General features: G+C 39.0%; 190 protein-coding genes, 7 tRNA genes and 4 pseudogenes (1 of these 201 only partly in view). 76 read left to right on the forward strand and 125 right to left on the reverse strand.

The features are described from left to right. Nucleotides 1-300, reverse strand: partial view of a 23S rRNA (uridine(2552)-2'-O)-methyltransferase RlmE gene (gene rlmE / locus ACN19N_RS11190; RefSeq protein WP_269228463.1) — the start only. 351 nt of this gene lie to the left of the window's left edge; only the first 300 of its 651 coding nucleotides appear in the window; the start codon lies at nucleotides 298-300; the stop codon falls past the left edge of the window. 228 nt (nucleotides 301-528) lie between these two features. Between rlmE and yhbY the strand changes: the two genes are divergently transcribed. Then, on the forward strand, nucleotides 529-855 hold the full coding sequence (gene yhbY, locus ACN19N_RS11195) for a ribosome assembly RNA-binding protein YhbY (protein WP_004660805.1): 327 nt from the start codon (nucleotides 529-531) through the stop codon (nucleotides 853-855). A gap of 5 nt (nucleotides 856-860) precedes the next feature. Further along, complete coding sequence (locus tag ACN19N_RS11200; RefSeq protein WP_420001340.1) at nucleotides 861-1,397, forward strand: DOMON-like domain-containing protein; 537 nt, start codon at nucleotides 861-863, stop codon at nucleotides 1,395-1,397. A 53-nt stretch (nucleotides 1,398-1,450) separates the two neighbouring features. Here ACN19N_RS11200 and ACN19N_RS11205 read toward each other — a convergent pair whose 3' ends face one another. After that, entirely contained in the window at nucleotides 1,451-2,050 is a 600-nt protein-coding gene (locus ACN19N_RS11205) for a hypothetical protein (RefSeq protein ID WP_269238322.1), read from the reverse strand. A gap of 360 nt (nucleotides 2,051-2,410) precedes the next feature. Here ACN19N_RS11205 and carA point away from each other — a divergent pair, with 360 nt between their 5' ends. The 3 genes from carA to greA all read left to right on the forward strand — a co-directional run bounded on the left by carA (nucleotide 2,411) and on the right by greA (nucleotide 7,366). Further along, a complete protein-coding gene (gene carA, locus ACN19N_RS11210) occupies nucleotides 2,411-3,550 on the forward strand; it encodes a glutamine-hydrolyzing carbamoyl-phosphate synthase small subunit (RefSeq protein ID WP_269238323.1) in 1,140 nt (379 codons plus the stop codon). A 14-nt stretch (nucleotides 3,551-3,564) separates the two neighbouring features. After that, on the forward strand, nucleotides 3,565-6,798 hold the full coding sequence (gene carB / locus ACN19N_RS11215; RefSeq protein WP_269228466.1) for a carbamoyl-phosphate synthase large subunit: 3,234 nt from the start codon (nucleotides 3,565-3,567) through the stop codon (nucleotides 6,796-6,798). 91 nt (nucleotides 6,799-6,889) lie between these two features. Beyond that, nucleotides 6,890-7,366, forward strand: a complete 477-nt coding sequence (gene greA, locus ACN19N_RS11220; protein WP_018676937.1) for a transcription elongation factor GreA — start codon at nucleotides 6,890-6,892, stop codon at nucleotides 7,364-7,366. 104 nt (nucleotides 7,367-7,470) lie between these two features. Here the strand turns inward: greA and ACN19N_RS11225 are convergent. Both ACN19N_RS11225 and ACN19N_RS11230 read right to left on the reverse strand, forming a co-directional pair. Next, nucleotides 7,471-8,272, reverse strand: a protein-coding gene (locus ACN19N_RS11225; RefSeq protein WP_269228195.1) for an IS5 family transposase whose coding sequence is annotated in 2 segments (ribosomal slippage) — nucleotides 7,471-8,007 and nucleotides 8,009-8,272 — 801 coding nt in all. Because the reading frame shifts where the segments join, the coding sequence is not laid out codon by codon here. A 75-nt stretch (nucleotides 8,273-8,347) separates the two neighbouring features. Continuing rightward, the gene (locus ACN19N_RS11230; RefSeq protein ID WP_269228467.1) at nucleotides 8,348-8,830 is read right to left on the reverse strand and encodes a hypothetical protein; all 483 of its coding nucleotides are present in this window, start codon (nucleotides 8,828-8,830) and stop codon (nucleotides 8,348-8,350) included. Between the two features lie 477 nt (nucleotides 8,831-9,307). On the opposite strand from ACN19N_RS11230, the gene ACN19N_RS11235 reads away from it, so the two are divergent. After that, complete coding sequence (locus ACN19N_RS11235; RefSeq protein ID WP_420001341.1) at nucleotides 9,308-9,934, forward strand: CatB-related O-acetyltransferase; 627 nt, start codon at nucleotides 9,308-9,310, stop codon at nucleotides 9,932-9,934. Between the two features lie 4 nt (nucleotides 9,935-9,938). On the opposite strand, the gene ACN19N_RS11240 is transcribed toward ACN19N_RS11235, so the two are convergent. Both ACN19N_RS11240 and ACN19N_RS11245 read right to left on the reverse strand, forming a co-directional pair. Beyond that, complete coding sequence (locus ACN19N_RS11240; RefSeq protein ID WP_420001342.1) at nucleotides 9,939-10,346, reverse strand: barstar family protein; 408 nt, start codon at nucleotides 10,344-10,346, stop codon at nucleotides 9,939-9,941. A 173-nt stretch (nucleotides 10,347-10,519) separates the two neighbouring features. Then, the gene (locus ACN19N_RS11245; protein ID WP_420001343.1) at nucleotides 10,520-10,729 is read right to left on the reverse strand and encodes a hypothetical protein; all 210 of its coding nucleotides are present in this window, start codon (nucleotides 10,727-10,729) and stop codon (nucleotides 10,520-10,522) included. A 237-nt stretch (nucleotides 10,730-10,966) separates the two neighbouring features. Here ACN19N_RS11245 and ACN19N_RS11250 point away from each other — a divergent pair, with 237 nt between their 5' ends. Further along, a complete protein-coding gene (locus ACN19N_RS11250) occupies nucleotides 10,967-11,404 on the forward strand; it encodes a universal stress protein (RefSeq protein ID WP_269228470.1) in 438 nt (145 codons plus the stop codon). A gap of 72 nt (nucleotides 11,405-11,476) precedes the next feature. Here the strand turns inward: ACN19N_RS11250 and ACN19N_RS11255 are convergent, their stop codons facing one another. Together ACN19N_RS11255 and ACN19N_RS11260 are read right to left on the reverse strand one after the other, a co-directional pair. After that, nucleotides 11,477-11,989, reverse strand: a complete 513-nt coding sequence (locus ACN19N_RS11255; RefSeq protein ID WP_269228471.1) for a hypothetical protein — start codon at nucleotides 11,987-11,989, stop codon at nucleotides 11,477-11,479. A gap of 104 nt (nucleotides 11,990-12,093) precedes the next feature. Beyond that, the gene (locus tag ACN19N_RS11260) at nucleotides 12,094-12,411 is read right to left on the reverse strand and encodes an MGMT family protein (protein ID WP_241307349.1); all 318 of its coding nucleotides are present in this window, start codon (nucleotides 12,409-12,411) and stop codon (nucleotides 12,094-12,096) included. Nucleotides 12,412-12,504: 93 nt separating this feature from the next. Between ACN19N_RS11260 and ACN19N_RS11265 the strand changes: the two genes are divergently transcribed. Continuing rightward, nucleotides 12,505-13,236 carry a metalloprotease gene (locus ACN19N_RS11265; protein WP_420001344.1) on the forward strand — a complete coding sequence of 244 codons (732 nt, stop codon included), beginning with the start codon at nucleotides 12,505-12,507 and terminating at the stop codon, nucleotides 13,234-13,236. On the opposite strand, the gene ACN19N_RS11270 is transcribed toward ACN19N_RS11265, so the two are convergent. The 6 genes and pseudogenes from ACN19N_RS11270 to ACN19N_RS11295 form a co-directional block, all read right to left on the reverse strand. Further along, nucleotides 13,233-14,957 carry a CapA family protein gene (locus ACN19N_RS11270; RefSeq protein ID WP_420001345.1) on the reverse strand — a complete coding sequence of 575 codons (1,725 nt, stop codon included), beginning with the start codon at nucleotides 14,955-14,957 and terminating at the stop codon, nucleotides 13,233-13,235. The genes ACN19N_RS11265 and ACN19N_RS11270 overlap by 4 nt on opposite strands. Nucleotides 14,958-14,974: 17 nt before the next feature. Further along, on the reverse strand, nucleotides 14,975-16,639 hold the full coding sequence (locus ACN19N_RS11275; protein ID WP_420001346.1) for a poly alpha-glucosyltransferase: 1,665 nt from the start codon (nucleotides 16,637-16,639) through the stop codon (nucleotides 14,975-14,977). 112 nt (nucleotides 16,640-16,751) lie between these two features. After that, entirely contained in the window at nucleotides 16,752-34,436 is a 17,685-nt protein-coding gene (locus tag ACN19N_RS11280) for a BapA/Bap/LapF family large adhesin (protein ID WP_420001347.1), read from the reverse strand. 401 nt (nucleotides 34,437-34,837) lie between these two features. Continuing rightward, nucleotides 34,838-36,337: pseudogene (locus ACN19N_RS11285) on the reverse strand (cation:proton antiporter). A 260-nt stretch (nucleotides 36,338-36,597) separates the two neighbouring features. Then, entirely contained in the window at nucleotides 36,598-37,491 is an 894-nt protein-coding gene (locus ACN19N_RS11290) for a neutral zinc metallopeptidase (protein WP_269238329.1), read from the reverse strand. Nucleotides 37,492-37,533: 42 nt separating this feature from the next. Next, nucleotides 37,534-38,457, reverse strand: a complete 924-nt coding sequence (locus ACN19N_RS11295; protein ID WP_420001348.1) for a DUF808 domain-containing protein — start codon at nucleotides 38,455-38,457, stop codon at nucleotides 37,534-37,536. Nucleotides 38,458-38,622: 165 nt separating this feature from the next. Here ACN19N_RS11295 and trpS point away from each other — a divergent pair, with 165 nt between their 5' ends. The 3 genes from trpS to ACN19N_RS11310 all read left to right on the forward strand — a co-directional run bounded on the left by trpS (nucleotide 38,623) and on the right by ACN19N_RS11310 (nucleotide 42,435). Then, nucleotides 38,623-39,636: a tryptophan--tRNA ligase gene (gene trpS, locus ACN19N_RS11300; protein WP_004664430.1), complete on the forward strand. Its 1,014-nt coding sequence runs from the start codon at nucleotides 38,623-38,625 to the stop codon at nucleotides 39,634-39,636. Nucleotides 39,637-40,050: 414 nt separating this feature from the next. After that, nucleotides 40,051-40,695 (forward strand): YqiJ family protein, encoded by a 645-nt coding sequence (locus ACN19N_RS11305; RefSeq protein ID WP_269228475.1) that lies wholly within the window; start codon nucleotides 40,051-40,053, stop codon nucleotides 40,693-40,695. A gap of 30 nt (nucleotides 40,696-40,725) precedes the next feature. Continuing rightward, nucleotides 40,726-42,435 carry a flotillin family protein gene (locus ACN19N_RS11310; protein ID WP_420001349.1) on the forward strand — a complete coding sequence of 570 codons (1,710 nt, stop codon included), beginning with the start codon at nucleotides 40,726-40,728 and terminating at the stop codon, nucleotides 42,433-42,435. Between the two features lie 221 nt (nucleotides 42,436-42,656). On the opposite strand, the gene ACN19N_RS11315 is transcribed toward ACN19N_RS11310, so the two are convergent. From ACN19N_RS11315 to sdhC, 12 genes are all read right to left on the reverse strand, one after another. Then, a complete protein-coding gene (locus ACN19N_RS11315; protein WP_420001350.1) occupies nucleotides 42,657-42,830 on the reverse strand; it encodes a hypothetical protein in 174 nt (57 codons plus the stop codon). A gap of 20 nt (nucleotides 42,831-42,850) precedes the next feature. Continuing rightward, complete coding sequence (locus ACN19N_RS11320; protein WP_420001351.1) at nucleotides 42,851-43,327, reverse strand: DUF6985 domain-containing protein; 477 nt, start codon at nucleotides 43,325-43,327, stop codon at nucleotides 42,851-42,853. Between the two features lie 128 nt (nucleotides 43,328-43,455). Then, nucleotides 43,456-43,992: a DUF2262 domain-containing protein gene (locus ACN19N_RS11325; RefSeq protein ID WP_420001352.1), complete on the reverse strand. Its 537-nt coding sequence runs from the start codon at nucleotides 43,990-43,992 to the stop codon at nucleotides 43,456-43,458. An 86-nt stretch (nucleotides 43,993-44,078) separates the two neighbouring features. After that, on the reverse strand, nucleotides 44,079-44,969 hold the full coding sequence (gene sucD / locus ACN19N_RS11330) for a succinate--CoA ligase subunit alpha (RefSeq protein WP_420001353.1): 891 nt from the start codon (nucleotides 44,967-44,969) through the stop codon (nucleotides 44,079-44,081). 12 nt (nucleotides 44,970-44,981) lie between these two features. Continuing rightward, complete coding sequence (sucC, locus tag ACN19N_RS11335; protein ID WP_269228479.1) at nucleotides 44,982-46,148, reverse strand: ADP-forming succinate--CoA ligase subunit beta; 1,167 nt, start codon at nucleotides 46,146-46,148, stop codon at nucleotides 44,982-44,984. 143 nt (nucleotides 46,149-46,291) lie between these two features. After that, complete coding sequence (gene lpdA, locus ACN19N_RS11340) at nucleotides 46,292-47,725, reverse strand: dihydrolipoyl dehydrogenase (RefSeq protein ID WP_420001354.1); 1,434 nt, start codon at nucleotides 47,723-47,725, stop codon at nucleotides 46,292-46,294. 107 nt (nucleotides 47,726-47,832) lie between these two features. Next, entirely contained in the window at nucleotides 47,833-49,026 is a 1,194-nt protein-coding gene (gene odhB / locus ACN19N_RS11345; RefSeq protein ID WP_420001355.1) for a 2-oxoglutarate dehydrogenase complex dihydrolipoyllysine-residue succinyltransferase, read from the reverse strand. Continuing rightward, nucleotides 49,026-51,866, reverse strand: coding sequence for a 2-oxoglutarate dehydrogenase E1 component (locus ACN19N_RS11350; RefSeq protein ID WP_420002386.1), 2,841 nt, complete (start codon nucleotides 51,864-51,866; stop codon nucleotides 49,026-49,028). The genes odhB and ACN19N_RS11350 overlap by 1 nt, the downstream gene beginning before the upstream one ends. Before the next feature lie 742 nt (nucleotides 51,867-52,608). Continuing rightward, nucleotides 52,609-53,319, reverse strand: a complete 711-nt coding sequence (locus tag ACN19N_RS11355) for a succinate dehydrogenase iron-sulfur subunit (RefSeq protein ID WP_004664446.1) — start codon at nucleotides 53,317-53,319, stop codon at nucleotides 52,609-52,611. Between the two features lie 14 nt (nucleotides 53,320-53,333). Continuing rightward, nucleotides 53,334-55,226 carry a succinate dehydrogenase flavoprotein subunit gene (gene sdhA, locus ACN19N_RS11360; protein ID WP_269228483.1) on the reverse strand — a complete coding sequence of 631 codons (1,893 nt, stop codon included), beginning with the start codon at nucleotides 55,224-55,226 and terminating at the stop codon, nucleotides 53,334-53,336. 12 nt (nucleotides 55,227-55,238) lie between these two features. Then, complete coding sequence (gene sdhD / locus ACN19N_RS11365; protein WP_004908359.1) at nucleotides 55,239-55,604, reverse strand: succinate dehydrogenase, hydrophobic membrane anchor protein; 366 nt, start codon at nucleotides 55,602-55,604, stop codon at nucleotides 55,239-55,241. Continuing rightward, a complete protein-coding gene (gene sdhC / locus ACN19N_RS11370; RefSeq protein ID WP_018676974.1) occupies nucleotides 55,604-56,005 on the reverse strand; it encodes a succinate dehydrogenase, cytochrome b556 subunit in 402 nt (133 codons plus the stop codon). Before sdhC ends, sdhD begins: the two co-directional genes overlap by 1 nt. Nucleotides 56,006-56,904: 899 nt before the next feature. Between sdhC and gltA the strand changes: the two genes are divergently transcribed. Beyond that, nucleotides 56,905-58,179, forward strand: a complete 1,275-nt coding sequence (gltA, locus tag ACN19N_RS11375) for a citrate synthase (protein WP_269228484.1) — start codon at nucleotides 56,905-56,907, stop codon at nucleotides 58,177-58,179. A 77-nt stretch (nucleotides 58,180-58,256) separates the two neighbouring features. On the opposite strand, the gene ACN19N_RS11380 is transcribed toward gltA, so the two are convergent. Beyond that, nucleotides 58,257-58,922 (reverse strand): YARHG domain-containing protein, encoded by a 666-nt coding sequence (locus ACN19N_RS11380; protein ID WP_420001356.1) that lies wholly within the window; start codon nucleotides 58,920-58,922, stop codon nucleotides 58,257-58,259. Between the two features lie 69 nt (nucleotides 58,923-58,991). Between ACN19N_RS11380 and ACN19N_RS11385 the strand changes: the two genes are divergently transcribed. Then, the gene (locus ACN19N_RS11385; RefSeq protein ID WP_269228486.1) at nucleotides 58,992-59,648 is read left to right on the forward strand and encodes a DUF2306 domain-containing protein; all 657 of its coding nucleotides are present in this window, start codon (nucleotides 58,992-58,994) and stop codon (nucleotides 59,646-59,648) included. Here the strand turns inward: ACN19N_RS11385 and ACN19N_RS11390 are convergent. After that, complete coding sequence (locus ACN19N_RS11390; RefSeq protein ID WP_293735186.1) at nucleotides 59,645-60,136, reverse strand: DUF1289 domain-containing protein; 492 nt, start codon at nucleotides 60,134-60,136, stop codon at nucleotides 59,645-59,647. The two genes, ACN19N_RS11385 and ACN19N_RS11390, sit on opposite strands and share 4 nt — an antisense overlap. A gap of 109 nt (nucleotides 60,137-60,245) precedes the next feature. Here ACN19N_RS11390 and ACN19N_RS11395 point away from each other — a divergent pair, with 109 nt between their 5' ends. From ACN19N_RS11395 to tmpT, 3 genes are all read left to right on the forward strand, one after another. Further along, nucleotides 60,246-61,178: a rhodanese-related sulfurtransferase gene (locus tag ACN19N_RS11395; protein WP_269238339.1), complete on the forward strand. Its 933-nt coding sequence runs from the start codon at nucleotides 60,246-60,248 to the stop codon at nucleotides 61,176-61,178. Nucleotides 61,179-61,322: 144 nt separating this feature from the next. Then, a complete protein-coding gene (locus tag ACN19N_RS11400) occupies nucleotides 61,323-61,934 on the forward strand; it encodes a DedA family protein (protein ID WP_420001357.1) in 612 nt (203 codons plus the stop codon). 47 nt (nucleotides 61,935-61,981) lie between these two features. Then, nucleotides 61,982-62,626, forward strand: coding sequence for a thiopurine S-methyltransferase (tmpT, locus tag ACN19N_RS11405; RefSeq protein WP_269238341.1), 645 nt, complete (start codon nucleotides 61,982-61,984; stop codon nucleotides 62,624-62,626). Between the two features lie 169 nt (nucleotides 62,627-62,795). Here tmpT and ACN19N_RS11410 read toward each other — a convergent pair whose 3' ends face one another. Together ACN19N_RS11410 and ACN19N_RS11415 are read right to left on the reverse strand one after the other, a co-directional pair. Then, the gene (locus ACN19N_RS11410; RefSeq protein WP_005161776.1) at nucleotides 62,796-63,320 is read right to left on the reverse strand and encodes a YecA family protein; all 525 of its coding nucleotides are present in this window, start codon (nucleotides 63,318-63,320) and stop codon (nucleotides 62,796-62,798) included. A gap of 77 nt (nucleotides 63,321-63,397) precedes the next feature. Then, the gene (locus tag ACN19N_RS11415; RefSeq protein WP_004664469.1) at nucleotides 63,398-63,598 is read right to left on the reverse strand and encodes a PA3496 family putative envelope integrity protein; all 201 of its coding nucleotides are present in this window, start codon (nucleotides 63,596-63,598) and stop codon (nucleotides 63,398-63,400) included. A gap of 350 nt (nucleotides 63,599-63,948) precedes the next feature. Here ACN19N_RS11415 and rpoD point away from each other — a divergent pair, with 350 nt between their 5' ends. From rpoD to ACN19N_RS11445, 6 genes are all read left to right on the forward strand, one after another. Further along, nucleotides 63,949-65,832, forward strand: coding sequence for an RNA polymerase sigma factor RpoD (gene rpoD / locus ACN19N_RS11420; protein ID WP_004664471.1), 1,884 nt, complete (start codon nucleotides 63,949-63,951; stop codon nucleotides 65,830-65,832). Nucleotides 65,833-65,962: 130 nt separating this feature from the next. Then, nucleotides 65,963-66,250, forward strand: a complete 288-nt coding sequence (locus ACN19N_RS11425) for a YbeD family protein (protein WP_004664473.1) — start codon at nucleotides 65,963-65,965, stop codon at nucleotides 66,248-66,250. A 147-nt stretch (nucleotides 66,251-66,397) separates the two neighbouring features. Continuing rightward, nucleotides 66,398-67,051: a lipoyl(octanoyl) transferase LipB gene (gene lipB, locus ACN19N_RS11430; RefSeq protein WP_241339938.1), complete on the forward strand. Its 654-nt coding sequence runs from the start codon at nucleotides 66,398-66,400 to the stop codon at nucleotides 67,049-67,051. Nucleotides 67,052-67,132: 81 nt separating this feature from the next. Beyond that, complete coding sequence (locus tag ACN19N_RS11435; protein WP_004664480.1) at nucleotides 67,133-67,666, forward strand: hypothetical protein; 534 nt, start codon at nucleotides 67,133-67,135, stop codon at nucleotides 67,664-67,666. Between the two features lies 1 nt (nucleotide 67,667). Continuing rightward, a complete protein-coding gene (locus ACN19N_RS11440; protein ID WP_269228494.1) occupies nucleotides 67,668-68,852 on the forward strand; it encodes an iron-containing alcohol dehydrogenase in 1,185 nt (394 codons plus the stop codon). 252 nt (nucleotides 68,853-69,104) lie between these two features. After that, nucleotides 69,105-70,508 (forward strand): APC family permease, encoded by a 1,404-nt coding sequence (locus tag ACN19N_RS11445; protein WP_420001358.1) that lies wholly within the window; start codon nucleotides 69,105-69,107, stop codon nucleotides 70,506-70,508. Between the two features lie 53 nt (nucleotides 70,509-70,561). Here ACN19N_RS11445 and ACN19N_RS11450 read toward each other — a convergent pair whose 3' ends face one another. Continuing rightward, nucleotides 70,562-71,116, reverse strand: coding sequence for a flavodoxin family protein (locus ACN19N_RS11450; protein WP_004664484.1), 555 nt, complete (start codon nucleotides 71,114-71,116; stop codon nucleotides 70,562-70,564). A 117-nt stretch (nucleotides 71,117-71,233) separates the two neighbouring features. Here ACN19N_RS11450 and ACN19N_RS11455 point away from each other — a divergent pair, with 117 nt between their 5' ends. Continuing rightward, nucleotides 71,234-71,608: a winged helix-turn-helix transcriptional regulator gene (locus tag ACN19N_RS11455; protein ID WP_420001359.1), complete on the forward strand. Its 375-nt coding sequence runs from the start codon at nucleotides 71,234-71,236 to the stop codon at nucleotides 71,606-71,608. 24 nt (nucleotides 71,609-71,632) lie between these two features. Next, nucleotides 71,633-72,013: pseudogene (locus ACN19N_RS11460) on the forward strand (VOC family protein). A gap of 9 nt (nucleotides 72,014-72,022) precedes the next feature. Here ACN19N_RS11460 and ACN19N_RS11465 read toward each other — a convergent pair. From ACN19N_RS11465 to lolA, 5 genes are all read right to left on the reverse strand, one after another. Next, nucleotides 72,023-72,493: a tRNA (cytidine(34)-2'-O)-methyltransferase gene (locus ACN19N_RS11465; RefSeq protein ID WP_004664488.1), complete on the reverse strand. Its 471-nt coding sequence runs from the start codon at nucleotides 72,491-72,493 to the stop codon at nucleotides 72,023-72,025. Nucleotides 72,494-72,572: 79 nt separating this feature from the next. Then, nucleotides 72,573-73,946: a siroheme synthase CysG gene (cysG, locus tag ACN19N_RS11470; protein ID WP_241307165.1), complete on the reverse strand. Its 1,374-nt coding sequence runs from the start codon at nucleotides 73,944-73,946 to the stop codon at nucleotides 72,573-72,575. Between the two features lie 67 nt (nucleotides 73,947-74,013). Further along, nucleotides 74,014-75,285: a serine--tRNA ligase gene (gene serS / locus ACN19N_RS11475; protein WP_420001360.1), complete on the reverse strand. Its 1,272-nt coding sequence runs from the start codon at nucleotides 75,283-75,285 to the stop codon at nucleotides 74,014-74,016. A 117-nt stretch (nucleotides 75,286-75,402) separates the two neighbouring features. Further along, on the reverse strand, nucleotides 75,403-76,167 hold the full coding sequence (locus ACN19N_RS11480; RefSeq protein ID WP_269228497.1) for an RsiV family protein: 765 nt from the start codon (nucleotides 76,165-76,167) through the stop codon (nucleotides 75,403-75,405). A 120-nt stretch (nucleotides 76,168-76,287) separates the two neighbouring features. Beyond that, nucleotides 76,288-76,986 (reverse strand): outer membrane lipoprotein chaperone LolA, encoded by a 699-nt coding sequence (lolA, locus tag ACN19N_RS11485; protein ID WP_004664497.1) that lies wholly within the window; start codon nucleotides 76,984-76,986, stop codon nucleotides 76,288-76,290. Between the two features lie 297 nt (nucleotides 76,987-77,283). On the opposite strand from lolA, the gene ACN19N_RS11490 reads away from it, so the two are divergent. Beyond that, nucleotides 77,284-78,147, forward strand: coding sequence for a pirin family protein (locus ACN19N_RS11490; protein WP_269228498.1), 864 nt, complete (start codon nucleotides 77,284-77,286; stop codon nucleotides 78,145-78,147). Between the two features lie 73 nt (nucleotides 78,148-78,220). Here the strand turns inward: ACN19N_RS11490 and rpmA are convergent, their stop codons facing one another. Next, nucleotides 78,221-78,475 (reverse strand): 50S ribosomal protein L27, encoded by a 255-nt coding sequence (gene rpmA, locus ACN19N_RS11495; protein WP_004640422.1) that lies wholly within the window; start codon nucleotides 78,473-78,475, stop codon nucleotides 78,221-78,223. A 17-nt stretch (nucleotides 78,476-78,492) separates the two neighbouring features. Further along, the gene (gene rplU, locus ACN19N_RS11500) at nucleotides 78,493-78,804 is read right to left on the reverse strand and encodes a 50S ribosomal protein L21 (RefSeq protein ID WP_004664501.1); all 312 of its coding nucleotides are present in this window, start codon (nucleotides 78,802-78,804) and stop codon (nucleotides 78,493-78,495) included. Between the two features lie 448 nt (nucleotides 78,805-79,252). Between rplU and sdsA the strand changes: the two genes are divergently transcribed. The 8 genes from sdsA (at nucleotide 79,253) to ACN19N_RS11540 (ending at nucleotide 89,901) form a co-directional block, all read left to right on the forward strand. Further along, nucleotides 79,253-80,230, forward strand: a complete 978-nt coding sequence (gene sdsA, locus ACN19N_RS11505) for an All-trans-nonaprenyl-diphosphate synthase (protein WP_269228499.1) — start codon at nucleotides 79,253-79,255, stop codon at nucleotides 80,228-80,230. 14 nt (nucleotides 80,231-80,244) lie between these two features. Then, nucleotides 80,245-82,296 carry a site-specific recombinase gene (locus ACN19N_RS11510; RefSeq protein ID WP_269228500.1) on the forward strand — a complete coding sequence of 684 codons (2,052 nt, stop codon included), beginning with the start codon at nucleotides 80,245-80,247 and terminating at the stop codon, nucleotides 82,294-82,296. Between the two features lie 152 nt (nucleotides 82,297-82,448). Then, complete coding sequence (locus tag ACN19N_RS11515; protein ID WP_269228501.1) at nucleotides 82,449-83,099, forward strand: phosphatase PAP2 family protein; 651 nt, start codon at nucleotides 82,449-82,451, stop codon at nucleotides 83,097-83,099. Further along, the gene (locus tag ACN19N_RS11520; RefSeq protein WP_269228502.1) at nucleotides 83,086-84,342 is read left to right on the forward strand and encodes an efflux RND transporter periplasmic adaptor subunit; all 1,257 of its coding nucleotides are present in this window, start codon (nucleotides 83,086-83,088) and stop codon (nucleotides 84,340-84,342) included. Before ACN19N_RS11515 ends, ACN19N_RS11520 begins: the two co-directional genes overlap by 14 nt. A 12-nt stretch (nucleotides 84,343-84,354) precedes the next feature. Next, nucleotides 84,355-87,528 carry a multidrug efflux RND transporter permease subunit AdeJ gene (gene adeJ, locus ACN19N_RS11525; protein WP_420001361.1) on the forward strand — a complete coding sequence of 1,058 codons (3,174 nt, stop codon included), beginning with the start codon at nucleotides 84,355-84,357 and terminating at the stop codon, nucleotides 87,526-87,528. Between the two features lie 5 nt (nucleotides 87,529-87,533). Further along, nucleotides 87,534-88,994 carry a multidrug efflux RND transporter AdeIJK outer membrane channel subunit AdeK gene (adeK, locus tag ACN19N_RS11530; protein ID WP_269239707.1) on the forward strand — a complete coding sequence of 487 codons (1,461 nt, stop codon included), beginning with the start codon at nucleotides 87,534-87,536 and terminating at the stop codon, nucleotides 88,992-88,994. Nucleotides 88,995-89,104: 110 nt separating this feature from the next. Next, nucleotides 89,105-89,455, forward strand: coding sequence for a YbjQ family protein (locus tag ACN19N_RS11535; protein WP_004664510.1), 351 nt, complete (start codon nucleotides 89,105-89,107; stop codon nucleotides 89,453-89,455). An 8-nt stretch (nucleotides 89,456-89,463) separates the two neighbouring features. Continuing rightward, complete coding sequence (locus tag ACN19N_RS11540) at nucleotides 89,464-89,901, forward strand: YbjQ family protein (RefSeq protein ID WP_269228505.1); 438 nt, start codon at nucleotides 89,464-89,466, stop codon at nucleotides 89,899-89,901. Here ACN19N_RS11540 and ACN19N_RS11545 read toward each other — a convergent pair. The 5 genes and pseudogenes from ACN19N_RS11545 to ACN19N_RS11565 form a co-directional block, all read right to left on the reverse strand. After that, complete coding sequence (locus ACN19N_RS11545) at nucleotides 89,890-90,957, reverse strand: DUF4116 domain-containing protein (protein WP_269228506.1); 1,068 nt, start codon at nucleotides 90,955-90,957, stop codon at nucleotides 89,890-89,892. The two genes, ACN19N_RS11540 and ACN19N_RS11545, sit on opposite strands and share 12 nt — an antisense overlap. 20 nt (nucleotides 90,958-90,977) lie before the next feature. Then, nucleotides 90,978-91,685, reverse strand: a complete 708-nt coding sequence (locus ACN19N_RS11550; protein WP_420001362.1) for an ATP-binding protein — start codon at nucleotides 91,683-91,685, stop codon at nucleotides 90,978-90,980. Continuing rightward, complete coding sequence (locus tag ACN19N_RS11555; protein WP_269228508.1) at nucleotides 91,682-92,488, reverse strand: SDR family NAD(P)-dependent oxidoreductase; 807 nt, start codon at nucleotides 92,486-92,488, stop codon at nucleotides 91,682-91,684. The genes ACN19N_RS11550 and ACN19N_RS11555 overlap by 4 nt, the downstream gene beginning before the upstream one ends. Before the next feature lie 18 nt (nucleotides 92,489-92,506). Further along, complete coding sequence (locus tag ACN19N_RS11560) at nucleotides 92,507-93,169, reverse strand: hypothetical protein (RefSeq protein WP_420001363.1); 663 nt, start codon at nucleotides 93,167-93,169, stop codon at nucleotides 92,507-92,509. Nucleotides 93,170-93,286: 117 nt separating this feature from the next. Beyond that, a pseudogene (locus tag ACN19N_RS11565) lies at nucleotides 93,287-93,967 on the reverse strand (hypothetical protein). 203 nt (nucleotides 93,968-94,170) lie between these two features. On the opposite strand from ACN19N_RS11565, the gene ACN19N_RS11570 reads away from it, so the two are divergent. After that, nucleotides 94,171-97,071 carry a valine--tRNA ligase gene (locus ACN19N_RS11570; RefSeq protein WP_420001364.1) on the forward strand — a complete coding sequence of 967 codons (2,901 nt, stop codon included), beginning with the start codon at nucleotides 94,171-94,173 and terminating at the stop codon, nucleotides 97,069-97,071. Between the two features lie 45 nt (nucleotides 97,072-97,116). Beyond that, nucleotides 97,117-98,010 carry a hypothetical protein gene (locus ACN19N_RS11575; protein WP_420001365.1) on the forward strand — a complete coding sequence of 298 codons (894 nt, stop codon included), beginning with the start codon at nucleotides 97,117-97,119 and terminating at the stop codon, nucleotides 98,008-98,010. Nucleotides 98,011-98,128: 118 nt separating this feature from the next. On the opposite strand, the gene ACN19N_RS11580 is transcribed toward ACN19N_RS11575, so the two are convergent. The 3 genes from ACN19N_RS11580 to ACN19N_RS11590 form a co-directional block, all read right to left on the reverse strand. Continuing rightward, nucleotides 98,129-98,620 carry a hypothetical protein gene (locus ACN19N_RS11580; RefSeq protein ID WP_269228511.1) on the reverse strand — a complete coding sequence of 164 codons (492 nt, stop codon included), beginning with the start codon at nucleotides 98,618-98,620 and terminating at the stop codon, nucleotides 98,129-98,131. 82 nt (nucleotides 98,621-98,702) lie between these two features. Then, nucleotides 98,703-99,131 (reverse strand): endonuclease domain-containing protein, encoded by a 429-nt coding sequence (locus tag ACN19N_RS11585; protein ID WP_420001366.1) that lies wholly within the window; start codon nucleotides 99,129-99,131, stop codon nucleotides 98,703-98,705. Between the two features lie 147 nt (nucleotides 99,132-99,278). Continuing rightward, entirely contained in the window at nucleotides 99,279-100,298 is a 1,020-nt protein-coding gene (locus ACN19N_RS11590; protein ID WP_420001367.1) for a molecular chaperone DnaJ, read from the reverse strand. Between the two features lie 362 nt (nucleotides 100,299-100,660). On the opposite strand from ACN19N_RS11590, the gene ACN19N_RS11595 reads away from it, so the two are divergent. The 3 genes from ACN19N_RS11595 (at nucleotide 100,661) to ACN19N_RS11605 (ending at nucleotide 103,544) form a co-directional block, all read left to right on the forward strand. Beyond that, nucleotides 100,661-101,848 (forward strand): ammonium transporter, encoded by a 1,188-nt coding sequence (locus ACN19N_RS11595; RefSeq protein ID WP_269228514.1) that lies wholly within the window; start codon nucleotides 100,661-100,663, stop codon nucleotides 101,846-101,848. A 113-nt stretch (nucleotides 101,849-101,961) separates the two neighbouring features. Continuing rightward, nucleotides 101,962-102,678 (forward strand): phosphatase PAP2 family protein, encoded by a 717-nt coding sequence (locus ACN19N_RS11600; RefSeq protein ID WP_420001368.1) that lies wholly within the window; start codon nucleotides 101,962-101,964, stop codon nucleotides 102,676-102,678. Nucleotides 102,679-102,740: 62 nt separating this feature from the next. After that, nucleotides 102,741-103,544 carry a serine/threonine protein kinase gene (locus ACN19N_RS11605; RefSeq protein ID WP_420001369.1) on the forward strand — a complete coding sequence of 268 codons (804 nt, stop codon included), beginning with the start codon at nucleotides 102,741-102,743 and terminating at the stop codon, nucleotides 103,542-103,544. A 45-nt stretch (nucleotides 103,545-103,589) separates the two neighbouring features. Here the strand turns inward: ACN19N_RS11605 and ACN19N_RS11610 are convergent, their stop codons facing one another. The 5 genes from ACN19N_RS11610 to ACN19N_RS11630 all read right to left on the reverse strand — a co-directional run bounded on the left by ACN19N_RS11610 (nucleotide 103,590) and on the right by ACN19N_RS11630 (nucleotide 110,284). Further along, nucleotides 103,590-104,915 carry an ATP-binding protein gene (locus ACN19N_RS11610; RefSeq protein WP_420001370.1) on the reverse strand — a complete coding sequence of 442 codons (1,326 nt, stop codon included), beginning with the start codon at nucleotides 104,913-104,915 and terminating at the stop codon, nucleotides 103,590-103,592. Nucleotides 104,916-104,921: 6 nt separating this feature from the next. After that, nucleotides 104,922-105,599, reverse strand: coding sequence for a response regulator transcription factor (locus tag ACN19N_RS11615; protein ID WP_087543277.1), 678 nt, complete (start codon nucleotides 105,597-105,599; stop codon nucleotides 104,922-104,924). Nucleotides 105,600-105,613: 14 nt separating this feature from the next. Further along, entirely contained in the window at nucleotides 105,614-107,254 is a 1,641-nt protein-coding gene (locus ACN19N_RS11620; protein ID WP_420001371.1) for a phosphoethanolamine transferase, read from the reverse strand. Nucleotides 107,255-107,557: 303 nt separating this feature from the next. Continuing rightward, complete coding sequence (locus tag ACN19N_RS11625) at nucleotides 107,558-108,700, reverse strand: porin (RefSeq protein ID WP_269228519.1); 1,143 nt, start codon at nucleotides 108,698-108,700, stop codon at nucleotides 107,558-107,560. Nucleotides 108,701-109,036: 336 nt separating this feature from the next. Then, nucleotides 109,037-110,284 (reverse strand): MFS transporter, encoded by a 1,248-nt coding sequence (locus ACN19N_RS11630; RefSeq protein WP_420001372.1) that lies wholly within the window; start codon nucleotides 110,282-110,284, stop codon nucleotides 109,037-109,039. 144 nt (nucleotides 110,285-110,428) lie between these two features. On the opposite strand from ACN19N_RS11630, the gene ACN19N_RS11635 reads away from it, so the two are divergent. From ACN19N_RS11635 to ACN19N_RS11650, 4 genes are all read left to right on the forward strand, one after another. After that, entirely contained in the window at nucleotides 110,429-111,055 is a 627-nt protein-coding gene (locus tag ACN19N_RS11635; RefSeq protein ID WP_269228521.1) for a lysophospholipid acyltransferase family protein, read from the forward strand. Between the two features lie 62 nt (nucleotides 111,056-111,117). After that, on the forward strand, nucleotides 111,118-112,035 hold the full coding sequence (locus ACN19N_RS11640) for a patatin-like phospholipase family protein (protein ID WP_269239708.1): 918 nt from the start codon (nucleotides 111,118-111,120) through the stop codon (nucleotides 112,033-112,035). 154 nt (nucleotides 112,036-112,189) lie between these two features. Then, nucleotides 112,190-112,651, forward strand: a complete 462-nt coding sequence (locus ACN19N_RS11645) for an NfeD family protein (RefSeq protein WP_269228522.1) — start codon at nucleotides 112,190-112,192, stop codon at nucleotides 112,649-112,651. Nucleotides 112,652-112,669: 18 nt separating this feature from the next. Beyond that, entirely contained in the window at nucleotides 112,670-113,521 is an 852-nt protein-coding gene (locus tag ACN19N_RS11650) for an SPFH domain-containing protein (protein ID WP_269228523.1), read from the forward strand. 394 nt (nucleotides 113,522-113,915) lie between these two features. On the opposite strand, the gene ACN19N_RS11655 is transcribed toward ACN19N_RS11650, so the two are convergent. The 3 genes from ACN19N_RS11655 to prpF all read right to left on the reverse strand — a co-directional run bounded on the left by ACN19N_RS11655 (nucleotide 113,916) and on the right by prpF (nucleotide 116,591). Next, entirely contained in the window at nucleotides 113,916-114,281 is a 366-nt protein-coding gene (locus ACN19N_RS11655; protein ID WP_269228524.1) for an MmcQ/YjbR family DNA-binding protein, read from the reverse strand. 47 nt (nucleotides 114,282-114,328) lie between these two features. Further along, nucleotides 114,329-115,240 carry a polyprenyl synthetase family protein gene (locus ACN19N_RS11660; RefSeq protein ID WP_420001373.1) on the reverse strand — a complete coding sequence of 304 codons (912 nt, stop codon included), beginning with the start codon at nucleotides 115,238-115,240 and terminating at the stop codon, nucleotides 114,329-114,331. Nucleotides 115,241-115,403: 163 nt separating this feature from the next. After that, on the reverse strand, nucleotides 115,404-116,591 hold the full coding sequence (gene prpF / locus ACN19N_RS11665; protein ID WP_269238367.1) for a 2-methylaconitate cis-trans isomerase PrpF: 1,188 nt from the start codon (nucleotides 116,589-116,591) through the stop codon (nucleotides 115,404-115,406). 368 nt (nucleotides 116,592-116,959) lie between these two features. Between prpF and ACN19N_RS11670 the strand changes: the two genes are divergently transcribed. The 3 genes from ACN19N_RS11670 to ACN19N_RS11680 all read left to right on the forward strand — a co-directional run bounded on the left by ACN19N_RS11670 (nucleotide 116,960) and on the right by ACN19N_RS11680 (nucleotide 119,863). Continuing rightward, the gene (locus ACN19N_RS11670) at nucleotides 116,960-118,318 is read left to right on the forward strand and encodes an amino acid permease (protein ID WP_269228530.1); all 1,359 of its coding nucleotides are present in this window, start codon (nucleotides 116,960-116,962) and stop codon (nucleotides 118,316-118,318) included. A 70-nt stretch (nucleotides 118,319-118,388) separates the two neighbouring features. Next, nucleotides 118,389-118,464: transfer RNA gene (locus ACN19N_RS11675), tRNA-Arg, on the forward strand. Between the two features lie 175 nt (nucleotides 118,465-118,639). Next, nucleotides 118,640-119,863: a tyrosine-type recombinase/integrase gene (locus ACN19N_RS11680; RefSeq protein WP_420001374.1), complete on the forward strand. Its 1,224-nt coding sequence runs from the start codon at nucleotides 118,640-118,642 to the stop codon at nucleotides 119,861-119,863. A gap of 89 nt (nucleotides 119,864-119,952) precedes the next feature. Here the strand turns inward: ACN19N_RS11680 and ACN19N_RS11685 are convergent, their stop codons facing one another. The 16 genes from ACN19N_RS11685 to ACN19N_RS11760 all read right to left on the reverse strand — a co-directional run bounded on the left by ACN19N_RS11685 (nucleotide 119,953) and on the right by ACN19N_RS11760 (nucleotide 139,738). Continuing rightward, nucleotides 119,953-120,630: an IS1595 family transposase gene (locus tag ACN19N_RS11685; RefSeq protein WP_269239394.1), complete on the reverse strand. Its 678-nt coding sequence runs from the start codon at nucleotides 120,628-120,630 to the stop codon at nucleotides 119,953-119,955. A gap of 89 nt (nucleotides 120,631-120,719) precedes the next feature. Further along, the gene (locus ACN19N_RS11690; RefSeq protein WP_420001375.1) at nucleotides 120,720-122,021 is read right to left on the reverse strand and encodes an McrC family protein; all 1,302 of its coding nucleotides are present in this window, start codon (nucleotides 122,019-122,021) and stop codon (nucleotides 120,720-120,722) included. An 11-nt stretch (nucleotides 122,022-122,032) separates the two neighbouring features. Then, nucleotides 122,033-124,426, reverse strand: a complete 2,394-nt coding sequence (locus tag ACN19N_RS11695; protein WP_420001376.1) for an AAA family ATPase — start codon at nucleotides 124,424-124,426, stop codon at nucleotides 122,033-122,035. Between the two features lie 30 nt (nucleotides 124,427-124,456). Next, complete coding sequence (locus ACN19N_RS11700) at nucleotides 124,457-127,717, reverse strand: type I restriction endonuclease subunit R (RefSeq protein ID WP_420001377.1); 3,261 nt, start codon at nucleotides 127,715-127,717, stop codon at nucleotides 124,457-124,459. Between the two features lie 39 nt (nucleotides 127,718-127,756). After that, the gene (locus ACN19N_RS11705; RefSeq protein WP_420001378.1) at nucleotides 127,757-128,671 is read right to left on the reverse strand and encodes an Abi family protein; all 915 of its coding nucleotides are present in this window, start codon (nucleotides 128,669-128,671) and stop codon (nucleotides 127,757-127,759) included. Continuing rightward, on the reverse strand, nucleotides 128,668-128,889 hold the full coding sequence (locus tag ACN19N_RS11710; protein ID WP_420001379.1) for a hypothetical protein: 222 nt from the start codon (nucleotides 128,887-128,889) through the stop codon (nucleotides 128,668-128,670). Before ACN19N_RS11710 ends, ACN19N_RS11705 begins: the two co-directional genes overlap by 4 nt. Next, the gene (locus ACN19N_RS11715) at nucleotides 128,886-130,241 is read right to left on the reverse strand and encodes a restriction endonuclease subunit S (protein WP_420001380.1); all 1,356 of its coding nucleotides are present in this window, start codon (nucleotides 130,239-130,241) and stop codon (nucleotides 128,886-128,888) included. The genes ACN19N_RS11710 and ACN19N_RS11715 overlap by 4 nt, the downstream gene beginning before the upstream one ends. Next, complete coding sequence (locus tag ACN19N_RS11720) at nucleotides 130,241-132,514, reverse strand: type I restriction-modification system subunit M (RefSeq protein WP_420001381.1); 2,274 nt, start codon at nucleotides 132,512-132,514, stop codon at nucleotides 130,241-130,243. The genes ACN19N_RS11715 and ACN19N_RS11720 overlap by 1 nt, the downstream gene beginning before the upstream one ends. A gap of 268 nt (nucleotides 132,515-132,782) precedes the next feature. Further along, nucleotides 132,783-133,706 (reverse strand): hypothetical protein, encoded by a 924-nt coding sequence (locus ACN19N_RS11725; RefSeq protein WP_420001382.1) that lies wholly within the window; start codon nucleotides 133,704-133,706, stop codon nucleotides 132,783-132,785. A 10-nt stretch (nucleotides 133,707-133,716) separates the two neighbouring features. Then, the gene (locus ACN19N_RS11730) at nucleotides 133,717-134,295 is read right to left on the reverse strand and encodes a DUF3944 domain-containing protein (RefSeq protein ID WP_420001383.1); all 579 of its coding nucleotides are present in this window, start codon (nucleotides 134,293-134,295) and stop codon (nucleotides 133,717-133,719) included. Nucleotides 134,296-134,332: 37 nt separating this feature from the next. Continuing rightward, nucleotides 134,333-135,423, reverse strand: a protein-coding gene (locus ACN19N_RS11735) for an IS4-like element ISAba1 family transposase (RefSeq protein ID WP_100222571.1) whose coding sequence is annotated in 2 segments (ribosomal slippage) — nucleotides 134,333-134,883 and nucleotides 134,883-135,423 — 1,092 coding nt in all. Because the reading frame shifts where the segments join, the coding sequence is not laid out codon by codon here. Nucleotides 135,424-135,671: 248 nt separating this feature from the next. Next, a complete protein-coding gene (locus tag ACN19N_RS11740) occupies nucleotides 135,672-135,902 on the reverse strand; it encodes a helix-turn-helix transcriptional regulator (RefSeq protein WP_153569865.1) in 231 nt (76 codons plus the stop codon). Nucleotides 135,903-135,990: 88 nt separating this feature from the next. Beyond that, entirely contained in the window at nucleotides 135,991-136,887 is an 897-nt protein-coding gene (locus tag ACN19N_RS11745) for a hydrolase or metal-binding protein (RefSeq protein WP_340790770.1), read from the reverse strand. 113 nt (nucleotides 136,888-137,000) lie between these two features. Beyond that, the gene (locus ACN19N_RS11750) at nucleotides 137,001-138,143 is read right to left on the reverse strand and encodes a YqaJ viral recombinase family protein (protein WP_153569863.1); all 1,143 of its coding nucleotides are present in this window, start codon (nucleotides 138,141-138,143) and stop codon (nucleotides 137,001-137,003) included. 165 nt (nucleotides 138,144-138,308) lie between these two features. Further along, on the reverse strand, nucleotides 138,309-139,358 hold the full coding sequence (locus ACN19N_RS11755; RefSeq protein WP_420001384.1) for a DUF932 domain-containing protein: 1,050 nt from the start codon (nucleotides 139,356-139,358) through the stop codon (nucleotides 138,309-138,311). A gap of 62 nt (nucleotides 139,359-139,420) precedes the next feature. Next, nucleotides 139,421-139,738: a hypothetical protein gene (locus ACN19N_RS11760; protein ID WP_420001385.1), complete on the reverse strand. Its 318-nt coding sequence runs from the start codon at nucleotides 139,736-139,738 to the stop codon at nucleotides 139,421-139,423. A gap of 800 nt (nucleotides 139,739-140,538) precedes the next feature. Between ACN19N_RS11760 and ACN19N_RS11765 the strand changes: the two genes are divergently transcribed. Together ACN19N_RS11765 and ACN19N_RS11770 are read left to right on the forward strand one after the other, a co-directional pair. Continuing rightward, nucleotides 140,539-141,660 (forward strand): hypothetical protein, encoded by a 1,122-nt coding sequence (locus tag ACN19N_RS11765; protein ID WP_153569861.1) that lies wholly within the window; start codon nucleotides 140,539-140,541, stop codon nucleotides 141,658-141,660. A gap of 113 nt (nucleotides 141,661-141,773) precedes the next feature. Further along, nucleotides 141,774-142,277, forward strand: coding sequence for a hypothetical protein (locus tag ACN19N_RS11770; RefSeq protein WP_420001386.1), 504 nt, complete (start codon nucleotides 141,774-141,776; stop codon nucleotides 142,275-142,277). A gap of 114 nt (nucleotides 142,278-142,391) precedes the next feature. Here ACN19N_RS11770 and ACN19N_RS11775 read toward each other — a convergent pair whose 3' ends face one another. The 8 genes from ACN19N_RS11775 to ACN19N_RS11810 all read right to left on the reverse strand — a co-directional run bounded on the left by ACN19N_RS11775 (nucleotide 142,392) and on the right by ACN19N_RS11810 (nucleotide 152,624). Beyond that, nucleotides 142,392-143,258 (reverse strand): hypothetical protein, encoded by an 867-nt coding sequence (locus tag ACN19N_RS11775; RefSeq protein WP_153569859.1) that lies wholly within the window; start codon nucleotides 143,256-143,258, stop codon nucleotides 142,392-142,394. Nucleotides 143,259-143,327: 69 nt separating this feature from the next. After that, nucleotides 143,328-144,263: a YagK/YfjJ domain-containing protein gene (locus ACN19N_RS11780; protein WP_153569858.1), complete on the reverse strand. Its 936-nt coding sequence runs from the start codon at nucleotides 144,261-144,263 to the stop codon at nucleotides 143,328-143,330. A gap of 154 nt (nucleotides 144,264-144,417) precedes the next feature. Then, nucleotides 144,418-146,778, reverse strand: a complete 2,361-nt coding sequence (locus ACN19N_RS11785; protein ID WP_420001387.1) for a hypothetical protein — start codon at nucleotides 146,776-146,778, stop codon at nucleotides 144,418-144,420. Nucleotides 146,779-147,369: 591 nt separating this feature from the next. After that, nucleotides 147,370-148,173, reverse strand: coding sequence for a metal-dependent hydrolase (locus ACN19N_RS11790; protein ID WP_420001388.1), 804 nt, complete (start codon nucleotides 148,171-148,173; stop codon nucleotides 147,370-147,372). Between the two features lie 297 nt (nucleotides 148,174-148,470). Then, nucleotides 148,471-149,272 (reverse strand): IS5 family transposase gene (locus tag ACN19N_RS11795; RefSeq protein WP_269228195.1). Its coding sequence is split into 2 segments (ribosomal slippage): nucleotides 148,471-149,007 and nucleotides 149,009-149,272, totalling 801 coding nucleotides; the frame shifts between segments, so codons are not numbered across the junction. 66 nt (nucleotides 149,273-149,338) lie between these two features. After that, nucleotides 149,339-150,751 (reverse strand): glutamine synthetase family protein, encoded by a 1,413-nt coding sequence (locus tag ACN19N_RS11800; RefSeq protein ID WP_420001389.1) that lies wholly within the window; start codon nucleotides 150,749-150,751, stop codon nucleotides 149,339-149,341. A 132-nt stretch (nucleotides 150,752-150,883) separates the two neighbouring features. Beyond that, entirely contained in the window at nucleotides 150,884-151,447 is a 564-nt protein-coding gene (locus ACN19N_RS11805; RefSeq protein ID WP_420001390.1) for a phosphatase PAP2 family protein, read from the reverse strand. Between the two features lie 112 nt (nucleotides 151,448-151,559). After that, nucleotides 151,560-152,624, reverse strand: a complete 1,065-nt coding sequence (locus ACN19N_RS11810) for an AraC family transcriptional regulator (protein WP_269238371.1) — start codon at nucleotides 152,622-152,624, stop codon at nucleotides 151,560-151,562. 128 nt (nucleotides 152,625-152,752) lie between these two features. Between ACN19N_RS11810 and ACN19N_RS11815 the strand changes: the two genes are divergently transcribed. Continuing rightward, on the forward strand, nucleotides 152,753-154,213 hold the full coding sequence (locus ACN19N_RS11815) for a coniferyl aldehyde dehydrogenase (protein ID WP_420001391.1): 1,461 nt from the start codon (nucleotides 152,753-152,755) through the stop codon (nucleotides 154,211-154,213). A gap of 52 nt (nucleotides 154,214-154,265) precedes the next feature. Here ACN19N_RS11815 and ACN19N_RS11820 read toward each other — a convergent pair whose 3' ends face one another. Genes ACN19N_RS11820 through kdpA form a run of 5 tightly spaced genes read right to left on the reverse strand, consistent with a single transcriptional unit; the run spans nucleotide 154,266 to nucleotide 162,014 of the window. Next, complete coding sequence (locus tag ACN19N_RS11820; protein WP_046739401.1) at nucleotides 154,266-154,970, reverse strand: response regulator; 705 nt, start codon at nucleotides 154,968-154,970, stop codon at nucleotides 154,266-154,268. Nucleotides 154,971-154,981: 11 nt separating this feature from the next. Then, nucleotides 154,982-157,630, reverse strand: a complete 2,649-nt coding sequence (locus ACN19N_RS11825; protein ID WP_420001392.1) for an ATP-binding protein — start codon at nucleotides 157,628-157,630, stop codon at nucleotides 154,982-154,984. A 12-nt stretch (nucleotides 157,631-157,642) separates the two neighbouring features. Further along, entirely contained in the window at nucleotides 157,643-158,278 is a 636-nt protein-coding gene (gene kdpC, locus ACN19N_RS11830; RefSeq protein ID WP_269238375.1) for a potassium-transporting ATPase subunit KdpC, read from the reverse strand. 9 nt (nucleotides 158,279-158,287) lie between these two features. Further along, nucleotides 158,288-160,300 (reverse strand): potassium-transporting ATPase subunit KdpB, encoded by a 2,013-nt coding sequence (gene kdpB / locus ACN19N_RS11835; RefSeq protein WP_269238376.1) that lies wholly within the window; start codon nucleotides 160,298-160,300, stop codon nucleotides 158,288-158,290. Between the two features lie 16 nt (nucleotides 160,301-160,316). Continuing rightward, nucleotides 160,317-162,014, reverse strand: coding sequence for a potassium-transporting ATPase subunit KdpA (gene kdpA / locus ACN19N_RS11840; protein WP_420002387.1), 1,698 nt, complete (start codon nucleotides 162,012-162,014; stop codon nucleotides 160,317-160,319). Between the two features lie 490 nt (nucleotides 162,015-162,504). On the opposite strand from kdpA, the gene ACN19N_RS11845 reads away from it, so the two are divergent. Continuing rightward, entirely contained in the window at nucleotides 162,505-163,746 is a 1,242-nt protein-coding gene (locus ACN19N_RS11845) for an OmpP1/FadL family transporter (protein WP_420001393.1), read from the forward strand. A 286-nt stretch (nucleotides 163,747-164,032) separates the two neighbouring features. After that, nucleotides 164,033-165,262 carry an OmpP1/FadL family transporter gene (locus tag ACN19N_RS11850; protein WP_420001394.1) on the forward strand — a complete coding sequence of 410 codons (1,230 nt, stop codon included), beginning with the start codon at nucleotides 164,033-164,035 and terminating at the stop codon, nucleotides 165,260-165,262. Between the two features lie 85 nt (nucleotides 165,263-165,347). On the opposite strand, the gene thrH is transcribed toward ACN19N_RS11850, so the two are convergent. Then, nucleotides 165,348-165,965: a bifunctional phosphoserine phosphatase/homoserine phosphotransferase ThrH gene (gene thrH / locus ACN19N_RS11855; protein WP_269228551.1), complete on the reverse strand. Its 618-nt coding sequence runs from the start codon at nucleotides 165,963-165,965 to the stop codon at nucleotides 165,348-165,350. Between the two features lie 172 nt (nucleotides 165,966-166,137). Here thrH and ACN19N_RS11860 point away from each other — a divergent pair, with 172 nt between their 5' ends. Both ACN19N_RS11860 and ACN19N_RS11865 read left to right on the forward strand, forming a co-directional pair. Continuing rightward, complete coding sequence (locus ACN19N_RS11860) at nucleotides 166,138-166,872, forward strand: phosphoadenylyl-sulfate reductase (RefSeq protein ID WP_420001395.1); 735 nt, start codon at nucleotides 166,138-166,140, stop codon at nucleotides 166,870-166,872. Between the two features lie 450 nt (nucleotides 166,873-167,322). Continuing rightward, nucleotides 167,323-168,708, forward strand: coding sequence for a WS/DGAT/MGAT family O-acyltransferase (locus tag ACN19N_RS11865; protein WP_269238380.1), 1,386 nt, complete (start codon nucleotides 167,323-167,325; stop codon nucleotides 168,706-168,708). Between the two features lie 38 nt (nucleotides 168,709-168,746). Here ACN19N_RS11865 and ACN19N_RS11870 read toward each other — a convergent pair whose 3' ends face one another. The 6 genes from ACN19N_RS11870 to ACN19N_RS11895 form a co-directional block, all read right to left on the reverse strand. Further along, nucleotides 168,747-168,920, reverse strand: coding sequence for a PA1571 family protein (locus ACN19N_RS11870; protein ID WP_004664584.1), 174 nt, complete (start codon nucleotides 168,918-168,920; stop codon nucleotides 168,747-168,749). 134 nt (nucleotides 168,921-169,054) lie between these two features. Then, nucleotides 169,055-170,509 carry a ribonuclease G gene (rng, locus tag ACN19N_RS11875; RefSeq protein ID WP_269228554.1) on the reverse strand — a complete coding sequence of 485 codons (1,455 nt, stop codon included), beginning with the start codon at nucleotides 170,507-170,509 and terminating at the stop codon, nucleotides 169,055-169,057. Between the two features lie 48 nt (nucleotides 170,510-170,557). Then, complete coding sequence (locus ACN19N_RS11880; RefSeq protein WP_420001396.1) at nucleotides 170,558-171,118, reverse strand: Maf-like protein; 561 nt, start codon at nucleotides 171,116-171,118, stop codon at nucleotides 170,558-170,560. Then, nucleotides 171,106-171,597 (reverse strand): rod shape-determining protein MreD, encoded by a 492-nt coding sequence (gene mreD / locus ACN19N_RS11885; protein ID WP_269228556.1) that lies wholly within the window; start codon nucleotides 171,595-171,597, stop codon nucleotides 171,106-171,108. Before mreD ends, ACN19N_RS11880 begins: the two co-directional genes overlap by 13 nt. Beyond that, nucleotides 171,584-172,441 carry a rod shape-determining protein MreC gene (gene mreC / locus ACN19N_RS11890; RefSeq protein ID WP_269228557.1) on the reverse strand — a complete coding sequence of 286 codons (858 nt, stop codon included), beginning with the start codon at nucleotides 172,439-172,441 and terminating at the stop codon, nucleotides 171,584-171,586. Before mreC ends, mreD begins: the two co-directional genes overlap by 14 nt. Before the next feature lie 17 nt (nucleotides 172,442-172,458). Further along, on the reverse strand, nucleotides 172,459-173,499 hold the full coding sequence (locus ACN19N_RS11895; protein WP_004664594.1) for a rod shape-determining protein: 1,041 nt from the start codon (nucleotides 173,497-173,499) through the stop codon (nucleotides 172,459-172,461). 133 nt (nucleotides 173,500-173,632) lie between these two features. Between ACN19N_RS11895 and gatC the strand changes: the two genes are divergently transcribed. From gatC to gatB, 3 genes are read left to right on the forward strand one after another with little or no spacing between them, the layout of a single operon-like run. Beyond that, on the forward strand, nucleotides 173,633-173,950 hold the full coding sequence (gene gatC, locus ACN19N_RS11900) for an Asp-tRNA(Asn)/Glu-tRNA(Gln) amidotransferase subunit GatC (RefSeq protein ID WP_004664595.1): 318 nt from the start codon (nucleotides 173,633-173,635) through the stop codon (nucleotides 173,948-173,950). A 53-nt stretch (nucleotides 173,951-174,003) separates the two neighbouring features. Next, nucleotides 174,004-175,482: an Asp-tRNA(Asn)/Glu-tRNA(Gln) amidotransferase subunit GatA gene (gatA, locus tag ACN19N_RS11905; RefSeq protein ID WP_420001397.1), complete on the forward strand. Its 1,479-nt coding sequence runs from the start codon at nucleotides 174,004-174,006 to the stop codon at nucleotides 175,480-175,482. Continuing rightward, complete coding sequence (gene gatB, locus ACN19N_RS11910; RefSeq protein WP_420001398.1) at nucleotides 175,482-176,951, forward strand: Asp-tRNA(Asn)/Glu-tRNA(Gln) amidotransferase subunit GatB; 1,470 nt, start codon at nucleotides 175,482-175,484, stop codon at nucleotides 176,949-176,951. The genes gatA and gatB overlap by 1 nt, the downstream gene beginning before the upstream one ends. Nucleotides 176,952-176,993: 42 nt before the next feature. Here the strand turns inward: gatB and ACN19N_RS11915 are convergent, their stop codons facing one another. Next, entirely contained in the window at nucleotides 176,994-177,614 is a 621-nt protein-coding gene (locus tag ACN19N_RS11915; RefSeq protein ID WP_420002388.1) for a TetR/AcrR family transcriptional regulator, read from the reverse strand. Between the two features lie 113 nt (nucleotides 177,615-177,727). Between ACN19N_RS11915 and ACN19N_RS11920 the strand changes: the two genes are divergently transcribed. Beyond that, nucleotides 177,728-178,594, forward strand: coding sequence for a metal-dependent hydrolase (locus tag ACN19N_RS11920; protein ID WP_420001399.1), 867 nt, complete (start codon nucleotides 177,728-177,730; stop codon nucleotides 178,592-178,594). Between the two features lie 122 nt (nucleotides 178,595-178,716). Here ACN19N_RS11920 and ACN19N_RS11925 read toward each other — a convergent pair whose 3' ends face one another. From ACN19N_RS11925 to ACN19N_RS11940, 4 genes are all read right to left on the reverse strand, one after another. Beyond that, nucleotides 178,717-179,862: a putative phage abortive infection protein gene (locus ACN19N_RS11925; RefSeq protein ID WP_420001400.1), complete on the reverse strand. Its 1,146-nt coding sequence runs from the start codon at nucleotides 179,860-179,862 to the stop codon at nucleotides 178,717-178,719. A gap of 440 nt (nucleotides 179,863-180,302) precedes the next feature. Next, the gene (locus ACN19N_RS11930) at nucleotides 180,303-180,818 is read right to left on the reverse strand and encodes a hypothetical protein (RefSeq protein WP_420001401.1); all 516 of its coding nucleotides are present in this window, start codon (nucleotides 180,816-180,818) and stop codon (nucleotides 180,303-180,305) included. A gap of 122 nt (nucleotides 180,819-180,940) precedes the next feature. Next, complete coding sequence (locus ACN19N_RS11935) at nucleotides 180,941-181,711, reverse strand: hypothetical protein (RefSeq protein ID WP_420001402.1); 771 nt, start codon at nucleotides 181,709-181,711, stop codon at nucleotides 180,941-180,943. A gap of 36 nt (nucleotides 181,712-181,747) precedes the next feature. After that, nucleotides 181,748-182,821, reverse strand: a complete 1,074-nt coding sequence (locus ACN19N_RS11940; RefSeq protein ID WP_420001403.1) for a DUF1176 domain-containing protein — start codon at nucleotides 182,819-182,821, stop codon at nucleotides 181,748-181,750. Nucleotides 182,822-182,946: 125 nt separating this feature from the next. On the opposite strand from ACN19N_RS11940, the gene ACN19N_RS11945 reads away from it, so the two are divergent. Further along, nucleotides 182,947-183,696: a DUF4850 domain-containing protein gene (locus ACN19N_RS11945; RefSeq protein WP_269228563.1), complete on the forward strand. Its 750-nt coding sequence runs from the start codon at nucleotides 182,947-182,949 to the stop codon at nucleotides 183,694-183,696. Between the two features lie 57 nt (nucleotides 183,697-183,753). Here ACN19N_RS11945 and sbmA read toward each other — a convergent pair whose 3' ends face one another. The 5 genes from sbmA to ACN19N_RS11970 all read right to left on the reverse strand — a co-directional run bounded on the left by sbmA (nucleotide 183,754) and on the right by ACN19N_RS11970 (nucleotide 190,648). Then, the gene (gene sbmA, locus ACN19N_RS11950; RefSeq protein ID WP_269228564.1) at nucleotides 183,754-184,953 is read right to left on the reverse strand and encodes a peptide antibiotic transporter SbmA; all 1,200 of its coding nucleotides are present in this window, start codon (nucleotides 184,951-184,953) and stop codon (nucleotides 183,754-183,756) included. Between the two features lie 229 nt (nucleotides 184,954-185,182). Then, nucleotides 185,183-186,160 (reverse strand): patatin-like phospholipase family protein, encoded by a 978-nt coding sequence (locus ACN19N_RS11955; RefSeq protein ID WP_269228565.1) that lies wholly within the window; start codon nucleotides 186,158-186,160, stop codon nucleotides 185,183-185,185. A 163-nt stretch (nucleotides 186,161-186,323) separates the two neighbouring features. Next, nucleotides 186,324-187,799, reverse strand: coding sequence for an alanine/glycine:cation symporter family protein (locus ACN19N_RS11960; protein WP_269228566.1), 1,476 nt, complete (start codon nucleotides 187,797-187,799; stop codon nucleotides 186,324-186,326). Between the two features lie 94 nt (nucleotides 187,800-187,893). Further along, on the reverse strand, nucleotides 187,894-189,129 hold the full coding sequence (gene gltS, locus ACN19N_RS11965; protein WP_269228567.1) for a sodium/glutamate symporter: 1,236 nt from the start codon (nucleotides 189,127-189,129) through the stop codon (nucleotides 187,894-187,896). Between the two features lie 181 nt (nucleotides 189,130-189,310). Continuing rightward, the gene (locus ACN19N_RS11970; protein WP_420001404.1) at nucleotides 189,311-190,648 is read right to left on the reverse strand and encodes a DcaP family trimeric outer membrane transporter; all 1,338 of its coding nucleotides are present in this window, start codon (nucleotides 190,646-190,648) and stop codon (nucleotides 189,311-189,313) included. Between the two features lie 436 nt (nucleotides 190,649-191,084). Between ACN19N_RS11970 and ACN19N_RS11975 the strand changes: the two genes are divergently transcribed. Then, nucleotides 191,085-191,777 carry a nitroreductase gene (locus ACN19N_RS11975; RefSeq protein WP_420002389.1) on the forward strand — a complete coding sequence of 231 codons (693 nt, stop codon included), beginning with the start codon at nucleotides 191,085-191,087 and terminating at the stop codon, nucleotides 191,775-191,777. A 21-nt stretch (nucleotides 191,778-191,798) separates the two neighbouring features. Here the strand turns inward: ACN19N_RS11975 and ACN19N_RS11980 are convergent, their stop codons facing one another. After that, on the reverse strand, nucleotides 191,799-193,016 hold the full coding sequence (locus tag ACN19N_RS11980; protein ID WP_420001405.1) for a multidrug effflux MFS transporter: 1,218 nt from the start codon (nucleotides 193,014-193,016) through the stop codon (nucleotides 191,799-191,801). 141 nt (nucleotides 193,017-193,157) lie between these two features. Between ACN19N_RS11980 and yccS the strand changes: the two genes are divergently transcribed. The 4 genes from yccS (at nucleotide 193,158) to ACN19N_RS12000 (ending at nucleotide 199,609) form a co-directional block, all read left to right on the forward strand. After that, entirely contained in the window at nucleotides 193,158-195,332 is a 2,175-nt protein-coding gene (gene yccS, locus ACN19N_RS11985; protein WP_420001406.1) for a YccS family putative transporter, read from the forward strand. Nucleotides 195,333-195,411: 79 nt separating this feature from the next. Beyond that, nucleotides 195,412-195,996 (forward strand): YcxB family protein, encoded by a 585-nt coding sequence (locus ACN19N_RS11990; protein ID WP_269238394.1) that lies wholly within the window; start codon nucleotides 195,412-195,414, stop codon nucleotides 195,994-195,996. A gap of 158 nt (nucleotides 195,997-196,154) precedes the next feature. Continuing rightward, the gene (locus ACN19N_RS11995) at nucleotides 196,155-198,692 is read left to right on the forward strand and encodes a PepSY domain-containing protein (protein WP_420001407.1); all 2,538 of its coding nucleotides are present in this window, start codon (nucleotides 196,155-196,157) and stop codon (nucleotides 198,690-198,692) included. Between the two features lie 131 nt (nucleotides 198,693-198,823). Then, nucleotides 198,824-199,609, forward strand: a complete 786-nt coding sequence (locus tag ACN19N_RS12000; RefSeq protein WP_293743781.1) for a YdcF family protein — start codon at nucleotides 198,824-198,826, stop codon at nucleotides 199,607-199,609. A gap of 31 nt (nucleotides 199,610-199,640) precedes the next feature. Here the strand turns inward: ACN19N_RS12000 and ACN19N_RS12005 are convergent, their stop codons facing one another. From ACN19N_RS12005 to ACN19N_RS12045, 9 genes are all read right to left on the reverse strand, one after another. Further along, on the reverse strand, nucleotides 199,641-200,111 hold the full coding sequence (locus ACN19N_RS12005; protein ID WP_004664639.1) for a DUF2750 domain-containing protein: 471 nt from the start codon (nucleotides 200,109-200,111) through the stop codon (nucleotides 199,641-199,643). Nucleotides 200,112-200,198: 87 nt separating this feature from the next. Then, a tRNA-Val gene (locus ACN19N_RS12010) sits at nucleotides 200,199-200,274 on the reverse strand. Between the two features lie 101 nt (nucleotides 200,275-200,375). Continuing rightward, nucleotides 200,376-200,452, reverse strand: a tRNA-Asp gene (locus ACN19N_RS12015). A 38-nt stretch (nucleotides 200,453-200,490) separates the two neighbouring features. Continuing rightward, a tRNA-Val gene (locus ACN19N_RS12020) sits at nucleotides 200,491-200,566 on the reverse strand. Nucleotides 200,567-200,669: 103 nt separating this feature from the next. After that, nucleotides 200,670-200,746: transfer RNA gene (locus ACN19N_RS12025), tRNA-Asp, on the reverse strand. A gap of 44 nt (nucleotides 200,747-200,790) precedes the next feature. Continuing rightward, nucleotides 200,791-200,867, reverse strand: a tRNA-Asp gene (locus ACN19N_RS12030). 23 nt (nucleotides 200,868-200,890) lie between these two features. Next, nucleotides 200,891-200,966, reverse strand: a tRNA-Val gene (locus tag ACN19N_RS12035). A gap of 163 nt (nucleotides 200,967-201,129) precedes the next feature. Further along, a complete protein-coding gene (gene elsL, locus ACN19N_RS12040) occupies nucleotides 201,130-201,639 on the reverse strand; it encodes a cell wall-recycling L,D-carboxypeptidase ElsL (protein WP_269238398.1) in 510 nt (169 codons plus the stop codon). 306 nt (nucleotides 201,640-201,945) lie between these two features. Beyond that, nucleotides 201,946-202,311 carry a YbaN family protein gene (locus tag ACN19N_RS12045; protein WP_269238399.1) on the reverse strand — a complete coding sequence of 122 codons (366 nt, stop codon included), beginning with the start codon at nucleotides 202,309-202,311 and terminating at the stop codon, nucleotides 201,946-201,948. Between the two features lie 100 nt (nucleotides 202,312-202,411). Between ACN19N_RS12045 and ACN19N_RS12050 the strand changes: the two genes are divergently transcribed. The 3 genes from ACN19N_RS12050 (at nucleotide 202,412) to dapE (ending at nucleotide 204,795) form a co-directional block, all read left to right on the forward strand. Continuing rightward, entirely contained in the window at nucleotides 202,412-203,293 is an 882-nt protein-coding gene (locus ACN19N_RS12050; RefSeq protein ID WP_269238400.1) for a DUF1853 family protein, read from the forward strand. A gap of 100 nt (nucleotides 203,294-203,393) precedes the next feature. Further along, on the forward strand, nucleotides 203,394-203,537 hold the full coding sequence (locus tag ACN19N_RS12055) for an entericidin A/B family lipoprotein (RefSeq protein ID WP_269228578.1): 144 nt from the start codon (nucleotides 203,394-203,396) through the stop codon (nucleotides 203,535-203,537). A 124-nt stretch (nucleotides 203,538-203,661) separates the two neighbouring features. Continuing rightward, a complete protein-coding gene (dapE, locus tag ACN19N_RS12060) occupies nucleotides 203,662-204,795 on the forward strand; it encodes a succinyl-diaminopimelate desuccinylase (protein WP_087548326.1) in 1,134 nt (377 codons plus the stop codon). A 50-nt stretch (nucleotides 204,796-204,845) separates the two neighbouring features. Here the strand turns inward: dapE and ACN19N_RS12065 are convergent, their stop codons facing one another. The 6 genes from ACN19N_RS12065 to pilG all read right to left on the reverse strand — a co-directional run bounded on the left by ACN19N_RS12065 (nucleotide 204,846) and on the right by pilG (nucleotide 213,973). Next, nucleotides 204,846-205,301 carry a hypothetical protein gene (locus ACN19N_RS12065; protein ID WP_269228579.1) on the reverse strand — a complete coding sequence of 152 codons (456 nt, stop codon included), beginning with the start codon at nucleotides 205,299-205,301 and terminating at the stop codon, nucleotides 204,846-204,848. 11 nt (nucleotides 205,302-205,312) lie between these two features. Next, on the reverse strand, nucleotides 205,313-210,340 hold the full coding sequence (locus ACN19N_RS12070) for an Hpt domain-containing protein (RefSeq protein ID WP_420001408.1): 5,028 nt from the start codon (nucleotides 210,338-210,340) through the stop codon (nucleotides 205,313-205,315). Nucleotides 210,341-210,496: 156 nt separating this feature from the next. Continuing rightward, nucleotides 210,497-212,584: a methyl-accepting chemotaxis protein gene (locus ACN19N_RS12075; protein ID WP_420001409.1), complete on the reverse strand. Its 2,088-nt coding sequence runs from the start codon at nucleotides 212,582-212,584 to the stop codon at nucleotides 210,497-210,499. Between the two features lie 47 nt (nucleotides 212,585-212,631). Beyond that, nucleotides 212,632-213,168 carry a chemotaxis protein CheW gene (locus ACN19N_RS12080; protein ID WP_269228582.1) on the reverse strand — a complete coding sequence of 179 codons (537 nt, stop codon included), beginning with the start codon at nucleotides 213,166-213,168 and terminating at the stop codon, nucleotides 212,632-212,634. A gap of 39 nt (nucleotides 213,169-213,207) precedes the next feature. Then, nucleotides 213,208-213,570, reverse strand: coding sequence for a response regulator (locus ACN19N_RS12085; protein ID WP_004664659.1), 363 nt, complete (start codon nucleotides 213,568-213,570; stop codon nucleotides 213,208-213,210). A gap of 19 nt (nucleotides 213,571-213,589) precedes the next feature. After that, entirely contained in the window at nucleotides 213,590-213,973 is a 384-nt protein-coding gene (pilG, locus tag ACN19N_RS12090; RefSeq protein ID WP_004652356.1) for a twitching motility response regulator PilG, read from the reverse strand. 280 nt (nucleotides 213,974-214,253) lie between these two features. Between pilG and ACN19N_RS12095 the strand changes: the two genes are divergently transcribed. Further along, entirely contained in the window at nucleotides 214,254-214,910 is a 657-nt protein-coding gene (locus ACN19N_RS12095; protein ID WP_269228583.1) for a hypothetical protein, read from the forward strand. A gap of 190 nt (nucleotides 214,911-215,100) precedes the next feature. Continuing rightward, entirely contained in the window at nucleotides 215,101-216,816 is a 1,716-nt protein-coding gene (locus ACN19N_RS12100; RefSeq protein ID WP_269238403.1) for a proline--tRNA ligase, read from the forward strand. A 57-nt stretch (nucleotides 216,817-216,873) separates the two neighbouring features. Here ACN19N_RS12100 and ACN19N_RS12105 read toward each other — a convergent pair whose 3' ends face one another. The 5 genes from ACN19N_RS12105 to ACN19N_RS12125 form a co-directional block, all read right to left on the reverse strand. After that, the gene (locus ACN19N_RS12105) at nucleotides 216,874-217,209 is read right to left on the reverse strand and encodes a YegP family protein (RefSeq protein ID WP_269228585.1); all 336 of its coding nucleotides are present in this window, start codon (nucleotides 217,207-217,209) and stop codon (nucleotides 216,874-216,876) included. 147 nt (nucleotides 217,210-217,356) lie between these two features. After that, nucleotides 217,357-217,701 carry a zinc ribbon domain-containing protein YjdM gene (locus tag ACN19N_RS12110; RefSeq protein WP_420001410.1) on the reverse strand — a complete coding sequence of 115 codons (345 nt, stop codon included), beginning with the start codon at nucleotides 217,699-217,701 and terminating at the stop codon, nucleotides 217,357-217,359. Between the two features lie 66 nt (nucleotides 217,702-217,767). Continuing rightward, on the reverse strand, nucleotides 217,768-218,109 hold the full coding sequence (locus ACN19N_RS12115) for a DUF488 domain-containing protein (RefSeq protein ID WP_420001411.1): 342 nt from the start codon (nucleotides 218,107-218,109) through the stop codon (nucleotides 217,768-217,770). Between the two features lie 29 nt (nucleotides 218,110-218,138). Next, nucleotides 218,139-218,474, reverse strand: coding sequence for a hypothetical protein (locus tag ACN19N_RS12120; RefSeq protein WP_420001412.1), 336 nt, complete (start codon nucleotides 218,472-218,474; stop codon nucleotides 218,139-218,141). A 62-nt stretch (nucleotides 218,475-218,536) separates the two neighbouring features. Continuing rightward, the gene (locus ACN19N_RS12125; RefSeq protein WP_420001413.1) at nucleotides 218,537-218,983 is read right to left on the reverse strand and encodes an SRPBCC family protein; all 447 of its coding nucleotides are present in this window, start codon (nucleotides 218,981-218,983) and stop codon (nucleotides 218,537-218,539) included. A gap of 185 nt (nucleotides 218,984-219,168) precedes the next feature. On the opposite strand from ACN19N_RS12125, the gene ACN19N_RS12130 reads away from it, so the two are divergent. From ACN19N_RS12130 to ACN19N_RS12150, 5 genes are all read left to right on the forward strand, one after another. Further along, nucleotides 219,169-219,891, forward strand: a complete 723-nt coding sequence (locus ACN19N_RS12130; protein ID WP_420001414.1) for a YgfZ/GcvT domain-containing protein — start codon at nucleotides 219,169-219,171, stop codon at nucleotides 219,889-219,891. Nucleotides 219,892-220,052: 161 nt separating this feature from the next. After that, complete coding sequence (locus tag ACN19N_RS12135) at nucleotides 220,053-220,745, forward strand: DsbC family protein (RefSeq protein WP_420001415.1); 693 nt, start codon at nucleotides 220,053-220,055, stop codon at nucleotides 220,743-220,745. Nucleotides 220,746-220,757: 12 nt separating this feature from the next. Continuing rightward, nucleotides 220,758-221,078, forward strand: a complete 321-nt coding sequence (locus tag ACN19N_RS12140; protein WP_269238406.1) for a low molecular weight protein tyrosine phosphatase family protein — start codon at nucleotides 220,758-220,760, stop codon at nucleotides 221,076-221,078. 74 nt (nucleotides 221,079-221,152) lie between these two features. Next, complete coding sequence (locus ACN19N_RS12145; protein WP_420001416.1) at nucleotides 221,153-221,884, forward strand: DsbC family protein; 732 nt, start codon at nucleotides 221,153-221,155, stop codon at nucleotides 221,882-221,884. A 217-nt stretch (nucleotides 221,885-222,101) separates the two neighbouring features. Continuing rightward, entirely contained in the window at nucleotides 222,102-222,905 is an 804-nt protein-coding gene (locus tag ACN19N_RS12150; RefSeq protein ID WP_269238408.1) for a tetratricopeptide repeat protein, read from the forward strand. A gap of 46 nt (nucleotides 222,906-222,951) precedes the next feature. Here the strand turns inward: ACN19N_RS12150 and ACN19N_RS12155 are convergent. Further along, nucleotides 222,952-223,641, reverse strand: a pseudogene (locus ACN19N_RS12155) (TonB-dependent receptor domain-containing protein); the annotation flags it as partial. A gap of 219 nt (nucleotides 223,642-223,860) precedes the next feature. Between ACN19N_RS12155 and mutM the strand changes: the two are divergent. Further along, the gene (gene mutM / locus ACN19N_RS12160) at nucleotides 223,861-224,682 is read left to right on the forward strand and encodes a bifunctional DNA-formamidopyrimidine glycosylase/DNA-(apurinic or apyrimidinic site) lyase (protein ID WP_420001417.1); all 822 of its coding nucleotides are present in this window, start codon (nucleotides 223,861-223,863) and stop codon (nucleotides 224,680-224,682) included. Between the two features lie 33 nt (nucleotides 224,683-224,715). After that, nucleotides 224,716-225,006, forward strand: a complete 291-nt coding sequence (locus tag ACN19N_RS12165) for a peptidylprolyl isomerase (protein ID WP_004664683.1) — start codon at nucleotides 224,716-224,718, stop codon at nucleotides 225,004-225,006. Between the two features lie 41 nt (nucleotides 225,007-225,047). On the opposite strand, the gene ACN19N_RS12170 is transcribed toward ACN19N_RS12165, so the two are convergent. The 3 genes from ACN19N_RS12170 to typA all read right to left on the reverse strand — a co-directional run bounded on the left by ACN19N_RS12170 (nucleotide 225,048) and on the right by typA (nucleotide 228,045). After that, entirely contained in the window at nucleotides 225,048-225,386 is a 339-nt protein-coding gene (locus ACN19N_RS12170; RefSeq protein ID WP_269238410.1) for a gamma-glutamylcyclotransferase family protein, read from the reverse strand. Between the two features lie 148 nt (nucleotides 225,387-225,534). After that, on the reverse strand, nucleotides 225,535-225,963 hold the full coding sequence (mscL, locus tag ACN19N_RS12175; protein WP_269228596.1) for a large conductance mechanosensitive channel protein MscL: 429 nt from the start codon (nucleotides 225,961-225,963) through the stop codon (nucleotides 225,535-225,537). 246 nt (nucleotides 225,964-226,209) lie between these two features. Further along, nucleotides 226,210-228,045 (reverse strand): translational GTPase TypA, encoded by a 1,836-nt coding sequence (gene typA / locus ACN19N_RS12180; RefSeq protein ID WP_241334970.1) that lies wholly within the window; start codon nucleotides 228,043-228,045, stop codon nucleotides 226,210-226,212. A 176-nt stretch (nucleotides 228,046-228,221) separates the two neighbouring features. Here typA and ACN19N_RS12185 point away from each other — a divergent pair, with 176 nt between their 5' ends. Both ACN19N_RS12185 and ACN19N_RS12190 read left to right on the forward strand, forming a co-directional pair. Next, nucleotides 228,222-229,580, forward strand: coding sequence for a uracil-xanthine permease family protein (locus ACN19N_RS12185; RefSeq protein WP_420001418.1), 1,359 nt, complete (start codon nucleotides 228,222-228,224; stop codon nucleotides 229,578-229,580). 62 nt (nucleotides 229,581-229,642) lie between these two features. Next, a complete protein-coding gene (locus tag ACN19N_RS12190) occupies nucleotides 229,643-230,668 on the forward strand; it encodes a methyltransferase (RefSeq protein WP_420001419.1) in 1,026 nt (341 codons plus the stop codon). Nucleotides 230,669-230,686 lie beyond the last annotated feature (18 nt).

Below are 230,686 nucleotides of genomic sequence, written 5' to 3' on the forward strand. Positions count from 1 at the left end.
CAAAAATGTCACATCTGGAAGAGCGTCCATTGCGAGAATATCTGAAGCAATTACTAAACCATTTGATCCAACCAGTTTACCTGCAATTTGCGACCAACTTCCGGGTGCTGCACCGAGATCAACAATTGTCATGCCCGGTTTGATCATTTTATATTTTTCTTGGATTTCAAGTAACTTGTACGCTGCCCGTGCGCGATAACCCTCTTTTTGTGCTTTCTTTACAAAAGGATCATCCAAGTGCTCTCTCATCCACACACGGCTGCTTTTCGACAATTTTTGATTGGTAATGCGCGTCGCCATAACTCACTAAATTTCAAAAAACTTCTGATTGATCATTGTACGTGAAAATTACTCCCATTACAGTACGGTTGTAGTTCATTCACACGAACTTTTACAGATTTTTTCCGATTGCCATGATTGGCTATTTGCCTAATTTTCACATATTTGTTTCAAGTGCCTGTCTGCTAAATCTATCTTAGAAACGGGATGCAAGTTATACTAGGTCGTTTTCCCAATCAGGTATTTTTAATGGCGGCTTTATCTATCCATGAACGTAAGCGTTTACGTCAAATTGGCCACGCACTTAATCCAGTTGTAATGATTGGTGGCCAAGGTCTTACAGAAAACGTCATTGAAGAAACTCATCGCGCACTAAATGATCATGAACTCATTAAAGTGAAAATTGCAGGTGAAGATCGTGATGCACGTGCAGCAGTAATTGATGCGCTTGTTGAAGCAACAGGTGCTGAATCTGTACAAAAAATTGGTAAAATTGTTTTGCTTTATAAAAAAGCAGCAAAACAAAACCAGCATCTTTCTAATTTAGTTCGTTTTGCTCACTTAAGTAACAAGTAATCAAAATGGCAAGTTATGAACTTTCCGCTTTCGATCGCTTTAATGCTATTACTGTCGTTGGAGCAATTGAGCAACAAACACCAGCGACGTTAAATGTTGGTTTTTGGGTTCGTGATCCCAATCAGTTTCTGATTTACCCAGATCAAGTCAAGGCTCATCCTCGCCAAGACTTTTTATGGGAACAGACTTGTTTTGAGATTTTTATTGGTGTGAAAGATGAAGATTTTTATCGTGAAATCAATCTCTCTCCCTCTCAAGCTTGGCAAGCCTATCAATTTGAAGAATATCGCTTCCCTGAGAATATGCCGCCCGTTGCTGCATATGACATTGAATTGAACCATTTGCAACGCACACATTATGGTTTAAATGTCAGTCTAGATTTATCTCAATTTATGCAACAGAATAAATTGAAATGGTCTGACTTATATTTAGGTTTAAGTGCGGTTTTTAATACCACGCAAGGTAATCACTATTTTGCAATGCAACATAGTAGCCCACAAGCTGACTTTCATAATAAACGCGATTGGTTACATCAATTTTAATCATAAAAAAGCGAGAAATAAATTTCTCGCTTTTTTAGCTCTTCTATCTGCAATTAACTTGCGCGCACTTTATTCCAAGCTTCAACCGCTTGTTCTTTGGTACGCTTAAAGCTACCAACCAAAGTATCTTTATGCTTCACTGAAATTTGACTAATGTCATCTTTCAACTCTTTGCTGACCTTCGTTAAATCTTCAATTAAAGCATTTAACTCAGTTTTTAATGCATTGGTTAATTCAACTAAATTACCTTGTGATGAATTCAGTTGAGTTTTAATAACATCAATACGCTGCAAAATGTCTTGCTTAATTTGTGCAAGCTGATTTTGGATATTTTGGTTAAGTTCTTTCGCTTCCGCCTCAATTTTTTCTTGGGTTTCAGCCAATACTTCTTTCACTTGCTCTTGAGTCTCAGCAATCACTTCTTTCGCTTGTTCCTGAGTCTCAGCAATCACTTCTTTCGCCTTCGCTGTTTTTTCAGCTACAACTTCTTTCGCTTTTGCAGTTTTCTCAGCAACCACCTCTTTCACTTCTGCCGTCTTTTCCGCAACAGCTTCTTTGACTTCAGCGGTTTTCTCTGCAACAACTTCTTTTGCTTTCGCTGTTTTTTCAACCACAACTTCTTCAGTTGCTGGTGTAGTTTGATTATCAGCCATTGTGTTTCCCCTCTATATTGTTTGTTGATTTTTTGGCTAAATATAAGATAAAACGCTTTACTTGTAGACTATGAAAAAATTGTTAGACAATTTGCATAATATCTCATGATATAGATAGAAGAATGATTGATTTGGCAATAGACATAACAACAGTCAAACTTATAAAAGAAAAACTACAATTACTCGCTTTAACCAATAAAACAGATAGACTTTTGAACTACTCATGCGTATAATGCGCTGTTAAGTTACAAGCGAGCAGACTGGAAGGAGGGGCATGTTTTTAAAGACAGCCTACCTTTTTTTATGTCTTCTCGCTTTTTTACAGCCCTATTTTTGTGGTTTTAGTTCAGGAGCTTTGGTTTGAGCACCCCCGCCATTTTAGCCCTCGCAGATGGAACGATCTTTAAAGGAACGTCTATCGGTGCATCGGGAAGTACGACTGGTGAAGTCGTTTTTAATACAGCCATGACTGGCTACCAAGAAATTTTGACTGACCCAAGTTATGCGCAACAAATTGTGACGCTGACTTATCCCCATATTGGAAATACAGGCTGTAATAGCGAAGACGTTGAATCTGGTCGCATCCATAAAGTATGGGCGAACGGTTTAATTATTCGTGATCTTCCTTTATTACATAGTAATTTCCGTGCAGAACAATCACTCAGTGAATACTTGGAACAACATAATGTTGTTGCAATCGCTGATATTGATACGCGTAAATTGACACGTATTTTACGTGACAAAGGCGCGCAAAATGGTTGCATCCTTGCTGGTGAAAATATCACTGAAGAAGAAGCAATTGCAAAAGCACGTGCATTCGGTGGTTTAAATGGTTTAGACCTTGCAAAAGAATGCTGTGATCCTGAAGGCTTTGAATGGACTGAAGGTTCTTGGACTTTAGGTCAAGGTTTTAGCCAACCAGAATTTAAATTTCATGTTGTTGCATACGATTATGGTGTCAAAACCAACATCTTACGTATGCTTGCAGACCGTGGTTGTAAACTCACTGTTGTGCCTGCACAGACCCCTGCTGAGAAAGTTCTCGCTTTAAACCCAGATGGCGTGTTCTTGTCAAATGGTCCTGGTGATCCAGCAGCATGTGGCTATGCGATTGAAGCAGTAAAAACGATTGTTGAAACTACGACTTTACCTGTATTTGGTATTTGTTTAGGTCACCAAATTTTAGCACTTGCTTCTGGCGCGAAGACCATGAAAATGAATCATGGTCATCACGGTGCAAACCATCCTGTACAAAATCTTGAGAATGGTACAGTGATGATTACTTCTCAAAACCACGGCTTTGCTGTCGATGAGAGTACTTTACCTTCAAATTTAAAAGTAACGCATCGTTCGTTGTTTGATGGTACAAACCAAGGTATTCATCGCACTGACAAACCAGCATTCAGCTTCCAAGGTCACCCTGAAGCAAGCCCTGGTCCACATGACTGTGCTCCATTGTTCGATCATTTCATCGAACTTATTGAAGCATCTAAGAAGTAATTAAGGAGCGAATAATGCCTAAACGTACGGATATTAAAAGCATCTTAATTATTGGTGCAGGTCCAATTGTGATCGGTCAAGCATGTGAGTTTGACTACTCAGGTGCACAAGCATGTAAAGCACTTCGTGAAGAAGGTTATCGTGTTATTTTGGTGAACTCTAACCCAGCAACCATTATGACTGACCCTTCAATGGCGGATGCAACGTATATCGAGCCAATCACTTGGCAGACTGTTGCTCAAATCATTGAAAAAGAACGCCCAGATGCAGTCCTCCCAACCATGGGCGGTCAAACTGCATTGAACTGTGCGCTTGCATTAGATGCCAACGGTGTTTTAGAGAAATACAATGTTGAGTTGATTGGTGCATCAAAAGAAGCGATTGAAAAAGCAGAAGATCGTAAACTGTTTGACATCGCCATGCGTAAAATCGGTTTGGAATGTCCTCGTGCCGATGTTGCTGAAACCATGGAACATGCACTGGAAATTCAGTCACGTTTCGGCTTCCCAGTGATCATTCGTCCATCATTTACGATGGGTGGTTCTGGTGGTGGTATCGCATATAATAAAGAAGAATTTATTGAAATCTGTGAACGTGGTTTCGATCTTTCTCCAACCAAACAATTATTGATCGATGAATCTTTAATTGGTTGGAAAGAATACGAAATGGAAGTTGTTCGTGATAAAAACGACAACTGCATTATCGTTTGTGCGATCGAAAACTTTGACCCAATGGGCGTACACACTGGTGACTCAATCACAGTTGCTCCTGCTCAAACATTGACAGATAAAGAATATCAAATCATGCGTAATGCATCGGTTGCTGTTCTTCGTGAAATCGGTGTTGAAACAGGCGGTTCGAACGTTCAATTCGGTATTAACCCGAAAGACGGTCGTATGGTTGTGATCGAGATGAACCCTCGTGTTTCTCGTTCATCTGCGCTTGCATCTAAAGCAACAGGTTTCCCGATTGCGAAAATCGCGGCAAAACTTGCGGTTGGTTATACCCTTGATGAATTGAAAAATGACATCACAGGCGGTATCACACCTGCAAGCTTCGAACCAGCTATTGACTATGTTGTAACCAAGATTCCTCGCTTCAACTTCGAAAAATTCCCACAAGCTGAGCCTGTATTGACGACTCAGATGAAATCTGTGGGCGAAGTGATGGCAATTGGTCGTAACTTCCAAGAATCAGTACAAAAAGCACTTCGTGGTCTTGAAGTGGGTGTCAGTGGCTTTGATGAAAAAGTTGAAGTTGGTGCTGCTAATGCCAAAGAGATCATCTTAAAAGAGCTTAAAGTTCCTGGTCCTGAGCGTATTTGGTATGTCGCTGATGCATTCCGTCATGGTTTCTCATTAGATGACGTATTTGAAGCAACTAAGATCGACCGTTGGTTCTTGATCCAAATCGAAGACATCGTCAAAACTGAAGCTCAAGTAAAAACTTTAGGTTTTGGTGATTTAAACGCTGATAATATTCGCTCATTCAAACGCAAAGGTTTATCTGACCTTCGTATCGCTGACTTGATGGGTATTTCACAAAAGCAATTCCGTAAACAACGTTGGAACTTGGGTGTCTACCCAGTTTACAAGCGTGTTGATACTTGTGCTGCCGAATTCGAATCTGGCACAGCGTACATGTACTCAACTTACGATGAAGAATGTGAAGCGAATCCATCGAACCGTGACAAAATCATGGTGATTGGTGGTGGTCCAAACCGTATTGGTCAAGGTATCGAGTTTGATTACTGCTGTGTACATGCTGCGCTTGCAATGCGTGATGACGGTTATGAAACTATCATGGTGAACTGTAACCCTGAAACGGTTTCAACTGACTATGACACTTCAGATCGCTTGTACTTCGAACCTGTAACACTTGAAGATGTACTTGAAATCGTACGTACAGAGAAGCCTAAAGGCGTAATCGTACAGTACGGTGGTCAAACACCATTGAAATTGGCACGTGCTTTAGAAGAAGCAGGTACACCAATTATCGGTACATCTCCTGATGCAATTGACCGTGCAGAAGACCGTGAACGTTTCCAACAAATGATTCAACGTTTGCAACTTCGTCAACCGAACAACAGCATTGTAAAATCTGCTGAAGAAGGTATTTCAGAAGCAGCGAAAGTCGGTTATCCATTGGTTGTTCGCCCATCTTATGTATTGGGTGGTCGTGCAATGGAAATCGTCTATAACGAAGATGAACTTAAACGTTACCTTCGTGAAGCAGTTCAAGCATCGAATGAAGCCCCTGTCCTACTTGACCGTTTCCTAGATGATGCAACTGAAGTTGACGTAGACTGCGTATCTGATGGTAAAGACGTTGTGATTGGCGGTATCATGCAGCACATCGAACAAGCAGGGATTCACTCAGGTGACTCAGCATGTTCAATTCCTCCTTACTCACTTTCACAAGAAGTTCAGGATGAAATGCGTCGCCAAACTGTTGCAATGGCAAAAGAACTTGGCGTAATCGGCTTGATGAACGTTCAGTTTGCAGTAAAAGGCAACGACATTTATGTACTCGAAGTGAACCCACGTGCATCACGTACTGTTCCTTTCGTATCTAAGTGTATCGGTGAGTCTTTAGCAAAAGTTGCTGCACGTTGTATGGCTGGTCAATCTTTAGAATCTCAAGGATTCACCAAAGAAATCATCCCGACCCACTTTGCAGTAAAAGAAGCTGTATTCCCATTTGCTAAATTCCAAGGCGTTGATCCAATGCTTGGGCCTGAGATGAAGTCTACAGGTGAAGTCATGGGTGTAGGTCAAACATTCGGTGAAGCATTCTACAAAGCAGTACTTGGTTCAAACGAACGTTTACCTGGCTTACCAACTGAAGGTGAAGTGAAGCATGCTTTCTTATCTGTACGTGAATCAGACAAGAAATACATTGCCAACATTGCTAAACAGTTAATTGCTTATGGTTTCAAACTTGTTGCAACTAATGGCACACATCGTGTTCTGAAAGAAGCAGGCATTGAATGTGAAGCTGTCAACAAAGTCACTGAAGGTCGCCCACATATTGTAGACCGCTTGAAAAATGGTGAAATTCATCTTATTGTCAACACAACTGAAGGTAAACAGGCTCAATATGACTCTGCGATGATCCGTCGTGCTGCCCTTCAAGGCAAAGTGTATTACACTACGACGATTAATGGCGCAGAAGCTGTTTGCCAAGCATTTGCTGTGAAATTGCCAATGGATGTATACCGCTTGCAAGATTTACAAACTGTAGGTTAATTCTTTACCGATAAGTCCCGCCACCTTATCGGTGGCGGGCTTTTTCTTTTTTTTAATCCTGTATTTTCCCAACCAATTTAGAGGGACTGAAATGCAACGTTATCCTATGACTCCTGAAGGCAAGGTTGCCTTAGAGAAAGAATTACAACAGCTCAAAACAGTGGATCGCCCACGTATTATCCAAGCGATTGCGGAAGCTCGTGAGCACGGTGACTTGAAGGAAAATGCTGAATATCATGCTGCTCGTGAACAACAAGGTTTCTGCGAAGGTCGTATTCAGGATATCGAAGGTAAATTGGGCGCGGCTCAAGAGATTGATGTCAAAACCCTTGAACAAAATGGTCGTGTTGTGTTTGGTGTTACGGTAACGATTGAAAACCTAGACACTGAAGAGCGTAAGACCTATAAAATTGTAGGTGATGATGAGGCAGATTTTAAAATCAATAAAATCTCAGTGAACTCACCGATTGCCCGTGGTCTTTTAGGTAAAAGCGAAGGCGACGAAGCAAAAATTCAAACACCGCAAGGTGAAGTTGAATACGAAATCGTCAGTGTGGAATATCTTTAATATTCTAAACTGAATTAGCCCCTCTATTTGAGGGGTTTTTCTTCTCGGTTATTTTTCTTTTGTTAGCTTTTAAAAGCTTAGTATTCATTTTCACTCCTAAGAACCTATCCAGAATATTTTCTATGCAAAAGTAGCCTTAAAAAGGCTAAATTAATGAACTGCAGGCTCGTATTTAGGTGCTTTTCACAGTTTTTCCAAAGCCTTCTACATTTTTCTAACCAAGCAAATGATCTTTCCACAACCCAGCGTTGTGGTATGACTGCAAATTTATGTAATTCACTTCGTTTAGCAACTTCAACTCGCGCTCTGATTAAATCATTAACAGCCAAAGAAAAGGGTTCGCCTGTATAACCACCATCAACAAGTACAACCTCTACATTTTGTAAGGTGTCTCTATGTAAAGTTATGGCATCTAATGCACCTTGACGATCTGTTTTATCTGCTGTCGTAATAAATATTCCATGAGGCAGACCTTGAGTATCAACAATGATATGTCTTTTAATCCCTGAAACTCTTTTACCAGCGTCATAGCCTTTATTACGTGCGGTATCTGTGTTTTTTACACTTTGTGAATCAATGATGATAAAGCTCGTTTGTTCTTTCCGTCCATTGTTGATACGGGCCTCGCCAACCACATTTTTTTAAAGCCTGCTCAAGTATGCTAGGTTCAGTTTCTGATGGTTTTCTATTCCAAATCGAGAAGTAATAATGCACAGTGCTTTTAGGTGGAAAGTCTCGAGGAAGCATACTCCATTGACATCCACTTTTTAGAATATAGAGCAAGGCGCAAAACACTTCATAGACATCAACGACTCTTGGACGTGTTTGTTTTCTTCCGCTCAATAGTAACGGTTCAATTTCTTTAAAGGCTTCTCGACTAATGTCGCTGGGATATGGTTTTCTCATGGGGGAGAATTTAACAAATTATTTTTCCAATTGCCAAAAAAGAATGAAATTAATATTGGATAGGTTCTAAGAGTTTTAATCATAATCTATATTGCGAGATTTTAGAAATGAACGACTCTTTTCAATCTGTGGAATAAAAGAATCTTTCATTCCAACTCTTTCATCATCCATAAAGATGCAAAGGAAATATACCCAGTCGGTATCATCCATTCCTATTGCTTTATCAATGACTCGATCAAAAGAATCTTTTAGTTTATAAATATCTATCTCAGCTAAATATCCATACAAAATTCTAGAGCCAGGCCAATTTATATCCATAAAACCCTCTAATAACTGATCTAAGTTTTCTTCTATGATTTCTCGTGGAAGATATGGAATCATCATCGTTAAATTTTCCCATTCAGAACCACCATACGGTTGAATTAATGCAGAAAAATGTAACTCTTTACTTTTCAATTTTCCTTTAATTTCAAATACTAAATTAATTAAATCATGTATATATAAAGGTTTTTCACCAATAATTTTTAAAATTGAACTTTCATTTATTGGTTCAATCATTAACATTTATCCTTTTGTTATAAATCAGATATTATGTATTTATAAATGAATTCAGTTCAATATTTTTTATTCTTTTCCTTTAAACTCATAATTTTATTGCCAATAACATCGATTAAATTAAATATGCAAAATTTACTCAATTATATCTAAAATAAATTTTTAACCGATTGAATGGTTCTTTTTTTTCAAGAGCATCCTATTTCTAAATACAATAAAAATGAAATAAAGAAATGCAAGATCGACTGATCATTAGCATTATGTATGCGATCATTGGAATAATCCTATGGATTGCTGTTGTAATCGTATGAGCTTTCCATATCATTCTTATGACCAATCCAGTACGCTATATGCTATTCTAGACTTTGTATTTACAATCAAATTCAATGATTTTGTTTTAGAAATTTTTCTTTAACTAGCGTTCTCTCCTGATATAAAAGCTATAATAGCGCGGATTTCTTTTAGTATTTTGCCTTAGTTATGGATTCATTGATCAACTCCCCTGTTCAACATTGGTGTGAATTCGAATTTATTTCCAAAACAGTAAAAAATCCAAATATCCATATCAAAGGTAATTATTCTTATTATTCTGCTTATTGGGATCAGGGCTTTGAACGTTGTGTGGTACGTTATCTACATGACAAACCTGCTACATCTAAAAAACCAATTGATCAACTGTATATTGGCAATTTTGTCTGCTTTGGTGCTGAATGCGTGATTATGATGGGTGGCAATCAATTACACCGTCTTGATTGGATTTCGACCTTCCCTTTTGATACCCGTAGTTTCTTGCCTGCTGGTGATACTGTAATTGCTGATGGTTGCTGGATTGGTAGCCGCGCCATGATTATGCAGGGAGTAAAATTGGGTGAAGGTGCTATCGTGGCAACAGGTGCTGTGGTTACCCAAGATGTACCGCCTTATGCAATTGTTGCTGGTGTTCCAGCCAAAGTTATTAAATACCGCTTTGCCTCAGCTGATATAGAAAAATTGCTTTCACTTAAACTCTACGACCTAGACGAAAAGCAGATTTTAAAAATGCGTGAACAGTTGCAGGCTGATGATATTAATCAACTTTCTCAGTTTCTAAAAATTGATAAGAAATAGCTACTTAGTATAATTCTAATACTGCAGATTCTGAAATAAAGTTAACCATCTCCTGAATTTCACAATACTGCCCTACAAAATTATGTTTTGAATATTCAAAATTTTTCCATACAATTTTTAAAGGAGGCTGAACAGGTCTACTCATACTTCCATCTAAACAATCTCTTAATGCAGAAAAGTTAGCTCCCATATAACCTAGCACACCACACACTTCTTCACCAATATAGCAATACAAATCCAATTCAGATTTTATATAGTAGCCATCCAAAGTAATTTCTTTGACTTTTTCAGACTCATGATTTTCTAACCTAGCAAGAAAGAGAGCAATATGTAGCCAACATGTTTTCTCAAATAAATTCAAACTGAACCAATACTTTTCGCCACATTCATGATTTAAATATTTATAAATCAATTCTTTTCTTTTAAAAAAAGAGTCTAAATCAGAATATTCTTTATCACTATAAATTTTTTCTAATTCTTCCTTATTATCATAAATGACAAGATCATTTTCTTTATAAGCAAAATCAAAAGTAAAATATAGGCCATCCTTAATACTCTGACTCTTCCCCTCTTGATTTCAAGTTATTAAAATTCCGAAGTAATCATGTTTTTACTATGAATTAATAATTTTAAATCCATCATTTCTTGCAGAATAATTTCTGACAAACAATTTTTAAAAATAATCTTCTCACTATCATAATAAAAATCATCAACAATTAAAGTATAAATTACATGCTCTATTTCATTTTCAAAATCATGTTTAAAAAAAATTACTTTCATTTCTTGTTTGATCATTTAGCATCCAGAATTTTGTAAAAATTAACTATTCTTATATCTATATCAGATATATAAAATAAATTAGCAACTACCTTATGTAGGTTACTATTTAAATGTTTTTTTGAAAAATATTCCTATAAATTTACTAGGTTTTATTTCATGAAAAATACAGGTAATATAAAAACATAGATCCTAATTTTCACAAAAAACATAAGTTTATTTAATTTAAAATTGTAATAATAAGGAGTAATAACCATGTCTTATCAAAAAATCTTGGTTGCAATTGATGACTCTGAAATCTCCGATAATGTCATTCAACAAGCAGCTCAACTTGCAAAAGCCCTAAATAGTGAAATCACTGTGGTTGAAGTGATGACCTTAGACCCATATTTGGCAGATGCATACCTTAGACTCGGTCAAAGTAATGAATTGATTGAACGTGTTCGTAGCTATGTACAAGAAAATTTAACGAAAGCGGAAAAAAAATTTGAAGCTTTAGGACTGACAGTCGCAACTCAAGTGTTGGAAGGCTTCTCTGTAAATGGGGAAATTATCAGTGCTGCAAATAACTTAGGTGCTGATTTAATTATTATGGGATCACATGGTCGAACTGGTTTCAAAAAATTTATCTTAGGTAGCGTAGCTCAAAAAGTATTAGGTGAAAGCCATATCCCTGTTTTGGTTGTACGTTAAATCTTCTAATTTTTAGTTTAATACAACATCGTAACCCGCCTGAAACCTTAAGTTTCAAGCGGGTTATTTTGATTATTGAGTTTTTAATTCAATAGGTTTTGCTTTTTGTAAAACTTCTTTTGGTAACTCAGTCGTAGAAACGATTGTCAATGACTGTGTATTTGCTTGAATAGTTTCTTTCTTAAGATCATTCAGTACAACATTGGTATCTTTAGTACTTAAGCTATACATTGCACCTGTTGCAGGATCGATAATTAATAAACCTAATACCCCACCAAATAATAGATTCCCAACATACCAACCATTTACGTGCGCAGAAATATTAACAGTTTTGGTTTCATAACCTTCTTTTTCAAACACTACAGTGTATTTTTCAGGAACAAAGAAGCCTGAACTTCTTTTTAAACTTACAGTCGCAGGTGCTTGTCCTACATGAACTTTTTTACCAGCTTTATTTAAAATCGTAATATTACTTAATTCGGGTGTGCTCTCAAATGTCATTGTTTGAGTTCTTCCTGACATGATAGTTGCGCATCCAGATAAACTGAGAACAGCAATCCCACACATAACAGCTAATTTTTTCATTTAAGTACCAATTATACATATGTATTCTTTATGTACAATTATTGTAAAATAAAATAAAAACAACAGCAATGATATTTATACAAACCAGTCTGTTTATTTTTATATTAAGGCATCCAACCAAAGATTTTCAAATTAACCTTAGCATTGATTAAGTAAACTCCTTCTTGCTCCAACAAGCTTTGCTGTATGTTATTGCCATTTTCATCTATACGAATGACACTAATCTTTCCCTGTGAATTAATCACTCGATACCAAGGGATTTCACTGCTCTTATCTAAATGCTTCAAAACATAACCGACTAAACGTGCATGCTTAGGCAAACCTGCTAATTTTGCAATTTGACCATAGGTCGCTACTTTTCCATATGGAATCAAAGCGATAACCTCTAATATTTGTCGATGTAGTTCATTAGTATCTTGCATAAAAATAACCTATAAAAATCTGATACTATGATTAAAGCGACACTAAAAAGCTTAAACAAGAAATAAAATAACTTATGTATTTAGAGAATAAAAATGCAGCTAAAAACAGTTTTCTTCATCATATTTTATCTAAGCATCAATCTCTCTTGCTCAACTAAACAATCATCTCATGTTCAAATTACGCCTTATCGATACCCAATAGACTCAAAAGATCATCTACCAATCGTATACGTTAGTTTTATTTTTACCATCAATCGACCACAAGCTAAATTATTAGATACTCAACTACAAATGTATAAAGAACTAGAAATTTTAAATCATTACTTTGTAGATGAAAAAAATCAAAAAATATTTAAATTTAAAATTAATCACTACCTCTCATACCAAGACTTTACAAAGAAGAAATGCGATCTCACAAATCAATTAAATCAAGCTTCATCGCTAATCACTGAGAATCTCCCAAATGCTATAGACATTTGTTTCCCCCACAGAAAAAGTAAAGAGGTTCTATTTATTATTTATGATTCCTATACTGAGAAACTTAAATATAGTGATATCACCAGTTGGGGATTTAGAAATCAAGGTCGTCCATTTATATTGATTGATTGGGAACGTTTAAATTATCAAACTCAAGCAGCATCTATACATGAGATGGGCCATGCTTTTGGTTTGGGGCATGTTTGCGCGCCAGATGCAACAAAAACAACACCTACCAATATTATGACCAGTTACGATTGTAAACTCGGAAGTGGAGGTTTACGTAATTTAGGTTTCACCGCAGAACAACTCAGCATCATTTTAGATAATTATTATAAATATCCTTAGAAGTTCATCTCGATATAGTGCCCTAGATGGTCTTTCCCTTCGAAAAAGTCCTTTTGAGTCAGCCGTGTGGTCAAATTTTCTTTTGCCTGTTTAAACTGAATATCAGTCACTGCACAAGGCTGCCAAAAAGTTTCTAGGTTATTTGTATATATAGGATAAAGCTTTATTAGATTTTCGATTAGATTAATCTTGACAATGAGGCCATAGGCTAAAGCCTGATATTTTTCAAATTCCCCGTTACTATTAAATACCCCGTTTCCAATCCCCCAAATAACAGGTTTATGATTAATTTTTTGAATTGGTTGAATCGTATGCGCACCATGTCCAATCACCAAATCAACGCCTATTTTAGTCAAAATATCTGCCAATTTTTCTTGTTCAACTTGTGTTGTTTGGAAGTCTTGCCCCCAATGACAAATGACAATAATTTTATGCGTTGGATGGAACTGCCTATATTGCATGATCTGCTCAAACAAAATCGCATTTAAACAAGCCACACCTGCACGATCACCAAGTGCATAAAAATCATAATCTTGATAAGCACTCTCTCTATGCCAATACCCATTAAAAATAACAACATTTTGCTGTTGAGTTTGTATCTGAAAATATTGATGAGCTTGCTGCTGATTATTCCCTGCCCCAATCCAATTTATCTCACTTTGATCTAACACCGCTAAGCTATGAGTTAAGCTTTCAGTGCCATAATCTTTTAAATGATTGTTCCCAAGACACAGTGCATTGATATGAACACGCTTAAATTCAGTCAGTGTTTGCTGTGAGTCTGCACCCAAGATAAAATCTTTTTTTCCGTGTAAAGGCGAATATTCATCTAGGTTAAAGACAGCTTCAAAATTGGCAATATTAAGGTCATCTTCAGCAAAAAATTGTTTTATCCTTTCAAAAGAATGCTGATAACCATAACGTTGTAAAGCATCATCAATACCCTTTGCTTTTCTTCGTTTTGTATAGTATTCCCCAAAATAAGTATCGCCAATAATATTAATACAATGACTTTTCAAAGAGATTTGCTTTGCAGGCAGTAAACCTGAATTAAAATAATGATAATAAGGTGTTAAATGATCAATACGATGGATATCATCCAATAATTGAAAGATGCCAATATTCTGATTTTTATTACAATAAGTAAAATAATATTTTTTATGTTGGCTAGTTATACATAAAACAGCATCTAACTGATGACAGGTAAATAAAGAGCTAATTGGTCTAATTTTTTGACTACCAATACTCAGTTTTTTAATGAATACTTGTCGAATAAAATCAATCGGCATACTAAAAATAGCTCGGGCTACGACATATAAATTTTGAATCGTATTCGTAATATAAGTGTCAGAAGATATGTCTATCCCAAATGTCTTAGCTTTTGAAATAATTGTTTTCTGTGCTTGCCCTTCATCACCAAAGATATATTTAGCAATCATCAAACTGAGTTCGTAGCTCTGGGTAAAAACTAAATATTGTAGTAAAAATCCTAATTCATATGAATCTTCAACTTGAGTCAAATCAAGCGGATATAATTGAAACTGTTGTGAGATTGGAATTTTATTAGTCAATTTGAGTTCATTTTTTTGGATTTTTTCAAATATCAAAAGTAATAATACCCAGTGTGTACAATTCCCTTCAATTTGAGTGTGCCAAATAGCATGCTTAAAATTTTCTTGTCCGATTAGACTGATTATTTTTATTTCTTGAGGTACATCCATAATTTAGCCTCAATTATTCAATCTTGATAATGCTGAACATAAGCAACATAGCCTGAAAGATTATGCTCTTGATCATCAATGCGAATCCGAAAACGATCATGCCGAACATAAAAGGCATTTAAGATTTTATCTGGGCATGCCATGTACATTGCCACTTCAGGATAGAAAAAACCAGTACGCTGAAACTCAGTGCGAAACTCTATTAATTTTTTTAAATCTTCAAATTGCGATTTTGCAAATAACTCATGTAATTCTAAATTTCGCACCCGACATACCATTTGATAAGCAGCCATCATCATTTCTAATAAAGTTGCATATGCTGTTTTACGATTACGAATAAAAATCATATGTCTTAAATAATTATTGATCCCAAATTGAAAATATTTTTCTTCTGGACAAATTTTAGTGAGTTCATTGGTACAGTAACTTAACCAATGATCGTGATAACGCTCATATTTCTTTTCAATAAATTGTTCAAACATCAATTGAACAGTTTCTAATAGTCGCGGATCACTATCAAGCTGATACAACCGTAAAAGTGCGAGCGCAGCTTCACCATCATAATAAATGATGCGAAATTTTTCTTTGATTTCATAACTTGGAAAACTCAGCACATGAGTTGTTTTCCCTTGTTTATCGATCATAGATAATATGCCATTCGCCAAAGCCTTTGCATATTTTAAATAAGACTGATCCCCGAACATACTTTGATATTTGGTCAGCATTAAAATTGCTGCTGCATTTGCACCTAATTTAATTTCATCAAGTTGATTCAAATCAGCGCCATCTAACATGTAAGCGAGATCATCATCTTTTTCGACATAAAAATTTGTCAATGCATAATCAATTGCAGACTGAATTTTACTCATCACGTTTGGTTGTAAATCTAATGCCAAGGTCTCAATCAAAGCATAAGTCGTCGTACAATGTCGAATTGTGTTGTAGCTACGAATTTCTCGGTCATAAGCTGGAAAAAAACCGTAAATAAAGCGTCCATTCATTTGGATTTGTTGAGACAAAAACTCAGCATTTCCTTTAATCATTTTAGTTAAATGTTGTCGCTTAGATTCGGTTAAATAACGAACTCCATTTTCAGTAAAACACGTTTGTAATGGTAATAGTTGTCCATCTTCGTAAAACACAGCATGAGTATCAAATGTCCATATATCCTGAATTTCATTGATTTTTAGCGCAACATTGTTATCTTGATATTTTTTTATAATCGCAATATTGAGATTATTTTGATCAAAAAAATTGGGCGTGTCATAACTTAACCCTCGGATAATCGCTTTGCCATATAACTCTTGTTCTAAAAAACTAATCTTAAAATTCTCATCAAAACTGATGCCCTTACGATAATGATTATTATGAAATTGATTCTTTAATGTTTGCTCAATCCCATACCATGTTTCTTGTTGAATATTACATGCAATATCAAACTTTAATAATTCAGCTAATTTATTATTACTTGTGAACTGCCGATCGAGAAATTCAAAAAGTTCTTTTTCAAGAATCGGAAAGGTTGAAAACGATGAGTTCCAGACCTGACAGCGTTCTGTCTTTTCTCCATATGAATAGAAAAGTACCGTTTTATCTAAGTTTATATATTGTTGAACTTGTTTGATGTATCCAGTCAATTCGTATTTGAGCTTTTCAAGCTCTAAAGCTGTCACAATCGTCATAGTATGTATTGTTAGAATTTTTAATTATTTCAATCAAGATACCACATATTTTTATGCTTTTAACAAAATCAAAAAAGAGAACCCTAGGGTTCTCTTTTTTAGGAATTAGTGTTTAAAGAACATGGAGTTGATTATTCGCAATCAAATCATTCAATGTTGTATCGACATCAATGGTAAGCAATGTCACGCTACTGTGAGCAGCACCGCCTGCACCATCTCTATCAATGCTAATTGTTGTTGTAGTGCCATCTGAACTTACACTCACAAAACCTGCTAACGAAGCAGCACTTCCGTTTCCTGTATATCCAACTAGAAGGTTAGAAATATCGATAATATCGGCATTTGGATCTGTTGCAGTATTACCCTCATGAAAACCATTCCAAGTGTCATGACCATTACCACCTGCATTGTCAGCATTATTCAACACATTAAAGATTAATGTATCTGCACCACCCGTAGCACTTTCCAATACATCATTACCAGATGTACTCGTAACGATATCATTTGATGAGCTAAGATTGAAGTGTTGTCCTAAAGAGATGGTCAATGTTGATTGAACTTCAGTTCCATCAAAAGACACCAGTTTATAATCGATTACATCTGTTGCAGATGAAACCACAATGTCACGTTGATAATAATATGAACCATCACTGTACATGTACAATGTGCCTTCGCCCGTATCAATACTTTGACCAGCAGCTAACTCATATAACCCAGAAACAGGATTTAATACATATAACTGAGTACCGACTGTAACATCAGCAATACCGCCAAGTGTATCTCCTTCTAAGATGTTTCCATGTATCCAATCGACTGTAGGACTTGTATTGGTAAATTGATCAACATAAGTAATATTCACATCAGCATTTGTACCAATCAACATCACAGCACCACCAATTAATGGGGTTTGGATTCTTGTTTGTACACGATAGTTACCTGCGATCAAATTCAAACTTGATAGGTCTATCGATGCAATTTCACCTAATGCTAGAACAACACCAGTATGAACATCGGTGGTTACATTTACCCATGTTGCTGGACCTGTTTGTCTTTGTAGTGCTAAGGTTACATTGGCATTACCTAGGCCTAAGGCATTGACACTTAAGATTCCAGATGGGTCCATGCTATTGGTTAAGGTAAAGGCCCCACTTGTATAAGTTTGCGTTGTTGCAATAACACCTAGTGTGTTACCACTCGCATTAAAGAAGTTATTGTTGACCACATTTTGTACATCCACTAATGAAGCTGCTGTATCAGGATTTGCTTGTGGAGCAGGAATAACCGCATCTAACGATGGATCAATTGGGTCCCATGTGAAGCTCACATCATTAGAACCGATTTGAATATGTAATGATGCAGTGCTATCAGCTAACCCATTGGTAGGATCAGACAAGGTATAAGTGAAACTATCAACCTTACCAATGTTTGCAGGATTCACAACTGGTTGATAACTATAGCTACCATCAGAATTAATGGTCAATGTACCATAGTTGCCGACAATCACCGTTGGAACACCCACAGTCACATTCAAGCTATTACTATTGCCAACCTCAGAAGAAGCGATATGAGTCACTGTTGTGGTTGATGTAATGAAATCATGATCATAGTTCATACCATATAGCGCAGAATTATCATCTGACATCACATTACCTGTTATCGCTGCACCAGTAATAACTGGAGCTTGGGTAATATCACCATGATTTAAAGTAATGTCTGCAGTCACGCTACCTAGAGCAGTCAGTAAAGTATTACTTTCCATAAACAAGGTGTATGTGCCAGCAGCTAAGTTTTTAGCTTCGAACTGAACTGTTGAGCCAAAGATACCTAATAAATCAAGCAAACCGTTGTTAGAACTATCTGCAACTACAGTGCTAGAACCATCTGGGTTAGTTCGAGTCAGAACTACGTGAAGACCATCAAGTAGTGTTCCAATAGAACCAAAGTTCACAGAAATTACAGCGTCGGTCAGATTACCTGGATCAACCGTAAAGTTTGCCGAACCACTTGAGCTACCAATCACTAATCCACCAACACCCAATAACCAACTATAACTAATTGCATTATTGAGATTTTCAACTGTTACTGGATACTGATAATCAATCGAAGCCACATCAACATTACTGAATGCATCTAAAGGTAATGGATCATTAATGACTGCAGGTTGAGATGGGTCTGCTGCATTCCAAGTCATATCAATCGTATTACTATCAAGATGTACATAGAATGTTGCATCCGAAGTATCACCAGTTATTGGATCAAATAGTGTGTAGGTAAATTGATCAACTTGACCAAGACCAGCCATATTTGCAGTTGGTGTATAAGTATAGTCACCATTTGGATAGATCACTAAACTACCGTAAGTTCCAGTAATCGTTGTTCCTGCTGGATCGATTGCGATGCTATTTACTTCACTGATGACCGTATTTGTAGTGGCAATATCAATATCACCATTCGTATTTGGATCTGAAATTAGATTGCCATGTACGGCTACAGCTTCATAACTATCAATAATATGTGGATTATAAACATCCATCGTACCAGTCAGAGTACCACCGAGGCCAACTCCGATAAGTCCGTCATAAGCCATAAATGCTCGATATGAACCTTCAGTTAAACCACCTATTTGTGCTGCTGGTGTTGAACCTAGTAATGTCAGATCAATGAACGAAGCATTTGTTCCACCAGTTATGGATTCCCACTGACCAGTAATATCATTGTATTTTTGAACAACGACTGTGTAATCACCTAATGCAGAAGCACCAAGTAAAGTACTGAAGGTGAAAGTTGCAACCCCTTCTAAATTATCTGCGACCGAGAATTCAATGGCATCTGTTCCAAGTAATTGGAAGTCAAGCCCAGCCAATGAAACGAGCGCGAGATAAGAAGAAGAACCTAAAGCAGCATCATTTTCCACTAACAATGGTTGAGGATCTAATTTAGCTTCTATTAAGTTATCAGCAGCTCTAATTGAACCAAGATCAATGTAAAGCGTCGCTTGAGCCAGATCTCCTGTTGCAGAATCAAGTAAGGTGTAATTGAACTGTTCTGTTTGTCCAATACCTGCACCATTAGGAAGTGGTGTATAGATATAACTACCATCTTGGTAGAAGGTAATTGAACCATAATCACCCGAGATAGTCGTTCCTGCCGCGCCAATTGAAACACCATCTACACTAGTTACATAAGTCGTTGGTGTTACGATATCGACATCACCACTAGAGTTTACGTCAGTAATTACATTACCTTGTGCATCACCAAGTTCATATCCACCCATTTGGGTCAAGTCATAAACATCCATTGTGCCAGATAAAGTACCGAGTACACTTGCACCGAGTAACCCATCAAAAGTCATAAAAGCACGATATTGTCCTTCATCTAAACCTTCTAGGATGGCACCAGGTGTTGCACCTATACCTAATAAACTTAAACTAATCAGAGAAGCATCACTGTCTCCATGCAATGACTCCCATTGACCAGTTGTCGTATTATATTTTTGAACAACTAGAAGGTAATCAGATAACAAGCTCGCATCAATTAAGGAACTATAGGTAAATGTTGCTGTTCCTTCTTGATTTGCACCGACCGTGAAACCTACTGAATTTGCTCCAAGTTGAAGATCTAACCCAACCAATGAAGTAAGGATGAAATAGCTTGCACTTCCTAATGCTTGATCATTAACCACCAATAAAGGTTGTGGGCTGATCACAGCATTATCAAAATTATCAAATGCTGCTAATGGATTTGCATCGACCGCTAAAGTACCTGTATCTAACCCAACATTTCCTGCTGGATCAGTTGCGGTTACAGTGACCGTATAACCTCCATCAGCTAAGGATGGCAATGTATTGTCAGCTAATGTCCAAGTTCCATCACCATTGTTAGTCGCTGTGTAATTTATACCATTCACAGTGACAACAATTGTTGCTGTTGGATCATCAGTCGTACCTGTTAATTGAGGCGTAGCATCATTAGTCGTTAAATCATCAAAGGTTACGGTTGGTGCTGTCACATCAATCGTTAATGTGCCCGTATCTGTTCCGATGTTACCTGCAGTATCAGTAGCAGTTACAGTCACTGGATAAGCTGCAATCGCCAACAACGGTAAGCTGTTGTCTGCTAAGGTCCAAGTCCCATCACCGTTATTGGTGGCGGTGTAGTCGGTACCGTTCACGTTCACCACCACGGTCGCGGTTGGGTCATCTATGGTACCGCTAAGCGCTGGGGTTTGGTCATTGCTGCTGAGATCGGTCAAGGTCACCACAGGCGCTGTAGTGTCCACGGTATAGCTTTGGCTGTCGTTGACGCTGCTGCTGTTGCCCGCAACATCGGTGAAGCTGACATTGGCATCGACCGTCAAGTCGTTGTCATTGGCCAAGTCACTGCCGCTGACATCCACACTCCAAGTCCCTGCAACGGTGTCTACGGTTGCGGTGTAGTCATTGCCATTCACCGTCACGGTAACTACCGTACTGCTTGCATCCGCTGGGATTCCAGTGAGCACCCCGGTGAGGGTCACGGTCGCAGCGCCTGCCTCTGTGCTGTTCAGTACGTTATCCGCAGTGATCGCATCAATGCTAAACACTGTCGTAGTGGTGCTTGGTGGCGTTAAGTCTATGCTTAAGCTGCCGGTATCTGTACCCACATTGCCCGCTGTGTCTGTTGCCGTCACGGTGATTGGGTAGTTCGCTTCTGGCAAGCTTGGTAAGCTGTTGTCTGCTAAGGTCCAAGTCCCATCACCGTTATTGGTGGCGGTGTAGTCGGTACCGTTCACGTTCACCACCACGGTCGCGGTTGGGTCATCTATAGTACCGCTAAGCGCTGGGGTTTGGTCATTGCTGCTGAGATCGGTCAAGGTCACCACAGGCGCTGTAGTGTCCACAGTGTAGCTTTGGCTGTCGTTGACGCTGCTGCTGTTGCCCGCAACATCGGTGAAGCTGACATTGGCATCGACCGTCAAGTCGTTGTCATTGGCCAAGTCACTGCCGCTGACATCCACACTCCAAGTCCCTGCAACGGTGTCTACGGTTGCAGTGTAGTCATTGCCATTCACCGTTACGGTAACTACCGTACTGCTTGCATCCGCTGGGATTCCAGTGAGCACCCCGGTGAGGGTCACGGTCGCAGCGCCTGCCTCTGTGCTGTTAATCACATTGTCTGTAGTGATCGCATCAATGCTAAACACTGTCGTAGTGGTGCTTGGTGGCGTTAAGTCTATGCTTAAGCTGCCGGTATCTGTACCCACATTGCCCGCTGTGTCTGTTGCCGTCACGGTGATTGGGTAGTTCGCTTCTGGCAAGCTTGGTAAGCTGTTGTCTGCTAAGGTCCAAGTCCCATCACCGTTATTGGTGGCGGTGTAGTCGGTACCGTTCACGTTCACCACCACGGTCGCGGTTGGGTCATCTATGGTACCGCTAAGCGCTGGGGTTTGGTCATTGCTGCTGAGATCGGTCAAGGTCACCACAGGCGCTGTAGTGTCCACGGTATAGCTTTGGCTGTCGTTGACGCTGCTGCTGTTGCCCGCAACATCGGTGAAGCTGACATTGGCATCGACCGTCAAGTCGTTGTCATTGGCCAAGTCACTGCCGCTGACATCCACACTCCAAGTCCCTGCAACGGTGTCTACGGTTGCGGTGTAGTCATTGCCATTCACCGTCACGGTAACTACCGTACTGCTTGCATCCGCTGGGATTCCAGTGAGCACCCCGGTGAGGGTCACGGTCGCAGCGCCTGCCTCTGTGCTGTTAATCACATTGTCTGTAGTGATCGCATCAATGCTAAACACTGTCGTAGTGGTGCTTGGTGGCGTTAAGTCTATGCTTAAGCTGCCGGTATCTGTACCCACATTGCCCGCTGTGTCTGTTGCCGTCACGGTGATTGGGTAGTTCGCTTCTGGCAAGCTTGGTAAGCTGTTGTCTGCTAAGGTCCAAGTCCCATCACCGTTATTGGTGGCGGTGTAGTCGGTACCGTTCACGTTCACCACCACGGTCGCGGTTGGGTCATCTATGGTACCGCTAAGCGCTGGGGTTTGGTCATTGCTGCTGAGATCGGTCAAGGTCACCACAGGCGCTGTAGTGTCCACGGTATAGCTTTGGCTGTCGTTGACGCTGCTGCTGCTGTTGCCCGCAACATCGGTGAAGCTGACATTGGCATCGACCGTCAAGTCGTTGTCATTGGCCAAGTCACTGCCGCTGACATCCACACTCCAAGTCCCTGCAACGGTGTCTACGGTTGCAGTGTAGTCATTGCCATTCACCGTTACGGTAACTACCGTACTGCTTGCATCCGCTGGGATTCCAGTGAGCACCCCGGTGAGGGTCACGGTCGCAGCGCCTGCCTCTGTGCTGTTAATCACATTGTCTGTAGTGATCGCATCAATGCTAAACACTGTCGTAGTGGTGCTTGGTGGCGTTAAGTCTATGCTTAAGCTGCCGGTATCTGTACCCACATTGCCCGCTGTGTCTGTTGCCGTCACGGTGATTGGGTAGTTCGCTTCTGGCAAGCTTGGTAAGCTGTTGTCTGCTAAGGTCCAAGTCCCATCACCGTTATTGGTGGCGGTGTAGTCGGTACCGTTCACGTTCACCACCACGGTCGCGGTTGGGTCATCTATGGTACCGCTAAGCGCTGGGGTTTGGTCATTGCTGCTGAGATCGGTCAAGGTCACCACAGGCGCTGTAGTGTCCACAGTGTAGCTTTGGCTGTCGTTGACGCTGCTGCTGTTGCCCGCAACATCGGTGAAGCTGACATTGGCATCGACCGTCAAGTCGTTGTCATTGGCCAAGTCACTGCCGCTGACATCCACACTCCAAGTCCCTGCAACGGTGTCTACGGTTGCGGTGTAGTCATTGCCATTCACCGTCACGGTAACTACCGTACTGCTTGCATCCGCTGGGATTCCAGTGAGCACCCCGGTGAGGGTCACGGTCGCAGCGCCTGCCTCTGTGCTGTTAATCACATTGTCTGTAGTGATCGCATCAATGCTAAACACTGTCGTAGTGGTGCTTGGTGGCGTTAAGTCTATGCTTAAGCTGCCGGTATCTGTACCCACATTGCCCGCTGTGTCTGTTGCCGTCACGGTGATTGGGTAGTTCGCTTCTGGCAAGCTTGGTAAGCTGTTGTCTGCTAAGGTCCAAGTCCCATCACCGTTATTGGTGGCGGTGTAGTCGGTACCGTTCACGTTCACCACCACGGTCGCGGTTGGGTCATCTATGGTACCGCTAAGCGCTGGGGTTTGGTCATTGCTGCTGAGATCGGTCAAGGTCACCACAGGCGCTGTAGTGTCCACAGTGTAGCTTTGGCTGTCGTTGACGCTGCTGCTGTTGCCCGCAACATCGGTGAAGCTGACATTGGCATCGACCGTCAAGTCGTTGTCATTGACCAAGTCACTGCCGCTGACATCCACACTCCAAGTCCCTGCAACGGTGTCTACGGTTGCAGTGTAGTCATTGCCATTCACCGTCACGGTAACTACCGTACTGCTTGCATCCGCTGGGATTCCAGTGAGCACCCCGGTGAGGGTCACGGTCGCAGCGCCTGCCTCTGTGCTGTTCAGTACGTTATCCGCAGTGATCGCATCAATGCTAAACACTGTCGTAGTGGTGCTTGGTGGCGTTAAGTCTATGCTTAAGCTGCCGGTATCTGTACCCACATTGCCCGCTGTGTCTGTTGCCGTCACGGTGATTGGGTAGTTCGCTTCTGGCAAGCTTGGTAAGCTGTTGTCTGCTAAGGTCCAAGTCCCATCACCGTTATTGGTGGCGGTGTAGTCGGTACCGTTCACGTTCACCACCACGGTCGCGGTTGGGTCATCTATGGTACCGCTAAGCGCTGGGGTTTGGTCATTGCTGCTGAGATCGGTCAAGGTCACCACAGGCGCTGTAGTGTCCACAGTGTAGCTTTGGCTGTCGTTGACGCTGCTGCTGTTGCCCGCAACATCGGTGAAGCTGACATTGGCATCGACCGTCAAGTCGTTGTCATTGACCAAGTCACTGCCGCTGACATCCACACTCCAAGTCCCTGCAACGGTGTCTACGGTTGCAGTGTAGTCATTGCCATTCACCGTCACGGTAACTACCGTACTGCTTGCATCCGCTGGGATTCCAGTGAGCACCCCGGTGAGGGTCACGGTCGCAGCGCCTGCCTCTGTGCTGTTAATCACATTGTCTGTAGTGATCGCATCAATGCTAAACACTGTCGTAGTGGTGCTTGGTGGCGTTAAGTCTATGCTTAAGCTGCCGGTATCTGTACCCACATTGCCCGCTGTGTCTGTTGCCGTCACGGTGATTGGGTAGTTCGCTTCTGGCAAGCTTGGTAAGCTGTTGTCTGCTAAGGTCCAAGTCCCATCACCGTTATTGGTGGCGGTGTAGTCGGTACCGTTCACGTTCACCACCACGGTCGCGGTTGGGTCATCTATGGTACCGCTAAGCGCTGGGGTTTGGTCATTGCTGCTGAGATCGGTCAAGGTCACCACAGGCGCTGTAGTGTCCACGGTATAGCTTTGGCTGTCGTTGACGCTGCTGCTGTTGCCCGCAACATCGGTGAAGCTGACATTGGCATCGACCGTCAAGTCGTTGTCATTGGCCAAGTCACTGCCGCTGACATCCACACTCCAAGTCCCTGCAACGGTGTCTACGGTTGCGGTGTAGTCATTGCCATTCACCGTCACGGTAACTACCGTACTGCTTGCATCCGCTGGGATTCCAGTGAGCACCCCGGTGAGGGTCACGGTCGCAGCGCCTGCCTCTGTGCTGTTCAGTACGTTATCCGCAGTGATCGCATCAATGCTAAACACTGTCGTAGTGGTGCTTGGTGGCGTTAAGTCTATGCTTAAGCTGCCGGTATCTGTACCCACATTGCCCGCTGTGTCTGTTGCCGTCACGGTGATTGGGTAGTTCGCTTCTGGCAAGCTTGGTAAGCTGTTGTCTGCTAAGGTCCAAGTCCCATCACCGTTATTGGTGGCGGTGTAGTCGGTACCGTTCACGTTCACCACCACGGTCGCGGTTGGGTCATCTATGGTACCGCTAAGCGCTGGGGTTTGGTCATTGCTGCTGAGATCGGTCAAGGTCACCACAGGCGGAGTTAAATCAATTGTGATCGTACCTGTATCGGTACCGACATTGCCCGCTAAATCAGTCGCAGTCACAGTAACGCTATAGCTGCCTTCTGCCAATGCAGCCAAGCTATTGTCGGCTAAAGTCCAAGTGCCATTGCCATTGTTGGTGGCTGGGTAGTTCACGCCATCTACATTGACCACGATGGTTGCTGTTGGGTCATTCACTGTGCCCGTCAAAGCTGGGGTTGCATCATTGCTCAACACGTCATCGACATTCACCAAGGGTGCAGTGACATCACTCGATACGGTGCCGCTGGCTGGTGCTGAGGTATTGCCCGCTGGGTCTGTCGCAGTTGCGGTAACGGTTTCTCCGTTGGTTAATCCACCCGGATTCGGTACAGTCCACGCCCCAGTCACTGGATCAGTCGCTGCTTGGGCAGTGCTGCCATCTGGGAAAGTTACCGTTACAGTTGAACCCGGTTCTGCTGTACCGTTAATCGGATCTGTTGCATTGATTGGATCAAGGACTGGTGCATTCGGTGCAGTGGTATCAATCGTTAATACCGCGGTATCCGTTCCAACATTGCCGGCTGCATCGGTAGCCGTGACGGTAATGGTGTGCGGTCCATCCGCAAGGTTGGGCAAGCTATTGTCGGCTAAAGTCCAAGTGCCATTGCCATTGTTGGTGGCTGGGTAGTTCACGCCATCTACATTGACCACGATGGTTGCTGTTGGGTCATTCACTGTGCCCGTCAAAGCTGGGGTTGCATCATTGCTCAACACGTCATCGACATTCACCAAGGGTGCAGTGACATCACTCGATACGGTGCCGCTGGCTGGTGCTGAGGTATTGCCCGCTGGGTCTGTCGCAGTTGCGGTAACGGTTTCTCCGTTGGTTAATCCACCCGGATTCGGTACAGTCCACGCCCCAGTCACTGGATCAGTCGCTGCTTGGGCAGAGCTGCCATCTGGGAAAGTTACCGTTACAGTTGAACCCGGTTCTGCTGTACCGTTAATCGGATCTGTTGCATTGATTGGATCAAGGACTGGTGCATTCGGTGCAGTGGTATCAATCGTTAATACCGCGGTATCCGTTCCAACATTGCCGGCTGCATCGGTAGCCGTGACGGTAATGGTGTGCGGTCCATCCGCAAGGTTGGGCAAGCTATTGTCGGCTAAAGTCCAAGTGCCATTGCCATTGTTGGTGGCTGGATAATTCACACCATCTACATTGACCACGATGGTTGCTGTTGGGTCATTCACTGTGCCCGTCAAAGCTGGGGTTGCATCATTGCTCAACACGTCATCGACATTCACCAAGGGTGCAGTGACATCACTCGATACGGTGCCGCTGGCTGGTGCTGAGGTATTGCCCGCTGGGTCTGTCGCAGTTGCGGTAACGGTTTCTCCGTTGGTTAATCCACCCGGATTGGCTACAGTCCATGCCCCAGTCACTGGATCAGTCGCTGCTTGGGCAGTGCTGCCATCTGGGAAAGTTACCGTTACAGTTGAACCCGGTTCTGCTGTACCGTTAATCGGATCTGTTGCATTGATTGGATCAAGGACTGGTGTATTCGGTGCAGTGGTATCAATCGTTAATACCGCGGTATCCGTTCCAACATTGCCGGCTGCATCGGTAGCCGTGACGGTAATGGTGTGCGGTCCATCCGCAAGGTTGGGCAAGCTATTGTCGGCTAAAGTCCAAGTGCCATTGCCATTGTTGGTGGCTGGGTAGTTCACGCCATCTACATTGACCACGATGGTTGCTGTTGGGTCATTCACTGTGCCCGTCAAAGCTGGGGTTGCATCATTGCTCAACACGTCATCGACATTCACCAAGGGTGCAGTGACATCACTCGATACGGTGCCGCTGGCTGGTGCTGAGGTATTGCCCGCTGGGTCTGTCGCAGTTGCGGTAACTGTATCTCCGTTGGTTAATCCACCCGGATTGGCTACAGTCCATGCCCCAGTCACTGGATCAGTCGCTGCTTGGGCAGAGCTGCCATCTGGGAAAGTTACCGTTACAGTTGAACCCGGTTCTGCTGTACCGTTAATCGGATCTGTTGCATTGATTGGATCAAGGACTGGTGCATTCGGTGCAGTGGTATCAATCGTTAATACCGCGGTATCCGTTCCAACATTGCCGGCTGCATCGGTAGCCGTGACGGTAATGGTGTGCGGTCCATCCGCAAGGTTGGGCAAGCTATTGTCGGCTAAAGTCCAAGTGCCATTGCCATTGTTGGTGGCTGGGTAGTTCACGCCATCTACATTGACCACGATGGTTGCTGTTGGGTCATTCACTGTGCCCGTCAAAGCTGGGGTTGCATCATTGCTCAACACGTCATCGACATTCACCAAGGGTGCAGTGACATCACTCGATACGGTGCCGCTGGCTGGTGCTGAGGTATTGCCCGCTGGGTCTGTCGCAGTTGCGGTAACTGTATCTCCGTTGGTTAATCCACCCGGATTGGCTACAGTCCATGCCCCAGTCACTGGATCAGTCGCTGCTTGGGCAGTGCTGCCATCTGGGAAAGTTACCGTTACAGTTGAACCCGGTTCTGCTGTACCGTTAATCGGATCTGTTGCATTGATTGGATCAAGGACTGGTGTATTCGGTGCAGTGGTATCAATCGTTAATACCGCGGTATCCGTTCCAACATTGCCGGCTGCATCGGTAGCCGTGACGGTAATGGTGTGCGGTCCATCCGCAAGGTTGGGCAAGCTATTGTCGGCTAAAGTCCAAGTGCCATTGCCATTGTTGGTGGCTGGGTAGTTCACGCCATCTACATTGACCACGATGGTTGCTGTTGGGTCATTCACTGTGCCCGTCAAAGCTGGGGTTGCATCATTGCTCAACACGTCATCGACATTCACCAAGGGTGCAGTGACATCACTCGATACGGTGCCGCTGGCTGGTGCTGAGGTATTGCCCGCTGGGTCTGTCGCAGTTGCGGTAACGGTTTCTCCGTTGGTTAATCCACCCGGATTCGGTACAGTCCACGCCCCAGTCACTGGATCAGTCGCTGCTTGGGCAGAGCTGCCATCTGGGAAAGTTACCGTTACAGTTGAACCCGGTTCTGCTGTACCGTTAATCGGATCTGTTGCATTGATTGGATCAAGGACTGGTGCATTCGGTGCAGTGGTATCAATCGTTAATACCGCGGTATCCGTTCCAACATTGCCGGCTGCATCGGTAGCCGTGACGGTAATGGTGTGCGGTCCATCCGCAAGGTTGGGCAAGCTATTGTCGGCTAAAGTCCAAGTGCCATTGCCATTGTTGGTGGCTGGGTAGTTCACGCCATCTACATTGACCACGATGGTTGCTGTTGGGTCATTCACTGTGCCCGTCAAAGCTGGGGTTGCATCATTGCTCAACACGTCATCGACATTCACCAAGGGTGCAGTGACATCACTCGATACGGTGCCGCTGGCTGGTGCTGAGGTATTGCCCGCTGGGTCTGTCGCAGTTGCGGTAACTGTATCTCCGTTGGTTAATCCACCCGGATTGGCTACAGTCCATGCCCCAGTCACTGGATCAGTCGCTGCTTGGGCAGTGCTGCCATCTGGGAAAGTTACCGTTACAGTTGAACCCGGTTCTGCTGTACCGTTAATCGGATCTGTTGCATTGATTGGATCAAGGACTGGTGTATTCGGTGCAGTGGTATCAATCGTTAATACCGCGGTATCCGTTCCAACATTGCCGGCTGCATCGGTAGCCGTGACGGTAATGGTGTGCGGTCCATCCGCAAGGTTGGGCAAGCTATTGTCGGCTAAAGTCCAAGTGCCATTGCCATTGTTGGTGGCTGGGTAGTTCACGCCATCTACATTGACCACGATGGTTGCTGTTGGGTCATTCACTGTGCCCGTCAAAGCTGGGGTTGCATCATTGCTCAACACGTCATCGACATTCACCAAGGGTGCAGTGACATCACTCGATACGGTGCCGCTGGCTGGTGCTGAGGTATTGCCCGCTGGGTCTGTCGCAGTTGCGGTAACTGTATCTCCGTTGGTTAATCCACCCGGATTGGCTACAGTCCATGCCCCAGTCACTGGATCAGTCGCTGCTTGGGCAGTGCTGCCATCTGGGAAAGTTACCGTTACAGTTGAACCCGGTTCTGCTGTACCGTTAATCGGATCTGTTGCATTGATTGGATCAAGGACTGGTGTATTCGGTGCAGTGGTATCAATCGTTAATACCGCGGTATCCGTTCCAACATTGCCGGCTGCATCGGTAGCCGTGACGGTAATGGTGTGCGGTCCATCCGCAAGGTTGGGCAAGCTATTGTCGGCTAAAGTCCAAGTGCCATTGCCATTGTTGGTGGCTGGGTAGTTCACGCCATCTACATTGACCACGATGGTTGCTGTTGGGTCATTCACTGTGCCCGTCAAAGCTGGGGTTGCATCATTGCTCAACACGTCATCGACATTCACCAAGGGTGCAGTGACATCACTCGATACGGTGCCGCTGGCTGGTGCTGAGGTATTGCCCGCTGGGTCTGTCGCAGTTGCGGTAACGGTTTCTCCGTTGGTTAATCCACCCGGATTCGGTACAGTCCACGCCCCAGTCACTGGATCAGTCGCTGCTTGGGCAGAGCTGCCATCTGGGAAAGTTACCGTTACAGTTGAACCCGGTTCTGCTGTACCGTTAATCGGATCTGTTGCATTGATTGGATCAAGGACTGGTGCATTCGGTGCAGTGGTATCAATCGTTAATACCGCGGTATCCGTTCCAACATTGCCGGCTGCATCGGTAGCCGTGACGGTAATGGTGTGCGGTCCATCCGCAAGGTTGGGCAAGCTATTGTCGGCTAAAGTCCAAGTGCCATTGCCATTGTTGGTGGCTGGGTAGTTCACGCCATCTACATTGACCACGATGGTTGCTGTTGGGTCATTCACTGTGCCCGTCAAAGCTGGGGTTGCATCATTGCTCAACACGTCATCGACATTCACCAAGGGTGCAGTGACATCACTCGATACGGTGCCGCTGGCTGGTGCTGAGGTATTGCCCGCTGGGTCTGTCGCAGTTGCGGTAACGGTTTCTCCGTTGGTTAATCCACCCGGATTCGGTACAGTCCACGCCCCAGTCACTGGATCAGTCGCTGCTTGGGCAGAGCTGCCATCTGGGAAAGTTACCGTTACAGTTGAACCCGGTTCTGCTGTACCGTTAATCGGATCTGTTGCATTGATTGGATCAAGGACTGGTGTATTCGGTGCAGTGGTATCAATCGTTAATACCGCGGTATCCGTTCCAACATTGCCGGCTGCATCGGTAGCCGTGACGGTAATGGTGTGCGGTCCATCCGCAAGGTTGGGCAAGCTATTGTCGGCTAAAGTCCAAGTGCCATTGCCATTGTTGGTGGCTGGGTAGTTCACGCCATCTACATTGACCACGATGGTTGCTGTTGGGTCATTCACTGTGCCCGTCAAAGCTGGGGTTGCATCATTGCTCAACACGTCATCGACATTCACCAAGGGTGCAGTGACATCACTCGATACGGTGCCGCTGGCTGGTGCTGAGGTATTGCCCGCTGGGTCTGTCGCAGTTGCGGTAACGGTTTCTCCGTTGGTTAATCCACCCGGATTCGGTACAGTCCACGCCCCAGTCACTGGATCAGTCGCTGCTTGGGCAGAGCTGCCATCTGGGAAAGTTACCGTTACAGTTGAACCCGGTTCTGCTGTACCGTTAATCGGATCTGTTGCATTGATTGGATCAAGGACTGGTGCATTCGGTGCAGTGGTATCAATCGTTAATACCGCGGTATCCGTTCCAACATTGCCGGCTGCATCGGTAGCCGTGACGGTAATGGTGTGCGGTCCATCCGCAAGGTTGGGCAAGCTATTGTCGGCTAAAGTCCAAGTGCCATTGCCATTGTTGGTGGCTGGGTAGTTCACGCCATCTACATTGACCACGATGGTTGCTGTTGGGTCATTCACTGTGCCCGTCAAAGCTGGGGTTGCATCATTGCTCAACACGTCATCGACATTCACCAAGGGTGCAGTGACATCACTCGATACGGTGCCGCTGGCTGGTGCTGAGGTATTGCCCGCTGGGTCTGTCGCAGTTGCGGTAACGGTTTCTCCGTTGGTTAATCCACCCGGATTCGGTACAGTCCACGCCCCAGTCACTGGATCAGTCGCTGCTTGGGCAGAGCTGCCATCTGGGAAAGTTACCGTTACAGTTGAACCCGGTTCTGCTGTACCGTTAATCGGATCTGTTGCATTGATTGGATCAAGGACTGGTGTATTCGGTGCAGTGGTATCAATCGTTAATACCGCGGTATCCGTTCCAACATTGCCGGCTGCATCGGTAGCCGTGACGGTAATGGTGTGCGGTCCATCCGCAAGGTTGGGCAAGCTATTGTCGGCTAAAGTCCAAGTGCCATTGCCATTGTTGGTGGCTGGGTAGTTCACGCCATCTACATTGACCACGATGGTTGCTGTTGGGTCATTCACTGTGCCCGTCAAAGCTGGGGTTGCATCATTGCTCAACACGTCATCGACATTCACCAAGGGTGCAGTGACATCACTCGATACGGTGCCGCTGGCTGGTGCTGAGGTATTGCCCGCTGGGTCTGTCGCAGTTGCGGTAACGGTTTCTCCGTTGGTTAATCCACCCGGATTCGGTACAGTCCACGCCCCAGTCACTGGATCAGTCGCTGCTTGGGCAGAGCTGCCATCTGGGAAAGTTACCGTTACAGTTGAACCCGGTTCTGCTGTACCGTTAATCGGATCTGTTGCATTGATTGGATCAAGGACTGGTGCATTCGGTGCAGTGGTATCAATCGTTAATACCGCGGTATCCGTTCCAACATTGCCTGCTGCATCGGTAGCCGTGACGGTAATGGTGTGCGGTCCATCCGCAAGGTTGGGTAAGCTATTGTCTGCTAAAGTCCAAGTGCCATTGCCATTGTTGGTGGCTGGATAATTCACACCATCTACATTGACCACGATGGTTGCTGTTGGGTCATTCACTGTGCCCGTCAAAGCTGGGGTTGCATCATTGCTCAACACGTCATCGACATTCACCAAGGGTGCAGTGACATCACTCGATACGGTGCCGCTGGCTGGTGCTGAGGTATTGCCCGCTGGGTCTGTCGCAGTTGCTGTAACGGTATCTCCGTTATTTAAACCCGGATTTGGCACAGTCCAACTACCGTCTGGTCCCGCAACTACAACTGCTGTACCTCCACCCGGGAAAGTTACCGTTACGGTTGAACCCGGTTCTGCTGTACCGGTGATCGGATCTGTTGCATTGATTGGATTAATATCTGGTGCATTTGGTGCAGTCACATCCACACCATAGCTTTGGCTATCGTTAACTGTGCTGCTATTCCCTGCCGCATCTGTGAATTTCACAGTGGCATCAATAACTTTATCTCCATCTGCCAATAAGCCACTGCCCGGTACATTCACACTCCATGTACCATTCGCAGTGTTTACAGTCGCGTTATAACTGACACCATTCACAACCACCGTCACTACTGTAGTCGCTGCATCGGCGGGGATATTCGTTAACGTTCCCGTAATGGTGACATTACTTGATGATTCAGCAATATTGATCACATTGTCCACAGTGACTGGATTGATATTGAATCCAACATTATCTGTTACTGGGCTAAGCGTATCGACTATTTCTGTCGCTGGTTGTGATGGGTTTCCTGCTGGATCAGTCGCAGTTGCTGTAACGGTATCTCCGTTATTTAAACCCGGATTTGGCACAGTCCAACTACCGTCTGGTCCCGCAATTACAACTGCTGTACCTCCACCCGGGAAGGTCACGGTCACGGTTGAACCCGGTTCTGCTGTACCGGTGATCGGATCTGTTGCATTGATTGGATTAATATCTGGTGCATTTGGTGCAGTCACATCCACACCATAGCTTTGGCTATCGTTAACTGTGCTGCTATTCCCTGCCGCATCTGTGAATTTCACAGTGGCATCAATAACTTTATCTCCATCTGCCAATAAGCCACTGCCCGGTACATTCACACTCCATGTACCATTCGCAGTGTTTACAGTCGCGTTATAACTGACACCATTCACAACCACCGTCACTACTGTAGTCGCTGCATCGGCGGGGATATTCGTTAACGTTCCCGTAATGGTGACATTACTTGATGATTCAGCAATATTGATCACATTGTCCACAGTGACTGGATTGATATTGAATCCAACATTACTTGTATTCGGTGGCATAGTATCTGTAGGATTATTATTATTTCCACCACCGCCTGCAGCCGCAGCAATACCACCGGCTGCAAGAGGGATAGCCCATAACCAAGGGCTCAATCCGGCTTCATGATAAAGTAAGGGTTCAACAGATTGAATTGATTGAAAAACAAAATCTGAAACTGGCGCTTGTGCAACTTCAGGAACTGCTGCTGGTGTTTCTTCTAAATAAACTGCACCTTCATGGTCAGAATCACTATCTGCATCTGCATCACTATCTGCATCTGCATCATTTTCCGCATCTTTAAATCTTGCCCAAATGAGCTGACCATTTTCCCCTTGAAATACAAGGCTATTATCTAAGCTAGCACTCTCGCTGAAGAAATTTTGAATTACGATCATTTCTCCATTTTTTAATAGAACAACAGCATTCGTTCCATCTCTTTTCACTGCCGAAATATCAGTTGTAGGAATCTTAACTAATACAACTGTCGGCTCAGAAGATGATAGTGAAGCTGTTTTTGCCGTCGTATTTACAAGGATTTTATGACTTTCCTTGGAAATAATTTGTATTTCAGCCATGATTAAACTCCTTATTATAAGTTATTAATTTCCAACTAGTTTTTAATTAAGTTGTTACTTTAGATTTAAGTTATTGTTTCTAGCAACATACTTCACAACATTACTTTAAATCAAATATAAAAAATGTTAAATAGCTCACAAAAACCATGTATTAAACAATTACATTGACACAATTAATTACAGCAAAATAAACAATTGATTTTTAAATAAAAAATATTTAAAAAACCTTTTTAATAGTTATTAAAATTACATTTCTTAATAAATATATAAAATAATATTAATTAGTTCCTAAAAAGAACTTTAAGATCGGTTAAAATAATTTTTAGAAATTTTAAAACCATAATATAAAAAAGCCTTTAATATTAACTAAAGGCTTTTTATCAAAAGAATAAAATATAATATTAAAAATTATTGGGATTTTCTAAACGTCTTACTTCATCTCTTTTATTTGGGTGGTGAACTGTTGCCACACCATCATCCGATTTTTGATCTAATAGAATTTCTGGATTGTAAATTGTTATTATTTCTTTACCTAAAGCATCTTCATCAACGATATATTTAAAACCACGTCGGTTCATTTTATTACACATCTGTTAATAAAAACCTTTTAGCCCCTCTGTTTGCTCATTTGGATTATAATAAAAAGTATTCATGACAGCGGGTAAGCCTAAGCCACACACAACGCCAGATAAAAGTACACTAATAAAAGTATATCCAATTAAGATACTGCTATAAGGACTGAGCTGAGGAATGTTCGCAACAGCTAAAATTAAAGCCAATGAAATACCCCCACGGACGCCACCCCATGACAGAATAGTTAAACTACCATTGTAACTTTTGTATCGAAATGAAGGAAATAAAGCAAAAGCTGAGAAATTCGCTGCGAATCGTGAAAAATGAAGAATTAAGAAAGAAACAATTCCACCAATAATTAAATTTACACTTAAATCTAAAATAAATAATTCTAAACCAATCAATGTAAATAGAAATGAATTAATAATGCCTTCAACTGTATGCCAGAAATGATTTACTTCACGAATTTCACGTTGTTCACGGATTTCTTGCCATTTATTCCCAACAATTAAACCGCCAATTACACAAGCAATTGGCGCAGATGCATGCGCAAATAACGCAACTAGATATGAACCACTCGCAAGTAATGCAGTCGTTAAAATTAGCGACTCCATCTCATGCTTACCACGCAATAACCGCAAAATTCCAAAGCCAAATGCGAAACCAATAATCACTGCGACAAAAATTTCATATAATAATGTTTCAACAGTCGCAAGCAATGAGAAGTGCTCACCTTGTAAAACTTTCAGTAAAGTCATGAACAAAGCGATACACATCGCATCGTTAAATAAAGATTCACCTTCTAGTTTTACAATCAAGTGATGAGGTGCACGAATGGAACTTAATACGCCTTTAATTCCAATGGGATCGGTTGCTCCCAAAGCCGCGCCGAGGAGCAATAAAACTGAAATCGGAACAGGATAGCCCACTGCCCATTGGAAAAAATATAAAATTCCCGCATAAAAACCGGCACATAATACTAAAGCAATCGTTGCTAATATACTGATTGGCTTCCAGTAATTACGTAGATCTGAAATTTTAAACTTTAAAGCAGAAGACGTTAGGATAAAGCAAATTACACCATTAATTAAAAAATCATAAAAATCAATTTCGCGTACTGCGGCTTCAATATTATGAATATTAATCGTAATAAACTCATTTCCATTTAATAAGCTGGCTCCCCACTGTAAAATAAAGACAAAAATTGCTGACACAATTGGTACACCAATTGCCTGTGGGAATCCTAAAATTCTTTTATTAAAAATGGTCGTTGCAATGGATAATGCAAAAATTACGGTTAATGCCTGTAATAGAAAATAATTCCCCATACAACCTCTTACTTATTTTCAATAAGATACGTTACTTAAATTTTAAAATTTAATGCCGATAAAATTTATGAATGGATTATTCTAAAACTGAGTGAAAAATTAGTGTCTATACAGCAATTTTTTTATTTCAAAAGAGATAACTTAGATGCAGTAATAAACCCATCATCCTCAAATCAGTATAGACAATATAATTTTACGTTAATTTTTCTTATACATCGTATATCTTACGTATAAAAATCAAGGACAAATATTCATCGTTTTTACTTAAAAGTATCACATTGATTGATATCTCCAGATTTCAGACCTTGCTGAAACCAGTGCGTTCGTTGTTCACTACTACCATGTGTAAAACTATCGGGAACAACCTGACCTGTAGCACTACGTTGTAAATAGTCATCGCCAATTTTCTCGGCAGCATCCATCGCTTCTTCAATATCACCCTGTTCTAAAAATTGAGTGCGCTGTTGATTCTGATGCGCCCAAATACCAGCAAAACAATCCGCCTGTAATTCTAAACGGACAGAAAGCTGATTTCCTTGTGTTTGGCTAGCTTGTGCACGTGCTTGCTGTACTTGACCAGAGATGCCCAATAGATTTTGAATATGATGCCCGACTTCATGCGCAATAACATAAGCCTGTGCAAAATCCCCTGCTTGATCTTGACGAGAAAGTTCTGTCTGATTCTGCTCACCAGAAATACCCATTTGCTGGCGCATATCTTTAAAGAAAGCAGTATCGATATAAACTTTTTGATCCGCAGGACAATAAAACGGCCCCATTGCTGCTTGTGCCCTACCACAAGCTGATTTATCGACACCGCTAAACAAAACTAAGCGTGGTGGCGTGTAAGTCATGCCAAGTTTTTGAAAAATCGGAGTCCAAGTATCTTCTGTATCCGCAAGAATAGTTCCAACAAAATCACTTGCCTCTTTCTGTTCAGCAGTTAAATTTTGTGGCGCAACACCCTCTTGCGAAGATTGGGCACTGGTAACCGCTTGAGTCGCTTGATAGGCTTGTTGTGGATCTACTCCAAAAAACTTCCACGCAACAAATGCAACGATCAAACCTATAATACTGATTCCACCTGCTTTTGCTCCGCCACCACCACGACGATCTTCAACATTGGTACTGACACGACGACCTTTCCAACGCATATTAACCTCACATATGATAATGATGGTGATTGAGCATTTTATTTATGCAGATGCTTTTGACCAAAATTTTTGAATAAGCATAACAACCATTAATACAACAGCACCTGCAATAAAGCCGATTCCTAGATTAATCAAAGTTGGTGTTAAGGCACCGATAATTGAACCAAAACTTGGAATCAACTCTAAATGGTCAACAGTTTTTTCAGTAAAATGATGTAATAAAGGAACTGTATGCGAAATAATTCCACCACCTACCAAAAACATTGCAACCGTTCCAACAATAGATAATGTTTTCATTAGAATAGGAGCAAATGCGAGTAGACCACGACCTATTTTATTTTTTAACAAAGATGCTTGTTGTGTTAAATATAAGCCTAAATCATCAATTTTCACAATCATTGCAACAAAACCATAAACACCTACGGTCATTACGATTGCAATCACACTTAATACAGTCACTTTAGTCATAAATGCTGCTGTTGCAACTGTACCTAACGAAATCACCACAATTTCAGCAGATAAAATAAAATCGGTACGAATCGCACCTTTTACTTTTTCTTTTTCAAACTTGTCTAAATCTATTTCGATCTGTTCCAAGCTTTCATTGGCTTCCTCAGCTGTTTTTGCTTTTTTATGCTGGAGCATGTGTACAACTTTTTCTACTCCTTCATAACATAGAAATAAGCCGCCAATCATTAATAAAGGATTGATTAACCAAGGTGCAACTACGCTAATCAGTAATGCTAATGGAACCAAGATAAGTTTATTAACGAAAGAACCTTTAGCTACGCCCCATACCACAGGCAACTCTCGATCTGCGCGTACGCCACTGACTTGCTGAGCGTTTAGCGCTAAATCATCACCCAACACCCCTGCTGTTTTTTTTGCAGCCATCTTACTCATGACTGCAACATCGTCTAAAATCGTTGCAATATCATCGAGTAATAACAATAAACCACTCGCCATTTTTATTTCCCAGTTTGTATTTATTTCGCTATTGTAGAATTCCTCAATAAATTCACAACATTATTTTAAGAAAAAGTTTAAGCAATCGCTGACGAAAAATTTTTATTTCCCGTACAATAATATCCATCTTTATATATATGAAACTACTGAATCTTGGAACATATCATGAGTAATGCTGATCAACGTCCAATCATCTTGACAGGCGACCGCCCTACTGGACAACTTCATCTTGGACACTTTGTTGGCTCATTACGCTCTCGTGTTGGTTTACAAGACAGTCATCATCAACACCTTTTATTAGCAGATGCTCAAGCACTGACAGATAATGCTGATAATCCAGATAAAGTTCGCAATAACATTCTTCAAGTTGCATTAGATTATTTAGCGGTTGGTATTGATCCAACGAAAACAACCATCTGTGTCCAATCATGCTTGCCTGCTCTCAATGAACTGACCATGCTCTATCTGAACTTTGTGACGGTTGCTCGTTTAGAACGCAATCCAACGATTAAGTCAGAAATTCAAATGCGTGGTTTTGAAAGAGATATTCCTGCTGGCTTTTTATGTTATCCAGTAGCTCAAGCAGCAGACATTACCGCATTTAAAGCGACTGTAGTACCTGTTGGCGAAGATCAAATCCCAATGATTGAACAAACCAATGAAGTTGTACGTCGTGTTAACCGCCAAATTGGTCATGACTTATTACCTGAATGTAAAGCATTATTATCAAATATGGGACGTTTACCTGGTTTTGATGGTAAAGCTAAAATGTCTAAATCACTCGGCAATACGATTGTCCTGAATGCTTCTGATAAAGATATTAAAAAAGCAGTCAATGCGATGTATACCGATCCAAATCACTTAAGAATTGAAGATCCAGGTCAAGTCGAAGGTAATATTGTATTTACTTACCTTGATGCGTTTGATCCAAATAAAGAAGAAATCGAAGAACTAAAAGCGCATTATCGTCGTGGTGGTTTAGGTGATGGTACGGTGAAAAAACGCCTAGAAGGTGTACTCAAAGAATTAATTTTACCGATTCGTGAACGCAGAGCTGAACTCGAAAAAGATCCTGATTATATTATGGACATTTTAAAACATGGCACAGATAAATGCCGTGACATTACTCAGCAAACATTAGATGAAGTGAAAAGTGGATTAGGTTTGTTTAAATTCTAATTTACGTTACTTTTATTGCAAAAAAGCCTAGTATTTAGGCTTTTTTCATGTAAATATCTTATTTAAATTTAGTTTTAGACCTCGGTAACAACCCGATAACTAACAATTTCTGTCACTTATTAACATCCATTAACACTAGTTTACATGAATACTTATGAACTATGTCAGGTTTTTTTGTACTATAGCCAAGTAGATTAGTAAACACTAATCTCATGACATTTCTCCTTTCAACCGAAACTGTCTTTGCAGATTCGTTGTTCAACGCAATGACCACCCCAATCATTGCGTTTTTTTTGTCTTTAATAATATTAATGATTTTGGTTGAAATTAAATCAAGTTACATTTAATCTTATAAATGATTTATTTTTATAAAAATTTTATTAATTATCTCTAAAAGAAATAAGAGTAATACAAATGATATGGGATTTATTAACACATCCATCAAACATTGTTTTTAGTATTTCATTAATGCTTTGCCTATTTATAGGTACTCTAGAATTAATTTTATTATTATTTGGCGGTAGTAGTAGTTTTATTGATCAATTTTTACCAGACAGTCTAGTTGATGTTGATCATGGTGATATTTCTATTGAACATACTGACGGTATTTTTACTCAGCTTTTAGAATGGCTTTATCTAGGAAAAGTTCCTCTTCTCATTTGGTTAATTATCTTTTTAACGGTCTACTCACTCACAGGTTTCATTATTCAGGATATTTTTTTCCACTTAACCGAGCATTATTTATCTGCTTGGATCATTGCTCCTATGTGTTTATTTTTATGTATGCCACTAGTGAGAACAAGTGCAGCATTGATCAGTAAAATTATTCCAAAAGATGAAACCACAGCTATTCATAGTGATGAGCTGATTGGTCGTACAGCACAAATTATTTTAGGACAAGCCAAACAAAACTCCCCTGCTCAAGCTAAGGTAAAAGATCAATTTGGTCAAACCCATTATGTCTTGGTTGAACCTGAGTTAGATATTATTTTTTATCAAGGTCAAGATGTGATTTTGACCCAAAGAACAAAAATTGGATTCCAAGCAATTAACGCTTAATTTGTATATTAATTTAATGAGGGATTTTAAATGTTGAATTCAGCATTGACTGAAATTTTAATCATCACAGGTATTATTTTTGCAGCACTCATTTTTATTGGCGTTGTGATTGCTCGCCTATATACCCGTTCCAGCAAAGAAGTGTCTTTTGTGCGGACAGGTTTTGGAGGTGAAAAAGTTATTCTAAATGGAGGAGCAATTGTCCTTCCTGTTTTACACGAGATTATTCCTGTGAACATGAACACGCTGCGCCTCGAAGTTAAACGTGCAGCAGATCAAGCCTTGATCACTCGTGATCGTATGCGTGTCGATGTCATGGCTGAATTCTATGTTCGAGTCAAACCTACTGGTGAATCAATTGCAACGGCAGCCCAAACATTGGGTCGAAAAACCATGTCACCTCAAGAATTGAAAGACTTGGTTGAAGGAAAATTTGTTGACTCTTTACGTGCTGTTGCTGCTGAGATGGCAATGGAAGAACTGCATGAAAAACGTGTGGACTTTGTACAGAAAGTTCAACAAGTCGTTTCTGAAGATTTATCTAAGAATGGTTTAGAACTGGAAACAGTCTCATTGACAGGTTTAGATCAGACTAGTTTTAAATTCTTTAATCCACAAAACGCCTTTGATGCAGAAGGTTTAACCAAGCTGACTGAAACTATTGAAGATCGTCGTAAAAAGCGTAACGACATTGAACAAGATGCTGATTTAGCAATTCGTGCAAAAAACTTACAAGCTGAGCGCGCACGTTTAGAAATCTCTCGTGAAGAAGAATACGCGAGATTACAACAAGAGCGTGAAATTTCAATTCGTAAAGCAGAACAAACTGCTGAAATCGCATCACAAGAAGCAGGTAAAAAACGTGAAGCTGAAGAAGCCCGTATCGCTGCGGAACGTGAAGTTGAGTTGAAACGTATCGCCTCTGCCCGTGATGTGGAAAATGAAAATATCCAAAAGGCACAATTGATTCAAAAGGCGCAGGTTGAACAAAAGAAAACCATTGAATTGGCTGAGCAAGATCGTGCCATTGCCATTGCGGAAAAATCTCGTGCTGAATCAGAAGCCAAAGCCCAAGCCGACAAAGCCCGTGCTGAAGCGGTTAAAGCAGAAGAAGAAGTTGTAACTGTACGCGAAACTCAACGTGCCGAACGTCAAAAAGCGGTTGAATTGGTTGCTGCTAAACAAACTGCCGAGAAAGAGGCAATTGCCATTACTGTTGCCGCCGATGCAGGTAAAAAAGCCGCTGCGGATGAAGCGGAAGCTGTTCGTATCGCTGCTGAAGCAGATGCTGAAAAAATTCGCTTAAAAGCGAAAGGTGAAGCCGATGCTAAAATCTTGCTTGCTCAAGCGTTGGAAAAACAATATCAGGTTGATGCAGAAGGTGCGCGTGCGGTGAATGAAGCCGCCAATACCCTTTCTGCTGAGCAAGTGGAAATGCAAGTTCGTTTGGCATTGTTAAAGCATTTACCAGAGATTATTCGTGAAAGTGTTAAACCAATGGAAAATATTGATGACATCAAGATTTTACAAGTGAATGGTTTAAGTAACTTTACAGGTGGCGGTGCCGTCGGTAGTGATACAGTTGAAAATGGTCAAACTTCTTTGTCTGATCAAGTGGTGAATAGCGCCCTACGCTACCGTTCACAGGCACCACTGATTGATAGCTTAATGAATGAATTAGGCTTACAAGGTGGTGATATCAATGGTTTGACTCAAGGGTTAAAACCCAAAGCTGAGTAATATAAATTTTTTGCAGAATTGTCTTGTCCCATTGCATTAAAATGGAACAAGACAAATTATTAAACACACTCAATCCCAGCCAATAAAGCAGACATAAAAGCACGTTTATCAATAATTTCATTATCGAATACAAGTTCAATACGATCAAAGAGCGCAATAAAGTCTTCACTAGAATCCAAAATTGTTGCATGGATTAGAGTGATCAGTCGTTGCTGTTCAACCTAAGAGTATGTATTTAACTCAGGAAAAAGTAACGCTTTTACAGCAGTAATAACATCCTCAGCATGGTTAACATCCAAACCATGCAGCTTTAAACAATCTTCATCGCTTACATAGTTTGCATCAAATACCTTGAGCAAACTAAGTAGATTAAATATTTCCTGTTTAGCTTTCATTATTTCACTTAAACTTCTAGTTAAATTGTAAATGCAATATCTTGATGGCTTACTTCTTTGACTTCCCAATTGTTAATTAATACTCCTAGCCCATGTTCTGGTTCCCATGAACATTCAAAAAGTAAACCAATAGCCTCTTCTTGTGGCTCTAATTCCCCAATGTAAATGCCAACAGAAGTTAGTAGCTCTTTAAGTTGGAATGTGTTTTCTACTGAGGGAACGAGATGGGCAAAATCTTCACCAAACTGATCTTTCAAATCCACCCAACAGTCGTGATAATAAGCCAATATGCTTTCAAAGACCTGTTTTTTCAGTTCTTTTTCTTTTTCAAAAAATTGATAAGCTAGATTTAATTGCCATTCTTCAATCACTCCACTTTCAGTAGGAATGGTTAAAGTGACTTCTTTTTCAAAAATTTCACTCACATAAGGAATGATATATCTACCATATTTATCTGGCTCAATTCCTTCCAGTGATATATCCATAATCGTTTCCATTTAACGTTCCAGAAATTAGATGTCTAATTTAAAATACTTCCTTACTAACATTTCAATTTTCTTAAAAAATATAAAAACATCAAATATCAACTTAATATATTGTTATCATTAAAGTTATATAATTAATACTATCCCATAATTTGGGCAAATGTGTCAGTAAATGCAACTCCATCCATTGAACTCACCACTACGCTGTGCCCCCAAAACATGCTCTCATCATCATAAAAAAAGTCAAACGTATTACCAGTTACATTAACCGCCAAAAGCGTCAGTTTTTGTATGAATTCGCTAGGTGTTAGTTTAGGATTGAAAATCTCCTTGAGCGTTCCATCTTCTTGCACCTCATCATATTCATTCCAGCCATCATTATATGTATCTGTCAAATCTTGTGCTGCAACCAACTTAGCTTTAGTATCAAACTCTTCCAGACACTTGACTAATGATGCCGCAACATAAACAGCCTCTTCAAAAGAAATCTCATCGGAGGTAATATTGATTTTAACTGTACTCCCGTAATACGGGATATGCACCTCACCACCATCTTCACCTAATACAATTTCACCAAGTATTTCATGCCTCATAACTAACTTTGCCCCATCCCATTGCTTGTAGCAATCTCTAAAAAGACTTATGCACAATAGATTAAACATTACCTCTGAATTCATAACAAGCATTACGCAACACAGCAATAATCTCCCAACAAAAAACCCCAATGTTTCCATCAGGGCTTTTCAGATTAAAAGCTAACGTATTACGCTAAACCTTTCTCTTTTAAAACTTGCAACATAGTAGAACCAAGCTCAGCTGGGCTACGCGTGTAAGCCATTCCCGCTCTTTCAAATGCAGCGAATTTCTCTTCAGCAGTACCTTGACCACCAGAAATGATCGCACCTGCATGACCCATACGCTTACCTTTAGGCGCAGTTACACCAGCGATGTAACCTACGACAGGCTTAGTCACGTTAGATTTGATAAATTCAGCAGCTTCTTCTTCCGCTGTACCACCGATCTCACCGATCATGATGATTGCATCAGTATCTGGATCGTCTTGGAACAATTGAAGTGCTTCAATCTGGTTCATACCTGGGATTGGGTCACCACCAATACCGATACAAGTAGACTGACCTAAACCAAGCTTAGTTGTTTGAGCAACCGCTTCATAAGTCAATGTACCTGAACGTGAGATGATACCAATACGACCTGGTTGGTGAATGTGACCAGGCATAATACCAATCTTACATTCACCCGGAGTGATCACGCCTGGGCAGTTAGGACCAACTAAACGAGTACCGTTACCGTTAGTTTCTAAGTAGCGTTTCGCTTTAAGCATGTCGATGGTTGGAACACCTTCAGTGATCACAACGATTAAACCAACACCTGAGTCAACCGCTTCAACAATTGAGTCTAAAACAAATGGAGCTGGTACGTAGATCACAGTTGCATCAGCATGTGTTTCACGAACAGCATCTTTCATCGTGTTGAATACAGGCAGTTCAAGATGAGTCGTGCCACCTTTACCTGGAGTCACACCACCAACAACTTTTGTACCGTAATCTAAAGCTTGTGCAGAGTGGAAAGTACCGTTTTTACCAGTAAAACCTTGTACCAATACTTTAGTGTCTTTATTAATTAATACGCTCATGATTGATACTCCTTAAGCTTTCACTGCAGCTACAACTTTTTCTGCGGCATCAGATAAACCATTCGCAGAAATTAATTTCAAACCAGATTCATCAAGTAACTTCGCACCTAACTCAGCATTGTTCCCTTCTAAGCGAACAACAACAGGCACAGTAACGTTTACTTCTTGAACCGCTGCAATAATTGCTTCAGCAATCATGTCACAACGTACAATACCACCAAAGATATTGATTAAAACACCTTGTACAGACGTATCCGCAAGGATGATTTTGAACGCTTCAATTACACGCTCTTTGGTTGCACCGCCACCAACGTCAAGGAAGTTTGCAGGCTGACCACCATAAAGTTTGATGATGTCCATCGTTGCCATTGCAAGGCCAGCACCATTCACCATACAACCAATGTTACCTTCTAGAGCAACATAGTTAAGATCAAATTCAGATGCTTTTAATTCACGCTCATTCTCTTGAGATTTATCACGTAAAGCAGCAACTTCTGGTAAACGGTATAGCGCATTCGAGTCGATCCCTACTTTGGCATCAACACATAAGATTTCGCCATTCTCACGAACAGAAAGTGGGTTAATTTCAAATAAAGCAAAATCATTTTCGACGAAAGCGTCATAAGCAGCCGTCATGATTTTCACAAACTGACCAACTTGTTTATCTTTTAATGCTAATGCAAATGCAACTTCACGTGCTTGGAAGGGTTGTAAACCAACTAACGGATCAACTTCAACTTTAATAATTTTTTCAGGTGTTTCTTCTGCAACCTTCTCGATTTCTACGCCACCTTCAGTAGAAGCCATGAACGTAATACGACGACTAGAACGATCTACCACTGCACCTAAATACAACTCACGTTCAACGGGATAAACATCTTCTGCAACAATAATACTATTTACTGGCTGACCATTTGCATCTGTTTGATATGTTACAAGACGCGTACCAATAATATTGTTTGCAAATTCGATAACATCTTCTTTTGATTTCGCAACTTTTACACCGCCAGCCTTACCACGACCACCAGCATGAACTTGTGCTTTCATTACAGCAAATTTACCACCAAGCTGTTCAAACGCAGCAACGGCTTCATCTGCATTTGTTGCCAAGATACCTTCCTGTACTGGCATACCATATTTTTTCAATAATGCTTTAGCTTGATATTCATGTAAGTTCATTCAGTTACCTACCATGTTGTTTATAGTGTCATTCATATAGTCTAGAAATATTATTAATTATAGACTGTTATAAGTTATATTAAATGATGGTTCTTATATCAACCATCATTAATTAAAAAGTGTGGCGAACCACACTTATTTTGTTATTTACGTTTACGTTGAATCGCGTGGATGGCACGACCATCAACAGCAAGCGCGGCTTCATGGACAACTTCTGAGAATGTTGGATGACCAAAAGTCATTAATTGTAGGTCTTCAATTGAAGATACAAATTCAAGTGCGATCATACCTTGATGTACGATATCAGATGCATTTGGACCTACAACGTGCATACCTAATAAACGGTCAGTTTTTGCATCAGCAACGAACTTCACAAAACCAGCAGTATCACCAGCAGCCAACGCACGACCATTCACCGCAAATGGGAATTGACCTGCTTTAACTTCGTGACCTTTTTCAGCAGCTTGTTCTTCAGTTAAACCAACCCAAGCAGCTTCTGGGTGTGTGTAAATAACGCTGATGATGGTGTCATAGTTCACTTGAGCAGCATGACCGTGTATACGTTCAACAGCCATTACGCCCTCTTCCATTGCTTTATGTGCAAGCATTGGACCGCGTACTAAGTCACCAATTGCGTAAACACCTTCTACAGATGTTTGGCATTGATCATTTACATCAACCAAACCACGTTCAGTCAATTTAATGCCAGAATCTTCTGCCAATAAACCTTCTGCATACGCTTTACGGCCTACACAAACGATTAACTTGTCAAAAACTTGTTCTTTGTCTTCACCAGCTTGGTTGTATTTAACAGTCACTTCACGACCATTAATTTCACTACCAGAAACTTTTGCACCGATACGGATCTCTAAACCTTGTTTCTTCAAGATTTTTTGATATTCCTTCGCCAATACTTTGTCTGCCATTGGTAAGAATGCATCTAATGCTTCAAACACAACAACTTCTGATCCAAGACGACGCCATACCGAACCAAGTTCTAAACCGATAACACCTGCACCAATCACACCAAGACGTTTAGGAACTTCTGGGAATTTTAATGCACCAGTAGAATCAACAATTAAGTCTTCATCAACAGGTGCTACTGGAATATTTACAGGTACAGAACCAGTCGCAAGGATGACGTACTTTGGTTCTAAAACCTGTACATCACCTTCAAACGGTGTGAATTCTACTTTTTTACCTGCGAGTAATTTACCAGTACCTTGTAACCACTCGATACCATTACCTTTAAGTAATTGAGCAACACCACCCGTCAATTGATCTACAACTTTGTCTTTACGTGCCAACAAAGTGTCTAAATCAAATTTAACTTCACCTGTCGTGATCCCGTGTTCAGCAAGCTCATGAATTGTTGCTTCGTAACGGTGAGAAGAATCAAGCAATGCTTTAGAAGGGATACAACCCACATTTAAACATGTACCACCCAAAGATGGCTTACCGTTGTGAATACGTTTTTCGATACAAGCGACTTTGAAACCAAGTTGAGCTGCACGAATCGCTGCTTCATAACCACCAGGTCCACCGCCAATGACAACAAGATCAAACTGTTGAGACATTTTTCTATTCCTTAAATCTCCCCCTAACCCTCTCTTTGCAAAGAGGAGAAATACCGTGACTGGTAGTCCCCCTTTATCAAAGGGGGATTTAGGGGGATTTAAATATGTTAAAGATCAAGAATGAGTTTAGCTGGTTCTTCTAACAATTCTTTAATTGTTACCAAGAAACCTACAGCTTCTTTACCATCGATTAAACGGTGGTCATAAGAAAGTGCTAAGTACATCATTGGCAAGATTTCAACTTGACCATTTACCGCCATAGGACGTTCTTGGATTTTGTGCATACCCAAAATTGCCGTTTGTGGTGTATTTAAAATCGGTGTAGATAACAATGAACCGAAAGTACCACCATTAGTAATCGTGAACGTACCGCCAGACATTTCTTCAATCGACAATTTACCTTCACGCGCTTTAGCAGCATAAGCCCCAATACCGTTTTCAACTTCAGCGTAGTTCATACGATCTGTATCACGAAGAATTGGTACAACTAAACCACGGTCAGAAGAAACTGCTACACCGATGTCATAGAAACCGTGATAAACAATATCATCACCATCAATAGATGCGTTTACAGCTGGATAGCGTTTCAATGCTTCAGTTGCCGCTTTAACGAAGAAAGACATAAAGCCTAAACGCGCACCATGACGTTTTTCGAAAGCATCTTTATATTGCTTACGCATTTCCATGATTGGCTTCATGTTAACTTCGTTGAACGTTGTTAACATTGCAGTTTGTTGTGTCGCAGCCAATAAACGCTCAGCAACACGCTTACGTAAACGTGTCATCGGAACACGTTTCTCGATACGCTCGCCTACAGCAACGCTTAATGGTTGAACGGATGCAGCAGGTTTAGCTTGATGGCTCGCAACATCTTCTTTAGTGATGCGACCACCACGGCCTGTACCTTGAACGTCAGCAGCATTGATACCAGTTTCAGATAATGCTTTACGAACTGCAGGCGCTTGGTTTTGATCAACTGCTTGAGTTGATGCAGCTGCTGGCGCAGATGCAACTGGAGCAGCCGCGGCTGGTGCAGCAGCTTCAGGAGCAGCGGCAGCAACAGTACCAGCTTCGAATTGAGCAATCACTTCGTCAGAAAGAACGGTATCGCCTTCACCTTTGATGATTGCAACTAAGCTACCATCAGCTGGAGCAACCACTTCTAAAACAACTTTATCGGTTTCAATGTCACAGATCACTTCATCACGTGATACAGGTTCACCTACTTTCTTATGCCAAGTTGCGATCGTACCGTCAGCAACTGACTCTGGAAATACCGGTGCTTTAATTTCGGTTGCCATTATTTAGAATCTCCTGATTGTTCAACTTCAATCGCAAGTGCGTCATTGATAAGCTGAGCTTGTTGTTTTGCATGCAAGTATGGCGAGCCACAAGCAGGTGCGGCAGATGCGTCACGACCAGCATAGCTAATACGAATTTGTTTACCTGATTTAAGAACGTCTTCATATAAACGAGGAACGATAAATAACCAAGCACCTTGGTTCTTCGGCTCTTCTTGTGCCCAAACAAGCTCTTGAATGTTTGGATACTGAGCCATAACCTCAGCTAAGCGTTGTTCTGGGTATGGATACAATTGTTCGATACGAACGATCGCAATATGGTTTAGACCAAGCTCACGACGTTTTTCGAGTAAATCGTAATAAACCTTACCACCACAAAGAACTAAACGAGTCACATCAGCTTTATTGATTTGATCAACTTCATCAATCACGGTTTGGAATGAACCGTTTGCTAATTCATCTAAAGTTGAAGTCGCAAGTTTATGACGAAGTAATGATTTTGGTGACATTACGATCATTGGCTTACGAATCGGACGAACCGCTTGACGACGCAATGCATGGAAAATCTGCGCTGGTGTTGTCGGTGTCATCACTTGCATATTGTCTTCAGCGCAAAGCTGTAAGAAACGCTCTAAACGAGCAGATGAGTGTTCTGGACCTTGACCTTCATAACCATGTGGTAACAACATTGTTAAACCACACACACGCTCCCATTTGGTTTCACCCGAAGCGATAAACTGGTCAATCACGACTTGCGCACAGTTTGCGAAGTCACCAAATTGCGCTTCCCAAACAATTAAGCTTTTTGGCAATGTCGTTGAGTAACCATATTCAAATGCAAGCACTGCTTCTTCTGACAATAAAGAATCATAGACCGCAGTACGTGGTTGATTTTCTTTAATGTGGCAAAGTGGAATATAAACAGAACCATCAACTTGGTTGTGCAATTTAGCATGACGATGTGAGAACGTACCACGACCCACGTCTTCACCTGTGATACGGACTAGGAAACCATCATCAAGCAAAGTTGCATAAGCTAAAGTTTCAGCTGCACCCCAGTTAAGTGGCATTTCACCTGTTTGCATCTTCACGCGATCTTCGATCACTTTCTGAACTTGACGTTGTAGTACAAAACCTTCTGGTAATGTATTCATCGTTTTACCAAGTTCTTTCAAACGTTCGATATCAACAGTCGTATCCCAAATATCGGTATATTCATGACCTAAGTATGGTGTCCAATCCACAAACATCTTTTTGTTTGGTTCAGTCACCAAAGCATTTGCAACGTGATTACCTGCTTCTAAATCAGAACGATAACCTTCCACCATTGCATCTGCACTAGCACGGTCAAGTACTTTTTCTTGAACCAATTGATCTGCATACAAGGTACGTGTTGTCGCTTTCTTGTTGATCACTTGATACATCAAAGGCTGAGTTGCAGATGGTTCATCTGCTTCGTTATGACCACGACGACGGTAGCAGAACAAGTCTAAGATCACGTCTTTACGGAAAGTATGACGGAAATCATGTGCAAGCTGAGTTACGAAAATCACAGCTTCAGGATCATCACCATTCACATGGAAAATCGGCGCCTGAATCATCTTCGCAACGTCAGTACAATACTCTGTAGAACGTGTATCACGCGGATCAGAAGTTGTGAAGCCCACTTGGTTATTGATCACGATGTGAACGGTACCGCCCACTGTGTAACCACGTGTTTGTGACATTTGGAAGGTTTCTTGGTTTACACCTTGACCCGCAAATGCAGCATCACCATGTACAATCACTGGAAGAACGTCATCGCCGCCAATATCTTTACGACGAACTTGACGTGCACGAACCGAACCTTCAACTACAGGCCCAACGATCTCTAAGTGTGATGGGTTAAACGCCAATGCTAAGTGAACTTCGCCACCCGGAGTCATTACGTTTGAAGAGAAACCTTGGTGATACTTAACGTCACCAGAACCTTTTTTATGTAGGCTCTTGCCTTCAAATTCACCAAAAAGATCCGCTGGGTTTTTACCCATGATGTTCACAAGAAGGTTGAGACGACCACGGTGTGGCATACCAATCACAACTTCTTTACAACCAACACTGCCTGCACGTTGAATGATTTCATTCATCATTGGAATAAAAGACTCACCGCCTTCCACACCAAAACGTTTCGCACCAACAAATTTATTACCAAGATATTTCTCTAAGCCTTCCGCAGCGGTTAAACGCTCCAAGAAACCTTTTTTCTGATCATTGGTGTAATTGAATTTACCGCGAGCACCTTCCAAACGTTGTTGAATCCAACGCTTTTCTTTTGTATCAACGATATGCATGTATTCTGCACCGATTGAAGAGCAGTAAATTGCTTCCATGGATTCAACCATTTCAGACAATGTCGCTTCTGCTTTGCCAATCGCGAGGTTACCTGTATTAAATACAGTATCTAAATCAGATTTAGTTAAACCGTGTGCAGATAAATCAAGATCTGGAACTTCTTCGCGTTTCGCAAGACCTAATGGATCAAGTTTGGCTTTTTGATGACCACGGTTACGATAAGCAGCAATCAGTTGTAATACACCAATTTGACGACGCTCATGTTCTGTACTTACAGTGCTTTGTACAACAGGTTGAACTCGGTTTGAATTACGACCCAAAAGGAGGAATTGCTCGCGCACACTACCGTGTGGTTGATCACCTTTAGGGTATTTATCGAAATATTCACGCCAATCCTCTGACACTGAGGTTGGAGAAGTTAGGTACTGTTCGTAAAGCTCTTCAATATACGCTGCACTATCAGCGGAAAGTTCAGTGTCAAGACGCAGTGCGTCAGCAACTTCTTGCATTTTTGGACCCATTTCCTATTGCAAAAAATAATACAGGTTGCCTTTTAAGCACACCCATGATTCATAGTATCAAATTGGTAACATGACACTACTACTCAAGATCATCCAACCTTGAGACATTATCACTACACATCAGGAGTATTCCTTTTGATGTAATAAATGAGCTATGCACTTTCAATTCAAAGCACATAACTCATCCTTATACTCGATGAAATCGAGCAATTTTTTGCAAACCATTTTAGAAAAATTAACAAAAATATTAACTTTTCTAAATTGACTTTAACCCAAACTATATCCATACAATTGGTAAGCATTAGAGTGATATAACATCAGGAATATGCTTATTTTTTGCTTCAGGTCGTGGCGGAAATCGTACCATGTTCTCATGTACGAATTGATTTTTTTGACACATACCATCTATAAAGCAGCGAAATACACATTCTTAATTATATTCTAATATACCCCCCTTTTTATAATAGTTGCACCTTTATCGACCAAAGTTAAAGATTTTCTACAATTCTTGCACAAACATTATGCAGAGCGCCTAAAAATAGATCATTCATTTTTCTTATTAATCCAACTCATTTTTCTTAAGCTCAAAATTTATAAATTTTCAAGACTCAATAATATTTTTTAAGAACTCGATAATAAACCTTGCAAGCCCACCAACATAGAAAACTATTTAACCAAAATAAAAAAGGGAGCTTTTAAAAGCTCCCTTTTCACATGTCAGAAAACTGTATTAACCAGCTTGGTCTAACAACATATTACGAATGTGACCAATTGCCTTCGTCGGGTTTAAACCTTTAGGACATACAGACACACAGTTCATGATCCCTTTGCAACGGAACAAAGAGAATGGGTCGTCTAAACGAGCCAAACGCTCTTGTGTTGCCGTATCACGAGAGTCAATGATAAAGCGATATGCATTTAACAATGCAGATGGTCCGAGGAACTTATCAGGATTCCACCAAAATGATGGGCATGATGTTGAACAACATGCACAAAGAATACATTCATACAGACCATCCAAGTGTTCACGTTCTGCTTGAGATTGTAAACGCTCTTTCGCTGGTGCTGGCTGATTGTTAATCAAGAACGGTTGGATTTTGTCATATTGATCGTAGAATTGATTCATATCTACAACCAAATCTTTTACCACTGGTAAACCTGGTAAAGGACGAATCACAATCTTCTCTGGTAAATCGTTCAAGTTCCACAAGCACGCTAAACCATTTTTACCATTGATGTTCACACCATCCGAACCACAAATACCTTCGCGGCAAGAGCGACGGAATGTTAATGACTCATCTTGCACTTTCAACGCAAGTAACGCGTCAAGCAACATACGGTGCTTATCGGTTAACTCAAGTTTGAAAGTTTGCATGTACGGCGCTTTATCCTTATCAGGATCATAGCGGTAGATTTCGAATGTACGAGTGCCTCTACTCATCTTTGTTCTCCCGATTAGAATGTACGTGGTTTAGGTTCAATTGCTTCAACCGTTAACGGGCTGAAACGTACCGGCTTATATTCAAGACGGTTGTCTGATGAATACCATAAAGTATGCTTCATCCATTCATCATCACGACGACCGTAAGAATAAGTTGGATGATCAGGTGCTAACTCATAGTCAACAACTGTATGTGCACCACGACATTCTTTACGTGCAGCAGCAGAAATCAAAGTCGCTTTCGCAACTTCATATAAGTTTTCAACTTCTAATGCTTCAACACGTGCAGTGTTAAATACTTTAGATTTATCTTTCAAATGAATATTACGAACACGTGGTTCAATCGCAAGAATTTCTTTTACACCTTTATCAAGCAATGCTTGAGTACGGAATACACCTGCGTGATCTTGTACGATGTCACGGATTGCATCAGCAACTTCTTGTGCATTCTCGCCCGTAGTTGAATCATCTAACTTACGAATACGCCCTAAAGTATTTGCTAATACATCAGTTGGAAGCGGTTGGTAATCATCACCGTGATGTTTAGTCACGTAATCAATGATGTGTTCACCAGCAGCTTTACCAAATACTACAAGGTCAAGCAATGAGTTAGTACCTAAACGGTTTGCACCATGTACAGATACACAAGAACATTCGCCAATTGCATAGAAACCTTTCACAGGTTTTACGTAATCGCGCGTACCTTTATAGGTATATTCTTTCGTGTCTTTATCATAATGCGCAGAGAATTCACCCTCTTCCACACCATGAGGCACAACCACTTGACCATGAATATTGGTTGGAATACCACCCATTTGATAATGGATCGTAGGTACAACTGGAATTGGCTCTTTCGTACAGTCAACGTTTGCGAACTTCTTACCAATCTCAAATACAGATGGTAGACGTTTCATAATCGTTTCAGCACCCAAATGCGTCATATCTAACAAGATATAATCCGCCTTAGGACCACAACCACGACCTTCTTTAATTTCTTGGTCCATAGAACGTGATACGAAGTCACGTGGTGCCAAGTCTTTTAAAGTTGGTGCATAACGTTCCATGAATGGTTCGCCGTCTTTGTTACGAAGGATACCACCTTCACCACGACAACCTTCAGTTAACAATACGCCTGCGCCTGCAACACCCGTTGGGTGGAATTGCCAGAATTCCATATCTTGTAATGGAATACCTGCACGAGCAGCCATACCAAGACCATCACCCGTATTGATATACGCATTGGTAGATGCACGGTAAACACGACCCGCACCACCTGTAGCAAATAGAGTCGCTTTTGCTTGGAATACTGCAATATTACCTGTTTCTTGGTCAATTGCGGTCACACCAAGAACATCACCCGCTTCGTTACGGATTAAGTCTAATGCAATCCATTCAACGTAAAACTGAGTACCCATTTTTACGTTGCTTTGATACAAAGTATGAAGTAGCGCATGACCTGTACGGTCAGCAGCAGCACACGCACGTGGAACTGCTTTTTCACCATAGTTTGCTGAGTGACCACCAAATGGACGTTGATAAATCGTACCATCTTCGTTACGGTCAAACGGCATACCTAAGTGTTCAAGCTCGTAAACAACTTTTGGCGCTTCACGGGTCATAAACTCGATTGCGTCCTGATCGCCTAACCAGTCAGAACCTTTAACCGTGTCATAGAAGTGATAATGCCAGTTATCTTCTTGCATGTTACCTAACGACGCACCGATACCACCTTGGGCAGCAACTGTGTGCGAACGTGTTGGGAATACTTTGGTCAATACAGCAACTTTTAAGCCAGCTTGAGCAAGTTGGTAAGAAGCACGCATACCTGAACCACCACCACCAACGATCACAGCGTCAAATGATAAGGTCTGAATATTCGAATAATTTTCTTTAGAGATAATCGCCATGTTCTATTCCTATCAATTTGCCCAGAAAATCTGGATACCCCAGATTGCGTACACAAACACTGAAATAATGACAGCAGAAGTCAATACAAGGCGTAAACCTGAAGCCGAAGGCCCCATTTGACGAGTCGTTACATAATCAGTAAAGACTTGCCACATACCAATCCAAGCATGAGCAACAAGTGACAATACGGCCAATAAAGAGAAAATCTTCATTGGTAGAGTCAACATAAAGCCAGCCCACTGTTCGTAACCAAATCCGCTATTACACAAGATCCAACCGAACATCACCACAGTATAGGCAGCTAAAACCACAGCACTAACACGCTGGATATACCAATCGCGAGAACCTGAACCTGTTAAACCTGTAGCACTTTTCATCAGAACATAATCCATACAAATGCCGCGAGAATACCGATCGCAGACAAGATCAATGAAATAGTAGCTGCAATACGACCGCTTTGAAGTTCCTCAGCAAAACCAAGGTCAGCAAGTAAATGCTTTACCCCAGCAATGAAGTGAAAAATTAAGCCAGCTACAAATACCCATACGATGAAACGTACACAGATATTTCCGAAAACGACATTTTTAACGTAGTCAAATCCTTCTGGTGAAGATAAAGATTTATCCAAAATCCATAAAAGAACAGCGACTAATAAGAAAACGATTACACCTGATAAACGGTGTAGAATTGATGCAATAGCCACGGGTGAGCGTAAATTTACCGCTAACACCTGACCCATGGACAAATTGACAGGTCTGTTGCTTTTCACAGCGGGCATCCTGTAGGTAGAAACTCCATCCGGAGTTTGTTTGAATTAATTCAAAGGAAAGCTGGCATAGTCAGGCAAGCATAATGCACGCCTAACCTATATAACGACAACGAATTATAAAACGTGAAATATCAAAATACAAACAATCAGTTTTCGCTTTAGTCGAAAATTCAATGAAATAAGAATCATTCACATTTAATGCATATATAAGCTGCGCTGGAAACCGCAATAGAACCCAATATATTACTGTTATATAAAAATAAAACATGAGTTATTATTTTTTAGTTTACTAAATTTTTTGTCAAAATTATTTCTAATATATTTCAATAATACTCCGCTAAATGTCTAAAAATTAATCAAAAACTACAATCTTAAATATAGGCGAAAATAATACCCCTCATTTATATATTAAATATCAGGGATCAATAATCTGTTTCCTCATACTAGATACTCACAAAAAATAAGCTATTTTTTATACAATTAATCGCACCATAATGAATCAATTATGACTCGATATATAAAACTTTTAATCTATTTTTTAATGGATAGTTAATTCTAAACCCTGAGATATATAGGCTTTTGAATTATGGTAAGTATTTATTTTTTAAGCACCAAAATATAACTCGGATAAAAATTTACTTACAATTGTACTGGTGCTTCATTTTTTTTATGCACCTCAAACCTGATTTGACATATTATACTCGACCGATGCTGTGATTTTACTCAATTTTTTCTTTGATACTGAATGACTAATTGACTGCAATAACGTTATTTTTTATCCCTAAGTATAATTGACAAAATTTTAGTAGCCACTAATCTTATAGCAAATTTTGACACCGTCTGATTCGCATACGACAAGATTAGGATTTCGAGTCAGATAATCATTCACCAGGACAGGAGATCTTTGAATGTCTGCAGCAACTGGCAAAAAAGCCGTATTACAGCTTGATGGCAAAGAAATTGAATTACCAATTTACAGCGGTACATTGGGCCCAGATGTAATTGACGTTAAAGATGTATTGGCATCTGGTCATTTTACTTTCGATCCTGGTTTTATGGCGACAGCTGCTTGCGAATCTAAGATCACATTCATTGATGGTGACAAAGGTGTGTTATTACACCGTGGCTATCCGATTGATCAATTAGCGACTCAAGCAGACTATTTAGAAACTTGCTACTTATTATTAAATGGCGAGCTTCCAAATGCTGAACAGAAAGCAGAGTTTGATGCTAAAGTTCGCAACCACACTATGGTTCATGACCAAGTAAGCCGTTTCTTTAATGGTTTCCGTCGTGATGCTCACCCTATGGCAATCATGGTTGGTGTAGTAGGTGCATTATCTGCGTTTTATCACAACGGTTTAGACATCGAAGATGTTAACCATCGTGAAATTACTGCAATTCGCTTAATCGCGAAAATCCCTACGCTTGCAGCGTGGAGCTATAAGTACACTGTAGGTCAACCATTCATTTACCCACGTAATGACTTAGGTTATGCAGAAAACTTCTTGCACATGATGTTTGCAACTCCTGCTGATCGTGACTACAAAGTAAATCCTGTTCTTGCACGTGCAATGGATCGTATCTTTACGCTTCATGCTGACCACGAGCAAAATGCATCTACTTCTACAGTTCGTCTTGCTGGTTCTACTGGTGCGAACCCATATGCGTGTATCTCTGCTGGTATCTCTGCACTTTGGGGACCTGCTCACGGTGGTGCAAACGAAGCTGTACTTAAAATGTTAGATGAAATTGGTAGCGTAGAAAACGTTGCTGAATTCATGGAAAAAGTGAAGAGCAAAGAAGTTAAACTCATGGGCTTCGGTCACCGTGTTTACAAAAACTTCGATCCACGTGCGAAAGTCATGAAACAAACTTGTGACGAAGTACTTGAAGCTTTAGGTATCCAAGATCCACAACTTGCTCTTGCAATGGAACTTGAAAGAATTGCGCTTTCTGATGAATACTTCATCAAGCGTAACTTGTATCCAAACGTAGACTTCTATTCAGGTATCATCTTAAAAGCGATTGGTATCCCAACAGAAATGTTTACTGTAATCTTCGCGCTTGCACGTACAGTTGGTTGGATCAGCCACTGGTTAGAAATGCACAGCGGTCCTTACAAGATCGGTCGTCCACGTCAGCTTTACACAGGCTCGACTCAACGCGACATCCAACGTTAATTTTATTTTTAAAATTAATGTTAAAAAAGCTGCCAAATGGCAGCTTTTTTATTAGAAACAGTATTCATCAAAATGAATTAACGCCCCCAATCTACATCTTTTGCATATGGTTCAACCATTTTAATACGCTTCACATTTTCTTTCTCAATTTGAGTTAGACGTGTATCCACATTGGTATAGCAAGGCATATACCAATCATATTGCGAAAATGTAGTTGCCCAATTTTTGTTCTGAAAAGCATAACCATGACGTGCATAAATTTCATTACGCATATATTGCAACTGCCCTAGAGGCACTTGTAAATCAGCATCTTTCAACAAACGCACAGAAGCATCAGGAAACTCACCTTGCCCTTTTGCATATTTACATTGCTGCGCATTTAAACTAAAAAATTTCGGTTTCACCGTTTTCGTTGTAGACAACCACTGAGCTTCAATCGGTGAAGTATTACCCTTATATTCTAAAATAAACTGACCAACACTTACCCCCTGTCCAATTTCATTTAAAGTCAAAGTGTGATTCAAGTCAGTTTGCTGAATTTTCCCTTTAAAATTTAGTTGCTTACCATTTAACAGACTATAACCTGTAATATCACTGCCTTTTTGCTGCATGAACAAAGAAATTTTTTGCTCATCGTTATATAACCCTGTCCATGAAGGTGCTATTTGAGGGGATTGTGCTAAAGTCAGCGTAGTGCTTGATAAAATAGCAATCGCAATTAATAATTGTTTAGGCTTATTCATTTTAATGCTCTCATCTAAAAAAACTATTTCAATTATTTTGCTTGCACAGCATATCAGTGATCAATATTTATGTGGAAAATACTCAACCGATTCTCTCAATTGATCATCATATTAGTTTTTGGCTATCTATCTTGGTTAATGCTTAAAATCTGCCTGAATTATTTCCCTTGGTCGGATAGCACCAATTTTTTAGTTCTAAAGCAAGATGTCGTACACACTCAGCCTTGGCGCTTTGCATTTCAAACTCATGTTATCACTAGCAGCTTGGTATTATTGGCAGGTTTTACCCAATTCTCACATTCAATTCGTAATAACACACCACGTTTACATCGCTGTGCAGGCTGGCTTTATATTGTTGCAACACTTGGAGCCGCCTTGCCTAGCGGCTTCATTCTTGCAATCTCAGCAAATGGCGGTTTTAGTACCCAAATTTGCTTTGTGATTCTAGGATTATTATGGGGAACAAGTACCCTATTTGCACTTTATTATGCTTTTGAAAAAAAATGGATTGCACATCGTAACTGGATGATTCGGAGCTTTGCTTTAGCCTTATCTGCATTAAGCTTAAGAACATGGAAACTTGCACTTTACCAAATTCAACCCTATTGGGATTGGCTTACACCAATCCACATTTATCAGCTTGAAGCATGGTTAGGCTGGACGATCAATCTATTAATCGCTGAAATCATTATTTACAGATTGAGTATTCAGAAGAAAAATATTTAAATTTCATCTTCTTCTAATGCACGCAGTAAATTATTACTAATTCCATCTGCACGCAACCATGCTAACTCATAACTCGCCTTTGCTAACGCAAGCACTCGCCGTTCAAACTCATCCCAAATGGGTTTGACTTGTGAATCATTAATGCCTAACCCACTATCATGTGCCAAATGCTTATTCTTCTCGCAAATTTTCAAAGCATGATACAACTTCCGCCCTGTAGTGGCTGTCTCTAAGACACGAATATGTTTACTGTGAATAAAACCTTCAATATGTTGAAGATTGGCGTGAGGTAGCAAAGGCACCAAAATTTGATTCAGCTGCGCATCTAAGCGCTTCCACACCATGAGCCTTTGCTCTGGCGTATAAGTATTCCATTGAATCACTTCATGATTGAAACGGCGACAACCACGACAAACTAAATCACCAAATACCGTTGAGCAACGTCCCGCACAAGGGGTCAATGATGGAATTCGACGATCGTTACTCAAAACCAACTCCTTTAAAACCATATTTGTTTTATGGCTTTCTCGCTTATTTTCAGATTTCGCGCTAAAATGTGCGCCTTATTTTTCTATCTTAATACATTTGGAGTTATCCATGAACGCTACTGTAGAACAGCTTGCACCTGTAGAACAGCAAGCGACCAATAATTGGGTTGTTGCGGCACTATATCAATTTAAAGAAGTTTCAGATGCAGCTGACCTGCAACAACGTCTTTTGAACTTAGTGAAGAGCATCAATTTATGTGGAACTCTGATTGTAGCGTCTGAAGGAATTAATGGAACTGTTGCTGGCGACCGTACCGCGATTGATACCGTTCATCAATTCCTTTTAAACGAAGGGTTTAATGCAATGGAATATAAAGAGTCTGAAAGCTCTGAGAAACCATTTCGTAAAATGAAAATTAAACTTAAAAAAGAAATTGTCACTTTAGGTGTCGAAGTTAAGCCACGTGATTTAGTGGGCCACTATCTTGATCCTAAAGAATGGAACGATTTAATTAGTCGTGATGATGTGATCTTAATTGACACGCGTAATGACTATGAATACAAAGCTGGTACATTTAAAGGCGCGATTGATCCGAAAACTGAAAGTTTCCGTGAATTTCCTGAATATGTAAAACAAAACCTTGAACAACATAAAGACAAAAAAATTGCGATGTTCTGTACAGGCGGTATTCGTTGCGAGAAATCAACGTCTCTACTTCTACAAGAAGGTTTCAATGAAGTTTATCACCTCAAAGGCGGTATTTTAAAATATCTAGAAGAAACCCCTGCCGAAGAAAGTATGTGGGAAGGTGAATGCTTCGTATTTGATGGTCGTACGGCGGTGACTCACGGCGTTGAAGAAGGTGAAAATATTAAGTGTCACGCTTGTGGATGGCCACTTACTAAAGTTGAAGCTGAATTACCAAGCTATGAACACGGCGTGTCTTGTGTTTACTGTATTGATAAAACTACAGATAAACAAAAAGCAGGCTTCCGTATGCGTCAGTCACAAATTGCAGCAGCTAAACGCAAGCGTCTATAAATAAGTATAAACATTTAATAAAAAGCCTTAGCTCAAACTAAGGCTTTTTTTATTTTAATCATCAAGATTATTAACCAATACATTATTGAGAGTTATTTAGACAACCATTATTCTACCCTAACTCACAAATCACATTTAGGCGCTATGGGACTGGAAGACTGGGTATTATCCATCATGGAGAAACTAGGATACTTGGGTATCGCATTTTTAATGTTTCTTGATAATATTTTCCCACCGATTCCATCCGAAATCATTATGCCATCCGCAGGCTATACTGCGGCAAAAGGTGAACTGACTTTAATCGGAGTGATTATTGCTGGTAGTATCGGCTCACTTCTAGCCGCGGCATTACTGTATTGGATTGGTAGAAAGATTCCGCAACACCACCTTTTTACTCTTGTCGAACGCTACGGAAAATACCTGCGTATTAGTGTTGCCGATCTTGAAAAATCATTAGTTTGGTTTGAAAAATATGGGCATAGGATCGTTTTTTTTGGTCGTATGGTACCTGCAGTTCGCTCTTTAATTAGTATCCCAGCAGGTATGAGCAAAATGCCTTTTAGTAAGTTCATGGCTTACAGTGCTGCAGGTACAATTCTTTGGACCTCTCTTCTTGCCTATGTTGGTTATCATTTTAGTGAAAATCCAGCATTGATGAGTGCTATTACACAACGTATTGGCACTATTATTTTAGTTATTGCAATAGCATACGTAGTTTGGTTCTTAATCAAGAAATTCTATTTATCAAAAAAATAGTAGATGACATTTTCAACTCTATTTAAATGAATACTGAGGTTCAAATAATGCAACATGATTTTTGGCATGACAAATGGCAAAACAATAATATTGGTTTTCATCAAGACCAACCTCACGCCCTACTCACCCAATATTTTAGATCATTAGATTTAAAGCCTCATGCTCGTATTTTTGTTCCACTTTGTGGTAAAAGTTTAGATATAAGCTGGCTAATAAATCAGGGTTATCAAATAGTTGGTATTGATCTTAGCCCTATTGCAATCCAAGATCTTATTTCAAATTTAGAGTTGAGTTTTAAAGAGACGGAATCAGGTGAATTGACTCACTATCAACATCCTCAAATTGAATTATTCGTTGGTGATTTTTTTCAATTAACAGCACAACAACTTGGGGATATAGATGCTGTTTATGATCGAGCTGCTCTAATCGCTCTTCCACCACAAATGCGAAGCCAATATACACAACATTTGTTAGACATTACAAAACAAGCACCTCAGCTATTAATTAGCCTTGAATATGATCAAAACCTACTTCAAGGACCGCCGTTTTCCGTTCCTGAACATGAATTAACTGAGCATTATGCAACGCATTACCAAATTAAATTATTGGAAACGATAACAGAGAATCTTAAGGGTAAAGTAATCGCCCATGAAAATGCTTGGTCTCTGAGTAAATCACCACAAATAAACTAAATAGTGCAGACGCATATCAAAGGATTGAAAGTGATCTCGACTTGATGCTTCCTCAATCACAAAAACCTTAACTCCCAAACGAGATATAAAAAACGTCCTCTAAAGGACGTTTAATATTTAATTTGGTGTCAAATTATGCATTACTTTTGTAACTACATAAGATGTAGCATCACGCAGGCGTATGGTACATGAGATAAATTTCGTTCAAATTATCAGGAATTTCTTCCGCTAATTCATCCATCAATTGACCATTACGACGGAAAGACTCCATTTGAGGATCTTCTTCATCAATGCCACTAAACACCATAATTGGTAAAGTTAAATCAACCAATTGTTCTTCAAACTCTGGAGCAAACCATGCCTCTTCATTCAAGAACATTGCATCAACAAAACCAACGCTCCAATCACCTAAACTTGAATCAACATCTGCTTCTTCAATTTCAAAAGGGAATTCAATTCCGTTTTCATTGGCTAAATCTTGACGAATAGACTCTAACCAAGCTTTGATTTGTTCAATGATTTCACTAGGAACTTTCTTTTGGTTACTCTCAAAAAGCTCATCCAACCAACGATCAAATTTTGGACCAACCGCGATAGCACACAAAAAGCCATGAGTCGCTGCAAAATCTAAACCGTGCTCATTTTGATCACCGTCAAGAAAATTACTCAATAAGTCTAAATCTAATGTGCTCATTTTATGATCCAAATTTTAAATACATCGGCAACAGCATAACATTTTCAAACATAAAGTCTTAGCAATTTCGCTTCACTTTAGTCATCCAAATCATCGTCGTCGAAATCATAATCGAAATCTTTTAATTCTCGTTCTAAACGGCGTTGAGCGAGTAGATCATCAATCAAACGGCGCTTTTCTAATGATTCTTTGGCACTGATTTTGCCTGATGACTCATCAAAACCAACATCATCCTCACCGTAGTTATCATCATCTAATTCGAAATCTGTAGAAGACACTAACAGTACCTCTAAATGAAAAAATATAAATGGGTCTAGCCGCTATTTATCGGTCTTATCCAACCTTGTCAAGTTTTATTTGATTTTTTCACTATAAAATGGTGTTTTGTACTTTTTTTCATCGTTTTTTTTGTGTATTTATATTCTAACAATTGTAAAAATGAAAAAATTCTTGAATAGGAATTCTCTGCTTGAAAAATTATGACACACCCCCATATTTAAGAAACTACAGTTCAATCCAACCTATTTTTTATTTAAAGCGAGCGGATCAAATCAAAAACATTCCTCGTGAATTGTGCTATCATGCACGGTTTTTCACCGCCACAGATTCAACAAAAGAGTAAGCAAAGATGAGCGATATGAATTCCCCTACTTCGCAAGTAGCGGCTCTGATTAGCCGAGGCAAAGAACAAGGTTACTTAACTTACGCTGAGGTTAACGATCATCTACCAGACTCAATTACGGAAAGTGAGCAGATTGAAGACATCATCCAGATGCTTCAAGACGTTGGTATTCCAGTGCATGAACGTGCACCAGAAACTGATGACACCATGTTTGGTGAATCTACTGAAGCTGCAGACGAAGTCGCTGAAGAAGAAGCTGCTGCCGTATTAGCATCGGTTGAAAGTGAGCCTGGTCGTACCACTGACCCTGTACGTATGTACATGCGTGAAATGGGGACAGTTGAACTTTTAACACGTGAAGGCGAAATTAGCATTGCAAAACGTATCGAAGAAGGTATTCGTGACGTTTTACATTCAATTGCTTATTGGCCAAATGCTGTTGAAGTCGTTTTACAAGAATATAATGACTTTTTAACAGGTGAGCGTCGTCTTGCCGATATTCTTTCTGGCTACTTAGACCCAGAAACTGATGATGACATTCCAGAAGTACTGGAAGAAGAAGCAGAACTTGAAGAAGCTGAAAGCGCTTCACCTGCGACAAAAGATGTAAAACTTGATGATGATGACGAAGACGAAGAATCTGAAGGTGATGATGATTCTGAAGGTGAATCTGGACCTGACCCTGAAATTGCTAAAGTTCGTTTTTCTGAACTAGAAGCTGCTTGGAATGATACAAAAGCAATTGTAGCAAAACATGGTCGCAATAGTGACGAAGCAAAAGCTGCACTAGAAGCTTTAGCTGCAGTCTTTATGATGTTCAAATTCACACCACGTTTATTTGACATCATTTCAGAAATGATTCGCGGCACACATGAACAAATTCGTACCAATGAACGTGAAATCATGCGTTATGCAGTGCGTCGTGGTCGTATGGATCGTAATCAATTCCGTACAACCTTCCCTGAACAAGAGTCAAATCCAGCTTGGTTAGATGAACAAATCGCGAAAGCCCCTGCTGAAACCAAAGCACATTTAGAAAAAGTGCGCCCTGACGTATTGGCATTCCAACAGAAGATTGCCGATATTGAGAAAGACCTTGGTTTGAACGTAAAAGATATCAAAGATATCTCTAAACGTATGGCAGTTGGTGAAGCGAAAGCACGTCGTGCCAAGAAAGAAATGGTTGAAGCAAACTTACGTTTGGTTATTTCGATTGCGAAGAAATACACCAACCGTGGCTTACAGTTCCTTGATTTGATTCAAGAAGGTAACATCGGTTTGATGAAGGCTGTAGACAAGTTTGAATATCGTCGTGGTTATAAATTCTCGACTTATGCAACTTGGTGGATTCGTCAGGCGATTACTCGTTCAATTGCCGATCAAGCGCGTACTATTCGTATTCCAGTCCACATGATTGAAACGATTAACAAGATCAATCGTGTATCACGTCAACTTCTTCAAGAAATGGGACGTGAACCGACACCTGAAGAATTAGGTGAGCGTCTTGAAATGGACGAGGTTAAGGTTCGTAAAGTACTTAAAATCGCAAAAGAACCGATTTCGATGGAAACACCGATCGGTGATGATGAAGATTCGCATCTTGGTGACTTCATTGAGGACTCAAACATCACATCTCCAGTCGATGCTGCGACCTCAGAAGGTTTAAAAGAAGCGACACGTGAAGTGCTTGAAAACTTAACAGAACGTGAAGCTAAAGTATTAAAAATGCGTTTTGGTATCGATATGCCAACTGACCATACTTTAGAAGAAGTGGGTAAACAGTTTGACGTAACACGTGAACGTATCCGTCAGATTGAAGCGAAAGCGTTACGTAAACTTCGCCACCCTTCTCGCTCTGAACATTTACGTTCATTCTTGGAAAATGACTAATTGATGGGAAGTTTTGAGTGATGGCGTAAGCTCTTAATCGAGACTTGAAATTAAACACTCTATCCCCATCTAGTTATTAGATCATAAGCGCCTGCACTGATGCAGGCGTTTCAAATTAAAGAGGTTGCTCATGTTAGACCGCACTCCTTCTCGTGAATTGCAAGAACATCTTTGGGTTTTCCCGATGGACTATCCAATCAAATTGATTGGTAATGCAGGGGATGAACTTCGAGTGGCTGTTGTTGATATTTTGCAGAAGCACTTCCCTGAATTCGATGGTGGTACAGTAAAAGTACAACCTTCACGTACAGGTAAATACCATTCTTTGACTGCACAATTACGCTTCGAAGAATTAGAACAAGTTCATGCGCTATATGCTGATCTTGCAGCCTGTCCTTTAATTAAGACAGCGCTTTAAATAAGAAATCCAAAATACGAAAGTGTTTTGGATTTTTTTTAATAAAAAATAACGTACGTCTTTTAGATCACCCTTATTTATCCAACTTAAATAACTACATAATTCAATCATTTACCCCTTCAAAGCTGCCAAGGAAATTTTATTGTAATGAGCTCTGTAAAACCTACTTTAATCATTCGTTGTTTCAATGATCTACAAGACTACACAGCTCATTTTGAGGCAATGAAAGACTTCACAACCAATCGTGATGAAACCACACCCGATGAAGTTTGGTTATTACAACATCAAGATGTTTTGACTCAAGGGCAAGCAGGCAAAGCTGAACATATCCTTACGCACAGCAGCCTTCCAGTTGTCCATACGGATCGTGGTGGTCAAGTGACTTGGCACGGCAAAGGTCAACTGGTCGCATATTTTTTGATTGATCTAAACCGCCTAAAATGGCATGTCCGTACATTAGTCAGCTTTGCTGAGCAGGTCATGATCGATATACTCAAACAATACAATATCGAGGCTTACGCTAAGCCTGATGCACCAGGTGTCTATGTTGGTGGTCGTAAAATCGGATCTTTAGGTTTTAAAATTCGCCGTGGTCGTAGTTACCACGGTTTAGCCTTAAATATTGATTGTGATTTAACAGGCTTCCAAACCATTAATCCCTGTGGATACGCAGGTTTAGAAATGGTACGCTTGCAAGACTTGCTTGAAGATTACCCAAGCTTTGAGCAACTTTGTCATGATTTTATTAGCTATTTACAAAATACGAATTTCTTTCATGACCTTGTAGTCAAATCTGAATAAACTACTTTTAAATTCCAAAGAAATAAATTAGAGTAATTACTCTAAATTTGCTTTTGCATAATTTTAACAAGGGATACGCGAGTGATTTCGACCAAAGCAGTGAAGCCCACTTTGCAATTTGCCTACGTAAAACTCATGATGGATGTCGTCGGTCGTGGTTTAGTAATGGCAAGCCAAGTGGATGACGAAGTACAACAGGAAGTCTCTAAATTTCCAGTTGGCTTTATACTTTCAATGAATGTTTTCCCAAATGGTCCTGCATTTATTGCACGAGTGACCGAAGAAAAACAATTGGAGCTTTTACCTAATTATAAAGGCAAACCAGATTTAACAATTACTTTTAAACATTTAACACATGCTTTCCTTGTATTTTCTTTCCAAGAAAGTACTGCTCAAGCATTTGCTAACGACCGTATGATCGCTGATGGTGATGTTTCAAGCGCCATTCGATTAGTTCGTTGTTTAAATAAAATGGAAGCGTTAATTCTACCTAAATTGATTGCATCACTTGCTGTGAAACGTTATCCAGCTGAATTAACATTCAAAGAAAAATTCACTGGCGCAAAAAATATCTACCTCAAAGTCGCACAATCATATTTCAAACGGAGCGCATAACATGGCTAAGCCTTATTACGAATTTTTCTGTCCTGTAAAAGTAATTGCTGGTAATGCTGCGTTAGAGCACATCCCTTTTGAACTTGCGACTCTTGGCGCAAAACGCCCAATGATCATTACCGATAAAGGCGTACGTGCAAATGGTCTGCTCAGCCCAATTGAAGCTGCTTTTAGCACAACAGATGCTGTAATTGGTGCAATTTTTGATGACGTTCCACCTGATTCAAGCTTGGAAGTAGTACGTGCAGCAGCACAACTGTATCGTGAAAAAAAATGTGATGCGATTATTGCGATTGGTGGTGGTTCGGTTATTGATACATCGAAAGCAACTAATATTTTAGTTTCAGAAGGTGGCGATGATTTATTACAATACTCAGGTGCGCATAACCTACCAAAACCATTAAAACCATTCTTCGTCATTCCGACAACGTCTGGTACAGGTTCTGAAGCAACTATGGTTGCTGTCGTTTCTGATACGCAAAAAAATGTCAAACTTGCGTTTGCTTCTTACTACCTCATGCCACATGCTGCAATTCTTGATCCGCGCATGACACAAACATTACCTCCACACTTAACCGCAATGACAGGTATGGATGCACTAACTCACTGTGTTGAAGCTTATACATGCTTAGCAGCGAATCCATTAAGCGATGCTTATGCAAGTGCTGGTATCAAGAAAATTAGTGAAAACTTATTCAAAGTTTTAGACAACCCAAGTGATGCACAAGGTCGTTTAGAGCTTGCTCAAGCATCAACAATGGCTGGGATTGCATTCTCGAACTCAATGGTGGGCTTGGTACACTCACTCGGTCATGCCTTAGGTGCTGTTGCTCACCTACCCCATGGTCTTTGCATGAACTTATTCTTGCCATATGTGCTTGAATACAACAAAGAAGTCAATGGCGCCAAGATTGGTGAATTATTATTGCCACTTGCTGGTGCAGATATTTATGCACAAACGCCTGCAAACTTACGTGCAGATAAAGCCATTGCAACAATCTTAACCATGCGTGATCGTTTATTCTCGCTGACTAAACTTCCTCGTACTTTACGTGAAACAGGTAAAGTGACTGAAGCTCAATTAGATGAAGTTGCTGAAAAAGCATTGAATGATGGCTCAATCATCTACAATCCAAAAGAAGCAAATTTAGAAGATCTTCGTGCAATTTTGCAAAAAGCATGGTAATTCATTAAGTTAAATAAATAATTTAATGTATCAAGCCCCGATATCAATCTGTTATCGGGGCTTTTATATTTTGAATGAATCTTTATTCATCTATTTGTCTACCTATTTGGCAAAAAAATTGCTAAAACAAGCATAAAAGTACTGACAATTTATAACAAACTACGATAAATTGGCGCACTTCTATTTTCTGTAGCAGGGATCATTTTCGTCTCAAATGATCCTTAAACCATAGCTGATCCTTGATCAACGATTATGAGGATAACGCCGTTGACAAATACTTCTGGGACTCCATCGGTAGCTAAACTACAAAAAACGCTTGGTCTCTGGCACATTATCATTATTGGCTTAGCCTATATTCAACCGATGACCTTGTTTGACACTTTCGGTCTGGTATCAGAAGAAAGCCATCATCATGTTCCAACCTCTTATATTGTGGCATTGATTGCGATTTTGTTTACATCGCTAAGCTATGGGCACATGATTCGCCGCTATCCATCTTCAGGATCGGCTTATACGTACGCACAAAAATCAATCCATCCCAATGTTGGCTTTATGGTGGGCTGGTCTTCTTGGCTTGATTATTTACTATCGCCAATGGTAAATATTATCTTGGCAGGAATTTATCTTGAAGCCTTATTTCCAAATGTAAATCATTGGATTTGGGTAATTGTATTAACAGCCTTTATGACTGGTATCAATTTACGTGGCGCTCGTTTTGTTGCAAACTTTAATAGTCTGATTGTTTTAGTGCAACTGATTGTCATTGGGGTGTTTACGTACTTAGTCTATAGCAAATTACAAATGGGCTATAATGCTGAAGGCCCAATTACTGCAGAAACACGCTATCAACTTTGGAGCTTACAACCGTTCTGGAATGAGCTAACCTCTATTGGTGCGTTAATTACAGGTGCGACTTTACTGTGCTTTTCATTTACAGGTTTTGATTCTCTAAGCTCTCTTGCAGAAGAAACCAAAGATACTGAAAAGACCTTACCAAAAGCGATTTTCTTGACAGCATTATTCGCAGGTGTAATTTTTATTATCAGCACCTACTTTATGCAAATCTATTTCCCTAATGATCCAAAGAGCTATTTCCAAGATGTCGCTGCAACACAGCCAGATATTTTATTATTGGTGGGTGGTTCGCTGTTCCAGTCTTACGTTTTAGCGTTTGCAATTGTGACTGTCATGGCATCTGGTATTTCGGCTCATGCCGGCGTATCTCGTTTAATGTATGTAATGGGACGAGATGGTGTCATTAATAAGAAAATCTTTGGTCATATTAGCCCAAAGAACTTCACCCCTTCTTATAACATTATCATTGTCGGTATTGTCGCCTTAGCTGCTGGACGCATGAGTTTGGATATTGTGATTTCAATGATCAGCTTTGGTGCTTTGATTGCATTTACTTTTGTAAATCTCTCAGTAATTTCTCGCTATGCACTGCGTGATGGTCGAACCAAAAATATCAAAGATATCTTCAACTTTGTTATTATTCCATTGCTAGGCTTTCTGAGCGTTTTTGCAATGTGGTTAGAAATTGAAGAGACCGCGCTGAAATATGGTTTATGGTGGGCAATGTTTGGTGTTTTATATTTAGGCTATAAAACCAAAGGCTTTAAATATAATGCCCCTCAACACAATGAACACGAATAAAATCATCTAAATCTAAAAAGGCGCTAAATGCGCCTTTTTATTAACTCAAAAACTTAGCTGTGCAGTTTTTCAACAATTGATTTAACACGTTCCGCATACAGCTTCGCTGTTTCTAAGTCCCCTGTTGGAATCTCATCTACACTCGCATCAGAAGGTGATTGAACCAGTAAACCAACAGAACCGCCTAAATTATTCACATCTTCGCGTTTTGCAGCTTTGGTATTGGCTGGAAGTAAACCTAAACTCACCCAAATACCACCATGCTGAGAAGCTAAGGTTTGTAATTGAATCAACGTCACTTGTTTATCACCATTTAAACTCGCACTGTTTGTAAAGCCTGCAAAAACTTTATCTTGCCAACCACGTGTGAACCATACCTTTGAGGAAGCATCAGCAAATTTCTTAAATTGCCAAGGTGCTGTTCCCATGTATGTTGGAGCACCAAATACAATCGCTTGGGCATCATTTAACGTTTGCCAATCTTGTTCTGTAATTTCACCATTCTGATCAATTTCAATTAATGTAGCATCAATCGGTTGTGCAAAAGTTTGTGCAATTACTTTGGTGTGACCATAACCAGAGAAATAAACCACTGCAATTTTTGTCATGAGATTATCCAAAATTTTTAAAAAGTTCGATTTAATGATATATTTTAGAAACTAGGTGTCAATTAGTTACCAATCGGTAACTAGGGGCTTTCGATCGAGAAAATGAAGGGTTTAAATATGAATCAAGCATTAAAATATAATATTTATCAACAACATTGCCCTGCTCGTTTATTTTTTGAAAAAATTGCAGATAAATGGGTTTTGTTGATCATCAATATACTTGCAAGAGAAACTCAGCATTTTAATTTACTCAAAAAAAGTATTCAGGGTATTTCCCCAAAAGTGCTTTCACAAAAACTAAAAATGTTAGAACGAGATGGATTTATTACAAGACAAGTACAAGATACTGCACCCATTCGTGTTGATTACTCATTAACCCCACTCGGCTTAGAAGTCGCAAAAATGGCATATCAATTAAAAGACTGGGCAGAAAGTAATATTGAACAAGTCATTTATGCACAGCAACGTTTTGATGCAATACAAGAACAATAATTCTAATCATTCAGTGAGGTGTGTATGTATCCACAGCCTTTAATTGCAGTAGCTGATGTCGAAAAAAACAGTCAGTGGTATCAAACAATACTTGGTTTAGAAAGCGGACATGGTGGCAGAGAATATGAACAATTGTTGTTTGAGCAGCGTGTGGTGTTACAACTGCACCAATGGCAAGCTCATGACCAGTCATATATCGGTGACCCCAAACGGCTGATTGAAAATGGGGTTTTATTGCGATTTGAAAGCACTTAGATTGATGAGATTGTTCAAAAATTACAAACTCATCAAATCGAAATTTTAGAAGGACCAAAATACAACTCTAACGCACACCATCGAGAGATTTGGTTTAAAGATCTGAATGGTTATACCTTAGTTGTTGCAAGTCCGTATGGTGATCTCTAACCAAAGGAATTAAAGTTGTTTAAAACCCTGTTGTCTCCAAGCTTCATAGACGATTACCGCAGTCGCATTAGAAAGGTTTAAGCTTCTTGAGTTCTCAGCCATCGGCAAACGAATCCATTGTTCTTGCGGAAACATGAGACGGACTTGCTCAGGCAAACCCCTTGTTTCAGGTCCCATCAGCAAAGCGACAGGACGATTAAGATCAACGGTGTGCGGTGTCGCTGTACCTTTAGTAGTCAGTGGAAAAACATGCTCAACACCTTTGGTTTTTAAATCGGCAAGACAGAGTTCGATATTATCCCAAATTTGCATTCTTGCCCATTCGTGGTAATCCAAACCTGCTCGCTTCAATTTCTTATCGTCTAGTTCAAAACCTAAAGGTCTCACTAAATGCAATTGAGCACCTGTATTGGCACACAAACGAATAATATTACCTGTGTTTGCAGGTATTTCTGGTTCGTATAGGACAACATGAATCACAAATTTTCTCTACTATTTAAATTCTCCAAATCTATTTATTAAAATAGATCTGGAATGATGACAACGCCATAATGGAATTTTATTGCCATTTTAACTGTTCACGCAGACTGACCACTTCACCAATAATGGTTAAAGTCGGTGCTACGATATGATGCTCAGATACTTTGGTCGCTATATCCGCTAAAGTTCCAACAACCACATTTTGATCTGGCGTAGTACCTTTGGAAATAAGCGCAACTGGCATATTTGGACGCTGACCATGAGCAATCAGTTGCTCACAAATGCGTTCTAAACCGACTAAGCCCATGTATAACACCAAAGTTTGGTTTTCATAGACTAGCTCTTTCCAAGGAAGTTCTGGTGATCCTTCTTTAAGGTGTCCTGTTAAAAAACGTACGCTTTGCGCGTAATCACGATGCGTGAGTGGAATACCTGCATAAGCAGAACACCCAGACGCCGCTGTAATACCTGGCACAACTTGAAATGTAACATCAGCTTCAACTAATTCTTGAATCTCTTCGCCACCACGCCCAAAAATAAATGGATCACCACCTTTTAAGCGGCAAACACGCTTACCCTTTTGCGCATATTCAACCAACAAAGCATTAATACCATCTTGTGGGACTGAATGATTAGAACGTGCTTTACCGACATAAATTTTTTCAGCATCACGGCGGCACAATTCTAAGATCGGTGCAGAAACCAAACGATCATAAATCACCACATCAGCTTGTTGCATCAAACGTAATGCTTTTAAAGTCAGCAACTCTGGATCACCGGGACCCGCACCCACTAAATAGACTTCACCTTTCGGTGCAGTCCATTCTGTTAAGGCTTGTTCAATTAAATTATTTGCCACCTCAAGATTGTCATTAAAGACTTGTTCTTTTAGTGGGCTTGCATATAAGTTTTCCCAAAAGATACGACGCTCATCTGGATTCGCAATTTTTTCTTTAACCTGTTTACGCCATTGACCAGAAAACTCAGCTAATTTACCCATACCATGTGGAATAGAACTTTCTAACTGTGTACGAATTTGACGTGATAAAACAGGCGAAGCTCCATTTGAAGCCACAGAAATAACGAGTGGTGACCGATCAATAATTGCAGGCACCATAAAACGACAATTTGGAATATCATCCACGCTATTGACGAGAAGATTACGTATCTCACATTGCTCAAAGACAGCTTTATTCACATCAGGCTGATCTGTCGCTGCAATCACTAGGCGATAAGGCGTTGCTAAAATATTTACAGAAAAAGGCGCTTGGATATATTGCCCCAGTGACTTCTCAACTAATTGTTGCAAATCAGGCTCAATCTCTGGTGCAATCACATCAATAATCGCACCAGCTTTGACTAACAAGTTTGCTTTGCGATAGGCAATATGCCCACCACCCACAATCAGACAACGTTGCTGCTGCAACTTTAAAGAGATTGGGAAAATTTCCACGATACGCCTCTATATTTTTTAGATCTGATTGAGTTAAAGCAAAAACTATGCACAAATTCGATGCATTTTAGTCGATATAACTAATACCGCCCATATATGGACGTAAAACTTCAGGAATTTCGATTGAACCATCAGCACGTTGATAGTTTTCCATCACTGCAAGCAAAGTACGACCTACAGCTAAACCTGAACCATTCAACGTATGCACTAATTCGATCTTCTTCTGATCTACGCGGTAGCGTGCTTTCATACGTCGTGCTTGGAAATCGCCCATGTTTGAGCAACTTGAGATTTCACGATAGGTATTTTGGCTTGGCACCCATACTTCTAAGTCATAAGTTTTGGTTGCACCAAAACCCATATCACCACCACAGAGCAAAATCTTACGATATGGCAAACCAAGTGCTTGCAAAATGCCCTCTGCATGTGCAGTTAGGTCTTCAAGTGCCTGCATTGAGTGCTCTGGTTTTGAAATTTGCACCATTTCGACCTTATCGAACTGATGTTGACGAATCAAACCACGCGTATCACGACCATAAGAACCTGCTTCACTACGGAAACATGGTGTATGTGCTGCATATTTCAGTGGCAAACGATCTGCATCTAAAATTTCATCACGCACAAAGTTGGTGACTGGCACTTCAGCAGTTGGAATCAGGTAATATTCTTTTTCACCTTGCAACTTGAATAAATCTTCTTCAAACTTTGGTAATTGACCTGTACCACGCAAGCTATCCGCATTGACCAAATACGGTACATACGCTTCGGTATAACCATTTTTAAGCGTATGTGTATCTAACATAAACTGGGTCAACGCACGTTGTAGACGTGCCAAAGGACCTTTAAGTACGCTGAAACGTGAACCTGTTAATTTAGTTGCTGTTTCAAACTCAAGACCGCCCATCCACTCGCCAAGATCGGTATGATCTTTGATTTCAAAATCAAATTGACGTGGTGTGCCCCACTTTAAGATTTCTAAGTTATCACTTTCATCTTTACCTTCTGGAACAGATTCATCAGGTAAGTTTGGAATCGCCAGTGATTTTTGCTCTAGTTCAGTTTGCAACTCAGCAAGCGCAACTTCAGCAGCTTTGATTTCATCTCCAATGGCAGCCATACGTGCCATAATTTCAGATGCATCTCCGCCCGACTTTTTGATTTGACCAACTTGTTTTGCACCAGCGTTACGTTCAGCCTGTAAATTTTCAGCTTTGGATTGTAAATCTTTACGGCGAACTTCTAAATCAGCCCACTCTTGTGCATTAAGCTGAATACCACGTTTTGCTAAAGCAGCATTGACTGCTTCAATATTATTTCTGAGTAATTTTGGGTCGATCATAATCAATCATGAATAGAGAAAAAACTGGCTATAGTGTAAGGCTTTAACCTAAAAAAATACAGCGATTGGCAATAAACTATCAGCATCTATAAACAATGTTTAGATGCTGACTAACAACTAATTTGGCTCTTTAGGTAAGCTTGGTAAATATTCAGCTTTAATGAATTGCTTCGCTTCATAATATGGCAAGGTCAACTCACTCATCCCTTCCGCATAAGAAGCCAATTCATACAGCGGATAAACAAATACAATTCCATTCACGCCATAGTAATAGTTATCACTGACTTGCAATTGATCTTTCTTAATTTGGTGACCATCTAACCAGTTTTGATTAGCTGCATATAACTCATCACGAAGTTTTTGATTCATATTCGCTTTGATTAGCTCACTTACGGTGATGTGTTTCTTATTGGATAAATCAAAATTCACAAATTCTTGATGCGACATACCATGCGCTGCACCCGCAGAATAGGAATAAGTCTGCATCGCAAAAGTCGCTAAATTATAATTCTGCCCCACGAAACGCACATAGGTGCTGCTTTCACTAAGCGATGGTTGATCAGCAGGCACTTTTACTTTTTGATCAGCAAGATTAGAAAATGCATTTGGCTCTGCTTTTTTCATACGATTGAGAAAATATTCATCAATCCATTTTTGATTGGTTTCAACATTTTGTAAATTATACTTGGTACAACCATCTTCTAAACAGACTTTTTGTTTGGGTATTTTGACTGCAATAACTTTCGCTTGAATGAGTGGAATATCTACTTTGTCCTTTTCATTAGTTGTATCTTTTTTAGGTTGGCAACCTGTTAATGCAATAATCGTCAGGATAGGAAGAAGCGGAATAATTTTTGATAATTGTGTAAAGTTCATCGTCATGCAAGTCTCTGATGTTTTTCTTAACTATACAAAGCCTTGCCTATAGATGAAATTAAGAAATGTATCTACATTTCACCTCAAAGAGCCACAGTAATGGCAGCCCTTTGAGTATTTAGAATATTACTGATCAATAATATCCGTACCTTTCGGTGGCGTGAAATTAAATACTGATGCAGGAATAGTTGGATTAACTTTTACATTAGTAAAGCGAACATTTGTTGTTTGACCTAAAGAATCTTGTAAGACCATTAAGTTAGGTGCCTTATTTGCACCAAAACTAATCGTTAAACTTTGGAATGCTCCATCCTCTTGTTTTGGATACAAAGTATAATAAAGCTTACTACGATCAGGCTGCGTTACGCGATAAGATTGCATAATCTGATTGGTATTCCCAGACAGTAAAAGCGCTGGGGTATTCGCAATTTGATCATCCAAGCTTTGACGTACTGCTTGTTGAAGATCAGGATCATAAATCCAGACTACTTTACCTGTGGTCACAATCGTTTGTTTAGCAGGACTTGTGGTTTCCCAATAAAACTTTCCAGGTCGTTCAACTTTCATTGAACCTTTAAAAGTCTGATTCATATGTTGTGCAGTTAAACCTTTTTTCTGAACTGCTTTATTACTCGCAGCTACTTTGGTACTTTGTTCAAAATCTGCTGTGAATCTTTGTAAGCCAGAGAGTTGTTGAACCAAACTATTCGTCGCCTGCTGAGTCGATGCAGCCACGGGTGCAGCAAATACCTGACTACTCACAACAGGAGCAAGTGTAGCTACACTTAAAGTTGTTGCATAAGCGATTTTTTTTACGAAATTCATAAAATGAACCTTCTATCAGATTTTTACTGTTATGACGACATCTTACTGTTTTTGATCATTTAAAAAATGAAGAAAAGCATTGGTTTTGTGTAATTCGTGTCGCAAAGTTCTGCATTATGTATGAAGTTACAGCCTTTATGTAGAAATTGTAATAATAAAAGTGCTTAGCGATAAAGATTAAAGAAGCGTACATTTTTAATGATTGTGTCTGAAATAAGAAACTGTTTATCAACAGCATGCTAGACGAAAAATTAGATTTTGTTAGTCTACTATAAGCTCCATTTAGAAGTATAACGAATGAAAAGCCTTGCCTTTATTCACCGTAATGATACCCGCTTTGCCATCGGTGACTTTTATCCTGCTCTTTCCGTATTTTCCTATCAAGAGTTAGGTAATACTACTTCACCTTTTTTACTCTTAGATCATCTTGGCCCTGGTATTTTAGAACCTAAAAGTAATAAAAAAGGTGTCCACGAACACCCTCATCGTGGTTTTGAAACCGTGACCTTTGTTTTTGCTGGGGAATTAGAGCATCAAGATTCAATTGGGCATGGGGGGATTATTAAACAAGGTGATGTGCAGTGGATGACAGCTGCCTCTGGGGTACAGCATATTGAACATTTCAGCCCAGAGTTCAGAGAGCAAGGCGGCTATTTTGAAATGGTGCAATTATGGGTCAATTTACCAGCTAAAGATAAAATGTCACGCCCTCGCTATCAAAGCTTATCGAATAATACGATTCCAAAAATATTATTAGAACACGATGCTGGTTATGTCCGTATTGTTGCAGGGCAATTTGAAAATATTCAAGGTATTGCTCAAACCTTTAGTCCAATGAATGTATTTGATGTTCATCTAAATAAAGGACATCAAATTATTCTGCCAGCAGCTCATGGAGATACAACATTAGTTTATTTACGTCGCGGTAAGGCGCAATTTGCTGAAGATGAAGACCTTTTAGAGGAACAAGCCATCGCGATGATGTCTAGTTTTGAGACCGATGTTTCAATCACCGCTTTAGAAAATTGCGACATCTTATTTCTATCTGCTCCACCTTTACAGGAACCTGTTAATGGGCATGGTTTTTTCGTAATGAATAGTTATGAAGAAATTCTACAAGCCTATGAAGACTTAAAAATGGGTGTGTTTGGCAAGTACTGAACTAATGATCTATTTCAAAATGAAGAGCAATAAAAAACCCGCTAAAAGCGGGTTTTTTTTGAACCATTAAAGCTTAAGCTTCAACAGTTACATAGCGACGGCCAAATTGACCTTTCACTTCAAATTTTACTACGCCGTCAGCAGTAGCAAATAAAGTATGGTCACGACCCATACCAACATTTGCACCAGCGTGGAATTCTGTACCACGTTGACGAACGATGATGTTACCAGCAGTTACAGTTTGACCACCGTAAACTTTAACACCTAACATCTTAGGATTCGAATCACGACCGTTCTTCGTCGATCCACCGGCTTTTTTAGTTGCCATGTCTATTTACTCCTGAGTTAGCCTGCGATACCAGTAATTTTCAACTCGGTAAACCATTGACGGTGACCTTGTTGCTTACGGTAGTGTTTACGACGACGCATTTTGATGATGCGGATTTTGTCGTGACGACCATGGCCAACTACTTCTGCAGTTACTTTTGCGCCAGCTACTACTGGAGCACCGATTTGAATGCTGTCACCGTTAACAACCATCAATACGTCATCAAACGTAATAGTTGAACCAGTTTCTGCTTTCAACAATTCTACTTTAAGGGTTTCACCCTCAACAACACGGTGCTGTTTACCACCGCTTTGGATTACTGCGTACATAATGTACTCCAACATGCCCGTGTCGTCGTGTCGATAAAGGGATATACCGAGCTTAAAACGAACGCCACTGGGGTTATACAAGGGGACAAATTTTAAGTGAAAACTGATCAAACAACAAGTCATTTTGCACAAATGCAAAGATATTGATAAGTTGCTTGGATTTTTTAATGAAATCAATTAGATTGATGTCGGCTTGTTTTGATTGATTCTGATCAAAATTTGAAATACATTTTTTAAAACAAATTGCGACAATAACAAACTGTGTTTTTACAAAGTCATAAGTAGAGTGATAACGGTTGGTAGAGAATTTCTTTTTTTGCCTAAATTAAAACCAAAAAACTCACCGTCTTGTTGTAAATCACAGATTACATGACTTGTATAACTGTTTAGCAATAAATTAATTGATACACTTGGCAACATTATCCACCTATACGAGGTTTTCCTTCATATGGTTATCGATTTCAAGCAAGACATTCTCTCCCCTGTTGCGACAGATTTTGCTGCGATGGATCACCTTATCAATGAAGGTATAAGTTCTAAAGTTGGTCTTGTTATGTCTGTCAGTAAACATGTGGTTGAAGCTGGCGGTAAACGCATGCGCCCAATCATGTGCTTACTTGCCGCTCGTGCTTGTAATATCGCAAATATGGAACAAGCTCAACACTTAGCTGCCATTATCGAAATGCTGCATACAGCGACCTTGGTGCATGATGATGTCGTTGATGAATCCAACTTACGCCGTGGTCGCCCAACCGCAAATGCCACTTGGAATAACCAAACTGCGGTTTTAGTCGGTGACTTTTTAATTGCACGTGCTTTTGATTTATTGGTCGACCTCGGCAACATGACTTTATTGAAAGATTTCTCAGCTGGAACATGTGAAATTGCTGAAGGTGAAGTCCTTCAACTACAATCACAACATCAACCTGATACCACTGAAGAAACCTATCTCAGAATTATTCACGGTAAAACTTCGCGTTTATTTGAGCTTGCAACAGAAGGTGCAGCAATTTTAGCTGGCACTGAAGAATATCGAGAGCCTTTGCGTCGTTTTGCTGGTCATTTTGGTAATGCCTTCCAAATTATTGATGATATTTTGGACTACACCTCTGATGCCGACACATTAGGTAAAAATATTGGTGATGATTTAATGGAAGGTAAACCGACTTTACCGTTAATTTCAGCATTAGCTCATTCAACTGGAGATGATCATGCGATTATTCGTCGCAGTATCGCGACAGGTGGTATCGAGCATTTGGACAAAGTCATTGAAATTGTTCACAACTCAGGCGGCTTAGACTACTGTCAAAAACGTGCCCAACAAGAAACGGATGCAGCTTTAGAGGCGCTTAAAGCGCTACCAGATAATGAATATCGCCAAGCACTGATTAATTTGACCTTAATGGCCTTACATCGACTTCAATAATTTTATGAGTGCCTATGCATTTAACTTTATCTGATTTATTTTTAAAAATGCAGGAACAGCTTGATCAAAACCAAGCTGTTTTAGATGAAAATATTATCATCGAATTAATTAACTGCTTACGACCAAAGAATCCAAAGGATGCGGACGAAGTTAAACAACAGATTCAGGGCTTCATCAAAATATTATTATTGACGCCGACGTCTGCACTCCTATTACAAAATTTCTTACTCAAACTGATTAGCCAATACAAACAGATTAGCTTGTATGCTGATAGTGGTATTCTTTCATTAGATGGCTTTTGGAATCAGCTGAGTCAACGCCTTGGCGCGCACTTTCTTCCATTGGTTGAAGATGGTCAGCAGTTAAAGACTCTTATTAGGAAAGTATTTCACCAAGAAACAGATAGTCAATGGCTTGATCTGATTGAGAATCAAGACTGGATCACTTTATTTAATCTGTTAGCCGAAAACCAAAGTAATACGATTGAAAAACAAATTTCTAAAAATGAGTTAATCAAAGCGATTACCGTTTTGTCTTATCGAATCAGCGGTATAGGTTTATATCCTGAATTTATTAATGCTCAGCCAGATATTATTGAATATGAATCTCCCTTCTTAGTTCAAAATCGAGAAATTGTTGAGTTCATCGAAAAATATAAAAAACAAATTGATGATCAAGATGCTGTTGTTGTAATGCCACCACCTGATGCATCTCAGGCATTCGTGATGCTAGATCAATGTCGTGAAGTTGTGCTCAAAATTCGCCGTGCAACTAAACGTATTGGTGTGAGTGTTAGCTTAACCTATTTATTGTCTCTACTTGAGCAAGCAATTGATCGTATTGAACTTTTATTGAGCTTATTGGCAAGTAAAAATGAGGTACGCTATCTTGCACTGGGTGAATTACTCACTGACTTAACCAAAGCACATTATGATGAAAAAAGTGTTCGTCATTTACTCAGTTCAACCAGTGAACTGATTGCATTACAGGTCACTGAAAATGCGAGTAAAACAGGTGAACATTATGTAAGCACTGATAAAGCTGGCTTTTTGGGTATGTATAAAGCAGCAGCTGGTGCTGGTGCAATTATCGCAACGATGGCCACTTTAAAGATTTTGACTGCTCGTTTAGTGCTCGCACCTTTTACACATGCATTTTTATATAGTATGAATTATGCATTAGGCTTCATGCTTATCCATGTCTTACACTTTACCGTTGCGACTAAGCAACCCGCGATGACAGCGGCAGCACTTGCTGCAACAGTACAACATCAGAAAGGCAGTAAAACAGCTCAAATTGCTGAATTGGCTGCTCTGATTATCAACATTATTCGAACTCAATTTATTGCTATCCTCGGTAACATTTCGATTGCTATACCAGTAGCAGCTTTAATTACTTTTTTATGGCAATACAATCTACATGAACCTTTGCTTTCATCAACAAAAGCAAGCAAAACCTTACATGATCTAAATCCGTTTACTTCGTTAGCTGTACCCCATGCTGCAATTGCTGGAATATGCTTATTTTTCTCAGGACTACTTGCAGGCTACTTCGATAATTTGGCGATCTACCGAAAGGTTGGTCCTCGCTTAAAACAACACCAGCGTTTGAAACGCTGGATGGGACAACAGCGTTTAGATAAATTTGCCAATTATATTGAAACCAATCTTGGGGCTTTGGCTGGTAATTTTCTTTTTGGCATCATGCTTGGCAGTATGGGGACGATTGGTTTTATTCTTGGTTTACCTTTAGATATTCGACATATTGCCTTTGCCTCTGCCAATTTTATTCAAGGTCTTATGACCATCGGTAGCCCTGATATTGGTTTAATCATCGTGTCTTTTTTAGGGGTTATGCTAATCGGCCTGACTAACTTATTTGTCAGCTTTACCTTGACAATTATTGTTGCACTTCGTGCCCGCCGCGTCCGCTTCGCTCAATGGAAACCACTCGCAAAATTAGTGATGACTCATTTCTTAACTCGACCAAGTGACTTTTTTTGGCCCCCTAGCCAACCTGTACACTTAGAAGAACAAAATAAAACTGAGCAAAAAATGAGACATTAATCGAATTTTGTTATGTTTTTTTAATGAAGCTTATAAAAATATGAAAATGAAATTATCATAAAATTTCAAGACTTGACCAAAAGTGTACTCACGAGTACACTTTAAAACATTCGATAACCCTGAACAATGGTTAAGCAAAAAATGAGGTTCGCATGCCGTACCTACTGCTTTGTATTGGTTGCTTTTTTTTAGGATTGGGTGTGATTGGGTTCATTTTTCCAAACACATCAAATCTAGACCTTTTTAGTGTTCAAGCTTTTTTTGAACACCGTTCATTGATGCTTAACAACGTGACAATTCTACTTTCTCTGTTAGGTGGGATGCCATTTTTATTATTTTTAACCACTTTTTTGTGTCTTTATCAAACTTGGATTAAAAACTATAAGAATGTGATTTTTATCACTTTGAGTGTGGGTGGAAGTATTGTGATTGGTTGGCTTCTGAAATGGAGTATTGATCGACCAAGACCCTTGGAGTTTTATCACTTAGTTCAAAGCTATGGCGCATCATTCCCAAGTGCCCATAGCCTTTATGCAGCAACCCTTGCGAGTTTAATGATGTTATTGCTTCAGCAACATAAATATCGCACGAGTGTCATTTTAGTATCTACGTTATGGTTTATTTTCATGGGGATATCTAGAGTTTACGCGGGGGTTCACTTTCCGACTGACGTACTTACGGGTTGGGGAATTGGATTGGTTTGGACTTCATTGCTTTGGTTTTGGCTGTATCAAAGCAATTTCAGCAATAATTTGTTTTTAGATAAGAAATCTAAATTGAGGTGGAATAATGATGTCGGCTAAGCTTTGGGCACCTGCCCTGACTGCTTGCGCATTAGCAACAAGCATTGCGCTTGTTGGTTGTAGCAAAGATCCTAAAAATGCACAGCAAACTGCTGCTGCACAAAAAATGCCACCTCCAGAAGTCGGTGTCATCGTTGCACAACCACAAAGCGTTGAACAAAACGTTGAACTTTCGGGTCGAACATCTGCATATCAAATTTCAGAAGTTCGTCCACAAACAGGCGGTGTCATTTTAAAGCGTTTATTTGCTGAAGGCAGTTATGTACAAGCAGGTCAAGCACTCTATGAAATTGATGCGAATACAAATCGTGCAACTGCTGATAGTGCTCGAGCAACTTTATTGCGTCAGCAAGCAAATCTAAATGCGCTACGTGTGAAAGAAGGTCGTTATCGTCAATTGGTTGGAACTAATGCTGTTTCTAAACAAGAATATGATGATATCAATGCTCAAGTTCAACTCGCTGAAGCAGATGTCGCAGCATCACAAGCAGCGCTTAAAAATGCTGAAATTAATTTAGGTTACTCAACTGTTCGAGCACCTATTTCAGGACAATCGAGTCGTTCATCAGTTACCTCTGGTGCTTTAGTTACAGCAAATCAAGCAGATCCATTAGTGACAATTCAACAACTTGACCCAATCTATGTTGATATCAATCAATCAAGTGCTGAACTATTGCGTCTGCGCCAGCAACTTAGCAAAGGTAGTTTAGACAATAGCAACAATACTCGGGTCAAAATTACACTTGAAGATGGTTCAGATTATCCATTAGAAGGACAACTTGCATTCTCTGGCGCTAGTGTTAACCCAGAAACTGGTACAGTGACTTTACGTGCGGTATTCCCAAACCCAAATCATCTGTTATTACCAGGTATGTATGCAACTGCAAAAATTTCTCAAGCAGTTCTACCGAATGCTTACTTGATTCCTCAAGCGGCTGTAACACGTTTACCAACAGGTCAAGCAATCGCACTGATCGTAAATGCGAAAGGTGCAATTGAAACTCGCCCTATCACAACAGTCGGCGTAAAAGGTCAAGATTGGATTGTGACTGAAGGCCTAAAAGTTGGTGATAAAGTTGTAGTCGATGGCGTTGCTAAGGTCAAAGAAGGGCAGGAAGTTTCTGCTAAGCCTTATCAACCACAAGCAAAAGCACAACAAGATCAGAATGCTGCTCCTCAGGCAAGCGAACAAAAGCAAGTCAATTCACCAAAAGCTGAACAAAAAGCTACTTCACAAGCTTAAGGGGTAGATTGCATGGCTCAATTTTTTATCCATCGCCCGATTTTTGCATGGGTGATTGCGTTGGTCATTATGTTGGCGGGTATCCTCACGCTGACAAAAATGCCCGTTGCGCAATATCCAACAATTGCTCCCCCCACGGTAACGATTTCCGCAACTTATCCTGGGGCATCTGCTGAAACAGTTGAAAATACAGTTACCCAAATCATCGAACAACAAATGAATGGTTTGGATGGCTTACGTTATATTTCTTCAAACAGTGCAGGTAATGGTCAAGCATCTATCAATTTAAACTTTGAACAAGGTATTGATCCAGATATTGCTCAAGTTCAAGTTCAAAACAAACTTCAATCAGCTACAGCACTATTACCTGAAGATGTACAACGTCAAGGGGTACGAGTGACTAAGTCTGGTGCAAGTTTTATGCAAGTTGTTGCATTTTACTCGCCAGATGGCAGCTTAACTGGATCAGATATTAAAGACTATGTAAACTCAAACATCTCTGAACCACTTAGTCGTGTTGCAGGTGTCGGTGAAGTCACTGTATTTGGTGGTTCTTATGCAATGCGTATCTGGTTAGATCCAGCGAAACTGACTAGCTTTAATCTCACACCTTCAGATGTTGCTGCGGCTATACGTTCCCAAAACGCTCAAGTTGCAGTAGGTCAATTAGGTGGTGCTCCAGCAGTTCAGGGTCAAATTTTAAATGCGACTGTCAATGCACAAAGTATGTTGCAAACACCTGAGCAATTTAGAAATATTTTCCTTAAAAACACTGCAGATGGTGCACAAGTTCGTTTGAGTGATGTGGCACGTGTTGAATTAGGCTCGGATAATTATCAATTCGATTCTAAGTTCAATGGTAATCCTGCGGGTGGTGTTGCAATCAAACTTGCAACAGGAGCAAATGCACTTGATACAGCAAAAGCTGTTGAGAAACGTTTATCAGAGCTTCGTAATAACTATCCAACAGGTTTAAAAGACAAACTTGCGTATGACACAACACCCTTTGTTAAACTTTCGATTGAAAGTGTAGTTCATACGCTGATTGAAGCAGTTATTCTTGTATTTATTGTGATGTTCCTGTTCTTACAGAACTGGCGCGCAACCATTATTCCAACGCTTGCTGTACCCGTGGTGGTATTGGGAACATTTGCTGTCATTAATATCTTTGGCTTTTCGATCAATACGCTCACCATGTTCGCAATGGTACTTGCCATCGGTCTATTAGTTGATGATGCGATTGTCGTCGTCGAGAACGTCGAACGTGTGATGCAAGAAGAGCACTTAGAACCTGTACCTGCAACTGAAAAGTCAATGAGTCAGATTTCTGGTGCTTTAATTGGTATTACCAGTGTATTAACAGCGGTATTCGTACCAATGGCATTTTTTGGTGGTACAACTGGGGTTATTTATCGCCAGTTCTCAATCACTTTAGTCACTGCAATGATTTTATCTTTAATCGTTGCATTAACCTTTACCCCTGCCCTTTGTGCAACGTTGTTAAAACAACACGATCCAAACAAGCCAGAAAGCAACAATATTTTTGCACGCTTCTTTCGTTGGTTTAACCGTAGCTTCGATAAACTATCAGTGAAATATCAAGGTGGTGTCAATCGTATGACACACCATAAGATTTTCTCTGGGATCATTTATATCGTAGTGATTGCTGGTTTGGTTGGTCTATACAAAGTGTTGCCATCTTCTTTCTTACCAGAAGAAGACCAAGGCGTAGTTATGACTTTAGTTCAGTTGCCGCCAAGCGCTAGCTTAGAACGTACTGATAAAGTTATTACCACAATGACCGATTACTTCCTGCATAAGGAAAAAGATCATGTTGATTCGATCTTTACCGTTTCTGGTTTCTCGTTCACTGGGGTCGGTCAAAATGCGGGTCTCGCCTTCATTAAATTGAAGGACTGGAGCGAACGTACCACACCTAAATCACAAATTGGTGCGATTATTCAGCGTGGTATGGCACTCAATATGATTGTAAAAGATGCTTCTTACATCATGCCATTACAATTGCCTGCTATGCCAGAATTAGGCGTATCATCAGGATTTAATATCCAGTTGAAAGATGTCAGTGGTCAAGGCCATGAAAAACTGATTGCGGCAAGAAATGCAATTTTAGGTATGGCATCACAAGACAAACGTCTTGCAGGTGTTCGTCCGAACGGTCAAGAAGATACACCTCAATACAAAATCACTGTTGATCAAGCGCAAGCTGGCGCAATGGGTGTCAGTATTAGTGATATTAACAGCACCATGAGCATGGCTTGGGGTGGCTCTTATATCAATGATTTTGTTGACCGTGGTCGTGTCAAAAAAGTTTATGTCCAAGGTGAAGCAGATACTCGCATGATGCCCGAAGACCTAAACAAATGGTATGTACGCAATAACAAAGGCCAAATGGTTCCATTCTCAGCATTTGCTAAAGGCGAATGGACGTATGGTTCACCACGTTTAGAACGTTATAACGGCGTATCATCTGTCAACATTCAAGGTACACCTGCACAAGGTGTCAGCTCTGGTGATGCAATGTTGGCAATGGAAGAAATCATTGGAAAGTTACCATCAATGGGCTTACAAGGTTTCGACTATGAATGGACAGGTTTATCTTTAGAAGAACGTGATTCTGGTAATCAGACACTTCCTTTACTGATTCTTTCGTTATTGATCGTCTTCCTATGTCTTTCTGCATTATATGAAAGTTGGGCAATTCCGATTTCTGTATTATTGGTTGTACCTTTAGGTATTATCGGTGCCTTTACATTGACATGGTTGGGTATGGTGATTAAGGGCGATCCAAACCTGTCCTTTAATATTTACTTCCAAGTCGCGATCGTAGCAGTCATAGGTCTTTCTGCCAAAAATGCAATTTTAATTGTAGAATTTGCTAAAGAATTGCAGGAGCAAGGTGAAGATCTATTTGATGCAACCTTACATGCTGCAAAAATGCGTTTACGTCCAATTATCATGACTACACTTGCTTTTGGTTTTGGTGTTTTACCATTAGCGTTAGCAAGCGGTGCTGGTGCTGGTAGTCAGCACTCAGTCGGTTATGGTGTACTTGGTGGTGTAATTTCTTCAACACTTTTAGGTATCTTCTTCATCCCTGTGTTCTTCGTGTGGATTCGTAGTATCTTTAAGTACAAACCTAAAACTTTAAATACTCAGGAGCATTGATCGTGATGCAAACTGTTTGGTCTATTTCCAGTCGTGGCATTGCAATCTCTGCACTCGCGCTCTCTTTGGCTGCCTGCCAAAGTATGCGCGGGCCAGAGCCTGTTGTGAACACAAATACTCCTGAAAGCTACGCGTCTTATGGTAATGCTTCTGGAAAATCAATTGCTGAACAAGGTTATAAAGACTTTTTTGCTGACCAACGTTTATTACAGGTCATTGATTTGGCTCTTGCTAATAACCGCGATTTACGTACTGCTGCATTGAATATCCAAAAAGCTCAACAGCAATATCAAATCTCAGAAAATAATCAATTGCCAACAATCGGAGCAAGCGGTAGTGCTGTGCGCCAAGTCAGCCCTTCTCGTGATCCGAATAATCCTTATTCAACTTATCAAGTTGGTTTAGGTCTCACCTCTTATGAGCTTGATTTCTGGGGACGCGTACGCAGCTTAAAAGATGCGGCTTTAGACAGTTATCTTGCAACTCAAAGTTCACGTGATGCAACGCAAATCAGTTTAATCAGCCAAGTCACTCAAGCTTGGTTGAATTATTCATTTGCCAGCGCACAACTCAAACTCGCAGATCAAACCCTCAAAGCGCAACAAGATTCATTTAATTTGAATAAAAAACGTTTTGATGTGGGCATCGATAGTGAAATTCCTGTGCGTCAGGCACAAATTTCAGTTGAAACTGCGCGTAATGACGTTGCTAACTACAAAACACAAATTGCTCAAGCGCAGAACTTGTTAAACTTGCTTGTTGGTCAGCCTGTTCCTCAGAACTTGCTGCCTCAACAACAAGTGACTCGTATCACTCAGCAAAATGCGTTAAGTGCAGGCTTACCAAGTGATTTGTTAAATAATCGTCCTGACGTGAAAGCTGCCGAATATCAACTCAGTGCTGCTGGTGCGAATATTGGTGCAGCAAAAGCACAATTATTCCCAACCATTAGTTTGACTGGTTCGGCAGGTTATGCATCAACTGACTTGAGTGATTTATTCAAATCAGGAAATGCGTTATGGTCTATTGGACCAAGTATTAACATGCCAATCTTTGATTGGGGTACACGCAAAGCGAATGTGAAGATTTCTGAAACGGATCAAAAAATTGCACTTGCTAACTATGAAAAGTCAGTACAGTCTGCTTTCCGTGAAGTGAATGATGCACTTGCAACGCGTGCCAATATTGGTGATCGTTTAACAGCTCAACGTCGTTTAGTTGAAGCAACAAATACGACTTATAAACTTTCTAATGCTCGCTTCCGTGCAGGTATTGATAGTTACCTAACCGTATTAGATGCGCAACGTTCAGCATATTCGGCTGAGCAAGGTTTATTGTTGTTACAACAAGCGAACTTAAATAGCCAAGTGGAACTCTATAAAACGCTTGGTGGTGGTTTAAAAGCCAATACAAGTGAAACTGTAAATCCACAACCTTCTAGCGCACAAATTCACGCCGCTCAATAATTTTGATTATTTTCGGTTTAAAAGCTCACTTCGGTGAGCTTTTTTTATTGCAACACATGCAAATTTTTCTTATCTTCAAAGATAGCATATCAATGATTTAGACAAATACTATGTTATTAAGCAGTTTAGAATCTATGCCTGGGCATACTATTTTACGTCAGTTAGATGTTGTTTATGGCAGCACCGTTCGTAGTAAACACGTTGGTCGTGACCTAATGGCTGGTTTGAAAAACATCGTGGGTGGTGAACTGACAGGTTATACAGAATTACTTGAAGAATCTCGTCAAGAAGCAACTCAACGAATGATTGATAAAGCGCGAAGTTTGGGTGCAAATGCTGTTGTCGGAATCCGCTTCTCGACCTCAAATATCGCTCAAGGTGCATCTGAACTCTTTGTCTATGGAACAGCGGTCGTCGTCCAGCCGATTACACCAAAACTTCCTGATCCATTTAACGCTTAGGCATGTCTATGAGTGGATTAATTTTTCAGATCATTCTTTTTCTGATTCTATTTTCAGTCGGTTGGGGATTTGGTCGTCATATCGAACAAAAACATTTACGTGAACTAGATGAAAAAGAAAAACAATTTGCCCATATTCGGATTGATACCAATCGATTTGTTGAAACATCAGCAAAGGGGCAATTGGTGAGTAGCAATGTCGTCATCTCACATGATTACTTTAAATATGTACTTGCCAATATTCAGAATTTTTTCGGTGGTCGCCTGACCAGTTATGAAAGTGTAGTTGAACGCGCACGTCGTGAAGCCATGCTTCGCCTCAAGCAAGAAGCAGATCGAATAGGCGCAAACCATATTATGGGAGTTCGTCTCAGTACCACAGAATTAGGTATGCAGGGTGGTATGGTTGAAGTATTTGCTTATGGTACCGCGATTTTAAATAAATAAACTGGCTTCAGGATTCTGTGCTAATGCTTGCTTAATAATATCTGCTGTTTTGTATCGGACAAACTCTAGAGCCATACCATTTTGTTGCACTGCTTTTAAACAAATTTCTTGAGTTTGTTGTTTCACACAAGAGAGTAACAAACCATTTAGAGAAACTGCTTCCAAACAAATTAAGTCTGTTTGCTCACGAACATATTCAAAACCATTACCATAATGATTTTGTATACAAAACAAACAAATTTCTTCAGTTTGCTCATGGACATATTGCAAGTAAAATTCATCTTGAGCAACTGCTATTCGACATAGATCGGGCGTTTGCTGTTTAACAAAATATAAAGCTAGACCAAAACATTCAACAGCTGCATAACAAATTTCTTCAGTCTGTTCAGGCACAAACTCAAGTGCACTACCTGTTTTTTTTACGGCAATTAAACAAAGCTGCTCAGTACGATTAGGGATAAACTGTAATAAATGACCATCATATTTAACAGCTGTGAATGCCATTTCATCATCAATAAATTGGGCAAAACATATAGCTTCTGGATTTTGGAAAATCGCAGCTCGACAAATCTCCAAACTTTGTATTTTGACAAACTCTAATGCCAACCCATCATTAGCAACGGCTTCAAGTACAAGCGCTTTGGTCTGTTGATCTATATATTCTAAAACCAAACCATTTTGTTGGACTGCAAGCAATAACATTTCAGTGCTAATATTTTTTACATATTTAATCGCATAGCCTGTTTGTGCAAGTGCAACTTTACAAATATCACTTGTTTGATATGGAACAAATTGTAAAGCCATACCATTTTGCTGAACTGCAACTAAACTAAGTGCTTCTGTCCTTTGCTCTACTGGGATTAAACCCAAGGCATAACCATCTGCTTTTACAGCAGCATATAAAACGTCATTAGTTGGATCAGATAGAAATTGTAAAGCTAAGTAATTCTGTTGAACTGCTATAATTTGCATCTCTAAGTCTGGCTGCACCACAAATTGTATTGCTCTACCGTCGAATTGTAACTGGTTAATAATTTCATTACGTTTTTGAGACATTAATAAACCTTTTAAAATATTCACTCCGCAAAAATCGCTTGCCAATAATGATAGGTTTTCTCTTCACCATTCTCTAACTTAAACTCGTATGACATCTGACGCGTCTCAATAATTTCAAACTCAACAGGATGTTTGAATAAACCGCCTGCATAAGCAAAGGTATGATATTCACCATTCTCACCACAGAGATCAACTTCACTTGGTATTCGTGCAATCAGTTCAGCATCAATATCTTGACCAATAAACGACTCATCGAGCTTACTGGCATCAGTCACAATAATTTTAGTTTTAATGCCTGAATCCAAAAAATTCTGCATCACTTCGTTCGAATTAAGATTCCAGATCGGTTCAACGACTTCAATCCCTAAAGGATGCAAACGATCTTCTCGATATTTGCGTACATCGCTCAGGTAAATATCACCAAAGATAAAATGCTCGACACCTTGCGCTTTAAAATGATTGGCAGCATCTAACATACACTGCTCATACACAGGCAGATTTTTGGGTAAAAATACAGGATAAAGTGGAATCCCAATACTTTCAGCTTGCTTCATCAATAATAAAAATGGAATCGCATGCATGGAAGACAATTCAGTTTCTTCATTTATTGTAGTTAATAAGGCAACTACCTCAAATTCATCCTGTTGTAATACTTTATACAATGCCAAAGATGAATCTTTACCACCACTCCAATTGAAAACGGCTTTCTTGCGCTTATTCACACTCATTTCACTTTCATTTTGCGAATCATCTTATACAACAAGTTTGGTGATAATCGAGAGACCAACACACCCAATTGTTCTTTTTTCCCACCAACAACAATATATTCATCTCCCGCCATCAAAGATTCAACGACACGTTCTGCAAATACATCTGCTTCTAAACCATTTTCAATCGCTTCATCTTGATGCCCTTGCGGTTTACCCTCACCATTTAAAGCATTAAATGAAACATTGGTTTTAATAAAACCAGGGAAAACCACTGAAACCGCTATTCCCTCTTTGGCGACTTCCGCACGTAAACTATTGGCCCACATGTGAATTGCAGCCTTAGCCGCAGAATAAGTCGCGCGATATTGGGTTCCTAAAAGACCCGCCACACTCGAAATAAACACTACCCGACCTGATTTTTGTTTGAGCAAAGTTGGTAATACGGTTTTGGTAAAGAACACTTGTGAGAAATAATCCACCTCCATGATAGCACGTTCAGTGTGCATACTCGTTTCTTCAATCAACGCGCGCTGACTCAAGCCTGCATTATTAATCAGCCAATCAATACGTCCTTTGGTTGCGAGAACTTGTTCATGTGCATGGCGGACTTGCGCTTCATCGGTAATATCAGCAGCGATTGAAAGATGCTGTTCAGGCTTAAGTAAACCCACTCGAACCGATTCCAACTCATCATAACGGCGTGATGTCAGTACAACTTGAGCACCTTGTAAAGCGCACTCTCGTGCCAAAGCTTTACCTAAGCCCGAAGATGCACCTGTAATCCATACGACTTTATTTTCAAGACTTTTAAGTTTCGCCATGTCATATATCTCCTTTATTTATGCAGGGTGACGCATAAATTTAAGAAAGTAATCTACATAAGTTGCCGCAACCTGTTGATCAAGTTGAGTACCTAATTTCTCTAAACGCTTATACCCTAAATGAGTCGTCATATTAATTACGCCATTTAAAGTTTTATCCACTACGAAATTAAATTTTAAGCTCTTTTTAGGCTCACGAATTAAATGAGTTACTCCAACATCAATCACTTCTGTCAGTAATTTAAGTGAATTCGCAATTTCCCGACTTTCCCCTTCAGCTAATTTTTGACTCGAAGCTTTAACCTGTTGAGTCAACTGTTGCTCAATCGGATACGTCATATATACCGACTCATCTTCAACTCGAATTGTTTTAGATAAATATTCAACCAATGGAACTAGACGATCATTCCCAAAGAATGACACTGACCATGGCATATATTTTCGGATTACTTCTAAAATCTGCTGAATCACTTTTTCAGATTCACCTGTGAGTGAGTGATGTTGATTGTCTTGTAATAGCACCATAAAAACTTGTTCAATCACTTCACATGCAATTTCAGATAAAACTGCCCCCAAAGCATTTGCTTGGCTTTCTTTACTACCTTGTAAGAGCTGCGTACGAATATGAGCAAATCGCGCGTATGTATCGGCATGAATATTTAAAAAAACGTCAGTTTTCATTCTAATAACCCTATTCTAGATTCCATAAAATAAGGGCTTATTAAATAAGCCCTTATTCACCCTTAGATTCTGTTTTTCTTTCATTTTTGGCTTTTCAAGTGCTGAATTTACCACATTCTATTCACGATCAACATGCATAAATGCCAAAAAGTGATTAACGCAATCTGATGCAGTATTTAGATCTACTTGGTTACTCATTTTCTCTAAACGCTTATAACTGAGTTGTGCCGTTATATGAATCACCCCATTTAAAGTTTTATCCACCACCTTATTGAAATTTAGGCATTTTTTTGGTTCACGAATTAGATTAGTTACACCTAAGTCTATAATCTGAATCAACGTATGAAACACATCAGCCATATCATTGATTTCGTTGTTTTTGATCTGTGCAACTAATGCGTGTGCCTGTTGTACTAGGTTTCGATCAATCGGATAAGATACATAAACTTGCTGATCATGATATTTAATCATATTAGAAAAATAGTTCACAAAAGGACAAAGCCGTTCATTACCAAATAGTGCGATTGACCAAGGCATATATCGACGTACTGCACCAATAATTTGTTGAATTACTTTTTCAGATTCAGTCTTATATTTCTGCGATATCGCTGTAGGTTGAGTATTTTGAATCAATAATACTGAAAAAACTTGTTCTACGATGTCACAAGCAATTTCTGAAAGTACTTCAACTAGAACTCTAGATTGACTCGCACTCGTTCCATCATTGAGTTACTGATGAATCGTCTCAAACTTATCATAAGTTACTTCATTGATTTTTAATAGAATTGAATAACTCATCGTAACCGTCCTGTTTTAAGTTTTAATATTTTTATATCGTTGTTTTATGCTTAAACATTTTTAATTATGTGATGTAACACACATAAATCTAACTTTTTTCAAGAAAAAAACAACTGTTTTCATCGACTTTTTTTGATGAAAATATTCATCATTTTTTTGCTACAATAGATCTAATTTTTTATTCAATTTTAATCTTCTGTACTATGACTGACGCTCAATCTGCTCAAAATATTGCAACTACTTACGATCCAACTGAGATCGAAAAGAAGTGGTACCAAATCTGGGAACAACAAGGTTATTTCAAACCCTCAGGTCAAGGTGAATCATTCTGTATCATGATTCCACCACCGAACGTCACGGGCAGCTTGCACATGGGTCATGGTTTTAACAATGCCATCATGGATGCTTTGACTCGCTATAACCGTATGTCTGGTAAAAATACCTTATGGCAACCGGGTACTGACCATGCTGGTATTGCAACACAAATGGTGGTAGAACGTCAGCTTGGCGCACAAAACATCAGCCGTCATGACTTAGGTCGTGAAAAGTTCATTGAAAAGATTTGGGAATGGAAAGAACAATCTGGTGGGACGATTACTCGTCAAATTCGCCGTTTAGGTTCTTCTGTTGACTGGTCACGTGAACGCTTCACCATGGATGAAGGCTTATCCAATGCGGTGAAAGAAGTCTTCGTTAAACTGCATGAAGATGGCTTAATTTACCGCGGTAAACGTTTGGTAAACTGGGATCCTAAATTACAAACTGCCCTTTCTGATCTTGAAGTTGAATCAGACAAAGAAGAAGCAGGCTCATTGTGGCACTTCAAATACTTCTTTGAAGACAAATCACTCCGCACGCACGATGGTAAAGATCACATTGTTGTCGCAACCACACGTCCTGAAACTTTATTAGGCGATACTGCCGTTGCTGTTGCACTTGATGATGAACGCTATTCACACCTTGTAGGTCAAAACATTATCCTGCCAATTACAGGTCGTGCAGTTCCAATTGTTAAAGATGAATATGTTGATAAAGAATTCGGTACAGGCTGTGTGAAAATCACCCCTGCACATGACTTCAATGACTATGAAGTCGGTAAGCGTTGTGAATTGCCAATTATCAACATCTTCAACAAAAATGCGGAAGTATTGGCTGAGTTTGAATACATCGCTAAAGCAGGCGAGCAAATTTCTAAAACCATCGCTGCACCAGCAGACTACATTGGTTTAGAGCGTTTTGCTGCACGTAAACAATTGGTTGAACAAGCTGAAGCTGAAGGCTGGTTAGATCAAATTCAACCGTATACGCTTAAACCACCTCGCGGTGACCGTTCAGGTGTGATCGTTGAGCCATTATTGACTGACCAATGGTATGTCAAAATTGCACCACTTGCTGAGCCAGCGATTAAAGCGGTGAAAGATGGTGACATCAAATTTGTACCTGAGCAGTACAGCAACATGTACATGGCGTGGATGAACAACATTCAAGACTGGTGTATTTCACGTCAGCTTTGGTGGGGTCATCGTATTCCAGCTTGGTACGATGCTGAAGGTAATGTATTCGTTGGTCGTGACGAAGCAGAAGTTCGTGCCAATAATAACATTCCTGCTGATGTTGCATTGAGTCAAGATGAAGATGTATTGGATACATGGTTCTCTTCTGCGCTTTGGACATTTTCAACTTTGGGTTGGACTGGCGACAAAGCAAAAGATGCTGAAAACTATTTCCTCAATACCTTCCACCCGACTGATGTGTTGGTGACAGGTTTTGACATTATCTTCTTCTGGGTTGCACGCATGATCATGATGACCATGCACTTCATGAAAAATGAAGATGGTACGTCACAAGTTCCGTTCAAAACTGTGTATGTACATGGTTTAGTTCGTGATGGCGAAGGTCAGAAGATGTCTAAGTCGAAAGGTAACGTACTTGACCCACTCGACTTGATTGATGGTGTAGATCTTGAGACTTTAGTACAAAAACGTACGACGGGTTTGATGAACCCGAAACAAGCAGCGAAGATTGAAAAATCAACCCGTAAAGAATTCCCAGAAGGTATTCAGGCTTACGGTACAGACGCCGTTCGATTCACCTTCTGTGCACTCGCGAACACGGGTCGCGACATCAAATTCGATATGAAGCGTGTTGAAGGTTACCGTAACTTCTGTAACAAAATCTGGAACGCAACCCGTTTCGTATTAATGAATGTTGAAGGTCAAACCGTTGGTCAAACTGCTCGCCCTGATCTTTGGGAGTTACCAGAGCAATGGATTATCAGCCGTTTGCAAAAAGCGGAAGCTGCGGTTCAACAAGCCTTTGCAACCTATCGCTTAGATTTAGCTGCACAAGCGATCTACGACTTTATTTGGAATGAATACTGCGACTGGTATGTAGAATTGACCAAGCCAGTATTGAACGATGCTGAAGTATCTGAAGAGCGTAAAGCGGAAGTTCGTCGTGTGTTATTGGCTGTGATGGAAGCGTCTTTACGTTTAGCTCACCCGATTATGCCGTACTTGACTGAAGAAATTTGGCAAACGCTTGCGCCAATGCTCGGCATTAAAGGCAAAACGATTATGACTGCGGCATATCCTGTGCCTGCTCAAGAGAAAATCAATGAGCAAGCTGAAGCGGACATGCAATGGTTACAAGGCTTGATTGGTGCGGTACGTAACATCCGTGGTGAAATGGGCTTAGGTAATGCACGTTTATTGCCAGTATTGCTTCAAAACACAACGGACGCTGAAAAAGCACAGATCACACGTATTGAAGCGTTGTTCAAAGCTTTAGCGAAAGTAGAAAGCATTACTTTCTTGGCTGATGCTGAGCAACCGCCATTGTCTTCTTCTTCTGTTGTGGGTCATGTGTCTGTATTTGTTCCAATGAAAGGTTTAATTGACCCGAAAGCGGAACTCGGTCGCCTACAAAAAGACTTAGACAAAGTGCAAAAGCAACATGATCAAATTGCAACTAAATTGGGCAACGAAGGTTTTGTGGCAAAAGCACCAGCAGCAGTTGTTGAGGGTGAGAAAGTGAAATTGGCTGAGTTTGCTGACCAGTTAGTGAAGATTAAAGCGAATATGGAGCAAATTGCCGCATTATAAAATAATAAGGGGCTATTTTAGCCCCTTTTATTTAGGAATTTTCAGATGAGTGTTTATTTTGAATTAGCCTGTATAACTTGTAATACCTATATCAATTTAGGTAATTATTGTTCTATGGGATTTTCTTATGGTAACACCCAATTATATGCATTTTTAGATCAACATATTCACTCTACTTGTGAGCTATTAGTATGTCGTGACGATCATGACTCAGCATGGTATGATATTAAATATAATCAAAATAATTTAGATCAAGATTATGAAGATCAAATTAACACTTCATTACAAAATCACTTTTTAAAAATACCAAAAAATAGCGGTATTAGAATTTACAACCAATTAGCTTATTTCATTGAAATATATCAGAATCAACTAGACGATTTAGAAAACATAGCTGAATTTATAATCAACACATCTTGCTTAAAAAATAAAGAACTAAAAATAGAAAATGTAAATTGCTTACCAATATTAAATGCTCAGTTTATCCCACTTGATCGATATGAGGATAGCTTTGAGCTAGGCTGTATAGAATGCAAAAAATTTATTGATATTGGTACTACTGCTACGTGGATGGTTAATGGCTTTGAAGATTATGATTTATTATATACATTTTTAGCAGAGCATAAAAATTGCTCATCAAAAGTTTACATTTCAACAAATTATAGTTCGAATAAACCATGGAACCGTGCTGAAAACCATCTGCCTAACCAATTTCATTGTCATCCAGAATGGACTTGGGACACTCGCTCATTAAACCCTAAAGCGATTTGTTGCTATCAAAGTTCAATTTCTCAGTTTTCCGATACAGTCACCCAAGTCTTAACTTTAAGAAGTGATATGATAGAACTGATTACTATTTCAAAAGATTCTATCGAAAAACTAGAAACCATATCAGATTGGCTATACAATCATAAAGATCATTATATTGAGATTTCATAACCTAAATCCTTTCCACCCCCAAATTAATACCTTTTTAAGTTGATATTTCAAAAATATAAATCAGTGCTATATCAAATTAAAAATAATATCTATTCCAAAAAAATTTCCATGCATCCCACTAAATACCTAATTCTTTATGCCAACTAACATCACATCTTCTTTCCAGATTTTCCTCTTTTAAAAACTCTGCATATTTACTCAACTTAAGGAGTAATTTCTTTCTAGGTTTTATATCTAACCAATCTTTTACATCCAAGAAAATATCATTATCAATATCCCAGATTTGTTTATAATGAATATCAATTTTCTTTTGCCCATTAACGAAAAGTTGAAAAGTATTTTTTAGAAATCCATCTTTTTGACTTACTGTTAAGCTCTCATCATCTAAACGATACAATGCTCTATCAAATAGAAAGTAAACAAAATCGCCACAACCCAAAATTGCTACTAATTTCCTCTGTTTATCAACTTCAGCATAAAGGCCATATCCATTTGATGCACGCTGATTTTTTGATATATTCGATTGATCTAATTCTCTATTTTCAAAGTTAAAAGAATAAAGTTTGTCTTCATGATCAATGCTTAAAAATATTATTGGATTATTTTCCATTCGTTAATATCCGAATAAATTTAATATTCCTATATTGCTTAACTCTATTAATACTACAAGTAATAGGCTTGCTAACATAGATTTAATATATGATATTCCCTCTCCTCTTAGGAGATGAGGAACGATTGTAGTTCCGCAAGGGAGAGGTGCTTTTACTTTTCAAATGAACACAAATATTCCACAAATTACCCAAAACTGATTCAGTATTCTTCAACACATCATTGTTCCAATACCGTACCACACTTAAACCCAAAGCCTCTAAAAACTTGGTTCGCTCAAAATCATAAGCTCGACCATCATCTGTATTATGTTGACTACCATCCAACTCAATCACTAAACCCAATTCATGGCAATAAAAATCCACAATATACGGTGCAATTACATGCTGTCTGCGAAATTTGAGATTCATAAATCGTTTAGCGCGGAGTAATTGCCACATCAGGTGTTCTGCATCAGTGGCATTAGTCCGCATGGTCTTGGCGAATTCTAATAATTGTGGGTCTATTTTCATTTTTTATTTTCCATTTTAATAACCCTCACCCCAGCCCTCTCCCTAAGGGAGAGGGAGTGTCCTTTGTGAATTTGATAGTTATTCGATACGCAATAAAGTTCCCTCTCCTTTCAGGAGAGGGCTAGGGAGAGGTATTTTAAAAAAAGCTTACAATGCCCCATGCCCCAACAACATCTCTACCCCACTCACTTTTTTCATATGCTTTAAACGCTCTTTTTCCCACTTCAACTGCTGCTTTAACTCAGCACAATCCGCATCTATAGCTTTATACACATCACTTATATGCATATGTTCCGCTTTTATTTTCTTCGCCAACTGAAAAGAATCCAAAATCTCATCAATTTGACTTTCAAGCTGCTGACTTTGTGCATCCAAAGCCAGTTTATAAAACTTCACTTGCTCCGCAGATAACTCTTTAGCTCCAACACCTTTATTCTGTTCAAGCTGTAACTGGAGTTTCAACAAATAAAATAAATCCTGCCGTTCATAAGCCTGACTCGCATGTTGGAACAACTCGGTTTTTTCTTCTTTCTTAGTCTCGTCTTGCTCACGGTCAGGGTGAATCATCGCAGCAATCTTTAAATATACTGTTTTGAGTGACTGTGCTGCCATTTGCTCAGCTTGTTCACGTTTCTGCTGTTGTCTAAGTTGTTTGGCTTGCTCTCGTGCCTGTTGCTGCTCAGCAGCATATTGCTCAAAGTCATCTTCTTCTAATTCTATATTTTGATCAAAATTTTCATTAAGTTCGAACTTAACTGACTGTACTTTTTTATTCTTTTTCGATGATTGATGTGTATGTTGCTGATAAAAAGTATCAATCTGCTGTATCAGCTTTAACTGCTCATCTTTCAACATTTTGGAGCGCTTTAAAAATTGGGCAAGTTGGGAAATTTTTTCATCGAGTTGCTGCATATCTGCTTTGGAAAATTCATGGCTGTGTAGCAGATTCCAAAGTTGATCTAACTGCTGAAACAAGATTTCATGTAATTCGCTATATACTGGCAGCAGTTTGTGGCGAGTATGTTTTTGAATTTCAGCTTGGGCATTTTGCCATGTCGCAAGACTAACTTTTTGCTGTTCGATTTTATCAATCAAGCGATTCAGTTTTTTCTGCTGTGGTGACTGTTCAGCCCTTTGCTGTAAGCTAACTTTGAGATCAAAGGACATACTCATCTGCCTGAAAAATAAAAAGTGTAGCAATAATCAGATAAGGAAGGTAGTAAATCACCCTTTGAATATAATCACGTAGGGGCATCGTATTGCCGCTCAGATTTACACCAACATGCCTAGATCGTGCGATTTAGCTCTTAGCGACAATAAAAACGTCCTGTTTTCACACAAAATGCACCACTTATCACCAAAATTACAATTTAATTTCTAAATTGGTGCATTTTTTGCATTATATTTTCCATTAAATTGAGCTATTTCAGAATAGCTTGGGGTTTTAGATTTACTAAATCCATTTTGGTGCAAAAAACGAATCAATTATTTGCATAAAATATGGTTTAGCACTTTTTTTGAGCATTAATATGCAAAACGTAGATCTATTTTTCTTACTGCTCGGTGCAGTACTCGTATTAGCAATGCATGCAGGCTTTGCATTTTTAGAGCTTGGCACCGTACGCCACAAAAACCAAGTGAATGCGCTCAGTAAAATCCTTACTGATTTTGCAATTTCAGCAATCGCTTACTTTTTTGTGGGTTACTGGATTGCCTATGGACAAAACTTTTTCCATGCAGGCAGTGCTTTAACAGCAGATCATGGTTATAACTTGATGCGCTGTTTCTTCTTACTCACCTTCGCAGCAGCGATTCCAGCAATTATTTCTGGCGGCATCGCAGAACGTGCCAAAATGCGTTCACAAGCAATCGCTACTTTAATTTTGGTTGCTTTAATCTATCCTTTCTTCGAAGGTATGATTTGGAATGGCAACTACGGCTTTCAAAAATGGTTAGAGACCTCTTTTGGTGCAAGTTTCCATGACTTTGCAGGTTCAGTCGTTGTGCATGCAATGGGTGGCTGGATTGCATTAGCTGCAGTGATTTTACTTGGCGCGCGTCATGGTCGTTATAAGCATGATGGTCGTGTGAGTGCACATCCACCTTCATCGATTCCATTCCTTGCTTTAGGCTCATGGATTTTAATTGTCGGCTGGTTTGGCTTTAATGTCATGAGCGCACAGCGCGTTGATGCCATTTCAGGATTAGTTGCGATTAACTCACTCATGGCAATGGTTGGCGGTACATTGACTGCAAACTTTATGGGTAAAGATGACCCTGGTTTCTTACACAATGGCCCACTTGCAGGTTTAGTTGCAATCTGTGCAGGCTCGGATATTGTGCATCCAATTGGTGCATTACTAATTGGTAGTGCCGCAGGCGGTATGTTTGTTTATCTATTTACTTATACTCAGAACAAACTCAAAATCGACGATGTGCTTGGTGTATGGCCTTTGCATGGTGTGTGTGGTGCTTTCGGGGGTATCGCAGCAGGTATTTTTGGTCAACAAGCATTAGGTGGTTTAGGCGGTGTATCTATTATTTCGCAAATCATTGGAACTGGCTTAGGTATTATCATTGCACTTGTTGGTGGTTTTGTAATCTATGGTATTTTGAAAGCCACAATTGGTATTCGCCTCTCTCAAGAAGATGAATATCGTGGTGCAGACCTTTCGATTCACAAGATTTCAGCCAATTCAGAAGAATCAATGTTCTAAACTGTAATGTTTAAAGCGGCAATCAAGCCGCTTTTTTTATGGATATTTAAGAGACAATTAAGCTTTAAAATATTAAATAGCAGCATGATTTTTCCGCCCAAACTGCATGCGCTATGATCTTCAAAACCCGCTTTTTTTTACTCACAAGCTCTTTATTGTGCATCAGTTTTTTTATCCTGTTATTTCTGTTTCCCGTTGGCGGAGCAATAGATCTATATTTGATTCAACCATGGGTCGGAACTTTTGGTGAGTTTGCTTTGAAAGGCGATTGGTATCTTGCAAAGCTAAATCATACTTATGTCAAAAAAGTTTTAACTATTGTCTATGTAAGCTTTTTCCTACTGTGGATCGCTTCTTTTAAAATAGAAAAATTCAAAGCGAAACGTTGGCAGTATGGCTATATGTTTTGGGTCAGTATGTTATGTACATGCATTATTGGTCTAATGAAAGCACAAGCTGCTCACGCTTGCCCATGGGATATGACCCATAAGACTGTCACAGGTTTTATTTGGGATTTTTCAGCAACTGCTGGACATTGTTTTCCAGGTGGTCATGCAAGTACAGGTTTTGCCTTAGTTACAGGCTATTTTCTTTATCGCCTCGATCAGCGTAAAAGAGCTTGGTTTTATTTATTTGCAGGTGTATTACTTGGCTTCGCAATGGGCTGGGCACAAATGATGCGTGGTGCACATTTCCTCAGTCATAATTTATGGACAGCTTGGATTTGCTTTGCTATCAATGTTGTGGTTTATATGATCACGTATAAACGTCATTTAGCTCATGCAGCGGCTAATTCTGTAACGCAAATGAGTCCTGATATGATAAAGTGAAGCTCTACTCGCATGGGCTTCATGCATGATCACGATATTCACTTAGGTACTGTTTGCTGCTGATGGATGACTTTCAAAATTTCTTAGAAACTACTTTAACTAAGCAACAATCTTCCATTCAAGCCTATGATCTAGGTTCTCATAAAGTATGGTTAAAGAAAGCATCTGAACGTCACGGTTTATGGCTTTACACGCCATTGAAGTGGTTAGCAAAAATATTTAATTTAGGCGCAATTACTCCAGTTCCAAATCAAGGTGGTTCTGCTGCAATTGAATGTGAATACAATCGGATTCAAACACTCAAATCTTTAGGTGTTTCCACATCGAATGTTCTTGCTGTTTCAAAAAAAGGAATTTTGCTTGAAGACATCGGATCACAACATCAACGTAGCGTCTCACAACTAGATCAAGCATTGGCTTGTCAAAAAGATATTCTTTCAAAATCATTATTATTTAGCCAAGCTATTCAAGCTATTCAAGCTATTCATACTAAACAAGGCTATTTAAGCGAAGCATTCGCTCGCAACATTCTTGTCGACCAAAATAATCAGTTTAGTTTTATTGATTTTGAAACTGACCCGCATGAAGTCCTGAGTTTACATGATTGTTTTGTTCGTGACTGGTTGCTATTTATTTTCTCTACAGCCTATCATTTTGAATTTGAACAATTAGCTGATGCTAGCCAAATCCTTTATCGTGCATTACTTGCCGAACCACAAGTATATAGTGACATTTGTAAAGTTGGGAAACGCTTAAAATGGGTTCTGAATTTTAATATTAGCAAAGTGGGCAATGATGGCAAACGTATCCAAAAATGCGTTTTATTCTTACGTTATTTGAAAGAGCAATCAGAAAAAAATACGTAATTTTCAAATAGTCCTTCAATACAAATGCAGTGCTTAATGTCACGATTAAAGTTTTTTAGGTAAGCGAACTAAAACTGAGAGTCCTCCTAGATCAAGACTTCGAGATAGGACTAGGCTTCCCCCCAGTCGCTGCGTGGCTTTATCGACAATTGAAAGTCCGAGACCACTGCCCACTTCTAAATGATGGTGCACTCGATAAAAACGTTTTAGAACTTTATCGTATTGTTCAGCATCAATACCGACACCGCTATCTTCAATTTGAATACAAGCAAAATCGTCACTGTCACTGTAAACCGAAATGTTAATAATGCCTTGATCTGGCGTGTACTTAATCGCGTTATCAATCAGATTAAAAATAATTGAATGTACAGTTGATTCAAGGCTTTGCATTTCTATCAAATCGTTACGCTCAAAACCCAAATCAATTTCTTTCTGCATAGCCAGATTAACAAGTTGTTCAACACAATTTAGTGCGACATCATTAAGACAAAATTGCGTATTCGGTTCTATCAGACTTAATGCAACATCTTGCTTTGCTAAAGCTAAAAGCTGCGTCACCAAATGCTGAATACGTGCCAAGCCTTTACTCAAATTTTGCAAAGCTTCATGTTCAGGAAATTGGCTAATCAGGATCTTGGTCTGTAAATTGAGTGCAGTGACAGGTGTTCGTAATTCATGTGCAGCATCTGCTATAAACTGCTTTTGTTCGGTTTGAGCATGTTGAATTCGTTCGAATAAATGATTCATTTCTTCGATCGTTGGGATCAACTCTTGAGGATAATGATTGCCATCTATGGGGGCTAAACCTTCTGAATCACGTCGCTTTAATTCTGTTTTGAAATCGTCGAGAGGTTTTAAACTCAAACGAATGATAAAGGCTAAAACTACAATCGCAAAAGGCAATAAAATGATATAGGGAACAAACATACTCCCTGCCAATTCCCAAGCAAATGATTGGCGAACATCTTCCTGCTGACTAACTTGTATTTGATAGTCTTTTAAAGGAATGACATAGACACGCCATTTGCCTTGTGGCGTTTCTTGGCTATAAAAACCTGCCTGTTTTACAGGCGGAATGAGTAAGTGTGTTTGATGCCATAAATGACTTTGATCTTTATAAGCCCAAATATCAACCAGCAAATCTTCTTCGTGATATGTGCGATGCAGTTCAACTTTACTCGCAACACTCGTTAAAGGCTGAGCTGTCGAACGTTCAGCCATATATTGCATTTGTGTATCAAGAATCTCATCAACTTCATGTAAAGCTGTTTTATAAGCGGTAAAGATTAATAAACATCCAAGCAGTAAACTAAAGACCGAAGTTCCCCAAATCAGTCTTTTTTTCAGCGAGTATTGCTTAGATATTTTCATAAATATTTATGATTGTCCCAGTCGGTAACCCAAACCACGGATGGTTCGAATAAAATCTTTACCTAGTTTTGCACGTAAGTGATGTACATAAACCTCTATGGTATTACTGGTCACCTCACTATCAAAATCATAAAGCTTATCTTCAAGATTTGCTTTGGAGAAGATTTTATTTGGATGGCTCACAAGCGGAATTAAAATTGCCCATTCACGGTTTGATAACTCAATCTGTTGTCCTTTGAAGGTCGCCAAATGCTGCTCGACATCAAGAACCAAATCACCATTTTTCAATAACTGCGATTGATTTTTAAGTTGTGCTGTTTCTGCATGACCCCGACGCAATAGTGCATTAATTCGTGCCAATAACTCATCGAACTCATAAGGTTTAATTAGGTAGTCATCCGCACCTTGATTCAATCCATCGACACGGTTTTGCAGTTGATCTCTGGCTGAAATGATCAATACTGGAAGTACACTACGTTGACGGATTTGTCTCAATACCTGCATACCATCCATCATGGGTAAACCTAAATCAAGCAAAACTAAATCAAAATTATGCTTTGCTAATAAGGACAGCCCATCTACGCCATTATTGACCCACTCTACCTCGAATTGATGGTAGCGCAACAGAGTCAATGTTGACTCTGCAATCATAAAATCATCTTCGATCATCAAGATTTTGGTCATGACTTTATCTCACCTTATGGGTTGGAACATGTCGCTAACATGTCATTTTTAGGGTCAATCACCTTGGTTTTGACATCAAGTAAACTCAACATCGTTGGAAACAAATTGTCTTGACTCAATTCACTCTTATTTTGCTTCGCTAAACATTTCATTTGTTCTGGAGCTTGTTTTTTCCAAAGATCAGAGAACCACATAAACATTGGAACATGGGTTTGTTGAGTCGGGGCAATTGCATAGGGTGCTCCATGTAAATACATGCCACTTTCACCTGTTGATTCACCGTGATCCGATAAATACCACAAGCCTGCTTCGTGCTGTGTTTGACCTTTTAACGTTTCAATCAATGAGTCCAAAACATAATCCGTATAAAGCAAGGTATTATCATAACTATTCACAAGTGCATCACGCGAACAACCTTGAATCGCATTGGTATCACAGGTCGGTTTAAAAACTTTAAATTCTGCTGGAATACGTTTGTAATAGGCTGGACCATGGCTACCCATTTGATGTAGTACCACTAAGCGTGGACGCGTATCATCTTTAGGAATTGTTGCAAGATATGCTTTCAAGCTATCAATTAAAATATCATCAAAACACTCTTCATCTTTACACCATTTCTTTTGAATTGGCTCTGGAATCTTAAATTGTTCAACTCGATCACAAGTTCCCTTACAACCAGAATTATTATCAATCCATGTCACTTGATAACCTGCACGTTTTGCAATATCGAGTAGACCTTCACGATGACTTGCAAGTCGTTCATCATATTCTTTACGTGGCATACCAGAGAACATGCATGGTACGGAGACAGCTGTCGCTGTGCCACAAGAACTCACTTGAGCAAAATTAATTAAATCCTGTTTCGCAAGCTTCGGATTGGTATTCTTAGCGTAACCATTCAAAGAAAAGTTTTCTGCACGTGCCGTCTCACCCACCACTAAAACCATCAATTTGGGTAAAGCAGCAACATTTGCTTTCTGCATTGAAGCATCTTCACCATAAGTCAATAATGGTAAGTTTTCTTTAGGTGCTTTCTTCTTATAATATGAAGCAAATGAAGCAATCATATTTTGCGGTGAGATCATTCCCTTCAAATCACGGTTTTCACGGAATATCGCTGCAAAATCAACGTAAAAAACAAACAATAATCCACCAACCAAAGCCAATGAAACAATTGAAGCAATCACTTTTTTTACAATTTGACGCAGGATTGGTTCAGGCTTTAACTTCACCATCAAAATTGCAATGATGGGAAGCACTGTCATTCCTAATGTCCATACAACCAAATGCCAAGACCATGTATCACGTGCTTCAGCAACATCTGTTTGCATTAAATTTTGCACTTGATCTGATGTAATTAAAACACCAAGTGTATTCACAGTATATGAAGCAAAGCCACCAATAAAAACTAAAGCGATGGCTATTGGTTTTGCTGTCCATTTCCAGTTAAAAAGCTCAAAAATAAAATGATAAGCTGCAACAACTACAATGACGGATGCTGCGACAAACATTCCCGCTTTTATGCCAGTATAAGGCGTAAGCGATTGGATTTTTTCATAAAAAGCAAAGTTAAGAAAAATACCTAACCATATTGCAAGCAATAGATTAAATGCAAACAAGGATATCGATTTGGTCTTGAGTTTCTGTAGGAACATGATCTTCACAGTCTGAAAATAGATTTCTTAACTTGCTTAAGATAAGAATAAAAACTTAAAAATGACTTAAACTAAATAATTGAGAGTTAACAAAACAATGGATCTATATCTAGGCATCAAAGCATATGTCAAAATAATTCATTCCAAAACAATGAATTCCATTTACTTTTCATCTAACAGTTGTCTTAATGTTATTGTCGAAAATCATTTTATTCAGTTAAATGATTATATTACAACATAATAAAATAGAAATAAAAAACACCCCCTAAGTCAAACTTAGGGGGTGTTTTTAGATACGAGATATTAGAATTTAAATTCTAAACCTAATCCTGCTACAGGTTGCTTATCTTTTTTGTCCGCTTGTTCAAGCGTTAGATAACCCGCATAACCGTATGTTTTAACTTGTTTGCTAAATGCATAGTCAGCACCAGCAATCACTTGTTTGGCTTTAAAATCTGCCGTGTTGTTTTTAAAACTGGTATCATTTTGGCTATATTGACCTTTTACCGTCCAATTTTTTGCTTGCGGAATATTATATTCAGCACCAATTAACCAACCTTGAGTATCATCAATATTTTCAGATCCGGCAGCGTTACCTTCAGCCTTTTCGACCTCTGAAGTTTGGTAAAGTGCTTTTAATGCTAAGCCTTCAACAGGATTTAAACGACCAATTGCACGAACTGTATTTGCAGCAGCAAAGACTGAACTTGCATAAGTACGTTTACTATTAATTGGATCTATTGTTGTTCCCACATCAGGATCAGATGCATTTAAAAAGCCACGACCTAAGAAGTTACTTGGAATTGCTTTGTCATAACCAATACCCGCCACGAGTAATGGATTTTCATAAGTAACAGATGCAGACCATGCATCACCTAAGCCACGACCAGCAACTTTCGCACCACCACTTGTCGCTTTGATGCCAGATGATTCACCCGTAGCAAGTAATGCGTTAAATTTAAATGCACCATCTAGTAATTTAACGGCTGGAGATTCATAAATCACCGTATTATCGATACGGTTTTCGCCAGTGAAAATACCACCAATATCAGCTTTATTCCCTACATAGTTATTGAATGTATCAACGACACTTGATAATTGCTTTACAGGCGTATCATGCTTACCAATCTTAACTGTACCTAATTGGCTGTCTTTTAAACCAATAAAACGGTTACGTTGGCTCCAATCAGTGGTGTCACCATCAGCACTTAAACCCCATTCTGCAGCATATACAGCGCTTAAACGATCGGTTAGTTTTTCATCACCCTTAATTCCAATAAACGAACTATTTGAGCTAATCTCCCAGACATCTTTATTTCCAATCGTTGCATTTTTTTCTGGTAAATAATCAACACTGGCATCAATTTCACCATAGATTGTTGGTGCTGCAAATGTTGAAGTTGCGAGTAAACCAAGCACTGCTGCTGTTACAATTTTGATTTTCATTGTTTACGTCCTAGCTAAATTTGTAACAAATCCTACACATTAACTTTATATGACAAAACGATTAAAATCTTATTTATTTATTCTATTTTCGACTAAAGTTTAATTTTTACACACATCAATTACACTTTATGAATTCTATAAAAAATATTTTTTTATTAATAAATTTCAATGAATTAAACAATATTCTCAAAAACACTATTCTATAAAAAATACTTAAACGCAATCACGAGACTTTGAGTTAAAACAATAAACTTTGCGGATGAACCAATATAAAAACCATCATTTATATTTCAAAATTAAGAAATATTAAAAGAAATTTGTAATAAAAATTTGTTTTCATCTTGTATTTTCTTTCCAATAGAAAATCGGGAATAGACTCAAAATAGCAATCATACAAATCAAACATAAGTAACGATAATATCCAATTGCATCAGCCAAAATTCCACTTCCTAAGTAGAGTAAACCACTCATCGTAGCCATAATTGATACCTGAAAAGTAAAATCTGTACCTGCAAATGCTTTGCGACTGTACTGCATAATCAAAGTTAAGATGACCACCAATAACATTGCTGAACATGCATCTTCAAATGCATTGACGATATATAACCAAAATGGCGTAATCTGCTGATTAGTTTCATAGCCATAAGCAATGCCAGTATAAGCAACTAAACTGATAATCTTCAGAATTGAGAAAGTAATTAAACATCGTATTCTGGAAAAATGTTTTAATAAAAGCCCAGCAACACCTGCTCCTAGTAGCGCCGCCATGGCACCAAAAATAGTAATAAAAACGCCTATTTGGGTGTAATTTAGACCCATATCGACCATCAAAGGTTTTAATAATGGTCCTGCCAAACCATCAGCAACTTTAAAGCTCAATAAGACTATCAACCACGTTTTTAACTCTTGAGAAGATGTAAAATAAGTAAGATATTTTTTAATTGATTGGCTAAATGAAATCGAAGAAGTTGTCTGCGCGCTATTTGTAAAATCATGCCTAGGCTCTCGATAAAACAAAATAGGTATGGTATTCAAAAAGACCAACATGGCTAAGATAAGAAAGGTCTTTTGCCAATTTAACCAATCTAAACACCAAAGCACTACTCCACCACCAACAATAAATCCTAAACGTGAACCAATCACTTGAAATGTATTGCCCCAATGCTGTTGATCCTGTTTGAGTAAATTGACAGCTAAAGCATCAGTGGCAATATCTTGTGTCGCACCAGTGAAATTCATTAAAAAAAGTAGAGCAAAGAAAATAAATAAATAACTGGGTTGATCAAGTGCTTGAATAGGGAAAAATGACAAAATAACCAAAATAAAAACACTCGATAATTGCATCGGAATAATCCAACTACGGTAGTGCCCTAAACGAGAAAGCGCAAAACGGTCAACATAAGTTGCCCAAAAGATTTTGATCGACCAAGGCAGCATCAGTAAACCAAAACCACCGATATGTGCTAAAGAGACACCTTGTGCTCTTAAAATTACGGGTAAGGCATGGGTCATGAAACCTACTGGTAATCCCTGTGCCCAATATAGAGAAAACAATAAAATGTAAATCTGTCGAAGATTAAGCATTTAGAGTTTTCCAGAGCAATAAAAGAGAGAACTCAAGTATCCAATCCTTTCATTGATCTGGCAATAAAATCTTAGTTTTTGCCAATGCGAGACCTGTCATGAGCGTTTAACATAAATGGTAGTTGTCATCGTATTTACAGATTTATGCCACAATATTTTCCTGACTTACCTCCGTTAGTTCCGCAACGTGGAACGGTTTTCAGTCGTACTTTGTGTAGAAAACTGTTTTTAGGACAAGGTTGGACTGTGGTTGGAGAAATTCCAAACTTACCCAAAGCAGTTGCTATCATTTCTCCACACACTTCAAATATTGATGGTTGGTATGGTTTCTTAGCGATTGGTGGGCTCGGTTTAAAAATTACAGTTTTGGGAAAAGATACTTTATTTAAACCACCGTTTAAGCCGCTTCTAGATTGGGTAGGACTCATTCCTGTTCATCGTGATAGTACCAATGGTCTCACTGAACAAGTGGTCGCGACTATTCACAAATATGACAAAATTTGGGTTGGTATGGCGCCCGAGGGAACGCGAAAAAAAGCTGAAAAAATAAAAAGTGGTTTTTATCATATAGCTCATGCAGCAGGAATACCCATTGTGATGTTTGCTTTCGACTACGATCGCAAAACCATTTATAGCTTAGGAGCATTTACACCAACAGGTCACTATCAAAATGACCTTGAACAGATTATGCAGCGTTATGTTGGTCATTTTTCTCCAAAGAATCCTGCTTGGCTAGCAGAACCATTACAAAAACTTGTGAAAAAGGACTAGAAAATTGGGGGTAAATCTGCTCTGATGTGCCCATCTTTTTGTCTATTTTATCTCCACTTCATATGAAAATTGCTCGACTGTCTTGCTTGGCTTTATTCAGCTTAGCTTTATTTGGTTGTGATCAAACTGTAAAAAATGCTCCCCCTACAACTTCGATTAAAGCTCGTGAACCTGTTATCGCTTTGGCTTTAGGTGGAGGTGGTGCAAAAGGCTTTGCGCATATTGGTGTCATTAAAGTTTTAGAATCTCATGGCATTAAAGCTAAGATTGTCACTGGAACAAGTGCGGGTAGCTTTGTTGGAAGTATTTATGCAAGTGGGCAAACCCCTTATCAAATGCAAAATCTCGCATTAAAACTTCAAGAATCTGATTTGCGTGATCTTACCATCAATAGTCAAGGCATTATCCTTGGGCAAAAACTGCAAAACTATGTCAATACTCAAGTTGGTAACAAACCCATTGAAAAATTTCCAATTCGCTTTGCTGCGGTCGCCACTCGTTTAGACAATGGTAAAAAAGCTGAGTTTATTAAAGGAAATGCAGGTCAAGCCGTACGGGCCTCTTGCAGTATTCCCAATGTCTTTGTCCCTGCGGTGATTGGGAATACGAAATATGTAGATGGTGGTTTAGTCAGTCCAATTCCTGTCAAAACTGCCAAAGATATGGGTGCTGATATTGTGATTGCAGTCGATATATCTGCGCGTCCAACAGGTGATAAACCATTAAGCATGTGGGGTTTATTGGATCAGACCATTAATATTATGGGGCAACAAAGTATTAATGAAGAATTGAGCCAAGCAAGTGTTGTAATTCAACCGAAAGTCGGTCATTTGGGTGTACTTGATCTGAAATCGAGTAATCAAGCAATTTTAGAAGGTGAAAAATCGGCCCAAGCGAAAATCACATCAATCCAAAATGCAATTGCAACGTTTAAGAAATCTCCTGCTGCATTCAAACCTGCACCAAAAGCTAAATTCTAATCATTACCTTCAGGGGGTTGCTGCAATTTTATAATAATCATCAGCCCCAATATCTAAAAAAACAATCTTTGTATATTCATAAACATAATGATCTGCTAAAGTGCCAAAGTGAATGTTTTTTCACCTAACTCAGTTTAATGATGCGAGCAAATCTATGGAATTTGTAGTTGAACCTTGGCACTGGTTTGTATTAGGAATTTTGCTGATCCTTTCAGAGTTGATTTTGACCGCTTTTGCTGCGTTATGGTTTGGCGTAGCCGCAATTATGGTCTGCATTTTATTATGGCTTTTCCCAATGATGGGCTTTACCACCCAAGTGGTCACATGGGGAATTTTATCCATTTTATGTACGATTCTTTGGTTCAAGTTTATCAAACCACTTTCAATTGATAAAACTAAAGCAGGTCTAGCGCGTGAATCAACAATAGGTCAAGTGGGTATGGTGATTAAAACTGGACTTGATCATGGACAAATCGTTGTACGTTTTCCCATGCCTATTTTAGGTTCTGATGAATGGAATTGCCGTTCTACAGCTCCAATACAAGTTGGTGATCGTGTCCGAGTAATTGATATTTTAGGTAATGATTTAGTCGTTCAACCACATAGCAACTCATAAACATAAAGAGGGTTTCCAATGCCTGTCGGTACTATTGTTGTCTTAGCACTTTTAGCTTTTATTGGCACAACTATTTTTAAAGGGGTACGTATTGTTCCTCAAGGGTATAAATGGATTGTGCAACGTCTAGGTAAATACCATACCACCCTAAACCCAGGTCTGAACTTTGTTATTCCTTATATCGATGAAGTGGCGTATAAAATTACAACGAAAGATATTGTGTTAGATATTCCATCACAAGAAGTGATTACTCGAGACAATGCTGTTTTAGTAATGAATGCAGTCGCTTATATCAATCTAACAACTCCAGAAAAAGCCGTGTATGGAATTGAAAATTATACATGGGCGATTCAAAACCTAGTGCAAACTTCATTACGTTCGATCGTCGGCGAAATGGATTTAGATGATGCTTTATCATCTCGTGACCACATTAAGGCAAAATTAAAAGCTGCCATTTCTGATGATATTTCAGATTGGGGCATCACCCTTAAAACAGTTGAAATTCAAGATATTCAACCATCTCACACCATGCAAGCTGCGATGGAAGCACAAGCAGCGGCTGAACGTCAACGTCGTGCAACGGTGACGAAAGCAGATGGTGAAAAACAAGCTGCAATTTTAGAGGCGGATGGTCGTTTAGAAGCTTCCCGTCGTGATGCAGAAGCTCAGGTAGTCCTTGCTGAATCTTCACAACGTGCGATTGAAATGATCACCACTGCTGTAGGTGATAAAGAAATTCCTGTTGCTTATTTATTGGGTGAGCAATATGTGAAAGCAATGCAGGATCTATCTAAATCAAGCAATGCAAAAACTGTGGTACTCCCATCGGATGTACTTAATGCTATCCGTGGAATTATGGGGAAACATTAATTTTAATAACTCAAATGTGTTACTGTTTGTAGTAGCACATTTGATCACATAAAAATTTTAAGCTCATGATTTATATTATAGGTTTAATCCTAAGTTTCATTTATTGTGGGCAAATTTTATCCTCAGAAATACAGTCTCGTAATACTTGTCATATGAAAAATGGTGACAAACCAAATGCATTTGTTACCATTTTTCCAGCTATTCCCTTTTTCCAAATTATATTTTTAATAATCAGTTGGCTATTAAATTATTTTTTCGATCCAATTGCGATCAAAGTTTTATGTACCTTATTTATCTTCCAATTTATTTTTTGGGTTATCAATTTTAAAAAGAAATCAAAAGAGCGAATAAAGAGTTGAGTATAACTGTACTTAAATTCATGATTTCAAAAAAATTATTGATTAATCAATTTTCGATCTTTGACTGGTCGCTGTTTTACGATCAAATCATAAGAATCTTGAATGAGATCCTGAACTAAATCAGCTGTGATATCTGAATTACTGGCAATCGAAATCCAATGCTTTTTATTCATATGATAACCCGCTGAAATTGAGGCATAGAGTTCTTGATATTCTAGACTTTTTTCAGGCTTACATTTTACAGTGATGATCAATTTTCCTGAGTAAGAACCAATCAACATAAACATCTTGTCAAAAATTTTAAATACTTCACAATCTGGGCCAAAAGGTTGTGACTGGATCGAAAAAGCAAGTTTTTGTCCATACTCCAGTGCCAATTGTTCTAGTTGATCTTCATTCATAAACCGTATCCTATTTCATTTTTATGGGTATACAGTCCTAGCTTAGATTAACTTTGACGTGCTAACAAGAATTGTGAAATCTCAACTAATTCTTTGGCATCATCGCCAAAATATGCCAATGCTTCAAAGGCTTGATCATGTAAATTTTGGGCATAAGCTTGAGCCTGTTGCAAACCCATCAAGGCGGGATAAGTAGATTTTTGTACTTGCTCGTCTTTACCCGCAGTTTTACCTAAAATTTCAGTGCTCGCGGTAACATCAAGAATGTCATCTTGTACTTGAAAAGCTAAACCAATGGTTTGCCCAAATTGACGCAATTTAGGAATTGCTTGATCTGTCCCATTAAAGATGGTCACAGCACCCATCATAATCGCGGCTTGAATCAACGCACCCGTTTTATTACGGTGAATATTTTCTAATTCAGTTTGATCGACTTGTTTGCCTTCAGCCTGCAAATCCAAGACCTGACCACTTACCATTCTCGAACTGGCTGTCGCTAAAATCTGCATTTGTTTCAAGACAACTGCTGCATCTGTGCCCTGTCCCTGTTCATCAAACAAACGGCTTCCCAAAATCTCAAATGCCATTGACTGCAAAATATCGCCTGCCAATAATGCTGTATTCTCACCAAATGCGACATGACATGTTGGCTGACCACGGCGAAGCAAATCATTGTCCATACATGGCAAATCATCATGCGCCAACGAATAACAGTGAATTAACTCAACCGCAACAGCAGCACGACGTGCCGCCGAAAAATTGTGGTTCGACTGTAACGAAGCTGCTGCGTAGCATAACGCTGGACGGACACGTTTCCCCCCCAACATCACCGCATGATGAACCGCTGACTTTAAAGGTTCTGGAATGGAAAATGCAGCCAATGCTGTCAATAAATCTTGTTGAATACGTTGTTGGGCTTGTTGTAGAACATCCGCATTAACTTGAGAAATAGATGACACGATTGCCTCGGGAAATTTTAATGAAAGGGTCAACTGGCAAAAACTTGTCAGAATGACAACATCATAACATTATTTATTTAGAGAAATTGTTTTTGTGTTTTGAATAACTTCAAAATAATAAAGCCTTCAAATGAAGGCTTTATTCACGGGATTAAATTAGCATTTAGAAAGTATCACCTGGTACACGAACCCAACCTTCCATCAAAACACGTGCACTACGACTCATGATTGCTTTCTTCACAGCCCACTTCCCATCAATTAACTCGGCTTGAGCACCGACACGCAAAGTGCCAGATGGATGACCAAAACGAACTGCTTCACGTTCGCCCCCCCCTGCTGCTAAATTCACTAAAGTACCCGGAATGGCTGCTGCCGTTCCAATCGCCACGGCTGCTGTACCCATCATGGCGTGATGTAACTTACCCATAGACAATGCACGTACCAATAAATCAACATCTGTTACTTCAACAGTTTTTCCACTTGAAGAAGTATAGCTTTTAGGTTCTGAAACAAAAGCGATTTTAGGCGTATGCTGACGTGCTGCTGCTTCTGAAATATCTTTGATCAAACCCATATGAACTGCACCATGTGCGCGAATTTTTTCAAAACGCGCTAAGGCTGCGGCATCCCCATTAATACGATCTTGTAATTCTGTTCCTTGATAGCCAATATCTTCAGCATTCAAGAAAATCGTTGGAATGCCTGCATTAATAAATGTCGCTTGGAATGTTCCAACATCAGGCACAACCAATTGATCAACAACATTTCCTGTAGGAAACATATCCCCACCCTCTTCGCCATCATCAGCGGGGTCTAAAAATTCAATTTGAACTTCTGCTGCAGGGAAAGTCACTCCATCTAATTCAAAATCACCTGTTTCTTGAACCTGACCATTGGTTACTGGGACGTGTGCAATAATGGTTTTTTGAATATTCTTTTGCCAGATGCGTACCGTACAAATCCCATTTTCAGGAATACGATCTGCATCGACCAAACCATTAGAAATAGCAAATGAACCGACTGCTGCAGTCAAGTTGCCACAGTTACCACTCCAATCTACGAAAGCTTGATCAATAGAAACTTGTCCAAATAAATAGTCAACATCGTGCTCTGGCTCTGCACTTTTTGCCAAGATCACTGTTTTACTGGTACTTGAAGTTGCACCGCCCATACCATCAATTTGTTTACCATAAGGATCTGGACTTCCTATGACACGTAGCAAGAGCAAGTCACGTGCTTTTCCAGCAACTTGTGCGGCTTCAGGTAAATCATTGAGATTGAAAAAGACACCTTTACTCGTGCCACCACGCATGTAGGTTGCAGGGACTTTAATTTGTGGTACTGAACTCATGTCAATTTCATCCTTTTATCATGTTCTTAGTGCAAGTGAATGTGAGCTTAAAGTATCGTAGAGTCATCTGAAATGCCATACGACTATACGATTAAAGCAAAACGGAATAGATAAAGCACATCGTGTATATTGAGTAAAGTTGAATAACTTAACAATGGCATGAAAATAAACAACTGCTGTTTAAAAAACAAAAGTCTGATTTAAATGTCTAAAATACCACCACCATATAGTTTACTATTCGTTCAAATATAGGATTTTAAATAACTTTTAAAAACTACTTTCCAGTCATAGCCAAGCTGTACTTTTACTAGGCTAAAACTTTGCAATCTATTAGAATATTCGAATTATTCCTCGTCGAGCTCAGTCCTTTGAACAACGATTCCTCTCAACTTCAGCGTGGACTTAAAAACCGCCATATTCAGCTCATCGCGATGGGTGGAGCTATTGGTACGGGCTTATTTTTAGGTTCTGCACAAGTCATCCAGTCTGCTGGACCATCCATTATTTTAGGTTATGCAATTGGCGGTCTAATTGCATTTCTCATCATGCGTCAACTCGGTGAAATGATTGTCGAAGAACCTGTCGCGGGTTCATTTAGTCATTTTGCTTATCAATATTGGGGGAAGTTTCCAGGATTCTTATCAGGTTGGAATTATTGGGTACTATATATCCTTGTTGCGATGAGTGAACTGACTGCGGTTGCAAAATACATTAACTACTGGTGGCCTCATATTGCGGCTTGGCAATCAGTGTTATTTTTCTTTGTGATTATTACGGCAATTAATCTAACTAACGTTAAATTCTATGGTGAATCAGAGTTTTGGTTAGCTATCATTAAAGTCACAGCTGTTGTGGCCATGATTTTATTTGGTTTATTCTTGCTTTTCACTGCTGATGCAAACTCAACCGCATCGTTTAGCAACCTTTGGACACATGGTGGATTTTTCCCAAATGGTTTCGATGGTTTGTTCTATATGCTTGCCTTTATTATGTTTGCCTTTGGCGGAATCGAATTGATTGGTATGGCTGCGGCAGAAGCCAATGAGCCAAAGAAAACAATACCTAAAGCGATTAACCAAGTTGTAGTACGTATTTTAGTTTTCTATATTGGCTCTTTAACAATCCTATTATCACTTGTGCCTTGGAACCAACTTGATTTAGGTGGTTTAGACAAGAGCCCATTTGTGATGATTTTTAGTCAAATGGGAATTGGTTGGGCAGCTCATTTACTTAACTTTATTATCTTAACAGCGGCTTTATCTGTATATAACAGCGGTATGTTTGCCAATAGCCGTATGCTTTTCGGTTTAGCACAACAAGGAAATGCGCCTAAAGTTTTCGCTAAAGTAAATAAACAAGGTGTCCCGATTCCTGCTGTTTTATTATCTGCTTTATTGATTTTTGGTTGCGTACTGTTGAACTATTTTGTTCCAGAAGATGCCTTAGGTCATTTGATGTATGTGGTGGTTGGTGCTCTAGTGCTTAACTGGGCAATGATCAGCTTAACTCATTTAAAATTCAAAGCGATGGTGAAGCAAAAGAATTTAAAAACCAGTTTCCCTGCGTTATGGTCACCAATCAGTAACTACTTAGTCTTAGTTTTCATTGCAGTCGTGCTGTACATCATGTGGCAACAAGGTTTCAAAGAATCTGTGCTGATGATTCCGATCTGGATTGTATTAATGTTTGTGCTATATAAAGCTTTAAAGCTTAAAGCTAAAGACTAAATATCTGATCAAATTCATCAAAAAGTGGTTGCTTAGGCAATCACTTTTTTGTTTATAATCATAAAATTATGCGCTTATAGCTTAACTGGATAGAGCAGTTGCCTCCTAAGCGACCGACGTGGGTTCGAGTCCCGCTGAGCGCACCATTTCACTGTCTATTTTTGTATTTAATAGAATATTCAAAATAAATAAATATATAAATATCAATATATTATTAAAAACATAAGTAATGTTTGTCTCTATTAGTCTACAAAGATCTAAGTTCCTTTACGGTAACTTATACGGTAAACTCATCTTACCGTATTAACTAATACCGCAAAAATGCCAAAAGTTGTTGTGCCCCTTACTGATACTAAAATCAAAAAGACTAAAGCTGATCCTGAGAACATACAAAAACTGTCAGATGGGAAAGGCTTATTTTTAATGATTACCAAGAATGGAGAGAAGTTTTGGCGTTTTGACTATGCTCGCCCTTATACAAAAAAACGTAATTCTATAAGCTTTGGTAACTACCCTATCATTAGTCTGGCAGAAGCTAGACAACGACGTGATGAAGCACGTACTTTACTTGCCCAAAATATAGACCCTCAAGTAGAGAAGCTAAGAGTTGAGAATGAGATACTAAATGCAAATAAGAATACCTTCTCAATCATAGCTCAAGAATGGGCAACAAAACAGAATTTTGCTGAAGCTACAGTTAAAGGACAGCAACGGTTATTTGATGTCATCTTTAAGCGTATTGGTAAAGTGCCTATCCATGAGTTAAAGCCAATGGATATTTTAAAGATATGCCGTATTTATGAAAAAGAAGGCAAGCATGAAACCGCAAAGAAAGTAAAAACTAAATGTGGTCAAATTTTTCGCTATGCTGTTTCTCTCGGGCTATGCGAACGAGATGTTACACAGGATTTAAGAGGTGTTTTGACTGTACCTGAAACCAAACACATGGCTGCGATCACTAATCCAGATCAATTCGCAAAACTCCTAAATGACTTAGATCATTATGATGGTTCAATCATCACTCAATATGCTTTACGCATTGCCCCCTTGGTCTTCGTTCGCCCAGGCGAATTACGTCATGCAAAATGGGCTGATATCGACTTAGAGAAAGGGCGATGGGAATATACTCCACCTAAAACCAAGAAAAAAACAGGTGTATCTCACATTGTTCCTTTATCCGCTCAAGTCATTCAAATGCTTAAAGAGCTTGCCGAAATTACTCAGGCAAATAGTGAGTATGTTTTTCCTGCTCTAACCTCGTGGGAACGTCCAATGTCTGAGAATACAATTAATCAGGCTTTACGTCGCTTAGGCTATACATCAGAAGAAGCATGCGGACATGGTTTTCGAGCATCAGCTAGGACTATTTTGGAAGAAGTACTTGAATACCCTGTTGAATGGATTGAGCAACAACTAGCTCATAAAGTCAGAGATATGCACGGTACAGCTTATAATCGTACCAAGCACTTAGACAAGCGTACTGAAATGATGCAGGCTTGGGCGAATTATTGTGATGATATTAAAAATACAGCGATTCAATCGTGATAAGCTTGTAATTGTCGCTACTTAAACTCCAACCTAGTATTTATCTCAAAACTAAATTACTGTTTAATATAAGATAGGGGCTTAGGAAGTTAAAGAGGGTTGTTACGGAGTATTTTAAGCAAATCGAGGTATAAATTACCATGGCGATGATTGAAACGATATTCCGTTTCTTTAAGATGCAAATAAAACATCTTCTTGTCAATTCCATTAAATTTACTGAGCCGCTTTTTCGCATAGCCCCAAAAGGATTCTATACCGTTAATATGACGTTCCCCACAAGCAAATTCATTGTCACCGTGATTTACTCTTAAGTGCTTGTCAAAGCCAATATCAACTAAACCATCATACCCCCTCCATCCATCTGTATTGATGACTGAATCAAGTTCTATATGCCCACGGATAATCCCTTGCAGCGTAGCTTTTGAGCAATCTGGTACAATTTCCGTGTACACATTTCCATCCCGTTTGAGCAACCCAAATACAATGGTTTTTCCTGATGCCCCACGACCTCGCTTACCACGAACACGACGAGCACCAAAGTAAGATTCATCCAGTTCAACAATGCCATTGAAGGGAGATATTTCTTCACATTGGACAGCAATCTTTTTACGCAATTTGATATAAATTGTATTGATGGAGCGAACAGAAATATTGGTAAGTTTAGCGGTATCAGATGCAGTAAAATCCATGGCAAAAAAGCGAATGATTTGCCTGAATTTTGCTTCTGCGATTCTTGAACGGGAATAGTATCTATTTTTTGCTTTCATATAAGGAAGTTACCATACTTTTTAATATGCTTAACTTCCTAAGCCCCTAAGATATTAGCTCTTAACCCCCAAAAATTTATTACTCCTTATCAACCACGATCAGAAATGTAGGCCATTATTTTTTCTGGATTTTCTAAATCATAAGGAATCGCTCTCAAAAATGCTTTGTCGCTTTGCACATTAAACTTAAAACATAGTTCATTATTAAATTTATTCGAATATTGAGGATAAATTAAAATGACTTCACTCGTATGTTCTAAATAATAATAACTATAAGCGAACATTTGCTGAATATCGCTATCCTTGAAGCCGAAACGCTCACCTCGTTTATTCTGATCTAATAACTTCCACTTAGTATCTAAAATAATCTTCTGCTTCGTTTGCTTATGCTGAATATGAATATCTGGCCGAAGTTTAAAAATAGGCTTATCTTCATGTAGACAAATATATTGACTAGACAATTGGGTCTTAATTTCCCAACTTTTTAAATTTCGACGTAAATGATAAGCGACATAATGCTCAAACAATCTTTCCATTGGGAACAATAGGCTCATTCCACGCCAACCACCTTGAGTAGATACAGGCATATATTCACTTAAAATCAGCTCAGTCCAAGGTTTTATATCTGCATATAGTACGAGTAAACGCCCTGACTGCCACTGTTTAAAATCTTGAGCAATATTTTGACTCTTTGGAATTTCTCCAGTCATTAAGCGAAGTTCTTGAGCAAGTTTCCAATTTTTAGAACTTCGTGTTTTTTTACAGACTACTTCTAAGGCTGTTTTAATTAACCTATTTTCAGGGCGATCAACTTCATAGATGTCGTGCTCAATCGGGAAAATATGCATTCTTGCTGGGGATTGCCGCATATGTTTCACATGCTGTAATTGCCCTCTCAAGTACTTTTGCTCTTCTTGCACACGTTGATAATCAAAGCGTAAACCGCGTTGAATTAGTTTTTCAAAATTACAAAGAAACTGATCTATGATCCACTCATGTATAGGCTGTTTAAAACGGCTTAAATTTGCCTCCCCAGCATCCCGATATGGTAAATGCAAAGATACCCTAAGCATCTTTTTTAAAAGCTCACGTTCTTTTGCAATCACCGTTTCAATAGATTCACTAAGCTCTATATCAACATGCTTCGGTAATATTTCAATACGCGTACCACATTTGGTTTCGATAACTCCGACATATTGATCTAATCTGAGTTTCCTACGCCCAGCTAATTCAAATACCTTTGCACCATGTCGGGAAAATGATGCTGAGAGTTCACATAAATGATCAAAAGCAGACGCAGAAATATAAGCATGGTCTATCGTTGATTCAGGGCATCCAGTATATGCAACACTAAGATATGCATATTCTCTGACGGTTATCAGATCAGACATATTTGCCCCTATCAATACTGAATAATCTTTGCAAAACTTTCAATAGACGTGAATGATGTCGGGACCAACTCCCAAGTTTTTTTATCTTCAAAGTAACCTAAATCTTCAGAATCTACATTCGGAAATATTGCTGATTTTTCTACAGGTTTTGGCTTAAGCATTCCATTACCATTTAAAACTAAATTGATCTTTGCCCAGTCATCAAAGAAATACTCCTGAAGCTGAGGGATAATTTTTTGCTTAAAAATATGGGCTAAATTTTCAAGTGTCGGTTGTTCTTTCAAAACCATAAAGTTAGCGTGACCAATACAATGATCTCGATCAATTAAGATTTCGATTCGTTGGTTGATGACTGTTAATAATCGTTCAATATCTACACCCTCAACACTCACATCTTTCAATAGATTTGGTTGAGGTGGCATCTCAATAAAAGTGAATCGACGACGTAAAGCAATATCTAAACCTGTTAAAGAGCGGTCAGAAGAGTTCATCGTACCAATAAGGTACAGATTGTTTGGAACAGTAAGCTCATATTTAGAATATGGCAATGTAACAGATAGCTGTTCTTCTGCCCCCTGACGCTTCGACTCTTCAATTAAGGTAATGAGTTCACCAAAAATACGAGAAATATTACCTCTGTTGATTTCGTCGATGATCAGCACGAACTTCTTATCATTGTCTTCCTTTTGGTGACTATCTAAAAGATTTTTAAGTTTGGTAAGATTTATTGCATTCGCCAAGTTGTAAATTGTTTGTTGCGAAAGAACTTTATCAAATAGTTGTTCTACATTTAGGCTCGGTTTGAACAATTTAAGCCATTTAACTGATTTCTTTTGAACGTATCTAGGTGCATCATCACTATCAGGTAATAGTTCATAATTACCACTTATTTCACCAATAGCTCTGAATTTATAGTTCCCATCAGAAATGATGATTAAGTCACCAACTTTTGTTTTGTTTTTAAAATCATTTACAAATCTTGAAGCTGAAGGATATTTTTTACGATAATCCTCATAACCATTTTCATCCATAATCTCTTCAACTTGCTTACGGTTAGTAGCACCAGAAAAGTTTATGTCATCTCCCCATCCAAGAAGTACACAATGATTTTTGACGCAGTAATCGAAGATATCCTCATCCTCTCCTGCTCTTCCTAAAGACATTTTCCATATTTCATTTGCACTAGGATCAAAATTGTTCTTTTGGCTTTCTAAAATTACTTTTGATTGAGCAGTATCACACAACGATTTAAATACCCCAGAAACTACAGGATATTCGATATTTTTTTTACCCTCATTATCTTCTACTGTTTCAGCTCGAATGCCCTCTACAAAATCCTCGTAACTAAAACTCTGATGAAAAGTTACAAACTTAATCTGTCCTTTATTCTTATACTCATCAAATCTATTTTTTAGATATTCACGCTCTTCTTTTTCCAAATCTTGTAGGGACTTATCTTCAATAATCGAAAGTGCATGATTGATTGTATTAAAAGTTTTCCCAGTCCCAGCAGCACCAAACAAGATACGATTTAATGGTTGTAATATCTTATTCGACATTTCTTTATTTACCTTTGAATTACTGTTATCTATTGATTGGTGTGTATCCAATTCATACCATTCACAAAATTTTTCTAAATCGCTTAGACTGTTTATCTCAATATAATAAGCTTTATTACCTTTAGACAAGCTAGTGGCATGGGATTTTAAACCATCATGACGCCCTTCGTTTTCATCATATTTACCGAATATTTTCGAATTATTATCAATAAACTTAAATTGAAAGTATTGGTTGTCTTCTGGGTCTACACCTAAAAACAAAGAAGGTTTAGAATTTTCTAAAATCAAAGCTAACTCTCTATTAGAATTATTTCTAAATCCAACTATTTTCTTGGTTGCTTCCTTAGTTTTCTGATATTTTGTTTTTAAAAAATTGTAAGCTTCTAAAGTTGTAAAATAGTCTTCTACTTCATAATTTACAGGGTATAAATCTTCACCTGAATAATCTAAGTCTAACTCCTCAGTGAATGTCTTTACCTGATCTAGCCAGTCCTTCAAATTTAATTCTTTTTGTACAGATTGATCATATCCTTGTGGTAGGACATCCTCATCAACATGTAATAATCTATATGTTTGATCTGTAATGTACAGTATAAAATTTCCATTCTTTTCCAAATGAAGTACAAATAAGAAATCTTCAACTCTCTTCGCTTGAATCTTCTTTCTTCCAAACCCTAAATATCCATATTTAGATGAACCTGCATGATAAATATCTATTTCAGGAAATACTTGCTTAATTTCCGATAACAACTCCCAAAACCATTTTTTTTGTTCTTGAGATAAAAGTGCAACATACTCACTAATACGAGGCAAATTAAATTTTTGCTTAAACTCTTCTAATTCCATGAATTAAATAACCTTATGCTTTATCTATTATCATCTTGTTTTTTGCTGGCTTACTAACACATCATAAATAATATTGGCAAACTGCTTCATTTTGGCTGGATCACTCATCAGCTGTGTCATTTGTTCAGTATGCGCAGTATTACTATCAAGTACCGCATCATCTAAAGCACTATCAAACTCCCCCAACATCGCTTGTTCACGGGTATTGTTTTGAATCTGCTTCATCATTTTGGTGTTTTCAGACATCTTGTCTGCCACGGTGTAGACATAATTAATCATGTCCTGATCTGTCAGCTTATCGGTAATAAAAACATCATTTACACGCTGTAAGATGACCGATAAAAAATCCTCTTGTTTATTTTTTGCTTTTGCCGAACCGAGATCATTGGCTGGTTCTAATTTATGTTCAGTACTATCCGCTTTAAGTTGAATATCCTGTTGACGGATTTTAGAGAGCCTATAATGACTCATTGCTACATTACTCAAATCAATCACATCTTCATCTGCCGCTTGCTCACGTAATAACGGCCGCAAAGTACGGGCGAACAAACTGATTTTTTCGAGTTCTTTATCATCATATTCCACAATTTGTGACATAAACTCATAAAAACGACTAAAACTACCTAAATCCTTTTTAAAGATTTCTAGTGCATCACGTGCCTTTTTCGCTTCTGCAAATTCATTTTCAGCATTTGCAATCAACACAGGCTCACCTGTTCGTTTGGTAATTTCCAAACGATTCTTGGTCACGTCATAATCATTGATTGCTTGAGAATAGCGTTGCTGCCAACGTTGCATCGCTGGTTTACAGATATTGGCAAGTACTGCATTAGATTTATTTTTGCTATAGAAAGCATCAACAAATTGCTCGACTTCAGTCATGAGAAAAATGCGTGCAGCTTTCAACTTTTCAGCAAGGTCATAGACAATATCAGGATTAGAAACATCTGCCAGTTCAGCTGTTTGGTAGTAAGGCTGGAATGCATCCAAGATTTCTTGTGGTTCGTTAAAGAAATCTAGAACAAATGTGCCTGATTCTGCTTTGCCAGGATAAGTTCGGTTTAAACGCGATAAGGTTTGCACGCACTCAACACCACCGAGTTTTTTATCGACGTACATAGCACACAATTTTGGTTGGTCGAAACCTGTTTGAAATTTATTGGCAACGATCATCACTTGAAAGTCATCGCTATCAAATGCCTTACGCATTTCACGCCCTTTCAAGTTTGGATTCATATTACTTTCAGTAAACTTCTGCCCGACCAAATGGCTGCTGTCTGCATCATGATCAGCAAATTCGACTTCACCTGAAAATGCTACCATTGCTTGGATATTGGCATATTTCTGTTCTGCCACATATTTATCAAAAGCCTGCTTATAGCGTACCGCTTCTTTTCGTGAACTGGTAACGACCATGGCTTTAGCTTGACCACCTAATAAGCCCATCACATTCTTTTTAAAATGCTCAATAATTACACGCACTTTTTGCGAGATATTGTGGTCATGCAGTCGCACCCATTGATTGAGCTTAATCTTGGCTTTTTTGGCATCGACCTGATCATCTTTTTCCTCAATCTTCTGTTTAAGCTTATAAATCACTTTATAGTTGGTATAATTTTTTAAGACATCCAAAATAAAACCTTCTTCAATCGCTTGGCGCATTGAATAGACATGATAGGCTTCAGGCTTATTGGTCTTGGATGGAGGTAGTTCAGGATTCGGCAAACGACCAAACAGTTGTAATGTCTTATCTTTTGGGGTTGCCGTAAAGGCGTAGAAACTTAAATTCTGGCTGCCTTTACGTGAAGCCATGACCGCATCTAGTATATCTTCCGATGTAAGTTGATCATCTTCATCACGCTCCTCAAGCATCAGCGTTTCTTTGAGCTGTCGTGCAGTTGAGCCACTTTGCGAAGAATGTGCTTCATCCGCAATTACCGCATATTTACGCTCTTTTAAGCTGGTACTGTTTTCAATTGCTTTAAGTACATGAGGAAAAGTCTGAATGGTGACAATAATAATCGGCTGTGCCATTTCCAATGCTTTTGCCAATTTTTCAGATTTAGAACCATCGCCCTCTTTATTATTAATTCGTCCGACCACACCATTAGCATGTTCAAACTGATAAATCGTATCTTGTAGTTGCGCATCCAGAATGGTTCGATCTGTCACTACAATAACCGAATCAAACATCTTGTTATTGTTGGCATCGTATAGGCTAGATAGTTGATGTGCTGTCCATGCAATTGAATTGGACTTACCTGAACCCGCACTGTGTTGAATCAGATATTTTTGTCCCGTTCCTTCTGCCAAAGAGTCTTCAACCAATTTGGTCACCACTTTCCATTGGTGATAACGTGGGAAAATCAGGCTTTCTTTTTTATATTTACGCCCTTCCCAATCCTCTTTTTCTTCAATCTGTAAGTGAATAAAATTACCAATAATATTCAGTAAGCTGTCTGGGGTTAGAACTTCATTCCACAAATAACCTGTGGCGTATTCATTCACATCTTCAGGGACATCATTGCCTGCACCCTGTTCTTTAGTACCTTTGTTAAATGGCAAGAAATAGGTATTGTCGCCATTGAGATGGGTTGCCATATAGACTTCATACTGGCTCACCGCAAAATGTACCAATGCGCCACGTTTAAAAGTCAATAACGGTTCTGGCTTATTAGTTTTAGGGTCTTTGGGCAGGCGTGTTTTTTTGTACTGTGCCATGGCATTTTGTACGGCTTGTTTAAACTCTGACTTGAGTTCTAGCGTTGCCACAGGAAAGCCATTAATAAACAGGACTAAATCAATGCGCCATTTTTTGGCTTGTTTACCTGTTGCTTCGAGTTCGGCTTTGTTGGCGTATGGGCTATACACCAACTCAGGTACGACACGACAAATATTCTGTTTATAGATTTCATTTAGTTCAGGGTTTAGACCATGTTCAGGTTTAAACTGGCAAAATGAAAAACGTGTACCACGGGTTTTTAGCCCATGACGTAATACACCCAACGTACCATAACTACGAGATTCAATATCGGTGGCATTAATATCCGCCTTTTTAAGCTGCGCCACCACAGTATCTAAAAAATGGCGTTCAGTATCATTGGGGAAAATGCTTTTAAATTTCTGCCATTCTTTGTCTTGAGTCTTTTGTACAAAATCCAGAACATCTTGTTCATATAAGGCTTTTTCACGGTGATAGCCTTGCGGTGAACCGACCTGCCAACCGTGGCTTTGCATTTGCGTAATAATGTCTTGTTGGAAAACCGTTTCTAACGTTACATCCGATCTCATTTTTCCCATCACCCCTTTAAATTCTAAATATCTTTTCTATTATTTTATCTGCCAGATTGGATAACTTTGCCAATCTTCAGGAAAGCCCATAAATGCTTTTGATATGTTGTTATGCGACAACAAAAGGTCTATCAAACGCTGCCGCCATGTATGTTGTAGCGTAATTTTATCCATAAAGTACAGTAGAAAAACCAAGCTATTATAAAGTTTACGATCTGCCGAGGTCTTTTGATCAAAATTGCACTGCTGCGCTAAGCCCAAAGGTTTATTTCGAGGTTTCGCAATGGTTTTGGTAAATTTACGATTCCATAGCCGCGAGTGATGTGCACAAGTATTTCGCAAATATACGAGATGCTGTAATAAACCTTCAAATTGCTTTTCATCGCAATCAAAGTGACTCGAAATTGCTGTACGTGTTTGTTTGGGAGCAAGTGACTGATACCATTTGGAAAGCTGACCAAAACTCATCACTTCACAAGTTGCCCAAATCGGTGGTAGCTCTGGATCATCATAAGTACGTTGATAATGCTCGATAAACACTTCATCAGCTCGGTCTATTTCGCCCTCTAACGACTCTAATAATTTCTCCCATCTACGCAGCGGTTTAAAATATTGCGGATGCATAAATGCATGTGCGCCATGCTTATGGGCAAGCTCATAGGCAAATTGGGTACGAATTGCTACTTCAATCCGTTCGATTGCATCGAGTACCAATAGTCTGAGTTCACGGTCAAAAACATAAATTTCCCACACTTGTTCAAAATGCGTGTTTTCTTGAAAACAGTGGGGTGAATGGGTCTGTTCAAAGGGTAGCCAATAAGCACCCAAACGGTAGTAATTGACTTGGGCTAAGTGGAAAATTGCTTTTTGTTCATCAGAAACGACCATACCACGAGATTTTAAAATCTCCAGTTGCTCGGAAAATGTTTTAGGCAGTTTATTAAATGGTTTCATACAGCATTACCTGCATATTGAGGTAATTGCGTGTATGTAGAGCTATTATTATATTTTGGTACAGCAGAAAAAAGTAACCCGACAGTTTGAGGATGCAATTGCTTGCCTAGCCTTGTCGGGTGTTGTTGGGCATATTGTGCAATTTTATGCGTTTTTATGCAATGGCTTTTTGTTCGCATTTGCGACCAGTTTTGTATAGGATGAGTGGAGAGCATCATGCGCTTAACTCCATGTTATCTTGATTATTATTTTTATTTGGATTTTGCCAATTACGAACATCAACTTTGCCAGTCACGGCTGCTGAGATAAGGGCTGTTCGGCGTTCTTGAATCAGTTTAATTGTGACCATAGATTTATCAATTAACCTATCAATTTCTTTTAATTTGTAGTCTAAATAAATCACAATATCATTTTGTTCTTTTAAAGGTGGTAGAACTACTTTCCAGGCCTTAATATGACTTTGCGATACCTTAGCCATTGTCATACTGGAGCCTCTCGCATCTAACTCAATTTGTGTTCTACCACTGTTTGATAATAGCCAATAACACAAAAATTCCTTCTTTATATCAGATATGGTATTTAAACGATAAATCAGATCACACATCATTGTTGGCGATGTAGGCTCTGTATTAACAACACATGCATCGGCAACTAATTGAGGTGTATTTGCACGTGTTACAAGTAAATCTCCCAAATGAACAATGTATTTAGTTTCTAACTGACTTTTATAATCGAGGGTCTTCGACTCATTAGGAAAAAATTTACCTTTTTTTACTGCACTAATCTTCAAAACACCATATTCATCATCCTGCGGTGTTTGGTTTTGGGCAACAGGACTACTACCCTGTTCTATAAAGTTTAAAATTCTCTGAATGTTAAAAATTTTCCAATGCTCAGGCACTTCCCCTAACCATTCCACACCTGAATCTTTCATCGGTGCATTCAGATTTAAACCTTTAGTTACCGCATGACTAATAACTGCTTGACGTTTTTCTTTCAGCAGTTCAATTAGTTTTTCTTGTTTGGCAATGAGGGTGTCAATTTTTGCAGTTTCATTATCTAAAAACTCACCTATCTTTTTTTGTTCTATATTAGTAGGTAAATAAAAATAACAATTAGCAATATCTGAAAAGTTAACAGTTTGCCTTACACCAGCCCCCAATGTTTTCATATGAGATACATCAAATTCATGAAGTAACCATCGAACATATTTTTTATCTAAAGACTTATTGCAATGTAAAACAATATAGCCTGTACTAACCACGACGTTTATTTTTGACAAAGCTGTTCTTAAACTTTTTAAGTCATAATTTAAATTAAGTGGATTAATTAAAAACTCATCTTTTAAAACTTCTTGATAGCTTGCTTTGGTGTCAGGTGAAAGATTGTCTTCATTTTTATATACAACCTCACCAAAACTAATTGAACCTGCTGGCAAATCACAGTTTGAAGTTTTTAATTTTTCAGTAAGTAGCCATTTAAAACGTTCGGATGTCCAATGTGATGGTACATTTCCCATCCATACAATTTCTGAATCTTTATATTCAGCATATTTCTGATACTTAGCCATTAAGAATGCACCTCTTGTAAAAGCTGCATAATTTCACGGCTCACAGCATCTAAATCAGCATCAATCTCTGCTAAATCACGTGGCGGTTGGTACACATAAAAATGACGGTTAAACGGAATTTCATAACCGACTATGCCAATTTCAGCGTCCTGAGCATCACGTTTATCAGCATTGATCCATGCATCAGGCACATGCGGTTGTACTTCACGCTTAAAGTAAGTCTCAATTAAATCCGTGGTGCTTATGTCTGGATCAAGTGCAATGTTTTCCGCATCACGCAAGTCGCCATCTTGTTCAAATTCAACTACCTGACCTTTATATTCAAAATGACCATAGAGTGGATTCGAAGTTGTCTTCAATACTTTCTTTACCACTGGCTGTGCTTCAGGGTTTTTCCAAGACACTACATTCAAAAGTAATTTTTGCTCTTTCGAATCTAATGTGATCCCAAGATTCTTAATTGATCTTTTAAGTACAAGAGAGAACTCGTTCATATCATCAAATTGTTTAAGTCCAATTTCTTCCTGAATCATTTTTGCTTTGATGAACAAGCTTTTTTGATCAATCCATAAATCCTTGGACAAAATATTCTTTACATCTTTCTCTTTAATATCAGGATAATTTGCTTTTATGAAAGCTCTCGCTTCGGCTTCTACATCCGAGAAATCACCATAACTTTGATCATTCCAAGACTGACCAAACTCAACAAATAGCGTCTCCATAATGACGTCTAGGAATTTTGATGAAAATTTTAGACGATTAATCCGCGCATCAGACAATTGCGCTGATAAACGTAACGGACGTTCAATGGTGACGCGACGGTAACCAAATTCATAACTGTTAAAAATTTTGCTTGAGAATGGCTTCTGCTGTTCACTTTCACCATCTAAAGTCAGCGTATCTACTGCTTCAAAAGCGCCATAGTTTTGGGTAATGGTCTTAATTTCTGCATCAGTCAGGTAATTACGCTTAGAGCCAAGCGACTTACGCATTTTCGAACTAAGATTCGCTGCATTAATTAAATGTACTTTGCCTTTACGCTCAGCGTCTTTCTTATTACTGAGTACCCAAACATAGGTCGCAATACCTGTGTTATAGAACATATCAGTAGGTAGAGCGATAATCGCTTCAAGCAAATCCGCTTCTAAGATATAACGACGGATTTCACTTTCACCACTACCTGCACTACCCGTAAATAACGGTGAACCGTTTAGAATAATACCAATACGACTGCCTTGACCTGTGCCATCAATATCACGCATTTTACTGATCAAATGCATCAGGAATAATAGTGAGCCATCAGAGACACGCGGCAAGCCTGCACCAAAACGACCATTAAAGCCCTTTTGTTCGTGTTCGTCTTTAATCTCTTGTTCGATTTTTTTCCAGTCCACACCAAATGGTGGATTGGACAGCATATAATCAAACTTTTCATAGGCAAGCTGGTCATTAGACAATGTATTGCCTAACTTGATACGGCTGACATCCTGCCCTTTAATCAACATATCCGCTTTACAAATAGCGTAGGATTCTGGGTTCAATTCCTGACCAAACACACGCATCACCGCTTCTGGATTATGCTCATAGACATATTCCGTACCTGATGACAGGAAACCGCCTGTCCCAGCAGTAGGATCATAAATGGTTCGAATCACACCTTCTTTGTTTAAGGCATCATCATCTTGGCTAAAAATCAAACCTGTGGTAAGTCGTACAATATCTCGCGGGGTAAAGTGTTCCCCTGCGGTTTCATTTGAGCTTTCAGCGAAACGACGAATCAACTCTTCAAATACCAAGCCCATGTCATGGTTAGAAATACTTTGTGGACTTAAATCTGTGCTCGCAAATTTTTGCACGACCTTATAAAGTAAATTGGCATCATCCAATAAACCTGTAAATTCATCGAACTTAAAGTGTTCGAATATTTCACGGGCATCTTTTGAAAAGTGCTGGATGTAGTTACTGATATTCGCTCGAATATTTTTTTGCCCAAGGCTACTTAAATCAAGCTCTGAAGTATTAAAAAAAGATAAGCTCTCTGTTGCCTTCAATAACATTTTTTCTTTTGCTTCTTCTGGCAAAGGCATCGCCTTCACTTTCTCATTCGCCTCCAGTACCTTTGCTTTACTCGGTTCAAATACGCACTCTAAACGACGAAGTAAAGTGAATGGTAAAATCACACGCCCGTATTGAGATTGTTTAAAGTCACCACGAAGTAGATCTGCGACAGACCAAATGAAAGCTGCAACTTGAGAAAAATTGTTATTTGTCATTGAAATATACCGCTTGCTTTACAGCTTGAAACTGAAAATTTATGCGTCTAATTGTGCCTGATTTACAATGGGTTTTACCACCCGTAAAATAAGTTAAAAATTAACTAATTCGTATAATTTCCACCTTAATGACATCAGAAGGTGAACTTGCCATAAGCTCAATTAATCATAACTTTTATGGTCGTAAAGACTTTTCATCTGATCTAAAAAATCTTTACTCCATCTCTTCAGAACTTATTCCATTAAATTTTTTTAATAATTTGATCTATCATGCACTCAAGTTAACTTGATAAAAGTCTTTCCTTTTCAATAGACTTAATTGCTTATTATCTACTGGGCGCTCTAATAGTTCAGGTATTATTGGGCTTTTAAATAAAGTAATTGCCTGATTCTCAATATTTTCTAAAAAAGGAACATCCGCCTTTTTTATACGGTACTCATTAACGGCCTTATCTGTTTCATTTAAAAAGTTACGATACTTATTTAGTAATGTTTGATAAATTTTACTGCTATCCTCCAATAAAACTTGTGAAAACTCATTTTGACCTAATCGCTGAGATAATAGGAATTCAAAATGCATACCTAAAGGCAATAATTCAAGGATTTGCTGCACAAAATTTACAATATTTATTACATGATATTTGTCATTTATCTTTTTCTCCTCAATCAGCCCTATTAAGCTTTTAATAAAAAAAATCAAATGTTTCTTTAATTGTATAGATGTTGACAATGTATTATTTGCTATAGGTAAAATCTTATTTAAATCAACATGTTTCTGCAATAACAAACCAAAATTATGCAATAAGGCAAGATATTCACTTGCTTTGTCTGCGTAAAAAACTAAGCTTTGCTCTTTAACACTATCCGCAATCTGAACAACAACTTTCTGTACATTCTCTATTTTATTTGCCAATACTTGAGTTTGAATAGCCATTGCAACCATCAAAGTACCTGTTGCTAAAGCTTGAGCAGCAACAACAGTATTTTGCAATCCGTTCATCACACTCAAAAATGATTCTTCAGTTACTAATTGTGTAAACTTAATCGGTAAGTGTATTACTGTACCTGTTTTACCACTTCCAGCAGCCCAATAAACAACTCCCTCAAATTGATTCATTGTACCGTTATTTAATCCCTCTAAAACTTCCAAAGGGATTCTTGAAAGATCGAATGTAAATGTTTCTGTTAACATTGAAAATTACCTAAAATTTATTATGTTTTGAACAAGTTGATTGATAATTTTGTCTTAGCATCGCAATGATACAAACTGCGGGTATTGTTACTCTATATGCTGCTCCACTTGCCATATAAGCTGCGGAGGCTACACCAACAATAGGGTTTAACCTTGCTAATCCTAAAGAAATCAATGAACCAGCTCCATTTTTTATTGTTTCAACAGGCTTATCAGATAAAGAAGACAAACCTAAATAACCCTTTTCTTTTAATGTATTATGAATAAAATCAAGATCATCTAGTGTTGTAACGCGTCTAAAAAGCGTTCGTAATATACGCTCTTCTATTTGTTCAATTGATGTATCTTCCTTATGGTAATCCGCACCTACTTTATCTGCGACATTCTCTAAAATCTGAGCATATAAAACACCTTTTCCCCTAAAAAAATTAGTTACAGTATCCCCACCAAACAATTGCAATTCTGCTGCAATCGCTTTCCAACTATTAGTATAAGCCAAGTCTTCTGTTTCATATTTTTTCTTATTTTTATTAATTGTTACCTTAAGTTCTCCAGTCCACTGCTCCCGCCCTTCACTATCTTCTATCATTGTATTTGCTAAAAGCTTTCTTTGTACACGACAAATTTCACAGAACCCTTATCCTATCAGGATTCTGCTTTCTTAAAATTGCCAAAATTTCCTTAAACTCTTCTTTTTTCCCAAAACCAATTAAACGCTGAATCGCCATTTGAACATAGTCTAAACCATAGCGAAATAAACTCATTGAGAGTCGTCCATGCTTCTTTATTATTATCGCTTTTTTTTGATTATGTTGCCATTCACCCGTTAAGTAACACCAACAGAAGCTTATAGCTAACACCGCAATCAATTTTTTCACTCGTCTAGGGTCTGTCAAGCGCGTATTTTCAAGATTAAACCCGCGTCCTTTGAGACAACTGAATAAGGTTTCAATTTCCCAGCGTAATGCATAATCCTGAATAGCATTGGCATTAAACTGAGGAGAAACGACGAGTAAAAGCTCTCCATTTTCTAACTGTAGTGCACTTATATATAGTTTCACCCGACCAACCAAAATCCGTCGTTTACGACATTCAATTTGACCAACTTTAAGATGGCGAAATAAATCACTAATTTTATGATTCTTTCCTAAATGATTGGTGACAATGAAGTTTTTTTAACACGAATGCAGAAGTTGATGTCTTGTTCAATTAACCATGTAAACCACTGCTCACCGATAAACTCTCTGTCTGCGAACACATTCACAATACGGTCTTTACCAAAAATGGCTATAAAGCGTTGAATCAAAGCAATACGCTCTTTCGTATCTGAATTTCCACGTTTATTAAGCAATGTCCAAAGGATAGGTATCGCTATTCCACGATAAACGATTGCGAGCATCAGGATATTAATATTTCGTTTTCCCCATTTCCAATTGGTTCTATCTAAAGTCAGTTGCACTTGGTCGAATGAAAACATATTGAAAATCAACTGAGAAATTTGACGATAATCAAAATACTGACCTGCAAAGAAGCGCTGCATACGTCGATAAAATGATTGTGGTAAGCACTTGATGGGCAAGGCTTTAGATGCAGAAGAAAGATTACATGTTTGCTTTAAAATGATCACAAGCATGATGAGCGCAAAGCACTTTAAATGTGACTTGTTCCATTTTAGAGATTTGTTTAAGATAAGATATAACTCATTGAGATGTGTCATAGTATTCGTCGTTAGAAAACAATTATTGTGACATTATTTCAATGAGTTATCTATTTTTGTCGTGTACAGAGAAAAGCTTTAAAGATTTGGCATCTAAATACTGTAAGAATGCTAAATCAGGATCACTTGTAAATTTTGAATCTTTTGCCATAATTTCACCAGCATATTTATACTAATATCAATAATATAAGATAATAAAAAAATTTAATCACTAAAAATAAAAAAATAAGGAGGCTCTCGCCTCCCGCTTATTTTCGACTAGCTAACTTGGTCTCAATCCATTGATTAATTTCTCTTGCTGACCAAGCGACACGATTAACAGATAACTTTACTGGTTTAGGAAAAGTCTCATCGTAACGTGGAGATTTTGAGTTCATCATTAGATAAATTGTTGGTCGGCTTAAGCCTGTAATTTCGCACACTTGCGAAATTTTAAGCAATTGATTCATTTGAAAAGTTTGACCTGTGAACGCATTCATGATGTTTTTCTCCCAATCAATGATGCGAGCGCAATTTCGCTCAAATAATAGAGCTCGCTGTAAGAAAAAACGTCCTGCTTCCACCTAATCAATTCAAAGCCTGAACCGATTGCTGCAAGCCTTTCTGAATATCCTGAACATGGGTTAGGTCATGCGTTTGTTGAGACTGTTCTGGTCTTGATTCATCACTATAAAACTCCTCAACAATATCCAGCCCCTCCTCACCTCCCACCTCAAAGCTAGCATTGCCATAGCCCTGCCGTGCCACATGATCTAAAGCTTCCTGATAAAACCCTGCTGCCTTACTTGTTTCATCAATCTGTTTGGCTGACGTAATTGCCTCCTGTAAATTGATTCCATCACGTAAAGTTAAATCCACGTAATAGATCGGAGTACGATAACTTTGCGTGGTGCTTTTACCTCGTAAAGTCAATTGCAATGGCAGGCATGAAAGTAAATCACCTGAAGCAGCATGGTAATAACGTAATCGTGCAGCCAAGGTACGAATGCTATTAAAGCCTGTGGTTCTAAAGATGAAAGTGCCAAACTCATCCGATTCATCTAAATTCACATACAGCCGCCCATAAGGTTTACACAACCCACCCTGTGCCAATGGACAAAGATCAGGTGATGGACATGGATGCTGTTCAATACCATTTTGTCCCAGTCGCTGACAGGTTTCTCCATTACCTGAGCAGATTAAGCGTCCAGTTTGGCGGTCAAATAGGCTGTACTCTGCCCGTAGATTCAGTTCAGGATCGTTAAAGATCATGCGTACTGGAATGGTTCTGAGTTTCTGGTTTTGTGCTTTGGCACGTAACTGTTCATCCAGTGGATGTTTCACCCAGCCATCCTTATTCTGGATTTGGCTGGTAATGGTAAATTGGTCATCTTTTTCAGGGAGTCGTTTTCCATTCTTTTCGACAATTTTGCCGATGCTGATACGACCTAAAACAGGTGGCGTAATTGCGAGACCTTTAATCATGGTCATTTCCTTTAAATAAAAATTGGGCATAAAAAAATCCCACACCTGTTGAGGTATGGGATCAGTTGGTTGAGGTGTTAGTTAAATTGAAATGGGTTACTTGGGTATCAGCCCTATCCACCATGCGGATAAATCTGAAATCTTCGTGTTCCCACTTTGGTTTGTGGAAACTGCTGTAGATATTCAGGGTGCTGTTTTAGTAAGGATTTACTGTCTAGGCTGATTGAGTCTTGTGATTTCTTCCATGTGACTGAACCACCTGTAAACACTGCTCGCTCTGCCTCTTTCATCATCATTTGTAGTTGATGTTTGAGTTCATCGAAATACTGTTGGTGTTGTTCAACCTTATGTCGCTCCTCTAATAATTGGTTAAATAGATAGTTGGCTTGTTCATTTTGAGTGAGGTCTTCTACGGTTAATGGCACTTGCTCTGGATACAGTTGCTGCAAGGCTTTGGCTGCTGAATCCGAGGCATCGACACTTGGTGGAATACCTGTTTCGACACATTGCCAAAAGTGTCGTTCGGCATTAATGATGTGCTGAATCACGGTTTCATTACGGGTCACTTTATAGATTTTAGTTTCATGTCCACAGATCAAGGCACAGATATGCGCGGCTTGTTTACCTGTCACTGCCAGTTGATGTTGCACTTGGCAAAGAACATAAAGCGGTACACCATCTCGCCAGAGTTTTGAACCATATTCTCCAACGGTTTTACATTCCAAGATTTGAACTTCGTCATTGCTCACCACGGCATAATCCAAATTCGCCAACATAAAGTGTTTGTCTTCATCTGGATGTTGCAGCACTGCATTAACCCGACGCACTTTGTGATTGGTGTGCATGCTGTAGTATTCAGCCACCAAGGGCTCTAACTTCTTGCCCCAATATAAAGGTGCATAACCTGCACTTTCGTCCTCAATATTTTGTTGCATCCGTCCTGTTTTAATCATCCACAGTTCCAGCATCGACATATACGGATTCAGTCCACAGGCGGTAGCGGCATCACTGCTGCCAATCCCCTGTTTTCTGACCTCTAGCCATTGCTGATAATTCATCTGCTTGGTATTGGCGAGACGTTTGGCTACTGGAGCTTTGGTTTTTCGTGGCTGCGTATTCAGTCGGTCTCGTTTGGTTCGGGTTCCTACCTCAACCTGTTGAGTCAGTGAGTTTTGAGTGGTTGGATTCAGGTTTGGTGAATACGGCTGTAGCGGTGGATGATTTAAGGTATTTTGAATTTGAGTATGACTATTCATTAGAAATATTCCTGTATCGGTTAAATCGTAAAAGCTGAATTTTGGGCATAAAAAAAGCCGCATCTGAGGGTGCGGCTAAAGGTGTTGCTGTGCTTATACGGTGTTACCGTATGCTTAGGCTAAATAGATGAGCTTAAATAAAACTGAATGAATGGTGTGCTTTTATTAACCCACCATTCTTAATGCCTGTTCCAAACCTCGTTGCTTGATCGCTGCACCTGCTCCAAACCATGCTGAATCGAGTCGGTGATCGGTACTCATCGCTCGACGTTCATGGTCAGTAAACTCAGTTATTGCGCACAGTAAACCATAAGCCGTGTCTTTAGCAGAACTGAGTTCTGCCCCTCGTCCATGTCCGTTAAACATGGTCATGACTTTTGACATCGCACGTCCATTCGGTTCAGTTTTATTGTCGGCTTTGGATGGGCTTGTTTGATTTGGCATAGCAGCATTTCGATAGAATTGAATAATGCTTTCATCTTGTTCCACCGCGCTCAAGTTAGTGTTATTAAACACGGCATCAAAATAGGCTGCTGCTTCCTGTTGGGTGACTTTACGTTGACTGAGTTGCTTCATTTCATACATGTGTTCATCCCATGCACGAACTGAAATCCCCAGTTGCTGTTTGACTTTCTCAGCATCAAACTTGGTACTATGCGGCACTTTCACTACGCCTGCACTGGTGTTTTGCCCTTTAAGGGCAATGGCTAAAGTGTTATTACACACCACGCGGATCGAAGTGAATTGGGCTGTGGTAGCTAATGTACCATCACAGGCTGTCGCTAAAAGAATATAGCCATTACTGACATCCTTACCTTTTAAGGCAGATGTTTGTCCTGTCCGTGCCAATGCCCAGAATTTCTTACCGCCTTTGAGTACCCCCGCTGTTTCCAGTTCAAAGCCTGATTGTTCGGTTAGGTCTTTATAAAAATGCAGGATTTCCATCGGCTGGACTTCCTGAAAGCGCTGACTCACCACCGATAACGGTGCATGGGTATCAGAACGATACAGTACACGCTGTTCTTCAAAGGGCATGATGATGCTTTGTCCCTTTTCATTCTGTGCCATGTAACTGACATCGGAGGATTCGATGCGCCAGTCCATGCCTGCCTGTTGTGCCCAAACCTCGATGGGTTGGTTTGGGGTAAGTTCATTACCTAAACCATGCCAAGGAGTTTGTCCAACGAATGCCATGGTTTCAACTAAATGTGCCATAAGAATAATTCCTGTATCAATTTGAATGGATAAAAGGGTTCGATTTAAATTTTCATAAATGCTTAATTGCGTAAATTTGGGCTAAAGCTACGGTCACAGAGATTGCAGTAATACTGTCTGCGATAAGTTGGGTGTAGCGGTTGTTGCTGTTCATCTTCAGTGATCAGCATCCAGATACCGCCTATTAGCACTCCAACGATTGCGCCTGCAATCGGAGGAATATTCAGACTTTTAGAAACACTCACGCCTAATGTGGCAAGTGCCATTGGTGACATCACACTATTGGAAATAGGGCTATTAGTTGAAGTAGTGGGTAAATGTTGCGGGGATTGCAGTTGTACCGTCTCTCGGGACTGGCAATAAGGACATGGCAAACTCATCTGAAGAATTCCTGTAATAAAAATGAGCGAAATAAAAAAGCCTGCTGGGGAAGCAGGCAAAATGATTGCGATGTAGCTGAAGCATGTATTGGTGTGGTCTCGAATGGAGAAACACCGTTCTCATTTAGATGCTATGTATTTGTATTTTTTTAGAATGGTTTTTTTATCATCAGTTTTAGGCAATTTTTGAATGATGATTAAACAGATCAATTGACCTGTTTTTTAGCAGCGATTATGATGCAAGGGCTGACCTACATTGTCAGTCGGTTTTAGCAGACCGCAGATCCAGCACGATATATGAAAGTAATTTTGTATGTTGTGGGAACCCTCGTGTCCCCCTTTTTTTCTATGGTAGGGCGAGAGGGGGACGCCTCGTGCGTGCTGGTTCCTTGGATCCCAGTCTGCTAACCCCCTTTCGTTCTGCCACCATTATTTAGCAGTGATGTAGCAGAACTTCTTGTAATTCCAAGGAGTCAACCATGACACATTTTACTGTGCTGTATTCCCGTGCACTTTCTCCGCCTCTTCGGCATTTCATTCCGATTCATTTATCGCACTCTTTCGCTGTGTCCTGACTGATTCAAGGCATCAATTAACTACTGCATCCATTTTGGTCAGTGGCGTTTTGTGCTGGATAAAAATCATGGAATTCATCGCACAGCTTATTTGGCTTGTCCTTATTGTGCTCAGTAACAGCATCGCTAGAGCCTATGACAGCCAAACAGAATGTATTTGAAATTACAGTCAATTTCATAATTCATTTTAAAAACTTAAAAAATATTGGATGGGGAAATAATAGGATGAAATACATTTCAATTGCGCTGCTCAGCAGCCTTGCGTTGGTCGGCTGTTCAAAACCACAACAAGATGATGTAGAGAATAAAGAACTTACTCAAAAAATCGAAAACATGTCATTGAATGATGCTGCCCCTGCACAGGCTGTTTCGTCCCCCTTGATTATCGCTCGCAATAAAATTACACCTCCGCTAACAAAGACTGGGGAAAACTTTCAGGAACTCATCAAAGATGAAGGGTATTTTTCCTTTTATCCACCGTATAAAACCATCGCTGGTTTGCAGATGTTTGCTGAAAATTCGGATGTGGCTGACTATTGTGCAAACTGCGTGCATTTCCAGACCGTTCTCAATGATTTAAGAAATGTGCTGGCGTTAAATAACAATCAAGTTTTAGTGATTGGACATACAGGTCGACAGTTTCCTGCATTTACTTTTGCTTTAGGTGATGATTATTCTTTGCGTGCAGCTCATGATACAGCCATCAATTATATAAGATCGACAATGCAGGTCATTCCACCACAAAAAGATCAATTTGAAAGTACCGAACAATATCAACAACGTATTCAGACACTTCAAAAAGAAATGGATACTAAAAATGCCCATCTAAATTATGACTTGAAGCTTTTAGAATTCAGTTTAAATGCCACGTCTGGTCAAAGTCAGTTTATGCCGAGCGTCTATACACCGAATGATCGACCAAATGGTCCGATTGATAATTTTGTTTATTACGATGCTGACTCGAAACAATTACATTTTGAGAATATGAATTTTGCCTCTGATCTTATTGTGAATTTCACAGCCCCATCCACGCCAGAGTTAGCACAAAATATTATTACGGCTGGTGGACAAAAGTATTTCGGTTACATTTTTAACTTTAATAAGAATAAATTAGAGTTAGATAGCTTAGTCATTTATAAAGCCAAGAATATTCAAGTTGATTCACTAAATGAGCCGATCGCAATCCTTGAACCAAGTACCATGTCCTTTCAACGCAAACATTTCAACGGCATAGAAAATGCACCATTAAAGAAATTTGATGTGTCACTGAAAAAGCCAATTCCTTTTGATTTCACTCTGGATAACTACACGCCGATCGAGAAGGTATTTAAAAAGATCGATGAGTAATTCCCACTTTTATAAAAAGTAAAAAATTGATTGACCAAACCATTAAATACACAGAGTTGGGCTTTCGCCCAACCCTGTAGATCACAATATTCGATTAAATATAGGCGTGTGTAATGAATTTTATTCCATCTATTGTTTTATCCAGTATGTTGTTGCTGACTTTAACCGCATGTAATTCAGGCAATGATGCATCAAAACCTAAAGACACTCAAACAAGCGAGCATAGCAATGCTGATGCGACTGAAACGCCCCCTCAATCCGAAGATGATTTTCCAGCCGTAGATAAATCCTTTTTAGAAGATGAGCCATATAACGCCGAGGAAGTGACTGAACCCACGGTGCAGGAACAGTTTGAAGTCCGTGTCCGTCGTGAAGAATCACAATACTCCATGACAGGTTATACTGATTTATTAAACATCATGTCCTTAAACGATGCGCCAACCACCATCACAGGCGTTTTAATTAATCGTGGCAATTGTAGAAGCAAAGGCACTTATGATTACCAAAATATGCGTTATGGGTCAGTAGCAAAGGTCTATCTTGGTTGTTCGGCTGAATATGTGCGTGAAGTGACCATCACCACCAACAGTGGTTTGACCTATACCTATAATTTTTAGATATTCAACTTCTAGATCAAGTGGCGTATTTTTCCACTGAAATTAATAATGGTCTAAGCGGATTATTCTTAGACCATTGTTCGATGACAACTCTATCGCTTTTACTGAATAAAACTACTTCAGCTTTAAAGGAATACGTTCACAATTAAACGTCTTGCCACGAGTTAGCATCACCCTTAAATAATGATTTTTACTATTCGCATTGAAATCACTCTTCAGCAATTGCAGGATCCGTTGAATCTGCCTGTCATCTTGGCAATTCACTGACCATCCTTTTTTAGCTTGCTCTTCAATGTAGACTTCACCAAAACCATTACTGAGTTCTTCACACTTTGCTATCAGTTTATTGGCATGGTCAGATAAAGTCGTATCCTGTGCCTGCCCAGCATAAATAAAGTAGATCTGAAGGTAGTAGCCCTGTTCAGGATGATGTTTTATCTTCCAAATCACTGAATGGATGCAACGGAATACGTTGCTCTCCCTTGCCCTGACCTCTCTTAATATGGCATTGACATAACACTCAAAACCGTTAAATCCTACTAATGACGATACGCTTTCCCTGATACTAAATCGTATTGGAAAGATCATTAAGCAATCTGTGTTTTGAATGATATCCAATAAGAAGCGTTCGACCTTTTTCGTTTCAGCCTTATTCTGTTTTTGGTCGTATTGATGACCGTCCTGTATCCGTTCAAACTGCGACTGGATATCAGCAATCATCGACTCAATTACATGATCGGGCAGATCATAAATATTTTCATACAATCTATATTTATTTGCTTGAAACAAGGCTCGTTCAATCAGCTTAAAAATAATGATGGAATCAACATAGTCATAACCAGCAATAAAAAAGCGTCTAGACTTGATAATTAGAGGAACAATTTGTTGCTTAAATTGTTCACAACTGATTTGGTCATCCACCACATCCTTAATAAATTTTTCAATTTCACAAAAGGTTTGAGCTTCGTTGTAGGTCGTCATGAGAAAACACATCCTAGGTTATTTGTTCATATCACTAGGAGTGCTGTAAATCTTTAATGGAGATGATTACTAACATTGAAGTTGTTGCATGGTATTTGCTACACCTCGACGCCAAGCAACATCAAACTGCCCAATACCAAAAGTCCGCATAAACGGTACTTTAGCTAAAAGCCACTGTTCAGACTTTTCAGGGTTGACCAGATACATTGCTGCATTCAATGCATTGGATACCTCATCTAAATTGTTCCGATGAATCAGCCCAACACCCAAACGACCCAATTTTTCATAATGTGCTTTGATTTCTGACGTATTACAGTTATAGAAAATCCCCTGTTGCCGAGTGATCTCTTTCCATAATTGTCCAACTTGATCAGCAAGATACCAGTCACTCTGACGCTTAGATGGATCATAGATCAGTAATAAATGGCAGTGATAGCCTTTATCAGCACCCTGCTCTAATGCCCATGCGTATCCCTGTAAGCCATAGAAGCATGTATCTTTATTGGCAATTCGATTGAGTAAAACACTAAGAACAGATTTGACCTGTTCAATGTTAATTAAATGCCTGTATTCCATTGCATAGGACAAATCCACTCGAACAAATAGCAGTTGAGAATAATGATTTAATAGTTGTTGTAAGTACTGCGATAAGGATGCTCTATTAGCAACTTCTAATTGAGCTTGATAGTACTGTTCATGAAAGTGGCATGGTTGATACTGAAGTAAACACATTTGAAGAATTGAGATTTGCTGTTCATCCAACTGCTCCAAGCTAAGTGGCTTGGATGCACCAACGAAGCACTCAATCCATTGCATGCACTGAATAAAACATTCGATTGTTTTGGCATATACCAAATGCGGTTGATAGATTGGCTTAAAGGCATGATAAAGTGCATTCAAACTCAATAAGAACTCTTGTTGAGAGAGTGGATAAAAACAAACCTGTTTAACAAACTGATCAATTGCATGGGTTAGGCTTGCTTCATTCCAAGTTACTGTAGTCATGTAGGATACTCATCTGATTGGATTCATATCACCGACTGATCTGTAATTTTTAAATTCTGCCTCATATATATGAGTGAAGAACCATAAAACATAAATAATTGATATTTAATAATAACTACTTATAATAACTTTAAAAACCAGCTAAGGTTGATCACTAATCTGGCAATACATTCTGGCTGCTTACCCGTACTGGCTTAATGAATTTCTCAAACAGAGCTGAGCTAATGTTAGTTTCTTCATCAGAACCAAGCATTAAGTTATTTTTTGTCTTTACCACTGAGCCTTTTATAAGAACTTTTTTAATTTCTTTATTTGGTCTCGGCTGAAAAATTTCTTTATAACATAAGTATTTGATGACCGTATTTTTGAACAATCTCTGTTTCTTCTTATCCGTAGCACCAATTACAACGTAATTTGAATTAAATTCTGGTTGAGATAAAAATATCTCAATCGACTTCGAACTATTGATAATATCTTGAGGCTCACAATTAATTTTAGTTTGTATGTGTTTATAAAGAAATCTATCCCAATACTCTACTATAGATTCCCCTACTTTATCGAGTTGCTTAATTTTTGTTCTGGGAAAGAAAAATAATACATCAGCAAATATCCTATTTTCATAACCGATATTCCAGCTTCCTAAATATCCTACGCCCATCGAAAGCGGCTTGGATCGTTTAGCAAAACGTACAAAACTGGTAAAAAGCTTGGAAAACTCCTCTTGAAGTAAGCCACTGCTGTATTTTTCCAATCTAAATTGCACCCTATACACCACTAGATCTTGCGTAAACAGATGATCGATATAATCAGTTGCTGTTACATAACGTCTCGCACAGATTTTGTGCTGAACAATATTTGCCTCAACTTTATTAAAATTTTGAGAAACTTGATTGGTCCGTATCTGAAGCCTACCATCCTGAAAAGTCTGCACTTGATATCTTTTTTTCAATGCTAGACTTTTAATATTTAACTCATCGATTTTTTGTAAATCTAAATTAAACTTATCACCATCTTGTATTTTTGAAAAAAATGATCTGATTTGTATCGAAGTACTTGTAAGGAATAGGCTCGTCATACCATCAGATGAGTAGTCGAATAATCTCTTAATTTTTTCTTGCTCATCAAGTAGACTGAAATATTGTTGGCAAGATCTAGTAATCGAATAAGTCAGCTCATCCGTAGTTAACGGATTAAACTCATTCCATTGACGTGGGAAATCAAAAAGACCTCCATTAGAAACCAATAAGTTTTCAATAAAAATCTCTAGGTGTATCCCAACCTCAGCCAAGTCTGTAAATCTTGTATCCGATTTTGCGTATTCCTTATAAACAAGTTCGGTAACTTTTATTCGTTCAATTGCATCCCGACTAAGATTTTGGTATTGCCAGACTTTCTGTGGATTCTTGCCTTCAATGAGTTTTTGCCAAAACTCGATATGCTTACGGTATGCTTCATGAGGATCAAAAGGCACAGATCGATCTTGCTTTCCAAAAGTACCATTAATTGGTAAAGATTCATTTTTGCTATCTTTATAGTCTAGCTTTACGATTCTATCGATATAAGCATAGTAACCCAAAATCCAAGATTTGAACTGCTGGATAAGTTCCTGCTGATGAGATGAAATTTTTGAGAAATCCTGCTTAGTGATTTTCTTGGATTCTGCTAACCAGTCGCTAATCTCTACGCCTGTTTCAAACTTATCTCGTATAATTTTTTCTTTTAGTTGCTCGATTTTAGCCTTTGTGCTTAGCTTTCCTTCCCCCTCAAAGAATAAGATGCAATGTAAATTCAAGCCATGCTGATGATCATTTTCATATTTAAAAAACCCATGTAAAAAATCAGGGAAGTCATTCAAATAATGATGAATTTTACCCGCATACCCCCAATTAATACGTCTAAAATCTTCATCAAAGTTTTCGTAATTATCTGTATGATTGTTTTTAAGTCGAATATCTAGACATAAAATTCTTATATTTTGATGATATGCAATGATTTCATCAAAGCAACTACATAGCCTATATAACTCACTTACACATATTTTATCATCAGCAACTCCATTCCAAGAAATGCTTCTATTACTCCCCTTAACCCAATTCATTAGTTTTCTTATTTGTATAGGAGAAAAATTTTGCTTAGGCGATTTATCCAAAAAATACGAGCTTTCACTACCTTTTATTTTTACTAAAAACTCAAATAGCCCTGAGGGAATAACATCCTGACCTAACTTATAACCCAATCTTGGAATGAACATTGGCAAGGTCTTAAGCTGATCAAAATATTGATAAGCATCCTTACCAAAATCACCATCCTCATTTCTATGATTCAGCTCGAATTCTTTTAATACCGAACTTTTTTCACCTAAAACATCCTCTATAAATTTGGAGTAATTTTCCAAGACATCAACGGACTCCTTAAAAAAGGTCGTTCTATCCCGTTCTTCTTGTGACAATTCTGCATATGAGTGATGAGTCCGCAGTCTGAGTAGCTTAAACACATCCATTTTATTAATATGCATCTTAAATTCAAAAAAAATAACAATAAACTATTGAATATACAATTATTAAAAATAAAAAACAATGAATTAAAATCCTATTAATCACATTATATCATCTCAAAAAAAATATATTTTATTCTTACTAATTACACATATGCCTAGTTTTTCCTTGAGTTTAAAATTCAGCAAAAAGACAATAGCACTGAACTAAAGAAAGTTTGGATTGACAGATCAAGGAATGCGGGAATTAGGCTTATAATTAGTTTACAGTTTGACTTTTGAAACAAAGCGAAGAAAAGTTCAATTCATCTTTAGGCATTAGCTACTCCAAAGATAACCAGTCCATTTAAAAATTATTTTTTGTTATAATGATTTCAATCAAGCTAATAATTATTTACCAAATTAAGGCTTCGAGAAAAGACTAGTGGATGATCATATTGTTTTTACGGTAAATAATGCGGTAACAGACCATTACCGTATAAATAATTATCAAATAATTCAAATAAATAAACTTATAGTTCGAGTCCCGCTGAGCGCACCATTTAGATAATTGAGATATAAACGATAGTATCCTTGAATAAGTTAATAATAATTTGATTTTAAAATGAATATTTAATTAGCTAACAACACTTTCGCTTTGGTGAGTAAATCTTGTTGGTTTATCTCAGACGGATGAAAACTAGCTTTATAGAATGCTAAATAATCAGGTAGTAAACGCCACGTCATTTGAGTCAGTCCTAAAAGCGTTTGAGCATTTTTCAAAAGTTGTGCTGGGGAATACAAGGTATTTTTGCGGTCTTGCCAGGCAAGATGACTGGTCATCACAATAGTGCTAGTTATAAATCCGACAGTAATGGTTCGCATACTTCTACGGCGCTGCGCTAGATTAGCAAAAACTTGCTGATATACATCAAAAGCTACATGCTTATGCTCAATTTCTTCAACAGCATGCCAAATCCATAGATTCTTCATTTTTTCTGATAAACCTTTAAACATGACATTTGGATACTGAAGCATATAACCAGCCATCATTGCCGTAAAATGCTCAAGTGCGACTGTTGCAGCCAATTGACGGCGTTGGCTCAGAGTCCGTAAGCGAATCATTTCCTGCTCATAAGCCTTTTCAAATTTTTTTAAATGATATTCACTGCTTTGCACCAGTTGATTAAACTGCTCATGAGCGCGGGCATGATGTGCCTCTTGACCAATAAAACCCGAAATATCTTTTTGTAATTGTTCATCATGAATTTGATCACGCACATTACGAACAGTTTCTACAAAAAAACGTTCTCCCTGTGGAAAGCTCATAGATAGTGCTGTGAGAAAATGTGACATAAGCGTAGATTCAGTATAGTGCGCTTTGATTTTCTCAGGTTTAAACTGCGTTTGGCGCACCGTAATTGTATTATGTGACATTATGGCTTTCCTTCCCCTAAAACTAAAGCGCAAACAGCTTTAACTACATTAACAAGACCATCAAGAAATTATATATTCAACAGCAAGCCGACAAGAGCTACATCATCTCTTGAACAAGCTTAGATATAAATTTCTACTTAGTTCTAAATTGGAACTGTGATTAAATTATAATCTACTATTCATGCTGTCAATTTGTTTTTCATGTATTTTCTCAATTTGTCCTATAAAGATATATTGTGACCTTAAAGCGGTTATTTGCTAAATCAAGGCTAGATAAAACAATAGATGTCTAAGAACCTATCCAGAATATTTTCTATGCAAAAGTAGCCTTAAAAAGGCTAAATTAATGAACTGCAGGCTCGTATTTAGGTGCTTTTCACAGTTTTTCCAAAGCCTTCTACATTTTTCTAACCAAGCAAATGATCTTTCCACAACCCAGCGTTGTGGTATGACTGCAAATTTATGTAATTCACTTCGTTTAGCAACTTCAACTCGCGCTCTGATTAAATCATTAACAGCCAAAGAAAAGGGTTCGCCTGTATAACCACCATCAACAAGTACAACCTCTACATTTTGTAAGGTGTCTCTATGTAAAGTTATGGCATCTAATGCACCTTGACGATCTGTTTTATCTGCTGTCGTAATAAATATTCCATGAGGCAGACCTTGAGTATCAACAATGATATGTCTTTTAATCCCTGAAACTCTTTTACCAGCGTCATAGCCTTTATTACGTGCGGTATCTGTGTTTTTTACACTTTGTGAATCAATGATGATAAAGCTCGTTTGTTCTTTCCGTCCATTGTTGATACGGGCCTCGCCAACCACATTTTTTTAAAGCCTGCTCAAGTATGCTAGGTTCAGTTTCTGATGGTTTTCTATTCCAAATCGAGAAGTAATAATGCACAGTGCTTTTAGGTGGAAAGTCTCGAGGAAGCATACTCCATTGACATCCACTTTTTAGAATATAGAGCAAGGCGCAAAACACTTCATAGACATCAACGACTCTTGGACGTGTTTGTTTTCTTCCGCTCAATAGTAACGGTTCAATTTCTTTAAAGGCTTCTCGACTAATGTCGCTGGGATATGGTTTTCTCATGGGGGAGAATTTAACAAATTATTTTTCCAATTGCCAAAAAAGAATGAAATTAATATTGGATAGGTTCTAAATATCCCAAGACTTTTCAATTGATGTGATTTGACTATGAACGCTTTGGTATTCTGCTTGTTTTACTGTGCACCATAATTCCATAAATTCTTTACCTAAATATTCTGCAAGTATCTTGTTATTTTTAAATAATTTTAAAGCTTCCATTTGCTCAATTGGCAATAAATAATGTTTAGATTTAAACGTAACTTGATGGATTTGTTTCGGTACTTCTAACTGGTGTGTTAAACCATAAAGTGTGCCAATCAAAATCATGGCAATGGTAAGATAAGGATTACAATCTGCTCCAGCCACACGGTATTCCAATCTTTGATTTTCTTGATCAGAGCACGGTATTCGAATAGCGACATTACGGTTATTCAATCCCCAACTCGCTTCTAAAGGAACATGATGACCTTTTTTAAAGCGTCTAAAAGAGTTTAAATTGGGTGCTAAAATTGCCATCGAACTTGGCATTAACCATAACAAACCACTGATGACTTTTAAAAGATCTTGAGATAACTCATCTTTCAGAGGACTAAAAATATTGTTTTGATCTTGATCAAGCAAACTCATATGAAAATGCATGCCACTGCCTGCTTTTAACAAATCTGGCTTTGCTAGAAAATTTGCGCGAAATCCGTGTTTATGTGCAATTTGTTTAATGGTTCGTTTTAATAACATAATCTGATCACATAACTTTAAAAGATCACATGTGTGTTGTAGATTAAGCTCATATTGCCCTGAAGATGCTTCAGAAATAATTCCTGTAATTATAATATTCTGTAGTTTAGCGATAGCTTCAATCTCATCTAAAATTTGTTGATGTGTATCAGAGAGATGAATATCAAAACATTGCGTTATTAATTCTTGAACTTCTTGTTCCCCACTCAACGGCTGCAAATAAAATTCTATTTCTGCTGCAATACATGGGTGATAATTTTTTTCATGTAATTGTTGGAGTATTCTTTTTAAAATATTACGAGGTTCAATTAAACACTCTTGATGGCGATCATCTTTCATGGTCAATAACAATTGAGCATTGGTTTCAGGCTCAATGGCACAAGGTTGCAATGAACCTAGGATAGGCTGGCACAAATGATCTGGTTCACCAATAAATTTACCCAATCCTGTTTCTTCTATCACATTTCCATTTAGACTCATCGCATAAATAGAAAGGGGTAAATAACATGCTTTCACCAATTGTGTTAAGCATTTGACATCAATTCTTTTACCTCGTAGATGTCCATTCAAATCATACAAATAAATATCAATATGTTGTGTATTTGGATACTTTTCTAAATAATGATCTACTTCCTCTAAAAATAATCCCTTATCAAGCAGAATATTTTCAGATTTTTGCTCATTTAATTGATTAATCGCATTATTCAAATTTAATAGCTGATTCAACTCTACAAAGACAGCATTCATAAATTAAACCAAGTTCATATTGTTATGAATAGGATAATTTATGCTTATAAATATGTAACGTTAAGATAATATAAACATATCTAAGCTCAGTATAAATTTAACGTAAAATTCAAGTCGTCATTTAAAATTAAGTTAGGCATCATAAGCACTGACCGATGTAATTTTACGAATTCTAACAGTCAATTCCTTCACGATATAATTGACAGATACAACCAACATCAAACCAATAATAAAAGATCCAATGATATCAAATGGAAAATGAACCCCAACATAAATCCTTGATAAACCAACGACCATACCGACAAAAATACCGAATATACCAATCTTCTTAAAACCTGCTAACCAGTATGAAAAAGCAATGATCGCAATGGTTAAGGTATGCTGACTGGGAAATGATGAACTTGGACCATGCCCAATAAGTTGATGACCTAATCCTATTTCAAACGGACGAGGATGATGGTAGAAAATTTCAGCTAAATCACTCAGGATCAAAGAAAGCAGTACAATTAAAAGTGTTTTAGCGAATAAATAATTATAGATTTTCCATTGGTAAACCAATAAAAATAAAAGAAAACATATAAAAACTGTATTTAAGTCATGTGCTGTAAATATAGCAACTCTATCCACAATCGCATTCTGAGTCGCAAACGAGTTTATGCAATCAAACAAGTAAATGTTTAAGCTTTCAAATATCATTGCATATTTATCTTTTTAGATTCGCTCACCGCAATATATAAGCGAATCATGAAAGAATGATTAAATCTCTATCAAAATTAATTTTAAATAACGTCTAGTTCTTTGCATTTCACTAAGCAAACTTTTTACGATATTGATTAGGTGAAATTCCCGTCCAATGACAATACGCTTTCCTAAAGTTTGAAGTATCTGAAAAACCAAGTCTTTCGGCAATTTCATCCATACTCAATGTCGTTGCAGCCAAATACTCATCAGCAAGACGTGTTCTCGTGCTATCCAAAATCTCTTGGTAAGTCACGTTCAGATCGGCTAAACGGCGATATAAAGTTCTTTTAGATAAATGTAATTGATCTGCCATCTGTTGAGCAGTTGGAAAATTCCCAACACTGTCCAAGAAAATCAGACGAATCGTTTTGATCAGTTCAGATTCTTCATCATTTTCATTTCCCAACATCCGCTCACAAAAAGACTGGCACATATCCGCAGTAATCGGATTTGCATTTGGACAAGGCGCATCTAACCATGCTAAATCGAAATGCCATTGCATCACCTCTGCATCGAATTCCACAACACAACCAAACACTTTTTGGTATTCATCTGCATATTCAGGGGCAGGATAAGGCAGTAATAACCTTTTAGCTTGAAATGGCGCTTCAAGTACGCACTGAATTAAGGTCTGCATTGAACTAAACCAGAACTCGCAAATTAATGGCAATAAATGTCCTAAAGCAATAATTTCCTTAGCTTCAAAAATTGCAGCATCATTTTGTATATAAAATGATTTTTGTAATACTGGACTGGCTAATTTGATATGACGAATGCCAAGTTCGACGGCTTGTTGAAAGTTACGAGAGGAGTACAGTGCATAACCATACACCCCGAAATCTGATAATTTTTGTTTTTGCCCTGCCCTAAGCCCGATCAATGGATCTTTAGACAAAGATTGGATATTTTGAAATAGCTTCAACTTTTGATATTGAGATATTGTTGTGGTCGCACTTGTCAGCGCATCATGCGCAATACCCGTACCGTCCAACATCTGAGCGATGGAATATCCTTGTTTTTGCATTTCATCATACAAACTGCTTAAACCAAGTATAGGCGTGCCTTGACCGAATAGCGTATGATCATAACGAGCTTCAATATAAATATTTTGCTCAATATTCTGTTTAGGCATTTTTACGTTATCCGTTGGGTCAGTAGATAATGGCACTAAATTACTTTTTGTTGTCTCAATTTAACATCGACTAAAAATTCAATCAATCATAAAGTCTATTTCTACCAATAAGCATGGAAGGAGCAACAATGACACTTTCTCATTCGCAGGAATTTAGCGACTCGGCAACTAAACATATGCACATGGTATTCGCCCAACAACGTGCTGCTTTCGATGCGAATCCTTATCCTGATCTCGATGCTCGACGTACAAAATTATTCAAACTTAAAAAACAAATTATTCGTTATCAAGACGTGATTGCAAACGCTATCAATAGCGATTTTAGTTCCCGATCGGTAGATGAATCAAAATTATTGGACTTATTAGGTTCTGTTTTGGAAGCAGAACATGCCATTCGACATTTACGTAAATGGATGCGACCGAGTAAGCGTAGTACTGAATTACTGTTTTTATCAAACCGTCTGGCTGTCCAATATCAACCGAAAGGTGTGGTCGGCGTGATTGTGCCTTGGAATTTCCCTGTTTATTTGGCGTTGGGTCCATTAGTTGCTGCAATCGCTGCGGGCAATCGAGTCATGATTAAACTGCCCGAAATTACGCCTGCCACTAATGCAGTACTTAGACGTATGCTGGCTGAAGTTTTTACTGAAGATGAAGTTTGTATTTTCGGTGAAGAAATTCTTAATCCTGCACAATTCACATCATTGCCTTTTAACCATATTGTATTTACAGGTTCACCTGCGATTGGTCGAGTGGTGATGCGTGCAGCAGCAGAAAACCTAACACCTGTCACATTAGAATTAGGCGGTAAATCCCCTGCGCTTGTCAGTCGAAATTATCCCTTAGCCGATGCAGCTAAACGTATATTGCATGGTAAGGCAACCAACTGTGGGCAAATCTGCGTTGCACCTGACTATGCGCTTGTGCCGAAAGAGCAAGTGAATCAATTTGCAGAAGAATGCAAAAAGAATTTTACGGCGATGTATGGCAGTAATATCAGCAATAATTCTAACTATACATCTATCGTCAATGATCGCCATTTCAGACGTTTATTAGAAATCCTAGACGATGCAAAAGCCAAAGGTGCTCAAATTATTGCCTGTGCCGAATATGATCGTGACAAAGATGCGCGTCGTATGCCTGTACATATTGTACTGAATTGCACCCCCGATATGCGTATTCTAAAAGAAGAGCTGTTTGGCCCAGTATTGCCTGTAGTTGCTTACGATAGCCTTGATGATGCAATTGCCTATATCAAAGCAGGTGAACGACCTTTAGCACTCTATTGTTTTACCCATGATTCAACCGAACGAGACTACATCTTAAAACAAACTCATTCAGGTGGTGTCACGATTAATGATTGGGGTTGGCATGTGGTCAATCATGATGCACCTTTTGGTGGTATTGGTAACTCTGGTATGGGAACTTATCACGGTGAGGAAGGCTTCCGTGAGCTATCACATGCAAAAACGGTTTTTGCTCGTCATCGCTTCTTCCCAACGCAATTATTCTATCCACCTTACGGCACTTGGGTACAAAAACTTGCTTTGAGTTTCTTTTTGAAAAAAGGCGACCCAAACTTAAAATAAACGGTTTATTCATCAGAAAGAGAGTTTTACAAACTCTCTTTTTATTTTCAATTTAGGATTGTCCTTGGAAACGTAACCCCACGCCTGCAATGGTAAAAATATATTTTGGAGTAACCGCAGAATCTCCAATTTTGCTGCGAAGTTTTTTCACCAAGATTCGAAGATAATGGGTATCTTCTTCATGGCTAATGCCCCATAACTCGGTCATAATTTGTTTTTGCGTAACAATCTTACCTTGATGACGAATCAATAGTGCTAATAGTTGAAATTCTTTTTTGGTGAGAACAATTTCTTCATTCGCGAATCTCACCACATGTTCAGCCACGTCCACAGATAATTGACCATCATCAAATACAATATTCTGTTCAGACTGTTGTGGTTTATTGCGAAACATCACTCGAATACGGGCACATAATTCCTGAATGCTAAACGGTTTAGTGACATAGTCGTTTGCACCTGCATCGAGCAATTTAATTTTTTGATTTTCATCAGGACGGGCAGATAACACGATCACAGGAATATCTGACCATTGCCTCATCTCGGTCAATACTTCCTGTCCTTCCATATCTGGCAAACCCAAATCTAAAATCAGCAAATCCGCACCTCGTGTTGCCAAAATTTCTAAGCCTTTCATGCCATTTTCAGCAACATGCACCTGATAACCTTGCGCACGTAAAGCAATGTCTAAAAATTTTCGAATTTGAGGTTCATCATCAATAATTAAAATTGAAGCATTCGGATGGGTTGTTTGCGGCATAAATAATAATTTTAATCCTGATGTAACGGTAATCGTATGCGAATTAAGGTGCCTTGACCATCTGTTCCAGCAAAAGCTTCAATACTGCCCATATGTGCGCCAATAATGGCTTTGACAATCGCCAACCCTAAACCTGTTCCTGTTTTACCGCGATCGCCGCGTTGCATGGTGTAGAACATATCAAAGATTTGTTCACGTTCATGTTCAGGAATGCCGATCCCCTGATCGATAATGTCAATTTGTAAGAAGTGTTCCTCTTGCTGAATCTTTATTTCAATTGGAACATTCTCTGGTGAAAACTTGGCAGCATTTTCTAAAACATTAAAAATGGCTTGTTCAATCAAAGCAGGATGCACATACAATTGCGGAAGTTCTTCCGCCAAAGCAACCTCGATTTTCACCTCAGGCTGATAGCGTTTAAGCCGTTGAGTTGCCGAGCCAATCAGTTCATCCACCCCGATCCAAGCACGACTTAAAGTCAAACCCTGATGACCTAATCGAGTCATATCCAACAGGTTTTGAATATAACGATCCAGTCGTTCCCCTTCAATGTGAATAGTGTCTAATAATTCATACCGATCGCTTTCAGGTATCTGTTCACCATAATATTTGAGCGTATCTGCTGAACCAATCATCGCGGCTAAGGGTGAACGTAAATCATGCGAGACCGAAGAAAGCAAAGCTGAACGCAGCTTTTCCGTTTCAGCCACTACTCTAGAATTTTCTAATTGTAACGAGAGCTGAACCCGAGCAACAGTTTGCGCAATGTCTTCAATCATCAACTCAGTTAAACGTTGCAATTCAAAACTGATGGTTTGAGCATTTTGATGAAAGCGAATTGCAATCACGCCATATTCTTTCACCAAATTTAACGGAATAAACCACCAATCAGAATTGGTCAACGTATTGGTAAAACGTCCACAGGGTTTCGCATTCTTCTGCGTCCAATCTGCGGCAATTTGATCTTTTTCATTTAAGACAGATGGATCACCTAAAGACTGATTTTCAACTTTTAACCAGACCGTGGCATTTAATGAGGTTTCTAAATGTTGTTTAGCTACGCTTAACACCTGTTCAATATCTACACAGGTCGATAGCTTGCGCTCTAATTCTTGTAACTGTAACGACACTGAATTTGCAGCACGTAGGCTAAGCACCTGAGCGCGTAATTGGTTGGCTAAACGCCCGACCAATAAAGCTGAGACAATGAACGTGATAATGGTAATCACCCCACGTTCAGCACTAATCATAAAGGTAAAGCGAGGCTCGATAAAAAAGTAGTTATAGAGTAAAAAACAGACGAATACGCTGATAATCGTAATCAACATGCGGGCACGTATCGCAACCAATAATACAGTCACAATAAAAATCAAGGCTAAATCACTATACCCAATAAAATGATCACTGATTGCAGCCACAATCAGTCCCAGTAATACAATGATAATACTTTCAAGCACTTCACGTTGATTAAATGCCAAGCCTTGTTCTAGCCAAGATGAATGCGCCACATCTGTCTGCAAACGCTTTTCATTATTTTTGGCTTTTAAAGGCTGAACAAAGGTGATTTCAAAGGGATGCTGTTTCTCTAACAGTTGATCGGCAATATGATGTGAAAATAGGCGCTGCCATAACGATTTTTGAGGGCTTTTACCAAGTAAAATATTCGATGCACCATAATCATAAGCCGCTTGTAAAATAGTCGATGCAATATGATTACTATAGAGTAAATAAGTGTCTGCACCGAGCTTACGCGCTAGATTAAAGGCTTTAGTCACTGCAAAAGCTTGGGTCGTTTCAACCTTACTTTTTTGAATCGAAATGACGCTCCACGTTGCATTGCGCCTTTCCGCAATCCGATGGGCGCGGCGTATCAAATCTTCAGAGAATTCAGAACCATCTATCGCCAACATCACATGATTTTGAATCGGAATAATCTGCCCTTGCGCAACAAATTTTTCTCGATAATCAATATCGACCTGCCCTGCAACAGTTTGAATTGCCAGATCACGTAAAGCTGTCAAATTCGCAGCTTTAAAAAAACCTTGTAATGCATGGGGTGCAACATCGGCGAAATAAATCTTGCCATGATTCATCCGTTCTAATAGTTCGGGAACAGGTAAATCAACCAGTCGAATATCTTTCAAACGTTTAAGTAGTGCATCGGGGACAGTTTCAGTGACCCGAATCCCCGTAATTTGAAAAACCACATCATTCAAACTTTCCAAATGCTGAATATTTAAGGTGCTATAGACATCAATACCTGCATCCAACAACTCATTAACATCTTGCCAACGATATTCATGCCGACTATTGGGTACATTACGATGGGCCAATTCATCAACAAGCACAATTTGAGGCTTTAATTTAAGAATTTGGTCGAGATCCATCTCATCCAACATTCGCCCCTGATATTCCACAGACTTTCTTGCAATAACATTCAGCCCTTGAATCAAAGCTTCAGTGTCAGATCGACCGTGGGTTTCCACCACGCCAACCACCACATGCTGCCCTTGCTGCATCAGTTCATGCGCTCGGGTCAGCATGGCATAGGTTTTCCCTACCCCAGGTGCTGCACCCAAGAAAATAGTCAAACGTCCAGATTGTTCACGTTGACTATGTGCTAACCATGCATCTGCTTTGTTATTACGGTCGATCTGCATAATTACGCTCTATCAACGTATGGTCGATGACAATTGATCTAAGGCTAAATTTAGCTGTAGCACATTGACCCGCGCTTGCCCATAGACGCCGAATTGTGCAGGCTGAATTTGTTGTTGTACCAAATCACGCACTCGCTGCTCAGATAAATGACGTTGCTGTGCCACGCGTTTCACCTGTAATAAAGCACTTTCAGGTGAAATATCTGGGTCGATTCCGCTTCCTGATGCCGTCACCATCTCATTCGGCACGTGTTGCTCAGTAATATGATTATTCTGGGCAAATTGCACTGTTCGCTCTTTAATTTGTTTTTGTAAATCAAGATTAGAGATTGCTAAATTACTGCCTGCCATGCCATCGACATTGTAACTTACCGCACTTGGTCGTCCATGAAAATATTGTTCACTAACAAAGTTTTGTCCTACCAAGCTTGAACCCACAATTCTGTCATCAAGTTTGATTAAACTGCCATTGGCCTGCTCAGGGAAAAGCAACTGAGCTACAGAGACACTAGCCGTAGCGTACAACATGCCTGCAATGAAAAAACCAACCAAGATCAAACCCAGACTCGGACGTAGGACTGAATGTCCTTGACTAGATAATGCCAAGTCCTGTTGATTCAATTGTTCATGACTCAATAAAGTATTCATTTCCAACTCCTAAATCCACAAGGACACAACAAGATCAATCAGCTTGATCACAATAAACGGAAAGATCACCCCACCTACACCGTAAATCAGCATATTACGGCGTAACAATTGCAGCGCACTGGCAGGTTTGAATTGAACGCCTTTGAGTGCCAATGGAATCAACATTGGAATAATCAAGGCATTAAAGATCAAAGCGGAAATCACCGCACTACTTGGACTACTAAGCTGTAAAACATTCAGTACCCCTAGTTGTGGAATCGCCACGGCAAACAAGGCTGGTAAGATCACAAAATATTTAGATACGTCATTTGCCAAAGAAAAAGTGGTTAATGCTCCACGAGTAATCAATTGCTGCTTGCCAATTTCGACCACATCCAGCAATTTGGTCGGATCGGAATCCAAGTCCACCATATTGCCTGCTTCTTTGGCAGCCTGAGTACCTGAATTCATGGCTAAACCAATATCTGCCTGCGCCAAGGCTGGTGCATCATTGGTACCATCACCCACCATTGCGACCAATTTCCCTGCTGCTTGCTCATTACGAATACACGCCAATTTGTCCTCAGGTCTCGCTTCTGCAATATAGTCATCCACCCCTGCTTCAGCCGCAATCGCAGCCGCGGTTAATGGATTGTCTCCTGTGACCATAATGGTTTTGATGCCCATCTCACGTAACAGTGCAAAGCGCTCTTTAATGCCTTGTTTAATCACATCTGAAAGTTCAATCACGCCTAAAATATTATGATTCGAAGCCACCACAAGCGGTGTCGCACCTTTAGAAGCCACTTGCTCTACACGAGTTTTCAGTTCAATATTGTCTTTGATTTCTTGATGGGTAAAGTTAAGAATCGCGTCCACAGCACCTTTACGAATCTTTTGCCCTGTCGCTAAGTCCACACCCGATAAACGAGTTGATGCACTAAACTGAATGAACTCGGCATCTTTTGGCTCTTGAACGCTTTCGCCTAGTTCCTTACCTAAAGCCACCACCGACTTCCCTTCAGGGGTTGGGTCAGCAAAAGAAGTGAGCATTGCCGCTTGGCGTAACTCACTTGGTGTCACACCAGCCAATGGATAGAAAGCAGTGGCTTGACGGTCGCCATAGGTGATCGTGCCAGTTTTATCCAACAACAACACATCAATATCACCCGCAACTTCAACCGCTTTCCCTGATTTTGCTAAGACATTGGCTTTTAAAGCACGGTTCATCCCTGCGATACCGATTGCAGGCAGCAAGCCTCCGATTGTAGTTGGAATCAAACAGACCAACAGTGCAATTAGCAAGACCATACTAATTTTGATCCCGACCATTGAGCCAATCACAGGTAAAGTCAACACAACCACAATAAAGGTGATGGTCATAATATTGAGCAAAATACTCAATGCGATCTCATTTGGTGTCTTTTGACGGTTGGCACCTTCCACCAAGGCAATCATACGGTCTAAAAAGCTATGCCCTGCCTCATTACTAACTCGAATAATAATTTCATCTGACAAGACTTTAGTTCCGCCAATCACGCCTGAACGATCGGTATTGGCTTCACGCAGTACGGGCGCAGATTCACCTGTAACGGCTGATTCATTGATGGTCGCAAAACCCTGAATAATTTCCCCATCCGCAGGAACAATTTCACCTGCTTTAACAATGACAAGATCATCCTTTTTCAGTAAATTTGCAGAAATCACTGTAGGTACGGCATTTAAATCGAGAATACGATTTGCAGTTAAATTTTCACGCGCCTGACGTAATGATGCTGCTTGTCCCCGACCTTTGGCTTCTGCAACCGCTTCGGCATAATTGGCGAATAAGACCGTGACCAATAGAATCAAGCTTAGGACTAAACCAAAACCTAAGCTGTTACTCCCCATCAAAGTGGCAACAAGGGTTAAAACTGTTCCTACCCACACACAGGCCATCACTGGATTTTTAAATGCGTGTTGAGGCAGCAATTTATGGAAAGTTTGCTGAATAATTTCTTTATTCAAGATATCCATCTGTTGTGTCGCATTTGAATGTTTCATTGTGCTTGCTCCACGCTTAAACTTTTATCGATAAATAGTCAGCAATTGGCCCAATCACCAACACTGGCATGAATTGCAATAAGGTGAGAATCAACACGATCCCGATTAAGGTCAGTGCAAATGTCGGTGACTCAATATGTAAAGAACCTTTGCTTTCGGCTGCTTGCGGTTTGGTTGCTAAACTGACTGCAATTAAGACTGGAATGATCAACACGCTATAACGCCCTGCCAATAAAGCGACACTGGCACTCAGATTCCACCATACAATGTTATCGCCTAAGCCTTCAAAACCCGAACCATTATTGGCGTAGGCAGAGACATACTCATAAAACACTTGGCTAATACCATGAAACGCTGGATTTGAAGTCCCTGTCATGGATGGAAAGGCAATGGCGATGGCCGTCAAACCCAGAATCACCACAGGTTGTAATAAAATCACCAGTGCCAATAACTTAATTTCAGTCACTTCAACTTTTCGGCCAAACAGTTCAGGGGTACGTCCTGTCATCAAACCTGCAATAAATACCGCCAGAAATAGATAAATAAAGAACTGTAATAGACCGCAACCAATCCCGCCCCAAATGGCATTGATCAGCATATTGCACAGTTCAACCAATCCCGTCAGTGGTGAAGCCGAATCATGCATCATATTCACAGAGCCGTTATTCACTTGTGTAGTCAAACTCCCCCATAGTGCGGATGCCTCAGCACCGAAACGCATTTCCTTCCCTTCCATCAAAGCAGTATTTGGAGTGAGCGAAGATTTTTCAGCCCACAGGGTCAATAGCGTTGAAGAAAGTGACATCAACAACATGCTGCCAAAAATCATCCACATCAGTTTTTTGCGTTGAATAAAACGCCCAACCATAAATACGGCTGACAATGGGATCAGTAAGATCGCGATCATCTCAATCACATTGGAGAATGGTGTTGGATTTTCTAAAGGCACAGTACTGTTTGGTCCATACCAGCCACCGCCATTACTGCCCAGCTGTTTAATCGCCACCATCGGTGCAACAGGACCGAGCGGAATATGCTGAGTTTTGACTTCTGTGCTTTGCTCTAAAATTTGCGCTGTTGGCCCAGCAGATAAGGTTGCTGGCACACCTTGAAAGGTCAGTAGCAAAGAAAAAATAAATCCTAGAGGAATGAAGAATCGAAATAAGGGACGGATGATATCCATCCAATAATTGCCCAGATTAATACGATTCCATTTGTTTTGTTCTGAGTCTTCTGCTTGAGCGGATTGTAAAAATAATGCTCTTAACATAGCCACCAATAAGGCAAGCCCCATAATCGGCGACAAATATTGCAACCCCACAATCACGGTCATTTGTGACAAATAGGACAGTTGAACCTGTCCTGAATAATGTTGCTGATTGGTATTGGTCAGAAATGAAATGGTGGTATGTAAAGCCAAGTCCCCATTCATATTCGGGATATGATCAGGATTCAATGGTAGCCATGCCTGTGTCATTAAAATAGTGACACTCGCCCCAAGCAGTAGCACATTACTCAGAACAAAAGCACCTAGATATTGCCGCCAGTTCATGCCCACTTGCTTCACATTGAGAACAGCGTAGATCGGTTGTTCAATCCACTTAAACAAGCGGTCACTCTTCATTGGTTTGGTTTGCATCACATCCGCAAGATAGTGTCCTAGCGGATAAGCCAACAGCACTGAAAGGATAAATACTGAAATAAATTCCCACATAGCAAATGCCATTTAAAATAGGTCATCATTAGTATGGAAATTGAGGGCGTAAATTCTCTATATTGAAAAAACCACTGGACGTAAATTTTGCGTAAAATTATTCTTAAATTCTGCTCAGTATTGTCAAAAAGTGCTTTAAAGAAAAATTATGGAGAAAAATTTCTCAATTTTTACAAAAAACCTTTGACCTTATAAAGTTTTTTTTTTGAAAAAATGCAAAAAAACAATACGCTAATTTTTAGTTAATAATCTATATTTTTCATTATATTACCAGTAAATATAGAAATATACACTAACATAAATAGCATTATTTTTATCCTGTTTCATGTCATCAATCGTACTGGGTAGTTCATTTAGAATATTTACTCTTATTTTAATTATGGTATTTTTGTTACATGAAGTTATATCAAATCTATTTCAATGCATGATTTGACAAGCCAATCATAGCTTCTCTACCTAAAAAATCTTGAAGTTCAAGGAAAGATTTAAAATGAAATTAAAACATCTTAGCACTGCCATGATTTTAGCGACGCTGCCTGCAACTGGAGTATTTGCAGCAGCATTAGATCGTTCAGGTCAGTCTGTGTCTGCTTTTTTACAACCAGGTAACTATTTTGAAGCTGGTATTTCGGTTCTAGATCCAACAGTAAAAGGTCAATCTACAGCTGCAACTGGTAGTCAAAATATTAGTGACATGGGTGAAGACTATCAATTTTACAATGCTGCTCTCAAGTTACAATTAACGGATTATTTATCATTCGGTTTGATTTATGATCAACCATTTGGTGCAGATGCTGAATATCACGATTCAACTTTATTTACTAATACTGCAGGCAATACAAAAGTTGAAGTTGACACACAAAACATCTCTATGCTTTTTGGTGTTCAACCGATTAAGAACGTTAATCTTTATGCAGGTGGCGTATACCAAACTGTAAAAGGTGGTGTTCAATTACGTGGTGCTGGTTATGGCGGGATAAATGCTTTTGGTGGCTACAATGCTGATATTCCAGAAGATTCTGCTGCTGGTTGGCTAGTTGGAGCAGCTTATCAAATTCCTGAAATTGCTTTAAAAGCAGCAGTAACATATCGCTCTGAGATCAAACATAAAGTTAATATTGATGAATCATCTGTTGGTGCCATCGCACCTGGCTCATTAGCACCTATTTTAAACAATCCTGCTGTTGTTCCCGGAAATGCAGCGACAGGTTCTACAGATATCACTACGCCTCAATCTGTAAACTTAGATCTTCAAACAGGTATTATGGCGAACACTGTTGCATTCGCAAATGTTCGTTGGGTAAATTGGAAAGACTTCGCAATCCGTCCTTATGCTTTCGGTATCGCATCTAATATTGCTGGCGCTAATCCTGCTATTAATAAGCCGAACGGCTTTGACTTAGTTGCTTATACAGATGATCAATGGTCTGTAAATGCAGGTGTTGGTCGTAAACTTAGTGAACAATGGGCTGGTAATGTTTCTGTAGGTTGGGATTCTGGTGCAGGAAATCCTATTACAACACTTGGTCCAACAGAAGGTTATTGGAATCTTGGTGTAGGTGTTCAATTTAGTCCAGCAGCTAACTACTTTATCTCTGGTGGTGTGAAATACTTCTGGCTGGGTGATGCTAAAGCTCAATCTGGTGCTCAATTTAACACCGATAGCTATCTTGCTGACTTCACTGATAACCATGCAATCGCATATGGTATGAAAATCGGTTACCGTTTCTAATCAATATATCGAATAAAAAAGACCATCATTTGATGGTCTTTTTTATTGCTATGCTAAGAACTGGATAGCTTCAAGAATTTATTACAGATTATTCTTAAAATATAGAAAAACATGATTAATCAAAGTATTAAAAAAAATACTAACTAGTATATAACATTACACTTCTCAAGAAATTTTCATGACTTTATCAGTTCATTTATGGACATTTGTAAAATATTTTGAGCCATAAAAATTATGTTACTTTTCGCAACATTCTTGTTACAAAGTGATATGAGAGAAAATATCAATGAAGCTTAATGCGATTCAGCACGCTCTTTTACTTAGCTTACTCCCAACCACTTCAGCTTTTGCAGCAGCTTTAGACCGTTCAGGTCAATCTATTGCCCCTTTTTTACAAGCAGGCAACTATTTTGAAGCAGGTGTCTCAGTTCTTGATCCAAATGTATCAGGAAAAGATACTTCACAAAATGAGACAGGTAATATGGCAGGTAATTATTACTCGCCAAATGCTGCTTTAAAAATTCAGGCAACCGAAAAATTCTCTATTGGTCTTATTTATGACCAACCTTATGGGGCTGATGCAGAGTACAAAAGCAAAAGTAACTTTATCGAAAGCCGCCCTTTTCCATTTAAAGGTGGTACTTCAGTTACAGTTGATACTGAAGATTTGAATTTAATTTTAGGTTATCAACCAACCCTAAACTGGAACATATATGCAGGCGCAGTTTATCAAACACTAGATGCAACGGTATTATTACGTGGTGAAAGTTATAGTGCGTACAGTGGTTATGATTTCAAAACTGGACGTGATGAAGCTGTAGGTTGGTTAGTAGGTGTCGCTTATCAAATTCCAGAAATTGCACTCAAAACATCTTTAACTTACCGTGCAAAAATCAAGCATGAAATGAATGCATATGAGAATCATGGATTTGCAGGTTTTACAAACAGTCCTGTTTTTGATGCGATGTTAAATCAAATTAACAATGCTCAAGGTACAACTGAAATCACGACACCTCAGTCCGTTAATCTCGATTTTCAAACGGGAATTATGGAAAATACTGTCGCGTTCGCAAACGTTCGTTGGGTAAACTGGAAAGACTTTGCGATTCGTCCATATAAATTTGGAGCCGCTTCAGTTCTACCTCCTATCGTTAATAAGACTGGTAAAAAAGACGGCTTTGATCTAGTGGCTTATACTGACGACCAATATTCTGTAACTGCTGGCGTAGGCCGTAAACTTAATGATCATTGGGCTGGTAATGTTTCTGTAGGTTGGGATTCTGGTGCAGGTAACCCAGTTACAACACTCGGGCCAACTGAAGGTTATTGGAATGTTGGTGTTGGTGTTCAATATAGCCCTGCTCCGAATTACTTTATTGCTGGTGGTGTAAAGTATTTCTGGTTAGGAGATGCTAAAGCTCAATCAGGTTCTCAATTTAATACGCCGAACTACGTAGCTGAGTTTGAAAATAATGATGCGATCGCTTATGGTTTGAAAATTGGTTATAAATTCTAATAAATAGCAAAAGATAAAAGGCGCTTCTAAGCGCCTTTTATTTTTAAATTTCCTTTATCTTTCATAAAAAGCTTAGAAATTTTGATTATTCTGGAATATTACGCTGTGAAACAGAACGAATCGCCTGTTTTAGTGCCTCATAACCATGGAGTGGCTGGAACTGAGGGAATTCAGCAATCACATTTGCTGGCGCATCAAATAAGAAACCATGATCCGCTTCACCCAACATGGTCGTATCATTATAAGAATCACCTGCCGCAATTACACGGAAATTTAAACCATGTAATGCTTTTACCGCTTGACGTTTCTGATCAGGCTGGCGTAATTTATACGCCGTAATCATACCATTCTCATCTGTCTCAAGTTTGTGACAGAAAATCGTTGGCCAACCCAGTTGTTTCATCAACGGATGCGCGAATTCATAAAACGTATCTGATAAAATAATCAGTTGAAAATGTGTACGTACCCATTCAACAAATTCTTTCGCACCTTCAAATGGCCCCATATCAGCAATCACAGCTTGGATATCATTTAAACCCAAACCATGCTCTTTTAAAATATTTAAACGTTGAGTCATCAAAACATCATAATCTGGAATATCACGCGTTGTTGCTTCTAATTCTTTAATCCCTGTTTTCTTAGCAAAGTTGATCCAGATTTCAGGTACAAGTACCCCTTCAAGGTCTAGGCATACGATTTCCATGAATGCATCCAATGTTGATTAAAAATTGCTGTATCATACCATTAAGATTTTCATTTTTTGCGCTGTTGTTAAATAAAACGATTTTATTCTGCAAGATTAAAATCGAAGACAAGCAAATGGCTTTGCTTAGAATGATTTACAATTGTGCCCAAGCCTTTCGCCAGGAACACCTATGACTGTTATTCCGACTATTGACCTTGTAGATGCGCTTGCTGCTGAATATGCAGATAAATCGCCACGAGAAATTTTAGAACTTGCTTTAAATCAAGAAGGTGAAATTGCCATTTCATTTTCAGGTGCAGAAGATGTTGTATTAATTGATATTGCTTCTCGTATTGGTAAACCATTCCGTGTATTTAGTTTAGATACAGGGCGTTTACATGCAGAAACCTATCAGTTTATTGAAACTGTGCGTAAACATTACAATATTAAGATCGAAATTTGCTTCCCTGAATCCACTGCTGTACAGCAGTTGGTAAATGAAAAGGGGTTGTTTAGCTTTTTTGAAGATGGTCATCAGGAATGCTGTGGTGTTCGTAAAGTACAACCTTTACGTAAAAAACTGGCAACCTTAGATGGCTGGATTACAGGTCAACGTAAAGACCAAAGTCCAGGCACACGTAACGAGATTCCAGTGGTTCAAGCGGATGTTGGCTTTTCTGGTGAAGGCAAACAACTGATTAAATACAATCCCCTTGCTAACTGGAGCAGCGCGGATGTATGGAGTTATATTCGTATGATGGAAATTCCATATAACCCTTTACATGAGCGTGGCTTTATTTCAATTGGTTGTGAACCCTGTACCCGTGCTGTGCTGCCAAATCAACATGAACGTGAAGGTCGTTGGTGGTGGGAAGAAGCAACCCATAAAGAATGTGGCTTACATTCTGGCAATCTAAAAAAATAATACATAGCAGATTTGGTATATAAAAACCACTGATTCATCAGTGGTTTTATTTTTTCTGACTCCCCTGTACAAAGTCATATTTTAACCAGACTAAACCGTATATACTTCGCACAACGGTTCAATAATTCTAATAAGAATTATAGGGTCTGCTGACATTTCACAGATGCTTGCGACAGAGGACTTTTTTTAGACGATACAAGGCATGACTTATGAGATTTAGCTATTCTAAATGAATAAGGCATAACACAGTAGCGGCAAAAAATGTCCCTGTCCTGAAGGGTTATGGCTAAAACTACCCCAAACTTCGTTATGAAACTTGACAAGGGTATCGCCATTGCCTGCATTTCATGCCTCGTTTGTGTGGTTTTAGCCTATAACGCAAGGCATGGTTGAAACGTCATCAGACCCTACAAGTATCTTATAAAAATTCAATGAGAGGCTATATCTGCTATGCGCCCATTACACCCTATTGATTTTATTTTTCTATCATTAGAGAAAAGACAGCAACCTATGCATGTAGGTGGCTTATTTTTATTCGAAATTCCAGAGAATGCATCGCCGACTTTCGTGCATGATCTTGTTCAGGATATTCGTCAGTCGAAAAGTATTCCTGTTGCACCATTTAACAATCAGCTCACAGGACTCTTCTGGGGAGAAGACCATGAGTTCGATATTGACCATCATTTCCGTCATATCGCATTACCAAACCCTGGCCGTATTCGTGAATTATTAGTTTATATTTCACAACAGCATAGCTCATTGATTGACCGTGCTAAACCATTATGGACTTGCGATATTATTGAAGGCATTGAAGGCAATCGTTTTGCAATGTATTTCAAAATTCACCATGCGATGGTGGATGGTGTTGCTGGAATGCGATTGATCGAAAAATCACTCTCCAAAGACCCAAATGAAAAGCATGTCGTACCATTATGGTGTGTCGAAGGAAAGCGTACTAAACGCTTAAAAGCACCTAAAGCCCCTACTGTAAGTAAAATCAGAGGAGTTTTGGATACGATTAAATCACAGTGTGAAGTCGCACCTAAAGTGATGCAGGAACTTTCACAAACCTTATTTAAGGAAATCGGGAAAAATCCTGATTATGTCTCAACATTTCAAGCACCACCATCGATCTTAAACCAACGTGTGAGTTCTTCTCGCCGTTTTGCTGCACAATCTTTTGAGTTGGAACGTTTCCGCCTTATCGCTAAAACACTTGGTGTAACACTCAATGACGTGGTATTAGCAGTTTGCTCTGGTGCATTACGTGAATATCTGATCAATCAAAATAGTTTGCCAAAAAAACCTTTGATTGCGATGGTTCCTGCTTCATTGCGTACTGATGATTCTGATTTCAGCAATCGTATTACCATGATTTTGGCAAACTTAGCCACTCATATTGCAGACCCAATTGAACGTTTAGAAATTATTCGCCGTAGCGTCCAGAATTCAAAGCAGCGTTTTAGCCGCATGACTGCAAATGAAATCCTAAACTATAGTGCATTGGTATATGGACCAGCAGGCTTAAACATCGCTTCAGGAATGTTACCGAAACGTCAGGCATTTAACTTGGTGATTTCGAATGTACCAGGTCCACGCGAGCCGTTATATTGGAATGGTGCAAAACTTGATGCGCTCTACCCTGCTTCAATCGTCATGGATGGTCAAGCACTGAATATCACCATGACCAGCTATTTAGATAAATTGGAAGTTGGTCTACTTGCTTGTCGTAATACAGTGCCAAAAATGCAAACTCTTCTCGCTCATCTAGAAGATGAAATTCAACGCTTTGAACAAGCAATTGAGAATTTACCACAACAGAAAGTTGTGAATTAAAAAATTCGCTAAAAAATTAAGGGGCTTTCAATAGCCCCTTATTTTTTAATTGTACGACAACGCTGTAATAGTTGATGGCAGGCTAAACGGATCATTGCCGTAGTAATTTGAACCTCTTTACCTTGGCTATCAACCATATAACATGTATTGACTGGATTACTGTCTAAAACATGCTTAAAACCGTGATTCACTAATCTTTCGCTCACATTCATAATTATATACCTCATATTATTTGCTAAGGTACTCAAGATACCTATGGCTCATTCTATGGTTCTAGTATTTAAAATTCATGATAGAAAGTAAAATTTCAGTTGTAACAAGGATTAAGCGAAATTTTGTTACAACTTTAACTCAAAATGATATCGTATTGCTCTTGCGTATATAAATTTTCAACTTGGAATTTAATCACTCGGCTAATGAAATGCTCTAAATCTGCAACTGCTGGGGCTTCTGCCGTTAATAAGCGATCAATCACTGCTGGATGTGCAACGACAGTAAAGCCACTCTTGGAATCAAATGCACGGGCATAACGCAAAATTTCTCGAAATATCTCGTAACATACTGTCTCTGCTGTCTTTACATATCCACGTCCCTGACAAGTTGGGCATGATTCACATAATAAATGCTCTAAAGACTCACGTGTACGTTTACGTGTCATTTCAACCAAGCCTAACTCTGAAACTTGGGTGATTTTTGTTTTGGCATGATCACGTTCAAGCATACGTTCAAACTGACGCATGACCTCTTGTCGATGCTCAAGCTCTTGCATGTCAATAAAATCAATAATGATAATGCCACCCAAATTACGTAGACGGAGTTGTCTCGCAATAACTTGTGTCGCCTCCATATTGGTTTTAAATACCGTATCTTCTAAACTACGACCGCCGACATAAGAGCCAGTATTCACATCAATCGTGGTCATTGCTTCAGTCTGATCTATCATCAGATAGCCACCTGACTTAAGTGCGACACGGGTCTGCAACGCTTTTTGAATATCTTCTTCAACATTATACAAATCAAAAAGTGGCTTTTCGCCCGGATAATGAATCAGACGATTTTCAATTGTAGGAACAAACTCCTGCACAAACTCACTTAACTTGGCATGAATCTCACGAGAATCGACATAAATTTTTGCCGTTTCATCACTGGCTAAATCACGGACAATTCGTTGTGGTAAAGGCAATTCTTCAAAAATAAGTTCAGGTGTAGAAACTTCTTTTTGCTTACGTTGAATATATTCCCAAAGCTTACTCAAATAACACATATCTTGTGCGATCGCCGATTCGTCCACACCTTCCGCTGCGGTACGAACAATCACACTACCCGGTAAGCTGTGTTCAGTCTGAATGCGTTCAATCATACTACGGAGACGATCACGCTCTTCTTCTGATTCAATGCGTTGTGATACACCGATATGATTGCCATAAGGCATTAACACAAGATAGCGCGATGGGATTGAAAGATCTGTGCTTAGACGCGCACCTTTGGTTCCCAACATGTCTTTCATCACTTGAACCGTCAACATCTGTCCCGGATGCAAAAGCTCAAAAACATTTGGAGTGGGTTGCGAACGTGACCAGACCATATCATTGATATGTAAAAAAGCAGTCCGAGACAATCCAATATCAACAAAAGCAGCTTGCATACCCGGCAGTACACGTACCACTTTACCTTTATAAATATTACCCACTAAACCACGTTTTACAGTACGCTCAACAAATAATTCATTGACCGTACCATTTTCAATTAAAGCCACACGACACTCCATCGGTGTGACGTTAATTAGCAATTCTTCTGCCATAATCCACTCAAAATTTTATAAAAATTCTTATATCCGAAAGTGTCTACTTTAAATTTTAACGCTTTCTAATAACAGTGCTGTTTCGTACAACGGTAAACCAACCACATTACTATAACTTCCCCGAATTTGGGGAATATATTGAGCTGCGATCCCTTGGATCGCATACGCCCCTGCTTTTCCAACAGGTTCACCTGTTGCCCAATATTTTTCCATTTCGGTATGACTTAACTGTTGCAACTCGACTTGAGTTCTAACCACTTTACTTAAGCATTGGACAGAGCTTGCCACACAAATTCCAGAGTACACATCATGCCATTGCCCTGACAACTGCGTCCAAATTTCAAACGCATGTTGCTTTGATTCTGGCTTACCAATGATTTTTCCTGCAAAACTTAAACTGGTATCAGCAGCAATCACAGTCGCTTTGGGAAACAGATTTAAAACAACCTGAGCTTTTGCTGTTGCCAATCGTTCCACATATTGCACAACCGTTTCACCAAGCAATACGGTTTCATCGATATCTGGACTATATATTTCAAAGTCCAAACCTAACTGTTGTAGCAGTTCTTTACGACGAGGTGAACTCGAAGCTAAAATTATACGCGCCATTTTTTTAAGCAGTAATAAACCATCGGCCATCCTATCACGCTAGTAACAAGCGGTTGCCAATGTCGCGCTATTGAAAAATGTGTACTCGATATTGTTTGACTCATCCACAAAAAGGTTAAGTGTGCAATAATTGCAAGTACAGCGATTACCCATGAGTTCGCAAAAGTTAAAATTCGACGTTCACGAATAAAATAACGCGTACCAAACGTAATCAAAACAAAACTTAGTGCATTTAAACCCAAAGGCGCATCTAACAATAAATCAGTGAAAATCCCCACTCCAAAGGCGAACCAAACCCCGCACCAACTAGGTTGATAAAGAATCCAGAACAGCATGGTCATCAGCATAATTGATGGTCGCCATCCTGAAGCTTCGTAAGCAATTGGATAAACTAAAAGAATAGACCCGATAATAATTGAGATGATAATCATCCAAAGTGGATCTTTGCGTTTTTCAAAACTTAATCTAGCGATCGGCATAAGGTTGCTCCTGCGCTAAAGATTCTGAAAATAACACTACCACATGATGACCACTGGCAAGTTGTGCCGCAGGAATAACATCAATTTCCGCAAACTCACCTGAAGTATGACGGCTAACCTTAGAAACAGTACCTACCAAATAGCCAGCAGGAAAATGCTCCCCCAAACCCGAACTAAATACTTTATCGCCCGCTTGGATGTTGGCGCTCGTCGGAACATATTCCATTTTTAGGCGGCCTAAATCACCTGTTCCAGATACAATGGCACGCATTCCTGTACGTTCTAAACGCACAGACAGCGAATGTTCTTTATCAGATAACAACATGATACGGGCACTATGCGGGTACACATTAATCAGTTGTCCCATAATCCCTTTATCATCGAGAACAGTTTGCCCAACTTTTAAGTGATCCACAGAGCCACGGTTAATGATAATAATATGGCGTAATGGGTCGGCATCTGTTCCAATCACTTCTGCAATTTGCATACGACCATCGATAATCAATGGCGTATCCAAAAGCCCCCTTAAACGGTTATTTTCCGCGGAGAGTTCTGAAAGTTTTTGGAGTCGAACTTGAGCTTGAAGGAGTTCAGCCTGCATTGCGGTATTTTCACGGCGCAATTGAGTTTCAGATTTGGTTTGTTGGTTCAGCCATTCTCGCGACAATACAGGATAACTTGCCAGCGCATAAATTGGATTATACGCTGCATACAAGACATCTCTTGCAGGTTGAATCACATAAGGCATGCGCCAATCAAAGAAAAGCACCACCAAACATGAAATAACCGCAATAATAAATGAGCGAAAAGATGGCGGTTGTCTTGAAAAAAGATTCGGTTGCACCGCCTAGTCCTTATGATTTAGCCAACAAAAAGCATGTCATGGTTCGGATTATCAAAGAACTCTAAGACTTTACCGCCACCACGCGTGACACAAGTTAGAGGGTCATCTGCAACAATCACAGGTAGACCTGTTTCTTGCGCAAGCAGTTTATCAAGGTTACGTAATAATGCGCCGCCACCAGTCAACACAATACCGCGCTCTGCAATATCCGAAGAAAGTTCAGGTGGAGTTTGTTCTAAAGCAGATTTTACTGCGCTCACGATGCTTTGTAATGGATCTGCAATCGCCTGTGAAATTTCATCAGAAGTGACTGTAATCGCACGTGGCACACCTTCTGCCAAATTACGACCGCGCACTTCAATCTGAAGCGTTTTGCCATCAGTCACAGCCATACCCACTTCTTTCTTAATGGTTTCTGCTGTAGTTTCCCCAATCACGCAACCGTGTGCTTTACGAACGTAATTGATAATTTGCTCATCAAATACATCACCACCGATACGTAATGAATCGGCATAGACACAACCTTGTAATGAAATGATTGCAATTTCAGTGGTACCACCACCTACATCCACGACCATTGAACCACATGCTTGCTCAACAGGCATACCTGCGCCAATTGCAGCAGCCATTGGTTCTTCAATCAAACGTACATCACGTGCGCCTGCATTAAATACAGCTTCACGAATCGCACGGCGTTCAACTAAAGTTGATTTACATGGGACACACACCACAACACGCGGCGCTGGTGGAAATAAACGCTTTTCATGTACTTTACCGATAAACTGATTCAACATGGTCTCAGTGACTTCAAAATCGGCAATCACACCGTCTTTCATCGGACGAATCGCTGAAATATTCGCTGGTGTACGACCTAACATTTGTTTAGCATCTAGACCAACAGCAGCAACAATTTTTTGCGAACCGCTATGACGAATCGCCACAACAGTCGGTTCATTTAATATAATGCCACGGCCTGGTGCATAAATAAGTGTATTTGCCGTACCTAAATCAATGGCTAAATCCGGCGAAAACAAGCCAATTAGTCGTTTTAGAATCACGGGGGCGTTCTCAATTAAACTTTGTATGGATGCAAGGTGGCAACTTTAACGAAATGTGATGCTTTGAACAAGTCAATCGCTTATTATAACGCACGATATTTTGCAATTTTTTGATACTGAATTAGGTAAAGTTATGTCTACATCATCAGATGCTCAGCAGACAACGGACTTAAATGCACAGACCGTTTCAGCGATTGCACATCTTGCTCGCTTGTCTCTAAACGACACGCAATCTACTGAATATGCTCAAAGTTTAAATAAAATTCTTGGCATGATGGAAAGCCTAAAAGGCATTAATACCGATAATGTTGAGCCTTTGAAAAGTCCTTTTGATAATCCGCAACCTTTACGTGCTGATATTGTAAGTGAAAGCAACCATCGTGATGAATATCAAGCGGTCGCTCCTGCAACAGAAGCAGGCTTGTACCTTGTACCTCGCGTAATTGAATAATTTCTATTCGATTAGTCAATATTTTATATTTAGAATGTAAAGAAATTTTTCATATGACAGATTTACATCGCTTATCAATCCGTGAACTCTCTGAAGGGCTAAAACAAGCTCAATTTTCATCACGTGAATTGACCGAACATTATTTAAAACGTATTGCTCAAATTGACCCGAAAGTAAAAAGTTATGTAACAGTGACAGCAGAGCAAGCACTTGTTGAAGCTGATGCTGCTGATGCTGCACTCAAAGCAGGTCATGCACATGCACTTGCGGGTATTCCACTTGCGCATAAAGACATTTTTTGTACCCAAGGCATTAAAACCACTGCCGGTTCAAAAATGTTGGATAACTTCATTTCACCTTACGATGCGACCGTCGTTGCCAAAGCCAAAGCTGCGGGTCTCGTGACTTTAGGTAAGGTGAATATGGATGAATTCGCAATGGGTTCAACCTCTGAAAGTTCATATTTTGGCGCGACAGGTAACCCGTGGGCATTAGATCATGTTCCGGGCGGTTCATCAGGTGGCTCTGCTGCTGCTGTAGCAGCAGATTTGGCTCCGATTGCAACAGGAACTGATACAGGTGGCTCAATTCGTCAACCTGCTTCATTCTGCGGCTTAACTGGCTTAAAACCGACCTATGGTCGTGTCTCTCGATTCGGGATGATTGCCTACGCATCATCGCTTGATCAGGGTGGTCCAATGGCACGTTCTGCGGAAGACTGTGCTTACTTGATGAATGTGATTGCAGGTCATGATACCAAAGACTCGACTTCGGTGAATAAAGATGTTGACGATTACGTTGCTAACTTGAATGGCACAACAGTCAAAGGCTTACGCATTGGTATTCCAAAGCAATACTTTAATGTGGCTGGTTTAGACGCAGATGTGAAAGCACGTGTTGAAGAATCGTTGAAAAAGCTTGAAGAGATGGGTGCAATCTTGGTTGAGATTGATCTCAACATGACTGAAGCTTATGTGCCAACTTACTACTTGATTGCACCTGCGGAAGCGTCTTCGAACCTGTCACGTTTTGACGGTGTACGCTATGGCTACCGTTGTGAAAATCCAGTGGATTTAATGGACTTGTACAAACGCTCACGTTCAGAAGGTTTTGGTGCTGAAGTACAACGTCGTATCCTGATCGGTACTTATGCCCTTTCTGCGGGTTACTACGATGCCTACTATGTCAAAGCACAAAAAGTACGTCGTTTGATTCAGCAAGATTTCTTGAAAGCGTTTGAAAATGTCGATGTGATTGCAGCGCCATCTGCACCAACGACTGCGTACAAAATCGGTGCCAACCTCAGCCCGACTGAAATGTACTTAGGCGATATTTATACGCTTGCTGTGAACTTGGCAGGTCTACCAGCCATCAACGCACCTGTGGGCTTTGATAAAGACAGCTTACCTGTGGGCTTACAGTTGATTGGTAACTACTGGTCAGAATCACAATTACTTTCGATTGTGCATCAATATCAACAAAATACAGACTGGCATACCAAACGTGCGGCAATTGCTGAGGAGAATGCATAATGGCTGAAGCTCAAAAGTTAAAGTTAATTGACGGTTGGGAAGTCGTTATCGGGATTGAGATCCACACGCAATTGGCGACTAAGTCTAAAATCTTCTCTGGTTCATCGACTGAATTTGGTCAAGACCCAAATACACAAGCCAGCCTTGTTGATTTAGCCATGCCGGGCGTATTACCAGTATTGAATGCTGAAGTGGTTGATCTTGCAATTCGCTTTGGTTTGGGGATTGATGCTTATATCGACCAAGCTTCGGTATTTGCACGTAAAAACTACTTCTACCCAGATTCGCCAAAAGGCTATCAGATCAGCCAGATGGACAATCCGATTGTCGGCTTGGGTCATATCGACATCCAACTTGATGATGGCACTGTGAAGCGTATTGGCGTGACTCGTGCCCATCTTGAAGAAGATGCAGGTAAATCGATCCATGACCAGTTCGAAGGTATGTCGGGTATCGACTTAAACCGTGCGGGCACACCATTGCTTGAAATCGTATCTGAACCAGATATGCGTTCGGTTGAAGAAGCGGTTGCCTATATCAAGTCGATTCACACTCTTGTGCGTTGGTTAGGTATTTCTGATGGTAACATGGCAGAAGGTTCATTCCGTGCCGACTGTAACGTGTCATTACGTCGTCCGGGTCAACCATTCGGTACGCGTTGCGAGTTGAAAAACCTCAACTCATTCCGTTTCATTGAGCAAGCGATCAACGTTGAAATTCAACGACAAATGGATATTTTGGAAGATGGTGGCAAGATCGACCAAGAAACCCGTTTGTTCGATCCAAATAAGATGGAAACCCGTTCAATGCGCTCGAAAGAAGAAGCAAACGACTATCGCTACTTCCCTGACCCTGACTTGTTACCAGTGATCATTTCAAATGAGCAAATCGAAGCGGCACGTGCTGCCCTGCCAGAATTGCCTAAAGCGCGCCGTGCGCGTTTTATCGCTGATTTTGCTGTGACTGAGTATGATGCGCATGTATTGACGCTGTCACGTGAAATGGCGGACTTCTACGAAGCAGTTGTAGCTGCTGCGGGCGGTGCGAAGCAAGGTAAAGTCTCTGCAAACTGGGTAATGGGTGAATTCTCAGGTGCTTTAAACAAAGCAGGCCTAGAATTGGCAGACTCTCCTGTTTCTGCTGAGCAATTGGGTGGTATGATCGCACGTATCGTGGATAACACCATTAACGGTAAAATTGCGAAGCAAGTGTTTGGCTTTATGTGGGAAGCAGAGGGTAAATCTGCTGATGACATTATTGCTGAAAAAGGCTTGAAGCAAGAAACCGATACAGGTGCCATTGAAGCGATTATCAAAGACGTGCTTGCAGCCAATGAAAAAATGGTTGAAGAGTACAAGTCTGGTAAAGAAAAAGCTTTTAACGGTCTGGTTGGTCAAGTCATGAAAGCTGCAAAAGGTAAAGCCAACCCAGCTCAAGTGAATGAATTAATGAAGAAATTGATTGGCTAAACTAGTCTAATTTCTAACAAAACCCGCTTTAGAGCGGGTTTTTTATATTTTTAATTTATTACGATCATCATCAATATAAGACATTGTAATATCAATCAGACAATCAATTAATTCTTCAAAAGTAAAACCCATATTTTGAGATGAAAAGAAATTCATTGTCAGTGCCACACTGGAATTAATTAAAACATAAACCATCAATTTCAGATTTTTTATTCTGAGCACTTCAGGATGTTTCACCGCGTATTCAATCGCTAATGTATTGATTGCCTTCACTGCTTTTACATGACTGGCTTCGGTACTATATTTGCTCGAAACACTGAGCCAATAAAAATATTTATTCTCATCTGCTGCTAAGAACTCACCAATATGTAAAAAAATTGATCGAATCGCTTCGGGAATTTCCATTTCCTGAATGCTTGGAATGACCTCGTAAATCACTTTGGCAAGCTCAGCAATAAAGTGTTGTTGCATCTCTACAAACAAGGCTTCTTTGTTTTTAAAATATTCATAAAAACTTCCAGAACCAACTCCCGCAATCTCACAGACTTTCAACACGGTAGTATGATCTAATCCATTATTTTTTACTGATATAAATCCTGCATCAACTATAGACCTATAAGTATTTTTAGACCTACTTTGTTTTGGTTTTCTTATAGTTACCATTATAAAAATCTCATCCTTAAATCCGTCTTTTTTCCGTATAAATTCACTGATAGATTCTATATACATACTAAATTTTGTTCAAATTATCTTCTACAGATGACAAGGAAAAAAAGATGAATATATCAGTACAATCTCTACAACGAATCGTCCGTCGTAATGTGATTATTCCTTTAGACAAAAACAAAAAATTTACTTTTTACTATGAAGATAATTCTGTTGTGACCTCTCTGTTTGTGGTTTTATCTGCGATGTTTCCACCAGGTGAAATGTTCTTCATCGAGAGCGTGCGTAATGTTCGTGATCAAACTACGGATGAAAAGTTACTCGAAGATATTCGTAATTTTATTGCACAAGAAGCTTTTCATAGTCGAGAACATAAATCCCTGAATGAGCATCTGATTCAATCAAATTATCCAGAGGTAGTCGAAATCGAAGCCTTAACCAAAGCAAGATTGGATAAATTTCGTAAACTTCCCAAAGTTGAGCAATTAGCGGCTACTGTAGTGATGGAACATTTCACTGCTACACTTGCTCGCCTACTGTTAACTGATCCATTAATCAAACAGAAAACCACTCAAGAAAGTCGAAATCTTTGGGAATGGCATGCGCTGGAAGAACTGGAACATAAATCTGTTGCTTTTGATGCGCTGAAAGCGATTGGTGGTAATACGGTTAGAAATAGAAAAATTGCTTTGATTCGAGTGGCTCGATTTATTGCTCCAATCACCTTTCATTATTGGATTCAGATTTTAAAACGTAAGGATATTAAGTTTTCAACCAAAGAACTGAAAGATGCATTTTATTTGGCATTCGGTGGTGTGAATCGTTTAGGTATTTTCTCTCGCACGTTTATAGAAATGCTTGATGTCAGAGATCAACATTTCGATCCACTGGATATGCAGACAGAACAACTAGAAGCTGAATACCGTGATAAGCTATTTGGAGAAAATGGCATTTTAAAAAGTGCACTTAAAAGCTAAGTAGTTTTGAAATAGAAAAAACTTAAATAAGCTCGTCTTTCATTCAAGGGTAAGTCAACGCAGCTTAAGCGAATGAGTTAATTGATTGGATAAAGTGATCTCATTTCGAAAGAAAGACCGCTTTAGAGCGGGTTTTCTTTAAGCTCAATTAAATTATTGGAAAAGGAATTAATTATTAAATAATAGTTTAGACCACCAATTTGAACCTCAATACCACTTATTGAGACATACCAGCTACAAATTTGTCTTTGCATTTCTTGCCCCTGATAGCTACCCCACCATGCTAGTTGAAAATTAACTCGATCCCAGTCTAGATATATTTTCAAATCAATATTTTTATTTTCAACAAAATTTTCCCCATGAAATTTTTTCATCAAATAATTGTTAATATAAAGCTTGTAGTTCTGAATTTTCTTCTCAAAAAAAATATTTAAAAAAACTTTTTCCTTAAATTCTTTATAATAAATAGACTGATCAAAAATTCTTTCATCATATGTTGTGAGACATTCAAGCAACCCTAGATTTAAATCTTTTTCATGATCAACAATATAAAATGGCATGTGTTCTAAAAAATTATAGTTTTCTAGAAAACCTTTATATTCTTTAAAATTTTCATGGCAGTTTACAGCCAACAATTGAAGTAATTTTGTTGAAATACTTGCTCTCAAAATATTGGAATATGCTTTTTTAATCTTTTGTTCCTCTTCTTTGTTATCTAAAGAGATCCTATTCTCGATGTTCTTAAAAATTTGATAAAGACAAATAAAATACTGTGAAAGTTCAGCATTTTTTAATATTTCGTCTCTTCTTCTGGAATGGCCTTTATCTCTGCTACTGAACTGGCATCTAAAAACATCATAATAAATTTCATTTATTTTTATCTGTCCATAATCACCTGTTTTATATAATATTTCCTCAATTCTTTTTAGATTATGAAATAACCCCCAAAATATTGCATCAAACTGTTGATTACTTAGTAACTCATTACTATTTCTTAGCTCTTTTTTACTGACGTCTAAAGTATTAGAAGTTACTCTCCATGTTCCAAATAAAAGTAAAACACTAATCAGACCTATAATTGGATTAATTGTACCTCCAATAAAATCACCAAAAGTCCCCCAATCACCTATTTGACTTTCTTGCAAATCCTCCTTAATCAACTCAATTTTTACATATGAATTTTCTTCTTGATTAGATTGTTTTTTTTGACTCTCTGATTCATTTTTCGAATAATCTTTTAATTGAATAACCCCATCTTTAATATCCATGTTTTCTTTTAAATAAGGAAAATACAGAGAGTTCCATAAGAAAAATAGTATAAAAAAAATAAATACACTCGGTAAAAACCATTTACATATATCAATTTCCAATTTTGTCTGTTTTTTAATCCAAGTACATAGATTCTTTAACGAGATAATTTTTCGATATATAAAATTGCACTTAGCTTCGGCCCACCATAAAACAATAGTGATAAGGAATAAGCATGACAAAACAAAATAAAGCATAAATTTAAAGTATTCTTATAAAATTCAGCGCATTATCACATAGAAATCTAGATTTAAAAACAACATGACGATCAAAAAATTATGAATCTTCTCAAAATAAAAGTCTTAGGAACGAATTCAGAAATTAAATTGATTCTGTGTTTATAACTGCTTAAATTATTGAAATTCTCTCTCCTTTTTTAGGTAAGGGCTAGAGAGAAATACTATCTCAACACACCCAACTTATTCCAAATATCAGGCGTTAAAAAAGTCGTAACCAATTTATTTAAATCAATATAACGCAACGTCCCTTGCAACTGCTGTCTGACCGCAGGGTCTTTGACAATATCCTCACCCGCACTCTGACCTAACTGCTGAAAAGCCTGTCCAACTGCTTGAATTCCTTCAGCCTGAATCACTGCTTTGGTCTGCGTCGAACACTGCTCCACAATCACACGTTGTAAAACCTGTGCCAATTTCTGATCTAACTGGTTCTTTTGCTCAGGCGTAACATTACTAAAAGACTTTAAATCAGGATGTGCAGCCAAAGCACTAAAAGTCCATTGCAAAACTGTGGTCTTATCCGCAGCGGTCGTGGCTTTCACCAAGCAGTCACTCAATTGATCAACCGTTGGACCTGCTATAGCTATTTGCGTTGTCCCCAACACAGCCGCAGCCATGATCACAGAACGACTCAAATGAGAAAATTTACGGCGAGAAAAAATATAAACAGGAGACATGAGCACAGTTCCAAAACGCAATCTGTCTCTTTGTACCACGCACTATGCAAATCATCTGTTATGACGCTGTAAATTGCGTAAGCCCAACGCCTTAAAACTTTGGCAAAATGTAAAACTCGAACTTAGCCCTGTCCTTGATAATCCCAATTTGCAGGAATATTTGGCTGTTTGGGTGCTTTATTTAGATCAATATTCAGATTGCGACTACCCTTAAATGATTTCTCACCCGAATCTGATGCTGGTGATACTTCTAAACTGTAACGATAACGGAATTGCCACAACATCGGCTTGATCGGACGAATATCCAGACTCAAACGATCTTCATCATGGCACTTGCCTTTAGAACTTTCATAATCTTGTTCAGAGAAACATGCCCGAATCATACGATTAAAACTAAACGGATAATTTTCAATAAAACGATGTGTCTGACCTGAATCCTTTAACTCGTAAAAGCTGGCACGTTCAATTCCTGCACCACCACCCGAATACATTTCTGAAAAGGTATCAATCACGGCAATCGCATAACGATTTTGATCCATAGGGAATAGCTTAGGAAAAACATATTGCCCCGATCTTGCCATTTCATCCACAGGAGATAATTGAATATGCCACTGTTGCAACAATTTAAATCCAGTGGTCGAGATGCCAATTTGAGCAACATTTCCATCTGACAATAACCATAAACTTTGGTCAGTGGTTTTTAAACTACGCCATTGCGCACGCTGCTGACATAAGTCTTTCACCTGTTCACATAGCTGTGTCTGTTCCGTTTGGCTGAGTTGCCCTTTTTTAAACTCTAATATCTGCAATGGCGCAGCAAAAATTGAGGAACTAAAACAACTGAATGAAACTGTTAAAATCAGCCCACGTAAATGAATTTTATTATTCAGCATGATATTTCCTTAGGCTATTTTTATATATTCAAAATGCTATTTTACAACTGCTTCGATTTTATCAAGCTCCCATACTCCCCCCGCAGCAAGCCCTTTACACATACCTGTCCACATATCTTTGGTATGTACAAATTTCTGACCATCCCAGACCCATTCATCACTCGACCAACAATCTCCTATGCCACGACCTTTTTGTGCACTACTCATCATCCCTGAACCAAAGTCAGAGGCATGTTCCATCACCAAAGTCGCTTTTCCTGTTAATGATTGATCGAGTACCCACGCACCATAGCCCTCGTTATAGGCTGCTCGCCAACACAAAGTCATCGCCAATACTTTATTGTTACTTAACTTATAAAGCTCGATTGGTTGCGATTCTGTTCCATCACCATTATAGATGCCCTCACAGAATCCCTCCTCTTTGGGGATCGGTTGTGCTGCCATCAAACGTTGATATACAGATTGATACTGTTTCGTTTTAGGTTGTAAGGTTAGATAAGGTTTATCGGCTGTTTTCACCTGTTTCACAACAAGTTTAGGTTGAGCAGCCAGAACCTTAGATTCATCAGTACTGCCTTTTTTAATTAATGCACCCACTGTACCAACACGTTTTTGAAAATCATCCATCTTCAACAGAACAGCAGTCATTCCTGTATCAGAGATTTGCCATTGGACATTTGAATTTTTAAAGACAATATCTGTCTTTTGTTTCGCTTGTTGCAGCAATCCATTGACCTGATTTGTAGAAAGTTTCCCCATGATTGGGAACTCAGTGCCATCAACAGCAACTTGTCCCAAATCTTTTCCATTCACATAAAAATGAATATTTTTAAGTTTCACGGCTGAAAATGATTGCTCCTCAAAATTTGCAAGCGCGAACTCGGCACTGACTGTTTGCTTTGCTCCAGCTTTGCGCGTTAATAACACCGATGCAGGTTCATTTTGCCCGTCTTCATTTTGATAACCCGCAGCGCGGCATGTCCCCGTATTGCTACAATAAATTTCCCAGTCTTGGTGTGAAAATGAAATGCCTTTGATCTCTTGTGCGAAGCTAGTAGAACTTAGTGCCATAAAGCAGCAAACTGAAACTATATTCTTTACTGGTATCATCCTGTATTACTCATATTTATTATCAAACTTGAAAACAGTTTAAAGGGCTGATCTACACTTGTCATATGTCATTTTATTGCAGAAGATACTAGCTTAAAACAAACTGAGTTTGGTCAAATTTAAAAATGAAAAGAACAATTTTATTTCCCACGATTTTAATAAGTATGTTCTCCTCAGCCACTCATGCTGAAATTACGGTATTTAAAGCAAATTTCCCTCAGTTTTCAAATAGTGCAAAAGAACGAAAAGCAGAAAATCAAATTTACCCTCTCGGTGAAGTTTCTTTTGCAAATGATGTTCGAGTGCCTTTTTACGGGGTAACTGCACTCAACCCTGTGGAAAATGGTTTATTAAAAGATTTTAAACAATGTTCAGCGAAAAGCTGCCATTTCGACTTTAAACTGGATGCCATACAAGCGAAACATCTTAAATTATTGGCTATCCCTGAAATTGGTATCGTTTTAGTACCCAAAGACTGGAAAGATATTCAAGCAAGTGCAGGAGCGAATGGTACTGGATCTGCCTTAATTATGAGTCAAAATCAAAAACAAGCAATTCAGCTTTATGATTCATCATTTTGTGTAGGTTGCGGCATGCCAAACGCGACGCTTTATTTTCCGCATCTTTTAAAACAAAGTGTGGAATATGAATACGGCGGTTATCAAGATCCGCTTAAATTACTGAAGATCGTACACCCTTCAAAACAAGTCGCATTCTTTAGTTATCAAATTCCTAAGCTGAATAACAGAACACATGGCATTGCTAAATATCAGGATGAAGACACGTTTAACTTTAGAGAAATCAAAGTCACTTTAGACAAATCACAACAACACGTGGTTGGAACGATTCTAAATTTCTACAATACGACCCATTAATAAAAAGATGGGCATAAAAAAACCTGCTATGTGCAGGCTTTTTTATTAATGAATGACTTAATCTTTATCAAGAATAGATTCAAACGCTTTTAAACGTTTTCGAATCGATAACAGTTCAATAATCGTTTTCCATGAACTAACAAGATACTGGAAAGATGTCCCAACTTGTATAAAGACACCACGAATCTGATTAATTAAACCGAGTGTTAATAATCCCCCCGCAATTGCAGGAAATAAGACGACTAAACTATAGAGCACATCGAGTTGACCATACCATGAGGCTGTTAAATTAAAATACGTATAGTGAAAATATAATCGAAAATAGTTTTTGCGAACACGTCCAAAAAGCTCTTTTAACGTTGCAGGTTGTGCACGATCAGCATGATCTTCACCATAAACTAATTCTTTACGATATGCTGCTTCAACCTTTTGATTATTAAACTGTAGTCCTGGTAATTTAACACCTACCACCATGAGTAAAACTGTACCGAAGATTGCCCATGTAATGGCAGCCCAGACCAAAGAATATTGTAACTCTCCAACCAATGGAATCACAGGAACATGTTTTGAAAGCTGAAATAATAAGGGTAAAAAAGCAATCAGTGTCATCACAGACTTTACAAACTCAACCCCTAAATCTTCCACAATCGTAGCAAACCGCATGGTATCTTCCTGCACACGTTGCGCTGCCCCTTCTACATGACGTAACTGCTGCCAGTGTTCAGTATAATATTCATTCATTGCTGTCCGCCAACGGAATACATAATGACTGGTAAAAAAAGAATTTACGACGGCAAGAGTAATTGCAACCATTGCAATATATAGAAACACCATTGATTCTCTATATAAATCAGCAATATTCCCACCACCATTGGTCAACATTCTCTGAATCAAATCCCAGAATGGAACATACCAAGCATTGACAGCAACACTCACCTGTACTGCAAACCAGATATTAAACAATATGAATGCAGATCCCAATATTGACCAGTTTTGCCACTTGTTATCAGAAAAAAACCGCCAGAACCCTGCAAATAACCCTGTAGCAACTATAAACCACAAATAGAACCAGAGTGATGAAGATTCCCAAAAACGGCTAACCCCGACCGAAAGTTCAGCATCAGCATAACCTTTAGGAAAACCAAGATATTCACCCCAACTATGACCACCTGTATACCACAGCAGCATATTCAGAGCTAACCACACAACGACTGAAATAAAGAACAAGCGTGGGTTAGGAAAAAAAGATTTAAACATCGCGTTTAACAATCCTTGTATTGTTGCTATTGACGTTAGAACGTCATCCTATAATTTCAAACTTAAATTTGTCTGATAAAAAAGTTTAATGAATGGTAGTTATTTACCTGTTTTCTCAATTTTTTGATAGCTTTTTGTATCGTATTTACAATTTGTTTAATTAACATCGACTGGATAGACGAACTTAAATCTTATCGTTGTCTATCCTTAATTTAATATTTTGCGGAAACTATGGCTCAAGGCTACTCATTTTCAAAGCTAAATCCTGTTGATTTAAATCAACTTGCTTTGTTTTGCTTTTAATTACCCATTGAATGTGAGCCAATTTTTCTTTTGCTGCATCAACACCCGCCTGCATGGTCATTTCACGACCTTTGATATCAAAGATATGCGCTTTTTCACGTAGATCAGGCTGAATGACAATATCTGCATTTTTCAATTCTTCTTCAGCTAAACGTCCTTGCATAATGTTGATATTTTGGTTGAATAGCCCCCAAACATTACTGGTTTCGGTATGAATAGGTTGTGCCAAAATATCCACTGCAATCACCACATCTGCGCCTAAATCTCGTGCAACCTGTACAGGAACGGGACTGACTAGGCCACCATCAACATATTCCACATTACGGATCTTGGTTGGTACAAACATACTCGGAATCGAAGCAGATGCGCGTACTGCTTGGCCTGTATTACCATAATTGAATACAGTTTTGGTGCCGTCTTTTAGTTCCGTTGCAACCACATACATCGGGATTTTTAACTTCTGTAAAGGAATGTTTTGGACTTGCTCATTCACATAGTCCTCAACTTTTTTACCATCAAAGAAACCTTTTAAACTAACATTCACTTCTCTTACATCGGTAGCCTTAAGTTTAAGTGCAATATCTCTCAACTCTGCTGCGGATTTACCACTTGCATAAATTGAACCTACAATACTGCCTGCACTTGTACCTACAATAAAATCAGGGCGAATACCTTGCTGTTCCAACACTTCAAGTACGCCGATATGAGCATATCCACGTGCCCCACCACTGCCAAGTACTAACGCAACAACAGGTCTTTTTTCTTGTTGTTTAATATGTGCAAAAGGCTGAACAACTGCTTGTACTTGGGCATCTTCAATTAAAGGTTTTAAATGCGAAGTCGTTTGACAACCCGCCAAAATCACCATTGAAAGTCCAAGCGTCAATAATTTAAGCTGTTTCATATGCTGTCTTGCCATATCTACGTGGTTCTATCTTTTAATTTTAACGCCATTATTGGTGAAATGCTGTATCAATTTTTATGTATATATCCACAATATATTCATAAAAAAAGCCCCTCGAAAGGAGCTTTAATTTGATGAAATAAGCCTTTATAAATCCAATAACTTACCAGATATCAGAATCTACTTTTTTCTTCAATTCTGGATAATTATCAATCTTAAATTCAGGCTCTTTAATCCCTTTTTTAAGCTGAGAGATATAATCCTTCAATAAAATCAATGCTATCGGAGTCAGCAATAGAATTGCAACCAAGTTAATGGTCGCCATCAATCCCATCGATAAATCTGCCATAGACCAAACCAATGGAACGCTAGTGATTGCACCGAAGTACACCATAACCAATACTAAAATACGGAAAACAAGCATAATTTTAGGATTGTTATTGATGAACTGCACGTTACTTTCCGCGTATGCATAGTTACCAATAATCGAGGTAAAGGCAAATAAGAACAGAATAATAGCGAGGAAACCACCACCCCAACTGCCAATCTGACTCTCAAGCGCTTTTTGCGTTAAGGTTACACCCTCAAAACCAGCTTCGTGATACATGCCTGACACCATAATGATAATCGCAGTACATGAACACACAACGAAGGTATCTACAAAGACACCTAGCATTTGCACTAAACCTTGGTTTACTGGATGTTTTACATCTGATGCAGCAGCAGCATTTGGTGCTGAACCCATACCTGCCTCATTTGAGAACAAACCACGTTTAATCCCCATCATCATTGCCATAGAAATCATAGCACCGAAGAAACCTCCAGCTGCTGCTTCAAACTCAAAAGCTTTTGTGAAAATAAGTTTAAAGATTCCTGGCAACATTGGTAGATTGATGATGGCGATGTACAAAGCCACGATAATGTAAAGTAATGCCATGAATGGCACGATACCTTCAGCAACTTTTGCGATACGTTTAATACCACCAAAAATAATCAACGCTGTCATTATCACTAATCCAATGCCAACCCATGAGATTTCTAGATCTAAACCACCCAAACCTAAAGTTAGATTGGCTTTATCCCATCCCCACGCATGAGAAGTTGCACCAATAATCGCATTCGCCTGAACAGCATTAAACACAAACCCATAAGCTAAAATGAGGGAAAGCGCGAAAACAATCCCTAACCATTTTTGTTTTAAACCTTGAGTAATGTAATACGCAGGTCCACCACGGAATAGTTTATTTTGATGATCTCGCACCTTAAATAACTGTGCAAGCGATGACTCCACAAATGCAGAACTCATACCTAAGAATGCAGTAAACCACATCCAAAACACCGCACCTGGACCGCCTATCGCAATCGCAATCGCAACACCAGCAACATTACCCACCCCTACACGACTTGCCAGTCCTGTAACAAATGCCTGAAACGGTGTGATCCCATGCTCGTCCACACATTCTTTACGGCTGCCTTTCATGACTTTGATACTATGAAAGAACAATCTAATCTGTACTGCTTTCGTTGCAACAGTATAGAAAATCCCTACTGCCAGTAGAAAAATGACCAGAAAGTCCCATAAAGGATCATTAAAAAAATTTACCCAAGCCATCAGGGTGTCATTTAATTTTTCATTCATCACTTATTCGCTTTTAAATATTTTATGTACGCCCGTACATATACGATAACAATGGATGAACCAAAAAAGCCCCACATGGGGCTTTTGATCCGACTTAGGCAAAGAATTTCAAAATTAATTGAATTACTGTTGCATTAATTAAATCAACAAAGAACGCACCACAAAGCGGAACAATTAAAAATGCTTTATGTGATGGTCCATACATGTTGGTAATTGCTTGCATGTTAGCAACAGCTGTTGGCGTTGCTCCCATACCGAAACCACAGTGACCAGCAGCAAGAACTGCTGCATCATAATTTTTGCCCATGACACGGAAAGTAATAAATGCTGCATACAACGCCATGGTAATGGTTTGCGCACCCAAAATTACAACCAGCGGGCCAGCCAAATCGGCTAATTGCCACAACTTTAATGACAACAATGCCATCGCTAAATAAAGTGACAAAGATGCATTACCAAACACATCGATTGCACGATCAAAAATATCAACTTTTAATACGCTTTCTAAAATATTACGCAGGATGACACCACCACCCAATGCCCATACAAAGGTTGGTAACTCAAACCATGTGCCTTTGCTATAACCTGTCATAAACTCAGCAAATGCTAGACACGCCGCAAACATACCCAATGTGGTAATCGCATTATCGGCCGTGATTAAACGCACTTGATGTGGATTTTCAAATGGTGCGAGTTCGTCAGGGTGTTGATCTAAATGGGTATCACGATTCTTAATCGCAGTGGATGATTGTTCTTGAGCGAGGCTATAACGATTGATTAATAATTTTGCAAGTGGCCCACCAATGATGCCGCCAATGATCAAACCAAAAGTTGCACTTGCCATACCTAACGCTAATGCACCCTGAATTCCATGTTGGCTTTCAAGAATTTCACCCCATGCCCCTGCTGTACCGTGTCCACCTGTTAAAGTAATTGAACCTGCAATCAACCCGACCAAAGGATCAATACCTAAAAGCGTTGCGAGGCTCATACCGACAGCATTTTGAATCACGATAAACGAAGCAACACAGACTAGAAAAATAACCAGTCCTAGTCCACCTTCTTTTAACTTCATAAAATTGGCACTCAAACCAATTGAAGCAAAGAAAATCAGCATAAAACTCGTTTGTAATTGGCTACTAAAAACAATGCTATAACCCCACATTGAATGTACCAATAACGAAACAACAGCTGCAACCAAACCACCAGCTACAGGTTCAGGAATATTGTAACGACGCAAGAAATCAATTTGATTGACAAGAAAACGCCCTAACAGCAGCACAATGACGGCTGAAATCAGGGTATAAAAACCATTAAAAGTAAATTCCATATCTTCTTCCGTTTATTTTATTAGTCTTTTAGACGGTTTTTCCATCGTGTAGCTAATAAAATAGTAACTCTCAAAATGAGTGAAAACTCAATCAACTTAATAAAAAGCATACAGTTCTTTGTAAGAACTCAACCAAATGAAGCGATTGGTTTCCACGGATGATTACGTTTATAGGATTAGGCTAGAAGTTGTAGCGAGCCATTGCGCCTACGCGGTTATCCTTACCTTTTAGACCATTAAAAGTTTTACGTTCACCATAGATATACTCCAAACCAAATGTAATCGGAGTAACTGGTGAATACATGATGTTCCACCAACCTTGTTGTAAGGTTTTGTTCTGCGTTGTATCCGCAAATGCTTGTTGTGCAAATTGATTATTATCTTTTGCAAACATTGCACCATACGCTAAAGTACTACGCAATTTAGGGCTAACTTGATAAGTTGTACCAACGGTGAGTGCATCAAACTCATTCAGATTCAACTCAAAACTATTGGGATTTACATTAAAAGCATTATTGGTATAGAGCAAAAACTTACTATCACCTTTCACATGCGAATAATCGATCATCGCTTGTAAAGAATCAGAGAATTTATACTTGCTTCCTACCGCAACTCCCCAACCCAAATCAGCATCATCAGCACTCAATTGTTTATTATTTTGATCATAATTTGCCTTACTACGTGCCTCTGTCACTAACACACGAGCAGACATTGTTCCTTTGCCATCATCAAAATCATATTTTAACTTTGAGGTTAAAGCTGGCGCTCGGTTGTCGTCATTGCCTTTTTCTAAAGCAAGCATATAACTGATGTCTGGATTAAATTTTCCGCTATAGCGAACCATCGGAGTACGATAAGTACCGACTCCTAAAGGAGAATTGAAATCAATCATTTCTGGCTGTAAATCTGTCGCCAAGAACGTAGATGTAGTTTGACCAAATAACCAATTGTTTAAAGTCATATACGCATGACGAATACGAATCGTATCGTTACTACTACCACCACGAAAATCAACTTCTAATTTCCCACCAACATCCGCTTCTTGAATGGGTGCTTTAAAGTCGAGACCTAATCGTGTCACCGTCGCAGTGCTATAAAAACGATCACTATTTTTTTCATTTCCCTCAAGATCAACTTTATTGATTCGGTTGAAAATGCCATCGCCGCCTTTGGCTTGATACGATGCATCACCACGTAAAAAACCATATAACTGAACTTGTGCGCCTGAAGCAGAATTAAAACTTAAAGCTGATGGTTGAGAAGATGCTTCCGTATGCTTTGGCATGTTTTGGTTCTGCGCAGCCACAGATGTTTGTGTAGCTTGTTGAGGCATCTCATTTTTTTGTTTTGACTGTGGAACATATTGTTCCAATAAAGCTCTTAATTCTTTTACTTCATCTCGAAGTTGTTGAATTTGTTCTTGTTCGCTAGCAGCCTGCGCATTGTTCATCATGAAGACAGCAATGGTAAACGCCAATCCCTGAACTATGAACGGCTTACGGATGAGAGGTAAACTCATGAGAAGCTCCTGTATTCGTGTATATTTCAACATTTTCCATAAGCATAAAATTGGGTAAATAAATATGCTTATCATAGAAAACTTCCCTCACCTTCTTGGTCAGAAAAGCCTAATCAATTTTTAAAAAGGGCGTATTATGCATAAATTTAGATTATTGTGTGTATTTTTTTATTCCAATCATCATAACGATTTCAGCGTGTATCAATAAATACTATTTCTATTTCATTGTGTTACAAATATATTTCTTTTTCACATAAACATAACAAATTAAAAATTTTATGGATAATCTCATCTCGTTAATCTTTACTCGACTATTTTTTAATCAAATCTCAATCTACGACTAAAAATCCATCCTCAAATCTATCTTATTACTTTATAGTCTCACCACATGAGAAAGAGCAATAAGCTTAGGAACCTTAAGATGAACATGTAACAAATCCGCTATGTGGATGATGCGATTACAACCCGTCATTCTGTACGTGCATTTTTAGATACGCCAGTTGCAACAGAGACAATCAAAGATATTTTAAATGTTGCCGCTCGTGCGCCATCAGGTACGAATACTCAACCATGGAAAGTCTATGTGGTAACAGGCCAAAAACGCGCCGAGATGATTGAGCGAGTTTGTGCTGCTCAACAAGCACTTTTTCAACAACCAGAACTCGCTGAAGAATATCAAGAAACTTTCGCCTACTACCCTGAAACATGGATTTCACCATTTATTGATCGTCGTCGTGAAAATGGCTGGGGACTATATGGTTTGCTAGGTATTCAAAAAGGCGAAAAAGAAAAAATGGCTGCGCAACAATTGCGTAACTATCAATTGTTTGATGCGCCTGTCGCACTTTATTTTACAGTCAATAAAGCAATGGGAATTGGTTCAAAAATGGATATTTCCATGATGATCCAAAATGTAATGATTGCGGCAAAAGCACGTGGTTTAGATACTTGCCCACAAGCCGCATGGAATCATTTTCACCCCATCGTTTTAGATGTTTTGGGTGCTCCAGAAAATGAAGAGTTGGTTTGTACAATTGCCTTGGGATATGCTGATCCTGATCATATCGTCAATACCTTCATTACTCCCCGCGAACCCGTTGAAAACTTTACAGTATTTTTAGACCAGTAAATTGTTTAAATAACAGTATCTCTATGCAGAGGTACTGTTTTGTAGCTGTTTTCCAACTTTTAAAATTGCAAACAAACCTGCGCTAGTAAACATCAACATCATAATGCCCATATTGAGGCTCGCTTTCCATAACAAGAAATTTAAAATCACACCACCCAACAAACCACATGCAAACTGCATACTCCCCATAATCGCACTCGCAGTTCCAGCACGCGCACCCTGCTTAGACATCGCCAAAGCCATTGCATTAGGACCAGTTAATCCAATACCAGACACAACTAAAAAAAGACCAGACATTAATAACCACAATGGTGCATTCGCCATCAGCCCTGCACTGATGACAACAACTGCTCCAAAGCATTGAATCGAACCACCTAATCGTAACCGCTGAAAAATACCCATTCGAGTATTTAAGTGCTTATTGATTGAAGACATCAACATAATCCCAGCTGCATTAAATGCAAATGCATAAGAAAACTGTTGCTGAGACAATCCATACTGCCCCATAAAAACGGCTGAAGCAGAGCTGATATAACAGAATAATGCTGCGCCAGTTAAACAACCTGCAAACATTGGTACTCTAAAGCTGTCATCTTTTAGAATTGCAGCATAAAGTGTGGTGACTTGATAAGTCGATAATTTTAAACGGCGTTCAATAGGTAATGATTCTTTAAAGAAGAAATGTATACACAACCAGCAGATCACACCAATCATTGCCAGCGTCAGAAAAATAGCCTGCCATGGGAAAAATGTCAGAATCCATGCACCAAACATCGGGGCTAGAATAGGCGCAAGCCCCATTACGATCATCATGCTTGAAAAGGCTTGAGCTGAACCTTGCATGTCTAAGCGATCACGTATAGCTGCTCTCGCAATCACAACACCAACACAACCACCTAAAGCCTGAAAAATTCGTGCAGCAATCAAAGCCCATTCATTTGTTGTAAACGCACAAGCCAAACTTGCAATCACATAAAGGCTAAGCCCAAAATATAAGGGGGGTTTACGCCCAATACGATCACTCACAGGTCCGTAAATTAATTGGCCTATGGCTAAACCAAAAAAGTAAGCAGGTAATGTATTTGCAATCATTTGGGTACTTACCCCAAACTCATTTGCCATTTGGGGCAATGCGGGTAAATACATATCAATTGACAATGGACCGAGTGCTGTCAACAAAGCAAGTAACAAAATCCATGCTGTTGAATACTGACGCTGATTCGATTGTTCTACCTGCATAATCCTCTACTTTTCAAGTTTATTTATTTTTCTAAGCTTAGCATCCTCACCATATTTGTGCATAATATTAGCGTCTACTGATACCTGAAAATGTTAACAGGCATGACCATAAATTGATTGCCGAATATAAAAGGACAACCATTGAATCCTTGGCTCGCACGTTTAAAACAAACTACTTATAACACCACGTTAATGTATAACGTGCGTATGCTGATTGCTTTCGCAGGAACAGCATTCGTTCCTTATCTTTTAAATTTTCAACTTGCGACGATTCCACTGACTTTAGGCGTTGTTGCCGCAGCAATTAGTGATATTGATGATCGCTTTTCTGTCCGTATTCAGAACCAGATTTATACCTATATTGGATTTTTTATCACAGCTGCATCGGTTCAATTGTTATTCCCCTACCCAATTATTTTTGCAGTTGGATTAATTGTTTCCTGTATTGGATGGATTTTATTAGGCTCTTTGGGGCGGCGTTATGCGACCATCGCTTACGGATGTTTAGTGATTTCTGTCTATACCATGCTCGGTGTACACTTATTTGAACAATGGTATTTACAACCAGCATTCTTAGTTTTGGGAGCCGCTTGGTATGGATTACTTTCAACAATCAGTTTCTTGCTTTTCCCTGTACGAAAAGTACAAGACCAACTTTATGCATCCTATAATGCTTTAGGTAGTTTTTTATTTGCTAAATCAAACTTATTTGATGTGGACATGACTCCATCCAGTTATCAACAAAGTATGATTGATATTGCATTAGAAAATGGCAAATTGGTGGCTATTTTTAATGATATGCGAATGTCACTGTTAACCCGCTTAAAAGGTGACCGTGGTCAGAAAGATACACGTCGCAGTCTACAATACTATTTTGTCGCACAAGATATTCATGAACGTGCAGACTCCGCACATATTGATTATCAAAAGCTAGCGAAAGTATTTCAACACAGCGATATCTTATTCCGTTTTCAACGTATTCTCATGATTCAGGGTAAAGCCTGTCAGGATTTAGCCCAATCAATTTTAAGCCGTACTTCTTACGTGCATAACAAACGCTTTAAACACAGCTTTGAAAATTTAAGAGTTTCCTTAGAAAAATTAAGAGAAGATGGACTTTATGATCAAGTTCGCATCAATGCATTATTTGCACTCTATCAAAATCTTAAATCGATTGATGCACAATTACAGAATTTAGAAACGGAAAGAAATCTAAAATTAATCAATGCACAACAAGCAGAAAATCAATTAAAAGATGATGATCTAAAAGGTTGGAATGATATTCTAGTCCGTGTTAAACAACATTTAACCCCTGAGTCTGTGCTATTTCGCCATGCAGTTAGACTTTCAATCGTCTTGTTTATTGGTTATGTCTTTATTCAAGTAACCCATATTGCTTACGGTTACTGGATTTTGCTCACAGCATTGTTTGTTTGCCAACCTAACTTTAATGCCACCAAACGCCGCTTATATTTGCGAATTGTTGGAACGTTGATAGGCATTATTGTGGGGCTAACCATCATCTATTTTATTCCTTCGGTTGAAGGGCAACTGGTGATGTTAGTTCTCAGTGGCGTATTATTTTTAGAGCTTCGTAGTAAACAGTATGCTCAAGCGACAGCTTTTATCACGATTCTCGCTTTAATTAACTTTAATCTAGATGGTTCTGCATTTGCGGCAGGATTCCCACGCTTTATTGATACCTTGATCGGCTGTGCCTTGGCATGGTTTGGGGTCAGTTTCATATGGCCCGATTGGAAATTCCGTAGGCTACCTCGCTCGATCCAACGTTCTTTACAAGCCCAATGTACCTACTTAGCAGAAGTAATTCAGCAATATCATCAAGGTCGTAATAATGCATTAAATTATCGTGTAGTTCGGCGCGCTGCGCACAATACTGATGCAGAAGTTGCTTCTCTCATTTCCACACTTGCCACAGAACCCAATATTGAAGCTACTCAGAAAACTTTGGCTTTTGAGTTTCTATGTTTAAGTCATACTTTTTTAAGTTATATCGCTGCACTAGGCGCTCATCGTGAACAAATTCAAGATCAAGAGATTTTAACACTGCTCGATCAAGCATTGGATGATATTCAAGGTGCTCTGCTCAGAGATGAAGTCCCTGATTTATCAGCACAAAATATGATGCAAACTATACGAGAGCATTTAAATCGCAATGATGAAAACAATCAAAAATCCTTGATCATTTTGCAACAACTTTCGCTCATGCTGAGTATTTTAACTCGTTTAAGTATGCTCAAACAGAGTTTAAGCCATGAACCAAATGAAGATGGCACTGAGTTTGCATCTCTCTAATGTATCAGCCATTGGCATAATATCTTTGAGTGCCAATTGGTGTTAAACTTAACCCAGTTCTAAACTTATTTTTTAAACTATGACCGCCAAAACGCTATACGCTTATACGCTACAACCTGTTCCTTACGAAGTTTCTGAAGTTGAACAACGTCAAGCTCAACTGATGATTTGGCGTAGTACCAATAAATTCAGTAAAAAAGCATGGATGATTATGATTGCACTTGTGGTGCTTTCATTGGTTTCAGCAGGACTCATTAAATATTATTCGACTTATTCAACCGTCCTATGTTGGATCGTGATGATCGGTGTGATCCTCTTTTATCTTGTAAAAAAATTTGGTCTTGAATGGTACGTAAAACGTAAAATGAATGAGTTCCCTGTTCAAGAAATTAAAGGAATTCGTTTAGGTGTGCAACCACATGGTATTGTGATGCGCCAAAAGATGGGACTTCAAGAAGGCACCGCAACGATTGGTTGGAAAGACATTTACGAATGGTACAGTTCTCCTGATTTTATTTTGGTGAATTTCAAGGTAAAAACACCAAAAGGTGAAGAACAACAAGGTGCATATATTTTACCAAAACGTATGGACTCAAAGAATTTCCCGTTCACAACCATACGCAAACATTTAAATGAAACGGTAGGCGCAGCTAAATCAATCTAACCCATTATTCATACAAAGACCTCTCTTGATGAGAGGTTTTTTTAACCGTATTAATTTAATGATAATAATAATCAATATTCCCCACAACATACATATTATCGCCCTATTGTTCAGTTATAATTTTTAAATGAATCTCCTTTTCTTCTTATTTTCTGACCATGTCTAAAAAAGTCTTCTTCCAAATCCATTGGTTTTTAGGGATCACAGCAGGTCTCATTCTCTCTTTAATGGGCGTGACGGGTGCAATCTATTCTTATGATCAACAAATTTTAAAGTGGCTGAATCAAGACAGCTATGTTGTTAAAGTCGCTCAAACGCCTAAACTCACCCCTGCCCAACTGTATCAACATTTCAGTCGACAACAGCCTGAGATTGAAATAAATAGCATTACGATTGCATCAGATCCGACAATATCTTCAACCGTCAATATTAAAAAAGAAGGTGCTCGTCGTGGTTATAACATGATGGTTAATCCATACACAGCCGAAGTATTACCTGACATTAAGGGGCGTGATACGCTGCAATTTATTCAGCGTTTACATCGTAATTTAACCGCAGGTGAATTTGGGGCACAAATTACTGGCGCATCAACGTTGATGCTGATTTTCTTTGTATTGAGTGGCATCTATCTGCGCTTTCCAAAGAAACACTCCTTTAAACAATGGTTTTTTATTAAACCTAAACTCAAAGGTCGCAATTTTATTTGGGACTTACATGCTGTCGTTGGAACATGGATGGTTATGTTCTACTTATTATTCGCATGTACGGGCTTATACTGGTCTTATGATTGGTGGCGTGCAGGCATGTTCAACGTCATGGGCGTAGAACAACCGCAACGGAATCAACAAAATAATGAACATGGCAAAGATAAACAACCCGAACTGCAAAAGCAGCAGCTCAACACCATCCTGACCCAAACATGGAACGGTGTAAATGCACAAATTGGGCGTGAATATTCAAGCCTTACCTTAAATATTCCAAAGCATGATGATGCCAAAGTTGAACTCTCTTTTGTCGATGCAACGCCACAACATGAACGTGCGCGTAACCAAGCGATCTATAACTATCAAGATAATAAATTCGAAAAATTTGAACTGTATGAACAGAAAAAACTCAATGAAAAAATCATGAGCAGTATGCTACCTGTACATCGAGGTAGTTTTTTTGGCTCAACTTATCAATTTATTGCGATGTTGGCTTCATTGGCAATGCCTTTATTTTTTATAACAGGTTGGATGCTTTATCTTAAACGACGTAAGCAAAAAAAATTAACCCTTGCTGCACGTCAATCACTCAATCCACAGCAAATTGATCCAAATACCAAGCCTTGGTTGATTACTTATGCATCGCAAACAGGTGTAGCAGAACAACTCGCTTGGCTTACAGCAACGAGCTTACAAGAAGCACAACAACCAACGACCGTAAAACCAATTCAGCAACTGACTGAACAAGACCTACAACAAGCACAACAAGTTTTATTACTCATCAGTACCTATGGAACAGGCGAAGCACCCGACTTAGCAACAAGTTTCAGTAAAAAACTGATGCAGCAGCACCTTGACCTAAGTCAAATACAATATGCAGTCTTAGCACTCGGATCTAAAGAATATCCTGATAGTTATTGCAGCTTCGGCTATGCAGTAGATAAATGGTTAAAACAAAGCAATGCACAACCATTATTCGATTTAATCGAAGTAGATAATGCCAACACCAATGATATTCAGCGTTGGAATCAAGCATTATCTAATGTGACCAAGCATGAACTTAATGCCATGAATATCGACAAAGTGTTTGATCAATGGACATTAAGCCAACGCCATATTCTAAATCCAAATAGCTTAGGAGAAGCTGCTTATCATATTGAGTTAACAGCTCCTCATGATATCACTTGGCATGCAGGAGATATTGCCGAGATTCAATCAGGGAACAGTGTTAAAGAGATTCAAAACTTTTTGATTAAATACAAAATCTCATCCCAAACAATTGTTGAGTCATTGAATCAAAACATTGAACAGGCACTTTGGGATAAAAATTTAAGAGTTGATCTCAATGCTTTTAGCAACTTAGAAGAATTACTCAAGCAATTACCCGTACTACCAACACGTGAATATTCAATTGCAAGTATTCCAGCACAGCAATGCCTGCGACTGGTAGTACGTCAAAAGCGTGATGAGAATGCTCAATTAGGTTTAGGTTCAGGCTGGTTAACTGAATTTTCACAACTCAAAGACTCTATTTCCTTACGGATTCGCACTAACGAATCTTTCCATCTGATTGACGATAACCGTCCAATTATCTGTATCGGTAACGGCACAGGAATTGCAGGTTTGATGAGTTTATTACAGCAACGTAATCGACAAAACTATACGGCAAACTGGCTTATCTTTGGCGAACGCCAACGTGAACATGATTTCTTTTATCAAGAGACCATCCAAGCTTGGCTAAATATGGGCACACTACAACGTTTAGACCTCGCCTTTTCTCGTGATCAGGAACAACGCATCTATGTCCAAGATGTATTACGCAACAAGGCTAAAGAGCTGAGCAAATGGGTTGAGCAAGGTGCTGTCATTTATGTCTGTGGTAGTATCGAAGGTATGGCAACAGGTGTCGATCAAGCTTTAACAGATATTCTCAGCGAAGAAAAAATGAATCAACTCAGGCAGGCTGGACGTTATCGTCGAGACGTTTATTAATCCAACTTAAGTGTTAGTATTAAAAAACGAGTGCATCGGCACTCGTTTTTTTCATCAAACCATAAGAGAATTTGCCTTTCTTAGAATTTTGCATACACTGAGCACGATTCAAATTGACTACAATTAAGATTATGCAAATAAGTTCATGGGTTCGTCTTGTTTTAGCCCTTATCGGTTCAGTTCTACTCTTAGATGGCGCTATTCTGATCGCCTTTAAAAAGATTCATATTGGAACAATACTACCGCTACTACTTGGGCTATTTTTTTGCCTCTATGCTTATTTCTATTATTATATCGAGCGTTTCTTCTTCTATCATTTCCGTCTGCATTCGATTTGGCGCTTCGGCTGGTTGTGTTTCTGGATTTGGGTCGTCAGCTTAGGCTATTTTTTTAATTACATTTCAGACAACAATGCCAAAACTCAAAATATCCCTACGGTTAAAGCCATTATTGTATTAGGCAGTGGTGTTCAAAATGGACAACCTTCTGCAACATTGGCGAAACGCTTAGACCGTGCTGCTCCTGTAGCTTTAGCACAACCTTATGCCAAATTAGTCATGACAGGTGGTATTGATTTTGGTGAAACTGATAGTGAAGCGATTGTCATGTCACGTTATGTACAGCAGCACTATCATATTCCTGCCTCACAGATCATCTTGGAAGATAAAAGCACGAGTACTGAGCTAAATCTTAGAAATAGCCAACCCTTATTACAGGCACAGCAGATTAACATTCAGCAAGCGATTGCGATTGTAACCAGCGATTTCCACACATTACGCGCTGCCGCCATTGCAAAGAAACAAGGTTATCGTAATATCATTATGCTTGGCGCAACGACACCAGTGACGACACGCTATAATGCATGGTTGAGAGAATACTTTGCTTACGCCAGCGGTTGGCTTCTGAATGAATATTGATTGGGGTTGTCTCCCAATCAATTTATCTCATTTAATTGTGTAGACGAATATCTCTAGGCAAGGGTAACTTTAACTCAGCAAATACATCTGGTCGTTGTAAATAAATTTGGTAAAGAAAGTTTTTAATATCCAATAAAAAAGTATCAGGTGAAACCAATAGATTGTTACCCTCTGGGGTAAGGTCTAAAGATAGAATTGTATTATTTTCTTTTAAAAAAGGAATCATCTTTTCAATAAAAACCCAAAGTGACACTTCCTGAATCTCGTATTTAGCCCAATTATCTTTAATCAGTAATTTTGCCAAACCTTTATTTTGCCAAATCGATAATGCGTGTTGACCAGATGGGGTTGAACATAAGGCCCACCCATCATGATAAAGCGCAATAACTTGCCGTTGTATAATAATATTTTGAATAAATTGACGATAAATATCTTTTGGTGAGGAACTAGAATTTGTTGTTTGTGATTTCGACGCAGCCTTGCGTTGATATGGATTTTTCATAAAATATTCAATATTAGAATCATTATTGACGCTAATAATAAAATAATTCTATATAAATTACAAGGATTTGAACTAGAAGAGAAATTATGGTGGGCGCTGACGGGATCGAACCGCCGACATTCTGCTTGTAAGGCAGACGCTCTACCAACTGAGCTAAGCGCCCTGAGGAATAAAAATTGATTGAATATCAATTTTTATGACGCAAGACAAACGGAGTGCGTAGTGTCTTACATTATCACTCTCTTGAACAGGGAATCAAGAGAATGGCGCAGCGGACGGGGCTCGAACCCGCGACCCTCGGCGTGACAGGCCGATATTCTAACCAACTGAACTACCGCTGCACTACTTACTTCCATTAAGAAGTATATGTCACTAACTATGGTGGGCGCTGACGGGATCGAACCGCCGACATTCTGCTTGTAAGGCAGAAGCTCTACCAACTGAGCTAAGCGCCCTGAGCGAGGTAACAAATTTAAAGCAATGCTTTAAATATTGTTTAAGTATCAAAGAATCTAGACTCTAATTTACTTAACTCTATCTATTCTTGCAATCTTAAAGTGGCGCAGCGGACGGGGCTCGAACCCGCGACCCTCGGCGTGACAGGCCGATATTCTAACCAACTGAACTACCGCTGCACAATAATTTTGCAATTATAGGGTAAAACGATTTAAAACTTAAGTGGCGCAGCGGACGGGGCTCGAACCCGCGACCCTCGGCGTGACAGGCCGATATTCTAACCAACTGAACTACCGCTGCACTTGAGTTTTAACGTAAAGGCTTGGTGGGCGCTGACGGGATCGAACCGCCGACATTCTGCTTGTAAGGCAGACGCTCTACCAACTGAGCTAAGCGCCCTTAACGTCTTCATCGTTTGTGAGGTGCATTATAGAGAATCTTTACAGCCTGTCAAACGCTTTTGCCATTCTTTTCTGAAAAAAGCGTACGAATGATTAAAAAATAAGTAATTCATTGAAAAAATCAAGATTTTCGTATTTTATTTAAGCACTTATTCATATTTTCATCCTTCATTTTCTAAAGTATGTTCTGAAATATAAACCAATGCCTGCTCAGAAATCAGCTCAAATAACTCAATAATCTCATCATTCTTCATCCGAATACAGCCATGTGACATCGGAATGCCCATCGGTTCTGTATCAGGCGTGCCATGAATATAGATATATCGTTTAAATGTATCGCAACCATTTCCATGATTGAATCCATCTTCTAAACCATCCAACCATAAAATTCGTGACAAAATCCAATCACGTTGTGGAAATTGCTGTGCGAGTTGTTGGTTATACACTTCCCCTGTCGACTGACGTGCAATAAATACCGTATTTTTCTTTAGATCTGCCCCAATCTTTTGTGCGACTTGATGCCAACCTCTTGGCGTCTTACCGCTATTCTCTTGCTCGCCAATACCATTCTTGCCGGAAGAGATCACATAAAATTTATTGTGCTTTGGCAAACGTAGAATTTGTTGTGCTAAATCTATGACGATGTCTGCCTGATCAAGGGTATAAGTCATTTTTATCTCAACAGATGATAGAACACAGTTATTTCAACATAGACCAAAAGCTTTTTCTTGTATTTTTCGGTAGTTTTGATTGTTGATTGATTTTAAATATAAAAAACAAAACAGCATAATAAGGTCAAACATGCTGTTTTAGATCAGCAAAAAGTGGCACTTTAATCAATTCTCAGCCCCAAGGATTGCTTTTCTTAAGGTTATCATCTTGCGTATCAGGAATATATTCCGCAAGAGTGTTACTTTTCTTAATGCATTTACTCGAACATAGTTCTCGTCTTGCGCTCGGACAAAGCGTTGCTTTGTTTATCCTCGCTCAGGCTCGGGTCTTAACCACAACCACACAGCAACAATAAGCATAGTGAGATCTGTAAAAATTTTGACAAGGAATGGTGCCTTGGTAAACAGCATTAAAACACCGCTGATTAGCATCATAATACTGGCTATCCATTTTGCTTTACGCGGTACTGTCCCATTTTCACGCCAATTGCGTAAGGTTGGTCCGTATTTAGGATGATTCAAGAGCCAAGCATCCATTTCAGGCCATCCTTTCGATGCAGCCCATGCTGCAAGAATTAAAAATACAGTGGTTGGCATGCCTGGTAAAATTGCTCCAATGATTCCTAAAATGATAAAAATCACAACTAAACTACGCCAGAACAATGTTTTCATTGAGTAATTAACCAACACATGTTTACAACCATGCTAGTATAAATTGTTTTTATTGCTCTTTCTTAAACTTAACTTATTATTTCCATGATTGAGTAACAGCATGTCTAGCCTAATGAGTACGACCATTTTTTTTGAACCTTGGTTGCAGTTTAAGAATCCTATAGTACGTCATTTGGCTTTTTGCATCGCGAGTCCAAATATTCTAGCTCGAATCCCGCCAGATTTAGAGATAAAATATACTTTTGAGCTCCATTCTGATCAAATCTGGCAAAGTCATTATGAACGTTACGAAAAACGCTTAAAACAACTTGATCAACATCCGCAATCCCTCATTGATTTTCTTGCAAGACTCAAGAGTACTCGCCTTGGGCTACGATTCGAGAACTTACTTTGGTTTTGGTTATTAGATGATGAGTATCATCCCTATCAACTTTTAGGTCATAGCATTCAAAAAATTGCAGGATCGGTTACGCTAGGTGAACTAGATTTCGTCATTTTAAATCAAGACACGCAAGAAACTGAACACTGGGAAGTTGCGCTAAAGTATTACCTAGGCGAAAGTAACTTAGACTTAGCGCAATGGTATGGGTTAAATCGAGAAGACACATTACAAAGAAAATTGAAGCACTTCACTCAACGTCAATTTCAATTTACGGATGCAAATCATCATCAGATTCAACGAAAATTTGCAGTTATGAAAGGGCAATTATATTTACCAACTGATTTGAATCAGTTTGCACTCCCTAACTGGGTCAACTCGTCCCGACGTCTGGGATTATGGGGAACTAATATTCCCACAACAGATTACTATCGATTACAACGTCATGAATGGTTATGTCCTAATCAGCAAGCATCCTCAAAAAATGCAACATGGTGGACAAATGGTCTTTATTATCATGATACACCTAGTCCCTCTTTTTATATGTTTCGCCAACCCTCTTTATTATTCATTAGGTCTTCTTCATCAGATTATTTTTTATAAAGTAACATTTTATAACACTTCTACTATCAAACCATTATGTTTATTTTCTGCATTTTTTCTTAGCCTCTAAGAACATCATAATTACATTTAAACGGAGAAGATGATGAAAAAAATCTTAGTTGCTTCAATCATGGCTACTTTTGTTTTAACTGGTTGTAATACATTTAAGGGTTTTGGGCAGGATGTATCTAAAGCAGGTGACAAAGTTACTCAAACTGCTGAAAAAACTCAGGATAAAATGTAATTTTAGTGAATACCCTTCGCAAAACCTTATCTAAACATAGATAAGGTTTATTTTTGCATACCTTTCTCTATCATATTCCCCTATTATATCGGTTCAGATTTCACCAGATTTAACCACATCTCGCATGAACCATTCCGATACTCTTGAACTTAGTTTACAGCTCCTACGCCAACCTTCTGTTACCCCTGTTGACCATGATTGTCAAAATATTATGGCCGAGCGTTTAGCAAAAATTGGCTTTAATATCGAAAACATGCGTTTTGAAGATGTTGATAACTTATGGGCACGCAGAGGCACTACAGCACCTGTTTTTTGTTTTGCAGGTCATACAGATGTCGTTCCTACAGGCCATTTAGATGCTTGGAATTCAGATCCATTTTTACCAAGTATCCGTGATGGTAAATTATATGGTCGTGGTTCAGCAGATATGAAAACAGCACTGGCTGCAATGGTGGTTGCATCTGAACGTTTTGTTGCGAAGCATCCGAACCATAAAGGTTCTATTGCATTTTTGATTACATCTGATGAAGAAGGTCCTTCAATCAACGGAACAGTGAAGGTCATTGAAACTTTAGAAGCACGTAACGAAAAAATGAACTGGTGCTTGGTAGGCGAACCATCGAGCACACATCAATTAGGCGATATCGTCAAAAATGGTCGTCGTGGCTCTTTGAATGCTATTTTGACTGTTCATGGCAAACAAGGACATGTGGCCTACCCTCATTTAGCAGAAAATCCTATTCATTCAGCATCGAAGGCTTTAACTGAACTGTGCGATACTGTTTGGGATAATGGTAATGAATATTTCCCTGCGACCTCTTTCCAAATTTCAAATATACAAGCTGGAACAGGTGCAACCAACGTAATCCCAGGCACACTAAAAGTTACTTTTAACTTTCGCTACTCAACTGAAGTGACAGCTGAAATTCTCAAACAACGCGTACTTGAGACTTTGGATAAATATAATTTAACTTATGATATTCAGTGGACACTATCAGGTTTACCATTCCTCACCCCTGTTGGTGAATTAGTGAATGCTGCAAAAACAGCGATCAAAAATGTGACTGGTGTTGAAACTGTTCTATCAACAAGTGGTGGAACGTCAGATGGTCGCTTTATTGCACCTACGGGCGCTCAAGTTCTAGAATTAGGCGTATTAAATGCAACAATCCATCAAATCAATGAGCATGTAAATGTCGATGATTTAGAGCCACTTGCTGAGATTTATGAGCAAATTTTAGTTGAATTACTTGCTTAACATACAAGTTGAGGCAATAAAAAAGGAACTCTTTTGAGTTCCTTTTTTATTTATAACCCTAGTTGGGTTTGAATATTTTGTAGATGAGGGACATAAAACTGTTTTTCCCCAATCTTGACATATTTAAATACGTTATTGTCATCAATGTCTTTTTCTTCATCTACAATTTCAGAAATACGTAAACGAATAGATTCAGGCATTTCATTACAAACCAAAGCAAATCGTTCTGAAACGTCATCACCTTCAACTACCAACGCTACCCCATTTTTATTTGCTGGATCATTTACAGCATAAATAGGAAGCTTGAGATCATGCCATTCAACATGATCAATATTGGTTTGTGTATCCATAGCTGATAACACGATATTCTGTGGTAGCAGCATCGGAACTTTTTCATGACATTTAATAATATAAGCGTCAATAAACCCTGTTGATACCGTAATTAAATGTTGTAACTCTTGTTGGTCAATTTGCCCCAAACCTGAGCTTGCGCTTTTTTTTACCATTAATTTTTACCTCATGAGCGCACTGTTAGTAAACTTTCAATATTTTCCAAGAGTGTTTCTTCTTGGAATGGTTTACCCATATATTGACTTACACCAAGTGATAAAGCACGTTCACGATGCTTTTCACCCGTACGTGATGTAATCATGATAATTGGTAAATCGCGATGTAATTCATGATGTCGAACAAGGTTTGTTACTTCGAAACCATCCATGCGTGGCATTTCAATATCAAGTAACATCAAATCTGGCTTAATGGTTTCAAGCTGCTCAATCGCATCCACACCATCTTTCGCAGTCACAACATCATAACCTTGACGCTCTAATAGACGCGAAGTTACCTTACGTACAGTTACTGAGTCATCGACGATCATAATCAAGCGACGTTCATCATAACGCTGTTTGGTATAAGTTTCATCAGCCTGTTTACTACGTGCTGTAGACTGTGCTTGTCGAGCAATATTTTGACCATCTAAGATCAAACATACCTGACCATCACCCATAATCGTCGCACCAGCAATCACCCCGATGCTTGAGAACTGTTGTCCAATAGGTTTTACAACAATTTGTCCACGAGAACCAATTAACTGATCAACAAGTAATGCTGTCGTTTGTCCCTGTGCACCTTTAACCAACAATACAGGCAATGAGTGAACAACCCCATGCAAACGAGGAATCGGCTGCCCAGCAACAAACTCAGATAAATAACGTAAACGATAGCTTTCTTGATCGATCTTGAAATAATCGTCTTTACTTTCAAAGTATTGTTCTAATGCTGCAGGTGAAATACGAACAATACGGTCAATTTGTGCAAGTGGGAAGGCAAACTGTTGATCGCCCGCTTTTACCATCAAGGCATCACTTACAGCTACTGTAGTCGGTACTCGAATGGTAAATGTTGTTCCTTTACCTAAAACAGAGTTCACACTCACATGACCGCCAAGCGCTTTAATATCGCTCTGAACTACATCTAGACCAACACCACGCCCAGAAATTTGTGTAACTTGTGCAGCCGTACTAAAACCTGGATGGAAGATAAATTGCAGAATTTCTTCATGTTCAAGTTTCTGCTCTTTAGTCATTAAACCTGTTTGAATCGCTTTATCTTTAATGCGATTCACATCGATACCTTTACCATCGTCACTAAATGTCACAACAATATCAGTACCCTGACGACCAATGTCTAAAACGATATGTCCAGTTTCTGGTTTCTTCGCTTGTAAACGTTGCTCTCTGTCTTCAATACCGTGGTCAATCGCGTTACGCAACATATGTTCAAATGGCGCAACCAATTTTTCCAAAATACTACGGTCTAATTCACCCTCAGTATTGTTAACAATTAATTCTGTTGGTCGGTTTAAAGTCGATGCTGTTTGACGAACAATACGTTGTAAACGTGGCAATAATCGAGAGAATGGTACCAATCGGGTACGCATCAAACTTTCTTGAATTTCTGCTTGAATACGAGATTGTTGTAATAACAAGCCTTCAGTATCACGGATCTTCTCAGAAAGCGTGGTCTTAAAGTCAACCAAGTCCGAAGCGGATTCCGCAAGAGATTTTGACAACTGATTTAAAGATGAATATTGGTCCATCTCTAATGGGTCAAAATCTGCGTAGCGAGAGTTCTCACCACCATGACGTGCAATAATTTGACTTTCTAACTCACCTTCCATTCGGCGTAACTGATCTGCCAAACGTTTGATCGCGAGCTCCATCTCCGTTAACGTACCACCCAATTGACCAAGGTCCATTTCGATACGCGAACGGTTAATCGCATTCTCACCTGACAAGTCAATCATTTTCTCAATGACGTCAGCAGAGACACGAATCATCTCATTATTTTGTTCAATACGTTCGGTTGTTTCCCATTCACCTAACATTGATGGAGGTTCAGTACCATCACCTTGAACAAACTCCATTGTATATTCTGGAGTGAAAATATCTTTAGCTGAGAGCTTTTGTGGAAGTTGTGCTGAAACATCAACAAACTCCATATTCTCTAAACTTTGTTTTAAGCCGTCAAAGTTTGCATACTGACGTTTGAAAATCGCATCACTCAACCAAGCCAATGCTGTATTGAGAAGATTATCGTAAACATTTGAATTGAAATGATGTACACCAAACTGTTCAAATGCATTCTCGAGATGATAAGCAACAATCGCAATTGCATCTAACTCAGCCATACGTGCACCACCTTTTAAACTGTGGGCATTACGTTGTAACTGTAAGAGCAAACTACGATTACCACGTTGATCAAACCATTGTCTTAATAGACCTTTGGCTTGTTCAAGTAATTCTTCCGCTTCTTCTAAGAATGTTTGCTCAACAAGAGAACGAACATCATCATCAAGGGCAACTTCACGAACAATTTCAGCATTTGAAGTATCTTCTAGAACTTCTTGAGCTTCGACCAATGAGAATTCATCAATTGATAAGTCCGTGAGATCATCCGTTTCGATCACAGCGGCAACATGATTTTCGGCTACAGGCTCAAAAGTAACAGGTGATGACGAAGTAAAATCAATAGATTGATCTGCTTGCTGAAGCAACTGAAGTACGTGTGTAGCTGGATAATCGACTTGTTTATCACGAATAGTTTGAATTCGATCTGCAATATCATCTTGTACTGCACGAATGACTGCGATTAATTGTGGGTTCGGTTGTAACTGCTGATTGATTAATTTCTCATAAATTGTTTCCAATTCATGTGCAATTAAACCAATATGACCTGCTTGAATCATATTTGAACCACCTTTTAAGGTGTGCAAATATCTCATCAAGTTTTTCAATGCACCTACATTTTGTTGATCAGCTGTCCATGTATTTAGATCAGCATCAATACCAGCCAATAACTCATCAGCTTCTTCAAGGAAGATATCTAACAAGTCTGGATCAAAGTCACGATTTGAATCACTTGATTGCAAGCTTTGTTTATCTAAAGCGAATTGTGCAGCTAAATCACCCACATCAACAGCATGATGTGTTTCAGTTCTTAACGTATTTACAAAAACAGTCGAATCAACCGTGGTTTCCACTGTGGCTGTATTCAAACTATCCAATTCTTCAACGTCATCAACAGGAATAACCATTGATGCAACACTTGCTGAATCTTGGTTTGCTAATACACTCAACGCATGTGTAGCTGGATAATCGACTTGTTTATCACGAATAGTTTGAATTCGATCTGCAATATCATCTTGTACTGCACGAATGACTGCGATTAATTGTGGGTTCGGTTGTAACTGCTGATTGATTAATTTCTCATAAATTGTTTCCAATTCATGTGCAATTAAACCAATATGACCTGCTTGAATCATATTTGAACCACCTTTTAAGGTGTGCAAATATCTCATCAAGTTTTTCAATGCACCTACATTTTGTTGATCAGCTGTCCATGTATTTAGATCAGCATCAATACCAGCCAATAACTCATCAGCTTCTTCAAGGAAGATATCTAACAAGTCTGGATCAAAGTCACGATTTGAATCACTTGATTGCAAGCTTTGTTTATCTAAAGCGAATTGTGCAGCTAAATCACTCACATCAACTTTGTTACTAGACGGCTCAAATTCAGCAATCGGTGCTTCAACTAAACCTGCTTTTTGCTCAGTTACAGGCGCTTCCAAGAACTCAATATTTTGCTGTGTAAATAAACTCAATTCATTTAATATAAGTTCATGTGCCTTTGTCAAAGTCACACGCTGCCCTGCAGCCAAGGTATCAAACAATTGAATGAACTGTTGATGTACCTGATAATACAGCTCAAAAGCATAATCAAGATTCAGTAAATCTGGCTTAAATAACAAATCTTGATAACTAGAACGTAACAAACTTGTATATTGATACATACCAATCGTCGCATGATGATGGGTATGTTCTAATAAAGTTTCAGTTTGCTGACTTAACAGTTGAATATATTGAGGAAATTCAGTACGTGCACGCTTCTCAAAATCAAACTCAACGTCAAGAAGATCATTAATATTCAATTCTAGTAATTGTGAAACTAAACCTTGTGGACGTAAAGATTCGCCTTGTTTTTCTTCTAATTGGAAATCGTAACTATCCCATGCAACATTGAAAGTATTATAAATTTCTTCAAATTTCTGTTGCGAACCTTGGTGTTTCAACGTGTGCAAATAGTCACGAACAAACTGTGCATAGTGTGTCAAAAGTGCCGTTTCATCAGAACTTGAATCAAGCTCTTCTTGCAATAATGTTTTGAATAAATTTTCAACTTTCGAACTTGCTTCAAACACATGCTCAACATGCGCCATAGCAGAACTGCCACGTAGAGTATGAAGCGCTCGAATTAGCGTATTATAATTATCATTTGTCGGACGATCATTTAGTAAAAATTGATCGATCGTAGTCAAATGATCTTCTGCTTCTTCCAAGAAAATCGATAATGTTTCTTTGATTAACGCTTCATCATCTAGTGGATGACCTATAAATACAGATTCTGAATCTGCGACATCAACAGTCTTCTCTTCTACGACAGTATCCACATTTACGGATATCAATTCGAGACCAGTTTCAGCGTTATCATTCAGCATATTCGATAATTGTAATAACTCAGCTAGCGCTGGTTCTATACTAAGTTGCTGCTGTAGTTGCTGACCTAATAAAACCAAAGGTTTTAAATCTATCTGATGTTTTTGAACCAATTTAAAATCATGTACAAGTTTAAAGCGGTAGATATTAAAAACCGCTTTTACATAATGTTGAATATCTGAATTCAACAACACTGTCCCTGCAAGTACTCGATTTAAAGTATCTTCAACCGTCCACGCCAATTCACCTGAAGATTTGGCGCCAACCATCCTTCCAGAACCTTTTAAGGTATGGAAATGTCGGCGAATATCTGTAAGCACATCTTGTTGATTTGGCTGTTCAATCCATTGACCGATTAATGGCTCTAATTCAACAAAGATTTCATCTAATTCTTCAATAAAAATTTCAAGAATTTCTGCATCTTGCTCAAGATAACTATCTTCAGGAAGCGTCATCGTTTCAACTAACGTTTTTAATATTTCTTTCATAGCGGCTTCTTTCGTTTTTATCCACTAATTGTGGCTAAAAATTACGTGTATCTATCACACAAGATGTAGCTCCATGTTAGTCATCATCTTGTAGAGATATTCTACATCTCTTCAAAAAAGGGAAAGGACAGATATGCTCTGCCTCCCCTTTGCTGCTTATTCAGGTAGCTTAAAGTCAGTTACAGATTCACGTAATGATTCAGCCATATTTGCCAATTCAGAAACCGAACGAGCTGTATCAAACGTTGCTGTCGTCGTTTGTGACGTAATTTCTTGTACAACATTCATCGTTGTTGCAATGTGACTTGCTGATGCAGACTGAAGTTTTGCTGCATCAGAAATGCTCGCAATTAATTTAGCCAAATCACCAGATACCGTTTGAATCTCATCAAGTGCAATACCCGCATCTTTTGCCAAGTTCGCACCACGAACAACTTCTGATGTCGTTCGTTCCATTGAAATAACGGCTTCGTTCGTATCTGTTTGAATGGTTTTTACTAAGCTTTCAATCTGTTTCGTTGCTGATGCAGAACGTTCTGCAAGACGTTGTACTTCATCGGCTACGACTGCGAAACCACGACCTGCTTCACCCGCCATGGATGCTTGAATCGCTGCGTTTAATGCCAAGATGTTGGTTTGGTCGGCAATATCATTAATTAAGGATACGATGTTACCAATTTCTTGAGAAGACTCACCCAAACGCTTAATACGCTTTGAAGTTTCTTGAATTTGTTCACGAATGTTATCCATACCTTCGATCGAGCGGTTTACAACTTCTGCTCCATTCGATGCAATTTGTACAGAACGTTGTGCTACTTCAGCAGACTCGGATGCATTCGAAGATACTTGGTCAATCGACAATGCCATTTCGTTCATCGCTGCTGATGCACCCGCAATTTCTTGCGCCTGATGTTCAGAAGCTTCTGCTAATTGGTTGGTAATATCTTGAGTATCTTGAGTATAACGAGCAACTTCTTGAGATGTTTCAGTGATTCGAGATACAAGGTCACGTAATTGATCAATTGCGAAGTTAATCGAGTCGGCAATCGCACCAGTAAAATCTTCTGATACTGTTGCATATGAACGTAAATCACCATCTGCTAAGTCGGCAATTTCATCGAGTAAACGTAAAATTGCATTTTGGTTACGGTCATATTCATCTTGTAGACGAGTTACACGTTCTTTATCTGTATTACTACGTAAAGCAAGTAATTGTAGTGCAGAGAAAATCAATAGACCTAACGCACCAATTAATACGACACCCGCAATAACGTTACCCCAACCACCCTCTGCTTTGTTAGATAAATCGTTTAATGACTTTAATAAGGCATCAGATTGAGAAAAGATTTGCGAAGATGCTTGGCGTACACGAACAATTTGGTTTGCGTTTTGTAATACTGTTGCTGCCGCTGATTTCAATACCGCATCATAATCAGATTTAATACTATCTACAGACTCACGTAAATCAGGAGAAGCAATACGATCTACACCAAGTTCTGTACTACCATTTAATTGTGCATTTAAATAAACACCAAAGGTATCAATATCTGCTCCAAAGTCGTTTGCCGAAACGTTTGAGTTATCGGTACCAACTAAAACAGAGTTAATCGAACGTAAAATACGTTCAGCAATAAACACTTGGTTTTTTGTGATAATTACCTGACTACTTGACATGTTCTCACGAACCATCTGATCAACCATCAAGTTATATTCAGCCTGAATTTCAGGAATCGTTTCACTGATCGAAATGTTTGTATCGTATAATTGATTAATGACTTTTTGTTGCGAAGCAATTAACTCAATGTTCTTAGAAACACTCGTCCAAAGTGCATTTGCTTTTTTGTACTCTTCTGAACCAGTACCATATACACTTTCAACCGTCTCTAAGTTCTCAGCAAAACGCTTTTCAGATTCAACTAAGCTTTTCATTGCTTCAGGTGTACCAGATGCCGTTGCCTCGGTTGCCTGACGAGAAATCATCTGAGATAACAAGCGTAACTCACCCAAACTACGAGTTAACTGGTTATGACGAGGAACACTCACGAATAAATAAATTAAGAGGATAACTGCAAGAGCTAAAGCACCAATCGCACGGTATAGAATTGGTTTCGACTTTTCAGTTTCACCAAATAAGCGAGAAAACTGATCAATTTGCGTTCGAGCATTCTCTAAAAATGCACCACCATTCTTAAGACCAGTACTATCACCACTACTACCATTTTTCTTTTTAAGTTTAAAGCCCATGTCAGCTTCTCCCCTGAATACGCGTTTATTTTCCGTAGCGTATCAAATTAGTTTATAAATTTTATTGATGCATTCATATATTGAGGATTTTGCAACAACCGACTCAGTAAAAACACATGCCATTGCTGATTATGTTGATGGAAGTATCCCTGACAATAATCTTTCAATTTATTATCTAGATCAGCACTTTGTGAAAAGAAACTCTTTTTATTAAAGTGCTGAATCCCAAGAACTTGGTCGACAACCAAGCCAACATAATGGTCTTGATGGCTAATGCATATTACTTTTTGTGTTGGTGAAAACTGACTCCGTTGTCCTGAAATAAAATGTGTTAAATCAGAAACTGAAAGCAATCGACCACGAATATTTGCCAAACCACGTACCCATGCCTGAGTATTAGGAACAGGGGCATATTTTGGAGGATAAATCACCTCCGAAATTTCCCCTAATGGTGCAACAAAATATTGCCCTAACATCTCAAATGCGATACCAGACCAACGGCTGACTTCATTTTGAGTTGAAGCATATTGTTTGTTGCCTCGCTTGGATAAGCGAAGCAATTCGATAAATCCATTTGCTGCCATACCCTATCCCGTATTGAGTAATGAAAAGGCTCGTACGAATTAACTTAATAATTGTTTAATCACATCAATTAGCTGTTGCTCATCAATCGGCTTGGTCAAATAATCACAAGCACCTTGACGCTTACCCCAAACACGATCTGTTGCCTGATCTTTGGTACTTACGATCACAACAGGAATATGCTGCGTGTCTTTACCTTTGCTAATTTGGCGTGTCGCTTGGAAACCATTCATTCCTGGCATTACCACATCCATTAATACGAGATCTGGTAGTTCTGCTTGGGCCATTGTGACACCGTCAGCGCCATTGGTTGCTTCTAAAACTTCATAACCGTGCTTAGTCAAAATTTCTCTAAAGCGAAATGTTTCAGTAGGTGAATCATCTACAATAAGTATACGAGCCATTTTTTCCTCAATTTAAATTTTATGCGCTAACGTGATTACGAATCGCATTTAACAGCTCATCTTTACTAAATGGCTTAGTTAAATATTCATCAGAACCCACAACACGCCCTTTAGCCTGATCAAACAAACCGTCTTTGCTTGACAACATAATCACTGGGATATTTTGATAATTTAAAGAATTTTTAATCAGTGCACAGGTTTGATAACCATCTAAACGAGGCATCATGATATCGACGAACACGATATCAGGATTTGCTTCTGCAATTTTTGATAATGCTTCAAAACCATCAACAGCGGTGATCACCTCACAACCTTCTCGTTGTAAAAGCGTTTCAGCTGTACGACGAATCGTTTTTGAATCGTCAATCACCATTACCTTCAAATTTTGAAATTTATCTTCCATTTAATTGTCCTGCCCCATTCACTCAATACAAATTATGGTTGGTTTAATTTGTTTTATACAGATCAGTTGATATTTTTAACATATCTTTACTTGCATTATCAATGAGGTTTTTTGAACCAACCTGTCAGTTTTTGATAACAATAACAAATTGCTCACACTTTTCGTCAAATTCCTAAATTTTTTGTATACTAACTATTTTTAATTGTCTAAATAGCTACTAATATACAACTGATTATTATTTAAAAATAAGTGATTTAGTTAACTTTTTCCGGGGAATGTAATGACTGGTTCGTTAAAGTGCGGTTTCGGCATTAGCCACTTTACAACGATTGCTCGTAATTACATTTGCGCGTTTTTTTTATTGATTTTTTGCAGTTCAAGTTTTGCAGCTACAGAGCAGCCTAGAGCTGTATGGTATCGTTATTATGATAAAAATGGTGTGGCTAATGTGAGCACATCAGTTACGCCTGAACATATTCGTTATGGTTATGAAGCACTTGATCGTAATATGCAAGTGATCAAACGCAACCGTGCTTATAACGCAACAGTAGATGTACAACAATCTTCTCGTCGCGAATCTATGGCACGTCAACGCGAACAAGATATGAGATTAAAACGTGCTTATGGAAATACAAAAATAGCGGCAACAAAAAGAGATCAAATTTTGGCTAATTTGAAAAAGCAACTTAATTATCAACAAGAACAATTACAACAGCTACAACAAGACAAAATTGGATTTAAGCGACAAGAGATGGAATATCATCGTAAGGGAGAAACGCTCCCCGCTCAACTCAAAAACAATTTGGACAATAATGCCAAGAATATTGAAAATGTAAAAAGAACAGTAGAAAGTTTACGTAATGCATATCATAAAACTGAAACAGATTATGTTGATATTATTAACCGTTTAAAAAATATTGAACAAGAAACACAATAGACTTAAAATTTTTCTTGCATGGTCTCTCAAAAATATTAAATCTAACTTTTCATAGTTTTAATTCATTCAGCTTGCTTTAGATTACACGAAATTCAATGATTCATGTCATAATGCCAATTGCTTAAAACTGAGTAGATGATTTTGCTCGTTTGAGTATTTCTAAATAACACTTAACTTTAGGACAGTTTCCATGCGCGCAAGCCGCTTTTTATTTGCAACGTTAAGAGAAACCCCAAATGATGCTGAAGTCATTTCGCACCAGCTCATGTTACGTGCGGGGATGATTCGTAAATTAGCTTCTGGTTTATACTCTTGGTTGCCCATGGGAACACGTGTTTTAAAGAAAGTAGATGCGATTGTTCGCGAAGAAATGAACCGTTCAGGCGCATTAGAAGTATTTATGCCTGTCACTCAACCTGCTGCGCTTTGGGAAGAATCTGGTCGTTTTGAACAATACGGTCCAGAATTACTTCGTTTCAAAGATCGTCATGATAATCCATTCGTGCTTGGTCCTACTCATGAAGAAGTCATTACAGATTTGGCACGTAATGAGCTGAAAAGTTATAAGCAATTACCGGTAAATTTCTATCAAATCCAGACTAAATTCCGTGATGAAATTCGTCCACGTTTCGGTGTAATGCGATCTCGTGAATTTATTATGAAAGATGCTTATTCTTTCCATGCAACTCAAGCATCGCTACAAGAAACCTATGATGTCATGTATGACACCTATAGCCGTATTTTTACACGCCTTGGGCTAGATTTTCGTCCAGTACAGGCAGACACAGGTTCTATTGGTGGTTCTGCTTCACACGAGTTTCATGTACTTGCTGCAAGTGGCGAAGATGATATCGCATTTTCCACTGAATCTGATTATGCCGCTAACGTTGAAATGGCAGAAGCATTGTTAGTCGGTGAGCGTGCTGCGCCTGCTCAAACAATGACCTTAGTCGATACACCAAATCAGAAAACAATTGCCGATGTTTGCAAATTTTTAAACAGTGATGCAAAACTATCTGTAAAAGCTTTACTTGTACAAGGTCAAACAGATGAAATTGGCAATACACCAGTTGTTGCTCTATTCTTACGTGGTGATCACGAATTAAATGATATTAAAGCTGAAAAGCATCCTTTAATTGCTGCACCTTTAGCATTTGCAACTGAAGCACAATTAGAACAACACGGTTTAACAGCAGGTTTCTGCGGTCCACAAGGTTTAGTTGAAAAAGGCTTAACCGTGATTGTGGATCGTGCTGCATCCGTATTATCTGACTTTGTTGCTGGTGCAAATGAAGTCGATAAACATGCGACAGGTGTGAACTGGGAGCGTGATGCAAAATTCACCGAAGTTTATGATTTACGTAATGTTGTTGAAGGCGACCCTTCTCCAGATGGTAAAGGTACACTTCAAATCAAACGTGGTATTGAAGTCGGTCATATTTTCCAACTCGGTACAAAATACTCAGAAGCTTTAGGGTGTAAAGTACTCGGTGAAGATGGCAAACCATTCACTGTTACAATGGGATGTTATGGAATTGGTGTAACACGTGTAGTTGCAGCGGCAATTGAACAAAATTTTGATGACAAAGGAATTATTTGGCCTCAAGCGATTGCTCCATTCGACATTGCGATTGTGCCAATGAATGCGCATAAATCACCTCGCACCCTTGAAGCAGCTGAAGCGCTTTATGCTGAATTACAGGCTCAAGGCTATGATGTATTGCTTGATGATCGTAATGAACGCCCAGGAGTAAAATTCTCTGATCTTGAATTAATGGGTATTCCTCATCGTATTGTCATCGGTGAAAAAGGTCTTGATGCAGGCACTTTTGAGTACAAAGGTCGTCGCGATCTTGAAGCAAGCAATTTAGGTAAAGATGAACTCTTAGCTAAACTTGTAGGCTAATCTTTATCCTAGTAATAAAAAAGCCGTTTAATAATAAACGGCTTTTTTATTGAAAGCTTAAGCTGTTAGATCTTTGATTGTTTCTGAAGAGCCGTTATTTTTAACAGATTCTATCCCTTTATCACGAGATTGTTCAGTTGCATAAAGCTGACTTGTACCAATCACCTGATGATTAGCCGCCTTTAAATTAAAATAAGCTTTATCATTTTTTGAGGTTAGTTTTTCATAGCGCGCTTCATCTGAACTATTTTTTTGAACGGATGCAATCCCATTTAAAGCGGATGCTTTGGTTTTGTAAAGTTCACTATTCAAAATAGCTTCACCATTCCCAGCCTTAAGTACAAAACGATATTGACCATCACTTGCTTGATTTACCTCAAACCATCCTGCCATAAATACCTCTTTTATTTGAGTTGTTTTGATTGTTATAGCTTTATTTATAGATTATTTTTTATACCAATAGAAAATGATTTATTGTTCACTTTTGGTAAGTTTTTTAGTCGCAAAGGGGCACTGACATACCCCCTTAAATGATTTGAACTAAATCTTTTTTACAAACTCAGATTTCAATTTCATTGCACCGATCCCATCGATTTTACAATCAATATTATGTCCATCATTCGCATCGAGTAATAAACGGATACTTTTCACTTTCGTTCCAACTTTAACTACAGATGATGAGCCTTTGATTTTTAAATCCTTTATGACAGTGACGCTATCACCATCAACTAAAATATTACCGTTAGCATCTTTAATAATCTCTTGTTGTTCTGAAGCAGATGTCTCCCCTTCTTTCCATTCATGTGAACATTCAGGGCAGATCAATAAGTCGCCATCTTGGTAAGTATATTCTGATTGGCATTTTGGGCAGTGTGGGAAAGACATAAAAACATCTCAAAACCACTATTATGATCGATAGATGCATTTTTTCAAAATTTAAGCTTGAATAGCTTATCCAATTAAGTAATTTTTAAGTACTAGGGCATGATTAAACTTAGGATCTTTAGCTGCGTAAATGAGTGTTACTTGCTGTTGCTGTGCCATGTCTCTAAGCTGATTTACATAAGGGTTTTCTTTAAGCTCTCCATAATACCCTTCCTGAAAACTCAGCAAATGTCCAACCTTATGACAAAACGCTTTTCTCAATTCAGCTGAGGGGGCAATATCTTTAAGCCATAAATCTAAATGTGCCTGCTGTTTCGATATTCCCATTGGCCATAATCGATCTACTAATATACGCTGTCCATCAGTCGCTTCTAAAAGATCATAAATACGTTTAATCTCAATTTTCACATCAGCCTACCCCACATCTCACAATTTTTTCAGCTTTCCATTGAAATATCAACAACCTGCCCTTTTGAATCAAAACTAACGCAGATAACGTAATTTGTGATCTCATCTGGTAAGGTGAAATCTAAAATTTCATAACTTTCCAGATCACCATCATCCCATCGTGAATCTAATACCAGTAACCCTAAAATTTGCAATAAATTAGGTTTTGATGTGTCAAAATATTTTTCCCAATATTCAGGTTCAACTTCTTCAAGATGATGTTGAATAAATAACTCCACACTATCTTCTGCTTGTTGATTTTCTAAAGCTTCGCGCATGGCAATACGAGCTAATTGTTCTCTATGTTCAAGAATTTCTTCAGACATAATATTCCCCAATATGATTAAATATTAAAAATTTAGCTAGTTTGAATTAAGCTAAAGAGTTGTTATTCATTTGGAATTTCAGCTTGAATCAGTAACCCCAATAAATAAAGAGATTCCTGCCAACCTAAATAACACGCTTCAATAGGAATAATATCAGGTATTCCCTCTTGAATAATATGCACTTCGGTTCCTACTGACACCGATTTTAATTTTATTGTGACCTGAATTTCACCTAGTAAATTAGGATCATCGAACTTATCGGTATAGCGTAATAATTCATTCGGAATAAGCTCAATGTACGTCCCTCCAAATGAATGAATTTGTCCAGTTGAAAAGTTAGTAAATGACATTTTGTATGCTCCACCCTCTTGCGGGTCTAAGTGATGGATTTTGGCGGTAAATCCATGAGGTGGCATCCACTTTACCAAGGCATCTGGATCGAGAAAGGCTTTAAAAACACGAGCTGGTGGTGCATTAAATACATGATGTAGTTGTACTGTTCCGCTCATTATTATTCTCCGACTAAGTTATTTTTAACTCGTGCATCTATCATAGCGATTTAGTGATGAAATACTATTCCTTCAATCGCTCAATTGAACCCGAATATCTAGAATCTAAAGCTGCTTTTTTGTAAAAAATGGCGCAAAATAGCACTCCATATTTAGTGATAAGAACGCAGCTTTAGGATTAATCTATGAGTCAGCTTGCTTTTACTGCTTTTAGCTTAAATGGTGTAGATGCGCAAAAATTTCTACAGGGTCAAGTGACTATTCATGTAGAACGTCTCCCTGAAAATGAAAATCGCTATACCGCTATTTGTGACTTAAAAGGACGTATTCATTTTGGGCTATGGATTAAAAGATTAAATCCAGAAAGTTTTGAACTTGTAACCACCCAAGATCAAGCCGAAGAGTTTTCCAAACACATTAAAAAGTTTGGTGCTTTTTCAAAAATGAAATTAGAAGAAATAGGATCTGTTTTTCCTTCATTAAATGGCATTCAGACTGAATTTTCTTCTGTAGAGACAGACATCGATGGTTGGCAAATTCAAGCGATTCAGTCAGGTCAAGCATGGATTAGTCAAAGTACAGAACACCTATTTCAACCACAAGAACTACGTTTGCATCAACGTGATGGTGTACATTTTGATAAAGGCTGTTATTTAGGTCAGGAAATTGTGGCACGTCTATGGTTTAAAGCAAAACCCAAACATTGGTTACATTTAATCCAAGCCAAAGATACTGTTCCTTCTCCTGCTAGCCAGCTAAGTAAAGATGTTGAGATTGTGAATAGTGCTGCATTTGAAGATGGCTATATCGCACTTGTAATTGCAAAACCAGCAGCTTTAGAAGAACTTGGTGTAAAGGTTTTAGATTTACCTGAAGTATTAAATGGTGATGTAGCACGACCACAATAATCATTTTAAACAAAAGCCCTTTTACTAGGGCTTTTTAATTATAAATAAGATCCTTTAATTAAAATTAAGCATATACTCTTATTTAAAACAAATACTTTTTTATTTTATTCAATTTATCGGAATTAGCTGTGCTCAAGTCTACATTACTTTTTATGATTACAATGTCTACCGCTTTATTTAATATGCAATCTAGTTTTGCTAACACAGAAAAAATTAATCAAAGAATCCAAAGCCTCCCTAATGAATTAAAACCAGAATTTATAGATAAAACACCTATTCCAAATCTTTATACTCTTTCAAACATCAGAGGCTCTATATGGATAGATGATTCTGGTCGATATTTAATTTCTGGAGACATTATTGATCTTGAAAATATGCACAACATAGCGGACTTCAACTATCAAAAGCATTATGCAATTAACCCCAAACAACTACCCACTGCAAATGCATTAAAAGAGATCAAAGGAAATGGTGAAAGAGTTTTATATGTTTTTGCCGATCCAGATTGTCCTGCTTGTCAGGCCTTACAAGGTATTCTTGAAGAGGTGGATAACATAACGATCTATACATTCCCTATGGGTTTAACACATCTACACCCCTCAGCGATTGAAACATCTAAGAATATTTGGTGCTCAAAAGATCCGATTAAAGCATGGAAAACCTATTTATTAGATGGCGATAAACCTAATCAAAGAAATAATTCATGTGATCAGCCTATAGATCAAAATATGATAATGACTAAAAAATATCGGATTAATTTGACACCAACGATATTTAATTCTAAAGGTCATAGAATTGTGGGAGTACCTGAACTCGAAAGTTTAGAAGATTTTATTAATAACACTAATCATTAATTTGGTACTGAATTGAATACTCTCTTTATTTGCAGTCGCAATCAATGGCGCAGTCCAACAGCCGAACGTATTTTCGCAAACGGGTATGGTCTACATACCCGTTCAGCAGGAACCAGTCGCAATGCTAAACATACGATTTCAATCAAAGATATTCTATGGGCTGAACAAATTTTTGTGATGGAATCTCGACACAAACAACAGATTAAAGAACAATTTTTCAAACAGCTACCACATAAGAAAGTGTTCGTGCTCGATATACCAGATGAATATCACTATATGGATCCCGAGCTGATTGAATTACTGCAATTGGCAATACGACCATATTTAAAATAAATTCTGATTTCACTTCTTGTCGAAAATATAAATGAGCGCTATTGTTCGACTATTCTCAACAATATCTCTGTCAAATGAAAATAACCATCAAAACTTGGCTATCAGCCTTATCACTGAGTCTATTAAGCTTACAAATAACACATGCTGATAGCAAAACCTTAGAACAAAACTTTAAACAAAATTATCCAGATATCCCCGTTACTTCAGTCACCTCATCTCCATTAAATGGAATTTATGAAGTCTATGTGTCTGGCAAGATTATCTATACAGATGAAAATGCTAAATATCTTTTCTTTGGCAATTTACTCGATGTAAAAAATCAGAAAAACCTAACAGAAGATCGTATTTCTGAACTGAGTAAAATTGATGTAAAACAACTTCCTCTCAAGCAAGCGATTAAGCACATTAAAGGTAAAGGCGAACGTACTTTATATGTCTTTACTGATCCCGATTGCCCATATTGTCAAAAACTTGAACAATACATGATCTCTATCGATAATGTAACGGTCTACATTTTTTTATTCCCACTTAAGAAACTGCATCCACAAGCTGAAACTGCAGCAAATAAAATTTGGTGTGCAAAAAACCAATACGAGGCTTGGGAAGATTACATGCTACATCGTAAGCTAGCCCAAAATTCAGGTACATGTGAAACACCTGTACAGAAAAATATTGCTTTAGGACAAAATCTAGAAATTAGTGGGACACCTACAATCTTCCTTGAAAATGGCACTAGAGTCGCAGGCTTACCACAAAATGCTCAACAAATTGAACAACTTTTATTAGAAGCACAAACTAAAAAATAGTATCTGATTAAGTGGTGGCTTTTCAGTTGACTGGCAAGCCACCACTTACAACATAAGATTCTGATTTATATTAAATAATATAAAAATTAAAATAAATTAATTAAGCAAGATTTATACAAAATCTATATTTACATTTCACACCAAACTTTTATGATGAAGGCATTAAAAACTGCCATGTAATGGATTAAAGCAGATATCTGTGAAAGGAATAAATAAAATGAAAAAGTTGCTGATTGCCAGCTTAATTCTTGTTACAAGTCATTCAACATTTGCGGCTGATAGTAAAATAACTGCAAAACCAGATGCATTTGCTCAAGCAACTAAACTATACGAAGCAAAAAACTACCCTGCTGCATTTCAAGAAATGCAACGTCTCGCTGATACAGGTAATGCCCAAGCAATTTATAACCTAGGTTATATGACTCAAGTTGGTCAAGGCACAGTAAAGGATGAAAAGAAAGCCGTACAACATTATCAAGATGCATCAAATAAAGGCTTTGCTCAAGCCAGTTATACATTAGCACAGGCTTATCATAAAGGTGATTTGGGCATCACTAAAAATAATCAAAAATATAAAGAGTATTTAGATAAAGCGTCGAAACAAGGCTCTGATGAAGCCATTGTTGAAACTGCAAAAATTTTATTTGAGCAAGGCAAACCTGAATACGATCAGATCGCTGTTCAGAAACTATTACCATTGCTACGGAAAGATTATTATCCAGCAAAACATCTCAAGACAATCTACGATTTGAGTGTTGGCGTTAAAAATAAAAATCCTGTTATGCAATCACAGGCGATTGATAGCATCAAAGATTTAGCTAAAAAAGGTTATGCACCATCTTTAATGGTTCTCGGTAATATGTTAGCAAATGGAGGTATTGTTGACCAAGATTTAGAGCAGGCAAAAAATATTTTTGCTCGCTTAGCAGCAGCTAACTATCCAAATGCGAAGGAATCGTTGGCTAAAGTTGAAGAAGCAATTGCTGCAAAAAAAGCAGCTTCAGTAAAAACAAAGAACTAATAATCAATTCAGCAGCACTCCCACCCTAAAGAGTGCTGCTTTTTATTTAAAATTGTTTGCTTAACTTAATCCCAGCACTCCAATTTCGTCCATCCGCAGGTTCAAAGAAACGATTATTTCCTTCATTCACAATCACTGAACCGATATATTTTTTATTAAATAAATTATCTATACGGGTAAATCCATTTAAACTCCAATCCGTATAGCGAAATATATATCCTGTATAAGCCGATGTGATTGTATAACTCTCTGCTGCATCACCATTCATATCATTCACATAAACTTTATCCATGAATTGGGTATCGAATCCAGCATAAAAACCCTGTTCTGGTTTCCAAGAAAAACCAATGAAAGCTTGGTTCTTTGCAATGCCAGGAATGGCATTGCCTTCAGGGATTTGAGCAACTTTTCCAATCGTGGGTACTGTAGAGTCAAAAGTTGCATCTAAATAGGCATAACTTGCATTAAGAACTAAATCTTTCCAAAACTTTTTATTCCATGCAAATTCAACGCCCTTACGTAAAGTCTTTTCAGCATTACAAAAGGTTGCTCGCCCACCTATATTTTCTGCAGCGACAATATCGTCTTTGGTCTGAATATAGAATGTTGCCAAATTAAAATCACCAAATACATTTGATGATTTTAAGCCTAGCTCATAATTATCACTTTTAGAGGGTTTTAAATCTAAGCTACTTGCTCCACCTTGTGCAGGATAAGCGATCTCCGTAAACGTCGGTACGGTTCAGTATGAAAATTCCTTGTTTCACAGAATTTAAAGGCAAGCTTTTTAAAGTAAGTATTTCATTATTTTATAATTAGATTAGATCTTTAACCTTAGCTAAAAAAACCAAAAATCAATTTTAATGATGATTAGCTAATCAAATTAAATATCGTCATAATTGTAAGTTAAACATTTGCCCTCATTGTATTGTTGTTGAAACAACTTGAGCTCACTATGCCCGAACTTCCTGAAGTTGAAACCACAAAAACCAGTTTACTGCCGCTTTTAGAGCAACGTGTACAAGCTGTAAGAGTACACAATCCTAGTTTGCGCTGGCCTATCCCTGATGATCTTGAAAAATTAATTGGTCAACGTTTAATTCAACTCAAACGTCGTTCCAAATATATTTTGGCTGAATTCGAACAAGATCAAATGCTTTGGCACTTAGGTATGTCAGGAAGCTTTCGCCTATGTCAATCCAGTGATGAATTAAAAAAGCATGATCATCTTGTAATCGAATTTGAAGATCAACAACTCCGCTACCATGACCCACGGCGCTTTGGGTGTATCCTGTGGTTAGATGAAACCAATCAAAGTAAATTGATTGATACGCTAGGCCCAGAACCATTAACTGAAGATTTTAATCCAACATATTTGCATGAAAAATTAGCTAAAAAAAATGTCGGCATCAAAATTGCTTTAATGGATAACCATGTAGTGGTTGGTGTGGGCAATATTTATGCAACTGAAAGTTTATTCAACATCGGGGTTCATCCTGCACAACCTGCTTCGACGCTGAGCAAAGCACAAGTGGAAAAGTTAGTCATCGAAGTAAAACGCATCTTAAAACAAGCAATTGATTTAGGTGGTTCAACTTTACGTGATTATAGTAATGCCATGGGTGAAAATGGCTATTTTCAGCAGACCCTTTTAGCTTATGGTCGCGCAGGTGAAATGTGTGTTAATTGTGAAACTACATTAGAAAACTTAAAGTTAGGTCAACGCGCTAGTGTATTTTGTCCACAATGCCAGCCTTTGAAACCAAGCAAAGTATAGATCATTTAAGATACAATCAAGGAGAACAACCTTATGCAAACTGCAATTGTTCGACATATTCTCGTCAAAGATAAAGACTTAGCCGAACAGCTAAAAAAACGAATTCAGTCTGGTGCTGATTTTAGCAAAATCGCCAAACAATACTCTACTTGCAACTCAGCTAAACGTGGAGGCGAACTCGGTGAAGTGAAAAAGGGGCAATTAGTCCCTGTTATTGATAAATTAGTTTTTACAGCAGCAGAACGAATCTTACACGGCCCGATCAAAAGCCAATTTGGTTTTCACTTAATTGAAGTGAAATTTCGCATGGATGGCTTAAGATAATAGTTTGAGCTTAATTATTTTAAGCTCTCTCCTCTTCTCAGTTATTTTAATTCTTGCGGTTTCATCACATAAGTCCATGCATCTATTTTTTCTCCAGATTCCAAGATAACCTCAGCAATAACTCGCTCATATTGGAATCCTTCAAACTCATCTAACATTTGCCAGTTTTGTTCTAATTTTTCCGTGCTGAATAAATATCCCATGATTAATGGATCTTGTTCAGCTAAAACTAAGGCTGGTAAACCTTTGTCTGGCCCCCAATCTAAAATATGAATTGTGCCGTGTACCGATGCTTTTTGCCAATCTCCACCGATTCCACCCAAAATATGCGCATTTTCTCGGTTTGGGCAAAGTGTGCCATAGACAAATAGTTGGTTCATGATTGCTGTTCCATTCAAATATGCACAATATTTTAAAGTCAAATCTTGCAATTTTCCATGTAAAAGCTTGCGTTCCAAATATGGAATTATCTATTTCCAATAAAAAACGGCATTTTTAAATGCCGTTTTTTATGAAAATAATAAGTACTTATTTTTTCAAAGAGTCTCTAATTTCACGTAATAATTGAATATCTTCAGGTGTAGGCGCTGGTGCTGCTGGCGCTGCTTCTTCTTGTTTACGCATACGATTCATTACTTTCACCATAAGAAACACAACCCATGCCAAAATAATGAAATTAATAAAGATGGTTAAGAAATTACCATAGGTTAAAACATTGACACCTGCTTTCGTTAATTGATCTAAAGACTGTAAATTATTTGGATTGTCTCCTAGCACAATAAACTTCTGCGTAAAATCAACACCCCCGCCAGTAATAACTGAAATAAGTGGCATGATGATATCTTTCACCAATGAATCAATTATTTTACCAAATGCACCACCAATGATGACACCAATGGCAAGATCCATCATATTGCCTTTGATGGCAAATTCTTTAAATTCTTGAATAATACTCATTTATAACTCTCCAGAGTTGAACTTAGTTGCATCCTGTTTTTGCATTGTTTATTACGCAGTTGCAGCGATCCACATAATGTTGATAATTTAATATTTTTACAAAAAAAAGAAAGTTATTTCACACTTTAACAACACTTTTTTATTTTAATAAAAATATATGTTTAAGCATGTCCCTACCCTGAAATTTATGCAATAAAAAACCGCTAAATAAATTTAGCGGTTTTTTCATTTTTCAGTGAAGAAAAATTATTTATCACGGTTACGCTTACGTTCGTTTTCAGTTAAGTAACGTTTACGAATACGAATCGATTTTGGTGTTACTTCAACTAACTCATCATCTTCAATGAATTCAAGTGCTTGTTCAAGCGTGTATTCAATTGCCGGTGTTAAAGTTAAAGCTTCATCAGTACCTGATGCACGTACGTTAGTTAACTGTTTCGCTTTAGTTGGGTTAACAGTCATATCGTCTGAACGAGAGTTGATACCGATGATCATACCTTCGTAAACTTCTAACTGTGGTTTAGCAAATAAGCGACCACGGTCTTGCAGTGTGAACAGTGCATAGCCCAAGCAAACGCCTTGAACCATTGAAATCAACACACCATTTTGACGTTTCGCAACAGTACCTTGTTTAGCCGGACCGTAATGCGAGAAGCTTGATGTCATAATCCCTGTACCAGAAGTCATGGTTAAGAATTCTGAACGGAATCCAATTAAACCACGTGATGGAACAGTCGCTTCAATACGCATACGACCTTTACCATCAACTTCCATATTGGTCATTTCACCTTTACGGAAGCCCATTTGCTCCATTACAGCACCTTGATGTTGATCTTCAACATCAAACGTTACGTTTTCGTATGGTTCTTGCTTCTCACCATCAATTTCTTTCATGATTACTTGTGGACGAGAAACACCCATCTCAAAGCCTTCACGACGCATTGTTTCAATCAATACTGAAAGGTGAAGTTCACCACGACCAGAAACTTTGAAACGGTCAGGACTATCAGTATCTTCAACACGTAATGCTACGTTATGAATCAACTCACGCTCTAAACGTTCACGAATATTACGTGAAGTTACGAATTTACCTTCTTTACCAGCAAACGGTGAATTGTTTACTTGGAATGTCATCGAAACTGTAGGTTCATCTACAGACAATGGCGGTAAAGCTTCAACTGCTTTCGGATCACAAATTGTGTCAGAAATATTGAGTGCATCAATACCTGTGATACATACGATATCGCCTGCAGATGCTTCTTCAACATCAATACGTTCTAAACCGTGGTAACCCATGATTTTTAAGATACGACCGTTACGTGTCTTACCTTCTTTATCAATTACAGTTACTTGCGTGTTTAATTTTACTGAACCACGTTGAATACGACCCACACCGATTACACCAACGAAACTGTTATAGTCAAGTGATGAAATCTGCATTTGGAATGGACCATCAACATCAACTGCTGGCGGTTCTACGATATCTACGATCGTTTGGAACAATGGTGTCATATCTTCCGCTAATTCTTCAGGAGAAGGACCAGCTACACCACGTAAACCAGAGGCGTAAACGATTGGGAAATCTAACTGTTCATCAGTTGCACCCAAGTTATCAAACAAGTCAAATACTTGATCGATTACCCAGTCACAACGTGCACTTGGCTTATCAACTTTGTTGATAATTACGATTGGCTTCAACCCACGCGCAAACGCTTTTTGCGTTACGAAACGAGTTTGTGGCATTGGACCTTCTTGAGAGTCAACAAGAAGCAATACGCAGTCAACCATCGACATTACACGTTCAACTTCACCACCGAAGTCCGCATGTCCCGGGGTGTCTACAATATTGATGCGGTATTCAGTGTTTGTACGTGCATCTAACCATTTGATTGCAGTGTTTTTTGCAAGAATGGTAATACCACGTTCACTTTCAAGCGCATTCGAGTCCATGACACGCTCAATCTCACCTGCACGGTCACCCAAAGCACCAGATTGTTGAAGTAATTTATCGACAAGCGTGGTTTTACCGTGGTCGACGTGCGCAATAATTGCGATATTGCGGAGATTCTTAATATCAGACATAGAATTCGATACGCTTAAAATTTGAGGGCAGATTATATAGAAAAATCCTAAACTTTAGTAGTGACAGTTTGTTGACATGAAACTTTTTTTCGGACGAACTGTTTCAGAATCGTTGGTAAAGTAGGCTAACTCTATTAGAATATTCCACTATTGCTTATCGCTTTTCTTATACTCCCATGTCAAATTCTCAGCCCCAACAGCCACTTGATCTCGTCTACGGACTCAATGATCGCCCAAAACCGTTCATCGCATTTTTAGCGGCTTTACAACATCTTTTAGCAATTTTAGTCCCAATTGTTACTCCAGGATTGTTAAATTGCTTAGCGCTTGGTGTATCTCGTGAAGACACCAATATGATCCTGTCGATGTCTCTGATCATCTCAGGAATTGCAACCTTTTTACAGTGTAAAAAAGTTGGTCCTTTCGGTGCAGGACTGCTCATTGTTCAAGGGACAAGTTTTAATTTTATCGGTCCAATCATTGGTATTGGTAGTGCTATGGTTGCTGCAGGTACGCCTGTTGAGCAAGTGATGGCTGCTATTTTCGGTGTCGTAATTGCAGGTTCATTTATTGAAATGGGCGTGTCTCGGATTCTACCTTGGGTAAAACAATTAATTACCCCTTTAGTTACAGGTATCGTTGTTCTCTTAATTGGTTTAACACTGATTAAAGAAGGTCTGATTAGCATGGGAGGCGGTTATATGGCCATGCAAGATCATACTTTTGCCAATACAGACAATCTGATCATGTCCTGTACAGTACTGGCAGTCATTATTCTATTGAATCGTGTTCAAATTATTTGGGTAAAAAGTTCAGCAATTTTAATCGCATTGGTGATTGGTTACATTCTTGCAGGCTTTATAGGTCATTTAAACTTTTCCGTATTGCAAGATGCACCATTAATTCAGATTCCTACGCCGATGCACTTTGGATTAAGCTTCTCTTGGAGCTTATTCATTCCAATGGCATTCATCTATCTCGTCACTTCACTCGAAGCGATTGGTGATGTCACAGCAACTAGTAAGATTTCAAATCAGCCTGTCGATGGCCCAATGTGGATGCAACGCATTAAAGGTGGTGTACTTGTGAATGGTGCTAACTCATTTTTAGCTGGTATCTTCAACACCTTCCCAAGTTCAGTGTTTGCACAAAATAATGGTGTGATTCAACTCACTGGTGTGGCAAGTCGTTATGTCGGGATCTGGATTGCAATCTTATTGATCATTTTAGGTCTCTTCCCTGCTGTTGCCGCAGTCATTCAAGCTGTTCCCCAAGCAGTGCTAGGTGGTGCGGTAATGGTAATGTTTGGTGCGGTGGCTGCATCTGGTATCAATATTCTGTCAAGTATTCATCTTGACCGCCGCGCTTTGCTGATTATTGCGATTTCTCTTGCATTAGGTTTAGGTGTAGCACAAGTTCCACAAATCCTTGAACATCTTCCTGAATTATTCAAAAACATTTTCAGCTCAGGTGTTGCAACGGGTGGTATTGCAGCGTTGATTTTAAATATTGTTTTACCTGAAACTCAAAAATAGTCTTTTAACCATCGTAATTGTCCAGTTTCACCACTGGGCTTTATTTGTGATGAGAGATCAAAATGGATCCACGTAGTGAAGTCGTTATACGACAACAAGATTATTTAAATGGGCAAATCTTACTGATTAATGCGCCCAATGATCAACTCGCCAAAAATTTACCTCACCAAGTACAAGCGTCTGTCTGGACTTGGAATTATGCTGATCATCAAGGTTTTCAAAGCACTGGTATAAATTCATATTTCTCAGTTGAGTTTCCACAAGCAAGTTTTGATCAGGTTGTTATTTTCGTTCCCAAATCTAAAGAGTTATTGAATTATATTCTTCATGTCGTGGTTAGCCAGTTAACACTCGGTCAAAGCGTATTTCTAGTGGGTGAAAAAAAAGGCGGTGTTGAACGTGCTGCAAAACAACTCCTGCAATATGGTAAAGCCTTTAAAATTGATAGTGCACGCCACTGTCAATTTTGGCACATGAAAATTGAAAAGAGAGAAATACACAAACCACTTGACCATTGGTTAAAAAACTATATTGTGCAAATTAATCAAGAACAGCTCAAAATCTGTGCTTTACCGGGTGTATTTAGTCAAGATCATTTAGATGTCGGAACAGCCGTATTACTCCCTTACCTGAGCCAAGTAAAATCAGGTAAGATTGTCGACTTTGGTTGCGGTGCTGGAATTATTAGTGCTTATTTAGCCAAAATAAATCCAAACCAGCACATTTTTGCACTTGATGTTGATGCATTTGCATTACGGTCTACTGAGTTCACTTTTCAAAAAAATGATCTGAACTTAGCACAGCTACATCTACAGCCTGTCACAAGTTTTGTTGATGCGCCTAAAGATCTAGATGCCATCGTAAGTAATCCACCTTTTCATCAAGGCATTCATACTAATTACGATGCAAGTGAAGAGCTCTGCCAATTGGCGAAAAAGCATCTGAAGAGCTCAGGTGAACTATGGATAGTGGCGAATCGTTTTCTAAATTATCCACTTCTGATAGAGCAGAGCTTTGGTCAATGTCTTGTGAAAGCAGATCAACAGGGATTCAAAGTATTATATGCCTGTGCAAACAGGGTCAGCTGATACTTTATCTATGGTTGC

The sequence above is a fragment of the Acinetobacter sp. LF10 genome, assembly GCF_048585715.1.
Classification (GTDB): Bacteria; Pseudomonadota; Gammaproteobacteria; order Pseudomonadales; family Moraxellaceae; genus Acinetobacter.

Bases quoted from the DNA above. Each gene is read 5' to 3' on its own strand.
- yhbY (WP_004660805.1), top strand. From the start codon at position 529: ATGGCGGCTTTATCTATCCATGAACGTAAGCGTTTACGTCAAATTGGC.
- ACN19N_RS11200 (WP_420001340.1), top strand. From the start codon at position 861: ATGGCAAGTTATGAACTTTCCGCTTTCGATCGCTTTAATGCTATTACT.
- ACN19N_RS11205 (WP_269238322.1), bottom strand. From the start codon at position 2,050: ATGGCTGATAATCAAACTACACCAGCAACTGAAGAAGTTGTGGTTGAA.
- carB (WP_269228466.1), top strand. From the start codon at position 3,565: ATGCCTAAACGTACGGATATTAAAAGCATCTTAATTATTGGTGCAGGT.
- greA (WP_018676937.1), top strand. From the start codon at position 6,890: ATGCAACGTTATCCTATGACTCCTGAAGGCAAGGTTGCCTTAGAGAAA.
- ACN19N_RS11230 (WP_269228467.1), bottom strand. From the start codon at position 8,830: ATGATTGAACCAATAAATGAAAGTTCAATTTTAAAAATTATTGGTGAA.
- ACN19N_RS11235 (WP_420001341.1), top strand. From the start codon at position 9,308: ATGGATTCATTGATCAACTCCCCTGTTCAACATTGGTGTGAATTCGAA.
- ACN19N_RS11245 (WP_420001343.1), bottom strand. From the start codon at position 10,729: ATGATCAAACAAGAAATGAAAGTAATTTTTTTTAAACATGATTTTGAA.
- ACN19N_RS11250 (WP_269228470.1), top strand. From the start codon at position 10,967: ATGTCTTATCAAAAAATCTTGGTTGCAATTGATGACTCTGAAATCTCC.
- ACN19N_RS11255 (WP_269228471.1), bottom strand. From the start codon at position 11,989: ATGAAAAAATTAGCTGTTATGTGTGGGATTGCTGTTCTCAGTTTATCT.
- ACN19N_RS11260 (WP_241307349.1), bottom strand. From the start codon at position 12,411: ATGCAAGATACTAATGAACTACATCGACAAATATTAGAGGTTATCGCT.
- ACN19N_RS11265 (WP_420001344.1), top strand. From the start codon at position 12,505: ATGCAGCTAAAAACAGTTTTCTTCATCATATTTTATCTAAGCATCAAT.
- ACN19N_RS11270 (WP_420001345.1), bottom strand. From the start codon at position 14,957: ATGGATGTACCTCAAGAAATAAAAATAATCAGTCTAATCGGACAAGAA.
- ACN19N_RS11275 (WP_420001346.1), bottom strand. From the start codon at position 16,639: ATGACGATTGTGACAGCTTTAGAGCTTGAAAAGCTCAAATACGAATTG.
- ACN19N_RS11280 (WP_420001347.1), bottom strand. From the start codon at position 34,436: ATGGCTGAAATACAAATTATTTCCAAGGAAAGTCATAAAATCCTTGTA.
- ACN19N_RS11290 (WP_269238329.1), bottom strand. From the start codon at position 37,491: ATGCGTTGGAAAGGTCGTCGTGTCAGTACCAATGTTGAAGATCGTCGT.
- ACN19N_RS11295 (WP_420001348.1), bottom strand. From the start codon at position 38,457: ATGGCGAGTGGTTTATTGTTATTACTCGATGATATTGCAACGATTTTA.
- trpS (WP_004664430.1), top strand. From the start codon at position 38,623: ATGAGTAATGCTGATCAACGTCCAATCATCTTGACAGGCGACCGCCCT.
- ACN19N_RS11305 (WP_269228475.1), top strand. From the start codon at position 40,051: ATGATATGGGATTTATTAACACATCCATCAAACATTGTTTTTAGTATT.
- ACN19N_RS11310 (WP_420001349.1), top strand. From the start codon at position 40,726: ATGTTGAATTCAGCATTGACTGAAATTTTAATCATCACAGGTATTATT.
- ACN19N_RS11315 (WP_420001350.1), bottom strand. From the start codon at position 42,830: ATGAAAGCTAAACAGGAAATATTTAATCTACTTAGTTTGCTCAAGGTA.
- ACN19N_RS11320 (WP_420001351.1), bottom strand. From the start codon at position 43,327: ATGGAAACGATTATGGATATATCACTGGAAGGAATTGAGCCAGATAAA.
- ACN19N_RS11325 (WP_420001352.1), bottom strand. From the start codon at position 43,992: ATGAATTCAGAGGTAATGTTTAATCTATTGTGCATAAGTCTTTTTAGA.
- sucD (WP_420001353.1), bottom strand. From the start codon at position 44,969: ATGAGCGTATTAATTAATAAAGACACTAAAGTATTGGTACAAGGTTTT.
- sucC (WP_269228479.1), bottom strand. From the start codon at position 46,148: ATGAACTTACATGAATATCAAGCTAAAGCATTATTGAAAAAATATGGT.
- lpdA (WP_420001354.1), bottom strand. From the start codon at position 47,725: ATGTCTCAACAGTTTGATCTTGTTGTCATTGGCGGTGGACCTGGTGGT.
- odhB (WP_420001355.1), bottom strand. From the start codon at position 49,026: ATGGCAACCGAAATTAAAGCACCGGTATTTCCAGAGTCAGTTGCTGAC.
- ACN19N_RS11350 (WP_420002386.1), bottom strand. From the start codon at position 51,866: ATGCAAGAAGTTGCTGACGCACTGCGTCTTGACACTGAACTTTCCGCT.
- ACN19N_RS11355 (WP_004664446.1), bottom strand. From the start codon at position 53,319: ATGAGTAGAGGCACTCGTACATTCGAAATCTACCGCTATGATCCTGAT.
- sdhA (WP_269228483.1), bottom strand. From the start codon at position 55,226: ATGGCGATTATCTCTAAAGAAAATTATTCGAATATTCAGACCTTATCA.
- sdhD (WP_004908359.1), bottom strand. From the start codon at position 55,604: ATGAAAAGTGCTACAGGTTTAACAGGTTCAGGTTCTCGCGATTGGTAT.
- sdhC (WP_018676974.1), bottom strand. From the start codon at position 56,005: ATGCCCGCTGTGAAAAGCAACAGACCTGTCAATTTGTCCATGGGTCAG.
- gltA (WP_269228484.1), top strand. From the start codon at position 56,905: ATGTCTGCAGCAACTGGCAAAAAAGCCGTATTACAGCTTGATGGCAAA.
- ACN19N_RS11380 (WP_420001356.1), bottom strand. From the start codon at position 58,922: ATGAATAAGCCTAAACAATTATTAATTGCGATTGCTATTTTATCAAGC.
- ACN19N_RS11385 (WP_269228486.1), top strand. From the start codon at position 58,992: ATGTGGAAAATACTCAACCGATTCTCTCAATTGATCATCATATTAGTT.
- ACN19N_RS11395 (WP_269238339.1), top strand. From the start codon at position 60,246: ATGAACGCTACTGTAGAACAGCTTGCACCTGTAGAACAGCAAGCGACC.
- ACN19N_RS11400 (WP_420001357.1), top strand. From the start codon at position 61,323: ATGGGACTGGAAGACTGGGTATTATCCATCATGGAGAAACTAGGATAC.
- tmpT (WP_269238341.1), top strand. From the start codon at position 61,982: ATGCAACATGATTTTTGGCATGACAAATGGCAAAACAATAATATTGGT.
- ACN19N_RS11410 (WP_005161776.1), bottom strand. From the start codon at position 63,320: ATGAGCACATTAGATTTAGACTTATTGAGTAATTTTCTTGACGGTGAT.
- rpoD (WP_004664471.1), top strand. From the start codon at position 63,949: ATGAGCGATATGAATTCCCCTACTTCGCAAGTAGCGGCTCTGATTAGC.
- ACN19N_RS11425 (WP_004664473.1), top strand. From the start codon at position 65,963: ATGTTAGACCGCACTCCTTCTCGTGAATTGCAAGAACATCTTTGGGTT.
- lipB (WP_241339938.1), top strand. From the start codon at position 66,398: ATGAGCTCTGTAAAACCTACTTTAATCATTCGTTGTTTCAATGATCTA.
- ACN19N_RS11440 (WP_269228494.1), top strand. From the start codon at position 67,668: ATGGCTAAGCCTTATTACGAATTTTTCTGTCCTGTAAAAGTAATTGCT.
- ACN19N_RS11445 (WP_420001358.1), top strand. From the start codon at position 69,105: ATGAGGATAACGCCGTTGACAAATACTTCTGGGACTCCATCGGTAGCT.
- ACN19N_RS11450 (WP_004664484.1), bottom strand. From the start codon at position 71,116: ATGACAAAAATTGCAGTGGTTTATTTCTCTGGTTATGGTCACACCAAA.
- ACN19N_RS11455 (WP_420001359.1), top strand. From the start codon at position 71,234: ATGAATCAAGCATTAAAATATAATATTTATCAACAACATTGCCCTGCT.
- serS (WP_420001360.1), bottom strand. From the start codon at position 75,285: ATGATCGACCCAAAATTACTCAGAAATAATATTGAAGCAGTCAATGCT.
- ACN19N_RS11480 (WP_269228497.1), bottom strand. From the start codon at position 76,167: ATGACGATGAACTTTACACAATTATCAAAAATTATTCCGCTTCTTCCT.
- lolA (WP_004664497.1), bottom strand. From the start codon at position 76,986: ATGAATTTCGTAAAAAAAATCGCTTATGCAACAACTTTAAGTGTAGCT.
- ACN19N_RS11490 (WP_269228498.1), top strand. From the start codon at position 77,284: ATGAAAAGCCTTGCCTTTATTCACCGTAATGATACCCGCTTTGCCATC.
- rpmA (WP_004640422.1), bottom strand. From the start codon at position 78,475: ATGGCAACTAAAAAAGCCGGTGGATCGACGAAGAACGGTCGTGATTCG.
- rplU (WP_004664501.1), bottom strand. From the start codon at position 78,804: ATGTACGCAGTAATCCAAAGCGGTGGTAAACAGCACCGTGTTGTTGAG.
- sdsA (WP_269228499.1), top strand. From the start codon at position 79,253: ATGGTTATCGATTTCAAGCAAGACATTCTCTCCCCTGTTGCGACAGAT.
- ACN19N_RS11510 (WP_269228500.1), top strand. From the start codon at position 80,245: ATGCATTTAACTTTATCTGATTTATTTTTAAAAATGCAGGAACAGCTT.
- ACN19N_RS11515 (WP_269228501.1), top strand. From the start codon at position 82,449: ATGCCGTACCTACTGCTTTGTATTGGTTGCTTTTTTTTAGGATTGGGT.
- ACN19N_RS11520 (WP_269228502.1), top strand. From the start codon at position 83,086: ATGATGTCGGCTAAGCTTTGGGCACCTGCCCTGACTGCTTGCGCATTA.
- adeJ (WP_420001361.1), top strand. From the start codon at position 84,355: ATGGCTCAATTTTTTATCCATCGCCCGATTTTTGCATGGGTGATTGCG.
- adeK (WP_269239707.1), top strand. From the start codon at position 87,534: ATGCAAACTGTTTGGTCTATTTCCAGTCGTGGCATTGCAATCTCTGCA.
- ACN19N_RS11535 (WP_004664510.1), top strand. From the start codon at position 89,105: ATGTTATTAAGCAGTTTAGAATCTATGCCTGGGCATACTATTTTACGT.
- ACN19N_RS11540 (WP_269228505.1), top strand. From the start codon at position 89,464: ATGAGTGGATTAATTTTTCAGATCATTCTTTTTCTGATTCTATTTTCA.
- ACN19N_RS11545 (WP_269228506.1), bottom strand. From the start codon at position 90,957: ATGTCTCAAAAACGTAATGAAATTATTAACCAGTTACAATTCGACGGT.
- ACN19N_RS11550 (WP_420001362.1), bottom strand. From the start codon at position 91,685: ATGAGTGTGAATAAGCGCAAGAAAGCCGTTTTCAATTGGAGTGGTGGT.
- ACN19N_RS11555 (WP_269228508.1), bottom strand. From the start codon at position 92,488: ATGGCGAAACTTAAAAGTCTTGAAAATAAAGTCGTATGGATTACAGGT.
- ACN19N_RS11560 (WP_420001363.1), bottom strand. From the start codon at position 93,169: ATGAAAACTGACGTTTTTTTAAATATTCATGCCGATACATACGCGCGA.
- ACN19N_RS11570 (WP_420001364.1), top strand. From the start codon at position 94,171: ATGACTGACGCTCAATCTGCTCAAAATATTGCAACTACTTACGATCCA.
- ACN19N_RS11575 (WP_420001365.1), top strand. From the start codon at position 97,117: ATGAGTGTTTATTTTGAATTAGCCTGTATAACTTGTAATACCTATATC.
- ACN19N_RS11580 (WP_269228511.1), bottom strand. From the start codon at position 98,620: ATGGAAAATAATCCAATAATATTTTTAAGCATTGATCATGAAGACAAA.
- ACN19N_RS11585 (WP_420001366.1), bottom strand. From the start codon at position 99,131: ATGAAAATAGACCCACAATTATTAGAATTCGCCAAGACCATGCGGACT.
- ACN19N_RS11590 (WP_420001367.1), bottom strand. From the start codon at position 100,298: ATGTCCTTTGATCTCAAAGTTAGCTTACAGCAAAGGGCTGAACAGTCA.
- ACN19N_RS11595 (WP_269228514.1), top strand. From the start codon at position 100,661: ATGCAAAACGTAGATCTATTTTTCTTACTGCTCGGTGCAGTACTCGTA.
- ACN19N_RS11600 (WP_420001368.1), top strand. From the start codon at position 101,962: ATGATCTTCAAAACCCGCTTTTTTTTACTCACAAGCTCTTTATTGTGC.
- ACN19N_RS11605 (WP_420001369.1), top strand. From the start codon at position 102,741: ATGGATGACTTTCAAAATTTCTTAGAAACTACTTTAACTAAGCAACAA.
- ACN19N_RS11610 (WP_420001370.1), bottom strand. From the start codon at position 104,915: ATGAAAATATCTAAGCAATACTCGCTGAAAAAAAGACTGATTTGGGGA.
- ACN19N_RS11615 (WP_087543277.1), bottom strand. From the start codon at position 105,599: ATGACCAAAATCTTGATGATCGAAGATGATTTTATGATTGCAGAGTCA.
- ACN19N_RS11620 (WP_420001371.1), bottom strand. From the start codon at position 107,254: ATGTTCCTACAGAAACTCAAGACCAAATCGATATCCTTGTTTGCATTT.
- ACN19N_RS11625 (WP_269228519.1), bottom strand. From the start codon at position 108,700: ATGAAAATCAAAATTGTAACAGCAGCAGTGCTTGGTTTACTCGCAACT.
- ACN19N_RS11630 (WP_420001372.1), bottom strand. From the start codon at position 110,284: ATGCTTAATCTTCGACAGATTTACATTTTATTGTTTTCTCTATATTGG.
- ACN19N_RS11635 (WP_269228521.1), top strand. From the start codon at position 110,429: ATGCCACAATATTTTCCTGACTTACCTCCGTTAGTTCCGCAACGTGGA.
- ACN19N_RS11640 (WP_269239708.1), top strand. From the start codon at position 111,118: ATGAAAATTGCTCGACTGTCTTGCTTGGCTTTATTCAGCTTAGCTTTA.
- ACN19N_RS11645 (WP_269228522.1), top strand. From the start codon at position 112,190: ATGGAATTTGTAGTTGAACCTTGGCACTGGTTTGTATTAGGAATTTTG.
- ACN19N_RS11650 (WP_269228523.1), top strand. From the start codon at position 112,670: ATGCCTGTCGGTACTATTGTTGTCTTAGCACTTTTAGCTTTTATTGGC.
- ACN19N_RS11655 (WP_269228524.1), bottom strand. From the start codon at position 114,281: ATGAATGAAGATCAACTAGAACAATTGGCACTGGAGTATGGACAAAAA.
- prpF (WP_269238367.1), bottom strand. From the start codon at position 116,591: ATGAGTTCAGTACCACAAATTAAAGTCCCTGCAACCTACATGCGTGGT.
- ACN19N_RS11680 (WP_420001374.1), top strand. From the start codon at position 118,640: ATGCCAAAAGTTGTTGTGCCCCTTACTGATACTAAAATCAAAAAGACT.
- ACN19N_RS11685 (WP_269239394.1), bottom strand. From the start codon at position 120,630: ATGAAAGCAAAAAATAGATACTATTCCCGTTCAAGAATCGCAGAAGCA.
- ACN19N_RS11690 (WP_420001375.1), bottom strand. From the start codon at position 122,021: ATGTCTGATCTGATAACCGTCAGAGAATATGCATATCTTAGTGTTGCA.
- ACN19N_RS11695 (WP_420001376.1), bottom strand. From the start codon at position 124,426: ATGGAATTAGAAGAGTTTAAGCAAAAATTTAATTTGCCTCGTATTAGT.
- ACN19N_RS11700 (WP_420001377.1), bottom strand. From the start codon at position 127,717: ATGAGATCGGATGTAACGTTAGAAACGGTTTTCCAACAAGACATTATT.
- ACN19N_RS11705 (WP_420001378.1), bottom strand. From the start codon at position 128,671: ATGAAACCATTTAATAAACTGCCTAAAACATTTTCCGAGCAACTGGAG.
- ACN19N_RS11710 (WP_420001379.1), bottom strand. From the start codon at position 128,889: ATGATGCTCTCCACTCATCCTATACAAAACTGGTCGCAAATGCGAACA.
- ACN19N_RS11715 (WP_420001380.1), bottom strand. From the start codon at position 130,241: ATGGCTAAGTATCAGAAATATGCTGAATATAAAGATTCAGAAATTGTA.
- ACN19N_RS11720 (WP_420001381.1), bottom strand. From the start codon at position 132,514: ATGACAAATAACAATTTTTCTCAAGTTGCAGCTTTCATTTGGTCTGTC.
- ACN19N_RS11725 (WP_420001382.1), bottom strand. From the start codon at position 133,706: ATGTTAACAGAAACATTTACATTCGATCTTTCAAGAATCCCTTTGGAA.
- ACN19N_RS11730 (WP_420001383.1), bottom strand. From the start codon at position 134,295: ATGATAGAAGATAGTGAAGGGCGGGAGCAGTGGACTGGAGAACTTAAG.
- ACN19N_RS11740 (WP_153569865.1), bottom strand. From the start codon at position 135,902: ATGAATGCGTTCACAGGTCAAACTTTTCAAATGAATCAATTGCTTAAA.
- ACN19N_RS11745 (WP_340790770.1), bottom strand. From the start codon at position 136,887: ATGATTAAAGGTCTCGCAATTACGCCACCTGTTTTAGGTCGTATCAGC.
- ACN19N_RS11750 (WP_153569863.1), bottom strand. From the start codon at position 138,143: ATGAATAGTCATACTCAAATTCAAAATACCTTAAATCATCCACCGCTA.
- ACN19N_RS11755 (WP_420001384.1), bottom strand. From the start codon at position 139,358: ATGGCACATTTAGTTGAAACCATGGCATTCGTTGGACAAACTCCTTGG.
- ACN19N_RS11760 (WP_420001385.1), bottom strand. From the start codon at position 139,738: ATGAGTTTGCCATGTCCTTATTGCCAGTCCCGAGAGACGGTACAACTG.
- ACN19N_RS11765 (WP_153569861.1), top strand. From the start codon at position 140,539: ATGAAATACATTTCAATTGCGCTGCTCAGCAGCCTTGCGTTGGTCGGC.
- ACN19N_RS11770 (WP_420001386.1), top strand. From the start codon at position 141,774: ATGAATTTTATTCCATCTATTGTTTTATCCAGTATGTTGTTGCTGACT.
- ACN19N_RS11775 (WP_153569859.1), bottom strand. From the start codon at position 143,258: ATGACGACCTACAACGAAGCTCAAACCTTTTGTGAAATTGAAAAATTT.
- ACN19N_RS11780 (WP_153569858.1), bottom strand. From the start codon at position 144,263: ATGACTACAGTAACTTGGAATGAAGCAAGCCTAACCCATGCAATTGAT.
- ACN19N_RS11785 (WP_420001387.1), bottom strand. From the start codon at position 146,778: ATGCATATTAATAAAATGGATGTGTTTAAGCTACTCAGACTGCGGACT.
- ACN19N_RS11790 (WP_420001388.1), bottom strand. From the start codon at position 148,173: ATGTCACATAATACAATTACGGTGCGCCAAACGCAGTTTAAACCTGAG.
- ACN19N_RS11800 (WP_420001389.1), bottom strand. From the start codon at position 150,751: ATGAATGCTGTCTTTGTAGAGTTGAATCAGCTATTAAATTTGAATAAT.
- ACN19N_RS11805 (WP_420001390.1), bottom strand. From the start codon at position 151,447: ATGATATTTGAAAGCTTAAACATTTACTTGTTTGATTGCATAAACTCG.
- ACN19N_RS11810 (WP_269238371.1), bottom strand. From the start codon at position 152,624: ATGCCTAAACAGAATATTGAGCAAAATATTTATATTGAAGCTCGTTAT.
- ACN19N_RS11815 (WP_420001391.1), top strand. From the start codon at position 152,753: ATGACACTTTCTCATTCGCAGGAATTTAGCGACTCGGCAACTAAACAT.
- ACN19N_RS11820 (WP_046739401.1), bottom strand. From the start codon at position 154,970: ATGCCGCAAACAACCCATCCGAATGCTTCAATTTTAATTATTGATGAT.
- ACN19N_RS11825 (WP_420001392.1), bottom strand. From the start codon at position 157,630: ATGCAGATCGACCGTAATAACAAAGCAGATGCATGGTTAGCACATAGT.
- kdpC (WP_269238375.1), bottom strand. From the start codon at position 158,278: ATGAATACTTTATTGAGTCATGAACAATTGAATCAACAGGACTTGGCA.
- kdpB (WP_269238376.1), bottom strand. From the start codon at position 160,300: ATGAAACATTCAAATGCGACACAACAGATGGATATCTTGAATAAAGAA.
- kdpA (WP_420002387.1), bottom strand. From the start codon at position 162,014: ATGTGGGAATTTATTTCAGTATTTATCCTTTCAGTGCTGTTGGCTTAT.
- ACN19N_RS11845 (WP_420001393.1), top strand. From the start codon at position 162,505: ATGAAATTAAAACATCTTAGCACTGCCATGATTTTAGCGACGCTGCCT.
- ACN19N_RS11850 (WP_420001394.1), top strand. From the start codon at position 164,033: ATGAAGCTTAATGCGATTCAGCACGCTCTTTTACTTAGCTTACTCCCA.
- thrH (WP_269228551.1), bottom strand. From the start codon at position 165,965: ATGGAAATCGTATGCCTAGACCTTGAAGGGGTACTTGTACCTGAAATC.
- ACN19N_RS11860 (WP_420001395.1), top strand. From the start codon at position 166,138: ATGACTGTTATTCCGACTATTGACCTTGTAGATGCGCTTGCTGCTGAA.
- ACN19N_RS11865 (WP_269238380.1), top strand. From the start codon at position 167,323: ATGCGCCCATTACACCCTATTGATTTTATTTTTCTATCATTAGAGAAA.
- ACN19N_RS11870 (WP_004664584.1), bottom strand. From the start codon at position 168,920: ATGAATGTGAGCGAAAGATTAGTGAATCACGGTTTTAAGCATGTTTTA.
- rng (WP_269228554.1), bottom strand. From the start codon at position 170,509: ATGGCAGAAGAATTGCTAATTAACGTCACACCGATGGAGTGTCGTGTG.
- ACN19N_RS11880 (WP_420001396.1), bottom strand. From the start codon at position 171,118: ATGGCGCGTATAATTTTAGCTTCGAGTTCACCTCGTCGTAAAGAACTG.
- mreD (WP_269228556.1), bottom strand. From the start codon at position 171,597: ATGCCGATCGCTAGATTAAGTTTTGAAAAACGCAAAGATCCACTTTGG.
- gatC (WP_004664595.1), top strand. From the start codon at position 173,633: ATGTCTACATCATCAGATGCTCAGCAGACAACGGACTTAAATGCACAG.
- gatA (WP_420001397.1), top strand. From the start codon at position 174,004: ATGACAGATTTACATCGCTTATCAATCCGTGAACTCTCTGAAGGGCTA.
- gatB (WP_420001398.1), top strand. From the start codon at position 175,482: ATGGCTGAAGCTCAAAAGTTAAAGTTAATTGACGGTTGGGAAGTCGTT.
- ACN19N_RS11915 (WP_420002388.1), bottom strand. From the start codon at position 177,614: ATGGTAACTATAAGAAAACCAAAACAAAGTAGGTCTAAAAATACTTAT.
- ACN19N_RS11920 (WP_420001399.1), top strand. From the start codon at position 177,728: ATGAATATATCAGTACAATCTCTACAACGAATCGTCCGTCGTAATGTG.
- ACN19N_RS11925 (WP_420001400.1), bottom strand. From the start codon at position 179,862: ATGGATATTAAAGATGGGGTTATTCAATTAAAAGATTATTCGAAAAAT.
- ACN19N_RS11930 (WP_420001401.1), bottom strand. From the start codon at position 180,818: ATGTCTCCTGTTTATATTTTTTCTCGCCGTAAATTTTCTCATTTGAGT.
- ACN19N_RS11935 (WP_420001402.1), bottom strand. From the start codon at position 181,711: ATGCTGAATAATAAAATTCATTTACGTGGGCTGATTTTAACAGTTTCA.
- ACN19N_RS11940 (WP_420001403.1), bottom strand. From the start codon at position 182,821: ATGATACCAGTAAAGAATATAGTTTCAGTTTGCTGCTTTATGGCACTA.
- ACN19N_RS11945 (WP_269228563.1), top strand. From the start codon at position 182,947: ATGAAAAGAACAATTTTATTTCCCACGATTTTAATAAGTATGTTCTCC.
- sbmA (WP_269228564.1), bottom strand. From the start codon at position 184,953: ATGTTTAAATCTTTTTTTCCTAACCCACGCTTGTTCTTTATTTCAGTC.
- ACN19N_RS11955 (WP_269228565.1), bottom strand. From the start codon at position 186,160: ATGAAACAGCTTAAATTATTGACGCTTGGACTTTCAATGGTGATTTTG.
- ACN19N_RS11960 (WP_269228566.1), bottom strand. From the start codon at position 187,799: ATGAATGAAAAATTAAATGACACCCTGATGGCTTGGGTAAATTTTTTT.
- gltS (WP_269228567.1), bottom strand. From the start codon at position 189,129: ATGGAATTTACTTTTAATGGTTTTTATACCCTGATTTCAGCCGTCATT.
- ACN19N_RS11970 (WP_420001404.1), bottom strand. From the start codon at position 190,648: ATGAGTTTACCTCTCATCCGTAAGCCGTTCATAGTTCAGGGATTGGCG.
- ACN19N_RS11980 (WP_420001405.1), bottom strand. From the start codon at position 193,016: ATGCAGGTAGAACAATCGAATCAGCGTCAGTATTCAACAGCATGGATT.
- ACN19N_RS11990 (WP_269238394.1), top strand. From the start codon at position 195,412: ATGACCGCCAAAACGCTATACGCTTATACGCTACAACCTGTTCCTTAC.
- ACN19N_RS11995 (WP_420001407.1), top strand. From the start codon at position 196,155: ATGTCTAAAAAAGTCTTCTTCCAAATCCATTGGTTTTTAGGGATCACA.
- ACN19N_RS12000 (WP_293743781.1), top strand. From the start codon at position 198,824: ATGCAAATAAGTTCATGGGTTCGTCTTGTTTTAGCCCTTATCGGTTCA.
- ACN19N_RS12005 (WP_004664639.1), bottom strand. From the start codon at position 200,111: ATGAAAAATCCATATCAACGCAAGGCTGCGTCGAAATCACAAACAACA.
- elsL (WP_269238398.1), bottom strand. From the start codon at position 201,639: ATGACTTATACCCTTGATCAGGCAGACATCGTCATAGATTTAGCACAA.
- ACN19N_RS12045 (WP_269238399.1), bottom strand. From the start codon at position 202,311: ATGAAAACATTGTTCTGGCGTAGTTTAGTTGTGATTTTTATCATTTTA.
- ACN19N_RS12050 (WP_269238400.1), top strand. From the start codon at position 202,412: ATGTCTAGCCTAATGAGTACGACCATTTTTTTTGAACCTTGGTTGCAG.
- ACN19N_RS12055 (WP_269228578.1), top strand. From the start codon at position 203,394: ATGATGAAAAAAATCTTAGTTGCTTCAATCATGGCTACTTTTGTTTTA.
- dapE (WP_087548326.1), top strand. From the start codon at position 203,662: ATGAACCATTCCGATACTCTTGAACTTAGTTTACAGCTCCTACGCCAA.
- ACN19N_RS12065 (WP_269228579.1), bottom strand. From the start codon at position 205,301: ATGGTAAAAAAAAGCGCAAGCTCAGGTTTGGGGCAAATTGACCAACAA.
- ACN19N_RS12070 (WP_420001408.1), bottom strand. From the start codon at position 210,340: ATGAAAGAAATATTAAAAACGTTAGTTGAAACGATGACGCTTCCTGAA.
- ACN19N_RS12075 (WP_420001409.1), bottom strand. From the start codon at position 212,584: ATGGGCTTTAAACTTAAAAAGAAAAATGGTAGTAGTGGTGATAGTACT.
- ACN19N_RS12080 (WP_269228582.1), bottom strand. From the start codon at position 213,168: ATGGCAGCAAATGGATTTATCGAATTGCTTCGCTTATCCAAGCGAGGC.
- ACN19N_RS12085 (WP_004664659.1), bottom strand. From the start codon at position 213,570: ATGGCTCGTATACTTATTGTAGATGATTCACCTACTGAAACATTTCGC.
- pilG (WP_004652356.1), bottom strand. From the start codon at position 213,973: ATGGAAGATAAATTTCAAAATTTGAAGGTAATGGTGATTGACGATTCA.
- ACN19N_RS12095 (WP_269228583.1), top strand. From the start codon at position 214,254: ATGACTGGTTCGTTAAAGTGCGGTTTCGGCATTAGCCACTTTACAACG.
- ACN19N_RS12100 (WP_269238403.1), top strand. From the start codon at position 215,101: ATGCGCGCAAGCCGCTTTTTATTTGCAACGTTAAGAGAAACCCCAAAT.
- ACN19N_RS12105 (WP_269228585.1), bottom strand. From the start codon at position 217,209: ATGGCAGGATGGTTTGAGGTAAATCAAGCAAGTGATGGTCAATATCGT.
- ACN19N_RS12110 (WP_420001410.1), bottom strand. From the start codon at position 217,701: ATGTCTTTCCCACACTGCCCAAAATGCCAATCAGAATATACTTACCAA.
- ACN19N_RS12120 (WP_420001412.1), bottom strand. From the start codon at position 218,474: ATGTCTGAAGAAATTCTTGAACATAGAGAACAATTAGCTCGTATTGCC.
- ACN19N_RS12125 (WP_420001413.1), bottom strand. From the start codon at position 218,983: ATGAGCGGAACAGTACAACTACATCATGTATTTAATGCACCACCAGCT.
- ACN19N_RS12130 (WP_420001414.1), top strand. From the start codon at position 219,169: ATGAGTCAGCTTGCTTTTACTGCTTTTAGCTTAAATGGTGTAGATGCG.
- ACN19N_RS12135 (WP_420001415.1), top strand. From the start codon at position 220,053: ATGTCTACCGCTTTATTTAATATGCAATCTAGTTTTGCTAACACAGAA.
- ACN19N_RS12145 (WP_420001416.1), top strand. From the start codon at position 221,153: ATGAAAATAACCATCAAAACTTGGCTATCAGCCTTATCACTGAGTCTA.
- ACN19N_RS12150 (WP_269238408.1), top strand. From the start codon at position 222,102: ATGAAAAAGTTGCTGATTGCCAGCTTAATTCTTGTTACAAGTCATTCA.
- mutM (WP_420001417.1), top strand. From the start codon at position 223,861: ATGCCCGAACTTCCTGAAGTTGAAACCACAAAAACCAGTTTACTGCCG.
- ACN19N_RS12165 (WP_004664683.1), top strand. From the start codon at position 224,716: ATGCAAACTGCAATTGTTCGACATATTCTCGTCAAAGATAAAGACTTA.
- ACN19N_RS12170 (WP_269238410.1), bottom strand. From the start codon at position 225,386: ATGAACCAACTATTTGTCTATGGCACACTTTGCCCAAACCGAGAAAAT.
- mscL (WP_269228596.1), bottom strand. From the start codon at position 225,963: ATGAGTATTATTCAAGAATTTAAAGAATTTGCCATCAAAGGCAATATG.
- typA (WP_241334970.1), bottom strand. From the start codon at position 228,045: ATGTCTGATATTAAGAATCTCCGCAATATCGCAATTATTGCGCACGTC.
- ACN19N_RS12185 (WP_420001418.1), top strand. From the start codon at position 228,222: ATGTCAAATTCTCAGCCCCAACAGCCACTTGATCTCGTCTACGGACTC.
- ACN19N_RS12190 (WP_420001419.1), top strand. From the start codon at position 229,643: ATGGATCCACGTAGTGAAGTCGTTATACGACAACAAGATTATTTAAAT.